Origin of the sequence: Kitasatospora gansuensis (assembly GCF_014203705.1) — a bacterium.
Classification (GTDB): domain Bacteria; phylum Actinomycetota; class Actinomycetes; order Streptomycetales; family Streptomycetaceae; genus Kitasatospora; species Kitasatospora gansuensis.
Genome location: NZ_JACHJR010000001.1, coordinates 1,763,730 through 1,994,415 on the forward strand (window position 1 = coordinate 1,763,730; position 230,686 = coordinate 1,994,415).

160 protein-coding genes, 3 rRNA genes and 5 pseudogenes (2 of these 168 only partly in view) are annotated in these 230,686 nt (G+C 72.1%); 73 read left to right on the forward strand and 95 right to left on the reverse strand.

Translation table 11 applies throughout. The features are described from left to right. Both F4556_RS07980 and F4556_RS07985 read left to right on the forward strand, forming a co-directional pair. Positions 1 to 1,200 carry the 3' portion of an ATP-binding protein gene (locus tag F4556_RS07980; RefSeq protein WP_246510982.1) on the forward strand. Its footprint begins 1,029 nt before the window's first position, so the window shows 1,200 of its 2,229 coding nt (coding positions 1,030–2,229); the start codon falls outside the window, past its left edge; the stop codon is at positions 1,198 to 1,200. Beyond that, the gene (locus tag F4556_RS07985) at positions 1,197 to 2,969 is read left to right on the forward strand and encodes an AMP-binding protein (protein ID WP_184912878.1); all 1,773 of its coding nucleotides are present in this window, start codon (positions 1,197 to 1,199) and stop codon (positions 2,967 to 2,969) included. Before F4556_RS07980 ends, F4556_RS07985 begins: the two co-directional genes overlap by 4 nt. A 115-nt stretch (positions 2,970 to 3,084) precedes the next feature. Here F4556_RS07985 and F4556_RS07990 read toward each other — a convergent pair whose 3' ends face one another. Together F4556_RS07990 and F4556_RS07995 are read right to left on the reverse strand one after the other, a co-directional pair. Continuing rightward, positions 3,085 to 4,041 (reverse strand): polyprenyl synthetase family protein, encoded by a 957-nt coding sequence (locus tag F4556_RS07990; RefSeq protein ID WP_246510983.1) that lies wholly within the window; start codon positions 4,039 to 4,041, stop codon positions 3,085 to 3,087. Positions 4,042 to 4,234: 193 nt separating this feature from the next. Beyond that, the gene (locus tag F4556_RS07995) at positions 4,235 to 6,988 is read right to left on the reverse strand and encodes a helix-turn-helix transcriptional regulator (RefSeq protein ID WP_184912880.1); all 2,754 of its coding nucleotides are present in this window, start codon (positions 6,986 to 6,988) and stop codon (positions 4,235 to 4,237) included. 249 nt (positions 6,989 to 7,237) lie between these two features. On the opposite strand from F4556_RS07995, the gene F4556_RS08000 reads away from it, so the two are divergent. The 8 genes from F4556_RS08000 to F4556_RS08035 are packed head-to-tail and all read left to right on the forward strand — an operon-like array spanning position 7,238 to position 18,118. Further along, complete coding sequence (locus F4556_RS08000; RefSeq protein WP_184912882.1) at positions 7,238 to 9,058, forward strand: fatty acyl-AMP ligase; 1,821 nt, start codon at positions 7,238 to 7,240, stop codon at positions 9,056 to 9,058. Continuing rightward, the gene (locus tag F4556_RS08005) at positions 9,055 to 10,791 is read left to right on the forward strand and encodes an acyl-CoA dehydrogenase family protein (protein ID WP_313068204.1); all 1,737 of its coding nucleotides are present in this window, start codon (positions 9,055 to 9,057) and stop codon (positions 10,789 to 10,791) included. The genes F4556_RS08000 and F4556_RS08005 overlap by 4 nt, the downstream gene beginning before the upstream one ends. Positions 10,792 to 10,820: 29 nt before the next feature. After that, positions 10,821 to 11,144, forward strand: coding sequence for an acyl carrier protein (locus F4556_RS08010; protein WP_184912885.1), 324 nt, complete (start codon positions 10,821 to 10,823; stop codon positions 11,142 to 11,144). Then, positions 11,144 to 14,104, forward strand: coding sequence for a type I polyketide synthase (locus F4556_RS08015; RefSeq protein WP_184912887.1), 2,961 nt, complete (start codon positions 11,144 to 11,146; stop codon positions 14,102 to 14,104). Before F4556_RS08010 ends, F4556_RS08015 begins: the two co-directional genes overlap by 1 nt. Then, positions 14,101 to 15,123: a 3-oxoacyl-ACP synthase III family protein gene (locus F4556_RS08020; RefSeq protein WP_184912889.1), complete on the forward strand. Its 1,023-nt coding sequence runs from the start codon at positions 14,101 to 14,103 to the stop codon at positions 15,121 to 15,123. The genes F4556_RS08015 and F4556_RS08020 overlap by 4 nt, the downstream gene beginning before the upstream one ends. Positions 15,124 to 15,136: 13 nt before the next feature. Continuing rightward, the gene (locus F4556_RS08025) at positions 15,137 to 17,053 is read left to right on the forward strand and encodes an HAD-IIIC family phosphatase (protein ID WP_184912891.1); all 1,917 of its coding nucleotides are present in this window, start codon (positions 15,137 to 15,139) and stop codon (positions 17,051 to 17,053) included. Continuing rightward, positions 17,037 to 17,276, forward strand: coding sequence for an acyl carrier protein (locus F4556_RS08030; protein WP_184912893.1), 240 nt, complete (start codon positions 17,037 to 17,039; stop codon positions 17,274 to 17,276). The genes F4556_RS08025 and F4556_RS08030 overlap by 17 nt, the downstream gene beginning before the upstream one ends. Further along, a complete protein-coding gene (locus F4556_RS08035; protein WP_184912895.1) occupies positions 17,273 to 18,118 on the forward strand; it encodes a 4'-phosphopantetheinyl transferase family protein in 846 nt (281 codons plus the stop codon). The genes F4556_RS08030 and F4556_RS08035 overlap by 4 nt, the downstream gene beginning before the upstream one ends. 37 nt (positions 18,119 to 18,155) lie before the next feature. Here F4556_RS08035 and F4556_RS08040 read toward each other — a convergent pair whose 3' ends face one another. Further along, complete coding sequence (locus F4556_RS08040; RefSeq protein ID WP_313068205.1) at positions 18,156 to 19,031, reverse strand: helix-turn-helix transcriptional regulator; 876 nt, start codon at positions 19,029 to 19,031, stop codon at positions 18,156 to 18,158. A 329-nt stretch (positions 19,032 to 19,360) separates the two neighbouring features. Between F4556_RS08040 and F4556_RS08045 the strand changes: the two genes are divergently transcribed. The 13 genes from F4556_RS08045 (at position 19,361) to mftF (ending at position 31,566) form a co-directional block, all read left to right on the forward strand. Next, the gene (locus tag F4556_RS08045; protein ID WP_184912899.1) at positions 19,361 to 19,561 is read left to right on the forward strand and encodes a hypothetical protein; all 201 of its coding nucleotides are present in this window, start codon (positions 19,361 to 19,363) and stop codon (positions 19,559 to 19,561) included. A gap of 251 nt (positions 19,562 to 19,812) precedes the next feature. After that, entirely contained in the window at positions 19,813 to 20,319 is a 507-nt protein-coding gene (locus F4556_RS08050; RefSeq protein WP_184912901.1) for a flavin reductase family protein, read from the forward strand. 124 nt (positions 20,320 to 20,443) lie between these two features. Next, the gene (mftA, locus tag F4556_RS08055; RefSeq protein WP_184912903.1) at positions 20,444 to 20,554 is read left to right on the forward strand and encodes a mycofactocin precursor MftA; all 111 of its coding nucleotides are present in this window, start codon (positions 20,444 to 20,446) and stop codon (positions 20,552 to 20,554) included. 11 nt (positions 20,555 to 20,565) lie between these two features. Further along, positions 20,566 to 20,838, forward strand: coding sequence for a mycofactocin biosynthesis chaperone MftB (mftB, locus tag F4556_RS08060; RefSeq protein ID WP_313068206.1), 273 nt, complete (start codon positions 20,566 to 20,568; stop codon positions 20,836 to 20,838). Between the two features lie 27 nt (positions 20,839 to 20,865). After that, on the forward strand, positions 20,866 to 22,062 hold the full coding sequence (gene mftC / locus F4556_RS08065) for a mycofactocin radical SAM maturase (RefSeq protein ID WP_184912905.1): 1,197 nt from the start codon (positions 20,866 to 20,868) through the stop codon (positions 22,060 to 22,062). A gap of 2 nt (positions 22,063 to 22,064) precedes the next feature. Then, entirely contained in the window at positions 22,065 to 24,014 is a 1,950-nt protein-coding gene (locus F4556_RS08070; RefSeq protein ID WP_184912907.1) for a mycofactocin system FadH/OYE family oxidoreductase 1, read from the forward strand. Then, on the forward strand, positions 24,011 to 25,969 hold the full coding sequence (locus tag F4556_RS08075) for a mycofactocin system FadH/OYE family oxidoreductase 2 (RefSeq protein ID WP_184912909.1): 1,959 nt from the start codon (positions 24,011 to 24,013) through the stop codon (positions 25,967 to 25,969). The genes F4556_RS08070 and F4556_RS08075 overlap by 4 nt, the downstream gene beginning before the upstream one ends. Further along, on the forward strand, positions 25,966 to 26,904 hold the full coding sequence (locus F4556_RS08080; protein ID WP_184912911.1) for a mycofactocin-associated electron transfer flavoprotein alpha subunit: 939 nt from the start codon (positions 25,966 to 25,968) through the stop codon (positions 26,902 to 26,904). The genes F4556_RS08075 and F4556_RS08080 overlap by 4 nt, the downstream gene beginning before the upstream one ends. Beyond that, positions 26,897 to 28,261 carry an FAD-dependent oxidoreductase gene (locus tag F4556_RS08085; protein WP_184912912.1) on the forward strand — a complete coding sequence of 455 codons (1,365 nt, stop codon included), beginning with the start codon at positions 26,897 to 26,899 and terminating at the stop codon, positions 28,259 to 28,261. The genes F4556_RS08080 and F4556_RS08085 overlap by 8 nt, the downstream gene beginning before the upstream one ends. Beyond that, positions 28,258 to 28,566 (forward strand): ferredoxin family protein, encoded by a 309-nt coding sequence (locus tag F4556_RS08090; RefSeq protein WP_184912914.1) that lies wholly within the window; start codon positions 28,258 to 28,260, stop codon positions 28,564 to 28,566. The genes F4556_RS08085 and F4556_RS08090 overlap by 4 nt, the downstream gene beginning before the upstream one ends. A gap of 5 nt (positions 28,567 to 28,571) precedes the next feature. After that, positions 28,572 to 29,381, forward strand: a complete 810-nt coding sequence (locus F4556_RS08095; protein ID WP_184912916.1) for a mycofactocin-associated electron transfer flavoprotein beta subunit — start codon at positions 28,572 to 28,574, stop codon at positions 29,379 to 29,381. Continuing rightward, entirely contained in the window at positions 29,375 to 30,172 is a 798-nt protein-coding gene (locus F4556_RS08100; protein WP_313068207.1) for a mycofactocin-coupled SDR family oxidoreductase, read from the forward strand. The genes F4556_RS08095 and F4556_RS08100 overlap by 7 nt, the downstream gene beginning before the upstream one ends. Continuing rightward, positions 30,169 to 31,566, forward strand: coding sequence for a mycofactocin biosynthesis glycosyltransferase MftF (mftF, locus tag F4556_RS08105; protein WP_221503556.1), 1,398 nt, complete (start codon positions 30,169 to 30,171; stop codon positions 31,564 to 31,566). The genes F4556_RS08100 and mftF overlap by 4 nt, the downstream gene beginning before the upstream one ends. Positions 31,567 to 31,617: 51 nt before the next feature. Here mftF and F4556_RS08110 read toward each other — a convergent pair whose 3' ends face one another. After that, positions 31,618 to 32,064 (reverse strand): DUF3291 domain-containing protein, encoded by a 447-nt coding sequence (locus F4556_RS08110; RefSeq protein WP_184912917.1) that lies wholly within the window; start codon positions 32,062 to 32,064, stop codon positions 31,618 to 31,620. Between the two features lie 160 nt (positions 32,065 to 32,224). Between F4556_RS08110 and F4556_RS08115 the strand changes: the two genes are divergently transcribed. Next, positions 32,225 to 33,136, forward strand: coding sequence for a LysR family transcriptional regulator (locus F4556_RS08115; protein ID WP_184912919.1), 912 nt, complete (start codon positions 32,225 to 32,227; stop codon positions 33,134 to 33,136). Between the two features lie 45 nt (positions 33,137 to 33,181). Here the strand turns inward: F4556_RS08115 and mftE are convergent, their stop codons facing one another. The 3 genes and pseudogenes from mftE to F4556_RS08130 form a co-directional block, all read right to left on the reverse strand. After that, positions 33,182 to 33,898, reverse strand: coding sequence for a mycofactocin biosynthesis peptidyl-dipeptidase MftE (gene mftE / locus F4556_RS08120; protein WP_221503557.1), 717 nt, complete (start codon positions 33,896 to 33,898; stop codon positions 33,182 to 33,184). 3 nt (positions 33,899 to 33,901) lie between these two features. After that, positions 33,902 to 39,094 (reverse strand): annotated as a pseudogene (locus F4556_RS08125) (type I polyketide synthase); the annotation flags it as partial. Positions 39,095 to 39,129: 35 nt separating this feature from the next. After that, the gene (locus F4556_RS08130) at positions 39,130 to 55,230 is read right to left on the reverse strand and encodes a type I polyketide synthase (protein ID WP_184912921.1); all 16,101 of its coding nucleotides are present in this window, start codon (positions 55,228 to 55,230) and stop codon (positions 39,130 to 39,132) included. A 309-nt stretch (positions 55,231 to 55,539) separates the two neighbouring features. On the opposite strand from F4556_RS08130, the gene F4556_RS08135 reads away from it, so the two are divergent. Further along, a complete protein-coding gene (locus F4556_RS08135; protein WP_376775669.1) occupies positions 55,540 to 57,024 on the forward strand; it encodes an AMP-binding protein in 1,485 nt (494 codons plus the stop codon). 66 nt (positions 57,025 to 57,090) lie between these two features. Here F4556_RS08135 and F4556_RS08140 read toward each other — a convergent pair whose 3' ends face one another. Then, positions 57,091 to 58,668, reverse strand: a complete 1,578-nt coding sequence (locus tag F4556_RS08140) for an AMP-binding protein (protein ID WP_184912925.1) — start codon at positions 58,666 to 58,668, stop codon at positions 57,091 to 57,093. Between the two features lie 120 nt (positions 58,669 to 58,788). Between F4556_RS08140 and F4556_RS08145 the strand changes: the two genes are divergently transcribed. Continuing rightward, positions 58,789 to 59,037, forward strand: coding sequence for an acyl carrier protein (locus tag F4556_RS08145; protein WP_184912927.1), 249 nt, complete (start codon positions 58,789 to 58,791; stop codon positions 59,035 to 59,037). A 62-nt stretch (positions 59,038 to 59,099) separates the two neighbouring features. Here F4556_RS08145 and F4556_RS08150 read toward each other — a convergent pair whose 3' ends face one another. From F4556_RS08150 to F4556_RS08200, 11 genes and pseudogenes are all read right to left on the reverse strand, one after another. Next, positions 59,100 to 60,041 (reverse strand): ACP S-malonyltransferase, encoded by a 942-nt coding sequence (locus F4556_RS08150; protein WP_184912930.1) that lies wholly within the window; start codon positions 60,039 to 60,041, stop codon positions 59,100 to 59,102. Between the two features lie 46 nt (positions 60,042 to 60,087). After that, the gene (locus tag F4556_RS08155; protein WP_184912932.1) at positions 60,088 to 61,344 is read right to left on the reverse strand and encodes a pyridoxal phosphate-dependent aminotransferase; all 1,257 of its coding nucleotides are present in this window, start codon (positions 61,342 to 61,344) and stop codon (positions 60,088 to 60,090) included. Positions 61,345 to 61,432: 88 nt separating this feature from the next. Beyond that, positions 61,433 to 62,752 (reverse strand): KamA family radical SAM protein, encoded by a 1,320-nt coding sequence (locus F4556_RS08160; RefSeq protein ID WP_184912934.1) that lies wholly within the window; start codon positions 62,750 to 62,752, stop codon positions 61,433 to 61,435. A 206-nt stretch (positions 62,753 to 62,958) separates the two neighbouring features. Next, positions 62,959 to 63,858, reverse strand: a complete 900-nt coding sequence (locus tag F4556_RS08165; protein ID WP_184912937.1) for a proline iminopeptidase-family hydrolase — start codon at positions 63,856 to 63,858, stop codon at positions 62,959 to 62,961. Positions 63,859 to 63,904: 46 nt separating this feature from the next. Then, positions 63,905 to 79,534 carry an SDR family NAD(P)-dependent oxidoreductase gene (locus F4556_RS08170; protein ID WP_376775670.1) on the reverse strand — a complete coding sequence of 5,210 codons (15,630 nt, stop codon included), beginning with the start codon at positions 79,532 to 79,534 and terminating at the stop codon, positions 63,905 to 63,907. Continuing rightward, positions 79,509 to 84,317 (reverse strand): type I polyketide synthase, encoded by a 4,809-nt coding sequence (locus tag F4556_RS08175; protein WP_184912941.1) that lies wholly within the window; start codon positions 84,315 to 84,317, stop codon positions 79,509 to 79,511. The genes F4556_RS08170 and F4556_RS08175 overlap by 26 nt, the downstream gene beginning before the upstream one ends. A gap of 64 nt (positions 84,318 to 84,381) precedes the next feature. Further along, positions 84,382 to 87,585: pseudogene (locus tag F4556_RS08180) on the reverse strand (type I polyketide synthase); the annotation flags it as partial. 107 nt (positions 87,586 to 87,692) lie between these two features. Beyond that, positions 87,693 to 89,102 (reverse strand): FAD-dependent oxidoreductase, encoded by a 1,410-nt coding sequence (locus F4556_RS08185; RefSeq protein WP_184912944.1) that lies wholly within the window; start codon positions 89,100 to 89,102, stop codon positions 87,693 to 87,695. Beyond that, positions 89,099 to 89,551: an SRPBCC family protein gene (locus F4556_RS08190; RefSeq protein WP_184912946.1), complete on the reverse strand. Its 453-nt coding sequence runs from the start codon at positions 89,549 to 89,551 to the stop codon at positions 89,099 to 89,101. Before F4556_RS08190 ends, F4556_RS08185 begins: the two co-directional genes overlap by 4 nt. A 118-nt stretch (positions 89,552 to 89,669) precedes the next feature. Next, a complete protein-coding gene (locus tag F4556_RS08195; RefSeq protein ID WP_184912948.1) occupies positions 89,670 to 90,935 on the reverse strand; it encodes an LLM class flavin-dependent oxidoreductase in 1,266 nt (421 codons plus the stop codon). Positions 90,936 to 91,199: 264 nt separating this feature from the next. Next, positions 91,200 to 97,178: pseudogene (locus F4556_RS08200) on the reverse strand (SDR family NAD(P)-dependent oxidoreductase); the annotation flags it as partial. A 448-nt stretch (positions 97,179 to 97,626) separates the two neighbouring features. Here F4556_RS08200 and F4556_RS08205 point away from each other — a divergent pair. Next, a complete protein-coding gene (locus tag F4556_RS08205) occupies positions 97,627 to 98,475 on the forward strand; it encodes a mycofactocin-coupled SDR family oxidoreductase (RefSeq protein WP_184912952.1) in 849 nt (282 codons plus the stop codon). Between the two features lie 188 nt (positions 98,476 to 98,663). Further along, the gene (locus F4556_RS08210; RefSeq protein WP_184912953.1) at positions 98,664 to 100,289 is read left to right on the forward strand and encodes an MFS transporter; all 1,626 of its coding nucleotides are present in this window, start codon (positions 98,664 to 98,666) and stop codon (positions 100,287 to 100,289) included. A gap of 79 nt (positions 100,290 to 100,368) precedes the next feature. On the opposite strand, the gene F4556_RS08215 is transcribed toward F4556_RS08210, so the two are convergent. The 3 genes from F4556_RS08215 to F4556_RS08225 are packed head-to-tail and all read right to left on the reverse strand — an operon-like array spanning position 100,369 to position 102,943. After that, positions 100,369 to 101,136: a thioesterase II family protein gene (locus F4556_RS08215; RefSeq protein ID WP_184912955.1), complete on the reverse strand. Its 768-nt coding sequence runs from the start codon at positions 101,134 to 101,136 to the stop codon at positions 100,369 to 100,371. Between the two features lie 47 nt (positions 101,137 to 101,183). Then, on the reverse strand, positions 101,184 to 101,399 hold the full coding sequence (locus F4556_RS08220; protein WP_184912957.1) for an acyl-CoA carboxylase epsilon subunit: 216 nt from the start codon (positions 101,397 to 101,399) through the stop codon (positions 101,184 to 101,186). Between the two features lie 2 nt (positions 101,400 to 101,401). Beyond that, a complete protein-coding gene (locus F4556_RS08225) occupies positions 101,402 to 102,943 on the reverse strand; it encodes an acyl-CoA carboxylase subunit beta (protein ID WP_184924407.1) in 1,542 nt (513 codons plus the stop codon). A gap of 297 nt (positions 102,944 to 103,240) precedes the next feature. Between F4556_RS08225 and F4556_RS08230 the strand changes: the two genes are divergently transcribed. Together F4556_RS08230 and F4556_RS08235 are read left to right on the forward strand one after the other, a co-directional pair. Then, the gene (locus F4556_RS08230) at positions 103,241 to 104,518 is read left to right on the forward strand and encodes a cytochrome P450 (RefSeq protein WP_184912960.1); all 1,278 of its coding nucleotides are present in this window, start codon (positions 103,241 to 103,243) and stop codon (positions 104,516 to 104,518) included. Positions 104,519 to 104,714: 196 nt separating this feature from the next. Further along, positions 104,715 to 105,749: a gluconolaconase gene (locus F4556_RS08235; protein WP_184912962.1), complete on the forward strand. Its 1,035-nt coding sequence runs from the start codon at positions 104,715 to 104,717 to the stop codon at positions 105,747 to 105,749. A 97-nt stretch (positions 105,750 to 105,846) separates the two neighbouring features. On the opposite strand, the gene F4556_RS08240 is transcribed toward F4556_RS08235, so the two are convergent. Continuing rightward, the gene (locus F4556_RS08240; RefSeq protein WP_184912964.1) at positions 105,847 to 106,467 is read right to left on the reverse strand and encodes a TetR/AcrR family transcriptional regulator; all 621 of its coding nucleotides are present in this window, start codon (positions 106,465 to 106,467) and stop codon (positions 105,847 to 105,849) included. 258 nt (positions 106,468 to 106,725) lie between these two features. Here F4556_RS08240 and F4556_RS08245 point away from each other — a divergent pair, with 258 nt between their 5' ends. The 6 genes and pseudogenes from F4556_RS08245 (at position 106,726) to F4556_RS08265 (ending at position 114,447) form a co-directional block, all read left to right on the forward strand. Continuing rightward, positions 106,726 to 108,624 carry an FG-GAP-like repeat-containing protein gene (locus F4556_RS08245; protein ID WP_184912965.1) on the forward strand — a complete coding sequence of 633 codons (1,899 nt, stop codon included), beginning with the start codon at positions 106,726 to 106,728 and terminating at the stop codon, positions 108,622 to 108,624. A gap of 50 nt (positions 108,625 to 108,674) precedes the next feature. Beyond that, a complete protein-coding gene (gene ligA, locus F4556_RS08250) occupies positions 108,675 to 110,714 on the forward strand; it encodes an NAD-dependent DNA ligase LigA (RefSeq protein ID WP_184912967.1) in 2,040 nt (679 codons plus the stop codon). Between the two features lie 174 nt (positions 110,715 to 110,888). Then, positions 110,889 to 111,377 (forward strand): annotated as a pseudogene (locus F4556_RS38020) (carbohydrate binding domain-containing protein); the annotation flags it as partial. A 207-nt stretch (positions 111,378 to 111,584) separates the two neighbouring features. Beyond that, positions 111,585 to 112,550 (forward strand): annotated as a pseudogene (locus F4556_RS38025) (chitinase); the annotation flags it as partial. Positions 112,551 to 112,663: 113 nt separating this feature from the next. Next, a complete protein-coding gene (locus F4556_RS08260) occupies positions 112,664 to 113,311 on the forward strand; it encodes a helix-turn-helix transcriptional regulator (RefSeq protein ID WP_184912970.1) in 648 nt (215 codons plus the stop codon). Beyond that, positions 113,308 to 114,447, forward strand: a complete 1,140-nt coding sequence (locus F4556_RS08265; RefSeq protein WP_184912972.1) for an aminotransferase class I/II-fold pyridoxal phosphate-dependent enzyme — start codon at positions 113,308 to 113,310, stop codon at positions 114,445 to 114,447. Before F4556_RS08260 ends, F4556_RS08265 begins: the two co-directional genes overlap by 4 nt. 42 nt (positions 114,448 to 114,489) lie before the next feature. On the opposite strand, the gene F4556_RS08270 is transcribed toward F4556_RS08265, so the two are convergent. After that, on the reverse strand, positions 114,490 to 115,554 hold the full coding sequence (locus F4556_RS08270; RefSeq protein ID WP_184912974.1) for a cobalamin-independent methionine synthase II family protein: 1,065 nt from the start codon (positions 115,552 to 115,554) through the stop codon (positions 114,490 to 114,492). Between the two features lie 202 nt (positions 115,555 to 115,756). Further along, entirely contained in the window at positions 115,757 to 116,152 is a 396-nt protein-coding gene (locus F4556_RS08275) for a cupin domain-containing protein (protein WP_184912975.1), read from the reverse strand. Between the two features lie 53 nt (positions 116,153 to 116,205). On the opposite strand from F4556_RS08275, the gene F4556_RS08280 reads away from it, so the two are divergent. Continuing rightward, a complete protein-coding gene (locus F4556_RS08280; protein WP_184912977.1) occupies positions 116,206 to 117,186 on the forward strand; it encodes a GlxA family transcriptional regulator in 981 nt (326 codons plus the stop codon). A 15-nt stretch (positions 117,187 to 117,201) separates the two neighbouring features. On the opposite strand, the gene F4556_RS08285 is transcribed toward F4556_RS08280, so the two are convergent. Next, complete coding sequence (locus F4556_RS08285) at positions 117,202 to 118,404, reverse strand: FUSC family protein (protein ID WP_184912979.1); 1,203 nt, start codon at positions 118,402 to 118,404, stop codon at positions 117,202 to 117,204. A gap of 408 nt (positions 118,405 to 118,812) precedes the next feature. Between F4556_RS08285 and F4556_RS08290 the strand changes: the two genes are divergently transcribed. The 5 genes from F4556_RS08290 (at position 118,813) to F4556_RS08310 (ending at position 123,112) form a co-directional block, all read left to right on the forward strand. Beyond that, on the forward strand, positions 118,813 to 119,691 hold the full coding sequence (locus F4556_RS08290; protein ID WP_221503559.1) for an ABC transporter substrate-binding protein: 879 nt from the start codon (positions 118,813 to 118,815) through the stop codon (positions 119,689 to 119,691). 42 nt (positions 119,692 to 119,733) lie between these two features. Continuing rightward, positions 119,734 to 120,510 carry an amino acid ABC transporter permease gene (locus tag F4556_RS08295; RefSeq protein WP_184912981.1) on the forward strand — a complete coding sequence of 259 codons (777 nt, stop codon included), beginning with the start codon at positions 119,734 to 119,736 and terminating at the stop codon, positions 120,508 to 120,510. Then, positions 120,503 to 121,270, forward strand: a complete 768-nt coding sequence (locus F4556_RS08300; protein WP_376775671.1) for an amino acid ABC transporter ATP-binding protein — start codon at positions 120,503 to 120,505, stop codon at positions 121,268 to 121,270. Before F4556_RS08295 ends, F4556_RS08300 begins: the two co-directional genes overlap by 8 nt. A gap of 86 nt (positions 121,271 to 121,356) precedes the next feature. Next, positions 121,357 to 122,538, forward strand: a complete 1,182-nt coding sequence (locus F4556_RS08305; RefSeq protein WP_184912983.1) for an aminotransferase class V-fold PLP-dependent enzyme — start codon at positions 121,357 to 121,359, stop codon at positions 122,536 to 122,538. Positions 122,539 to 122,629: 91 nt separating this feature from the next. Then, complete coding sequence (locus tag F4556_RS08310; RefSeq protein ID WP_184912985.1) at positions 122,630 to 123,112, forward strand: VOC family protein; 483 nt, start codon at positions 122,630 to 122,632, stop codon at positions 123,110 to 123,112. Here F4556_RS08310 and F4556_RS08315 read toward each other — a convergent pair. Further along, the gene (locus tag F4556_RS08315) at positions 123,097 to 123,534 is read right to left on the reverse strand and encodes an OsmC family protein (RefSeq protein WP_184912987.1); all 438 of its coding nucleotides are present in this window, start codon (positions 123,532 to 123,534) and stop codon (positions 123,097 to 123,099) included. The two genes, F4556_RS08310 and F4556_RS08315, sit on opposite strands and share 16 nt — an antisense overlap. Before the next feature lie 58 nt (positions 123,535 to 123,592). Beyond that, positions 123,593 to 124,246 carry a TetR/AcrR family transcriptional regulator gene (locus tag F4556_RS08320; protein WP_184912989.1) on the reverse strand — a complete coding sequence of 218 codons (654 nt, stop codon included), beginning with the start codon at positions 124,244 to 124,246 and terminating at the stop codon, positions 123,593 to 123,595. Positions 124,247 to 124,369: 123 nt separating this feature from the next. On the opposite strand from F4556_RS08320, the gene qcrB reads away from it, so the two are divergent. Genes qcrB through F4556_RS08335 form a run of 3 tightly spaced genes read left to right on the forward strand, consistent with a single transcriptional unit; the run spans position 124,370 to position 127,115 of the window. Continuing rightward, complete coding sequence (gene qcrB / locus F4556_RS08325; protein ID WP_184912991.1) at positions 124,370 to 125,944, forward strand: cytochrome bc1 complex cytochrome b subunit; 1,575 nt, start codon at positions 124,370 to 124,372, stop codon at positions 125,942 to 125,944. An 11-nt stretch (positions 125,945 to 125,955) separates the two neighbouring features. Next, the gene (locus F4556_RS08330) at positions 125,956 to 126,399 is read left to right on the forward strand and encodes a PPOX class F420-dependent oxidoreductase (protein WP_184912992.1); all 444 of its coding nucleotides are present in this window, start codon (positions 125,956 to 125,958) and stop codon (positions 126,397 to 126,399) included. A gap of 56 nt (positions 126,400 to 126,455) precedes the next feature. Next, positions 126,456 to 127,115: a hypothetical protein gene (locus tag F4556_RS08335; RefSeq protein ID WP_184912994.1), complete on the forward strand. Its 660-nt coding sequence runs from the start codon at positions 126,456 to 126,458 to the stop codon at positions 127,113 to 127,115. Here F4556_RS08335 and F4556_RS08340 read toward each other — a convergent pair. The 4 genes from F4556_RS08340 to F4556_RS08355 all read right to left on the reverse strand — a co-directional run bounded on the left by F4556_RS08340 (position 127,060) and on the right by F4556_RS08355 (position 132,068). Continuing rightward, positions 127,060 to 127,800 (reverse strand): hypothetical protein, encoded by a 741-nt coding sequence (locus F4556_RS08340; RefSeq protein ID WP_184912996.1) that lies wholly within the window; start codon positions 127,798 to 127,800, stop codon positions 127,060 to 127,062. The two genes, F4556_RS08335 and F4556_RS08340, sit on opposite strands and share 56 nt — an antisense overlap. Positions 127,801 to 127,919: 119 nt before the next feature. Then, positions 127,920 to 128,858, reverse strand: coding sequence for an esterase/lipase family protein (locus tag F4556_RS08345; RefSeq protein ID WP_184912997.1), 939 nt, complete (start codon positions 128,856 to 128,858; stop codon positions 127,920 to 127,922). A 92-nt stretch (positions 128,859 to 128,950) separates the two neighbouring features. Next, positions 128,951 to 130,585, reverse strand: coding sequence for an amidohydrolase (locus F4556_RS08350; protein WP_184912999.1), 1,635 nt, complete (start codon positions 130,583 to 130,585; stop codon positions 128,951 to 128,953). Positions 130,586 to 130,613: 28 nt separating this feature from the next. After that, entirely contained in the window at positions 130,614 to 132,068 is a 1,455-nt protein-coding gene (locus tag F4556_RS08355) for an APC family permease (protein WP_184913001.1), read from the reverse strand. A 166-nt stretch (positions 132,069 to 132,234) separates the two neighbouring features. Between F4556_RS08355 and F4556_RS08360 the strand changes: the two genes are divergently transcribed. After that, complete coding sequence (locus F4556_RS08360; protein ID WP_184913003.1) at positions 132,235 to 132,933, forward strand: TetR/AcrR family transcriptional regulator; 699 nt, start codon at positions 132,235 to 132,237, stop codon at positions 132,931 to 132,933. A gap of 1,577 nt (positions 132,934 to 134,510) precedes the next feature. After that, a complete protein-coding gene (locus F4556_RS08365; protein ID WP_184913005.1) occupies positions 134,511 to 135,305 on the forward strand; it encodes a VOC family protein in 795 nt (264 codons plus the stop codon). A gap of 53 nt (positions 135,306 to 135,358) precedes the next feature. Here the strand turns inward: F4556_RS08365 and F4556_RS08370 are convergent, their stop codons facing one another. The 7 genes from F4556_RS08370 to F4556_RS08400 all read right to left on the reverse strand — a co-directional run bounded on the left by F4556_RS08370 (position 135,359) and on the right by F4556_RS08400 (position 141,663). Continuing rightward, positions 135,359 to 136,921: an APC family permease gene (locus F4556_RS08370; protein ID WP_184913006.1), complete on the reverse strand. Its 1,563-nt coding sequence runs from the start codon at positions 136,919 to 136,921 to the stop codon at positions 135,359 to 135,361. 216 nt (positions 136,922 to 137,137) lie between these two features. Beyond that, the gene (locus F4556_RS08375; RefSeq protein ID WP_184913008.1) at positions 137,138 to 137,620 is read right to left on the reverse strand and encodes a hypothetical protein; all 483 of its coding nucleotides are present in this window, start codon (positions 137,618 to 137,620) and stop codon (positions 137,138 to 137,140) included. A gap of 23 nt (positions 137,621 to 137,643) precedes the next feature. After that, complete coding sequence (locus F4556_RS08380; protein ID WP_184913010.1) at positions 137,644 to 139,260, reverse strand: alpha/beta hydrolase; 1,617 nt, start codon at positions 139,258 to 139,260, stop codon at positions 137,644 to 137,646. Positions 139,261 to 139,264: 4 nt separating this feature from the next. Next, positions 139,265 to 139,567 (reverse strand): WXG100 family type VII secretion target, encoded by a 303-nt coding sequence (locus F4556_RS08385; protein ID WP_184913012.1) that lies wholly within the window; start codon positions 139,565 to 139,567, stop codon positions 139,265 to 139,267. A gap of 107 nt (positions 139,568 to 139,674) precedes the next feature. Next, positions 139,675 to 140,337, reverse strand: a complete 663-nt coding sequence (locus tag F4556_RS08390; RefSeq protein WP_184913014.1) for an alpha-ketoglutarate-dependent dioxygenase AlkB family protein — start codon at positions 140,335 to 140,337, stop codon at positions 139,675 to 139,677. A 70-nt stretch (positions 140,338 to 140,407) separates the two neighbouring features. Next, a complete protein-coding gene (locus F4556_RS08395) occupies positions 140,408 to 140,755 on the reverse strand; it encodes a transglycosylase family protein (protein WP_184913016.1) in 348 nt (115 codons plus the stop codon). 140 nt (positions 140,756 to 140,895) lie between these two features. Further along, on the reverse strand, positions 140,896 to 141,663 hold the full coding sequence (locus F4556_RS08400; RefSeq protein WP_184913017.1) for a LysM peptidoglycan-binding domain-containing protein: 768 nt from the start codon (positions 141,661 to 141,663) through the stop codon (positions 140,896 to 140,898). A gap of 589 nt (positions 141,664 to 142,252) precedes the next feature. On the opposite strand from F4556_RS08400, the gene F4556_RS08405 reads away from it, so the two are divergent. Next, complete coding sequence (locus F4556_RS08405) at positions 142,253 to 143,083, forward strand: DUF8842 C-terminal domain-containing protein (protein ID WP_184913019.1); 831 nt, start codon at positions 142,253 to 142,255, stop codon at positions 143,081 to 143,083. 195 nt (positions 143,084 to 143,278) lie between these two features. Then, positions 143,279 to 143,698 (forward strand): hypothetical protein, encoded by a 420-nt coding sequence (locus F4556_RS08410; protein WP_184925807.1) that lies wholly within the window; start codon positions 143,279 to 143,281, stop codon positions 143,696 to 143,698. Positions 143,699 to 143,747: 49 nt separating this feature from the next. Here the strand turns inward: F4556_RS08410 and der are convergent, their stop codons facing one another. After that, complete coding sequence (gene der, locus F4556_RS08415; protein ID WP_184913021.1) at positions 143,748 to 145,181, reverse strand: ribosome biogenesis GTPase Der; 1,434 nt, start codon at positions 145,179 to 145,181, stop codon at positions 143,748 to 143,750. Between the two features lie 124 nt (positions 145,182 to 145,305). After that, a complete protein-coding gene (gene cmk, locus F4556_RS08420; RefSeq protein WP_184913022.1) occupies positions 145,306 to 146,019 on the reverse strand; it encodes a (d)CMP kinase in 714 nt (237 codons plus the stop codon). A gap of 108 nt (positions 146,020 to 146,127) precedes the next feature. Between cmk and F4556_RS08425 the strand changes: the two genes are divergently transcribed. Both F4556_RS08425 and F4556_RS08430 read left to right on the forward strand, forming a co-directional pair. Next, positions 146,128 to 146,358 (forward strand): hypothetical protein, encoded by a 231-nt coding sequence (locus F4556_RS08425; protein ID WP_184913024.1) that lies wholly within the window; start codon positions 146,128 to 146,130, stop codon positions 146,356 to 146,358. A gap of 209 nt (positions 146,359 to 146,567) precedes the next feature. Further along, positions 146,568 to 147,371, forward strand: a complete 804-nt coding sequence (locus F4556_RS08430) for an alpha/beta fold hydrolase (protein WP_184913025.1) — start codon at positions 146,568 to 146,570, stop codon at positions 147,369 to 147,371. A gap of 30 nt (positions 147,372 to 147,401) precedes the next feature. Here the strand turns inward: F4556_RS08430 and F4556_RS08435 are convergent, their stop codons facing one another. Beyond that, on the reverse strand, positions 147,402 to 148,487 hold the full coding sequence (locus F4556_RS08435) for a prephenate dehydrogenase (protein WP_184913027.1): 1,086 nt from the start codon (positions 148,485 to 148,487) through the stop codon (positions 147,402 to 147,404). A 222-nt stretch (positions 148,488 to 148,709) separates the two neighbouring features. Between F4556_RS08435 and F4556_RS08440 the strand changes: the two genes are divergently transcribed. The 3 genes from F4556_RS08440 to F4556_RS08450 are packed head-to-tail and all read left to right on the forward strand — an operon-like array spanning position 148,710 to position 152,669. Next, on the forward strand, positions 148,710 to 150,704 hold the full coding sequence (locus F4556_RS08440) for a DUF4139 domain-containing protein (RefSeq protein WP_313068211.1): 1,995 nt from the start codon (positions 148,710 to 148,712) through the stop codon (positions 150,702 to 150,704). Next, the gene (locus F4556_RS08445; protein ID WP_184913030.1) at positions 150,704 to 152,248 is read left to right on the forward strand and encodes a DUF4139 domain-containing protein; all 1,545 of its coding nucleotides are present in this window, start codon (positions 150,704 to 150,706) and stop codon (positions 152,246 to 152,248) included. The genes F4556_RS08440 and F4556_RS08445 overlap by 1 nt, the downstream gene beginning before the upstream one ends. A 58-nt stretch (positions 152,249 to 152,306) precedes the next feature. Further along, positions 152,307 to 152,669: a DUF952 domain-containing protein gene (locus tag F4556_RS08450; RefSeq protein WP_184913031.1), complete on the forward strand. Its 363-nt coding sequence runs from the start codon at positions 152,307 to 152,309 to the stop codon at positions 152,667 to 152,669. A 142-nt stretch (positions 152,670 to 152,811) separates the two neighbouring features. Here F4556_RS08450 and F4556_RS08455 read toward each other — a convergent pair whose 3' ends face one another. From F4556_RS08455 to pyrG, 10 genes are all read right to left on the reverse strand, one after another. Further along, complete coding sequence (locus tag F4556_RS08455) at positions 152,812 to 153,792, reverse strand: helix-turn-helix domain-containing protein (RefSeq protein ID WP_184913033.1); 981 nt, start codon at positions 153,790 to 153,792, stop codon at positions 152,812 to 152,814. Positions 153,793 to 153,996: 204 nt separating this feature from the next. Continuing rightward, positions 153,997 to 155,373: a pseudouridine synthase gene (locus F4556_RS08460; RefSeq protein ID WP_184913035.1), complete on the reverse strand. Its 1,377-nt coding sequence runs from the start codon at positions 155,371 to 155,373 to the stop codon at positions 153,997 to 153,999. 55 nt (positions 155,374 to 155,428) lie between these two features. After that, a complete protein-coding gene (gene scpB, locus F4556_RS08465) occupies positions 155,429 to 156,187 on the reverse strand; it encodes an SMC-Scp complex subunit ScpB (protein ID WP_184913037.1) in 759 nt (252 codons plus the stop codon). Further along, on the reverse strand, positions 156,184 to 156,999 hold the full coding sequence (locus F4556_RS08470) for a segregation and condensation protein A (protein WP_184913039.1): 816 nt from the start codon (positions 156,997 to 156,999) through the stop codon (positions 156,184 to 156,186). The genes scpB and F4556_RS08470 overlap by 4 nt, the downstream gene beginning before the upstream one ends. Before the next feature lie 176 nt (positions 157,000 to 157,175). After that, entirely contained in the window at positions 157,176 to 157,661 is a 486-nt protein-coding gene (locus F4556_RS08475; RefSeq protein WP_184924415.1) for a hypothetical protein, read from the reverse strand. Beyond that, positions 157,658 to 158,710: a ParA family protein gene (locus F4556_RS08480; RefSeq protein WP_221504013.1), complete on the reverse strand. Its 1,053-nt coding sequence runs from the start codon at positions 158,708 to 158,710 to the stop codon at positions 157,658 to 157,660. Before F4556_RS08480 ends, F4556_RS08475 begins: the two co-directional genes overlap by 4 nt. A gap of 391 nt (positions 158,711 to 159,101) precedes the next feature. Beyond that, positions 159,102 to 160,217, reverse strand: a complete 1,116-nt coding sequence (ald, locus tag F4556_RS08485) for an alanine dehydrogenase (protein WP_184913043.1) — start codon at positions 160,215 to 160,217, stop codon at positions 159,102 to 159,104. 240 nt (positions 160,218 to 160,457) lie between these two features. Continuing rightward, positions 160,458 to 162,389 carry a tetratricopeptide repeat protein gene (locus F4556_RS08490; RefSeq protein ID WP_184913045.1) on the reverse strand — a complete coding sequence of 644 codons (1,932 nt, stop codon included), beginning with the start codon at positions 162,387 to 162,389 and terminating at the stop codon, positions 160,458 to 160,460. A 283-nt stretch (positions 162,390 to 162,672) separates the two neighbouring features. Continuing rightward, positions 162,673 to 163,314 carry an NUDIX domain-containing protein gene (locus F4556_RS08495; protein ID WP_184913047.1) on the reverse strand — a complete coding sequence of 214 codons (642 nt, stop codon included), beginning with the start codon at positions 163,312 to 163,314 and terminating at the stop codon, positions 162,673 to 162,675. Between the two features lie 96 nt (positions 163,315 to 163,410). Beyond that, positions 163,411 to 165,087 (reverse strand): CTP synthase, encoded by a 1,677-nt coding sequence (pyrG, locus tag F4556_RS08500; RefSeq protein ID WP_221503560.1) that lies wholly within the window; start codon positions 165,085 to 165,087, stop codon positions 163,411 to 163,413. Positions 165,088 to 165,726: 639 nt separating this feature from the next. Between pyrG and F4556_RS08505 the strand changes: the two genes are divergently transcribed. Next, on the forward strand, positions 165,727 to 167,694 hold the full coding sequence (locus F4556_RS08505; RefSeq protein ID WP_184913049.1) for a glycoside hydrolase family 15 protein: 1,968 nt from the start codon (positions 165,727 to 165,729) through the stop codon (positions 167,692 to 167,694). A 156-nt stretch (positions 167,695 to 167,850) separates the two neighbouring features. Here F4556_RS08505 and F4556_RS08510 read toward each other — a convergent pair whose 3' ends face one another. From F4556_RS08510 to yczE, 3 genes are all read right to left on the reverse strand, one after another. Next, positions 167,851 to 169,041, reverse strand: coding sequence for a glycosyltransferase family 4 protein (locus F4556_RS08510; RefSeq protein ID WP_184913051.1), 1,191 nt, complete (start codon positions 169,039 to 169,041; stop codon positions 167,851 to 167,853). A gap of 67 nt (positions 169,042 to 169,108) precedes the next feature. Next, a complete protein-coding gene (gene recN / locus F4556_RS08515) occupies positions 169,109 to 170,884 on the reverse strand; it encodes a DNA repair protein RecN (protein WP_184924419.1) in 1,776 nt (591 codons plus the stop codon). Between the two features lie 129 nt (positions 170,885 to 171,013). Next, positions 171,014 to 171,646, reverse strand: coding sequence for a membrane protein YczE (gene yczE / locus F4556_RS08520; protein WP_184913052.1), 633 nt, complete (start codon positions 171,644 to 171,646; stop codon positions 171,014 to 171,016). A 242-nt stretch (positions 171,647 to 171,888) separates the two neighbouring features. On the opposite strand from yczE, the gene yczR reads away from it, so the two are divergent. After that, positions 171,889 to 173,370: a MocR-like transcription factor YczR gene (gene yczR / locus F4556_RS08525; RefSeq protein ID WP_184913054.1), complete on the forward strand. Its 1,482-nt coding sequence runs from the start codon at positions 171,889 to 171,891 to the stop codon at positions 173,368 to 173,370. An 18-nt stretch (positions 173,371 to 173,388) separates the two neighbouring features. Here yczR and F4556_RS08530 read toward each other — a convergent pair whose 3' ends face one another. From F4556_RS08530 to F4556_RS08545, 4 genes are all read right to left on the reverse strand, one after another. After that, on the reverse strand, positions 173,389 to 174,288 hold the full coding sequence (locus tag F4556_RS08530; RefSeq protein ID WP_184913055.1) for an NAD kinase: 900 nt from the start codon (positions 174,286 to 174,288) through the stop codon (positions 173,389 to 173,391). An 86-nt stretch (positions 174,289 to 174,374) separates the two neighbouring features. Further along, positions 174,375 to 175,181: a TlyA family RNA methyltransferase gene (locus tag F4556_RS08535; protein ID WP_184924420.1), complete on the reverse strand. Its 807-nt coding sequence runs from the start codon at positions 175,179 to 175,181 to the stop codon at positions 174,375 to 174,377. 42 nt (positions 175,182 to 175,223) lie between these two features. After that, positions 175,224 to 175,391 carry a hypothetical protein gene (locus tag F4556_RS08540; RefSeq protein WP_184913058.1) on the reverse strand — a complete coding sequence of 56 codons (168 nt, stop codon included), beginning with the start codon at positions 175,389 to 175,391 and terminating at the stop codon, positions 175,224 to 175,226. Beyond that, on the reverse strand, positions 175,384 to 176,034 hold the full coding sequence (locus F4556_RS08545; RefSeq protein ID WP_184913059.1) for a hypothetical protein: 651 nt from the start codon (positions 176,032 to 176,034) through the stop codon (positions 175,384 to 175,386). The genes F4556_RS08540 and F4556_RS08545 overlap by 8 nt, the downstream gene beginning before the upstream one ends. 135 nt (positions 176,035 to 176,169) lie before the next feature. Here F4556_RS08545 and F4556_RS08550 point away from each other — a divergent pair, with 135 nt between their 5' ends. Further along, positions 176,170 to 176,517, forward strand: coding sequence for an SCP2 sterol-binding domain-containing protein (locus F4556_RS08550; RefSeq protein ID WP_184913061.1), 348 nt, complete (start codon positions 176,170 to 176,172; stop codon positions 176,515 to 176,517). Between the two features lie 155 nt (positions 176,518 to 176,672). Here the strand turns inward: F4556_RS08550 and F4556_RS08555 are convergent, their stop codons facing one another. Next, entirely contained in the window at positions 176,673 to 177,704 is a 1,032-nt protein-coding gene (locus tag F4556_RS08555) for an HAD-IIA family hydrolase (protein WP_184924422.1), read from the reverse strand. 44 nt (positions 177,705 to 177,748) lie between these two features. After that, on the reverse strand, positions 177,749 to 178,210 hold the full coding sequence (locus F4556_RS08560; RefSeq protein WP_184913063.1) for a tetratricopeptide repeat protein: 462 nt from the start codon (positions 178,208 to 178,210) through the stop codon (positions 177,749 to 177,751). Positions 178,211 to 178,319: 109 nt separating this feature from the next. On the opposite strand from F4556_RS08560, the gene F4556_RS08565 reads away from it, so the two are divergent. Continuing rightward, positions 178,320 to 179,672: a DUF1015 family protein gene (locus F4556_RS08565; RefSeq protein WP_184913065.1), complete on the forward strand. Its 1,353-nt coding sequence runs from the start codon at positions 178,320 to 178,322 to the stop codon at positions 179,670 to 179,672. A gap of 73 nt (positions 179,673 to 179,745) precedes the next feature. Here F4556_RS08565 and F4556_RS08570 read toward each other — a convergent pair whose 3' ends face one another. From F4556_RS08570 to tyrS, 5 genes are all read right to left on the reverse strand, one after another. Next, the gene (locus F4556_RS08570; RefSeq protein WP_376775785.1) at positions 179,746 to 180,708 is read right to left on the reverse strand and encodes a tetratricopeptide repeat protein; all 963 of its coding nucleotides are present in this window, start codon (positions 180,706 to 180,708) and stop codon (positions 179,746 to 179,748) included. A gap of 1,738 nt (positions 180,709 to 182,446) precedes the next feature. After that, positions 182,447 to 182,563, reverse strand: a 5S ribosomal RNA gene (gene rrf, locus F4556_RS08575). Between the two features lie 108 nt (positions 182,564 to 182,671). After that, positions 182,672 to 185,793, reverse strand: a 23S ribosomal RNA gene (locus tag F4556_RS08580). A 284-nt stretch (positions 185,794 to 186,077) separates the two neighbouring features. Then, positions 186,078 to 187,601 (reverse strand): 16S ribosomal RNA (locus F4556_RS08585). The 16S, 23S and 5S rRNA genes sit together here, the layout of an rRNA operon. A 572-nt stretch (positions 187,602 to 188,173) precedes the next feature. Beyond that, the gene (tyrS, locus tag F4556_RS08590; RefSeq protein WP_184924426.1) at positions 188,174 to 189,439 is read right to left on the reverse strand and encodes a tyrosine--tRNA ligase; all 1,266 of its coding nucleotides are present in this window, start codon (positions 189,437 to 189,439) and stop codon (positions 188,174 to 188,176) included. A 248-nt stretch (positions 189,440 to 189,687) separates the two neighbouring features. On the opposite strand from tyrS, the gene F4556_RS08595 reads away from it, so the two are divergent. Next, the gene (locus F4556_RS08595) at positions 189,688 to 190,203 is read left to right on the forward strand and encodes an HNH endonuclease (protein WP_184913067.1); all 516 of its coding nucleotides are present in this window, start codon (positions 189,688 to 189,690) and stop codon (positions 190,201 to 190,203) included. 76 nt (positions 190,204 to 190,279) lie between these two features. On the opposite strand, the gene F4556_RS08600 is transcribed toward F4556_RS08595, so the two are convergent. The 6 genes from F4556_RS08600 to F4556_RS08625 all read right to left on the reverse strand — a co-directional run bounded on the left by F4556_RS08600 (position 190,280) and on the right by F4556_RS08625 (position 195,926). Then, on the reverse strand, positions 190,280 to 192,022 hold the full coding sequence (locus F4556_RS08600; protein WP_184913069.1) for an outer membrane protein assembly factor BamB family protein: 1,743 nt from the start codon (positions 192,020 to 192,022) through the stop codon (positions 190,280 to 190,282). 109 nt (positions 192,023 to 192,131) lie between these two features. Beyond that, positions 192,132 to 192,428, reverse strand: a complete 297-nt coding sequence (locus F4556_RS08605; RefSeq protein ID WP_184913070.1) for a 4a-hydroxytetrahydrobiopterin dehydratase — start codon at positions 192,426 to 192,428, stop codon at positions 192,132 to 192,134. 34 nt (positions 192,429 to 192,462) lie between these two features. Beyond that, positions 192,463 to 193,221: a sulfite exporter TauE/SafE family protein gene (locus F4556_RS08610; protein ID WP_184913072.1), complete on the reverse strand. Its 759-nt coding sequence runs from the start codon at positions 193,219 to 193,221 to the stop codon at positions 192,463 to 192,465. Between the two features lie 339 nt (positions 193,222 to 193,560). Further along, entirely contained in the window at positions 193,561 to 194,577 is a 1,017-nt protein-coding gene (locus F4556_RS08615) for an SPFH domain-containing protein (protein ID WP_184913074.1), read from the reverse strand. 10 nt (positions 194,578 to 194,587) lie between these two features. Next, on the reverse strand, positions 194,588 to 195,019 hold the full coding sequence (locus F4556_RS08620) for an NfeD family protein (protein WP_184913076.1): 432 nt from the start codon (positions 195,017 to 195,019) through the stop codon (positions 194,588 to 194,590). A gap of 115 nt (positions 195,020 to 195,134) precedes the next feature. After that, positions 195,135 to 195,926: an ABC transporter ATP-binding protein gene (locus F4556_RS08625; protein ID WP_184913078.1), complete on the reverse strand. Its 792-nt coding sequence runs from the start codon at positions 195,924 to 195,926 to the stop codon at positions 195,135 to 195,137. A 208-nt stretch (positions 195,927 to 196,134) separates the two neighbouring features. Here F4556_RS08625 and F4556_RS08630 point away from each other — a divergent pair, with 208 nt between their 5' ends. Continuing rightward, a complete protein-coding gene (locus tag F4556_RS08630) occupies positions 196,135 to 196,932 on the forward strand; it encodes an Rv1486c family protein (RefSeq protein WP_184913080.1) in 798 nt (265 codons plus the stop codon). Between the two features lie 150 nt (positions 196,933 to 197,082). On the opposite strand, the gene F4556_RS08635 is transcribed toward F4556_RS08630, so the two are convergent. The 3 genes from F4556_RS08635 to F4556_RS08645 form a co-directional block, all read right to left on the reverse strand. Further along, a complete protein-coding gene (locus F4556_RS08635; protein ID WP_184913081.1) occupies positions 197,083 to 197,730 on the reverse strand; it encodes a response regulator in 648 nt (215 codons plus the stop codon). Beyond that, positions 197,723 to 198,868 carry a GAF domain-containing sensor histidine kinase gene (locus F4556_RS08640; RefSeq protein ID WP_184913083.1) on the reverse strand — a complete coding sequence of 382 codons (1,146 nt, stop codon included), beginning with the start codon at positions 198,866 to 198,868 and terminating at the stop codon, positions 197,723 to 197,725. The genes F4556_RS08635 and F4556_RS08640 overlap by 8 nt, the downstream gene beginning before the upstream one ends. Positions 198,869 to 198,929: 61 nt before the next feature. Beyond that, entirely contained in the window at positions 198,930 to 201,353 is a 2,424-nt protein-coding gene (locus F4556_RS08645) for an FHA domain-containing protein (protein WP_184913085.1), read from the reverse strand. Positions 201,354 to 201,515: 162 nt separating this feature from the next. On the opposite strand from F4556_RS08645, the gene serB reads away from it, so the two are divergent. Further along, complete coding sequence (serB, locus tag F4556_RS08650; RefSeq protein ID WP_184913087.1) at positions 201,516 to 202,763, forward strand: phosphoserine phosphatase SerB; 1,248 nt, start codon at positions 201,516 to 201,518, stop codon at positions 202,761 to 202,763. A gap of 45 nt (positions 202,764 to 202,808) precedes the next feature. On the opposite strand, the gene F4556_RS08655 is transcribed toward serB, so the two are convergent. The 3 genes from F4556_RS08655 to F4556_RS08660 all read right to left on the reverse strand — a co-directional run bounded on the left by F4556_RS08655 (position 202,809) and on the right by F4556_RS08660 (position 204,866). Further along, complete coding sequence (locus F4556_RS08655; protein ID WP_184913088.1) at positions 202,809 to 203,339, reverse strand: SixA phosphatase family protein; 531 nt, start codon at positions 203,337 to 203,339, stop codon at positions 202,809 to 202,811. Positions 203,340 to 203,418: 79 nt separating this feature from the next. Then, positions 203,419 to 203,541, reverse strand: a complete 123-nt coding sequence (locus tag F4556_RS39015) for an SGM_5486 family transporter-associated protein (protein WP_281403641.1) — start codon at positions 203,539 to 203,541, stop codon at positions 203,419 to 203,421. A gap of 65 nt (positions 203,542 to 203,606) precedes the next feature. Then, positions 203,607 to 204,866, reverse strand: coding sequence for a CynX/NimT family MFS transporter (locus F4556_RS08660; RefSeq protein WP_184913090.1), 1,260 nt, complete (start codon positions 204,864 to 204,866; stop codon positions 203,607 to 203,609). Positions 204,867 to 204,937: 71 nt separating this feature from the next. Here F4556_RS08660 and F4556_RS08665 point away from each other — a divergent pair, with 71 nt between their 5' ends. Next, on the forward strand, positions 204,938 to 205,603 hold the full coding sequence (locus F4556_RS08665; RefSeq protein ID WP_184913092.1) for a FadR/GntR family transcriptional regulator: 666 nt from the start codon (positions 204,938 to 204,940) through the stop codon (positions 205,601 to 205,603). A 56-nt stretch (positions 205,604 to 205,659) separates the two neighbouring features. Here F4556_RS08665 and fabI read toward each other — a convergent pair whose 3' ends face one another. Together fabI and fabG are read right to left on the reverse strand one after the other, a co-directional pair. Next, entirely contained in the window at positions 205,660 to 206,430 is a 771-nt protein-coding gene (fabI, locus tag F4556_RS08670; protein ID WP_184913094.1) for an enoyl-ACP reductase FabI, read from the reverse strand. Between the two features lie 2 nt (positions 206,431 to 206,432). Beyond that, positions 206,433 to 207,152: a 3-oxoacyl-[acyl-carrier-protein] reductase gene (gene fabG / locus F4556_RS08675; protein ID WP_057240386.1), complete on the reverse strand. Its 720-nt coding sequence runs from the start codon at positions 207,150 to 207,152 to the stop codon at positions 206,433 to 206,435. Positions 207,153 to 207,450: 298 nt separating this feature from the next. Here fabG and F4556_RS08680 point away from each other — a divergent pair, with 298 nt between their 5' ends. From F4556_RS08680 to F4556_RS08695, 4 genes are all read left to right on the forward strand, one after another. Continuing rightward, entirely contained in the window at positions 207,451 to 208,584 is a 1,134-nt protein-coding gene (locus F4556_RS08680; protein WP_184913096.1) for an MBL fold metallo-hydrolase, read from the forward strand. A gap of 157 nt (positions 208,585 to 208,741) precedes the next feature. After that, positions 208,742 to 210,295 carry a TldD/PmbA family protein gene (locus F4556_RS08685; RefSeq protein ID WP_184913098.1) on the forward strand — a complete coding sequence of 518 codons (1,554 nt, stop codon included), beginning with the start codon at positions 208,742 to 208,744 and terminating at the stop codon, positions 210,293 to 210,295. Then, positions 210,295 to 211,692, forward strand: a complete 1,398-nt coding sequence (locus F4556_RS08690; protein ID WP_184913099.1) for a metallopeptidase TldD-related protein — start codon at positions 210,295 to 210,297, stop codon at positions 211,690 to 211,692. Before F4556_RS08685 ends, F4556_RS08690 begins: the two co-directional genes overlap by 1 nt. A gap of 2 nt (positions 211,693 to 211,694) precedes the next feature. Next, on the forward strand, positions 211,695 to 212,243 hold the full coding sequence (locus F4556_RS08695) for an RNA 2'-phosphotransferase (protein ID WP_184924428.1): 549 nt from the start codon (positions 211,695 to 211,697) through the stop codon (positions 212,241 to 212,243). On the opposite strand, the gene F4556_RS08700 is transcribed toward F4556_RS08695, so the two are convergent. Then, on the reverse strand, positions 212,226 to 212,492 hold the full coding sequence (locus F4556_RS08700) for a GlsB/YeaQ/YmgE family stress response membrane protein (protein WP_184913101.1): 267 nt from the start codon (positions 212,490 to 212,492) through the stop codon (positions 212,226 to 212,228). The two genes, F4556_RS08695 and F4556_RS08700, sit on opposite strands and share 18 nt — an antisense overlap. A 184-nt stretch (positions 212,493 to 212,676) precedes the next feature. On the opposite strand from F4556_RS08700, the gene F4556_RS08705 reads away from it, so the two are divergent. Beyond that, positions 212,677 to 213,006: a DUF3099 domain-containing protein gene (locus F4556_RS08705; RefSeq protein WP_184913102.1), complete on the forward strand. Its 330-nt coding sequence runs from the start codon at positions 212,677 to 212,679 to the stop codon at positions 213,004 to 213,006. 271 nt (positions 213,007 to 213,277) lie between these two features. Further along, positions 213,278 to 213,523, forward strand: coding sequence for a hypothetical protein (locus F4556_RS08710; RefSeq protein ID WP_184913104.1), 246 nt, complete (start codon positions 213,278 to 213,280; stop codon positions 213,521 to 213,523). 7 nt (positions 213,524 to 213,530) lie between these two features. On the opposite strand, the gene moaA is transcribed toward F4556_RS08710, so the two are convergent. The 4 genes from moaA to F4556_RS08730 all read right to left on the reverse strand — a co-directional run bounded on the left by moaA (position 213,531) and on the right by F4556_RS08730 (position 217,838). Then, entirely contained in the window at positions 213,531 to 214,520 is a 990-nt protein-coding gene (gene moaA / locus F4556_RS08715; protein ID WP_313068212.1) for a GTP 3',8-cyclase MoaA, read from the reverse strand. Positions 214,521 to 214,634: 114 nt separating this feature from the next. Next, positions 214,635 to 216,263: a monocarboxylic acid transporter gene (locus tag F4556_RS08720; protein WP_184913109.1), complete on the reverse strand. Its 1,629-nt coding sequence runs from the start codon at positions 216,261 to 216,263 to the stop codon at positions 214,635 to 214,637. After that, entirely contained in the window at positions 216,260 to 216,613 is a 354-nt protein-coding gene (locus F4556_RS08725) for a DUF485 domain-containing protein (protein WP_184913111.1), read from the reverse strand. The genes F4556_RS08720 and F4556_RS08725 overlap by 4 nt, the downstream gene beginning before the upstream one ends. A 181-nt stretch (positions 216,614 to 216,794) precedes the next feature. Then, positions 216,795 to 217,838, reverse strand: coding sequence for a zinc-dependent alcohol dehydrogenase family protein (locus F4556_RS08730; RefSeq protein ID WP_184913113.1), 1,044 nt, complete (start codon positions 217,836 to 217,838; stop codon positions 216,795 to 216,797). 168 nt (positions 217,839 to 218,006) lie between these two features. Between F4556_RS08730 and F4556_RS08735 the strand changes: the two genes are divergently transcribed. Genes F4556_RS08735 through F4556_RS08745 form a run of 3 tightly spaced genes read left to right on the forward strand, consistent with a single transcriptional unit; the run spans position 218,007 to position 220,617 of the window. Next, positions 218,007 to 218,996, forward strand: coding sequence for a DEDDh family exonuclease (locus F4556_RS08735; protein ID WP_184913115.1), 990 nt, complete (start codon positions 218,007 to 218,009; stop codon positions 218,994 to 218,996). A 30-nt stretch (positions 218,997 to 219,026) separates the two neighbouring features. Beyond that, positions 219,027 to 219,812 carry an SURF1 family cytochrome oxidase biogenesis protein gene (locus F4556_RS08740; protein ID WP_184913117.1) on the forward strand — a complete coding sequence of 262 codons (786 nt, stop codon included), beginning with the start codon at positions 219,027 to 219,029 and terminating at the stop codon, positions 219,810 to 219,812. Positions 219,813 to 219,855: 43 nt separating this feature from the next. Continuing rightward, the gene (locus tag F4556_RS08745) at positions 219,856 to 220,617 is read left to right on the forward strand and encodes an SDR family oxidoreductase (RefSeq protein ID WP_184913119.1); all 762 of its coding nucleotides are present in this window, start codon (positions 219,856 to 219,858) and stop codon (positions 220,615 to 220,617) included. 148 nt (positions 220,618 to 220,765) lie between these two features. Here the strand turns inward: F4556_RS08745 and F4556_RS08750 are convergent, their stop codons facing one another. From F4556_RS08750 to F4556_RS08790, 9 genes are all read right to left on the reverse strand, one after another. Beyond that, entirely contained in the window at positions 220,766 to 221,386 is a 621-nt protein-coding gene (locus F4556_RS08750; RefSeq protein WP_184913120.1) for an Asp23/Gls24 family envelope stress response protein, read from the reverse strand. Continuing rightward, positions 221,383 to 221,916: a DUF6286 domain-containing protein gene (locus F4556_RS08755; protein WP_184913122.1), complete on the reverse strand. Its 534-nt coding sequence runs from the start codon at positions 221,914 to 221,916 to the stop codon at positions 221,383 to 221,385. The genes F4556_RS08750 and F4556_RS08755 overlap by 4 nt, the downstream gene beginning before the upstream one ends. Then, complete coding sequence (locus F4556_RS08760; RefSeq protein WP_184913124.1) at positions 221,913 to 222,233, reverse strand: hypothetical protein; 321 nt, start codon at positions 222,231 to 222,233, stop codon at positions 221,913 to 221,915. Before F4556_RS08760 ends, F4556_RS08755 begins: the two co-directional genes overlap by 4 nt. Continuing rightward, complete coding sequence (locus F4556_RS08765; RefSeq protein ID WP_184913127.1) at positions 222,233 to 222,424, reverse strand: hypothetical protein; 192 nt, start codon at positions 222,422 to 222,424, stop codon at positions 222,233 to 222,235. Before F4556_RS08765 ends, F4556_RS08760 begins: the two co-directional genes overlap by 1 nt. Before the next feature lie 45 nt (positions 222,425 to 222,469). Continuing rightward, the gene (locus F4556_RS08770) at positions 222,470 to 222,928 is read right to left on the reverse strand and encodes an Asp23/Gls24 family envelope stress response protein (protein WP_246511401.1); all 459 of its coding nucleotides are present in this window, start codon (positions 222,926 to 222,928) and stop codon (positions 222,470 to 222,472) included. Between the two features lie 174 nt (positions 222,929 to 223,102). Further along, positions 223,103 to 223,909, reverse strand: a complete 807-nt coding sequence (locus F4556_RS08775; protein ID WP_184913130.1) for an enoyl-CoA hydratase/isomerase family protein — start codon at positions 223,907 to 223,909, stop codon at positions 223,103 to 223,105. Positions 223,910 to 224,144: 235 nt separating this feature from the next. Then, on the reverse strand, positions 224,145 to 224,378 hold the full coding sequence (locus F4556_RS08780) for a helix-turn-helix domain-containing protein (RefSeq protein ID WP_313068213.1): 234 nt from the start codon (positions 224,376 to 224,378) through the stop codon (positions 224,145 to 224,147). A 342-nt stretch (positions 224,379 to 224,720) separates the two neighbouring features. Then, positions 224,721 to 226,319 carry an ABC-F family ATP-binding cassette domain-containing protein gene (locus F4556_RS08785; protein WP_184913134.1) on the reverse strand — a complete coding sequence of 533 codons (1,599 nt, stop codon included), beginning with the start codon at positions 226,317 to 226,319 and terminating at the stop codon, positions 224,721 to 224,723. A 262-nt stretch (positions 226,320 to 226,581) separates the two neighbouring features. Then, positions 226,582 to 227,502: a PQQ-binding-like beta-propeller repeat protein gene (locus F4556_RS08790; protein WP_184913136.1), complete on the reverse strand. Its 921-nt coding sequence runs from the start codon at positions 227,500 to 227,502 to the stop codon at positions 226,582 to 226,584. 186 nt (positions 227,503 to 227,688) lie between these two features. Between F4556_RS08790 and ypfJ the strand changes: the two genes are divergently transcribed. Then, the gene (gene ypfJ / locus F4556_RS08795) at positions 227,689 to 228,570 is read left to right on the forward strand and encodes a KPN_02809 family neutral zinc metallopeptidase (protein WP_184913138.1); all 882 of its coding nucleotides are present in this window, start codon (positions 227,689 to 227,691) and stop codon (positions 228,568 to 228,570) included. Positions 228,571 to 228,718: 148 nt separating this feature from the next. Continuing rightward, positions 228,719 to 229,792, forward strand: coding sequence for a glycoside hydrolase family 26 protein (locus tag F4556_RS08800; protein ID WP_184913140.1), 1,074 nt, complete (start codon positions 228,719 to 228,721; stop codon positions 229,790 to 229,792). Here F4556_RS08800 and F4556_RS08805 read toward each other — a convergent pair. Continuing rightward, positions 229,769 to 230,686, reverse strand: the 3' portion of a protein-coding gene (locus F4556_RS08805) for a GNAT family N-acetyltransferase (protein ID WP_184913142.1). It continues 240 nt past the right edge of the window; only the last 918 of its 1,158 coding nucleotides appear in the window; its start codon lies beyond the right edge, outside the window — the gene reads right to left on this strand; its stop codon occupies positions 229,769 to 229,771. The two genes, F4556_RS08800 and F4556_RS08805, sit on opposite strands and share 24 nt — an antisense overlap.

Consider the following 230,686-nt stretch of genomic DNA (forward strand, 5'->3'; position numbering starts at 1 on the left):
GCCGAACCCCGGCTGTCCGGCACCGAGCAGAGCCGCTGGCTGGACGCCGTCCAAGCCGAACACGCCAATGTGCTGGCCACGTTGGACCGGCTGCGGGAGCGGGGCGAGCCCGAGGCCACCGCCGCCATCCTGCTCGCCTGCCGGCTGCCCTGGCTGACCCGGGGTCACCTGCGCGAGGGGCTGGCCAGGGCCGACCGGGCGGCCGGGGAGGCGGTGCCGGAGCCGGTCCGGGCTCGACTCCTTGACCTGGCCGGCGCGTTCGCTGCGGCGCTCGGCGACCCGGCCGGGGCGGTCGGTCGGCAGCGGGCCGCGCTGGCGCTGGCCCGGCCGCTGGGCGACCGCAGGCTGAACGCCCTGCTGGCGGCCCGGCTCGGCGGCGCGCTGCGCCGGCTGGACGACCCGGCCGGGGCCGAGCAGGCGCTCGGCCCGGCGCTGGAGACACTGGAGTCGCTCGGCGCCGCCGGGGCGGCCGTCGAGGCCGGGACCGAACTCGCCCGGGTGCTGCTCGACCGAGGCGACCGGGGTGACCGGCTCCGGGCTGCCGAGCTGCTCGACCGGGTGGTGGCGGCGGCCCGGCGGATCGGCGACGGCCGGGCGCTGGCCGGGGCACTGGGCGTGCTGGCCTGTACGGCCGAGGACCCGGCGACCGCCGGGCAGGCGCTGCGGGAGGGCCTGCGACTCTACGGGACGGTCGGCGAGCGGACCGAACTGCCCGCCGCCCTGGAGGACTTCGCACTCCACCTGCTACGCGCCGCGCCCGTCCAGCAGCCGCGTGCCGCTGCCCTGCTGGCCGCCGCCGAGGCGCTGCGCGGCGAGCTGGGCACCGAGCCGGACGGGCGGCGCCGGGCCGCGCTCGCCGACGCGCTGGACGGTCTGCGCGACCGGCTGCGCCCGCACGGCTTCGCGGTCGCCTGGGCCGAGGGCCGACGGCTGTCACCGGCCGCGGCGGTCGCCGAGGCACTGGCGGCTCCGGACCTGTCCCGGCGCGCCGCCGCGCCCGGGCCTGCGGGCGGACAGTCGCTGACGGCACGCCAGTTGCAGGTCGCGATGCTGGTCGCGGAGGGGCTGACCAACCGTCAGATCGCGGCCCGGATGGCGCTCTCCGAGTGGACCGTGGTCAACCACGTCCGCCAGGTGATGCGTCGGCTCGGCTGCGCCTCCCGGGTCCAGGTCGCCTGGTCGATCGGCCGCTGGTCATGAACCACCGCACCGAGGCTCGACTCAGCGGCCCCGCCGCCCTGTTCGCCGCCGCTACGCCGCCCGCCGAGTCGGCGGCCCGGCACCGGGCGGCCGGGTGGTGGCGGGACGAGACCTTCCTGCACGACCTGTACCGGGTGGCGGCCCGCGCGCCCGACCGCCCCGCGATCGTCTCGCACCGCGCCCACCGTCCGGCCGGCCGTCGGATCGTCACCGTCGACTACGGGCAACTGGCCTGCTACGTGGACCGGTTCGCCGGGGCGCTGCGCTCGCTCGGCCTGGGCCCGGGCGACCCGGTCGCCTTCCAGTTGCCCAGCTGGTGGGAGACCTCCGCGCTCACCCTGGCCTGTCTGCGGATCGGCGCGGTCGCGGTGCCCGTCCTGCCCACCCTGCGGGCGCACGGCCTGGAGCGGGTGCTCGGCGACCTGCGGGCCCGGGTCTGCGTGGTGCCGGACGAGTGGGAGGGCTTCGGCCACGCCCAGGCCCTGGCCGAACTGGCCCACCGGCTGCCCTGGTTGCGCCACCGGGTGGTGATCGGCGACGCCGCCGCGACCGGCGCGGTGGACTTCGCCGAGTACTTCCTGCGCACCCCGCACGAACAACTCCCGTCGACTGCCGGCCCGTTCCGCGCGGACCCGGACCGGACCGCGCTGGCGGTCACCGTGATGGGCCTGGGCGACAGCTACACCTCGGCCCTGCACTCACCCAACACCCTGTACGCGGGCCTGCGTTCGCAGCAGCGGGCACCCGGCCTCGGCCCCGGGCCCGGCGAGGTGGTCTACTCGGCGCTGCCGCTGACTTCGCTGGCCTCACTGCTGTTCACCGTGTACTGGCCGCCCGCGGTCGGCGGCACGGCGGTGTTCCAGGACGTCTGGGACCCGGACAGCTGCCTCGACCTGCTGGAGCAGGCCGGGGTCACCCGGGCGTACGCGGCCCCGGTGTACTGGGCCGAGGTGCTGGCCGCGCAGCGGCGTACGCCACGGCACCCGGCGGCCCTCCGGCTGATCCTGTCCGGCGGGCGGACCCGCACCCCGGCCGGGCTGCTGGCCGAACTGCCCGCCGCGCTCGGCGCTCCGGCGGTCGGGGTCTGGGGCTCACCCGAGGTGGGCCTCGGCACGGTGGCCCGGGGCGAGACCCCGGCCGAACGCAGCGCCGAGAGCGACGGCCGCCCGCTGCCCGGCCTGGAGCTCTCCCCGCTGTCGGAGCTGCCCCGGCCCCCAGGCGCCCCGGCCGTCGAACCGCTCCGGGTGCGCGGCCCTGCGGTCTGCCTGGCCTGCTGGCCGCACGGCGCCGAGGCGCTCCAGCTCTCCTGGGAGCAGGACGAAGGCTGGCTGGACACCGGGGACCTGGCCAGGGCCGACGGGCTCGGCGGCGTCCAGGTGGTGCAGTGGGCCGGCCACCGGACCGGTGCGATCTTCCTCGTTCCGGTGGCCGAGCTGGAGGACGGGCTGCTCGCACACCCGTCGGTACGGGAGGCCGCCGTGGTCGGCTACCCGGACCCGGACCACGGCGAACTCACCTGCGCGGTGGTGGTCCCCACCGTCGGGGCGGCCCCGCCGGGGCTGCCGGAGCTGCGCCGCCACCTGACGGCCCGTGGGATCGCCGAAGCCTTCCTGCCCACCCGCCTGGAACTGGCCGGCTCGCTCCCCCGCGACACCCACGGAGCGGTACGGGCCGAGGCCCTCCGCACCTGGCTGGACCGCCCCCGCCCGGGGCACACGCGAAGGTGGCACACGCCAGGGGCTCGGGGAACTGCGACGCCAGCCTCGTAAGACGTGATCCGTACGTAAATGGTCAGGCACTTTCGCAGTGACCCCGGCGCCAGATCTCCTCGCAGTTCCCCGAGCCCCTGGATAGTGCAACCGAGCGCCCGTGCCAAAAGCCTTCCTACCAGGCCCCAGCCAGCACCAACCTCCCCGCCAGACTGACCAGTTCGCGGTGCCAGCCGCTCCGCAGCGGCGCCTCCGCGAGAGCCCGGTCGGCTTCGTTGACCAGCCGCATGATGAGGTCTTCGGTGCGGTCCTTCTCCTCCCGCCCGAGCAGGATCTCGCAGAGCATCCGGGCGTGCCAGTCACTGGCCGCCCCGCTGTCCAGGAAGCCCCGCAGCCGCCACGCCGCGTGCAGCCGCCCGGCGTAGTCGCGGTACTCGTCCGTCAGGTCCGGCCGCCCGGCCAGTGCGGCGCCGAGCAGCAGCGGCTCCCGCACCGCGTACCAGCCGGCCGCGCACCCCGGGGTGCAGCCCTCCAGGCAGCCCAGCGGCCAGGGGTCGTCCAGGTACTCGGTCCTGGTGGCCGCCTCGGCGTGGGCGCCGAGCACCCGGGCGATCCGCAGCTGGTCCCAGACCGCCCGGGCCTCGCCGCCCAGCCCGGCCACCAGGCGGTCGGCGTACGCCACCGCGAGGTCACCGGCCAGCGTGGCGGTGGCCTCGCCGAACCGGCGGGACTCGCCGCGCCAGCCGTTCCGCTCGTGCTCGGCGGCGTGGCCGACGTGCGGGGTCGGGATGCCCCGCCGGAGCGGGACGTTCTCGCGAACGTCGCCCCGGATCAGGTGACAGGTGTCGAGCAGCTCCAGCGCGGCCGCCAGGTCGATCACCTGGGCGTCGGCCGGGCTGCCGCCGGCCGCCAGGTAGCCGGTCAGCAGCAGGGTGGCCCTGGTCCGTTCACCCCCGGCGGTGACCTGGTCGGCCAGCGCCCGGATCGGGGTGACGGCCCGGGGGTCCGCTCCCCGGGTGGCGGAGTGCTCGGCGGCCAGCAGGCCGCGCAGCCGTTCCTCCACCCGGTCCAGCATCCTGGCCCGGAGCAGTTCGGGCACAGCCGGGTCGGACAGCTGGAACGGCGTTGCCATGGTGTGCCTCCCTGGATCGGCTCGGGTCTGTCACCAAGCCTCTCGAACGGGCGGCCCGCCCACAATGCGATCCGGCCCCGGAGGACACACTTCCCCACCTCGCGGCGGGGAATCGTCCCATCCCGGCCATGTCTGACATGGACGCGGGACGTTCTTGCCATCCTCTTGCCACTGTCCGGCTCCTGACGGTCCGTCACGCGTGCTCGGCGGCTCCGAGCAGGTGCAGGTCCACCGGCAACTGCTGCCGACGGGTGATGTTCAGCTTCCGGTAGACCCGGGTGAGGTGCTGCTCGACCGTGCTGATCGTGATGTAGAGCTTCATCGCGATCTCCCGGTTGGTGTGCCCGTGCACCGCGAGCATCGCCACCCGCTTCTCCGACTCGCTGAGCCGGGCGTCGAGTTCGGCGTAACCGACGTCGGTACGGCCGCCCTCGGGTGCGCCGGGCGTCACGGTGTGGCCGGGCAGGATCCGCTCGCGCAGGGCGTGCGCCCCGCACTCGTCGGCCAGGTGCCAGGCCCGCCGGTTCACCATGTTGGCCCGGTTGCTGTCGCCGGTCTCCTTCAGCACCTGCCCGAAGTCGGCCATCGCCAGCACCAGTTCGTACGTGTCGCCGACCGTGCGCAGCTCGTCCACCGCGCGGGCGAGCAGCACCTGCCGCTCCTTGGGCTCGCTCAGGGCCGCCTTCAGCCGGAGCGAGATGCCGTGCACCCACGGGTGCGCGGCGTCCTTGGAACCGAGCTGGTCCGCGACGAAGCGGGCCGCCTGGTGCGCCTCGCCGAGCTGGATCAGCGCCTCCGCCGCCCCGATCCGCCACGGCAGCAGCAGCGGCCGGTCCAGCCCCCACCGCCGCATGGTGCGGCCGATCTGCAGGAAGTCGCCGAGCGCGGCGTGGAACCGGTTGGTGGCCAGGTGGTACTGACCACGCGCGCGCAGGTGGGCCAGCCCCTGGAAGCTGCCCGCCAGTCCTTCCGGCAGCGGCCTGGCCAGTTCGCGGGCCGCCGCGTCGTGCCGGCCCATCGCGGTGCAGGCCCGAATCAGGGTGGCCGAGACACCGGCCGCGAAGACGCTGCCGCCGCGCTCGGGCAGCAGGTCCATCGCGGCCGCGGCCCGGCTCTCCGCCCCGGTCAGATCGCCCTGCCGGAGCAGCACTTCGGCTCCCAGTGCGGTGAACGCCGCCTGCCAGCCGGGGGCGCCGGCCCGGATCGCCGCCTCGGTGTACAGGTGGCACCAGGGCATCGCCCGGGCCGGGCCCTCGGTGAGCAGCAGCGCCCGGACCGCCTGGCCGATCGGCGCCACGGTGGCCTCGGAGAGCGTCGCGCCGCGCAGGAAGAGCTCGGCGGCCGCCCCTGACGATCCGTCGACGGCGTACTCGGGGATGGTCCACAACGTGGTCGGCGAACCGGCCCGGACCTGCCTCGGCGCCGCGCCGGGCTCCATCGGCGGCGCGGCGGTCCAGCGCGGGAAGGCGGACAGGCCGTCCAGCGGGTCGGCCCAACGGCCCCCCTGTCCCGGCCGGTTGACGCTGTCCCGGCCGGCACCGTCCCGGACAGCACCGTCCGGAGCAGCCGGGTCCTGGGCGGTGATCCGCTCCAGCACCTCGGCCGCCTCGTCGATCCGGCCCTGGGTGGCCAGCAGTCTGGCCAGCGCGGCCAGCCTGGCCGGGGCGAGCGAGCCCGCCCTGAGCAGCTCCAGCGGGCCCGTCAGGTGGCGTTCGGCGGCGCCCGGGTCGGAGCGCGCGGCGATCGCGGCCAGCATGGTGCGGAACTGGGCGCGCTGTTCGTCGTCGGCACCGCTCCGGTCGGCCAACTCCAGGCAGGCGGAGGCCCGTTCGGCCGCGCCGTCGGCCAGCAGCTGTTCGGCCGCCTCGTGCAGCACCGGCACCGCCCAGGGCAGGTCGGTACGGTCGGCGGCGAGCAGCTGGGCGGCCACCGAGGAGGCCGCCGCCCCGCTCCGGTGGGCGAGTTCGGCGGCCCGCCGGTGCAGCTCGGCGCGCGCGCTGTCGTCGGTCCACTCGAGCACGGCGGCCCGGGCGGCGGGGTAGCGGAACCGGGCACCGTCCAGGATGCCGGCCGCGCTGAGCGCCTGGACGCCACGGTTCACGGTGGCCAGCGGCAGGTCGAGCAGCCGGGCGGCGCGCTCGGCGGTGGCCAGGTCGTCCAGCACGGCCAGCACCTCGGCGAGTTCACGGACCGCCGGGCCGCACCGGTAGAGGCAGGTGAGCACGGCCTGCGCGTACGCGCCGCCGACCTCGGGCTCCTGCGCCCCGGTGACCCGGTGCTCCTCGACCATCGCGCGCAGCAGCAGCGGATTGCCGCCGGTGGCCTCGGCGAACCGGCCGGCCAGCCGCTCGGCCGCGTCCGGGCCGAGCTGTTCGGCCACCAGCCGGGCCACCGCGGCCGCGTTCAGCCGCTCCAGCCGGATCCGCAGGAAGTTCGGGCGGCGGAGCAGCTCGGTGCCGAACACCGGGTCGTCGCCGCGCTCGTGCACCGACTCGGTGAGCACCAGCAGGATCCGCGCCCAGCGGGTGCTGCGGGCCAGGTGCAGCAGGTACGCGCAGGACTGGTCGTCGGCGTGGTGCACGTCGTCCACCACGATCACCACCGGGGCCAGCGCGGCGAGTTCACCGGCCGCCGCCGAGAACGCCTGCATCGCACCGACGTTCGCGTTGCCCGGCTCCCCCGTGAGCTCGGGCAGTACGCCGGGCGGTGTGCAGGCGGTCAGCTGCCGCAGGATGCCCAGCGGGAGGTCACGTTCCGCGGCCGATCCGAGGGCGCGCAGCACGGTGGCCCCGGCGGCCTCGGCCCGGTCCGCCACGGCGTCGGCGAGCTCGCTCTTCCCGCAGCCCACCGCCCCTTCGACCAGGACGATCCTGGCCTGGCCGGCGGCGGTGCCGGCCAGTGCTGAATCCATTGCGGCGAGTTCTGCTTCACGGTCGATCAGCGTCATTGGATCCCCCGTTTTCCCGCATGACAAACAGCGCCGAGAATTCGGCCGAACGGCGGGAATGTAGTCAACTTCGAACCGGATTCCAGTCTAAGCACGGCTCCGACCCCGGCCCGGTGACCGGAAGTTGCACGGCAACAACTCCCACCCGCGCAAGCGGGCCTTTAGCTGTCGAGCGGATGATCTGACGGTATGTCGGGCCCGTCGTCCGGGCCCCGCCGAAGCGTCCACAGTTGATGCGAGGGGATTCCCATGTCTGGCTTCGACACCTTCACCGATCTTGTCCGCGCGCGCACCGCCGCCCTGGCCGACCAGGACGTCCACGTCTTCCTGCACGACACCGCGGAAGGTGCCAAGGCCGACCGGCTGACCTACGGCGAGCTGGACCGGGAGGCCCGGCGAATCGCCTCGCTGCTCCAACTGCAGCGCGCGGAGGGCGAACCGGTGCTGCTGCTCTACTCCTCCACCACCGAGTTCCTGAAGGCGTTCGTGGCCTGCCTGTACGCCGGGGCGGTGGCCGTGCCGGTGCCGCTGCCCGGTGGTGAGGGCCGGGGCACCCGGATCGACCGCACCTCGGCGGTGATCCAGGACACCGGGGCCCGGCTGGTGCTGACCGAGACCGCCAGCGCGCCGGACATCGCGCTCTGGCTGTCCCGGACCGGCCGGCGCAACGTGGCCTGCCTGGCCAGTGACGTCACCGGACTCGGCGACGCCGACGCCTGGCGGGAGCGCCGCGGCGGGCCCGAGGACCTGGCCTTCCTGCAGTACACCTCGGGGTCGGTCTCCGACCCGCGCGGCGTGATGGTCTCGCACCGCAACCTGCTGGCCAATCAGACCGCCCTGCAGAACGTCTTCCGGACCACCTCCGAGGACCGGTTCGGCGGCTGGCTGCCGCACTTCCACGACATGGGCTTCATCGCCCACCTGCTGCACCCGCTCTTCCTGGGCAGCCTGTCGGTCCAGATGTCGCCCACCTCGTTCGTCCGCCGCCCGGCGCGCTGGCTGCAGGCGATCGACGAGTACCGGGTGACCGCCGGTGGCGGCCCCAACTTCTGCTACGACCTCTGCCTGCGCCGGGTCACCGACCAGCAGATCGCCGAACTCGACCTCTCGCACTGGCGGTTGGCGCTGAACGGGGCCGAGCCGGTCCGGGCCGACACGCTCCGGGCGTTCGCCGAGCGGTTCGCCCCGACCGGACTGCGGGCCGAGGCGCTGTACCCCTGCTACGGGCTGGCCGAGGCCACCCTGGTGGTCTCCGGCGGCGTCCCGCTCACCCCGTTCGCCGAACTGCCCGTCGACGCGGCGGCGTTGGAGCTGGACCAGGTGGCCGAGCCGGTCACGGGTCAGCCGACCCGGACCCTGGTGAGCAGTGGTCAGGTGCTGGACTACGACCTGCGGATCGTCGAGCCGGTGGTCGGCCTGGAGCTGCCGGAGGGCGCGGTCGGCGAGATCTGGCTGCGCGGCGACAGCGTGGCGCAGGGCTACTGGCAGCGCCCGGCCGAGACCGAGGCGGTGTTCCGGGCCGGTCTGGAGAACGGCGAGCGCGGCTTCCTGCGCACCGGCGACCTCGGCTTCCTGCACCAGGGCGAGCTCTACATCACCGGACGCAGCAAGGAAGTGATCATCCTCAACGGCCGCAACATCTACCCGCAGGACATCGAGTGGGCGACCCGCGGCCTCAGCCCGGCGCTCGGCGGCGGGGTCGGCGCGGCCTTCTCGGTGGACATCGAGCGCGAGCAGCTGGTGGTGGTGCACGAGATCCGGGCGGCCCGCGGCGGTCTGCCCGCCGGTCTCGACCTGCGGGCGCTGGTGCGGGAGATCCAGACCGAGCTGAGCCGGGAGTTCAGCATCCCGGTCGGCAACGTGCTGCTGGTCCGCCCCGGCGCGATCCGCCGCACCACCAGCGGGAAGGTGCAGCGCAACCTGATGCGCAAGCTCTTCCTGGACAGTGAACTGCGCGGCGAGGTCGAGGTGTTGGACCCGGCCGTGCGGGCCAGGGTGCGGGCCACCGACGCGCTGCTGGGCGAGGACCTGCTGGAGGCCGAGCCGGCCGGACAGGGCCGGCCGTGGTGATCACTCTCGCAGAGTCGGCCGAGAGCACCGCCGAGGCCAGGATCGCCGCGCTGGAGGAGCTGCTCGGCGACCCGACCGACCCGGCCAACCCGACCGGCTACGGCGCCCTGCTGACCGCCGACCGGACGGCGGTGCCGTTCGCGGCCGGCGAGGAGCTGCTCGACCGGGCGGGCCTGAACGCCGAGTACGTACCGGTCCGCCTCGGCGGCCGGCTGGACTCGCTGGAGACCCTGGTCCGGGTGATGCGCCCGGTGTTCCGCCGGGACGTCGGGCTCGGCATGGGTTACGGGATGCACACCTTCATGGCCGCCTCCGACGTCTGGCTGGCCGGCACCGGGGCGCAGCAGCGCTGGCTCGCGGACCGGCTGCTCGGCGGGGCGAAGGCGGCCATCGCCCAGCACCAGACGGCGCACAGCAACGACTACGTCCGCAGCGGGGTGACCGCACAGGCCCAGGACGAAACCTTTCTGCTCAACGGCACCAAGCCGATGATCAACAACCTGGACCGGGCGGCCGCCCTGGTGCTGTTCTGCGAGACCGACCGGACCGGCGGCAGCCGCAGCCAGTCCGTCCTGCTGCTGGACCCGACCCGGCTGCCCGCCGGGCAGGCCACCATCGGGCCCCGGCACCTGGCGGTCGGGCTGCGCGGCTGCCGGTGGACCGGGATCGACTTCCGGGACTGCCCGGTGCCGGAGAGCGCCCTGCTCGGTCCGGTCGGCGGCGGCGTCACGCTGGCGCTGCGGTCCTTCCAGATCAGCCGGACGGTGATCTCCGCGTCCGCGCTCGCGGCGGTGGACACCAGTCTGCGCACGGCGGTCCAGTTCGACCACGACCGGGGCGCCGAGCACGCCGAGTCGTCCTGGCTCGACCCGGTCAGGACCGACCGGGCGATGACCGGAGCCTTCGTCAATCTCCTGCTCTACGACAGCCTTTCGGTCGCCGCGACCCGCGCGCTGCACCTGCTGCCGGAGCAGACCAGCGTGTACTCGGCGGCCCTGAAGTACCTGATGCCCCGGGTGCTCAACGACACCATGCACGACCTGTCGATCGTGCTCGGCGCCCGGGTCTACACCAAGGACGGCAACCTGGGGATCTTCCAGAAGCACGTCCGGGACGTGCCGGTGCTCAGCCTCGGCCACGCGGGCACGGTGGCCTGCCAGGCCACCGTCATCCCGCAGCTGCCCCGGCTGGCCGCCCGGTCCTGGCTGGTCGAACCGGAGGCGCCCGCCGCGCTGTTCCAGCTCGGCGGCGAGCTGCCGCCGCTGCGCAACGAGGCGCTCAGCCTGGCCAGCGGGCGGGACAGCCTGAGCGGCTCGCTGGTCGCCATCGCCTCGCAGATCGGCGGCCGGACCCCGGTCGAGCGGGCGCTGCGCACCCTGGCCGGACAGCTCACCGAGGAGCTGGCCGACCTGCGGCAGCGGGTGCTGGCACTGGAGCCGGCCGAACGCACCTCGCCCAGCGGAGCGGCCTGCTTCGCCCTGGTCGACCGGTACGCGCTGCTGCTCGCGGCGGCCGCCGTGCTCGGGGTCTGGTGGCACAACCGGGACGGCGCGGACCCGTTCCTGGCCGATCCGAGCTGGGCGGCGGCGGCCCTGCACCGGCTGGCCCGCCGGCTCGGCACCCAGGTCGCCGACCTGCCGCCGGAGTGCGACACCCGGCTGCTGCACGAGGTGCAACTGCGGTTCAGCGACCGGCGCAGCTACGACCTGTACAACACGCCCCTCCCCGGCTGACCGGCCGCAGACCCCGAAGGAGACCTGCCATGACCACTCCCGCCACCTGGCAGACGGCCGACCCCGCCACCGCGGCCCGCGACTGGCTGCTGGAGCGCGTCTCGCTCTACCAGAACCGCGACCCGCTCACCATCGACCCCACCGTCCCGCTGGCCGAGTACGGCCTGGACTCGGTCGGCGCGCTGAGCCTCTGCGGTGACCTGGAGGACGAGTTCGGGCTGCTGGTCGAGCCGACCCTGCTCTGGGACCACCCGACCCTGGACAGTCTGGTCGACTACCTCACGGTGGCCATCCCGGCGGCCGCCGCGCGCGGCCGGGCCGGGCTGCCCCAGTCGCCGGAGGACCGGTTCTGATGAGCGGCATCGCGATCGTCGGCCTGGATTGCGCCTTCCCCGGCGCGCCCGACGCCGAGGCGTACTGGGAGCTGCTGATGCGCGGCGGCGAGAGCGTCGGCGAGGTCCCGCCGCAGCGCTGGGAGGCCGACGAACTCCCGGACAGCGTCCCGGAGTCGGCGCGGGCCGGGATCAACCGGGGTGGCTTCGTCGCGGGCGCGGACGGCTTCGACAACGACTTCTTCGCGCTCTCCCCGCGCGAGGCGGCCGCGATGGACCCGCAGCAGCGGCTGCTGCTGCAGTGCGCCTGGCGGGCGCTGGAGGACTCCGGGCAGGCGCCGGGCGCGCTGGCCGGTACCGACACGGGCGTGTTCATCGGCGTGATGGGCGGCGAGTGGGGCCGGCTCCGGATGGGCGACCCGTCCCGGGTCACCCCGCAGCTCGGTGCCGGCAGTGCCGCCGGGATGACCGCGAACCGGATCTCGTACCACCTCAACCTGACCGGGCCGAGTCTGGCGGTGGACACCGCCTGCTCCTCCTCGCTGGTCGCGGTGCACCTGGCCGCCAACGCGCTGCTGGCGGGCGAGTGCGACACCGCGCTGGCCGGCGGGGTGAACCTGGTGCTCACCCCCGCGCTCGGTCTGATGTACAGCCAGCTCGGGCTCGGTTCCCCGGACGGGCGGTGCAAGCCGTTCAGCGCGGACGCCGACGGGATCGGGCGCAGCGACGGGCTCGGCCTGGTGGTGCTGCGCCGGCTCGAGGACGCGGTCGCCGACGGCCAGCGGATCTACGCGGTGATCCGCGGCTCGGCGGTCAACCAGGACGGCCGCAGCAACGGCGTCACCGCGCCCAACCGCTGGTCCCAGCAGAAGGTGCTGGAGGCCGCCTACCGCCGGGCCGGGGTGACCGCCGACAAGATCACCTTCGTCGAGGCGCACGGCACCGGCACGGCGCTCGGCGACGCGATCGAGTGCGCGGCGCTCGGCGGGGTGCACGCGGTGCCCCGGGAGAAGACCTGCGCGGTGGGCTCGGTGAAGGGCAACATCGGGCACACCGAGGGCGCGGCCGGCATCGCCGGGCTGATCAAGGTGGCGCTGGCGCTGCACCACCGGATCGTCCCCGCCAGCCGGCACGCCGACCGGGAGAACGCCCAACTGCGGCTGGCGGAGCGTGGGTTGCGGCTGCTGAAGTCGCCGATGCGGCTGCCGGCCGGGGAGATCCTGGCCGGGGTGAGCAGCATCGGCATGGGCGGCACCAACGCGCACATGGTGCTGGCCGGGCCGCCCCGCACCCCACGCCGGGCCGCCCGGCCGGCCGGGGAGACCGAGCCGGTCGGCGTCTTCACCGTCACCGGGGACACCCCGGACGCGCTCCGCCGCAACCTGGCCGACCAGGCCGAGGCGTTCGCCCGGCGGCCGCGCGGCGGCGCCGCCTCGCTCGGCTTCAGCAGCAACCGGGTGAAGACCGGGCTGCCCTACCGCTTCGCGGTGGCCGCCCGCGACACCACCGAACTCGCCGAGCGGCTGCGGCAGGCCGCCGCGCACGGGATCGACGCGAGCACCCCCGCACACCGCTCCTGGACCAGGCCGGTGGTGGCCTTCGTCTACACCGGCCAGGGCACCCAGTACCCGGCGATGACCGCCGGTCTGTACCGCGACTCGGCCGCCTACCGGCACTTCCTGGGCGAGGCGGACGCCGCGCTCACCCGCCACACCGGCCGCTCCGCCCGGGAGTCGATCCTGCGCGGCGACGAGGCCGGGTACGACGCGGGCGACGCGCAGACCGCGCTGTTCGCGGTCGGCTACGCGCTGACCCGCACCCTCGGCGAGCTCGGTGTCCGGCCCGCCGCCGTGCTCGGCCACAGCCTGGGCGAGTACGCGGCCGCGGTCGCGGCCGGGGTGCTCGACCTGCCGCAGGCGGCCGAACTGGTCGCCGCCCGCGCCAGGTTGATGCGCAACCTGCCGGCCGGCGGCGGCATGCTCGCGGTCGGCGCCGGGCCCGAGGCGCTGGCCGAACTGCTGGCGGCCGAGCCCACGCTCGCCCTGGCGGCGGTCAACTCCCCCGCCGACACGGTGATTTCCGGCCCGCTGGACGCGCTGGACCGGGCCGCCGCACAGCTGGCCGGACGCGGGCTGCGGACCCGGCGACTGGACGTCGCCCGGGCCTTCCACTCCCCGCTGATGACCCCGGTCGCCACCGGCCTGCGCGAACTGGCCGACGGGCTGCGGCCCGCCGCGCCCCGGCTGCCGATGGCCTCCACCCGCTACGGCCGGCTGCTGCACGACGAGCCGCTGGACGCGGCGTACTGGGCCGGGCAGGCCACCGAGCCGGTGCTGTTCGGCGCCGCGCTGACCGCGCTGGCCACCGAGGTCGCGCCGACCCACCTGGTGGAGATCGGCCCCCGGCCCACCCTGCTCCCGCTGGCCCGCCGGGCCGGGCTCGCCCCCGGCACCGAGCACCTGCACCCGGTGCCGGGACCCGAGGCGGACGGCCGGCAGCTGGCCGAGCTGGTCGCCACGCTCTACCGGGCCGGTCTCGACCCGGAGTGGGCCGCGCTCTACCCCGCCGAGTACCGCACCGTCGAGCGGCTGCGCCCGTACGTGTTCTCCAGCGAGAACCGGTACTGGAGCCGCCGGGACGACCGGGCCGTCACCCCGGCCGCACCGGTGGAGCGGCCCGTCGCACCGGTTCCCGCACCGGTCGCCGCACCGGCACCAGCGGCCGACGACCCGGTGCTGGCCGCCGTGATCGAGGCCGTGGTCACCGTCGGCCTGTACCAGCCCGACCGGATCGTGCCCGCGACCCGCTTCTACGAGGACCTGGGGTTCGACTCCGTGATGATCATGCAGCTGAAGGACGTCGTGCAGGAGGCCCTGCCGCACCTCGGCGAGGTCTCCATCCGCCAACTGCTGCCCGCGCTGCGGACGGTGGGCTCGCTGGCCGACTTCCTGCGCGAACTGGCCCTGGCGAGGGTGTCATGACCGGAGCCGCCCCCGCCTACCTCGCCTCGGTCGGCACCGCGCTGCCCGGGGACCCGGTGGACAACACCGTGCTCGGCAAGCTGCTCGGCGTCAGCGAGGAGTGGATCGACATCTTCGTCGGCACCAGGTCGCGCCACTTCGGCCGCGACCTCGGCACCGGCGAGGTCCGCTGGTCGCTGGCCGACCTCTGCGCGCAGGCCGCCGCCGAGGCGCTGGAGTCGGCCGCCCTGGAGGCGCCCGACATCGAGTTCCTGATCCTCTCCACCACCACCCCGGACACCCTGCTGCCGACCACCGCCAGCCAGGTGGCCGACCGGCTCGGCCTCGACTACCTGCCGGTCTATCAGCTCCAGGCGGGCTGCTCCGGCGCCGTCCAGGCGCTCGACCTCGGCCGGACCCTGATCGCCTCCGGCCGCCGGGCCGGGCTGGTGATCGGGGGCGATGTGACCCACCGTCACCTGGACTTCGACCGGGAGCTGGCCCGGATCCCGACCGACGAGCTGGTCAACTACCTGCTGTTCGGCGACGGCGCGGGCGCCGCCGTGCTGACCGCCGAACCGCTCGGCGAGCGGGTGGCCGTCCGGGGCGTGCTGAACAGCCTGACCGGCCTGGGCCGCCCGGCCGGCCAGACCGTCGACTGGTACGGGCTGACCGACCGCGACCAGGACCGGCCGCTGCTCCGCGAGGACTACAAGGCGATCGAGGAGCAGGTCCCGGTGATGGCCGTGGAGATCTTCTGGGAGCTGCTGGAACAGGTCGGCTGGCAGGTCGAGCAGCTCGACCACCTGCTGCCCCCGCAGCTCTCCGAGCGGATGACCACCCGGATCGTGGAGCGGCTGGGCGTCCCCGGCGTGCACGAGGTCAGCTGCGTGGGCGAGACCGGGAACACCGGCAACGCCCTGCCGTTCCTGCAACTTGCCAGGCTGCTGCCGGATTTGAGGACGGGTCAGCGGGCACTCGGGGTGACGGTGGAGTCCAGCAAGTGGATCAAGGCGGGCTTCGCCCTGGAGAAGGTCTGAGAGGCGGCCGGAGATGACCACCACCACACCGATGGAGCGACTGCGCGGCCTGCGGGCCGTCGGAGAGCTGGCCGCGGCCTACCACCGCGTGCCCGCCCTGTTGGCCGAGCTGCTGGACGAGGCCGCACCGGCCGACCGGGACGCCCTGCTGGGCCGGGCCGGCCGGCTGCTGGCCGGGCTCGACCTGGACGAGGTGCTGCACCACCACCCGGCCACCCAGATGGTCACCGTCGCGATCACCGGCCAGTCCACCGTGGCCGGTCTGGTCGACCCGCTCACCGCCGAACTGGCCCGGCACGGCCTGCTGTTGCGTCCGCTGATCGGTGACCACGGCGGCTGGCTGCACGACCTCACCGACCCGCGCGGCCAGCTGCTGCCGGAGCGGCCCGACCTGTCGCTCTGCCTGCTGGACGCCGAGACGGTGTTCGCCGAACTCCCGTCCCCCTGGCGGGTGGAGGAGCTGGCCGAGGCCGCCGAACGGGTACTGGAGCGGCTGGCCCGGCTGGCCGCCGAGCACGAGCGGCTCGCCCCCGGCCTGCTGGTGCTGAACACCCTGCCACTGCTGCGCCGGCACGCCGGTCAGCTGGTCGACCACGCCTCCCGGGCCCGACTCGGCGCCGTCTGGCGGGAGTTCAACGCCCGGCTGCTGCGGCTGACCGAGCGGCACCGCTCGCTGGTGGTGCTCGACCTGGACCCGCTGACCGCCGCCACCGGACCGGTCGAGGACGCCCGGCTGGCCTGCTACGCCCAGGTCCGCTACACCGCGCCGGTGCTGGCCGGGTACGCCCGCGAGGTGGGCCACCTGACCCGGTCGCTGACCGGGCTGACCCGCAAGTGCCTGGTGCTGGACCTGGACAACACGCTCTGGGACGGCGTGCTCGGCGAGGACGGCCCGGACGGCATCGCCGCCGCGGACACCCTGCGCGGCGAGGCCTTCGGCGCCTTCCAGCGCACCGTCCGGCAGCTCGCCTCGCAGGGTGTACTGCTCGCGGTGAGCAGCAAGAACGACCGCGGTCCGGTGCTCGAGACGCTCCGCTCGCACCCCGATCTGCTGCTGCGGGAGCCGGACTTCGCCGAGGTGCGGGCCGACTGGCTGCCGAAGGACGGTCATCTGGCGGACATCGCCCGGCAGTTGGGGATCGGCACCGACTCGCTGGTGTTCGCCGACGACTCGCCGGGCGAGCGCGCCCAGGTCCGGTTCGGCCTGCCCGAGGTCGCCGTGCTGCCGCTGGACGGCGAACCCGCGCTGCACGGCGAACGGCTGCTGGCGGACGGGTGGTTCGACGTGCTCCGGCTGACCGAGGAGGACCGGGCCAGACCGGAGCAGTACCGGCTGGAGGGCGAGCGGCACCGGCTGCGCGAGGACAGCGGCTCGCACGCCGACTTCCTGCACCAGCTCGGGGTCAGCGTCCGGATCGGCCCGCCCGAGCCGCACGAGTACCCCCGGCTGGTCCAACTGACCCAGCGCACCAACCAGTTCAACCTGACCGGGCTGCGGCTGCAGCCGGGCGACCCGGCCGCCGTGGCCGAGGACGCCGGGCGGCTGCTGCTGGCGATCAGGGCCGCCGACCGGTTCGGCAGCAACGGCCTGGTCGGCGCCCTGCTCGGCCGGCACACCCCGGACGGGCTGCTGCTGGAGAACGCCTGGCTGAGCTGCCGGGTGCTCACCCGGGGCATCGAACAGGCCGTGCTGGCCGCCCTGTTGGCGGAGAGCCGGGCGGCCGGGCGGCCGGCCGTGCACGCCCGTTTCACCCCGACGGCCAAGAACCACCGCGCGGAACTCTTCTACCCGGAGCTCGGCTTCACCGAGACCGCGCGGACCGAGGACGGGGTGCTGTTCCGGCACGACCTCGAGTGCCCACCGGAACCCCCTCCACATGTCCACGTCACACTTGATCTAGGATGGCCGACAGATGCCTGGGCCCGATAGCCTCGCCGGATTTCTCCGCCTGGTCCGTACGGAACTCGACCTGGAGCTGACCGACCGGGACGCGGAGACCGAGCTGGCAGCGCTGCCGGGCTGGGACTCGATGAACCTGCTCCGCCTGGTCACCCTGCTGGAATCCGGCAGCGGGCGCCGGCTCCCCGTCCCCACCGTCCTGGCGGCCCGAAACCTCCGGGAGATCTACGCAGTCCTGGAGGAAGCAGCATGACCCGCCCCGGAGCCACCCCTACCGGGCCACCGCTCGGCGACCCCGTCCAGGTCGCCGGTGACACCACCTGGGACCAGGTCCGGGCCGACCTGGCCCGGCACGGCACCGCCCTGGTCTACGCCGAACTCGGCGACCTGCAGCCCGACCTGCCCGCCGCGCACGAACTGCGCGCGGTGCTCGGCCGCGACTGGTCCCGCTACCTCGACCTCGCCCACCCCTCGGTCCGCGACCGGTACGCCGCCTCCCGGGTGCTGCTCAAGCGGGCGGGCGCCGCGGTGCTGCGGGCCGACCCGGACACCCTGGAGCTCGGCTACGGGCCGACCGGGCGGCCGTACCTGCGCGGCTGCGACCAGGTCGACATCAGCCTGAGCCACACCGACGACCTGCTGCTGGTCGGGCTCACCACCCGGGGCCTGATCGGGGTGGACGCCGAACGGGCCGACCGGCCGATGTACGGCCGCGGCCTGGGCCGGCACGTCTGCACGCCGTACGAGCTGGTGTCGCTGGCCGCGCTGCCCGAGCAGGACCGGAACCCGAGCCTGGTCCGGCTCTGGACCCTCAAGGAGGCGTACAGCAAGGCGATCGGGCAGGGCATGCAGTTCAGCTTCACCGAGTTCGGCTTCGGCCCGGACGGCAAGCCGGTCCGGGTGCACCGGCCCGACGGCAGTCCGGGCACCGGGGCGGAGTGGGCCTTCCGGACCTTCCTGCTGGACAACGGCTACCGGATCAGTGCCGCCGTCTACGACGCGGGCTTCGGCGAGCTGGACGACGCCAAGCTGGACAGCATGCTGGACCAGGACACGGTCGAGGCGATCACCGACGCGCTGGGCGCCAGTGGCTGACATCCGAACAGCTGACGCCAAGTCAGGCGACCAGGCGTCAGAACTCGTCCCTGAACTGGTCCAGGATGCCGGACATCGCGACGTTGAAGCCGGCCTGGAACCGGCTGGTCGCCTCCAGCTCCTCGGTGATCTCGGAGATGTGCCGTCGGCAGGTGCGCACCGACATGCCCAGCCGGCGCGCGACCATCTCGTCCTTGTAGCCCTTGGCCATCAGCCGCAGCACCGACTGCTTGAGGTCGTCGGTGATGGCCTCGGCCTTCGCGGTCTCGGGGTTGAACGGCTGCGCCCCGTCCCAGATGTACTCGAAGACCTTGCAGACGAAGCCCACCAGGGTGGACTCCCGGACGATCGCCGCGGTGGGCGTCCCCTCCGAGCCGGTGTGGCGGGCCAGCACCACCGTCTCCCGGTCGTAGATCAGCACCCGGTCGACCAGCTCGTCGGCGGTCCTGAACTCCGCGCCCAGCGCGGTCACGTCCCGGACGTACGACTTGGTCGCCAGGTCGCCGCGGGCGGTGTGCTGGTAGATCGTCCTGATCCGCACCCCGCGCTCCAGCATCCGGCTGTTGGAGTCGCGGGCGGAGGCGAGGACGAACGCCGGGCGCGGGCCGCCCGGGTGCATGGCGAGCAGTTCGTGCCGACAGCTCTTGCCGAGGCTGTCGATCATCGACCGGATCACGCTGGGGTCATTGATCACATCGAAGGCCTCCAGCCGGTTCCGCAGCCGGCGGCCCTCGAAGTAGAGAGGGGTCAGCGACAACAGCTTGGACCGGACGTCGGTCACCGCCTGCTGAAGATCGCGGATCTGGTTCTCGGCCCCGCCGACCAGGTCCGCCGCCGCCACGTCCGGGCCCACCGGGACCAGCACCGACGGGTGCCCGGGCATCGGCTGGAGCAGCTTCAGCAGCCGCAGCACCTGCTCGACCCGGTCCAGTTCGGACTCACCGACCGAAAGCCGGACAGCGATATCGCTCTTGTCGAAACGCCCTAACTCAACGGCGTGGCCGTAGGCAGCAGCACTCAGATCGTCTAACTCCGCGAAATCCAAGTATCCGTTCACCCCCTCGCCCATCCGAGCTCCCCCAACCCTGCGAAGTTGTTGCCAGGGAACTTTACGCCATCGCGTTCCGCTTGGCACAGGCATGCGGTCCTCGGCAGCCTATGCGGTGTCGCCACCGAGAGCACCGACCCGGGAGGCGGCGAACCTGAGGCAACTAGTCAGCCGGTCTCTGTATGGGGGATGAAATGCTGCTTTCCAAGAGGACAAAGATGGCCATCCAGGGCATCCTGCTCGCCGCGGTCGTGGCGGCGCTGCCCACCTTCTCTTCCTCGGCGAATGGACACCACGGAATGATCACACTCTCCGACGGCGGTGCCACTCCCGCTCCGACCGCGTCGCCCAGCGCCACCCCCCGCCCCGGCCAGGACGACGACGGCTGGCCGTAACCCGCCGCCCATCCGACACCGCGGTTCCGCGCGGAAGCGGTGAGTGGACGGCCCCGGGGGCGGTGGCCGACCGCGCACATCCGCACCACCTGCCCGGGTCTGGCGCGCGAGCGCCGGCCCGGGCACTGCGCTGTCCGGGGCCGGTCGCACAGCAGGGGTCCGCAGGGGGGCCGCTAGGGGGCGCGTTCGATTACCGGTGTCCCTAACGTCGAGCTCGGCCGCTGTCCGGCCGCAGACGAGGGAGGTCTCGGATGACCACCGTGGCGACCGCCACCGCACCGACCGAAGCAGCACCGACCACGTTCCGGGAGGCGCTGGCCGCCTTCCCCAGCGGGGTCACCGTCGTGACCACCACGGACCGGCAGGGGCGGTGGTGGGGCTTCACGGCGAGCTCGTTCTGCTCGCTGTCGGCCGACCCGGCGCTGGTGCTGGTCTGCCTCGCCGACAACGCCCAGTGCCACCCCGCGTTCCTGGCGGCGGAGTCCTGGGTGATCCACGTGCTGGCACCGGAGCACGCCGAACTCGCGATGCGGTTCGCGACCCGCGGCGTGGACAAGTTCTCGAACAGCGATTTCCGGCCGAACGAGAAGGGGCAGCCGGTACTTGATTCGGCCGCGGTGACGCTGGAGTGCGACGCGTACGCCCGCCACCCCGGCGGCGATCACACCATCCTGGTCGGCCGGGTGCGCGAGGTGCGCATGCGCAAAACAATCCCAGCGGTCTATTTCCGCAGGGGCTTCCACACCCTGCCGGAGTGACCACCGGGAGCACCCGGAGCGCACCCCTAAGCCCCCGGACAGGGGTGCCGGCCGGACCGCACCCGCGATTAGCGTGAACATCAGGGCCGGGATGTCCGGGCCCGCTCATGCGAAGGAGAAGACCATGGCGGAATTCCTGCCGGAAGACTCCGGAGACGAAGACTTCGACATCACCCCGGAGGAGGATTTCCTGGTCGAGGAGATCTCCATCGACGGTATGTGCGGCGTCTACTGATTCGAGGCACAGTGTCGTCATTCGATCCGGACCTTCCGTACCGCTGCGCACCGAGTGTCTCGCTGCGACCCGAGCCTTTCGGGGCTCTCGCCTACGACTTCTCGACCCGTCGGCTGTCCTTTCTCAAGTCTCTTGAGTTGGTCAAGACAGTTCGTGCGCTGATCTCCAATCCGGACGTCCACGGCGCACTGGAAGAGGCGGGTGTGCCGGCCGAGGAGCGGCGGGCCTATCTCACGGCTCTCGCCGGGCTGGCCGAAGCCGGAACGATCCAGCCGCGCCGATAGATCACCCACTCACCAGGGAGTACCCGGATGAAGCTCGTCGACCGGTTCCAGCACGGGCTGGACGCCCCCATCTGCCTCACCTGGGAGCTCACCTACGCCTGCAACCTCGCCTGCGTGCACTGCCTCTCCTCCTCCGGCCGACGCGACCCCCGGGAGCTGAGCACCGCCGAGTGCCGGTCCGTACTGGACGAATTGCAGCGCATGCAGGTGTTCTACGTGAACATCGGCGGTGGCGAGCCGACCGTTCGGCCGGACTTCTGGGAGCTGGTGGACTATGCCACCGATCGTCAAGTCGGGGTCAAGTTCTCCACCAATGGCATCAAGATCACTCCGGATCGGGCCAGGTGGCTCGCCAACAGTGACTATGTGGACGTACAGATCTCGATCGACGGTGCCACGGCGGACATCAACGACGCGGTGCGCGGCCCCGGCTCGTACCGGACCGCGGTCACCGCGATGGAGAACCTCGCCGAAGCGGGCTTCCGGGACTTCAAACTGAGCGTGGTGATGACCCGTCAGAATTGTGACCAACTGGACGACTTCGCCGAAATCGCGGAGCGCTACGGCGCGCAGCTGCGGCTCACCCGGCTCCGCCCGGCCGGTCGCGGCGCCGAGGTCTGGAACGAGCTGCACCCCACCGCCGAGCAGCAGCGCACCCTCTACCACTGGCTGGTGGCCAACGGCGAGCGGGTGCTCACCGGGGACTCGTTCTTCCACCTCAACGCCCTGGGCTCGACCCCGCTGCCGGGCCTCAACCTGTGCGGGGCGGGCCGGGTGGTCTGCCTGATCGACCCGGTCGGCGACGTCTACGCCTGCCCGTTCGCGATCCACGACCAGTTCCTGGCCGGGAACGTACGTTCCCCCGGCGGCTTCGCCGAGGTCTGGCGCAACGCGCCGCTCTTCGCCGAGCTGCGCGGCCCGCAGAGCGCCGGGGCCTGCGGCTCCTGCTCCGCCTTCGACTCCTGCCGGGGCGGCTGCATGGCCGCGAAATTCTTCACCGGCCTGCCGATGGACGCGCCGGACCCGGAGTGCGTCAAGGGCCACGGCGAGACCGCGCTGGCGGCGCTCGGCCCCGGCAGCGTGCCCAAGCCGAGCGGCGACCACTCGCGCCGGGGCCGCGGTCCGGTGCCGGTGCAGATCGGCTGGGCTCCCCCGGCCGCCGGTCTGCCCGACCGGGCCTGCGACACCAGCCCACTGGCCGGCCTCGCCGCCACCGGTCGGTAGCCATGCTGCTCACCGACCCGATCACGCTGGCCGGCCGGACCGCGCCCAGCCGGGTGCTGTTCGGCCCGCACGAGACCAACCTCGGCCACCGCCGGGCGCTCTCCGACCGCCATGTCGCCTACTACCGGCGCCGGGCGGCCGGTGGCGCCGGACTGATCGTCACCGAGACCGCGAGCGTGGCCGCCGACGACTGGCCGTACGAGCGCGCCCCGCTGGCCGCCGACTGCCCGGACGGCTGGCGGGCGGTGGCCGCGGCCTGCCGCCCGTACGGGACGCTGGTGCTGGCCGGGCTCGGGCACGCGGGCGGGCAGGGCTCCTCGGCGTACTCGCAGGGCGTGCTGCGGGCCCCCTCCCGGGTGGCCGACGTGGTCAGCCGGGAGCTGCCCGCCGAGCTAGAGGACACCGAACTCGGGCCGCTGGTCGAGGACTTCGCGGCCGCGGCCCGGCTGGCGGCGGGCGCCGGTCTGGACGGGGTGGAGATCGACGCCGGGCAGCACAGCCTGCTGCGGCAGTTCCTCTCCGGTCTGACCAACCTGCGCTCCGACGCCCACGGCACCGACCGGGCCCGGCTGCTGCGCGAGGTGCTGACCGCGACCAGGGCCGCGATCGGGCCCGGCCTGGTGCTGGGCCTGCGGCTGTGCTGCGACGAACTCGCCCCCTGGGCCGGGATCACCCCCGAGCGGGGGGCCGAACTGGCGGCCGAATTCGCGCCCTTGACGGACTACCTGGTGGTGGTCCGGGGCTCGGCGATGAACCTCTCCGCCACCCGGCCGGACGGCCACACCCCGCCCGGCTTCAACCTCGATCTCTGCCGCACCGTCAGAACGGCCGTGGCGGGCGCCGCACCGGTCGCCCTGCAGGGCTCGGTGGTCGAGGTCGGCCAGGCCCAGTGGGCGCTGGACGACGGGGTCGCCGACCTGGTCGAGATGACCAGGGCGCAGATCGCCGAACCCGAACTGGTCGCGCTGCTGCGGGCCGGGCACCCGGAGCGGATCCGGCCCTGCGTGCTGTGCAACCAGCGCTGCCGGGTCCGGGACAACCGGAACCCGATCGTCAGCTGCGTCGGCGAACCGGCCAGTGGCCACGAGACCGAGGACCAGCCGGTGCCGGGCCGGGACGCCCAACCCCTCGACGTGCTGGTGGTCGGCGGCGGCCCGGCCGGTCTGGAGGCCGCCCGGGTGCTCGCGCTGCGCGGCCACACGGTGGAACTCGCCGAAGGGTCGGCGCAGTCGGGCGGCTCGCTGCGGACGGCCGCCGCGCTGCCCGGCCGGGAGCGGCTCGCCCTGCTGGCCGACTGGCTGGCGGCCGAGACCGACCGGCTCGGCGTGACCGTACGGACCGGCACCCGGCTCACCGCGGCGCAGCTCGACGCGGCCGCGGCGGACGGCCGGAGCGTCCTGCTGGCCACCGGCTCGGTACCGGGACCGCACGGCTTCGACCGGCTGGGCGGCACCGTGGTCCGCCCGGCCGAGCTGGCCGCCGACCCGACCGCGCGGTCCCTGCCGCCGGGTCCGGTGCTGGTCTTCGACCCGATCGGCGACGCCGTCGGGGTCGCGGTCGCCGAGCTGCTCGCGGCGGCCGGACGACCCACCGCGATCGTGACGCAGGATCAGGTGGTCGGCACCCAGCTGGCCCTGACCGGCGACCTGGCGGCCGCCAACACCCGGCTCCAGCAGGCCGGGGTGACCCTGTACAAGCGCCGGACCGTGCTCGAACTGCACGACGGGTACGCCCTGTTGGAGGACGTGGTGACCGGGCACAAGCAGCGGGCCGAGTGCGCGGTGCTGATCGACTGCGGCCACCGGCTGCCGGAGCGGTCGCTGCGCGAGGCACACCCCGAACTGCCCGTGGCCGGGGACTGCGTGGCCCCGCGCACGGTCTACCAGGCCGTCCTCGAGGGCCGCCGGGCCGCACTCCGGCTGGCCGCCGGCACCGAGGGGGCCCACCGATGACCGCCTACCGCCATCTCTTCACCCCACTGCGGGTCGGCCCGCTGACCCTGGCCAACCGGGTGGTGTTCTCGGCCCACCTGACCAACTACGCCGAGGACGGCCTGCCGAGCGAGCAGCACGCGGCGTACTACGCGGCCCGGGCGGCCGGCGGCGCCGGGATGATCATCACCGAGGAGCACTCCACCCACCCCACCGACTGGCCGTACGAGAAGCTGATCCACGGCTTCCACGCGGAGGCGATCGAGGGCTACCGCCGGATCACCGAGGCGGTGCACGCGCACGGCGTGCCGATCCTGGCCCAGCTCAACCACAACGGCGGCCAGGCCTCCTCGATGTACTCCCGGCTGCCGGTATGGGCGCCGAGCGCCGTGCCCGACCCGCTGTTCCGCGAGGTGCCGAAGGCGATCGACGCCGCCGAGATCGCCGAAGTGGTCGCCGGGTACGCCACGGTGGCCGCGAACTGCGTGGCGGGCGGCTTCGACGGGGTCGAGCTGCAGTGCTCGCACTCCTCGATCGTGCGCGGCTTCCTCTCCCCCGCGACCAACCTGCGCACCGACGGGTACGGCGGCCCGCTGACCCACCGGGCCCGGCTGCTCCTTGAGTTGGTGGCGGCCGTCCGGGCGGCGATCGGTCCGGACCGGGCGCTCGGGGTCCGGCTCTGCGGCGACGAGCTGATCAAGGGCGGCATCACCCTGGACGAGGCGGTCGAGGTGGCCCGGATGGTGGAGGCAACCGGACAGGTCGACTACATCAACACCTCGATCGGGGTGGCCACTTCGACGCTGTACCTGATCGAGGCCTCGATGGCGGTGCCGGCCGGGTACGCGCTGTTCATCTCCAACGCGATCCGCCGCGCGGTCAGCCTGCCGGTGATCGGGGTGGGTCGGATCAAGGACCCGGCGCAGGCCGAACGGGCGCTGGCCGAGGGCCACTGTGACCTGGTCGGCGTGGTCCGGGGCCAGATCGCCGACCCCGACTTCCTCGCCAAGGCCCGGGCCGGTCACGCCTCCGACATCCGCAGCTGCCTGTCCTGCAACCAGGAGTGCGTCGGGCGGATGGGGCTGAACCGCTGGCTCGGCTGCATCGAGAACCCCCGGGCCGGCCGAGAGGCGGTGCCGCTGCCGATGCCCGGCCGCCGCGGCCGCCGGGTCCTGGTGGTCGGCGGCGGACCGGCCGGTCTGCAGGCGGCCGCCAGCGCGGCCCGGCGCGGCCACCGGGTCACCCTGTACGAGCGCGGTCCGGCCACCGGCGGGCAGGTGGCGGAGGCCGCGACCGTCCCGGTCCGGGCCGAATTCCTGGATGTGGTACGCAACTTGGCGGCCGAGTGCCGTCGGCTGGACGTGGAGATCAGGACCGGCCAGGAGGCCACCGTGGCCTCGCTGGCCGCCGAGCAGCCGAACGTGGTGGTGCTGGCCACCGGCGCCCGGCCCCAACCGCCGCACTGGGCGGCCGGGTTGGCCCGGGTGGTGGACGTCCGCGACGTGCTGACCGGCCGGGCCGCCCCTGCGGGCGAGGTGCTGGTGGTCGACGAGCTCGGCTTCCATCAGGCCACCTCGGTCGCCGAGTTGCTCGCCGACCGGGGCTGCCGGGTGCGGATCTCGACCCCCGGCATGGTGGTCGGCCAGGACCTCGGCGTCACCCTCGACCTGGAGACCTTCACCGTCCGGGCCGAGGCCAAGGGCATCCGGCAGACCACCGACGAGGTGGTGCTGTCGGCCGGGACCGCGCCGGACGGCGAGCGGGTCGAGCTGCAGATCCTCACCCACACCACCGGGGCGATGGCCACCGCGCAGGTGGACTGGGTGGTCTGCGTGGTGCACCAGGCCCCGCAGGACGAGCTCTGGCAGGCCCTGCGGGACGCGCCGTTCGAGGTCCACCGGATCGGCGACTGCCTGGCCCCGCGCCGCGCGCACGCCGCCGTGATCGAGGGACACCGAGTGGGGAGCGCGCTGTGAACGGCACCGAACCGATCGCCGTCCTGGTGGTCCGCGACGGCGTCCTGCCGCCCGGGGCGGACGAGACGGTCGCCGAAGCGGGCGGCCTGGCCCTGCTGGCCGGGGACGACACCAAGGCGGCCGCCGGCCTGCTGACCACGGCCACCCGGGTCTGGACGGCGGAGACCGGCACCCGGCCGCCCGGCCCGCTGGCCGCCGCACTGGCCCCGCTGCTGACCGACCGTCACCTGGTCCTGCTGCCCGCCTCGCCGGACGGCCGCGACCTGGCCCCCCGGCTGGCCGCCGCGCTGGACCGGCCGCTGCTGGCGGGCGCCCTCGCGGTGCACCGCACCGGCGCCGAGCTGATCGACGCGGACGGCCTGACCCTGGTCGACGCCACCGTGAGCGGACCGTTCGTCGCCACCCTGGAGCCCGGTCTGCGCGGCACCCTGGCGCTGCCGGACGCCCCCGAGATCACCGAACTCCCGCCACCCAACGTCCCCGTGCGACCGGACGCCGAGCAGTCGGCGCTGCTCACCGCGCCACCGGGTCAGGAGCAGCTGGACCAGGCCGCCCGGATCGTGGCGGCGGGCGCGGGCCTGGGCACCGGCGAGCTGACCGGCCCCGCCGCGATCACCCTGCTGGAGACGGTCGGCGCCGCGCTCGGGGCCGCCGTCGGCGCCACCCGGGTGGTCACCGACGCGGGCTGGACCGGCGAGGAGCGCCAGATCGGCACCACCGGCGTGGTGGTCGCCCCCGAGCTCTACCTGGCCTTCGGCATCTCCGGCGCCGCCCAGCACGTCGGCGGCCTCGGCCGCCCCGCCCACCTGGTCAGCGTGAACACCGACCCGTACTGCCCGATGACCGCGCTGGCCGACCTCGCGGTCGTCGCCGACGCCCCGTCCGTGCTGGCCGAACTGGCCCGTCGGCTGACCCCGGAGGCCCCCCGTGACTGACACCTATGCGGGCCCCTCCTCGGCCTCGGTGCTGCTGCAACAGCCCCCGGGGAAGCCCGACTTCGACGTGCTGGTGGTCGGCGCGGGACCGGCCGGATCGGCCGCCGCGCTGGCCGCCGCCCGGGCCGGCTGCTCGGTGGCGCTGCTGGAGCGCGGCCCGTTCCCCGGCTCGAAGAACGTCTACGGCGGGGTGGTCTACGGCCGGGTGCTGGACGAGCTGGTGCCGCAGTGGTGGGAGGAGATGCCGGTCGAGCGCTGGGTGACCCGCCGCTCGACCATGGTCATGACGGCCGATCAGGCCCTCACCGTGGACTTCCGCAGCCAGCGCTGGGGCACCGCCCCGTACAACGGCGCCACCGCGCACCGCGCCGACCTGGACGGCTGGCTGGCCGGCCACGCCGTCGCGGCCGGGGCGGTGCTGGTGCCCGCCACGGTGGCCACCGGCCTGCTGCGGACCACGGCGGGCACCGTGGTCGGCGTCCGCACCGACCGGCCGGACGGCGACCTGACCGCCCGGGTGGTGATCGCCTGCGACGGCGTCAACTCCTTCCTGGCCAAGGAGGCCGGGCTGCACCCCAAGCAGGACACCGCCCGCCACCTCACCCTCGGGGTGAAGGAGACGCTGGCCCTGCCGCGCGAGGTGATCGAGCAGCGCTTCGGGCTGACCGGCCGGGACGGCCAGGACATCGAGATCCTCGGCTGCACCCGGGGCATCCCGGGCGGCGGCTTCCTCTACACCAACCTGGAGTCGGTCAGCCTCGGCGTGGTGGTCGGGCTGCCCGGCCTGGCCACCGCCAAGGTCCGCCCCGAGGAGCTGCTCGCCGATCTCAAGGCCCACCCGGCGATCGCCCCGCTGGTGCGCGGCGGCCGCCAGGTCGAGTACGCGGCGCACCTGATCCCCGAGGGCGGCTACGACCACCTGCCCGAACTGGCCGGTGACGGACTGCTGGTGGCCGGGGACGCCGCCGGGATGTGCCTGGCCGCCGGGATCTGGCTGGAGGGCGTGAACTTCGCGATCGGCGCCGGGATGTACGCCGGCCGCGCGGCGGTCGCCGCGATCGGCGCCGGGGACACCTCGCAGGCCGGGCTCGCGGGCTACCGGCGGGCGCTGGAGAAGTCGTTCGTGCTGGCCGACCACCGCAAGCTGCGCAAGGTGCCCGGGCTGGTGCTCTCCGAGCGGATGCAGCGGCAGTACCCCGGACTGATCTGCGACCTCGCCGAGGGGCTGTTCGAGGTGGACAACCCCCGCCCGAAGCCGGGTCTCCGGCGCCTGCTGCGCACGGCGGTCCGCCGGCACGGCGTCAGCCCGCGTCGGCTACTGGCCGACGCGATCACCGGAATGAGGGCGTTCGGATGACCGGTCAGCCTGGCGAGGACTACCGCGAGATCTCCTTCGACGACCGGATGGACGGCACCGAGTTCCGGGTGTCCGAGCGGGCCCACATCACCGTCGACACCGAGGTGTGCGACTCCTGCACCGTCCGGTCCTGCCTGCACGTCTGCCCGGCCAAGCTGTTCGTGCCCAGGGCCGACGGCGGGATCCTCTTCAACTTCGAGCAGTGCTTCGAGTGCGGCGCCTGCTACCAGGTCTGCGACGCCGAGGGCGCGATCACCTGGACCTACCCGGACGGCGGCCTCGGCGTCGTGTTCCGAAAGGGCTGACCGACATGGCCGAACAGCCGCTGGTGGTGGCCGCGTTGAGCCCCACCGACCCGCTCGGCGGGGCCGACGCCGCTGCCCTGGAGCTGGTGCTCCGACTCACCGAGGCGCTGGGCGGACGCAGCCTGGCGGTCACCGTCGGGCCGGCCGGCGGCGAGGAGGTGCTCCGCCAGGCGCTGGCCTGCGGGGTGCAGCAGGTGCTCCGGATCGACTGCCCGGGTGCGGTCGGCAGTGACGCCAAGGCCCGCGCGCTGGCCACCGGGCTCACCGCCGTACCCGCTCTGCTGCTCTGCGGCGACCGCTCCACCGGCCGGGGCACCGGCGCGACCCCGGCCTTCCTGGCCGCCCGACTGGGCACCGCCCAGGCGCTCGGCCTCACCCAACTCACGCTCACTGATCGTCAGTTGACAGCTGTCCGGCGGATCGACGGCCGACGTCGCGAGCAGCTGACGGTGCCCCAGCCGGCCGTCTGCTCGGTCGAGCCCGGCAGTGCCCGGCTGCGGCGGGCCGCCCTGCCCGCCCTGCTCACCGCCCGGACGGCCGAGATCCCGGTCGCCACCATCTCCCTCCCCGAGCCCCGGCAGCGGGTCAGGCTGAGCCCGGCCCGGCCGTACCGGCCCCGGCCGCTCGTGCTGCCCGCCCCCGTCGGCGCCGACCCGCTGGCCCGGATCCGGGCCCTGACCGAGACCGACCGCCCGCGCACCGCCGCCCGGGTGATCACCCCGGCCGGGCCCGAGGCGGCCGTCGACGAACTGCTCGGCTACCTCCGCGAGCACGGCTACCTCACCCACCTCACCCGGGAGGACGACCAGTGCTGACCTCCGAGACCACCAGGGTCGCCCTGGTCACCGGCGCGGCGCGCGGCATCGGCGCCGCCGTGGTGACCCAACTAGCCGACCAGGGCTGGCGGGTGGTCGCCGTGGACGTGTGCGAGGACCTGCCCGGCGTCGACTACCCGCTGGGCACCAAGCAGCAGCTGCTCGAACTCGCCGACCGCTGGCCCGATTCGGTCGTCCCGGTGGTCGCCGACGTCCGCGACGCCACCGCGCTGCGCGCGGCCGTCGCGGAGGCCGAGCACCGGTTCGGCGGGCTGGACGCGGCCGTGGCGGCAGCGGCCGTGATCGCGGGCGGCCGGCCGCTCTGGGAGACCACCGACACCGAGTGGGACGTCCTGCTCGACATCGGAGTACGCGGCGTGGCCAACCTGGCCGCCGCCGCCGTACCCGCCCTGCTCCGCCGCCCGCAGCCGCGCACCGGCCGGTTCGTCGCGCTGGCCTCGGCCGCCGGACACCGCGGCCTCTGGCACCTGGCCGCCTACAACGCCGCCAAGCACGCCGTGGTCGGCCTGGTCCGCGGCCTGGCCACCGACCTGCGCGGCACCGGCGTCACCGCCACCGCGGTCTCCCCCGGCTCGACCCGGACCGCGATGCTGGACGCCAGCGCGGCACTCTACGACCTCACCGACGTCGAGGAGTTCGCCCGACACCAGCTGACCGAGCGGCTGCTCGACCCGGCCGAGGTGGCCGCCGCCGTCTGCTGGCTCTGCCACCCCGACTCCTCCGCCATCACCGGCACCGTGGTCCACGCAGACGGTGGGTTCACGGCATGACGGACCGCCAGGACATGACGCAGCTGCACCTGACGGCCGATCAGAGCGTGCAGTTCTGGGAGGACGGCCGGACCCTGCTCGGCGGTTCGCCGTACCGGGTACTGCGGCTCTCCACCCAGGCCGCCGCCCTGGTCGGCGGCTGGCTGGCCGGTGCGCCGGTCGCCCCCGTGACCGCGCACCGGCTGCTCGCCGCCCGGCTGGTCCGGGCCGGGATCGCCCACCCGGTGCACCGGTCCGCCCGGCTCACCGCCCAGGACGTCACCTTGGTGGTCCCGGTCCGCGACCAGCCGGACGGCCTGGCCGGGCTGGCGGCCGCCGTCGCGGACACCGCGAAGCTGCTGCTGGTGGACGACGGCTCGAAGCTGCCGATCCCGGGCGCGGCCGTCCGCCACGAGCACTCCCGGGGCCCCGCCGCCGCCCGCAACTCCGGCTGGCGGAAGGCCGGTACCGAGCTGGTGGCCTTCCTGGACGCGGACGTCACCCCCGAGCCCGGCTGGCTGGAGCCGCTGCTCCGGCACTTCGAGGACCCGGACGTGGTCGCGGTCGCCCCCCGGGTGCGCAGCACCCCGGGCCGCTCGCTGCTGGCCCGGTACGAGCAGACCCGCTCCCCGCTCGACCTCGGTCCGGTCGGCGGCGTGGTGCGCCCCGGCAGTCGGGTCAGCTACCTGCCGTCCGCCGCCCTGGTGCTGCGCACCTCCGCGCTGCGCGAGCTCGGCGGCTTCGACGAACGGATGCGGTTCGGCGAGGACGTCGACCTGATCTGGCGGCTGGCGGCCGGCACCGGCCTGGTGCGGTACGAACCGGCCGCCGTGGTGCGGCACGAGCCCCGCCCGGACTGGCGGGCCTGGGCCAAGCAGCGCTTCGGGTACGGCACTTCGGCCGCCCCACTGGCCCTGCGGCACGGCCGGGCGGTCGCCCCGGTGAAGGTCTCGTTCTGGAGCGCGGCCGCCTGGGCCGCCCTGGCCCTCGGCCGCCCGGCGACCGGGGTGGCCATCGCCGCCGGCACCGCCGCCCTGCTGCCGCGCAAGCTCGCCCCGTTCGGCGTCCCGGCCCGCGAGTCCCTCCAACTGGCCGCCCGCGGCCACCTCGGCGCCGGGCGCCTGCTCGGCGACGCCGTGACCCGCTCCTGGTGGCCGGTGGCCGTCCCCCTGCTGGCGGCAACCCGGGCGGGCCGCCCCCTGCTCGCCGCCGCCTTCGCCCGCCACGCGGTGGACTGGTACCGCGACCGCCCCCTGGTGGACCTCCCCCGCTGGACGGCGGCTCGGATCGCCGACGACCTCGCCTACGGGGCCGGGGTCTGGTGGGGCGCACTGCGCCACCGCACGGTCGCCCCGCTGCTGCCCGACCTGTCCGACTGGCCGGGCCGGGACGGGGTTCAGCGGCCCGCCGACTGACGTACCGTCGCCTGACGGTGCCTCTCGCACTCACCCATGAGCGGGCCGCGATCACCGGTGGTCGAACCGGAGCTCTCGTCCCGGGGATGCGTTCCGCTCTTCCTGCCGTGTGACCTCCTCGTCGAGACGGCGCTCGGCTTCGGTCCAGCTGATCGGGAGGCTGTCGACCGAGGTCATCCAGAACACGAAAGTCGACTGCTTCATCGTCGGACGCATCGCCGTGACGATTCGGCGGTGCGGGTCGGTGTCGCGGTAGGCCGTGAGCGAAGCGCGGTTGTCCCACGCCGACACGGTCAGGAAGGTGCGCTGCAGTGGGCGCGCGATCAGTGATGCGCCGAACGCTCCAGGTGCGCGCCGGACTTGGCGCCACGCTGCCAACGAGTTGAGGAAGAACCGCGGCACGTCCTTCAGGCTGCGCACCTCGAACCGTGACGCCATGATCAGTGCATCGGTGTGTTTCGTCGGCGGGTTGGGGACGGTCCAGGGCAGGGTGGGCATGGCATCGACTTCCTTGTGTGACGAGCTGTTGACGCAGGCAGGCCGGCATGGGTCGTCCTGATGTCCGGTGGTCGTCAGCCTCGGGCATGCGCCGGTCGGGATCAACGTAGACTTCGCGGAAGCGCCGATAACCGTGCGGTTATCGATCGGGGGGCGGGGCGTGGAACTGCGGGACATCGAGATCTTCCTGACGCTGGCGGAGGAGCTGCACTTCGGCCGCACCGCGGCACGGCTGCACGTCTCCCAGGCGCGGGTGAGTCAGGCGATCAGAAAGCAGGAACGGCGGGTCGGTGCCGCCCTGTTCGAGCGCACCAGCCGGACAGTCGCCCTGACGCCGGTCGGACGCCGGCTGCGTGCGGACCTGCAACAGGCGTACGACCAGATCCACGACGGGCTCGCCCGGGCCAGTGCCGCAGCCGGAGAGGTCTGCGGGACACTTCGGCTGGGCGTCATGGGTGCTCTGGGCCACGAGATGCGGGCCGTGATCGACGCATTCGTGGAGCGGTACGCCAACTGCGAAGTCTCCATGGTCGAGTACCACTTCAGCGACCCGTTCGCTCTGCTGCGGTCGGGGCAGGTCGACGTCCAACTGATGTGGCTGCCGGTACGGGAGCCCGATCTGACGGTCGGCCCCGGCGTTCTGACGGAGGGCCGGGTGCTCGCCGTGCCTGCCGCATCCGAGTGGGCCAACCGGGAGTCGGTGTCGATGGAGGACCTCGGCGACTGCACGGTCTTCGAACCCGGCCCCGAGCCACCCGACTACTGGGGCGAGGCGATGCTGCCCCGGCACACCCCGCAGGGGCGCCCCGTACCGCGTGGGCCATCGGCCCGGACCTTCCACGAAGTGCTCGCCCTCATCGCCGCCGGGAAGATCGTCAGCCCGTTGAACGAGCACGTCACCTGGTACTACACGCATCCGGGTATCACGTACGTGCCGATCCGTGACGCGCCGCTCACCGAGTGGGCACTCGTCTGGCCCACCGCCCGCGACAACCCTCGCCTGCGCGCGTTCACCGAAACGGCACACCACTGCGGCCCTCGGAGCATCACCTGCGGCGATCGCGGATACTGAACTCGCCCGCCCGGGATGTGATCCCTCACGAGGACGACCCGCTCGTCAGCGTACGGTGGTCCAGCCGTCGTACGCCGTCAGCAGGGTGGCCGTCCAGCCGTCCAGCAGGTGGTGCCCCTCATCAGCGGTGGCTCCGGTGGGGTCGCCCAGGACGCCGTTCGGGGTGACCGCTGCCAGGCCGCCGGTGCGGAGGACGGGCAGTAATTCCACCAGCCCGGCGGTGTTGCCGGGTTCGGCCAGCTCGGGGCGGACGGCGGCGGGGCGCAGCGCCAGCATCGCGGAGGTCTCGGTGCGTCCGGCGTGGCTGTCCTCCGGCGGTCCGGACGGTGACCAGGCCAGCACCCGGCGGCCCTCCGCCCGCAGTCGGGTGACCGCGCGGTGCAGCGGGGCGGCGTTGCCGCCGTGGCCGCAGACCAGCACCACACCGGCGAAGTCGTCGGCGGAGCGCACCAGTTCGACCAGCAGCAGCTCCAGCGCCCGCTGCCCGATCGACAGCGTGCCGGGGAAGCCGGCGTGCTCACCGCTCGACCCGTACGCCAGGGCGGGCGCCACCACCACCGACTCCCGGGCCGCCGCCAGGCGTTCGCACAGGGCCGCGGCCACCTCGGTGTCCACCGTGAACGGCAGGTGCGGGCCGTGCTGTTCGGTCGCGCCGAGCGGCACGGCCAGCACCGAGTACGGTGCCAGCCGTGCCGCCTGAGGCCACGTCAGCCCGGACAGCCGCCGCGGGCCGGGGTCGGACGAGGCCGGTTCGAGGGACAACGGTCAGCCGGAGATGCCGAGTTCGGCGTCGAGGATGTCGAACAGCTCGTCCGTGCTGGCCGCGACCAGGTCCTCGTCGATGCCCTGCTCCTCGGTCTCGAAGAGCAGCTCCCGCAGGTAGGCCGCGAGCGCACTGGCCGACGGGTAGTCGAAGACCAGCATCGGCGTCAGGTTCCGGCCCGCCGCGGTGACCATCCGGTTGCGCAGTTCGAGCGCGCTGAGCGAGTCGAACCCGATGTCCAGGAAGCCCCGCTCGGGGTCGATCGCGTCCGGGCCCGGGTGGCCGAGGATCTCGGCGGCGTGGGTCCTGACCACCTGGAGGACGGCCCGGTCGAGGTCCGCACCGGTGACGCCCGCCAGCTGCTCCGGCAGGGTCTGGCCCGCACCCTGGTGGGCGCCGGCCCGGGACGGCCGCCGGGTCGGTGCCTTGACCAACCCGCGGAGCAGGGCCGGGAGTTCGTCGGCCCGGGCGCGCAGGGCGACCGGGTCCACGTGCACCGGGACCACCACGGCCGCGTCGGTGACCCGCAGCGCCGAGTCGAGCATCGCCAGGCCCTCGGCCGCCGAGAAGGCGGGCAGGCCCTGCCGGCGCATCCGCAGCAGGTCGGCCTCGGCGAGGTACTGGCTCATGCCGGTGTCCACCGCCCAGGCGCCCCAGGCCAGCGAGGTCGCCCGCAGGCCCGCCAGCCGCCGGTGCTCGGCCAGGCCGTCGAGGAACACGTTGGCGGCGGCGTACCCGGCCTGCCCCTGGGCGAGCACCAGCCCGCCGGCCGAGGAGAACAGGACGAACAGCCCGAGGTCCAGCTCGGCGGTCAGCTCGTGCAGGTACCAGGCGGCGTCGGCCTTGGGGGCGAGGCTGGAGTCCACCAGCTCCGCCGTCCAGGAGCCGATGACCCCGTTGTGCACCACACCCGCCACGTGCACCACGCCGGTCAGCGGGTGAGCGTCCGGGATGCTCGCCAACAGGCCCTCCAGGGCGGCCCGTTCGGCCACGTCGGCGGCCGTGACGGTCACCTCCGCGCCCAACTCGGTGAGCTCGGCGACCAGTTCGGCGGCGCCGGGCGCGGCCGGGCCGCGCCGGCTGGTGAGCAGCAGGTGCCGGACGCCGTACTCGGTTACCAGGTGACGGGCCACCAGCGCGCCCAGCCCGCCGGTGCCGCCGGTGATCAGGACGGTGCCCGCCGGGTCCAGTTCGGGGCCGGCGGCGTCGGCCGGGACCGGCAGCGCGGTCAGCCGGGGCACCAGCACCTCGCCCGCCCGGATGGCCAGCTCGGGCTCACCCGTGGCCAGCGCACCGGCCAGGGCGATCCGGGACTCGGCCCGGTCGTCGATGTCCACCAGGACGAACCGGCCCGGGTGTTCGGCCTGCGCGGCGCGCACCAGGCCCCAGACCGGGGTCTGGGTGAGGTCGCCGGGCTCGCCGACCACGGTGACCCCACCGTGGGTGGCGACGGCCAGCCGCGAGTCGGCGTACCGCTCGTCGGCCAGCCACTCCTGGACCACCGCGAGCACCTGGTTGGCCGCCACCCTGGCCCCGGCGGGCAGGTCCACGGTGGCCGCGCTGATCTCCAGCAGGACGGTCTCCGGCACCACAGGGCCGTCCAGGTCCAGACTCCCCCAGTCCACCGGGTCGGGGGCCCCGAGTGCGGTCAACGGGAGCGGGTTCCAGACGAGTTGGAAGAGCGAGCCGGCCTGCGCCGGGCCACCCGAACCGAGCTGCTCCGGGGTGACCGGACGGAACGTCAGCGACTCGACCGTCGCCACCGGGGCACCCTCGGTGTCCGCCAGCTCGATGCTGATCGTGGTGTCGGTCGGCCGCACCAGCCTGACCCGCACCGCGGTGGCACCCACCGCGTGCAGGGTGACCCCGGCCCAGGAGAACGGCAGCAGGGTCTGGTCCTCGCCGCCCTCGCCGAGGCTGAGCGCGTGCATGGACGCGTCCAACAGCGCGGGGTGGATGCCGAAGCGGGCGGCCTCGGCGTGCGACTGAGCGGGCAGGGCGACCGAGGCGAAGACCTCGTCGCCGCGCTTCCAGGCCGCCTGGACGCCCTGGAACACCGGCCCGTAAGCGTAACCCTGGCCCAGCAGCACCGAGTAGAGGTCCTGGACGTCCACAGCGGTGGCCCCGGCGGGCGGCCACTCGGTGAAGTCGAAGGCCGGGGCCGGGGCACCGGCGGCGAGCACGCCCTCGGCGTGCAGGGTCCACGGGCCCTGGGCGTCGGCCTCGGAGCGGGAGTAGATCCGCAGCGAGCGACGGTCCGTCACATCCGCCGCACCGACCGAGACCTGGACGGCGAGGCCGCCGCGCTCCGGCAGGATCAGCGGGGCCTGGATGGTCAGTTCCTCCACCAGGTCGGCCCCGGCCTGCTCGGCGGCGCGGGCCGCCAGCTCGACGAAGCCGGTGCCCGGCAGCAGGATGCTGCCCAGTACGTCGTGGTCGGCGACCCAGCCCTGCCCGTCGACCGACAGCCGGCCGGTGAGCACCAGCCCCTCGGTGTCGGGCAGCGCGAGCGCCGCCCCGAGCAGCGGGTGCTCGACCCGCTGCTGGCCGACCGACGCGACGTCACCGTCGGCACTGCCCCCGGCCAGCGCGTCCACCCAGTAGCGGCTGCGCTGGAAGGCGTACGTCGGCAGCTCCACCCGGCGGGCGCCCGAGTCGGCGAAGAACGCCGACCAGCTGACCGCCACACCGGCGGAGTGCAGGCGGCCGAGCGCGGTGACCAGCGCGGTGGTCTCCGCCCGGTCCTTGCGCGCGGCCGCGACGAAGACCGCGTCCTCGGACTCGACGCTCTGCTGGGCCAGCCCGGTCAGGATGCCGTCGGGGCCGATCTCCAGGAAGCGGGAGACCCCCCGGGCGGCCAACTCCCGGACATTGTCGGCGAATCGGACCGCGTCGCGGACGTGGCTCACCCAGTACTCGGGGTCCGTGAACGAGCCCGACGCCACCACCGCGATCGACGGCTCGGCAAACGTCAGCCCGGAAACCACCGCGCGGAACTCGTCCAGCATCGGGTCCATCAGCGGCGAGTGGAACGCGTGCGACACGCTCAGCTGCTTCGTCCGGGCGAAGCCCGAAGCGATCTCCAGCACGGTGGCCTCGTCACCCGAGACCACCACCGAGCGGGGGCCGTTGACCGCCGCGATGCTGACCTCGGCGGTGAGCAGCGGCAGGACCTCGGCCTCGGTCGCCTCGATCGCCACCATCGCACCACCCGAAGGCAGTTCCTGCATCAGCCGACCACGCGCGGAGACCAGCTTGGCGGCGTCGGAGAGCGACAGCACCCCGGCCACGTGCGCAGCCGCGATCTCACCCACCGAGTGCCCGGCCAGGAAATCAGGCCGCACACCCCACGACTCCACCAACCTGAACAGCGCCACCTCGAAGGCGAACAGCGCACTCTGCGTGTTCACGGTGCGGTTCAGCTCCGACGCATCGTCACCCCACACCACATCCCGCAGCGAACCACCCAGCGCACCCAACACCTCGTCGAACGCCGCCGCGAACACCGGGAACGCAGCGTGCAGTTCACGCCCCATCCCGAGCCGCTGCGACCCCTGCCCCGTGAACAGGAACGCCACCTGCGCGCCCGGCCGGGCCTGCCCCGGCACCTCGGCGCCCTCGGCGACGGCCCGCAGTCCGGCGATCAGCTCGGCCCGGTCGGCGCCGACGACCACCGCCCGCCGCTCCAGTGCGGAGCGGGTGACGGCCAGCGACCAGCCCACGTCGGCGATCCCGAGCGCGGGGTCGGCCTCGATGTGGTCGGCCAGCTTGGCCGCCTGGCCGCGCAGCGCCTCCACCGTCCGGCCGGAGAACACCCAGGGCACGTCGGGGAGTTGGACACCGTCGGCGGCCGGGGCCACCTCGGCGGGGGCCTGCTCGATGATGACGTGCGCGTTGGTGCCGCTCAGCCCGAAGGACGAGACACCGGCCCGCCGTACCCGGCCGGTCTCCGGCCAGGCCCGGGCCTCGGTCAGCAGCTCGACGCCGCCCGCCTCCCAGTCGACCTTGGAGGTGCGGTCCGCCGAGTGCAGCGACTTGGGCAGTACGCCGTGCCGGATCGCCTCGACCATCTTGATGATGCCGCCGACCCCGGCCGCCGCCTGGGTGTGACCCAGGTTCGACTTCAACGAGCCCAGCCAGAGCGGCTGGTCGGCGGCCCGGCCCTTGCCGTACGTGGCGAGCAGTGCCTGCGCCTCGATCGGGTCGCCCAGCGTGGTGCCCGTACCGTGCGCCTCGACGGTGTCCACGTCGGCGGGCGTCAGCTGGGCGTTGGCCAGCGCCGCCCGGATGACGCGCTGCTGGGACGGGCCGTTGGGGGTGGTCAGGCCGCTGGAGGCGCCGTCCTGGTTGGTGGCCGAGCCGCGCACCACGGCCAGGATCCGGTGGCCGTTGCGCTGGGCGTCGGAGAGCCGCTCGAGCAGCAGCATGCCCGTACCCTCCGAGCAGCCGGTGCCGTCCGCGTGCTCGGAGAAGGACTTGCAGCGCCCGTCCTTGGCCAGTCCGCGCTGGGTGCTGAAGTAGACGAACATGTCGGGGTTGGTCATCACGGTGACGCCGCCGGCCAGCGCGAGCGAGACCTCACCGGTCCGCAGTGCCTGGACCGCCATGTGCAGCGCGACCAGCGAGGACGAGCAGGCGGTGTCCACCGTGACGGCCGGGCCCTCCAGGCCGAGGGTGTACGCGACCCGGCCGGTGACCAGGCTGCCGTCGCTGCTGCCGAAGCCGTAGTCGTGGTACATCACCCCGGCGTAGACCCCGGTCCGGCTGCCCTTCAGGGCGAGCGGGTCGACGCCCGCGTTCTCGATCGCCTCCCAGGAGGTCTCCAGCAGCAGGCGCTGCTGGGGGTCGATGGTGAGGGCCTCGTTCGGCGCGATGCCGAAGAAGCCGGGGTCGAAGTCGGCGGCGTCGTGCAGGAATCCGCCCTCGTGGGCGATGCTCTTGCCGGCCTTGCCGGGCTCGGGGTCGTACACCCCGTCGAGGTCCCAGCCACGGTCGGCCGGGAAGTCCGACACGGCGTCGACCCCGTCGGCGACCAGCCGCCAGAGGTCCTGCGGGGTTTCCACCCCGCCGGGGTAGCGGCAGGCCATCCCGACGATGGCGATCGGTTCGACGGCCGCCGCGGTGAGGCTGCCGTTCAGCTGACGCAGGCGCTCGTTGTCCAGCATGGACTTGCGGAGTGCCTCGACTATCTGGTCCACGGACGCGTCCACGGTGTGGGGATACCTTTCGCTCAGTTCGAGTTGGCTGCGAGCGCGGCCCGCACCAGGTCGTCGATGGCCATGGTGGTGATGTCGGCCGCCGGGGCCGGGGCGGTGGCCTGAGGGGCCGTGGCCTGAGGGGCGGTCAGCTTCAGCAGCGCGTCCAGCAGGCCCGCCTCCCGGAGTGCGGCCAGCGGGAGTGCCCCGAGGGCCCGGCGGAACTCGCCTTCGTCCAGCTCCGACTGCGCCGATGCCTCGGGCTCGCTGTCCTCCAGGCCGGGCAGCAGCTCGGTGAGCAGGAACTCGGCCAGCGCACCCGGGTTCGGGTAGTCGAACATCAGCGTGGCCGGGAGCCGCAGGCCGGTCGCGGTCTGCAGGCGGTTGCGGAGCTCGATCGCGGCCAGCGAGTCGAGGCCCAGCTCGGTGAAGCCCCGGGTGACGTCGATCGCCGCCGGGTCGTCGTGGCGGACCGCCGCGACGTGGTTGCGCACCAGGTCGAGCAGGAACCGGTCCCGCTCCGCCCGGCCCAGACCGGCGAGCCGCTGCTCCAGCGAGAGCTGACCGGCCGGCTCGGCCTCCACCGCCACCGCCTTGGCCTTGGTGGTGCGGGCCGGGCGCCGGTTCTGACTGCGCACCAGCTCGCGGAAGAGCGGCGAGATCTCGTCCGCCACCGCCGCCAGCGCGGGCACGTCCAGCCGGATCGGCACCAGCACCGCCTCCTCGGTGAGCCCGAGCGCCTCGTCGAAGAGCGCGAGGCCCTCCTCGCCGGTCATCGCGGGCATCCCGAGCCGGTTCATCCGGTGCAGGTCGGCCTCGGTGACGCCGCCGCCCAGGCCCGTCTTCTGGGTCCAGAGACCGAAGGCCAGCGAGGTGCCGGGCAGGCCCAGCTCCCGGCGGTGGACGGCGAGGGCGTCGACGAAGCGGTTGGCCGCGCCGTAGTTCGCCTGCCCGGTGCCGACCAGCAGCCCGGCGCAGGAGGAGAACAGCACGAACGCCGTCAGGTCGAGGTCCTTGGTCAGCTCGTGCAGGTACCAGCCCGCCTCGAGCTTCGGCCGCAGCACGTTGTCCAGCTGCTCCGGAGTGAGCGAACCGACCAGGGCGTTGTCCATCACGCCCGCCGCGTGCACCACGCCGCGCAGCGGGTGGGCGTCCGGAATACCCGTCAGCAGGCCCGCCAGCGCCGCCCGGTCGGCGGCGTCGGCCGCCGCGACGGTGACCTCCGCGCCGGCCTCGGTCAGCTCGGCCGCCAGGGCCGCCGCCTCGGGCGAGGCGAGTCCGCGGCGGCTGGTCAGCAGCAGGTGCCTGACGCCGTGTTCGGCGACCAGGTGACGGGCCACCAGGGCGCCCAGTCCGCTGGTGCCACCGGTGATCAGCACCGTGCCCTCGGAGTCCCACGGGGAGACCGGCGGGACGCCGCTCTCCGCCACCCCGGCGAGCCGGGGCACCCGGACGTCGACGCCGCGCACCGCCAACTCGGGCTCGCCCAGCGCGGCGAGCTGGACCGGCACGTTGCCGCTGTCCAGGTCCACCAGCAGGATCCGGCCCGGGTTCTCCTGTTGGGCGGCTCGCACCAGGCCCCAGACACCGGCCTGGGCGAGGTCGATCCGCTCGTCCTCCTCGACCGCGACCGCGCCCCGGGTGAGCACCATCAGGCGGGTGTCGGCGAACCGGTCCTCGGCCAGCCACTGCTGAAGGGTGCTCAGCACACCCTCCAGCGCGGCCCGCGCGTCGGCGGGCACCTCGCCGGCACCGGAGCGGACCGGCAGCAGGATGAGTTCGGGCTGCACGGTCCCGGCCGCGTCGGCGAGGGCCGTCAGGCTCTCGAACACCGGCAGGTCGAGGTCCAGCCCGGCCGCGTCACCGACGATCACCCGGCCGGCTGCGGTGGCGCTGCCCGCCGCACCGAGCGGCAGGTGGCTCCAGCCGATCCGGAACAGCGACTCGTGCTGCTTGAGCCCGGTGGAGGCGGCCGCACCGGCGGCGATCCGGTCCGGCGTGATCGCCCGGACCACCAGCTGCTCGACGGTGGCCACCGGCAGGCCGGTGGAGTCGGCGAGTTCGAGCCGGACCGCGTCGGGGCCGGTCGAGTTGAGCTTCACCCGCATCCGGGCGGCGCCGCCGGCGTGCAGCGAGACGCCGGTCCAGGCGAACGGCAGGTGCGAGGAGCCGATGTCCTGCGGGCGGTAGCCGCCGAGGAAGTCGGTCGCACTCAACGCCGCGTCCAGCAGCGCCGGGTGGACCCGGAAGCCGGCTGCCTCCTCCCGGACGTCGTCCGGCAGGGCGACCTCGGCGAAGACGTCCTCGCCCCGGCGCCAGACCGCCTTGAGGCCCCGGAAGCGCGGGCCGTAGTAGTAGCCCTGGCTGGTCAGGTAGTCGTAGACGTCGCTGATGTCGACCTCCTCGGCGCCGGCCGGCGGCCAGGAGCCGTAGGTGACGTCGAAGGCGGCGGGCACCGTCGCGGTCGCCTCGGACGGGGCCAGGAAGCCCGACACGTGCCGGGTCCAGTCCACGTAGTCCGGCGCGTTCTCGAACCGGGAGTAGACCTCCAGCGTGCGCCGGTTCGAGGCGTCGGCCGCGCCGACCACCACCTGGACGGCGGTGCCGCCGGTCGCGGTGAGCGGCATGATCGCCTCGATGGTCAGCTCCTCGACCAGGTCGCAGCCGACCTCCTCGCCCGCCCGCAGTGCCAGTTCGACGTAGCCGGTGCCGGGCAGCAGCAGCGTGCCGAGCACGTTGTGGTCGGCCAGCCAGGGGTGGGTGTCCATCGCGAGCCGGCCGGTGAGCACCACGCCGCCGTCCACCGGGGAGACCACCACGGCGCTGAGCATCGGGTGCTCGGCGGGCGTCTGGCCGATCCCGGCGACGTCGCCGCCGGGCAGGGCCGGGACGTCCAGCCAGTAGTGCCGCTTCTCGAAGGCGTAGCTCGGCAGATCGACCCGCCGGGCACCGTGCCCGGCGAAGAACGCCGCCCAGTCCGGGCCGTTGCCCGCCACCTGGAGCTCGGCCAGCGCCGCGAGCAGCGCCTCGGGACCGGTCCGGTCCTTGCGGGCGGTGGCGGCCAGGACGAGGCCGTCGCCCGCGAGCGTCCCGCCGGCCAGCGCCGTCAGCACACCGTCCGGGCCGAGCTCGACGTACCGGGTGACGCCCTCGCGCTCCAGGAAGCCGATCCCGTCGGCGAACCTGACCGCCTCGCGGACGTGCCGCACCCAGTACTCGGCCGAGCCGAGCTGCTCCGAACTCGCCTCCGTACCCGTCAGGTTGGAGACCACCCGGAGCTCCGGGACGCCGTACGCGACACTCTCGGCGACCTGCCGGAACTCGTCGAGCATCGGCTCCATCAGCGGTGAGTGGAAGGCGTGCGAGACCCGCAGCCGGTTGGTCTTGCGGCCCTCGAAGCTGCCGATCACCGCCTCGACCTCGGCCTCGTCACCGGAGACCACCACCGACCGCGGCGCGTTCACCGCCGCGATGCTGACCCGCTCGGTGAGCAGCGGGAGGATCTCCTCCTCGGTGGCCTGGATCGCCACCATCGCACCGCCCGAAGGCAGTTCCTGCATCAGCCGGCCGCGGGCCGCGACCAGCCGGGCCGCGTCCGGCAGCGAGAACACCCCGGCGACGTGCGCGGCCGCCAGCTCGCCGACCGAGTGGCCGACCAGCACATCCGGCAGCAGGCCCCAGGACTCGACCAGGCGGAACAGCGCGACCTCGTAGGCGAACAGCGAACTCTGGGTGTACACCGTCCGGTTGAGCAGTTCGGCGTCCTCGCCCCAGACCACCTCGCCCAGCGGGCGGTCCAGGTGGCCGTCCAGCTCGGCCAGCGCCGCGTCGAAGGCGGCGGCGAACACCGGGAAGGCGGCGTGCAGTTCACGTCCCATGCCGAGGCGCTGGGCGCCCTGGCCGGAGAACAGGAAGGCGGTCAGGCCGCCCGGTGCGGCGATGCCGGTGACGGCGGTGGGGTGTCCGCTCTGCTCGGCCAGCGCGGTGAGCGCCACGATCGCCGAGTCGCGGTCCCCGGCCAGCACCACGGCCCGGTGGTCCAGCTGGGCCCGGCCGGTGGCCAGCGAGAAGCCGACGTCGAGCAGGCTCAGCTCCTGGTCTCCGAGGATCCGGTCCAGCAGCTTCGCCGCCTGGGCGGGCAGGCTCTTCGCGCTCTTCGCGGAGAACAGCAGCGGCACCAGCGGGAGCTCAGAATCATCTTGAGCGACCGTCAGCTCGGCGGGCACGGGAGCCTGCTCGATAATCAGGTGCGCGTTGGTCCCGCTCAGGCCGAAGGACGAGACACCGGCCCGGCGCGGCCCGGTGATCTGCGGCCACTCCCTGGCCTCGGTCAGCAGGCGGACCTCGCCGGCCGTCCAGTCCACCTGCGGCGAGGGCTCGTCCACGTGCAGGGTGCGCGGCATCAGGCCGTTGCGGACCGCCATCGCCATCTTGATCACACCGCTGACACCGGCCGCCGCCTGGGCGTGGCCGATGTTGGACTTGATCGAACCGAGCCACAACGGCCGGTCCTCCGGCCGGTCCTGACCATACGTCGCGAGCAGCGCCTGCGCCTCGATCGGGTCGCCCAGCCGGGTGCCGGTGCCGTGACCCTCGACCAGGTCGATGTCGGCGGCGGAGAGGCCGGAGGCGTCCAGCGCCTTCTGGATCACCCGCTGCTGCGAGGGACCGTTGGGCGCGGTCAGCCCGTTCGAGGCACCGTCCTGGTTGATCGCGCTGCCCCGGATCACGGCGAGCACCGGGTGACCGTTGCGCTCCGCGTCGGAGAGCCGCTCGACCAGCAGCAGCCCGATGCCCTCGGACCAGCCGGTGCCGTCGGCGGCGCCGGAGAACGCCTTGCAGCGGCCGTCGGCGGAGAGCCCGCGCTGCTGGCTGAAGTCGACGAACAGCTCCGGCGTCGGCATCACGGTGACACCGCCCGCGATCGCCATGGTGATCTCACCGGCCCGCAGTGCCTGGACCGCCATGTGCAGAGCAACCAACGAGGACGAGCAGGCGGTGTCCACCGTGACGGCGGGCCCCTCCAGGCCGAGCGTGTAGGCGACCCGGCCGGAGGCGATGCTCGCCGCACTGCCGTTGCCGATGTAGCCGGTCAACTCCTCCGGCACGTACGGCAGTCGGGTGCCGTAGTCGTGGTACATCACCCCGGCGTACACACCGGTCTGGCTGCCGCGCATCGACTGCGGGTCGATGCCCGCCAGCTCGAAGGCCTCCCAGGCGCCCTGGAGCAGCAAGCGCTGCTGCGGGTCCATCGCGAGGGCCTCGCGCGGCATGATGCCGAAGAACTCCGGGTCGAACTCGTTGGAGTCGTGCAGGAAGCCGCCGGTCCGGGCGTAGGTCTTGCCCGCCAGACCCGGCTCGGGGTCGTAGATGGACTCGATGTCCCAGCCACGGTCGGTCGGGAACTCCGAGACCGCGTCCACCCCGTCGACCACCAGGCGCCACAGGTCCTCGGCGGAGCGGACCCCGCCGGGGAAGCGGCAGCTGATCGAGACGATCGCGATCGGCTCGTCCGCGACGGCCTCGGCGGCCGGGCGGGCCACCGGGGCCTTGGGCGCGGTGCTGCCGGCCAGCTTGGTCTTCAGGAAGTCGGCCACCGCGCGGGAGGTCGGGAAGTCGAAGACCAGCGTGGCGGGCAGCCGGAGCCCGGTGGCCCCGCCGAGCGAGTTGCGCAGCTCGACGGCGGCCAGCGAGTCGAAGCCCAGGTCCTTGAAGGCCCGGTCGGCGCCGACCGCGTCGATCTCGGCGTGGCCGAGCACGGCGGCGACCTGGGTACGGACCAACTCCAGCAGGTGCCGGTCGCGTTGGGCCTCGGTCAGCCCGGCCAGCTTCCCGGCCAGCGCGTTGCCGTCGGCCTGCGCTCCGCCGGCCTGCGCCCGCTGCCGGGCCGGGCCGCCGGTGAGGCCGCGCAGCAGGGCCGGGATGCCCTCGCCGCGGGCCAGCACGCCGGTCCGGTCGATCCGGAGCGCCGCGAGCTGCGGGTGCTCGGTGCCGGTCGCCGCGTCGAAGGCCGCCAGGCCCTCGGTGGCGGTGAGGGCGGGCAGGCCGAGCCGGTTCATCCGGTCCAGGTCGGCGGCGGTGACGTCACCGAGGCCGGTGTTGACCGCCCACATGCCGAAGGCGAGCGCGGTGGCGGGCAGGCCCGCCTCCCTGCGGTGGGTGGCCAGCGCGTCCAGGAAGACGTTGGCGGCCGCGTAGTTGGCCTGCCCGGCGGCCAGTACCTGGCCACCGGCGGAGGAGAACAGGACGAAGGCGGTCAGATCCTGACTCTGCGTCAACTCGTGCAGGTGCCAGGCGGCGTCGGCCTTCGGGCGGAGCACGTAGTCGAACTGATCCGGCGTCAGTGCCTCGATCAGCGCGTTGTCCATCACGCCCGCCGCGTGCACCACACCGGTCAGCGGGTGCTCGGCGGGGATGCCGGCCAGCACGGCGGCCAGCGCCGCCCGGTCGGAGACGTCGGCGGCGGCGATCGCCACCTCGGCGCCCAGCTCGGCCAGTTCAGTGCTGAGCTCGGCCGCACCGGGTGCGTCCGCGCCGCGCCGGCTGGTCAGCAGCAGGTGCCTGACGCCGTGTTCGGCGACCAGGTGACGGGCCACCAGCGCGCCCAGACCCGTGGTCCCGCCGGTGATCAGCACCGTGCCGGTGGAGTCCCAGACCGGCACGGCCGGCGCGGCGATCGCCACCCGGGCCAGTCGGGGCACCAGGAGCTGTCCGGCCCGCAGTGCGGCCTCCGGCTCCCCCGCGGCGGCGGCCGCAGGGAGGGCCCGGTCGGACTCGGCGGAGCCGTCCAGGTCGAGCAGGGCGAACCGGCCCGGGTTCTCCTCGATGGCCGACCTGACCAGACCCCAGACCGGGGCCTGCGCCAGCTCGATCGCCTCGGACTCCCCTGCCACCACGGCCTGTTGGGTCACCAGGACCAGCCGCGAGCCGTCGAACCGCTCGTCGGCCAGCCAGCTCTGCACGGCCCCGAGCGCGTCGGCGACGGCCGCCCGGACTCCGGCCGGGACGTCGGCGGCGGCCGGCGCGGTGATCCGGTGCAGCACCACCGCCGGGACCTCGGCGTCGCTGCCCAGCAGCTCGGCCAAGGTCGGCACGGTGACGGAAGCGGCGACGAGCTCGCCGCGCTGCCAGTCGACCCGGTGCAGGATCTCGTTCAACTTGCCCTGACTCGCCGCCAGTTGCTCGGAGGAGACCGGACGGGAGACCAGCGACTCGACGGTGGCGACCAGTTGGCCGCTGGTGTCGGCGACACCGATGGCCGAGACCTCGGCGCCCCGGACCCGGCGGATGTGCACCCGGAGCGCGTTGGCGCCGGCCGCGTGCAGGGACACCCCGTTCCAGGAGAACGGGAGCAGCGTCTCGCCCTCGTCCCCGGCCGTACCGTCCAGCAGCAGGTCCACGTGCATCGCGGTGTCGAGGAGCGCCGGGTGAAGCCCGAAGCGGGCGGCCTCGGCGTGCGACTGAGCGGGGAGAGCGACCTCGGCGAAGACGTCGTCACCACGGCGCCAGGCGGCCTTGAGGCCCTGGAAGACCGGGCCGTAGCCGTAGCCGCGGTCGGTCAGCCGCTCGTACGCGTTCTCCACGTCGATGACGGTGGCGCCCTGCGGCGGCCAGATCGTCAGCTCGAACTCGGGTGCCGTCGGCTCGGGCGCCAGCACACCGTTGGCGTGCCGGGTCCAGTCCTGGTCGGCGCCGCCCTCGGGGCGGGAGTAGACCGAGACGGACCGGGTGCCCGCCGCGTCGGCGGCACCGACCACCACCTGGAGAGCAACCGCCCCGCCGGGGGCCAGGATCAGCGGCGCCTCCAGGGTCAGTTCCTCCACCCGGCCGCAGTCCACCTGGTCCCCGGCCCGGACGGCCAGTTCGACGAAACCGGTACCCGGCAGCAGGACGTTGCCCAGCACACCGTGGTCACCGATCCACGCCTGGGTGTCGATCGACAGCCTGCCGGTCAGCACCACACCACCGTTGTCCGGCGAGACCACCGCGGCGCTGAGCATCGGGTGGTCGACGGCCTCCAGGCCCGCCGAACCGAGGTCGCCGAAGCCGACCCCGACCAGGTCGATCCAGTACCGCTGACGCTGGAAGGCGTAGGTCGGCAGGTCGGTCCGGGCCTGTGCTCCCGGCAGCAGCGCCGTCCAGTCGACGGTGACACCCCGGGCGTGGGCGCGGGCCAGGCCGGTCAGCAGCTCACGCTCCTCGCCGCGCTCGCGGCGCAGGGTGGAGACGAAGAGGGCCTCGGAGTCCTCGCCGAGGTTGTCCGCGCCGGCGGCGGTGAGGACGGCGTCGGGGCCGATCTCCAGGTACGTGGTGACGCCGCGCGACTCCAACCGGCCGATGTTGTCGGCGAATCGGACCGCGTCGCGGACGTGACTCACCCAGTACTCGGGGTCGGTGAAGCTACCGGACGCCACCACCGCGATCTTCGGCTCGGCGAAGGTCAACCCGCTGACCACGGTCCGGAATTCGTCCAGCATCGGGTCCATCAGCGGCGAGTGGAACGCGTGCGAGACGCTCAGGCGCTTGGTGCGCTCGAAACCGGAGGCGATCTCCAGCACGGTGGCCTCGTCACCCGAGATCACCACCGAGCGCGGGCCGTTGACGGCCGCGATGCTCACCCGGTCGGTGAGCAGCGGCAGGATCTCCGCCTCGGTCGCCTGGATCGCCACCATCGCGCCACCGGCCGGCAGTTCCTGCATCAGCCGACCACGAGCGGAGACCAGCTTGGCGGCGTCGGAGAGCGAGATCACCCCGGCCACGTGTGCGGCCGCAATCTCACCGACGGAGTGCCCTGACACGAAGTCAGGCCGCACACCCCACGACTGCACCAGGCGGAACAGCGCCACCTCGACCGCGAACAACGCGGCCTGCGTGTTCACCGTGCGATTCAGCTCGTCAGCGTCGTCACCCCAGATGACCTCCCGCAGCGACCCGTCCAGCTCCGCCAGCACCTCGTCGAAGGCCGCCGCGAACACCGGGAACGCAGCGTGCAGTTCACGCCCCATCCCGAGCCGCTGCGACCCCTGCCCCGTGAACAGGAAGGCGAGCTTGCCCTCCCGTACGAAGTCGGCGGCACCCGCCCCCTCCGCCAGCGCGTCCAGCGCCTCCGCGAGCTGGGCACGGTCCGCGCCGAGCGCCACCGCGCGGTGTTCGAGACCGGCCCGGCCGGTCACCAACCCGAGGGCGGACGAGGCGAGTTCACCGTCCGCCAGGGTGTCGAGGTACGTCCGCAGCCCGGCCGCCTGCGCACGCAGCGCCGGGGCGGTCCGCCCGGAGATGACCCACGGCACGAGCGTGGCGTCACCGACCGGAGCGGTCGGCTCCACCACGGCCGCCGGAACCTCCGGAGCCTGCTCGACGATCACGTGCGCGTTGGTGCCGCTGATGCCGAAGGACGAGACACCGGCCCGCCGCACCCGACCGGTCTCCGGCCAGGCCCGAGCCTCCGTCAGGAGCTCGACCGCACCGGCCTCCCAGTCGATCTTGTCGGACGGCTGCTCGGCGTGCAGCGTGCGCGGCAGCACGCCGTGCCGGATCGCCTCGATCATCTTGATGACGCCGCCGACCCCGGCCGCCGCCTGGGTGTGGCCCATGTTGGACTTGAGCGAGCCCAGCCAGAGCGGCTGCCCCTCCGGCCGGTCCTGGCCATACGTGGCGAGCAGCGCCTGCGCCTCGATCGGGTCGCCCAGCGTCGTACCCGTGCCGTGGCCCTCGACCGCGTCGACGTCCGAGGTGGTCAGGCCGGCCGTGGCCAGCGCCTGCTGGATCACCCGCTGCTGCGAGGGACCGTTGGGCGCGGTCAGGCCGTTCGAGGCACCGTCGGAGTTGACCGCCGAGCCCCGGATCAGACCGAGCACCTGGTGGCCGTTGCGCTGGGCGTCGGAGAGCCGCTCCAGGAGCAGCATGCCGACGCCCTCGCCCCAGCCGGTGCCGTCGGCCCCGGCGCCGAAGGACTTGCACCGGCCGTCGGCGGCCAGGCCGCGCTGGCGGCTCATGTCGATGAAGGTGTCGGGGGTGGACATCACGGTCACACCACCGGCCAGCGCGAGCGAGCACTCGCCCTGGCGGAGCGCCTGGATCGCCCAGTGCATCGCGACCAGCGAGGAGGAGCACGCGGTGTCGACGGAGACCGCCGGGCCCTCCAGGCCGAGGGTGTAGGCCACCCGTCCGGAGACCACGCTCGCCAGGCTGCCGTTGCCGTGGTAGGCCGCGATCTCCTCGGGGAGCGGGCCCATCCGCAGGCCCCAGTCGTGGTACATCACGCCGGCGAAGACGCCGGTGTCGCTGCCGCGCAGCGCGTGCGGGTCGATGCCCGCCCGCTCCAGGGTCTCCCAGGAGACCTCGAGCAGCAGTCGCTGCTGCGGGTCCATCGCTTGGGCCTCGCGCGGGCTGATGCCGAAGAAGTCCGCGTCGAACTGTCCGGCGTCGTACAGGAAGGCGCCCTCGCGGCTGGAGCTCTTGCCGGGCTTCCCGGGCTCCGGGTCGTACAGGTCGGCGGGCCAGCCGCGGTCGGCGGGGAACCGGTCGATGACGTCCCGGCCCTCGTCCACCAGCTGCCACAGGCCCTCGGGCGAGGTGACCCCGCCCGGGTAGCGGCAGGCCATCGCGACGATCGCGATCGGGTCGTCGGCGCCGACGACACCGGCCACCCGCTCGCGGCGGGGGGCGGTGGCCGGGGTGCTGGTGACCTTGCTCGCGATGTGCTCGGCGAGGGCGCGCGGGTTCGGGTAGTCGAAGGTGAGGGTGGCGCTCAGCCGCAGGCCGGTGGCGGCGTTGAGGCGGTTGCGCAGTTCGACGGCGGCCAGCGAGTCGAAGCCGAGCTCGTTGAACGCCCTGGTGGCGCTGACCGATTCGGCGCTGTCGTGGCCGAGCACCGAGGCGGCGTGGGTGCGGACCAGGTCGAGCAGGGTCTCCACCCGCTCGCCCTCGGCCAGCCCGGCCAACTGCTGCACCAGCGGGGTCTCGTCGGCCGACCGGCCGGCTCCCGCCGCCGCGCGGCGCGGGACGCTGCGGACCAGGCCGCGCAGCAGCTGCGGGACTCCGTCCGCCCGGGCCTGGAGCGCCCGCAGGTCGATCCGGACCGGGATGACGGACGGTTCGGAGGTGCTCAGGGCGCGGTCGAACAGCGCCAGGTTCTCGTGCGGGAGCAGGCCCGCCATGCCGAGCCGACGGGCCCGCTGGAGCGCGGCCTCGTCCAGGTCGGCGCCCATGCCCGCGCCGCCCAGCCAGAGGCCCCAGGCCAGCGAGGTGACGGGCAGTCCGGCCGCCTTGCGCTGCGCCGCCAGCGCGTCCAGGAACAGGTTGGCGGCAGCGTAGTTGCCCTGCCCCGCGCCGTCCAGGGCGGTGGCGGTCGAGGAGTAGAGCACGAAGGCCCGGAGGTCCTGACCCTCGGTCAGCTGGTGCAGGTTCCAGGTGGCGTCCACCTTGGGGCGCATCACGTGGTCGACCCGGGCCGGGGTGAGCGAGCCGACCAGGCCGTCGTCGACCACACCGGCGGTGTGCACCACGGCGGTCAGCGGGTGTTCGGCGGGCACCTCGGCCAGGACGGCGGCCAGCGCCGCGCGGTCGGCGGCGTCCACGGCGGCGATCGTCACCGTGGCGCCCTGCTCGGCCAGTTCGGCGCTCAGCTCGGCCGCACCGGGTGCGTCGGCGCCGCGCCGGCTGGTCAGCAGCAGGTGCCGGACGCCGTGCTCGGCGACCAGGTGGCGGGCCAGGTGGCCGCCCAGGCCGCCGGTACCGCCGGTGATCAGCACGGTGTCGGTGGCGTTCCACGGGGAGTCACCGGTCTCGGCCTCGGCCGGCAGCGCGGTCACCCGGGGCACCAGGAACTCGCCGTCCCGCAGCGCGAGTTCGGTCTCACCGGAGGCCAGCGCGGCGGTCAGCGCGCGCTCGGACTCGGCGCTGCCGTCCAGGTCGGCCAGGACGAAGCGGCCGGGGTTCTCGGCCTCGGCCGAGCGGACCAGGCCCCAGACCACCGCCTGGGCCGGGTCGATCGGGTCGCCGTCCCGGGCCACCACCGCGTTCCGGGTGATCACCACGAGCCGCGCGCCCTCGGTGCTCTCGTCGGCCAGCCAGTCCTGCACGGCGGTCAGCGCGTCGGCCGTCACCAGCCGGACCACGTCCGGCAGTTCACCCTCGGGGGTGGCGATCATCGGGCGGCGGACGAAGCCCTCGGCGGCCGCACCGGCCGGCAGCGCGAGCGGCTGCCAGCCGATCCGGTAGAGCGGCTCGCGGCGGCCCGCCCGCCCGGCCTCCAGCTGCTCGGCCGAGACCTGACGCAGCACCAGCGACTCGACCCGGGCGACCGGCAGACCGGCCGGGTCGGCGATGGTCAGCGCCAGGGTGTCCGTCCCGTTCGGGGTGATCCGGACCCGGACGGCGGAGGCGCCGACCGAGTGCAGCGCGACCCCGGACCAGGCGAACGGCACCCGGGTGCCCTCCGGCACCGGACCGGCCAGGTCGGCGGCGTGCAGCGCGGCGTCCAGCAGCGCGGGGTGCAGACCGAAGGCGTCGGCCTTGACCTCCTGGTCGAGGGCGACCTCGGCGAACACCTCGCCGCCGAGCTGCCAGGCGGCCCGGACGGCGCGGAACACCGGTCCGTAGCCGTACCCCTGACCGGCCATCTGCTCGTACAGGCCGCTGACGTCGAGCGGCTGCGCGCCCTGCGGCGGCCAGACCGCCAGCTCGGCGGCGTCCGCGACCGGGACGCCGGAGCCGAGCACGGCCTCGGCGTGCCGCTCCCACGGTCCGTCCTCGGTACGGGAGTAGAACTCGACGGTGCGCCGGCCGGAGCCGTCGGCGACGCCGACCACCACCTGCAGCGCGACGTCGCCCTCGGCCGGGATCACCAGCGGGGCGGCCAGCGTGAGTTCCTCGACCAGGTCGCAGTCGACCTGATCGCCTGCGGCCAGCGCCAGTTCGACGAAGGCGGTGCCGGGCAGCAGGACCACGCCCGCGATGACGTGGTCGCCCAGCCAGGGCTGGGCCCGCAGCGAGAGGCGGCCGGTGAGCACCACGGTGTCCGAACCGGCCAGGCTGACCGCCGCACCCAGCAGCGGGTGCTGGACGACGTCCTGGCCGAGACCGGCGGCGTCGGCGGCGACGGTCGGCGCGGTCAGCCAGTACCGCTTGCGCTGGAACGCGTAGGTGGGCAGCGGGATCCGGCGCGGCGCGAGACCCGCGTACGGGGTGTCGCCGTCGAGCGCGCCGCCCCGGGCGTGCATCCGGGCGACGGCCGAGACCAGCTCGCCGACCTCGTCCCGCCCGGCGCGCAGCGCCGCGACGAAGACCGCGTCGGTGGCCTGCTCGGGCAGGCAGTCCGGGCCCATCGCGGCCAGCACCGCGTCGGGACCGAGCTCCAGGAAGCTCCGGACGCCGTTCGCCGCCAGGGTCTGGACGGCGTCGTGGAAGCGCACCGACTCCCGGACGTGCCGCACCCAGTAGTCCGGCGAGGTCAGCTCCTCGGCGGTGGCCGGGCGGCCGGTGACGGTGGAGACGATCGGGATGCGCGGGGCGGAGTAGTCGAGGATCCCGGCGATCAGGCCGAACTCCTCGAGCATCGGCTCCATCAGCGGGGAGTGGAAGGCGTGCGAGACGTTCAGCCGCTTGGTCCGCTCGAACCGGGCGGCGATCGCCAGGACGGCGTCCTCCTCGCCCGCGACCACCACCGCGCGCGGGCCGTTCACCGCCGCGATGCTGACGCCGTCGGTCAGCAGCGGCAGGATCTCGTCCTCGCTCGCCTGGATCGCCACCAGCGCGCCGCCGGTGGGCAGTTCCTGCATCAGCCGGCCGCGGGCGGCCACCAGGGTGGCGGCGTCCTCCAGCGAGAGCACCCCGGCCACGTGGGCCGCGGCGATCTCGCCGACCGAGTGGCCGGCCAGGAAGTCCGGGCGCAGGCCCCAGGACTCGACCAGGCGGTAGAGCGCGACCTCGACCGCGAACAGCGCGACCTGGGCGTAGCAGGTCTGGTGCAGCAGCTCGGCCTCGGGCGAGTCCTCGGCGGCGAACAGCACGTCCCAGAGCGGGAGTTCGAGCTGCAGGTCGAGGTAGCCGATGGCCTGGTCGAGGGCCCGGGCGAAGACCGGGTAGGTCTCGTAGAGCTGACGGCCCATCGCCAGCCGCTGGCAGCCCTGGCCGGTGAACAGGAAGGCCAGCCGGCCGGCCGGAGCGGTGCCCCGGAACAGCGTGGGGATCTCCGCGTCCGCCGCCAACGCCCGGAGTCCGGCGAGCAGTTCGTCGCGGTCCTGGGCCACCAGGACGGCCCGCTCGGCGAGCGTGGCGCGGGTGGTGGCGAGCGAGTGGCCGAGGTCGGCCGGGGTGAGCTCCGGGTCGGCCTCGGCCAGCGCGAGCAGCCGCTCGGCCTGGCCGTGCAGGGCCTGCCCGGTCTTGGCGCTGACGGTGACCGGCACCGGGGTCGCGGCGCCGGGCTCCGGGCTCGACGAGGCGGGCTCGACGGCCGGCGGCTCCTCGATGATCACGTGCGCGTTGGTGCCGCTGACGCCGAACGAGGAGACACCGACCCGGCGGGGGCGCTCGGCGTCCCGCGGCCAGTCCTGGTCCTCGGTCAGCAGCCGGACGTCACCGGCGGACCAGTCGATGCTGCTGGACGGCGCGTCCACGTGCAGGGTGCGCGGCAGCACACCGTGCCGCAGCGCCATGATGACCTTGACGATGCTCGCCACGCCCGCGGCGGCCTGGGTGTGGCCGATGTTGGACTTCACCGAGCCGAGCCAGAGCGGCCGGTCCTCGGGGCGGCCCTTGCCGTAGGTGGCCAGCAGGGCCTGGGCCTCGATCGGGTCGCCGAGCGTGGTGCCGGTGCCGTGCGCCTCGACCGCGTCCACCTGATCCGCCGTCAGCCCGGCGGTGGCCAGGGTGTCACGGATCAGGCGCCGCTGGGCGGCGCCGCTCGGGGCGGTGAGGCCGTTGCTGGCCCCGTCCTGGTTGATGCCGGTGCCGCGCACCACGGCCAGCACCGGGTGGCCGAGCCGCTGGGCGTCGGAGAGCCGCTCGACCACCAGCACACCGACGCCCTCGCCGAAGGCGGTGCCGTCGGCGGCCTCGGCGAAGGCCTTGATCACGCCGTCCTCGGCCAGCCCGCGCTGGCGGCTGAACTCGGTGAAGATCGCCGGGCTGCCCATCAGCGTGACGCCACCGGCCAGCGCGAGCGAGGACTCGCCCCGGCGCAGCGACTGGACGGCGAGGTGCAGCGCGACCAGCGAGCTGGAGCAGGCGGTGTCGATGGTGAGGGCCGGGCCCTCGAGCCCGAGGGTGTAGGCCACCCGGCCGCTGGCGATGGAGAGCGCGGTGCCGGTCAGCAGGTAGCCGTCCAGGCCCTCGGGGCTCTCGTGCGAGCGGACGCCGTACTCGTGCGCGCCGGCCCCCAGGAAGACGCCGGCCCGGGTGCCGCGGAGCCCGGTCGGGTCGATGCCCGCGTGCTCCAGCGCCTCCCAGGCGGCCTCCAGGGTGACCCGCTGCTGCGGGTCCATGGTGAGCGCCTCGCGCGGGCTGATACCGAAGAAGTCGGCGTCGAACTCGGCGGCGTCGTAAAGGAATCCACCCTTGCGGGTGTAGCTGCGGCCCGGTGCGTCCGGGTCCTGGTCGAAGAGGTTGTCGAGGTCCCAGCCGCGGTCGTCCGGGAAGTCACCGGAGACGGTGCGGCCCTCGCTGACGATCCGCCAGAGCGCCTCGGGGGTGGTCACCTCGCCGGGGAAGCGGATGCCGACGCCGACGATCGCGATCGGCTCGTCGTCCGCGTACGCCGCCAGGGTGGACACCGCGGCGTCCTCCGGCAGGCCCAGTGCCTCGGCCCGAAGGTACTCGGCGAGCAGCGCGGGGGTCGGGTGGTCGAAGCCCGCCGTGACCGGCAGGGCCAGTCCGGTGGCCGCGTTCAGCCGGGCGTGCACCTCGACCAGACCGAGCGAGTCGAGGCCCTGCTCCTTGAACGGGCGGTCGGCCTCGACCACCGGATCGACGCCGGGGCGCACTCTGCGGAGCACCGCCCGGGTCTGCTCACTCACCAGGTCGAGCAGCACGCGGCGCTGCTCGGAAACCGGCAGCGCCTCCAGTCGACGGACCAGTTCGGACCGGTCCACCGGCGTCTGCCCGTCACCGGAAACGAAACTCCCAGACTCGCTCATCGAGATACGCTCCACTTTATCCGTCTTCGCCGGCAGGCCACGCACGGGCAGCCCACGGGCAGCCACAGAAACGCACACTACGGAAACTCGAACACGCGCCCAAGCCCCTAAGGCCCCCTAGGGCCCCCAGAGTGGGATTACGGGTGTACAAGGGGCGGCACATCCGTGGTACCAAAACCCTGGATAGCTCTAGCCGACAGGGGACTGATTCACGTGAACTTGAGTGCCGAGAATTACGCGCAGCGGCCTGCCGAGCGAATTCATGAATTCATGCTCGCCCCGGTCGCATTCGCTCCCGAACGACCCGCCGTGGTCGAATCCGACGGAGTCGGCGGGCTGGTCACCACCACCTATCGGGAGCTCGCCGACCGGGTCGAGCGGTACGCCGCCGCACTGCTGGACCTCGGCCTCGACATCGGGGACCGGGTGATCCTGGAGTCCGACACCTCGGGGCACGCCATCGCCCTGCTGCTGGCCTGCTCCAAGGCCGGGGTCGCGTTCATCCCGGTCAGCCCGGAGACCCCGGACAAGCGGCTGCACTCGATCATCTCGACCACCGCGCCCGCGCTGCACCTGCAGAGCCCGACCGGCGCCCGGCAGGGCATCCCGGCCGAGGTCGGCACCGCCAGGTTCGGGCCGAACGGGCTGGCCGTGGAGCGCCCGCCGGTGGCCCGGGTGCGCCACCGCCGCGAGGCGTCCGCCACCGACCCGGCGTACATGATCTTCACCTCCGGCACCACCGGGCGCCCCAAGGGCGTGGTGATGAGCCACCGCGGCGTGGTGGCCTTCTACCGGGGCATGCTGGCGGCCGGCATCGTCGGCACCGAGGACCGGGTGGCCACCACCTCACCGCTGCAGTTCGACTTCTCGCTGCTGGACATCGGCCTGGCGCTGGGCAGCGGCGCCACCGTCGTCCCGGTGCCGCGCGCGGCGCTGCCCTGGCCCCGGCGCTTCCTGGCCTTCCTGAACGAGGCCGAGGTGACCCAGGTGAACGGCGTGCCGTCGATCTGGCGCGGAGTGCTGCGGCACGAACTCGCCGGGCTGGCCGAGCTGGAGAAGCTGCGCGGCGTGCTGTTCTGCGGCGAGGACTTCCCGCTGCCCGAGCTGCGGCTGCTCCAGCGGGCCCGGCCGAACGCCCGGCTGGTCAACTGCTACGGCGCCACCGAGTCGATGGCCGCCTCCTTCACCGACGTGCCCAACCCGCTGCCGGACGAGCTGGAGAAGCTCTCGATCGGCTTCGCCTACCCGGGTGCCGAGATGACCATCGTCGACGAGGACCTGGTGCCGATCACCGAGCCCGGCGTCGTCGGCCACATCCACCTGCGCGCCCCGTCGCTGTTCACCGGCTACTGGGACGACCCCGAGGCGACCCGGGCGGCCCAGGTGCCGGACCCGCTGAACCCCAAGTCCGGCCAGCTGGTGCTGCGCACCGGCGACCTGGCCTACCAGGGCGCCGACGGCGAGCTGTACTTCTGCGGCCGGGCCGACAACCAGGTGCAGATCCGGGGCAACCGGGTCGAGCTCGGCGAGGTGGAGCGCCGGATCCTGGAGTTCCCCGGGATCACCGCGGCCGCCGCGCTGGTGCTGCCGCGCGCCGACAAGGAGCCGGTGCTCGGCGCCTTCGTGGTGACCGCCAAGGATGCCCAGCAGATCAGCGAGAACGAGATCCGGGCCTTCTGCAAGGAGACCCTGCCGGCCTACATGACCCCGCACGAGCTGCGGGTGGTGGACAGCCTCCCGGTCACCCCGAACGGCAAGATCGACCGCAAGGTGCTGGCGGCGAGCGTCGCCTGACGTCACCTCACCTGAATGGCCGTCGGCCCCGACCTCCGCTGGAGGTCGGGGCCGACGGCCGTGTCGTCAGGCAGCTACGGCCTCCAGCTCGGCGGCCGCCTGCCGGGCCAGCAGGCCGCGGTCCACCTTGCGGTTGGCGTTCAGCGGGAACTCCGCGACGTGCCGGTAGTGCCGGGGCACCATGCTGTGCGGCAGCACCTCCCGCAGCTGGCGGGCCAGTTCGGCCGGCGGCGACTTCTCGCCGACGTAGAAGACCACCAGCTCGGTGCCGTTCGCGCCCTCCCGGGCCACCGCCACCGCGTCCTGCACCCCGGCGCAGACCCGCAGCGCGTGGTCGATCTCGGCCAGTTCGACCCGCCAGCCCTGCACCTGCACCTGGGCGTCCAGCCGGCCGAGGTAGACCAGCACCCCGTTGCCGTGCTGCCGCACCCGGTCGCCGGTGCGGTACCAGCGGCGGCCCTCATGCTCCAGGAACCGGCCCTGGTCGTCCGTCGGGTCGAGGTAGCCGGTGGTCATCTGCGGTCCGGTGATGCAGAGTTCGCCCTCGGTCAGCGAGGGCACGCCGTTCGGGGCGAGCAGCACGAAGTCGTGGCCCTCGTGCACCGTGCCGATCGGGGTGAGCCCGTTGACGCAGAGCACCGGCGAGGTGTCCCGGTCCCAGCGGTAGCCGGTGACGGTGACGGTCAGTTCGGTCGGCCCGTAGATGTTCTCCAGGGTGGAGTTGGGCGCGGCGTCCTGCCAGTCGGTGGCGTCCGCGGCCCGCAGTGCCTCGCCCGCGAACAGGCTCCAGCGCAGGCCGGGCATCGAGTCCGACTTCAGCCCCCGGGTGCGGCGCACCAGCGAGATCGCGCTCGGCGTGGAGAACCAGACCGTCACCCCCTGCTGGGTGAGGTAGCCGGGCAGGTCGTGGTACGCCTCGTTGGGCAGCGCCAGCAGGGTGGCGCCGGCGCCCCAGGCACAGAACATGTCGAAGACCGCGCAGTCGAAGTTGACGTCGAAGGTCTGCGAGAAGATGTCGTCGGCGTTGAAGTCGTAGCGCCGGTCCAGCAGTTCGAAGTAGTGGTGGGTGGAGCCGTGGCTGATCGGCACGCCCTTCGGGGTGCCGGTCGAGCCCGAGGTGAACAGCACATACGCCCGGTCGGTGGCGCTCACCGGGCGCGGCTCGGTCAGCGCGTCCCGCTCGTCCAGGGCGATCCCGCGCAGCGGCAGGCCGCGCAGCAGCCCGGCCTCGTCCAGCCCGTGGCCGGGGGCGAGCACCGGCAGGTCGAGGCCCTCGGCCGCCAGCTCGACCAGGTTGGCCAGGCCGAACCGGTCGGCGATCACGGCCTGCACCCCGGCCACCTCGAGCATCCGGCGGGTCCGGGCGACCGGGAAGTCCGAGCGCAGCGGCACCACGGTGCGGCCGGTGTAGAGCCCGGCCAGGATCGCGACGTACGCCTCGACCCCCTTGCCGGCCAACACCCCGATCACCTCGGGCGGCTCACCGGGGCCGGCCAGCAGGGCGCCCGCCCAGCTCAGCGCGCGGCGGTGCACCTCGGTGTAGGTCAGCGACTCGGCGCCCAGCCGGACCGCCAGGCGGTCGGGCGAGACGGCCAGGCCGCGGAGGAATCGGGCATGCAGCGCAGGCCCGTCGGTCAGGTTCATTCTGCCTCCAGGAGAGGGGTGGTAAGGGGTTGCGGCCCGCACTCCCGGCGCGGGTATCGTCAAACTCGCAAGGCATCCTGGAAATCCCGCCCAGGTCGGGAATCGACATTCGGAGTCAGCATGTGGGACAAGAAGTTCGAGAACACGATCCGTCGGCACCTGCCGTATCTGGAGGCCGGTGACGAACTGCGGCCCGACGTCAGTCTCCGCGAACTGGGCCTCGACTCGATGGGCACCGTCGACCTGCTCGCCTCCCTGGAGGAGACGTACGGTGTCGAGTTCATCCACGACTTCCTGAACTCCGAGACCTTCTCCACCGCGGAAACCCTGTGGGACGCGATCTCGAAGCTCGGTGCGCCGGCTGTCTGACCGTCAGAGACGTCGGCCTGAAATTCCCTCCGGAATCCTGGTGATTCCGGAGGGAATTCCTTTTAGGCGGCCCGCCGACGGGGCTGCATGGCGCTGCGCGGGTTGACCGGGACCACCTCGAAGTTGCGGGTGGTCGCGCCGACCCGGCCGAACAGACCGTCAGGTCCGCAGACCCGGACGGTGCCGATGCCCAGCCGCTGGAAGGTCTCCACCACGGCCGGCCAGCGCACCGGCTTCACGTAGCCGTCCAGGATCATCGTCCGGACGCCCGCGCCGGTGGTGAGCACCGAGCCGTCCTGGTCCGCCACGATCGGCAGCACCGGGTCGGCGAAGGTCAGCCGGTCGACCACCTCCGCCTCGACCCGGTCGCGCAGCGCGCCGAAGGCCGCGGAGTGCATCGGCGGGTTCATCGTGTACAGCGGCAGGCCACCCATCGCCCGCAGCCGGGCCTGCAGCCAGTCCACCCGGCCCTCGCGCAGCGAGAGCATGTAGAAGTCCTCGTCGATGTAGCAGGAGATGTCGTACCACTCCCCCTGCTCGTCCAACTCGGCCAGTACTTCGGCCAGTCGGGCCTGCGGGGTGCGGGTGAACGAGTGGGTGACGATGTCCCGGTGCTCGACCGCGAAGTACTCGTCCTCGCAGCGGGCCAGCTGGGCGGTCGCCCAGACCGCCTCGGCGAAGTCCAGCGACCCCGAGTGCACGGCGGCCGCCTTGCTGCCGAAGCTCGGCCCGGCGATCAGCTCGGGGCGGGTGTCCAACTCGGCCTCGGCCCACTGGGCGAGGGCGACGCAGTTCACCAGGAAGGCGACCTGGGCGTACTCCGAGTAGTCGCTCTCACTGGCCCGGTAGCGCGCCAGCAGGTCGTATCCGAGGGTCTTCCCGGCGGTCGCCACCAGCTTCCGGGCGAACGGGTTGAGCAGCATGAACTTCGCCACGTCCGCGAACTGCGACGGCCCCATGCCGGGGAAGATGATCGCGGTACCGGGCCGGTCTTCGGCCTTCATCTCGGGTTGTTCCCTTCAGAGTTGGTGGATCGGTCAGCCACAGCCGTCAGCCGACGAGCTTGCTGAAGGCTTCCTCGATCCGGGTCAGCACGTCCCGGATGTGCGGGAGCGACAGCGGGTCCTCGGAGTCCAGGGCGAGCTGCTGCTCCTCCCGGGTGTGGCCGTAGAGCAGGCTGGTGGCGGCCTTGAAGCGCAGCGCCCCGGCGTCGTCGCCGAGGTTGTCGCCCGCCAGCACCACGATGCCGAACTCGTCGAACAGGTACCGGAACAGGGACTGCGCGTCGGTGATCCCCTTGGCCTCCAGCACCGCCCGCTTCGGCTCGAAGTCCGGGTAGACGTAGAACCCGCCGGTCGGCGGACGGCAGGTGGCGCCGGCGCCGATCATGATCCGGTACACCGCGCGGGCCACCGCCCCGTGCAGCCGGGCGCTGCGGGCGAACCGGTCGCGCACCTCCGGCGGCTCGGAGAAGGCGTACGCGGCGACCTCCTGCATCGGGATGGCCAGCGTCGACCAGACCTCGCTGGCCAGCGAGATGACGCCGTCCCGGACGCTGTTGCCCCAGGTGCTGTCGGGGAACCGGGCCACACCGATCCGCCAGCCGCCGAGCGCCAGGGTCTTGCTCAGGCCGTTGGTGACGATGGTCCGCTCCGGCAGCACCTCGGCGGGGCTGAGCACGGGGGTGGCCGGGTCGTGCACCACGTCCCGGTAGATCTCGTCCGAGATCAGGTAGAGGTCCTCCTCCTCCGCCACCGCGCAGATCTCCCGTACGAGTTCGGGTGAGACCACGGTGCCGGTCGGGTTGTCCGGGAGGGTGAGCACCACCAGCCGCGGGTTGCCGCCGGCCGCGCGAGCGGCCCGGACGGTCTCCCGCAGCTTGACCGGATCCGGCACACCGCCGCACTCGGCCGGGATGTCCACCTCGTACACCTGCTTGCCGGCCAGCAGGCCCTGCGGCTTGTAGGTGTTCCAGGCGGGCTTGGGGATCACCAGGTCGCCGGGGACGACGAACTGAACCGCCATCAGCAGCGGCTTGCTGCCCGGGGCGACCACGACCTGCTCGGGCTCGGTCGGCAGGTTGCGGCGGCTGAAGTAGCCCGCCGCCTCCCGCCGGACCGCCCGGCCGCCGGGCACCGCCCCGTAGGCGTTCTCCCCGGAGCTGGCCGCCAACTGCCCCTTCAGTGCCGGGTGGACCGGCAACCGCGCCTCGCCGAAGGCCAGGTGGACGATCGACTCGCCCCTGGTCCGGCGCTCCGCCACGTCGTTGTTGAGGTCCAGGTTCGGTGACACTTTCCGGTTGGCCATCGCCAGCTCCTTCCACTGAAATTCCGCCGGTGCGCCAGAAGTTGCGCCCGGATCGGGAGGAGGGTCCCGCCGCCTCCCCCCGGATTGCTCAGATCCCCTGCACCGCTGCCCTGATGTCGGCCGGCGTGGTCTCCGCGAGCTCCAGCTCGTCCACCCAGGAGGCGGTCTCCGAGAAGTGCGCGCGGAACGGACGGCCGACCAGCTCGGGGTCACGGGCCTGGAGCAGCCGCAGCTGGAAGAACTTGCCCTGCGGGGTGTCCTCGATCCCGTCCACCGCGACCTTGCCCGGCTTGGCGGACATCACCGGACCGCGCACCGTCCGGGCCAGGCCCGGAAGTTGGCGGTACGCGGCCTGGAAGATGCCGACCGCCTGGGCCAGCGGCACCTTGAAGTAGTCGTGCGGGCCGGTGTCCCGCTCCACGAACATGTAGTAGGGCACCACGCCGGCCCCGAGCTCCCGGCGCCACAGCTCGGCCCAGGCGTCGGCGTCGTCGTTGACCCGGCCGATCAGCGGGGCCTGGCCGTAGACCAGCGCACCGGTGGAGCGGATCCGCTGCAGCGCCCGGCGGGCGATGTCGGTCTCCAGCTCCCGCGGGTGGCTGAAGTGGCCCATCACCGCGAGGTTGCGGCCCGAGTCGACGATCTTCTCGAACAGCCAGAGCACCTCGTCGGCGTCCTGGTCGGTGACGAAGCGCTGCGGCCAGTACGCGACCGACTTGGTGCCGATCCGGATGGTCCGGACGCTGTCGATCGCCAGCAGCGGCTCCAGGTGGCTGCGCAGCCGCTCGGTCGACATCACCATCGGGTCGCCACCGGTGACCAGCACGTCGGTCACCTGCGGGTGCGCCTTCAGGTACTCGACCAGCTGACTCGGGTCCGGCGCCGCGAACTTGAGGTCCGCGTCACCGACGAACTGCGCCCAGCGGAAGCAGTACGTGCAGTACGCGTGGCAGGTCTGCCCCTGGCCGGGGAAGTAGAGCACCGTCTCGCGGTACTTGTGCTGCATGCCGGCCAGCTCGACCCCGTCCAGCCGGGGGACGTTGAGCTCCTTCTGCCCGGACGGGTGCGGGTTCAGCCGCGAGCGGATGTCCTGCACGGTCTCCCGCAGCTGGAGCTTGTTGGCCGGGTCGCCGGACAGCACGCTCAGCCGCTTCTCGTCCTCGATCGACAGCATCCCCGGCTGCGGGAAGACCAGTTGGAAGATCGGGTCGTCGGGGATGTTGGTCCAGTCGATCAGCGAGGAGAGCACGTACTCGTTGACCCGGAACGGCAGGACCTGCGAGATCATCCGGACGGTCTCCTGGAGGTGCGCAGGAAGTCCGTAGCGGCTGGCGATCTCGTCTATGTGTCTTGGACCGAATGCTTTGAATCGCTCCGTGGTCGGAAACTCGAGGGTCAGCAGGGACATTCGGACATTCCTCCGGTCTCATGGGCCCGCCTTGGGGATTGGGCCCCGGCATAGGTGTGCAACGCGGCCTGAATACCTTGAACCCGGCGAATCCAGTGACAGCTCGGGGACTTGACTCGCTCTGACTCTGGAGACTAGTCCGGGGCCGAAATCGGCGACCCCCCTGTTCCGTCCCCTAGCCCGCCCGCCAACCCCTGGACCGCCGGTCAGTGAATCCGGCGCAGGTATCCGCTCAGCACCTCGAGGAACCGCTCCGGCTCCTCCAGGTGCGGCATGTGGCTGGAGTTCTCGAAGACCTCCCAGCTGACGTCCGGGATGAGGTCCGCGTACGGCTGGACGGTGGCCGGGGTGGCCTCGTCGAAGGCGCCGGAGATCAGCAGGGTGGGCACCGCGATGTGCTCGATGCAGTCGGTCACACCCCAGTCCTTCAGGGTGCCGATGACGTGGAACTCGCTCGGCCCGTTCATGGTCCGGTAGACCGTCGGGTCGTTGTAGACCTCCATGAACGAGGCCATGAAGTCCCGTGGCCAGGGGTCCATCCGGCAGACGTGCCGCAGGTAGAACGGCATCATCGCGTTGAAGTACTCCTGGCTGTCGGTGGTCCCGGCCGCCTCGTGTCTGATCAGGGTCTCGTTCACCTCGGCCGGCAGCTGGTCGCGGAGCACCTTCGCCTCCTGCAGCCAGAGCGGGTACGAGGCCGGGGCGTTCGCCACCACCAGGCCGCGCAGCCCGGCCGGGCGGCCGGCGGCGTGCTTCGCCGCCAGCAGCCCGCCCCAGGACTGGCCGAACAACACGTAGTTGTCGGATATCCCCAGCGCGCCGAGCAGATTGTCCAGTTCGTCGAGGAAGAGCTCGACCGTCCAGAAATCCGCACCGCGGTCCGGAAGATGGGTGGAGCCGCCGTTTCCGATCTGGTCGTAGTGCACCACCGGCCAGCCCTGCGCCGAGAGTTCGGCGAGATTCAGCAGATAGTCGTGCGTGCTGCCGGGACCGCCGTGCACCGCGACCACGACCGGCTTGCCCGAGTTCAGGTCTCCGGTGACCCGGTACCAGGTCTTGTGTTCACGAAACGGCACGCTTCCCTTGGCACTGGGCGCCAGAGCCATCGCTATCCCGATTCCTTTCCGTGTTCGTTCATTGCCCGATAGGTGATCAGTCGTCGATGGTGAGGCCCTCGAAGGCCATGCTGATCAGGCTGTCGGCGTCGAGCCCGTCGAGCGAGCCCTCCTGGTCCGCCGCGCCGTCCTGGTCCGCCCCGCCGTCGCCGGCGGCCGACTCGCCGTCCAGGTCCAGCAGTTCGTCCAGCAGGCCCGCGGCCCGCAGCCGGTCGAGCGGGATCTCCCGCAGGATGCGGCGGATCCGGTCCTCCTCGGTGCCGACGGCACCGACCTGGTCGGCCCCGGTCTCCGGGACCAGCACCTCACCGAGGTGCAGGGCCAGCGCCCGGGCGTTCGGGTAGTCGAAGACCAGCGTGGCCGGCAGCCGGAGGCCGGTGGCCGCGTTGACCTGGTTGCGGAACTCGACCGCCGACAGCGAGTCGAAGCCCAACTCCTTGAAGGCGCGGTCGGGTTCGACCGCGTGGCCACCGGCGTGGCCGAGGATCGCGGCCGCCTGGGTCTGCACCAGGTCGAGCAGAACGTCCGCGCGGTCGGCCGCCGGGAGGCCGTTCAGCCGGGCCAGCAGGCCGTCGACGGAGACCGCTCCGGCGGCGGCCGCGGCGGCCCGGCGCGGGCGGCCCCGGACCAGGCCCCGGAAGACCGGCGGCAGATCCTCGCCCGCCTCGGCCAGGGTCCGCAGGTCGAGCCGGATCGGCAGCACCGCCGGGACGGCCAAGGTGCCTGCCACGTCGAAGAGTTCGAGACCACGCTCGGTCGGGATCGCCCCGATGCCGACCCGGCCCATCCGCCGGACGTCGGCCTCGGCCAGCTCGCCGGCCATGCCGCCGTCGGCCCACAGGCCCCAGGCCAGCGACTGGGCGGGCAGACCGTTGGCCCGCCGGTGCGCGGCGAGCGCGTCCAGGAAGGCGTTGGCCGCCGCGTAGTTGCCCTGCCCCGCGTTGCCGAGCGTGCCGGCCGCCGAGGAGAAGAGCACGAAGGCGGTCAGGTCCATCCCGCTGGTGAGCTCGTGCAGGTTGAGCGCCGCGTCCACCTTCGGGCGCAGCACCCGGTCCATCCGCTCGGGCGTCAGCGAGCCGATCGCACCGTCGTCCAGCACACCCGCGAGGTGTACCACGCCGGAGAGCTGACGGCCGGTCAGCAGCGTGGCCACCGACTCCCGGTCGGAGACGTCACAGGCGGCGATCTCCACCTCGGCGCCCAGCCCGGCCAGTTCGGCCCGCAGCTCGGACATCCCGTCGGCCGCCGCACCGCGCCGGCTGACCAGCAGCAGGCTGCGGACCCCGTGCTCGGTCACCAGGCGACGGGCCACCAACCGGCCCAGCAGACCGGTCGCGCCGGTCACCAGCACCGGGTCCGTGGCACTCCGGTCGAAGCGGGTGGCAGGCGCGCCCGACACACCGTCAGCGACCGACGCACCGTCAGCGACCGGCACCCGGGCCAGCCGGCCCGCGAGGACCGTACCGCCCCGGACCACCACCTGCGGTTCACCGGTGGCCAGTACGGCGGCGAGCGCCGTGGCCTCCCCGGCCGGTCCGCTGTCGAGGTCGGCGAGCACGATGCCCTCGGGGTCGCTCAGCTGCGCGGCCCGGACCAGGCCCCAGACCGCCGCACCCGCCAGGTCGGTGACGTCCTCCCCCGGCAGCGCGACGACGCCCCGGGTGAGCACCGCCAGCGTGGCGGCGGCGAAGCGCTCCTCCTGCGACCAGGTCTGGAGCACCGCGAGCACCCGGTGGGTGGCGGTACGGACCGCCTCCGCGTCGTTGCCGCCCTCGACCCGCAGCACCACCACCTCGGGCACCGCCGCACCGGTCGCCGCGACGGTCTCCCAGTCCACGGCGGACACCGGGGCGGCGTGGGCGGCCGGGGTCACCGGAGTCCAGTCCAGGGTGAACAGGCTGTCGTGGAAGGCCGTCCGGCCCGCCGCCAGCTGCTCGTCGGTGACCGGTCGGGAGACCAGCGAGCGCACGGACGCCAGCGGGTTGCCGACGGCGTCGGCGATCACCAGCGCCACGGTGTTCTCACCCGTCGGCGAGATCCGGACCCGGACGGCGGCCGCACCGGCCGCGTGGAGCTCGACACCGGACCAGGAGAACGGCAGCACCCTGCCTTCGCCGTCCGCACCGTCGTTGGCCAGGATCGCCGCGTGCAGGCAGGCGTCCAGCAGCGCCGGGTGGAGGCCGAAGCGAGCGGCCTCCGTGTGCGCCTCGGCCGGCAGCGAGACCTCCGCGAGGATCGCGTCACCGTCCTGCCAGACCGCGCGCAGGCCCTGGAACACCGGGCCGTAGCCGAAGCCGATGTCCAGCAGTCGCCGGTACCCGTCCTCGATGTCCACCGCCGTCGCGCCGCTCGGCGGCCAGGCGGTCAGGTCGAAGGAAGGCGCCCGGGTCTCGTCCGTGAGCAGACCCTCGGCGTGCAGGGTCCAGCCCGTCGCCTCGTCACCCTCCAGGTGGGAGTGGATGGTGACCGGACGGGCACCCGTCCCGTCCGCCGCGCCGACCGCGACCTGGAGCTGGACGCCCCCGCGCTCCGGCAGCACCAGCGGCACCTGGAGCGTCAGTTCCTCCAGCACTCCGCAGCCGAGCTGGTCACCGGCCCGGATCGCCAGTTCGACGAAGCCGGTGCCGGGGAAGAGCGTCGTCTCCCCCACCACGTGATCGGCCAGCCAGGACTGCGCCCCGGTGGACAGCCGCCCGGTGAGCACCAGGCCCGCACCGTCCGGGAGTTCGACGGACGCGCCGAGCAGCGGGTGCTCGACGGCGTCCTGGCCGACGGAAGCGACGTCGTTCACCCCGGCCAGCGCGTCCACCCAGTAGCGGGTCCGCTGGAAGGCGTACGTCGGCAGATCCACCCGCCGGGCACCGGAGCCCGCGAAGAAGGCCGGCCAGTCGACCGCCACACCGGCGGCGTGCAGGCGGGCGAGCGCGATGACCGGAGTTGTGCTCTCCGGGCGGTCCCTGCGGGCCGCCGCGACGAACAGCGCGCGGTCGGACTCGACGCTCTGCTGGGCCAGCCCGGTGAGGATGCCGTCGGGGCCGATCTCCACGAAGCGGGAGACCCCGCGCGACTCCAACTCCCGGACGTTGTCGGCGAACCGGACCGCGTCGCGAACGTGGCTGACCCAGTACTCCGGGTCCGTGACGTTGCCAGTGGTCACCACCGGGGTCTTCGGCTCGGTGAAGGTCAACCCGCCGACCACGGTGCGGAATTCGTCGAGCATCGGGTCCATCAGCGGCGAGTGGAAGGCGTGCGAGACGCTCAGGCGCTTGGTCCGCTCGAAGCCCTCGGCGATCCGCAGAACGGTCGCCTCGTCACCCGAGACCACCACCGAGCGCGGGCCGTTGACCGCCGCGATGCTGACGTCAGTGGTCAGCAGCGGCAGGATCTCCTCCTCGGTGGCCTCGATCGCCACCATCGCACCGCCCGTGGGCAGTTCCTGCATCAGCCGGCCGCGGGCCGTGACCAGCTTGGCGGCGTCCTTGAGCGAGAACACCCCGGCGACGTGCGCGGCGGCGATCTCACCGACCGAGTGCCCGGCCAGGAAGTCGGGCCGCACACCCCAGGACTGCACCAGGCGGTACAGCGCGACCTCGAAGGCGAACAGCGCGCTCTGGGTGTTGACGGTGCGGTTCAGCTCATCGGCGTCCTCGCCCCAGATCACCTCGCGCAGCGAACCGTCCAGCTCCGCCAGCACCTCGTCGAAGGCGGCGGCGAACACCGGGAAGGCGGCGTGCAGTTCGCGTCCCATCCCGAGCCGCTGCGACCCCTGACCCGTGAACAGGAACGCCACCTGCGCGCCCGGCCGGGCCGGAGTGACGTTGCCACCGCCCGCCGCGAGCTCGCGCAGTGCGGCGATCAGCTCGTCCCGGTCGGCGCCGACGGCCACCGCCCGGTGGTCCAGCGCGGAGCGCGAGGTCGCGAGCGAGAACCCCAGGTCGGCCGGGGCCAGTTCGGGCCGGGCCTCGACGTAGTCGGCGAGCCGGGCCGCCTGGGCCGGGATCGCGTCCACGTTCTTCGCCGACACCGTCCAGGGCACCACGGGCAGTTCGGCCGCCACGGTAACCGGCTGCGCCGCCTCGGCCGGGGCTTGCTCGATGATCACGTGCGCGTTGGTGCCGCTCAGCCCGAAGGACGAGATGCCGGCCCGGCGCGGACGGCCGGTCTCCGGCCAGTCCCGACGCTCCGTCAGCAGCTGGACGTTGCCCTCGGTCCAGTCCACCTTCGAGGTCGGCGCGTCCACGTGCAGGGTCTTCGGCAGCACACCGTTGCGGATCGCCTCGACCATCTTGATGATGCCGCTGACGCCGGCGGCGGCCTGGGCGTGCGCCAGGTTGGACTTGATCGAACCCAGCCAGAGCGGCTGGTCCGCCGGCCGGTCCTGACCGTACGTGGCCAGCAGCGCCTGCGCCTCGATCGGGTCACCGAGCGTGGTGCCCGTGCCGTGCGCCTCGACCGCGTCGACCTCGGCGGTCGACAGGCCCGCGTTCGCCAGCGCCTGCCGGATCACTCGCTGCTGCGAGGGACCGTTCGGCGCGGTCAGACCGTTCGAGGCGCCGTCCTGGTTGATCGCGCTGCCCCGCACCACGGCGAGCACCGGGTGCCCGTTGCGCCGCGCGTCCGACAGCCGCTCGACCAGCAGGACACCGACGCCCTCGGACCAGCCCGTGCCGTCGGTCGCCTCGGCGAACGACTTGCAGCGCCCGTCCTTGGCCATCCCGCGCTGGCGGCTGAAGTCGATGAACATGCCCGGCGTGGACATCACCGCCACACCACCGGCCAGCGCGAGCGACACCTCACCCGAGCGGAGCGCCTGGACGGCCATGTGCAGAGCAACCAACGAGGAGGAGCAGGCGGTGTCCACCGTGACGGCCGGGCCCTCCAGGCCCAGGGTGTAGGCGACCCGGCCGGTCACCAGGCTGCCGCCACTGGTCGTGGCGGCCTCCGGACCGAGGCCGTAGTCGTGGTACATCACGCCGCCGAACACACCGGTCCGGCTGCCCTTCAGCGTGAGCGGGTCGATGCCCGCGTTCTCGATCGCCTCCCAGGACGCCTCCAGCAGCAGGCGCTGCTGCGGGTCGATGGTGACCGCCTCGTTCGGGGAGATCCCGAAGAAGTCGGCGTCGAAGTCGGCTGCGTCGTACAGGAATCCGCCGGTACGGGTGTACGTGCGGCCCGCCTTGCCCGGCTCCGGGTCGTAGAGCGCGTCGAGGTCCCAGCCGCGGTCGGTCGGGAAGTCCGACACCGCGTCGACCCCGTCGAGCACCAACTGCCAGAGGTCCTGCGGTGATTCGACGCCGCCCGGGTAGCGGCAGGCCATGCCGACGATCACGATCGGGTCGTCGGTCAGCGGCGTCACCACCGCGACCGGGGCGGCGGATTCGGCCTCGGTGCCGGCCAGGGTCTCGCCGATGTGGTCGGCGACCGCCTGGGCGCTCGGGTAGTCGAAGACCAGGGTCGCCGAGAGCCGGATGCCGATCACCGTGTTGAGGCGGTTGCGCAGTTCGACCGCGCTGAGCGAGTCGAAGCCCAGCTCCTTGAACGCCCGGTCCGGCTCCACCGCGTCGATGGAGGCGTGGCCCAGGACCGAGGCCACCTCGGTCCGCACCAGCTCCAGCAGGGCCCGTCCGCGCTCGGCGGCGTCGAGGCGGGCGAGCTGCTGCCCGACCGCCGATCCGCCGCCGGCACCCGCCCGCGCCGCCTGCCGGGCCGGGGCCCGGACCAGCCCGCGCAGCAGGCTGTGCAGCGAATCACCTTGCGTACGAAGGGCCTTGGGGTCGATCCGGAGCGGGACCAGGACGGCCTCGCCGGTCGCGATCGAGGCGTCGAACAGAGCAAGGCCCTCGGCCTGCGGCAGGGCCGGGAGGCCCAGCTTCGCCATCCGCTGCTCGGCCTCGTCGATCGAGTGCGCACCGCTCATGCCGGTGGTGACGCCCCAGAGACCGAAGGCCATCGAGGTGGCCGGCAGACCGGCTGCCCGGCGCTGGACGGCGAGGGCGTCCAGGAAGGTGTTGGCCGCCGCGTAGTTCGCCTGACCCGCCGCCAGCACCATGCCACCGGCCGAGGAGAACATCACGAAGAACGCCAACTCGGTGCCAGCGGTGAGCTCGTGCAGATGCCAGGCGGCGTCCACCTTCGGCGCCAGCACCGCATCCAGACGCTCCGGCGTCACCGAGGTGACGACCCCGTTGTCCATCACACCGGCGACATGCACCACACCCGCCAACGGACGCTCCAGCGAAGACAGCAGCTCCCGCACCGCCGCACGATCCGCCACATCACACGCCGCGACCTCGACCGCCGCGCCGAGCTCAGCCAGCTCGGCCACCAACTCCCGTGCCCCCGGCGCCTCCAGGCCCCGACGGCTCGTCAGCAGCAGGCTGGTAGCGCCGTGCTCGACCACCAGGTGGCGGGCCACCAGCGCACCGAGACCACCGGTACCGCCGGTCACCAGGACCGTGCCGTCGACCACCGAGGGCACGACGCCCTCGACCGCGACGACCTTCGCGAACCTCGGCACCCGCACCACACCGGCCCGGACCGCCGCCTCCGACTCACCCGAGGCCACCACCGCACTCAGCGCGGCCCCGGACTCCGGCGCACCGTCCCAGTCCACCAGCACGAACCGGCCCGGGTTCTCGGCGATGGCGGCGCGCACCAGACCCCACACCGGAGCCTGCACCACATCCACCACATCGCCGTCCCCGGCGACCACCGCGCCGCGCGTCAACACCACCAGACGCGAGTCGGCGAAGCGCTCGTCACCGAGCCACTCCCCCACCACACCCAGCACCCGACCGGCCAACTCCCGCACCGCACCCGGCACACCACCCGAAGGCGTCACACACTCCAACACCACCGCCGCCGCATCACCGGCCGACGAACCCCAAGCCGGCAACGCACCCGAACCGGAACCGACCGAAACCACCGGCCACTCCACCCGGAACAACGACTCCACACCACGACCCGCCGACAACTGCTCCGACGACACCGGCCGCCCCACCACCGACCGCACCGAGAGCACGGGCGTACCCACACCATCGGCGACCGCGAGAGCGATGTTGTGCTCGGGCCCGACCTGCGAAATCCGTACCCGGACCTCGTTGGCCCCGGCGGCGTGCAGGGTGACGCCGTTCCACGAGAACGGCAGGACGGGCTCGCCGTCGGGACGGTCACCGGCATCGAGCAGGATCGCGTGCATCGCGGCGTCCAGCAGCGCGGGGTGCAGGCCGAAGCGAGCGGCCTCCGCGTGGGCCTCGGCCGGCAGGGCCACCTCGGCGAACAGGTCGTCACCACGCTGCCAGGCGGCCTTCAGCCCCTGGAACACCGGGCCGTAGGCGTAGCCCTGGGCGAGCAGCACCTCGTACGCGTCGCCGGTGGCGACGGCCTTGGCTCCGGCCGGCGGCCACTCCGAGAAGTCGAACGACGGCGCTGCGGCACCGGAGATCAGCACACCCTCGGCGTGCAGCGTCCAGTCCCCGCCCTCGTCGCCCTCGATGCGCGAGTGCACGGTCACCGTCCGGGCGCCCGAACCGTCGGCCTCGCCGACCGCGACCTGGACCTGCACCGAGGCACCCGGCGGCAGGATCAGCGGCGCCTGGAGCGTCAGCTCCTCCAGCACGTCGCACCCGACCTGGTCACCCGCCCGGATGGCGAGTTCCACGAAGCCGGTGCCCGGCAGCAGAACGTTGCCCAGCACGTCGTGGTCGGCGATCCAGGCGTGGGTGTCGATCGACAGCCGCCCTGTCAGCACCGCACCGCCGGCATCCGGCAGCGTGACCACCGCGCCGAGCAGCGGGTGCTCGGCCGAACGGAGCCCGGCGGACGAGATGTTGGTGGTGTCCCCGCCGAACCAGGAGTCGGCCAGGTACTCGTTGGTGTCGACCCAGAAGCGCTGACGCTGGAAGGCGTAGGTCGGCAGATCCACCCGCCGGGCACCGCTGCCCGCGAAGTAGGCGGCCCAGTCCAGCTCGACGCCGCCGGCGAAGAGCCGCCCGAGCGCCGTCACGAAGGTGGCCGCCTCCGAACGGTCCCGGCGCTGTGTCGGGACGAGGACGGCCTCCTCGGACTCCACGCTCTGCTGGGCCAGCCCGGTCAGGATGCCGTCGGGGCCGATCTCCAGGAAGCGGGAGACCCCCTGCGACTCCAACTCCCGGACGCTGTCCGCGAACCGGACCGCGTCGCGGACATGGGCCACCCAGTACTCGGGATCGGTGAAGCTGCCGCTTGCCACCACCGCGATCGACGGCTCGGCGAACGTCAACCCGGAAACCACCGCACGGAACTCATCGAGCATCGGGTCCATGAGCGGCGAGTGGAACGCGTGCGACACGCTCAGCCGCTTGGTCCGCTCGAAGCGAGCGGCGATCTCCAGCACGGTGACCTCGTCACCCGAAACCACCACCGAACGGGGGCCGTTGACCGCCGCGATGCTCACCAGGTCGGTCAGCAGCGGCAGCACATCCTCCTCGGTGGCCTCGATCGCCACCATCGCACCACCGGCGGGCAGTTCCTGCATCAGCCGACCACGCGCGGAGACCAGCTTGGCGGCGTCGGAGAGCGACAGCACCCCCGCCATATGCGCAGCCGCGATCTCACCCACGGAGTGCCCTGACACGAAGTCAGGCCGCACACCCCACGACTCCACCAACCTGAACAGCGCCACCTCGAAGGCAAACAGCGCACTCTGCGTGTGGACGGTCCGGTTCAGCTCCGACGCATCGTCACCCCACACCACATCACTCAGCGACCCGCCCAGCTCACCCAACACCTCGTCAAACGCCGCCGCGAACACCGGGAACGCACCGTGCAGCTCACGCCCCATCCCCAACCGCTGCGACCCCTGACCCGTGAACAGGAACGCCGTCCGCCCACGCGACCGCCCCGAACCGCTCACCACACCCGGGCTGGTCCGCCCGTCCGCCAGGGCCCAGAGCCCGGCCAGCAGCTCGTCCCGGTCCGCGCCGACCACCACACCCCGGTGCTCCAGCACCGCCCGCGTCGACACCAGCGAGTACCCGACGTCGACCGGGTCCAACTCCTCGCCCGCGTCGAGGTGTTCGGCCAGCCGGGCGGCCTGCGCCCGCAGCGCCTCCGGGTTCTTCGCGGAGACCACCAGCGGCAGCACCGGCAGACCGGCGGCAGCAACCGAGGGCTGCTCCACCTCCGCCGGGGCCTGCTCGATGATGACGTGCGCGTTGGTGCCGCTCAGCCCGAAGGAGGAGATGCCGGCCCGGCGCGGGTGCCCGGTCTCCGGCCAGTCCCGATTCTCCGTCAGCAGCTGGACGTTGCCCTCGGTCCAGTCCACCTTGGTCGTCGGCGCGTCCACGTGCAGGGTCTTCGGCAGCACGCCGTTGCGGATCGCCTCGACCATCTTGATGATGCCGCCGGCGCCCGCCGCCGCCTGGGTGTGACCCAGGTTCGACTTGATCGAACCGAGCCACAGCGGCTGGTCCGCCGGCCGGTCCTGGCCGTACGTCGCCAGCAGCGCCTGCGCCTCGATCGGGTCACCCAGCGTCGTACCCGTGCCGTGCGCCTCGACCGCGTCCACGTCGGCGGTGGTCAGACCCGCGTTGGCCAGCGCCTGCCGGATCACCCGCTGCTGCGAGGGACCGTTCGGCGCCGTGAGGCCGTTCGACGCACCGTCCTGGTTGATCGCCGTACTGCGGACCACCGCGAGCACCGGGTGCCCGTTGCGCCGCGCGTCCGACAGCCGCTCGACCAGCAGCATGCCGACGCCCTCGGACCAGCCCGTGCCGTCCGTCGCGTCCGCGAAGGACTTGCAGCGCCCGTCCTTGGCCAGGCCCTTCTGCCGGCTGAACTCGACGAACACCTCGGGGGTGGACATCACCGCGACACCACCGGCCAGCGCCAGCGAGCACTCGCCCGAACGGAGCGCCTGGGCCGCCAGGTGCAGCGCGACCAGCGAGGAGGAGCAGGCGGTGTCGATCGTGACGGCCGGGCCCTCCAGGCCGAAGACGTAGGACACCCGTCCCGAGGCGATCGCGCCCGTGCTGTTGTTGGCCGCGTAGTCGTGGTACATCATCCCGGCGAAGACGCCGGTCGAGCTGCCCTTCAGCGTGGCCGGGTCGATCCCGGCCCGCTCGAACGCCTCCCAGGAGGTCTCCAGCAGCAGCCGCTGCTGCGGGTCCATGTAGAGCGCTTCGTTCGGCGCGATCCCGAAGAACGCGGGGTCGAACTCGTCCGCGTCGTGCAGGAATCCGCCCTCGCGGGTGTACGTGGTGTTGGCCCGCTCGCCGGTCGGGTCGTAGACCTGTGCGGTGTCCCAGCCACGGTTGACCGGGAAGTCGGAGACCGCGTCGACCCCGTCGGCCACCAGCCGCCAGAGGTCCTCCGGCGACTCCACGCCGCCCGGGAACCGGCAGGCCATGCCGACGATGACGATCGGCTCGTCGTCCGTCGCCGAGGCCGTGGAGACGACCGCGGCGATCTCGGTCTTCGCCCCGCGCACGGCCTCCAGCAGGTACGCCGCCAGGGCGACCGGCGTCGGGTAGTCGAAGACCAGGGTGGCCGGCAGCCGGCGGCCGACGGCCTCGGTCAGGCTGTTGCGGAACTCCACGGCGGTGAGCGAGTCGAAGCCGAGGTCCTGGAAGTGCCGGTCCGGGTCGACCGCCTTGGGGTCGGGGTGGCCGAGCACGCCGGCCGCCGTTCCGATCACCAGGTCGAGCAGCGCCGACGGCCACTTGTCCTCCGGCAGCGAGGCCAGCTTGCGCTGCAGCGCGCCGCTCTCGGTCTTCGCGCCCGCCTTGCGGCGGCGCGCGGCCGGGGCCAGGCCGCGGAAGACCTCGGCAAGGCCCTCGCCCTGCGCGCGCAGCGAGGCCAGGTCGAAGCGGGTCGGCACGGTGATCGCTTCGCTGGTGAGCAGCGCGGCGTCGAAGGCCTGCACGCCCTCTTCCGCCGACAGGGCGAACATCCCGCCCTGGGAGATCCGGGAGCGGTCCGCACCGGCCAGCTTCCCGGCCATGCCGCCGGCCTGGTCCCACAGGCCCCAGGCGAGCGAGTGCGCGGTCAGGCCGTTGGCTCGGCGGTGGGCGGCCAGCGCGTCCAGGAAGGAGTTGGCGGCCGCGTAGTTGCCCTGGCCGGGCGCGCCGAGCAGACCGGCGGCCGAGGAGAAGAGCACGAACGCGGCCAACTCCCGGTCCGCCGTGAGCTCGTGGAGGTTGAGCGCGGCGTCCACCTTCGGGCGGAGCACCGCGTCGATCCGCTCGGGGGTGAGCGAGCCGACCACACCGTCGTCCAGCACACCGGCGATGTGCACCACACCGATCAGCGGCTCGTCCCGCAGCAGCTCGGCGGTGGCCTGACGGTCCGCCAGGTCCACGGCGGCGTACGCGACCTCCGCTCCCAACTCGTTGAGTTCGGCGGCCAGTTCGGCCGCGCCAGGAGCATCCGCGCCGCGCCGGCTGACCAGCAGCAGCTTACGCACGCCGTACTCGGCGGCCAGGTGCCGGACGAACAGTCCGCCCAGCGCGCCGGTGGCACCGCTGACCAGGACGGTACCCTCGCCGTCCAGCGTGACGCCCTGCTCGGCGGCCGCCGTGACCCGGGCCAGCCGGGCCGCGCGCAGCACGCCCTGGCGCACCACCACCTGCGGCTCACCACTGCCGACGACCGCGGCGACCGTCGCCGCGTCCAACTCCCCGTCCACGTCCGCGAGCTGGATGCGCCCGGGGCTCTCGGACTGGGCCGACCGCACCAGGCCCGCGGCTGCGGCGGCGGCCAGATCGGTGACGTCCTCGCCCGCGAGCGCCACGGCGCCACGGGTGGCCACCAGCAGGCGCGCGTCCGCGAAACGGTCCTCGTCGGCGAGCCAGTTCTGCAGCACCTCGAGGGTCCGGTACGTGGCGGTACGGACCGCCTCGGCGTCCGAACCGCCCGCGATCTCCAGGGTCACCACGGCCGGGACCGCGCCACCGTCGGCGACCCGGGCCCAGTCGGCGTACGCCACCGGCTCGGCCGGTCCGTCCAGGGTGACCGGCGCCCAGTCCAGGCGGAACAGCGAGTCCTGCGCCCCGGACCGGGCGGCGGCCAGCTGCTCGCCGGAGATCGGCCGCAGCACCAGCGAGTCGACGGACGCCACCGGGCGGCCCTCGCCGTCGGCGACGGCCAGCGCGAGGCCGCCACCGGTGCCGGTCGGGGTCAGCCGGACCCGCGCCACGGCCGCGCCGGCCGCGTGCAGCGAGACGCCGGACCACGCGAACGGCAGCGCGCCCTGCTCACCGATCGCGCCGGTGAACACGGCCGCGTGCAGGCAGGCGTCCAGCAGGGCCGGGTGCAGGGCGAGCCGCTCGGCGTCGGAGCGCGCCTGCTCGGGCAGGGCGACCTCGGCGAACACCTGGTCGCCGAGCTGCCAGACCGCCTGGAGGCCCTGGAACACCGGCCCGTAGGCCATCCCGGCCGCCGTGAACCCCTCGTACAGACCGCCCAGTTCGACCGGAACGGCACCGGCCGGCGGCCACTGCGTCAGCTCCTCGCCGGTCCGCCGGGCACCGGGGACCAGCACACCGGTCGCGTGCCGGGTCCACGGCAGGTCGGCCGCCGCGCCCTGGCGGCGCGAGTGGAAGGTCACACTGCGGGCCCCGGTGTCGTCGGCGGCGCCGACCACCACCTGCACCTGCACGGCGCCGCTCTCGGGCAGCACCAGCGGCGCCTCCAGCGTCAGTTCGTCCAGCAGGTCGCAGTTGACCTGGTCACCGGCCCGGATCGCCAGCTCGACGAAGCCGGTGCCGGGGAACAGCACCGAGCCGCCGACCACGTGGTCGGCCAGCCACTTCTGCGACCCCACCGACAGCAGGCCGGTCAGCACCACGCCGTCGGTGTCGGCCAGCGTCACGGCGGCCCCGAGCAGCGGGTGATCGGCCGAGTCCAGGCCCGCCGAGGTCACGTCCGCCAGGGTGGGCTGGGCGTCGATCCAGTAGCGGGCGTGCTGGAAGGCGTAGGTCGGCAGGTCGATCCGCTCGGCGCCGGAACCGGCGAAGAACGCCGACCAGTCGATGCCGACACCGGCGGTGTGCAGCCGGGCCAGCCCGGTGAGCAGCGCGTCCGCCTCGGAGCGGTCCCGGCGCGACAGCGCGACGAACACCGCGCTCTCGGACTGGGTGGACTGCGGGGCCACCCCGGTCAGGATGCCGTCGGGGCCGATCTCGACGAACCGCGAGACCCCGACCGACTCCAGGTACCGGACGTTCTCGGAGAACCGGACCGCGTCACGGACGTGGCTCACCCAGTACTCGGGGTCGGTGACACTGCCACTGGCCACGACCGGGATCTTCGGCTCGGCGAACGTCAGCCCGGAGACCACGGCGCGGAACTGATCCAGCATCGGGTCCATCAGCGGCGAGTGGAACGCGTGCGAGACGCTCAGCCGCTTCGTCCGCTCGAAGCGAGCGGCGATCTCCAGCACGGTGGCCTCGTCACCCGAGACCACCACCGAGCGCGGACCGTTCACCGCCGCGATGCTCACCAGGTCGGTCAGCAGCGGCAGGATCTCCGCCTCGGTGGCCTCGATCGCCACCATCGCACCACCGGCGGGCAGTTCCTGCATCAGCCGACCACGCGCCGACACCAGCTTGGCGGCGTCGGAGAGCGACAGCACCCCGGCCACGTGCGCGGCCGCGATCTCGCCCACCGAGTGCCCGGCCAGGAGGTCGGGCCGCACACCCCACGACTCCACCAACCTGAACAACGCCACCTCGAAGGCGAACAGCGCACTCTGCGTGTTCACCGTCCGGTTCAGCTCGTCGGCGTCCTCACCCCACACCACATCACGCAGCGAACCACCCAGCTCCGCCAACACCTCGTCAAAAGCCGAAGCGAACACCGGGAAAGCAGCGTGCAGTTCACGCCCCATCCCGAGCCGCTGCGACCCCTGACCCGTGAACAGGAACGCCGTCCGGCCCTCCCCCACCACGCCCTTGACGACTCCGGCGCCCTGCCCGCCCTCCGCGAGGGCGGCCAGTCCGCGCAGCGCCGCCGCGCCGTCGCCCGCGAGGACGACCGCCCGGTGCTCCAGCGCCGCCCGCGAGGTGGCCAGCGAGAACGCGACGTCGCGCGGGTCGAACTCGTCGGCGTCGCCGAGGTGTTCGGTCAGCCGGGCGGCCTGGGAACGGAGCGCGTCCGCACTCCGGGCGGACAGCAGCCAGGGCACCGGGACTCCCGCCACCGGCTCGGGCCGCACCACCGGCTCGGCGGCGGGCTCCGCCTCGGGGGCCTGCTCGATGATGACGTGCGCGTTGGTGCCGCTCACACCGAAGGCCGAGACGCCGGCCCGGCGCGGGTAGCCGTGATCCGGCCACTCCTGAGCCTCCGTCAGCAGCCGGACGTTGCCCGCCGACCAGTCGACGTGCGAGGACGGCTCGGTGACGTGCAGGGTCTCGGGCATCAGGCCGTGACGGATCGCCATGACCATCTTCATCACACCGCCGACACCGGCCGCCGCCTGGGCGTGACCGATGTTGGACTTGATCGAACCGAGCCAGAGCGGCCGCTCCTCGGGGCGGGCCTGGCCATAGGTGGCGAGCAGCGCCTGCGCCTCGATCGGGTCACCCAGCGTGGTGCCGGTGCCGTGCCCCTCGACCAGGTCGACCTGACCCGCGGGCACCCCGGCGTTGGCCAGCGCCTGCCGGATCACCCGTTGCTGGGCAAGGCCGTTGGGCGCGGTCAGGCCGTTGGACGCACCGTCCGAGTTGACCGCCGAGCCCCGGATCACCGCGAGCACCGGGTGCCCGTTGCGGCGCGCGTCCGACAGCCGCTCCAGCAGCAGCACGCCGGCGCCCTCGGACCAGCCGGTCCCGTCAGCCGACTCCGAGAACGCCTTGCAGCGGCCGTCGGGGGCCAGGCCGCGCTGGCGGCTGAAAGCGATGAACGGCGACGGCGTGGACATCACCATCACGCCACCGGCCAGCGCGAGCGTGCACTCCTTGCGGCGCAGCGCCTCGGCGGCCAGGTGCAGCGCGATCAGCGAGGAGGAGCAGGCGGTGTCGACCGAGAGGGACGGGCCCTCCAGGCCGAGCACGTAGGAGACCCGGCCCGAGATCACCGACGACGCGCTGGCCGTGGTCATGTAGGCCTCGGCCACCTCGGGCGCGGCGTCCAGCAGGTCCTCGTAGTCCTGGATGCCCGAGCCGGTGAAGACGCCCACCCCGGCGCCGCGCACGCTGTCCGGGCTGATGCCCGCACGCTCGAGCGCCTCCCAGCTGATCTCCAGCATCAGGCGCTGCTGCGGGTCCATGGTCAGGGCCTCGCGCGGGCTGATGCCGAAGAAGCCCGGGTCGAAGTCGGCGACGTCGTGGACGAACCCGCCCTCGCGGACGTAGCTGGTCCCGGACTTGTCGGCGTCGGTGTCGTGGTCGATGACCCAGCCGCGGTCGGCCGGGAACTGCGTCACCGCGTCCCGGCCCTCCGCGACCAGCTGCCAGAGCTCCTCGGGCGAGGTCACCCCACCGGGGTACCGGCAGCTCATCGCGACGATCGCGATCGGCTCCAGGTCCTCGCTCTCGATCTGCTGGAGCCGCTGCCGGGTCTGGTGCAGATCGGCAGTGACACGCTTGAGGTAATCGAGGAGCTTGTCGTCGTTCGCCATCTCAGTCCCACCGAGTCCTTTGGTCCTAAAGCCCGTTGCCCGCTCAGGCGAGGCCGAGTTCCTTGTCAATGAAGTCGAATACGTCGTCGGCGGAGGCGCTCTCCAACTGCCCGCCGACGTCCGGGCCCTGGCCTGCCCCGAGGCTCTCGTTCAGCCGGGTGAGCAGGGCCTGCAGCCGGGAGGTCAGGCGGCTCGCCTCGATCTCCTCGCCGGAGAGACCGTTCACGACCTCCTCGAAGCGGTCGAGTTCGGCCAGCAGAGGCACCGCGGGCACCCCGCCGACCGGGCAGAGCTCCTTGCGCAGGTACTCGGCGAGGGCCAGCGGCGTCGAGTGGTCGAACACCATCGAGGTGGGCAGCTTCCGGCCGGTGGCCGCGCTGAGCGACTCCCGCAGGTCGACCGCCGCGACCGAGTCGAAGCCGAGGTCCTCGAAGGAGCGGCCGGCCTCCAGCGCCGCCGGGTCGTCGTACCCGAGCAGGCCGCCGACGTGCTTGCGGACCAGGTCGAGCAGGGTGCGGCTCTGCTCCGGCTCGGACAGCGCGGCGAGCTGCTCCACCAGACCCGAGGTGCCGCCCGCCTGGTCCGCCTCCGATGGACCGGCCAGCGCGGCACGGACCTCCGGGATGGCGTCCAGCAGCGGCCGGGGCCGCGCGACCGTGAAGGTCGGGGCGAACCGCGACCAGTCGAAGTCGGCCACCACGACGTTGCTCTCGTTCTGGCCGACCGCGCGGCGCAGCGCGGTGATCGCCAGCTCCGGCGCCATCGCGGGTGCGCCGATCCGCCGCATCAGGGCGCCGAGTTCGGCGTCGACCATGCCGCCGTCCCAGGAGCCCCAGGCGATCGCGGTGGCCGGCCGACCCTGCGCCGTGCGCCGCTGGGCCAGGCCGTCCAGGAAGGCGTTGGCACTGCCGTACGCGGCCTGGTTGCCGCTGCCCCAGACGGCGGAGCCGGAGGAGAAGAGCACGAAGGCGTCGAGCTTGCTGTCGCCCAGCAGCTCGTCCAGGTGGACGGCACCGAGCACCTTGGCCCGGCCGACCTCGGCGAACTCCGCCACGGTCAACTCGCCGAGCGGGGCGATCCGTTGAGCCACCCCGGCGGCGTGCACCACGGCGGTCAGCGGCCGGTCGGTGGGCACCTCGGCCAGGACGGCGGCCAGCGCGGCGCGGTCGGCCACGTCGCAGGCCGCCACCGTCACCTCGGCGCCGAGCGCGGTCAGTTCGGCGATCAGCCGGTCCACGCCGGCGGCGTCCCGGCCGCGACGACTGGTGAGCACCAGGTGCTCGGCGCCTTCGGCCGCCAACTCCCGTGCCACGTGCGCGCCGAGACCGCCGGTGCCGCCGGTGATCAGAACCGTGCCGTGCGGCTGCCAGGTGTCCTGAGCTGTCAGCTGATCGCCGAGCGGCGAGCGGACCATCCGGCGGCCGAGCACCCGGCCCTGACGGATCGCCAGCTGGTCCTCGCCGCCGGTCGCCGTGACGGCGTCCAGCAGCCGGGAGAGCGAGAGCTGATCGGCGGTCGGCGAGAGGTCCACCAGGCCGCCCCAGGTGTCCGGGTGGTCGAGCGAGAGGCTGGCGCCGAGACCCCAGACCGCCGTCTGCGACGGCACCGCGGTCTCCTGCGCACCGTCCACCGCGACGGCACCGGCGGTGACCGCCCAGAGCGGCACGCCGAGTGCGGCGTCCCCGAGCGCCTGAGCGAACGTGATGCTCGCGGCCAGCCCTCGGGAGAGTTCGGGGTGTACGGGGTGCGGGGCGTCGTCCAGCGCGAGCAGGGACAGCACGCCCAGCACCGGCTCGCCGCCGGCCAGCCGGCCGGCCAGCGCCGCCCGGTCCTCGTCGGCGACCTCGAACGGCACGGCGTGGGCGCCGCGTTCGCCGATCGCCGCCAGCACACCGACCACCAGGTCGTCCGTCAGCCGACCCGCCGGGACGGCCACCAGCCAGGCACCGAACAGCGGCCCGCCCGACAGTTCGCCGACCGGCTGCCACTCCACCCGGTAGCGCCAGGAGTCGACCTGCGCCTGCTCCCGGTGGCTCCGACGCCAGGCGGCCATCGCGGGCAGCACCTTGCCGAGATCCGCCGAGTCGACACCCAACTGGTCGGCGAAGAGCGGGAGTTCCTTGCCTTCGACGGCATCCCAGAACGCCGACTCCAGCGGATCCGCAGCCCTGGCGGGGGTGGCGGCGGACTCGGTGGGCTGACTGTCCGCCCAGTAGTGACGGCGCTGGAACGCGTACGTCGGCAGGTCGATCCGGGTGGCACCCCGGCCGCCGAAGTACGCGACCCAGTCCACCGTGACACCCTGCGCGTGGGCGCGGGCCAGGCCGGTCAGCAGCTCGCGCTCCTCACCGCGCTCGCGGCGCAGCGTGGAGACGAAGACCGCCTCGGAGTCGGCGCTGACGCAGTCCGCTCCGGCTGCGGTGAGGACGGCGTCGGGGCCGATCTCCACGAAGGTGGTGACACCGCGCGACTCCAACTCCCGCACGTTGTCGGCGAAGCGCACCGCGTCGCGGACGTGGCTCACCCAGTACTCGGGGTCCGTAAAGCTTCCGCTCGCAACGACCGCGATCTTCGGCTCGGCGAACGTCAACCCGCCGACCACAGCGCGGAATTCGTCCAGCATCGGGTCCATCAGCGGCGAGTGGAACGCGTGCGACACGCTCAGCCGCTTGGTCCGCTCGAAGCCCTCGGCGATCTCCAGCACGGTCGCCTCGTCACCCGAGACCACCACCGAACGCGGGCCGTTCACCGCCGCGATGCTCACCTCGTCGGTCAGCAGCGGCAGGATTTCCGCCTCCGTCGCCTGAATCGCCACCATCGCACCACCGGCGGGCAGTTCCTGCATCAGCCGACCACGCGCCGACACCAACTTGGCGGCATCCGCGAGCGACAGCACCCCGGCCACATGCGCCGCCGCGATCTCACCCACCGAGTGACCCGACACGAAGTCAGGCCGCACACCCCACGACTCCACCAACCTGAACAGCGCCACCTCGACCGCGAACAACGCGGCCTGCGTGTTCACCGTGCGGTTCAGCTCTGAGGCATCGTCACCCCACACCACGTCACGCAGCGACCCGCCCAGCGCCGCCAACACCTCGTCAAAGGCCGAAGCGAACACGGGGAACGCGGCAGCCAGCTCACGCCCCATCCCCAACCGCTGCGACCCCTGCCCCGTGAACAGGAACGCCGTCCGCCCGTCGGTCTGCGCAACACCCTGCACGACCCCGGCCGGCTTCTCGCCCTCCGCCAGCGCCCGCAGCCCGGCCAGCAGCTCGTTCCGGTCCGCCGCGACGACCACGCCCCGGTGCTCCAGGGCCGCGCGCGAGGTGGCCAGGGAGTAGCCGAGGTCCAGCAGGCCCAAAGCGGGCCGGGCTTCGAGGTGTTCCACCAGTCGGGCGGCCTGGCCACGCAGTGCCTGCGCGCTGCGGCCGGAGACCCGGACCGGCACCAGAGAAGTCGGCAGCACCGCCTCGGGGGCCACCGGCTCGGTGTCCACCGCCGGGGGCTCCTCGACGATGACGTGCGCGTTGGTGCCACTCAGCCCGAAGGAGGAGATCCCGGCCCGGCGCGCGTGGCCGTTGTCCGGCCAGGCGCGGGCCTCGGTGAGCAGCTCGATGTTGCCCACCGACCAGTCGACGTTCGGCGACGGCTCGTCGACGTGCAGCGTCTTCGGCAGCACGCCGTGCTTCATCGCCTCGACCAACTTGATGATCCCGCCGACCCCGGCCGCCGCCTGGGTGTGGCCGATGTTCGACTTGAACGAGCCCAGCCAGAGCGGCCGTTCGGCCGGACGCCCCTGGCCGTACGTGGCGAGCAGCGCCTGCGCCTCGATCGGGTCGCCCAGCGTCGTGCCGGTGCCGTGCGCCTCGACGGTGTCGACCTCGTCGGCCGACAGCTGCGCGTCCGCCAGGGCGGCACGGATGACCCGCTGCTGGGACGGGCCGTTGGGCGCGGTCAGGCCGTTCGAGGCACCGTCCGAGTTGACCGCCGAGCCCCGGATCACCGCGAGCACCGGGTGCCCGTTGCGCCGGGCGTCCGACAGCCGCTCGACCAGCAGCATGCCGACGCCCTCCGACCAGGTGGTGCCGTCGGCGGCACCGGCGAAGGACTTGCAGCGGCCGTCCGGGGCCAGGCCGCGGTCCTGGCTGAAGCCGACGAAGGAGACCGGCGTCGCCATCACGGTGACCCCGCCCGCGAGCGCCATCGTGCAGTCGCCGTTGCGCAGCGACTGGATGGCGAAGTGCAGGGCGATCAGCGAGGAGGAGCAGGCCGTGTCGACGGTGATCGCCGGGCCCTCCAGGCCGAGCACGTACGCGACCCGGCCGGACGCGACGCTGGCGAGACCGCCGGTGCCGCTGTCCGCCGAGTAGTCGTGGTAGACCACGCCGGCGAAGACGCCGGTCCGGCTGCCCTTCAGGGACTGCGGGTCGATGCCCGCGCGCTCGAAGGCCTCCCAGGCGGTCTCCAGCATCAGGCGCTGCTGCGGGTCCGTCTCGCGGGCCTCGCGCGGGCTGATCCGGAAGAAGTCGGCGTCGAACTCCCCCGCGTCGTGGAGGAATCCGCCCTCCTTGCAGTACGTCTTGCCCGGCGTGGCCGGGTCCGGGTGGTAGAGCTCGTCGGTGTTCCAGCCACGGTTGGTCGGGAACAGCGAGATCCCGTCGGTGCCCGAGGCCACCAGGTCCCACAGCTGCTCGGGCGAGCTGATCCCGCCCGGGTAGCGGCAGCTCATCGCCACGATGGCGATCGGCTCGTGCTGCTTGGCCTCCAGCTCGCGGAGGTGCCGCTTGGTCTGCTGCAGGTCCGCGGTGGCGCGCTTCAGATACTCGCGGAGCTTCTCGTCGGTACCCATCTGCCCTCAATCGGTCTCAAGCTGTTCGTGAACCGGCCGGCTGTCGTGCGTACGTGTGTGCTGGTCAGGAGATCCCGAGTTCGCTGTCCAGGACCGCGAACAACTCGTCATCGGTGGCCTCGTCGAGCAGGTCGTCGGCCTCGTCGGCGACCGAACCGCCCTGCGTGTCGTTCCACTTGCGGAGCATGGCTTCCAGACGCGCGGTGATCCTGGCGCGCTCGCCGACCGCCGGGGCGACCACCGAGAGCGCCTCGGAGAGCCGGTCCAGCTCGCCCAGCAGCGGGGCCACCGCGGCGCCACCGGCCGGGTCGATCTCGGCGTTGACGAACTCCGCCACCGCCCGGGAGTTCGGGTAGTCGAAGACCAGGGTGGCGGGCAGCGGTACGCCGGTGACCCGGCTCAGCCGCTTTCGCAGCTCCACGGCCGCCAGCGAGTCGAACCCGAGCTCCTGGAAGGCCAGGTCGGGCCCGATCTCGTCGTGCGAGGCGTGCCCGAGCACCGCCGCGACATGGATCCGGACCTCCTCCAGCAGCACCCGCTCCCGGTCGACGTCCGGCAGCCCGTCGATCCGCTGACGCAGCGCCAGGACCTCGAACGGGTCCTCCTCCGGCTCCACCTCGCGGCCGGAGAAGTCGCTGCCCCCGTTCAGGGCCTCCAGCCAGTAGCGCTTGTGCTGGAAGGCGTACGTCGGCAGGTCCACCCGCCGCGCGCCCGAGTCGGCGAAGAACGCCGGCCACTTCACCGCCCCGCCGGCGACGTGCAGGTGGCCCAGTGCGGCCACCAGCGCGGCGGCCTCCGGGCGGTCCCGACGCTGCGTCGCGACCAGGACGGCGTCCTCGGACCCGACACTCTGCTGGGCCAGCCCGGTCAGGATGCCGTCCGGGCCGATCTCCACGAACCGCGAGACACCCGAGGACTCCAACTCCCGTACCGCATCCGCGAAACGGACCGCCTCGCGGACGTGCCGAACCCAGTACTCGGGGTCCGTGAACGAGCCTGACGCCACCACCGGTATCGACGGCTCGGCGAACGTCAGCCCGGAGACCACCACACGGAACTCGTCCAGCATCGGGTCCATCAGCGGCGAGTGGAACGCGTGCGAGACGCTCAGCCGCTTCGTCCGCTCGAAGCGAGCGGCGATCTCCAGCACGGTGGCCTCGTCACCCGAGACCACCACCGAACGCGGCCCGTTCACCGCCGCGATGCTCACCAGGTCGGTCAGCAGCGGCAGGATCTCCGCCTCGGTGGCCTCGATCGCCACCATCGCACCACCGGCGGGCAGTTCCTGCATCAGCCGACCACGCGCCGACACCAGCTTCACCGCATCCGCCAGCGAGAACACTCCGGCCACGTGCGCCGCCGCGATCTCACCCACCGAGTGCCCTGACACGAAGTCGGGCCGCACACCCCACGACTCCAGCAGCCGGAACAACGCCACCTCGAAGGCGAACAGCGCACTCTGCGTGTTCACCGTCCGGTTCAGCTCGTCGGCGTCCTCGCCCCAGAGCACGTCCCGCAGCGAACCACCGAGCTCCGCCAACACCTCGTCAAATGCCGAAGCGAACACCGGGAACGCAGCGTGCAGCTCACGCCCCATCCCGAGCCGCTGCGACCCCTGACCCGTGAACAGGAACGCCGTCCGGCCGCCGTTCGCCTGACCGGACACACCCCCGCCCTCGGCCAGCGCCCGCAGCCCGTCCAGCAGCTCGTCCCGGTCCGCCGCGACCACCAGCCCCCGGTGCTCCAGCACCGAACGCGTCGTCAGGAGCGACAGCGCCAGGTCCGGCACCGCGATCTCGGGCCGGGCCTCCAGGTGCCGCAGCAGCCGGTCCGCCTGAGCACGCAGCGCGGCGGCGGTCTTCGCCGTCACCACCACCGGCACGGCCGGCAGCGGCCTGGGCTCGGTCTCCGGCTCCTCGGCGTCGGGCTCGGGGACCTGCTCGATGATGACGTGCGCGTTGGTCCCGCTCAGCCCGAACGAGGAGATGCCCGCGCGTCGCACCCGTCCGGCCTCCGGCCAGGTCTGACTCTCCGTCAGCAGCCGGACCTCGCCCGAGGTCCAGTCGACCTTGCTGGTGGGCTTGTCGACGTGCAGGGTGCGCGGCAGCACGCCGTGCTTCATCGCCATGACCATCTTGATGATGCCGCCGACCCCGGCCGCCGCCTGGGTGTGGCCCATGTTGGACTTCAGCGAGCCCAGCCACAGCGGCTGGTCGGCCGCCCGGCCCTGACCGTACGTCTCCAGCAGCGCCTGCGCCTCGATCGGGTCGCCCAGCGTCGTACCAGTGCCGTGGCCCTCGACCACGTCCACATCGGCGGACGTGAGGCCGGAGCCGGAGAGTGCCTGCCGGATCACCCGCTGCTGCGAGGGACCGTTCGGGGCGCTGAAACCGCTGGAGGCACCGTCCTGGTTGACGGCCGACCCGCGCACGATGGCGAGCACCGGGTGGCCGTTGCGCCGCGCGTCCGACAGCCGCTCCAGGAAGAGCACGCCGGCGCCCTCGGAGCAGGTCATGCCGTTGGTGGCCTCGGCGAAGGACCGGCAACGCCCGTCCTTCGACAGACCGCCCTGGGTGCTGAAGAAGACGAACATCTCCGGGTTGGACATCACCGTCACGCCACCGGCCAGCGCCAGCGTGCAGTCGCCCCGCCGGAGTGCCTGCACCGCGAGGTGCAGCGCCACCAGCGAGGAGGAACAGGCGGTGTCGACCGAGAGGGACGGGCCCTCCAGGCCGAGGGTGTAGGACACCCGGCCGGTCACCAGGCTGCCCGCGGCCGAGGTGCCGGGCTCCCGGCCCTGGGCGTAGTCGTGGTACATCACGCCGCCGAAGACGCCCGTCCGGGTGCCCTTCAGCGACAGCGGGTCGACGCCCGCGCTCTCGATCGCCTCCCACGAGGCTTCCAGCAGCAGGCGCTGCTGGGAGTCCATCGCGAGGGCCTCGTTCGGGGAGATCCCGAAGAAGCCGGGGTCGAACTCGCCCGCGTCGTGGAGGAATCCACCCTCCCGCGAGTAGGTCTTCCCCGGCTTTCCGGGCTCCGGGTCGTACACGTCGAGGTCCCAGCCGCGGTCGGCCGGGAACTCCGACACCGCGTCCACCCCGTTCGCCACCAGCTGCCACAGCTCCTCGGGCGACGTCACGCCTCCCGGGTAGCGGCACCCCATGCCGACGATCGCGATCGACTCGTCGTCGGGCTTGCGCGCCGCCTCGTCGAGGCACCGGCGGGCATCGCGCAGCTCGGCAAGGGTTCGCTTGAGGTACTCGACAAGCCTCTGCTCGTTGCTCGTGCTCACCGAAGGCCATCCCCTTTAGTGCGGTCCGTGGTCGGAAGATCAGTGCAACCGGGTGGTGCGAAGTGGAGCCGTCGAGGCGTCCGTCAGTGCTCGACCTTGGAGAGGTCGGCCGGCGCGGAGCTGAGCAGCTTCCCGAGCTGCGGGAACTGCGCGAGTGCCTCGGCCGGGGTGAGCGGGGCCTGCTGCGGTCCGCGCAGCAGGGCGCCCATCAGCGGCAGGGTCATCACCTTGTTCTGCGGCGTCTGCAGGGTGGCGACCTGGTAGGTCGCCTTCAGCAGGCCGGGGTGCTCGGCGGCGGTCCTGGACCAGCGGACGGCGAGCTTCTGCTCGACCGTGCCCTTGCCGAGCTTGATGTTGGTGCGGACACCCGGGAACCAACGGTCGGTGCTGGTGGCCGACTTCCAGGGCCCGGCCACCTTGGCGGCGATGTCCAGCTGGACCTTCTTGCCCAGGCCCGGCTCCAGGCCGTGCGACTTGAGCTGGTTGCGCAGTGCGAGGGCGCCGAAGGCCGCCATCGACATGCCGCTGGCGTAGTTCGGGCTGAGCACGGTGACCGCGTCACCGAGGGCCAGGAAGCCGTCCGGCAGCGGCAGTCGCTCGAAGTAGCGGCGGCGGTTGGCCAGTCCGCGCGAGCCCTTGATCTCACCGATCGGGGTGGCCCGGGCCATCAGCTCGGCGACGATCGGGTGGCCCACGTTGCGGGCGAACTCCATGAAGCCGTCCTCGCCGGTCGGCGGCTGGCCGCCGGCGGTGCCGATCAGGGAGACGATCCAACGGCCGTCCTCCTGCGGCATGAAGGCCGCACCGGCACCGGGCTTGCCGGTGTTGGGGACGGTCTGGATCAGCACGCCGGGGAAGTCGGCGGCGGCCTCGGCGGGCGCCTCGTACAGGCGGCCCGCGTAGGCCAGACCGGCGTCCAGGAACTCCTCGTGCAGCTCGGGGACACCGAGCTCGGCGAGCCAGCCCGGGGTCTTGGAGCGGCTGCCGGTGGCGTCCACCACGAAGTCGGCGGTCAGGGTCCGCTCGGGCTCGGTGCCCTGCTCGTACCGGATGCCGGTGACCCGGCTCGCGGTGCCGACCAGGCCGGTGGCCTTGGTCTCCTGAAGGACCGTGATGACCGGGTTGGTGAGCGCCTGCTGACGGACGATGTGGTCGAGCAGGTTGCGGCTGCAGGCGATGAAGAACGCGTCGTCGTCGACCCGGCGGAACCAGCCCTCGGAGGACAGCGTGAGGATGTTGCGGCCCATCGCCAGCTTGTGGGCGCCGGCCGCGAACAGCAGGTCGGTGGTGCCGGGCAGCAGCTGGTCGAGGGCGTGGGCGCCACCCGCGGTCAGCATGTGGTTCTGCCGGCCCTGCGGCATCCCGCGCCGGGGGGCGGGCTGCTCGGGGTACTTGTCGCTCTCGATGACGGTGACCTCGTCCACGTGGTGGGAGAGGGCCGTGGCGGCGAGCACGCCCGAGAGGCCGCCGCCGATCACAATCGCACTGGTCATCGGCTCGTCTCCACTCGGGTGGCGCGCAGCTTGATCTCGCGGCCCAGCTCCTCGAAGGTGGCCCGGGTGTCGGCCTGGAACGCCTTCGCCCAGAAGAAGCCGTAGACCGGCGCGAAGCCGCCGTGCACCTCGACCCGGCGGCTGAGCTTCACCAGGCCGGGACCGGCCTGCTCGTACTTGTTGATGATCAGCATCTTGCCGAGCGGCATCGGGGACTCGGTGGTGTAGCCGCGGCCGGGGTCGACCTCGACCAGCTTGAAGTAGCTACGACGGCCCTTCACGATGCGCGAGATGGTCCAGCCACCGCCGCCGACCTCGAACGGCGTGTCGGTGCCGCTCTCCAGGACGTGCGGATCCCAGGTGGACCATCCTGCGACGTCGGACACCGTCCGCCAGATCGCGTCGAGATCGCCGGCTATGGTGGCCGACTCGTCGAAGGCGTGCAACATCTGAATACCTCTCAGCTGTGAGTGGCGCAGGGACGGCCCCCGCCCCCGGGGCCGTTGGTACGTGCGTCCCCGACGGCCGCCGCGCGCCGTTGAGCGGCGGCCGTCAGGGACCGGGGAATCAGCTGCCGTTCTCCGCCGCTGTGGGGGTGGCGTCGGGAGCGGGCTGCTGAGGAGGACCGAAGAGCTCCATGTCGGTGCGGATCAGGTAGTCGGAGACGTCCACCGTGCTGGTCTCGATCCGGCCCAGGGCCTCCTTGACCGGGACGGCGAGGCGCTCGGCCTTGGCCAGGTCCTGCGCCTCGCGGCGCTCGACGAACTCCGGCATGACCTCGCGGGCGAACAGCTCCAGGGACTCCAGGATGTGCTCGTGCTTGTTGGCGCCCAGCTGGACCTGGAAGATGATCTGGTCGACGCCGGCCGCCTCCTGGGCCCGGATCATCTCCCGGAGCTTCTCGGGGGTGCCGATGCCGCGGCGGACCACCAGGTCCATCCGGTCCTGGTTCTCCTTGGGCAGCGGGGCCTTCTTGCCGAACTCCTCCGACAGCACGGTGGTGCCGGGGCGGTGCTCGCCCTGCAGGTAGAAGTGCATGAACGAGTTGACGTAGAAGTTCACGCCGCCCATGGCCCGCTCGTAGGCGGTCTCCTCGTCCTCGTGACAGAGGAAGGGCAGCGCGACCGCGAAGTTGGCGTTGACGGCCTTGCCGACCGGGAGGCACTCGTCGGAGGCGATCAGGTCGTAGTAGGCGGCGACCCGCTCCTTGGCCTCGTCCTCGGTCATGAAGGCGAAGGAGAGCGCGCCGACCCCGTTGCGGGCGGCGGTCTCGACGGTCTCCGGCGAGCTGCAGGCGACCCAGAGCGGCGGGTGCGGCTTCTGGTTCGGCTTCGGCAGCACGTTGCGCGGCGGCACGTCGATCCACTGGCCCTTGTGGCCGGTGAACGGGACCTCGGTGAGCATCCGGGTGATCACGCCGATGGCCTCGCGCCACTGCTCGCGCTTGGTCGTGCGGTCGATGTTGAAGGCACCCAGCTCGTGCTGCGTGCTGCCCTGGCCGGAGCCGAAGTCGACCCGGCCCTTGGAGATCAGGTCCAGGGTCGCCAGCCGCTCGGCCACGCGCGCGGGGTGGTTAACGGCCGGCGGCAGCGAGACGATGCCGTGGGCGAGCCGGATGCGCTTCGTACGGGCGGCCGCAGCGGCCAGGAACACCTCGGGGGCGGAGGAGTGGGAGTACTCGTCGAGGAAGTGGTGCTCGGAGGCCCAGACGTAGTCGAAGCCCAGCCGGTCGGCCAGTTCGATCTGCTCCAGTGCCTCGTGCAGGACGTTCTCCTCGCTGTCCTCGGCCCACGGCCGAGGCACTTGCTGCAGGTAGAGCAGTCCGAAGCGCATGCTCGCTCCTTTTCATCGGCAGGTGGCTCGCCGCTGCCGGAGACTGAGAAGTTCAGGGATTGTGGTGACTGACCGTCAATTCGCTTCCGTATCAGCCAAAATCAACCCTAGGAGGAACGGGTGTTCGCAGGATCCCCTACGAGCCCCTAACCACGCCCTTACCGGCCCCCATCAGGCTTCCCCCGCGACGGAGTGCGGCCGACGCCGTGCACGGGGTCCGTACACGGCGTCGGCCGCGGCTGGTGACGGTGGGTCAGCGGTGGATCAGCCGCGCGCGGCGAGCCAGTCCTCGATCGCCCCCGCGGTCGCGGCCGCCTCGGACTCCAGCATGCTGAAGTGGTTGGCCCGGACCTGCCGGACGTCCTGCGAGGAGTCCCACGGGTGGGCCATCCAGTCGTCCGACTCCGTCACCTGGGCCGGCTCGGCGCCCGGGGCCGAGAAGGTCTCCAGGCACTGCACGAACAGCACCGGGGCCTCGATCCTGCCCGGCACGATCTTGGGCACCAGTTCGACGTAGCGGCCCATGGTCGCCAGCCGGGCGCTGTCGAAGCGGCCGAACATGTGCTCCTTCTCCAGCATGCTGATCACCATGCCCCGGTCCAGGTCGTCCCGGCTCTGGCTGTCCGACCGGTAGGTGTCCAGCAGCACCAGGCCCTCGGCGCCGATCCCGAGCACCGACTCCAGGTAGCCCGCCGTCACATGGGCCAGCAGTCCACCGGCCGAGTAGCCGACCAGCACGAACGGCTCACCCTCGGCGGCCTCCAGCACGCTCGCCGCCAGCACCTCGATCGCGGCCTCCGCCGAGTCCGCCAGCTTCTCGCCGGGCACGAACCCGGACAGCGGCACCGCCGAGACCGGCCGTACGTCGCCGAAGTACGAGGCCAGCCGGGCGAGTTGGTACGCGCCACCGGTTGCCATCGGGGTGCTCACGCAGACCAGCCGGGGGCGGCCCGGGCCGTCCGCCAGCCGCACCGGCTGCGGGACCGCGCCGAGGTCGGCCAGCGAGGAGTAGCTCGGCCGGGTCCGGGCGACCGCGCTCAGCAGGCCGAACGCCTGCGCCATCGGTCCTGACAGCACCGCCTCGCGGAACAGCTGGCTGAGGCTGTCCCGGCCGATCTCGTCACCCGGGACCGACAGTTGGCCTCCGGTGGTGGGTGCCGCTTGACCGCCGGGACCGGCCACAGCCGGCTCCAGGGTCAGTTCCGTCTGCATCAACCGGGCCAATGCGGCCGGGGTCTTGCTGTCGAAGACCACCAGCGGGGGCAGCCGGAGACCGGTGGCCTTGTTGAGCAGATTGCGCAGCTCCATCGCGCTCAGCGAGTCGAACCCGGCTTCCAGGAAGTCCCGTTCGGACTCCACCGCCTCCGGCCCGCTGTGGCCGAGCAGGTTGGCCGCGTAGCCGAGCACCACGGCGAGCAGCGCCCGCTCCCGCTCGGCGGCGTCCAGCCCGGCCAGCCGCTGCCGCAGCGAGTCCGCCTCGGCCTTGCCGACCGCCGCCCGGCGTCGGACGGTGACCTGTCCGCGCAGCAGGGCGGGCAGTGAATCGCCTTGCGTGCGAAGGGCCTTGGGGTCGATCCGGAGCGGGACCAGGACGGCCTCGCCGGTCGCGATCGAGGCATCGAAGAGGGCCAGCGCCTCGGCCTGCGGCAGAGCGGGGAGGCCGAGGCGGGCCATCCGCTGCTCGGCCTCCTCCAGCGAGTGGGTCTGCTGGGTCATGCCGGTGGTGACGCCCCAGAGACCGAAGGCCATCGAGGTGGCCGGCAGACCGGCGGCGCGGCGCTGGATGGCGAGGGCGTCCAGGAAGGTGTTGGCCGCCGCGTAGTTCGCCTGACCCGCCGCCAGCACCATGCCACCGGCCGAGGAGAACATCACGAAGAACGCCAACTCGGTGCCAGCGGTGAGCTCGTGCAGATGCCAGGCGGCGTCCACCTTCGGCGCCAGCACCGCATCCAGACGCTCCGGCGTCACCGAGGTGACCACGCCGTTGTCCATCACACCGGCGACATGCACCACACCCGCCAACGGACGCTCCAGCGACGACAGCAGCTCCCGCACCGCCGCACGATCCGCCACATCACACGCCGCCACCCGGGCACTCGCACCCAAGGCCTCGAGCTCGGCCACCAACTCCGCAGCCCCTGGGGCACCGAGACCCCGACGGCTCGTCAGCAACAGGCTCGTGACACCGTGCTCCACCACCAGGTGACGGGCCACCACCGCGCCCAGGCCACCGGTGCCACCCGTCACCAGCACGGTGCCGTCGACGGACGGAACCGTACCGTCGACCGCGCCGACCTTCGCCAGCCTCGGCACCCGCACCACACCGGCGCGGACGGCCGCCTCCGACTCGCCCGAGGCCACCACCGCGCTCAGAGCCGCGCCCGACTCCGGCGCACCGTCCCAGTCCACCAGCACGAACCGGCCCGGGTTCTCCGCGATAGCGGCGCGCACCAGACCCCACACCGGAGCCTGCACCACGTCCACCACATCACCGTCAGCCGCGACCACCGCGCCGCGCGTCAACACCACCAGACGCGAGTCGGCGAACCGCTCGTCACCGAGCCACTCCCCCACCACACCCAGCACCCGACCGGCCAACTCCCGCACCGCACCCGGCACCTCACCCGAAGGCGTCACACACTCCAACACCACCGCCGCCGCATCACCGGCCGACGAACCCCAAGTCGGCAACGCACCCGAACCGGAACCGACCGAAACCACCGGCCACTCCACCCGGAACAACGACTCCACACCACGCCCCGCCGACAACTGCTCCGACGACACCGGCCGCCCCACCACCGACCGCACCGACAACACCGGCACACCCACACCATCGGCGACCACGACGTTCACGCTGTCCGGCCCGTCGGGCGAGATGCGGACCCGCAGGGACGAGGCGCCGGCCGCGTGCAGCGTGACACCGCTCCAGACGAACGGCAGGACGGGCTCGCCGTCCTTGCCCTCGCCGTCGTCCACCAGGGCCACGTGCATCGCGGCGTCCAGCAGCGCGGGGTGCAGGCCGAAGCGGGCCGCCTCCGCGTGCGCCACCTCGGGCAGCGCCACCTCGGCGAACAGGTCGTCACCACGCTTCCACGCGGCCCGGAGCCCCTGGAACACCGGCCCGTAGTTGTAGCCCTGAGCGAGCAGTCGGTCGTAGACGCCGTCCAGCGTCAGTGCGGTGGCGCCGGTCGGCGGCCACTGGGCGAGATCGAACGACGGCGCCGCACCGCCCGCGGTCAGCACACCGTCGGCATGCAGGGTCCAGGCCCCGCCCTCGTCCCCCTCGGGACGCGAGTGCACCGTGACAGGCCGGTCACCCTCGCTGTCGGCCTCACCCACCGCCACCTGCACCTGCACCGAGCCGCCCGGCGGCAGGATCAGCGGCGCCTGGAGCGTCAGCTCCTCCAGCACGTCGCACCCGACCTGGTCACCCGCCCGCACCGCCAGCTCCACGAACGCGGTACCCGGCAGCAGGACGTTGCCCAGCACGCCGTGGTCGGCGATCCACCGCTGCGTCCCGAGGGCCAACCGCCCGGTCAACACCACCCCTTCGCCGTCCGGGGAGACCACGACGGCACCGAGCAGCGGGTGGTCGGCGGGCAGCAGACCGATGCTCGACGCATCGCCACCGGTGACCGACGCGGCATCGAGCCAGTAGTGCTTCCGCTGGAAGGCGTACGTCGGCAGGTCCACCCGCCGCGCGCCCGAGCCAGCGAAGAACGCCGGCCACTTCACCGCCCCGCCGGAGACGTGCAGTTGGCCCAGCGCGGCCACCAGCGCGGCAGCCTCCGGACGGTCCCGGCGCACCGTGGCGACGAGGACCGCGTCCTCGGAGTCGACGCTCTGCTGGGCCAGCCCGGTCAGGATGCCGTCGGGGCCGATCTCCAGGAAGCGGGAGACCCCCTGCGACTCCAACTCCCGGACGCTGTCCGCGAACCGGACCGCGTCGCGGACGTGGGCCACCCAGTACTCGGGGTCGCTGAAGCTGCCGCTTGCCACCACCGCGATCGACGGCTCGGCGAACGTCAACCCGGCGACCACCGCACGGAACTCGTCCAGCATCGGGTCCATCAGCGGCGAGTGGAACGCGTGCGACACGCTCAGCCGCTTCGTCCGCTCGAAGCCCGAGGCGATCTCCAGCACAGCGGCCTCGTCACCCGAAACCACCACCGAACGAGGACCGTTCACCGCCGCAATGCTCACCAGGTCGGTCAGCAGCGGCAGGACCTCCGCCTCCGTGGCCTCGATCGCCACCATCGCACCACCGGCGGGCAGTCCCTGCATCAACCGACCACGAGCAGCGACCAACTTGGCGGCGTCCGCGAGCGACAGCACCCCGGCCACATGCGCCGCCGCGATCTCACCCACCGAGTGCCCTGACACGAAGTCAGGCCGCACACCCCACGACTCCACCAACCTGAACAGCGCCACCTCGAATGCGAACAGCGCCCGCTGGGTATTCACCGTACGGTTCAGCTCATCGGCGTCCGCCCCCCACACCACCTCCCGCAGCGACCCACCCAGCTCGCCCAACGCCTCGTCGAACGCCGCCGCGAACACCGGGAACGCACCGTGCAGCTCACGCCCCATCCCCAACCGCTGCGACCCCTGCCCCGTGAACAGGAACGCCGTCCGGCCGCCCTTCGCCTGACCGGACACACCCCCGCCCTCGGCCAGCGCCCGCAGCCCTGCCACCAGCTCCGCACGATCGGCTCCGACCACCACGCCCCGGTGCTCCAGCACCGCCCGCGTCGTGGCCAGCGAGTACCCGACATCGACCGGCTCCAACTCCCGCTCACCGTCCAGCCGTTCGACCAGACCGGCCGCCTGCGCCCGCAGCGCCTCCGCGCTCTTCGCCGACACCACCAGCGGCAGCACCGGCAGACCGGCGGCGGCGACCTCGGGCTGCTCCTCCACCGGGGCCTGCTCGATGATCACGTGTGCGTTGGTGCCGCTGATGCCGAAGGACGAGACGGCCGCCCGCCGCACCCGGCCGGTCTCCGGCCAGTCCCGAGCCTCCGTCAGGAGCTCGACCGCGCCGGCCGCCCAGTCGATCTGCGTGGACGGCTGCTCGACGTGCAGGGTGCGCGGCAGCACACCGTGCCGCATCGCCATCACCATCTTGATGATCCCGCCGACACCCGCCGCCGCCTGCGTGTGACCCAGGTTCGACTTCAACGACCCCAGCCACAGCGGCCCGGCCACCTCAGCCCGGCCCTGGCCGTAGGTGTTGAGCAGCGCCTGCGCCTCGATCGGGTCGCCGAGCGTGGTGCCCGTGCCGTGTGCCTCGACCGCGTCCACGTCGGCGGGAGTCAGCTGGGCGTTGGCCAACGCGGCGCGGATGACCCGCTGTTGGGCCGGTCCGTTCGGCGCCGTCAGGCCGTTCGACGCACCGTCCTGGTTGATCGCGGTGCCGCGGACGATGGCCAGCACCGGGTGGCCGTTGCGCCGCGCGTCCGACAGCCGCTCCACCAGCAGGACGCCGGCTCCCTCCGACCAGCCGGTGCCGTCCGCCGTGGCGCCGAACGCCTTGCAGCGGCCGTCCTTGGCCAGGCCCTTCTGCCGGCTGAACTCCACCAGGGTCTCGGGGGTGGCCATCACGGCCACGCCGCCCGCCAGCGCCAGCGAGCACTCGCCCGAACGGAGCGCCTGGACGGCCAGGTTGAGCGCGACCAGCGAGGAGGAGCACGCGGTGTCCACCGTGACGGCCGGCCCCTCCAGGCCGAGGGTGTAGGACACCCGGCCGGAGACGATCGAGCCGGCCGCGCTGCTGAACGGGTAGTCGTGGTACATCAGTCCGGCGAAGACTCCGGTCGAGCTGCCCTTCAGCGTGCCCGGGTCGATCCCGGCCCGCTCGAACGCCTCCCAGCTGACCTCCAGCAGCAGCCGCTGCTGCGGGTCGACGTACGGCGTGTCATTGGGTGCGATGCCGAAGAACGCGGGGTCGAACTCCCCTGCGTCGTGCAGGAATCCGCCTTCCCGGGTGTACGTGGTGTTGGGCCGCTCACCGGTCGGGTCGTACACGCTTTCGAGGTCCCAGCCGCGATTGTCCGGAAACTCGGAGACCGCGTCGACCCCGTCGGCGACCAGCCGCCACAGGTCCTCCGGCGAGGTCACGCCGCCGGGGTAGCGGCAGGCCATCCCCACGATCGCGATGGGCTCCCGCATGGCCGCCGAGAGCTTCCGGTTCTGCCCGCGCAGCCGCTCGGTCTCCTTCAGCGACGCCCGAAGTGCTTCGACAAGCCGTTCGTCGGAGTTGAGGTTGGCCATTTCAGTTATCCCGCTTCCCGTGTGAGCGCCGACGAGTTCGGACGAGGAATCGGGAGGCGAGGAATGCGAAATGGCGTCGCCACCGAACCCCCGTCCCGTATTCGTATATGCGCGCGACGTTATTGCCGGACACCCGGCCCAGGCTCCTCCACCGTAATGAGCAGGCGCTCGCGCGGAACCCCTAGAAAACCCCTTAGCGATCCGGCCCGCCACCACCTACCCTGACGGACTGTCAGGGGGCCGCGCTAGTCTGAAGGTGAACGGCGAAGGTCCCAACTGCCCTGTCAAGTCAGGCCCCTTACCCACCCCTAGCCCCACCCCTGTCTTGATTCGGCAGGGGCGATTAGGGGGTACCAGACCCATCGGAGGGGAGGTTTCCTTGGGTATAAATAATTCAACGACACATGATCGGGAGGGCCTTATGGGCCGCGTTGAGGGCAAGGTCGTCGTCATCACCGGAGCGGGGCGCGGTCAGGGCCGCAGCCACGCGATACGACTTGCCGAGGAGGGCGCCGACATCATCGCGATCGACATCTGCGAGGACATCGACGTCGTCGAGTACCCCCTGGCCACCGCCGAGGAACTCCAGGAGACCGCCCGGCTGGTCGAGAAGACCGGCCGACGCATCGTCACCAAGGTGGCCGACGTCCGCGACCGCGCCGCACTCAAGGCCGCGATCGACGAGGGCGTGGCCGAGCTCGGCCGGCTGGACGTCGTGGTCGCCAACGCGGCCATCGGCCCGGTCGGTGCGGACCGTCCGCTGAACGCGTTCACCGACGCGGTGGACGTCAACCTGAGCGGCGCGCTCAACACCGTGCACGCCGCGCTGCCGCACCTGGGCGAGGGCGCGTCGATCATCCTGATCGGCTCGGCCGCGGCCTACATAGCCGAGGCGGGCGCCCCGGGTCCGATGGGCCCCGGCGGCATCGGCTACTCCTTCGCCAAGACCGTCCTGAACGACTACGTCAACTGGTTCGCGCCCTACCTGGCGCCGACCGGCCGCCGCCTCAACGTGGTCCACCCGACCAACGCCAACACGGTCATGCTGCACAACACCGCGATGTACAAGGTCTTCCGCCCGGACGTCGAGACGCCCACCCGCGAGGACGCCGAGCTGGCGTTCCCGGTGGTCCAGGGCATGCCGATCCCGTACGTGGAGCCGCTCGACGTCTCGCACGCGGTCACCTACCTGGCCTCCGACGAGTCCCGTTACGTGACCGGCCTTCAGCTCAAGGTCGACGGCGGCGCCGTCGTCAAGGCCGGCAAGTAAGCACCCCTGTTCCACGCACAGCACGCGCAGCACGCACGGCCCGGGGACGGGTACAGCAAGCCCGTCCCGGGGCCGATCCGACTGTCCAAGACGTGACATGGCCAGGACAAATACTGTCCGAACCACCTGACCCCTAGTCCGACCCACTGGTCCGACCGAATCACCACAAGGCTGGAGAGAGCCTAGAAATGACGAACCAACAGAGCACCACCTCCGGCGCCCACGCGGCGCCCAAGGCCGGCGCGAAGGAGTGGCTCGGCCTCGGCGTGCTTGTGCTGCCCCTGGTCATCGTCTCGATGGACACCTCGGTGTTGTACTTCGCGGTGCCCTTCCTCAGTGCCGACCTGCTCCCGACCACCGACCAGCAGCTGTGGATCTTCGACATCTACGGCTTCATCCTGGCGGGTCTGCTGGTGACCATGGGCTCGCTGGCCGACCGGATCGGCCGCCGCAAGCTGCTGATCATCGGCATCCTCGGCTTCGGTCTCGCCTCGGTCGGCGCGGCCTACGCCGAGAGCGCCAACCAACTCATCCTCGCCCGGGCCCTGTTGGGCATCGGCGGCGCGACCCTGATGCCCTCGACCCGGGCCCTGATCCTGAACATCTTCCGGGACGAGAAGGAGCGCACCGCCGCGGTGGGCATCTGGACCGCCGGCACCGGCCTCGGCGTCGCCATCGGCCCGGTGGTCAGCGGTCTGCTGCTGGACCACTTCTGGTGGGGTTCGGTCTTCCTGCTCAACATCCCGGCGATGGTCCTGATGCTGGTGCTGGCACCGATCCTGCTGCCGGAGTCCAAGGACCCCAACCCGGGCCGCTTCGACCTGCCCAGCGCGGTCCTCTCGCTCGGCGCCATCCTCCCGGTCATCTACGCCATGCAGACGCTGGCCGCGGACAAGTTCAACCTCGGCTCGGGCATCGCGCTCGGCGCCGGCATCCTGGTCGGCGTGCTGTTCATCTGCCGTCAGCGCGCCCTCGAGACCCCGATGATCGACACCAAGCTGCTGCTCAGCCGCGGCTTCGGTGGCTCGGCCGCGATCAACACCACCGCGATGTTCGCGATCGTCGGCTTCGGCATCTTCTCCACCCAGTACCTGCAGTCGGTGCTCGGGCTCAGCGCGCTGAGCGCCGGCCTCTGGTGCCTGATCCCGTCCTTCGCCGTCGCGGTGGCCGGCCCGGTCGCGGCCGTGCTGTCCCAGAAGATGCACCGCGCCTACGTCATCAGCGCCGGTTTCACCATCTCGATCTTCGGCTACGCCTTCGTCCTGCTCACCAAGTTCGACTCCCCGCTGTGGGTGCTGCTCACCGGTGTCGGTGTGGCGAACGTCGGTCTGATGATGGCCATGGTCCTGGTCGGTGACCTGGCGCTGTCCACCGTGCCGAAGGCCAAGGCCGGCTCGGCGTCCGCCCTGCTGGAGACCACCCAGCAGTTCGGTGGTGCGGCCGGTATGGCCGTCCTGGGAAGCGTCGGCTTCGCCGTGTACCGCAACGGCCTGGCCGACAAGCTCCCGACCGACCTGCCGGCCAACGTCGCCCAGCACGCCCGGGAGGCCCTGGCCGACGCCGTCGCGGTGGCCAACCAGCTCCCGGACGGCGTCCGGGACACGGTCGTCCGGATCGCCCGGGTGGCCTTCACCGACGGCATGCACGCGGCGGCGATCACCGCCGGTGGCGTCATGATCTTCGGCGCGATCCTGTCCGCGGTCGTCCTCGGCAAGCTGCCGAAGGAGATCGAGGCGCCGGACGACGAGGACACCGACGGCGCCGCGAGCATCCCGCAGCAGAACGGGGACCGCTCGCCGGTCGGCCACCACTGACCTGACCGGAGCGCACAACTGAAAGGGCGGCGGGCCGGGGTGGAGAACCCCGGCCCGCCGCCCTTCGGTGTTCCCGCGGTCAGCCGCCCAGCTGGGTGGTGCTGCCCAGCTGGGTGGTGATGGCCCGCAGCACCGCCGGGGCGTGGTGGTTGAGGTAGAAGTGCCCGCCCTGGAAGACCTGCATCTCGAAGCCCGCGGTGGTGTGCTCGGACCACGCGCGGGCCTCCTCCAGGTTCACCTCCGGGTCCTCGTCGCCGGTCAGCGCGATGATCGGGCAACTCAACTTCGGCCCCGGGCGGTACTGGTAGGTCTCGGCGGCCTTGTAGTCGCTGCGGATCGCGGGCATGATCATCTGCAGCATCTCGTCGTCGCCCAGCACCTGGGCGTCGGTCCCGCTCATCTTCTTCAGGTTGGCGATCAACTCGGCGTCCCCGTACAGGTGGACCCGCCCCGGGCGGTGCCGGGACGGCGCCCGGCGGCCGGAGGCGAACAGCGCCGTCGGCACCACTCCGCGCCGCTCCAGCCGCTTCGCCACCTCGAACGCCAGCGTGGCGCCCAGGCTGTGGCCGAACAGCGCCAGCGGGCGGTCCAGCCACTCCCCCAGCTCCTCGACGACCAGGTCGGCGAGCCGGTCCACCGAGTCCACGCAGGGCTCGGTGCGCCGGTCCTGCCGGCCGGGGTACTGGATCGAGACCACGTCCAGGCCGGGCGACAGCGCCCGGGAGACGGGGAAGTAGTAGGTGGCCGACCCGCCGGCGTGCGGGAAGCAGACCAGCCTGGTCGGCGCCTCGGGCGCCGGATGGAACCTCCGGGTCCAGGCACCGCTCTCAACGGGCGTCACTGACATGGTGGTTGGGCTTCCTTCCTGAACAACTGCCGTGTCGGCAGCGCTACTCATGACCTGGACTTCGAGCCGGTGTTCCAGGCCCCGGGCGCACCGAAGCCCTCCGGCTCCCAGCCGGTGCCCCGGGGCGGCCGACCGGGCGGCCCGGCGGCGGCGGACCGCCGCCGGGCCAGTGCGAGCAACGCCACCACGGCGGCGGCGAGTTCCTCCGGATCCGGGGCACCCCGGACCACGGTGATCCGCGGACCCTCCTGCGTCTGCGCCATCACTACACCGGCGGGTTTCCGTGCTTGCGGGCCGGCAGCCGGGTGTGCTTGGCGCGCAGCATCGCCAGCGCGTCGATCAGCGTGGACCGGGTCAGCGCCGGGTCGATCACATCGTCCACCAGGCCGCGCTCGGCCGCGTAGTACGGGTGCATCAACTCCTCCTGGTACTCCTTGATCCGCTGCTGCCGGGCCGCCTCGGGATCGTCGGCGGCCGCGATCTCGCGGCGGAACACCACGTTGGCCGCACCCTCGGCGCCCATCACGGCGATCTCGTTGGTGGGCCAGGCGTAGGAGATGTCGGTACCGATCGAGCGCGAGTCCATCACGATGTACGCGCCGCCGTATGCCTTTCGCAGGATCAGCTGGATCCGCGGCACGGTCGCGTTGCAGTACGCGTACAGCAGCTTGGCGCCGTGCCGGATGATGCCCTCGTGCTCCTGGTCCCGGCCCGGCAGGAATCCCGGCACGTCGACCAGGGTCACCAGCGGGATGCTGAACGCGTCGCAGAGCTGCACGAAGCGCGCCGCCTTCTCCGAGGCGTTGATGTCCAGCACCCCGGCGAACGAGGCGGGTTGGTTGGCCACGATGCCCACCACGTGCCCGTCCAGCCGGGCCAGCCCGCAGAGGATGTTGGTGGCCCAGGAGGCGTGCACCTCGAAGAAGTCGGCGTCGTCGACGATCTCCTCGATCACCTTGCGCATGTCGTAGGCGCGGTTGGGGTCGGCCGGCACCAGGTCGAGCAGCGCCTCGTTGCGCCGGTCCGGCGGGTCCTCGGAGAGCTCCACGGGGGGCAGCTCACGGTTGTTGGACGGCAGCAGCGAGAGCAGGTGCCGGACGTCCTCGATGCAGTCGGCCTCGTTGTCGTGCAGGAAGCCGGCCGCGCCGGAGACCGCCGCGTGCACCTCGGCGCCGCCGAGCCCGTCGTGGGTGATGGTCTCGCCGGTCACCGACTTCACCACGTCGGGTCCGGTGATGTACATCTGCGAGATGTCCCGGACCATGAAGACGAAGTCGGTCAGCGCGGGCGAGTAGGTCGCGCCGCCCGCGCACGGGCCGAGCATCACCGATATCTGCGGGATCACCCCGGACGCCTGGACGTTGCGGCGGAAGATCCCGCCGTACCCGGCCAGCGCGGTGACACCCTCCTGGATCCGGGCCCCGGCGCCGTCGCTGAGACTGACCAGCGGCGCACCGGCCGCCTCGGCCAGGTCCATCACCTTGTGGATCTTCTCCGCGTGCGCCTCGCCGAGCGAGCCGCCGAAGATCCGGAAGTCGTGGGCGTAGACGAAGACCGTCCGGCCCCAGACCTTGCCCCACCCGGTGATCACACCGTCGGTGTGCGGGCGCTTGTCCTCCAGTCCGAAACCGGTCGCCCGGTGCCGGCGGAGCTGTTCGATCTCCCGGAAGGTCCCCTCGTCGAAGAGCAGGTCGATCCGTTCACGGACCGTCAGCTTCCCCTTGGCCCGCTGGTTCCGGGTCGCCTGCGGCGCACCCTGCGCCACCTCGTCCTTGGTCGCCAGCAACTCGTCGACCCTGGCCCGCATGTCGGGACGTCGTCCGACGTCCCCCAACACCGCCAGGGCCTCCTCAACAGTAGTCACGCTCCACCTCTCCAGCCGGTCGGGCGATACAGAATGCGGTCGAACGATTCATTCAAATCGGGCCCGGGCGGCGTAACCAGCCGACTCACCCCCCTGACCGCCGCTGTGGAACCCCTAACGGCCATCCGGCTGTCATACGTACGACCGTCTCTGGATACGCTGATGCCCGCCGCCGCGCACGGCTGTTCGACGACCCCTTGGCCAGTCGGCCTCCTGCCCGGATTGGAGCACCCAGTGCTGATGACCAAACTCCGTTCACGTGCGACCAGTTGGATCGGGCGCCGTTACCTCGCCCGGACCGCCCGGAACGGCTTCGACCTCTCCGACGTCTCATTCCTGCCCGAATCGGTCCTGATGCCGCTGAAGCGGGATGGACTGGACCCGGTCCCGGCGATGGCCACCACCCGGGCGGCCGCGCCGATCAGCCGGGTGCCGCTGCCGTTCGGCTTCAACGCCTGGCTGGTCACCGGCTACGAGGAGGTCAAGCAGGTGCTCGGCCGGCCGACCGGCTTCAGCAGCGACTTCGCCAACCTGATCGGCAACGTCGGCGTGACCGAGGGTCAGAACCCGGGTGGCCTGGGCTTCAGCGACCCCCCGGTGCACACCCGGCTCCGGAAGCGACTGACCCCCGAGTTCACCATGCGCAGGCTCAGCCGCCTCGGCCCCCGGATCGACGCGCTGGTCACCGAGCAGCTCAACCAGATGGCCGCCGCCGGCCCGGGCCCGGTCGACCTGGTGGAGCACTACGCGCTGCCGATCCCCTCGCTGACCATCTGTGAGCTGCTCGGCATACCGTACGAGGACCGCGAGGACTTCCAGCGGCTCGGCACCGCCCGGTTCGACCTGTTCGCCGGCGCGGGCACCCCGTTCGGCGCGATCACCGAGTCGCTGGCCTACCTGCAGGAGGTCGTGCAGCGCCAGCGGGTCGAGCCCGGCGACGGCCTGCTCGGCATGCTGATCAAGGAGTACGGCGACGACATCGACGACCAGGAGCTGGCCGGTCTCGCCGACGGGGTGCTGACAGGTGGCTTCGAGACCACCGCGAGCATGCTGGCGCTCGGTTCGCTGGTGCTGCTGCAGGACCCGGTGGCGTTCGCCCGGATCCGCGACGACGACGCCGCGACCGCGCCGTTCGTCGACGAGCTGCTGCGGTACCTGACGGTGGTCCAGATGGCCTTCCCGCGGTTCGCCCGCGAGGACATGGAGATCGCCGGCACCCGGATCTCGGCGGGCGACGTGGTGCTCTGCTCGCTCAGCGGCGCCAACCGGGACACCGTCTTCGGCGCCGACCCGGAGCGCTTCGACGGCGACCGCCAGGGCCCCTCGCACCTGGCCTTCGGGTACGGCATGCACCGCTGCATCGGCGCCGAGCTGGCCAAGATGGAGCTGCGCTCCGCCTTCCCCGCCCTGGTCCGGCGGTTCCCCGAACTGCGGCTGGCGGTACCCCCGGAGGAGCTGGCCTTCCGCAAGCTGTCGATCGTGTACGGCGTCGAGTCGCTCCCCGTCCTGGTGCGGTAGTCCCTGGTCGGACAGGGGGCGGATAGGGGTGGGAGCGGGACCGTCGCGGCACTAGTTTCGTGCCAAGTTCGATGCTGGGGGCACCCGTTCCCGGACGAACCCAGTGCGGCGGCGTCGTCGATCCTGCCCAGTTTCCCGTTTCGCCGTCGGGCGCTCGTGGTCCGTGCACGCCTGTCCCACCAGGAGACGAAGAAACATGACCGACACTGAGATCAGCCGCCGCGGCGTGCTCGGGGCCGCAGTGGTCGCCGCCGCTGCCACGGCCGGTCTGGCATCCTCGGCCGAGGCGGCCACCGAATCCGCCGACGCCTGCCCCTACCCCGGAGTCATCACCGGCCACGCCGACTCCCTGCACCCGGAGGGCATGGTCTGGGATCCCCGGCGCAAGGCCGTCCTGCTGAGCTCGACCCGGCACGGCACCGCCTCGATCCTGAAGTCCGACGGCTCGGTGACCCCGCTGGTCAGCAACCCCGACCCGAAGATCGTCTCGACCGTCGGCATAGCCGTCGACGTCCACCGCAACCGGCTGCTGCTCGGCTACCACGACCTCGGCCTCGGCACCCGGTCCACCCCGGAGACCTACCTCAAGGAGTCCGGGCTCGGCGTGTTCGAGCTGAGCACCGGCCGCCAGCTGTTCCTGGTGGACCTCAGCCTCGGCGACGAGCCGATGCACGCCGCCGACCGGGTCGCCATCGACAAGGACGGCACCGCGTACGTCAGCGACCCCGCCGCCAACAAGATCTACAAGGTCACCGTCGACGGCCAGGCCTCGGTGTTCGCCGACACCTCGGTGATCTCCCCCGGCTGGCAGCTGGGCACCGGCGCCGGCGTGATCGGTCTGCTGCTGCACCCGGCCGGCTTCCTGCTGACCCTGCAGTACAGCACCGGCCAGCTGGTCAAGATCCCGCTGAACGCCCCGCAGCAGGCCCACCCGGTCACGCTGGACCGTGCGATCATCGGCGGCGACTCGATCGCCCTGCGCCCGGACGGCACCCTGCTGGTGGTCAGCAACAACCTGGCGAACCCGGACGGCATCGACGCGGTGATCGTGCTCCGCCCGACCGACCGCACCTGGTCCACCGCGCACGAGATCCAGCGGGTCGAGCCGTGGCCCGAGCGGCTGCCCACCGACGTGCTGGTCACCCCGCACGGCGACTACACGCTGAGTGGCCGTCCCGACCTGCTTTTCAAGGGCGAGACCACCGACGATTTCGTCCTGCACCGTATCTGACGGACCGCCTGAGAACAGCGCCGTAGAAATTGGACCGGCGGTCGAGGAATTCCTCGACCGCCGGTTATTCGGCATTCTCTGAAGTTTTTCGTGGGGCTCAGATCTGAACGGGCTGAGGCTCCGGCAGAAGCGCGGTGTGCCAATTCACCATCGTGCGCAGGGCCAGGGTCAGATCACGCGCGGACGGGGCCCGGTCCGGATCCACCAGCAGCTGAGCCATCACACCCGTGGCCAGCGCCTGGTAGAACGAACCGATCGCGTTCTGCCGCTCCTCGTCGAGCGGCTCGGCACTGTCGCCGGCGATGCTCTGGAACAGCTCGGCCATCGACTCGCGCCCTTGCTGGATGCCGTCGGCCAGTGCCGCCCGCAACTCGGGAACCCTGTCCACCTGCGCGAACACCTCGAAGCTGGCCAGCAGCAGCTGCCGGCGCGTGGTGTACTTCTCGACGATCTGAGCCCAGGCCGCCTCGAACCGCTCCAGCGGGTCGGCGCCGGGCCTCGGGTCCTCGACCGAGGTCGGCTGGTACTCCCCACCGGTGTCGTCCAGTGCCTCCAGGAGAGCGGCGTTGAGCAGCGCCTCCTTCGACCCGTAGTGGTAACCGATGGAGGCCAGGTTGGCCCCGGAAGCCGCGACGATGTCTCTGGTGGTCGTACGGCCGTAACCCTTTTCGATAAGGCACCGCTTGGCGCCCTCCAGCAGATCCTCACGATGTCCCATACGGAAACTGTACCGGACGAAAAAGGGATCATTAATACACTTGACCGACCTTTGACCAATAGCTGGTATTCAACCCCCGTCGAGGATCCGAAAGAGGGGGGTTGCACTCTCCTTTCCACTACGGAGAGTCACCTGACCCGGCAGGCCGAGGGCGCCGGGCGGAGTGTCGTTCGTGATCCGACCACCGTTCTGACGGACCATCAGAGATGGTGACGGCCGGTGCGACCCGGCCGGGCCGGTGGCCGGGAGGAGAGCCGGATGAACGGGATCGGGGTACCGCTGCGCGCGGTACTGGTGGCAGCCCTGGCGGCGGCGGGCCTGGCGGCGGGCCCGCCGACCGCGGTGGCGGCGGCGGAACCGGACGGTGGCCTGTTCGCCCCAGCGGTGAACTACCGGGCCGGGCAGTATCCGTTCGAGATCGCGCTCGGCGACTTCCACGGCAACGGGCGCCTCGACCTGGTCGCGGCCAACAACTACGACAGCACCGTCTCGGTCTTCACGGCCAACGGGGACGGCACCTTCGGCCCGCCGGACACCTCACCGGTCGGCCTCGACCCCAGCCGGATCGTGACCGGAGACTTCAGTGGGGACGGCCGGACCGACCTGGCGATCGCCACCGGCGGACACCCCGTCAGCAACGTCGGTGCGGTCGAGCTCCGGCTCAGCAACGGCGACGGCACCTTCCAGCCCTCGCGCGAGTTCGCCGCCGGCGCGCACCCCGTCGGGCTGGCCACCGGCGACCTGAACGGGGACGGCCGACCCGACCTGGTGACCGCGAACGGCAACGACGGCACGGTGTCGGTGCTGCTGGGCAACGGCGACGGCACCCTCCAGCCGCAGCGGACCCACCGCGTGGGCTCCCGGCCGACCGACCTGGTCCTGGTGGACCTGGACCGGGACGGACATCTCGACCTCGCGGTGCCGGACGACAGCGATTTCGCCGCCGGGGCGGTGTTCGTGCTGCTCGGCAACGGTGACGGCACCTTCCGGGCCGCCCGTAGCCACCCCACCGGATCCACCCCGCTCGGCCTGACCACCGCCGACTTCAACGGCGACGGCCGGCCCGACCTGGCGGTCACCTCCGCGACGGCCGACGCGGTGAGCATCCTGCTCGGCGACGGCACCGGCGGCCTCGGCGCGCCGACCGCCGTCCCGATGGGCGACTTCCCCGGCTCGATCACCACCGGGGACCTGGACCTGGACGGCCGGGCCGACCTGGTCGCCACCGGCACCGACCTCAAGGCAACCGTGCTGCTCGGCAACGGCGACGGCACCTTCCAGCCCCAACAGGGCTACGGGAAACCGGCGTTCGGCGGCCGGCCGGTGATCGCCGACCTGAACGGCGACGGCCGGCCGGACCTCGCCGTCGGCAACGACTACGCCGCCTCGATCCTGCTGAACATCGGCCGACGGCCCGTCACCACCACTCTCACCTCCTCCGCCGACCCGGCCCCGTTCGGCCAGCCGGTGACCTTCACCGCCACCGTCTGCCCGGCCTCACCGGCCATCGCCCCGGCAGGACCGCCGACCGGCACCGTGACCCTGACCGAGGGCGACACCCCGATCGGCACCGGTACCCTCTCCCCCGGCGGCGGCCCGAACTGCGCGCTCACCCGGATCAGCCGGGACGGCCTGCTGCCCGGCCCGCACACCGTCACCGCCCGCTACCCGGGCGACACCGCCTACCGGCCCGGTGCGCCCGTGAGCCTCACCCAACGGGTCGGCTGCGCCCGGACGCTCACCGGCCGGGTCGGTTCGGTGGTGGCGACCGGCCCCAGCACCTGCCTGCTGGACGCGACCGCCGACTCCGTCCTGGTCGAGCCCGGGGCCACGCTGTTCGTCGGCCACTCGACCCTCGGCAGCATCACCGCGCGCGGCGCCGCCTTCCTCGGCGTCTGCGACAGCACGCTGACCGGCTCGCTGGCGGCGGCCGACTCCACCGGCGCCGTCCTCCTCGGGGACCCGGCCGGGCGCGGCTGCCTCGGCAACCGGATCACCGGATCGGTCCAACTCTCGTCCAATCACGGCGGGTTGACGGTCGGGGCGAACACCGTCGGCGGATCCCTGCACTGCACCGGCAACACCCCGCCGCCCGTCCACAACGGAGCGCCCAACACCATCGGCGGCGCCCGGACGGGTCAGTGCGCGGCGCTGTGACGACCCCGCCGACCACCGGCGATGTCAGTGCCGAACGAGATGATGTGGGTATGACGGATGCAGCGAATCTCGCCTCCCTTGCCGCCTACTCTGACGCCGTGGAAACGGCCGTCCGAGCGGCCGCCGCCTACTACGACGACGGCTCGACCCCGCTGGGCGACGACGAGTACGACGCCCTGGTGCGGGCCATCGAGGCGTACGAACTCGCCCACCCGGCCGAGGTGTTGGCGCACTCGCCGACCGGCAAGGTGGCGGGCGGCGCGGCCGACGGCGACGTCCCGCACTCGGTGCCGATGCTCTCGCTGGACAACGTCTTCTCCGCCGAGGAGTTCGCCGCCTGGGCGGCCGGCCTGGAGCGCCGGCTCGGGCGGCCGGTGGACGGCTGGTGCGTGGAGCCGAAGCTGGACGGCCTGGCGGTGGCCGCCCGCTACCGCGCCGGGCGGCTGGTCCAGCTGCTCACCCGGGGCGACGGCCTGGCGGGCGAGGACATCACCCACTCCGCCGACGCCGTGCTCGGCCTGCCCGCCACCCTGGCCGAGCCGCTCGACCTGGAGCTGCGCGGTGAAGTCCTGCTCACCCACGAGCAGTTCGAGCTGGCGAACGAGACCCGCACCGCGCACGGCGCGACCCCGTTCGCCCACCCGCGCAGCGGCGCGGCCGGCACCCTGCGGGCCAAGGACCGCCCGTACCGGGTCGAGCTGACCCTGTTCGCGTACGACGCCGTCGGGCTGGACGGCCTGGGCCACCGCGAGCTGCTGGCCCGGATCGCCGAGCTGGGCGTGCACACCGCCGCGGGCACGGCGGCCGAGCCCCGGCGCTGCGCCACGGTCGAGGAGGTGCAGCAGCGGATCGACGAGATCGCCGCGCTCCGGCCGGTGCTGCCGTTCGGCATCGACGGCGTGGTGGTCAAGGCGGACTCCGCCGCCGACCAGCAGCAGGCCGGCGCGGGCTCCCGGGCGCCGCGCTGGGCGGTCGCCCGCAAGCTGCCCGCCCAGCACAAGGTCACCCGCCTGCTGGAGGTGGAGTGGAACGTCGGCCGCACCGGCATCATCGCGCCCCGCGCCGTGCTGGAGCCGGTCCTGATCGACGGCGTCACGGTCACCTACGCGACCCTGCACAACCCCGCCGACATCACCCGGCGTGGGCTGATGACGGGCGATCAGGTCTTCGTCTACCGGGCCGGTGACGTGATCCCCCGGGTGGAGGCGCCGCTGGTCGAGCAGCGCACCGGCGCCGAGCAGCCGATCGTCTTCCCCGAGGTCTGCCCCCGCTGCGGCGGCGACATCGACACCTCCGAGCAGCGCTGGCGCTGCGTCCAGGGCCGGGGCTGCCAGGCGGTCGCCTCGATCCGGTACGCGGCCGCCCGCGACCAGCTCGACATCGCGGGGCTCGGCGGCACCCGGGCGGTCCAGCTGGTCGAGTCCGGTCTGGTGGCCGACCTCGCCGACCTGTTCACCCTGACCCGGGATCAGCTGCTCACCCTGGAGCGGATGGGCGAGACCAGCGCGGACAACCTGCTCGCCGCGCTGGAGACCGCCCGCCACCAGCCGCTGCACCGGGTGTTCTGCGCGCTCGGCGTCCGGGGCACCGGCCGGACCATGTCGCGCCGGATCGCCGCGCACTTCGGCAGCATGGCCGCGATCCGGGCGGCCGACCAGGACACCCTGGCCGGGGTGCCCGGCATCGGCACCGAGAAGGCCCGGGTGATCGTCGCCGAGCTGACCGAACTGGCGCCGCTGCTCGACAAGTTGATCGCCCAGCAGGTCGGCGTCGCGGAGACCGAGCCGACGGCGGTCGCCACCGCCGCCGCCTCCGCCGCCGAGGGCGCCCCGACCGGTCCGCTGGCCGGCCAGGCCGTGGTGGTCACCGGCTCCATGACCGGCGCCCTGGGCGAGCTCTCCAGGAACGAGATGAACGAGCTGATCGAGCGGGCCGGCGGCAAGGCGTCCTCCTCGGTCTCCAAGCGCACCACCCTGCTGGTCGCGGGCGAGAAGGCCGGCGCCAAGCGCGCCAAGGCCGAGGAGCTGGGCGTCCGGATCATCACCCCGGAGGAGTTTGCTGCCCTGGTCGCCGATCAACTCGGCGCCTGAGCACCGGAACGAGCCGCACAACTCGCTAATGGTCCAGACCTATTGACGGGCCGTGCCACCCCTCCTACGATCCGGTTCGGCACATCCCCACATGTCCCCACCTCACCCAGAGCCGGGCGTCGCGCCCCCACGCGTCGGTCATGTCCATGACGCTCGGCGGGAAGAAGGCACAGCATGGTCCGTCGGAGGTCGCGCACCACACGTCTGCCGGGTGGTTTCCACCCGTCCCCCTGGAGGAGCTCCCTCGCCGGGGTGAGCGCGGCCGCCGTCATCGGAGCCGGCCTCGCCGCGGCCGGCTCCGTCACGGCCGGGGCCGCCACCCCCAACCTGGTGGCCAACCCCGGCTTCGAGAGCGGTCTCTCGGGCTGGACCTGCACCGCCAACTCCGGTGCGGCCGTCGGCAGTCCGGTCCGCTCCGGCGCCTCCGCGCTCAAGGCCACGCCCACCGGCCAGGACAACGCGCAGTGCACCCAGACCATCAGCGTGCAGCCCAACTCCCAGTACACGCTGAGCGCTTACGTCCAGGGCAGCTACGTCTACCTGGGCGCCACCGGCACCGGCCTCACCGGCACCACGTCCGCCTGGACGCCGAACAACGCCGCGTACGGCCAGCTCAGCGTCAGCTTCGCCACCGGGGCCAGCACCACCTCGGTGACCGTCTACCTGCACGGCTGGTACGGGCAGCCCACGTACTACGCGGACGACGTGTCGCTCACCGGCCCCGGCGGCAGCAGCCCCTCGCCGTCCACCAGCCCGTCGAGCAGCCCCTCCCCGAGCAGCAGCCCGTCGACCAGCCCGTCACCGTCCACGAGCCCGTCCACGAGCCCGTCGACCAGCCCCTCGCCGTCCACCAGCCCGTCCAGCACCCCGACCGGCGGCGACACCTGCGCCACGAAGCCCAAGCCGTCGGGCAAGGTCCTGCAGGGCTACTGGGAGAACTGGGACGGCGCCTCGAACGGCGTCCACCCCGGCATGGGCTGGGTCCCCATCACGGACAGCCGGATCGCCGCGCACGGCTACAACGTCGTCAACGCCGCCTTCCCGGTGATCCTCTCGGACGGCACCGTGCTGTGGCAGGACGGCATGGACGCCGGCGTCAAGGTCTCGACCCCCGCCGAGATGTGCCAGGCCAAGGCCGCCGGGGCGACCATCCTGATGTCGATCGGCGGGGCCGCCGCGGGCATCGACCTGAGCTCCAGCACCGTCGCCGACAAGTTCGTGGCGACCGTCGTCCCGATCCTCAAGAAGTACAACTTCGACGGCATCGACATCGACATCGAGACCGGCCTGTCCGGCAGCGGCAACATCAACACGCTGTCCGCCTCCCAGGCCAACCTGATCCGCATCATCGACGGCGTGCTGGCCCAGATGCCCGCGGGCTTCGGCCTCACGATGGCCCCCGAGACCGCGTACGTCACCGGCGGCAGCGTCACCTACGGCTCGATCTGGGGCTCCTACCTCCCGATCATCAAGAAGTACGCCGACAACGGCCGCCTGTGGTGGCTCAACATGCAGTACTACAACGGCAGCATGTACGGCTGCTCCGGCGACTCCTACTCGGCCGGCACCGTCCAGGGCTTCACCGCGCAGACCACCTGCCTGAACAACGGCCTGGTCATCCAGGGCACCACCGTCAAGGTGCCCTACGACAAGCAGGTGCCCGGCCTGCCGGCCCAGTCCGGTGCCGGTGGTGGCTACATGGCGCCGAGCCTGGTCAGCCAGGCCTACAACTCCTTCGGCGGCCAGCTGAAGGGCCTGATGACCTGGTCGATCAACTGGGACGGCTCGAAGGGCTGGAGCTTCGGCGACAACGTCAAGGCCCTCCAGGGCCGTTGATGACGCCCCGCTGATCCCCGGGGGTCGCCATCAGCCCGCTCCGGTGGGCGATGGCGACCCCCGGACCCGCGCGTCGCTGGACGATCCGTCCAGTCCGGACGTACAGTCCAGCCATGAGGAAGACCACGGAGGACCCCCGGGTACGGATGTGGGGCCCGGTGTGCGAGGCCGTCGCGCTGCTGCTCGGCCCGTACGCCGAGGTGGTGCTGCACGATCCCGACACCGACCGGGTGCTGCAGGTCTGGCACCCGCTCACCCCCCGCCGGGCCGGTGACCCGTCCCTGCTCGGCGAGTTGGACGCGCTGGACCCGGCGGGCCGGGACGTCTACGGCCCGTACGAGAAACTGCTCGCCGACGGCCGAAGGCTGTCCTCGGTCAGCGCCGTGCTGCGCGACGGGGACGGTCGCGCGGCGGCGGTGCTCTGCGTCAACCTCGACCGCACGCCGCTGGAGCGGGCCGCCGCCGTCCTGTCCGCCTTCGGGGCGCCGACCGTGCGGCGGCCGGAGCCGCTGTTCGAGCAGGACTGGTCCGAGCGCATCCAGCACGCGGTCGGCGGCTACGTCCGCGAGCACGGCCGCCCGGTCGAGCGGCTCACCCGGCAGGACCGGCTGGCCGTGCTGGCCGAGCTGGAGCAGGCCGGGGTGTTCGCGGTCCGCCGGGCCGCCCCCGCCGTCGCCGAGGCCCTCCGGGTGTCCCGGTCCACCGTCTACGCCCTGCTGACCGAGCTCAGGGCGGCCCCCTCCGAAGGACTGGCGCCATGACCCGACTGCCCGACTTCCGGCTCGAAACCTACTTCTCCCGCTGGGAGTTCACCGCCCGGCACCACCTGACCGCCTCCGACGTCGAGACCATGACGCTGAGCGAACTGCTCGCGCTGGCCGACGACCGGGACCGCGACGCCTTCGAGCACCTCTCGCTCGGCTACACCGAGACCTTCGGCGACCCCGGCCTGCGCGAGGCGATCGCCGCCACGTACGACCTGGCGGGCCCGGACGACGTGATCTGCTTCGCCGGCGCCGAGGAGGCGCTCTACCTGGCGATGAACGTGCTGCTCGGGCCCGGCGACCACGCCGTGGTGGTGACCCCGAACTACCAGGCCGCCGAGACCGTCCCGCTGGCCCTCTGCGAGGTCACCGGCGTGGCCCTGGACCCGGACCTGGACTGGGCGTTGGACCTCGACCGGGTCCGGGACGCGCTGCGCCCGAACACCCGGGTGCTGTCGGTCAACTTCCCCAACAACCCCACCGGCAAGGTGATCGACGCCGCCGACTTCGCGGCCCTGGTGCGGCTCTGCGACGAGCGCGGCATCCACCTGTTCAGCGACGAGGTCTACCGCGGCCTGGAGCGCGACCCCGCCCGCACCCTCCCGCAGGCCGCCGACCTCTCACCGCACGCCCTCTCCCTGAACGTCACCTCCAAGGCGCTCGGCCTGCCGGGCCTGCGGATCGGCTGGATCGCCTGCCGCGACCGCGAGTTGAGGTCCCGGCTGGAGCGGGCCAAGCACTACACCACGATCTGCAACTCGGCCCCCAGCGAGGTGTTGGCCCGGATCGCCCTCAAGGCCCGCGACACCATCCTCGACCGCAACCGGGCGCTGCTGGCGGCCAACCTCCCCGCCTTCGAGGCGTTCTTCGCCGACGCCGACTTCGCCGAGCTCTTCGACTGGCAGGCGCCCGACGGCGGTTGCGTCGCCTATCCGCGCTACTTGGGCGCCGAGGGAGTGGAGACCTTCTGCACCCGGCTGGTCGAGGAGGCCGGGGTGCTGCTGCTGCCCGCGAGCATCTACCGCTCCGAGCTGACTCCCTCCCCCACCGACCGGTTCCGGATCGGCCTCGGCCGCCGGGCCCCGGAGGACGGGCTCGCGGCGCTGGCGGACTGGCTCCGCACCAAGCGCTGAGACGACGACGGTGGCCCACCCGTACGGGTGGGCCACCCTGCGTCAGAGGCCGAGCGCCGCCGCCGCCAGCGCGGTCCCCTGCACCCGGGCCGCGATCTTGGCGAAGGCCAGGTCGCGCGAGGTCGAGGTGTCGTCGGCGAACGGCGCGAAGCCGCAGTCGTCGGTGGTGCCCAACTGCTCCACCGGGATGTACCGGGCCGCCTGCAGCACCCGGTCGCGGACCTGCTCCGCGGTCTCCACCACGGGATCGATCGGGTCGGTCACCCCGACGAACACCCGGATGCCCGGCCGGAGTTGATCGGCGATGATGCCGAGCACCCGCTCCGGGTCGGCCTCGCTGGCCAGCTGGACGTAGAAGTTGCCGACGTGCAGCTGGAACAGCTTGGGCAGCAGCTCGGCGTAGTCGATGTCCAGGCTGTGGGTGGAGTCGTGGTCACCGCCCGGGCAGGTGTGCACGCCCAGCCGCGCCTTCTGCTCGGCGTCGAACCGGTCGAGCACGCTGTTGTTGAGCGCGATGAAGTCGTCCAGCACGGACCCGGACGGGTCGAGCTTGAGCGACAACCGACCCTCGGTGAAGTCCAGTTGGACGCTGTGCGCACCCGCATCCAGGCAGCCCCGGATGTCGGCCTCGGCCTCGTCCGCCAGATCGCTCAGGAACGCCTCGCGCGAGTAACCGGCGATCGGATCGGCCGGGTAGAGCAGGCTGAGCGCGGACGGCGCGATCACCGCCTGCTTGACCGGCAGACCGGTGTGCCGCTTGGCGTCCCGCAGGTAGCTGGACGCGCCGACCTGGTAGCGGAACGGCCCGCCGGTCAGCTTCGGCAGCTGCCGGGTGTGGCCGTCGGCGAACGGAATGACGGCACCGTCCGCGGCGAGGGTGGCCAGCCCCGCCAAGGGATAGGTGACGAAGCTGGGCTTGGCCTGCTCCCCGTCCACCAGGACGGGGCTGCCCAGGCTCTCCAGTTTGGCCAGCGTCTCGGCCGTGGCCTGTTCCTGAAGCTTCGTCAGATCTGCTGCGTCCAGCCGCCCTTCGGCATGCTGAGCCAGGGCCTCCAGCAAGGCACGCGGTCGCGGGATACTACCGATCGGCTCCGTGGGGATACTCATGGCGACGACCGTAGGAAGCGCCGCCGCCCCGCGCAACAAGGCATGGATCGCACCCGTCCGGTCCGAACACCCACCGGAGCCCGCCCGCACCCCGGCAACACCGCAGGTCGGACGGGCCGTCAGGGGTCGCATCGGGGAGCCGGCCGGGCGGACACCGTCGACAAAAGTTCACCAATCAGGGGCGTTCCGGAGCGAAGTCGGTTCACAACACGATCGGGTGTCCTATAGTCGCGTCCACATGACCGGGGATCTCCTCGTGCCGGTCGCCGACCGTGAGGGTGCCGGTCGGCTCGAACATCAGGATCGAGGCACCCGAGGGAGCGACCGGCCGGTGCTCGGTGCCTCGGGGGACGGTGAAGACGGCGCCCTTCGGCAGCACCACGGTGCGCTCACCGGCGGGCTCGCGCAGCGAGATGTGCAACTCGCCTTCGAGCACCAGGAAGAACTCGTCGGTGTGGTCGTGGGCGTGCCAGACGTGCTCGCCGTGCATCTTGGCGATCCGGACGTCGTAGTCGTTGACGCGGGTGACGATCCGGGGGCTCCAGAGGGTGTCGAAGGAGGCCAGCGCCGTGCCGAGGTCGATCGGTGTGGTGGTCATGCGGCCCATCCTGGCCCTTGGCGGACCGGCCGCGTGAGTGCTAGGAATCGCACATGCCGCAAGAATCCTCGCAGCCGCGTCCGCACCGGGTGGTCGTCATCGTGGACCAGAACTCCAACCCGTTCGAACTCGGCTGCGCCACCGAGGTGTTCGGCCTCCGCCGACCCGAAATCGGGCGCGACCTCTACGAGTTCAGGCTCTGCTCACCCGCGCCGCGCACCCTGATGCGGGACGGCTTCTTCACCCTCACCGGCGTGGCCGGGCTGGCGGCCGCCGAGACGGCGGACACCCTGATCGTGCCCAACCGGCCTGACACCGACGTACCGCGCCGCCCGGCCGTGCTCGCCGCCGTCCGGCGGGCGCACGCCCGCGGGGCGCGGCTGGTCGGCTTCTGCAGCGGCGCCTTCACGCTGGCCGAGGCCGGGGTCCTGGACGGCCGCCGGGCCACCGCGCACTGGCAGTGGGCGGACTCCTTCCGGGCCAGGTTCCCGGCCGTCCGGCTGGAGTCCGACGTGCTGTTCGTCGACGACGGCGACATCCTCACCTCGGCCGGCAGCGCCGCCGCCCTCGACCTCGGCCTGCACCTGGTCCGGCGCGACCACGGCGCCGAGGTCGCCAACTCGGTCAGCCGCCGGCTGGTCTTCGCCGCCCACCGGGACGGCGGGCAACGGCAGTTCGTCGAACGGCCGGTCCCCGATCTGCCGGACGAATCGCTCGCCCCCGTGCTGGCCTGGGCCCAGGAACGGCTGGACGAACCGCTGACGGTGGCCGACCTCGCGGCCCGCGCCGCGGTCAGCCCGGCCACCCTGCACCGGCGCTTCCGCACCGAGCTCGGCACCACTCCACTGGTCTGGCTCACCGGCGAACGCCTCACCCTGGCCCGCCGCCTGATCGAACGGGGCGAGTCCGGCTTCGACGCGGTGGCCCGGCACAGCGGCCTCGGCACCGCCGCCAACCTGCGCGCCCTGCTCCGCCGCGAGACCGGCCTCAACCCGCAGGACTACCGCCGCCGCTTCGGTCCGACCCCCGCCTGATCCCTCGTCAGCCGATCACCCCCGCACGAGCCGGCGCAGCCGGTACAGCACCGTGAACCGCTCGCTCCTCGCCACGGCGGCCCGGTCCAGCTCCTCCATCAGGCGCCGGGACCGGTGCTCGAGGTCCAGCTCGTCCAGGATCCGGTCCAGCTCGGCGAGCAGCGAACCGTGCAGCTGCCAGGCGTCGGGACGCTGCTGCACCTGCTCCAGCAGCAGCCGGGCGACGTTCTCCCGGCTGGCCAGCGCGGCGGTGAGCTCGTCGGCCAGCCGCTGTTCGGCCGCCTCCGCGTTGCGGCTGACCTGGGTGGTGACCAGCACCGAGAAGCTGACCAGGGCACCCCCGATGTGGGTGAGCAGCTCCTCCAGCGCGAGCGCGACGTCCGGTGGGAACAGCCCCTGGTCGCCGGGGCGACGCTTGGCCAGGTCGGTGAACGAGCGGGCCAGCACCCGGATCACCACGACGCAGATCTCCAGGGTGTCCAGCCCCGTGCGCAGCACCAGTCGGGGGAGCTGGCCCTCGGAGATCCGGGGGTTCAGCCGCAGGCTGTCCTCGGCCTGCCGGAGCGCGGCGTCCACCTCGGCGATCGCCTGGTCCAGCTCGCGGGCCTCGTGCAGCCGGGCGGCGGCGAGGTGCACCTCGGTCGGGCCGTGCAGCTGTTCGGCGAGCCGCAGCAGCAGGTGGCGGGCCCGGCGGGCCAGGTCCTCGATCGACTCGCCGGCGGTGTCGAGCCAGACCGGGGGTGCGAACAGCAGGTTGAACAGCAGGCCGACCACGGCGCCGATCAGGGTCTCCAGCACCCGGTCCCAGGCCTGGTTGGCGAGCCTGGTCACCCCCAGCACCAGCATCGCGCTGATCGCCACCTCGTTGACGAACTCGTCCACCCGGACGAACTGACCGACCGTCAGCGAGGCCAGGATGATCAGCCCCAGGCTCCACCAGCTGAGCCCCATCACGGCGCTGAAGCCGATCGCGATCAGCACGCCCACCACCACCGAGTTGACCCGGCGGATGCTGGTGGTCAGCGTCGAGTAGACGGTCACCTGGACCACCAGCAGTGCCGTCAGCGGCGCGGTGAGCGGCGCGGGCTCGGTGCTCAGCTGCACGGCCACGGCGTAGGAGAGGGTCGCCGCGAGGGTGGCCCGGACGGTCAGGTGGACCACCGGGTCGCGGAGACCGCGGCGTACGTTCGCGGACAGGGTCGCTCGCATCTCGTACATTCTCCCCACCTTCCCCCCGATTCCCGGCTCCAGACGCGCAGTGCTCAACTCACAACTCCTGCGCCCGACAGCCTTGGATCGCGCACGATTTGACTGCACCGACGATCACCACGCATAGTGCCCGCATGGCTGGATACCTCGTTTCGCGCAGGCACATCGACCTGCGCCGTGTGACGGCGACGAGCTGTCGCCCCAGCTGCTGACGCGCGCCCTTCCTCGGCTCTGACGCCGACCGCCCGCTGCGTTCCCCGTTCGACCCGCACACCTCCGCCCGTATCCGTACGGGTCCGGGCCGGGTCGTTCCTCCGTTGCCTCCGCCCTGCGCCGGTCTCCGTGTCCGGGGCGGGCCGGCCACGCGATTCGTCCTCTCCTCACCATCTCTGTGGCCTCACCATCTCTGGCCCCACCATGTCTGGAGCTTCCATGCACCCGCGCCGGGTTCTCCTCGCCGCCCTCGCCGCCGTCGTCTCCGTCGCCTCGCTCGGCGCGTGCAGCAGCACGTCGACGACGACGAAGTCCGCCGACAACCCGTACAAGCTGTCCGAGCCGGGGACGATACGCGTCGGCACGCTCTCGGACGCACCCCCGAACGTCTATCTCAAGGACGGCAAGTTCACCGGCTTCGACAACGACCTGTTCACCGCCGTCGCCGCCAAGGCCGGCCTCAAGGTGCAGTTCGCCTCGACGGACTTCTCGTCCCTGCTGTCGCAGGTCGCCAACCGCAAGTTCGACGTGGGCAGTTCGTCCATCACCATCACCGAGGCCCGCAAGAAGACGGTGGCCTTCAGCAACGGCTACGACTTCGGCTACTTCGGGCTCGACGTTCCCGCCGGTTCGCCGATCACCAACTTCGACCAGCTCGCGGGCAAGCGGGTCGTGGTCGTCCAGGGGACCGTCCAGGACGACTACGCCACCAAGAACAAGCTCGACCCGGTGCGGGTGCCCGACTACAACAGCGCGCTCAACCAGCTGAAGACCGGCACCGCGCAGGCCTGGATCTCGCCTGCGGAGATCGGCGAGAAGAGCGCCAACGACAGCGGTGGCAAGGTGGTGCTGGCGCAGAAGCAGCTCAGCTCCTCGCCGACCGCCTTCGCCGTCGCACTGGACCGCCCGGAGCTGCTGGGCGCGCTGAACAAGGCCCTCGACGAGGTGATCGCGGACGGGACCTGGACGCGTCTGCAGCAGCAGTACTACCCGGGCCGGGCCATCCCGGAGGGCTTCAAGCCCGGCAGCGGTTCGGTCAACTACCCGCCGCTGGCGGCAGCGAGCGCGTCGGCGACTCCCTGACACCCGTGACCGTGACCGTGACAGACCGGACAGGAGGCTGACGTGGACCAGTGGGGCACGCTGGCGGAGACGTTCTTCAACTGGGAGTCGATGCGCGCCGCGATTCCCGACCTGCTCACCACCGGCGTGCCCAACACGCTGATCCTCGCGGTGACTTCGGCGATCATCGGCACAGTGGTGGGCCTGCTCCTGGCGGTGGCCGGGATCTCCGGGACCCGCTGGCTGCGCTGGCCGGCCCGCCTCTACACCGACGTGTTCCGCGGCCTCCCGGCCGCGGTCACCATCCTGCTGATCGGCGTGGGGCTGGCGCCGCAGGGGCTGCTGATCTGGGGGCCCGATCCGTACCCGCTCGGGATCCTCGCCCTCTCGTTGATCGCCGCCGCCTACTTCGGCGAGATCTTCCGCTCCGGGATCCAGAGCGTGGAGGCGGGCCAGCTCGAGGCGGCGCGGGCCCTGGGCTTCTCGTACGCCTCGGCGATGCGGCTGATCATCGTCCCGCTGGGCGTCCGACGGGTCCTGCCGGCCTGGGTCAACCAGCTGATCGCGCTGATCAAGGACTCCAGCCTGATCTACTTCCTCGGGCTGATGGCCGATCAGCGGGACCTGTTCCGGATCGGCCAGGACTCCGCCGCCAACACCGGCAACGAGTCCGCGCTGGTCCTGGCCGGCCTCTTCTACCTCCTGCTCACCGTGCCGCTGACACACCTGGTCAACGTGATCGACCGCCGGCTCCGGCTCGGGCGCAGGGTCGTCGAACCGACCACCGAGCCGCCCGCCGCCGAGCCGGTCCCCGTACCCGAAGGAGCGGCACGTGCCTGACCAGCGACCCACCGACACCCCGCCGACCGCTTTCTCGCCGGTCAGCCTGACGACCCGTGACCTCCACCTGTCCCTGGGCGGCAACCCGATCCTGCGCGGCGTCGACCTCGACGTCCCGAAGGGGCACACGATCTCCGTCATCGGACCGTCCGGCTCCGGCAAGTCCACGCTGCTGCGGACGATCAACCGCCTGCTGGAGCCCGACCGCGGCGACATCCTGCTGGACGGTGCGAGCGTCCTGCGGCGCGACCCCGACCTGCTGCGCCATCAGATCGGCATGGTCTTCCAGCAGTTCAACCTCTTCCCGCACCTGAGCGTCCTGCGCAACCTCACCCTTCCGCTGCGCAAACTGCGGAAGCTCTCCCGCGACGAGGCGACCGAGACCGCCTACCGCCAGCTCGATCTGGTCGGGCTGCGGCACAAGGCGGATGTCCGCCCCGGACAGCTGTCCGGCGGGCAGCAGCAGCGGGTGGCCATCGCCCGGGCCCTGGTGATGGAGCCTCAGGTCATGCTCTTCGACGAGGCGACCTCCGCGCTGGACCCGGAACTGGTCAAGGGCGTACTGGCCCTGATGGCCGACCTCGGCCGCGAGGGCATGACCATGGTCGTGGTCACGCACGAGATGGGCTTCGCCCGGTCGGTCTCCGACAGCGTCGCCTTCATGGACGGCGGCGTGGTGGTCGAGTCCGGCACGCCCGAGGCGGTCTTCGGCGCACCGGAGAGCCCACGGCTCCGGCAGTTCCTCGCGGACGTGCTCTGACCGCACCTGACACTCCGTCGCTCTTTCCACTGCGCCCGGCCGACCACGTGCCTAAGGTGAGCGGAACGGACCACAGGGAGGTGACCGTGCCGATCGACGTCGAACGGGCCCGGCGGGACACGGCGGGCTGCACGACCGTGACCCATCTCAACAACGCCGGCGCGTCCCTGCCGCCCCGTCAGGTGGTGGACGCGGTGGTGCGGCACCTGCGGCTGGAGGAGGAGAGCGGCGGCTACGAGGCCGCGATCGCCGAGACCGACCGGATCGAGCACGTCTACGACGCGCTGGCCGGGCTGGTCGGCGCCGGGCGGCACGAGATCGCCCTGCAGGAGAACGCCACCCGGGCCTGGGACATGGCGTTTCACAGCCTGCGCTGGCAGCCGGGCGACCGGATCCTGACCTGCCGCTCGGAGTACGCCAGCAACGCGATGGCCTATCTGCAGACGGCCCGCCGGTACGGCGTCCGGATCGAGGTGGTGCCGGACGACGAGCACGGCCAGCTCTCCGTCCCCGCCCTGCGCGAACTGCTCGACGAGCGGGTCAAACTGATCGGCATCACCCACGTCCCGTCCCAGGGCGGGCTGGTCAACCCGGCGGCCGAGATCGGCCGGGTGGCCCGGGCGGCCGGGGTGGTGTACCTGCTGGACGCCTGCCAGTCGGCGGGCCAACTACCGCTCGACGTACGGGAGATCGGCTGCGACCTGCTCACCGCGACCGGCCGCAAGTACCTGCGCGGCCCGCGCGGCACCGGCTTCCTGTACTGCTCGGAACGGCTGCTGGAGAGCCTGGAGCCGCCGTTCCTGGACCTGCAGTCGGCGGTCTGGACCGGCCCGGACTCCTACCGGATCCGGGACGACGCCCGCCGGTTCGAGAGCTGGGAGAACGGGACGGCCGCCCGGATCGGCCTCGGCGTGGCGGTGGACTACGCGCTCGACCTCGGCCTGCCCGCGATCGAGCAGCGGGTCACCGCACTTGCGGACGGCCTGCGCGACCGGCTCCGCGCGCTCCCCGGCGTACGGGTGCAGGACCGGGGCGTGCGGCAGTGCGGGATCGTCAGCTTCACCGTGGACGGCCACGACAGCCCCGCACTGGTCCAGCAGCTGCGGGCCGGGCGGATCAACCTGACCGCCTCCGCAGTCGGTCAGGCCCGCTGGGACCTCGCCGAGCGCGGCCTGGACTCACTGGTTCGCGCCTCGGTCCACTACTACAACACCGAGGAGGAGCTGGACCGCCTCTGCGCCGCCCTGCCGGCAGCACGCCCGGCCTGACCCCGCGCGCCGTCCCCCTGAATGGTGCCGATCCGGTCCTATGCTCACTTTTCGGGCGCCGCACTCGGCGCAGCACGGAAAGGGCACCGGCATGAGCACCGACGACCGCCTCACCACCTGTCTGTGGTTCGACGGCCAGGCCGAGGAGGCCGCCCAGCACTACCTGTCGATCTTCAAGAACTCCCGGCTCGGCCGGATCGGCCACTACACCGAGGCCGGCCCTGGCCCGGCCGGTTCGGTGCTGGCCGTGGAGTTCGAGCTGAACGGGCAGAAGTTCGTCGGCCTGAACGGCGGGCCGCTGTTCACCTTCAACGAGTCCGTCTCGTTCCAGGTCCCGTGCGCCGACCAGGCGGAGATCGACTACTACTGGAGCCGGCTCACCGAGGGCGGCCAGGAAGTCCAGTGCGGCTGGCTGAAGGACAGGTTCGGGGTCTCCTGGCAGGTGGTGCCCACGGCGTTGATCGACATGGTCGGCGACCCGGACCCGGAGAAGGCCCGACGCACCACCGAGGCGATGCTCCGGATGGTCAAGTTCGACCTCGCCGAGCTGGAACGGGCCTACGCGGGCGAGTGAGGACCCCGCGGCTCGGCGGCGATGATCGGGGTCCCGCTGCCGACCGCCCGGGTCACCGGGGTGCGCTCGGCGATGTCCAGCAGCCGGGCCCGCTGGGCCTGGTCCAGCTCGCCGATCAGATCGATCCGCCGGGTGATCCGGACGGCCTTGTCGGCCCCCTTCTCGTAGCCCAGGTGCACCCGGACGGTCTCCAGCGGCCACTGCTTGCGCTGCGCGTACATCCGCAGCGTGATCGCCGTGCAGGAGCCGAGCGCCGACAGCAGCAGCCCGACCGGCGTGCTCGCGGTGTCCGCGCCGCCCGCCGACTCCGGCTCGTCGGCGGCGAGTTGGTGCCGTCCGGCGCGGATCTCCACCCGGTAGTCGTCGCCGGTACTGGTCGCCACGGCCGCCGCCGACCGGACGTACTCGATGCTCTCGGTCATCTCTCCCCCTGGGGTTCGCCTGCCGCCGACCCTACCCGGGTGCTCCGCCGACGGACGATCACCCCTCCGCCTCCCAGAGCCCGGCGAAGAGCTGGTCCAACTGCTCCTCGCCGACCGGCGGTTCGGCCATCGGCTCGGTGGCCCGGGTGTGGAACCCGGCCAGCAGCAGGGCCAGGTAGCGCCGCCACAGGCCGGGGCGCAGGTCATCGGCGGCCGGCACGGCCCGGCAGAGCGGGCCGAGCAGGAAGAGCAGGTCCATCGGGACCACGTCCAGCCGCATGGTGCCCTGCTTCTGCGCCCGGACCATCAGGGCGGTGACGGTGGCGGCGTTCCGGTGGCTCATCTCGGCCAGCGCGGGGACGCTCGGGATCGCCATCGTCACCAGGTCGTTGAACCCCCGGTTGGCCGCGACCAGTTCGAAGATCCGGCCGAAGTACCGCTCGATCTCGGCCCAGGCGTCCTCACCCGCGAGCGCCTGCTCACCGGCCTCGGCCAGCACTGAGCCCGCCGTGGCGAACACCTCACCGATCAGGTCCTCCCGGGTCGGGAAGTGCCGGTAGAGGGTGGCGTTGCCGACCCCCGCCCGGCGGGCGATCACGTCCAGCGGCGTGTTCAGCCCCTGCTGGGCGAAGAGCTCGGCCGCCGCCTCGACCAGCGCCTCGCGGTTGCGCCGGGCGTCCCGCCGGAGGGGCGTGGCCTGCTGATCCGTCATGGGCCCACCCTAACCAATCCCCGAAACGGGGACCGTTCCCCGCTACTGCTAGGGTACCGTCCAGAAGTGGGGGTCAGTCCCCGTTTCCACTGGAGCACCCGGATCGCGCACAAGGGGAGTGCCATGACCACCCGTCAGAACTCGGGGCGTCGCACGGCGGACTGGCTGGACGGCAGGCTGGGCATCCACACGCTCGCCCGGACCAATCTGCGCAAGATCTTTCCGGACCACTGGTCCTTCATGCTCGGCGAGATCTGCCTCTACAGCTTCATCGTCATCATCCTGACCGGCGTCTACCTGACGATGTTCTTCAAGCCGAGCATGGCCGAGGTGGTCTACCACGGCCCGTACGTGCCGCTCAGCGGCATCCGGATGTCGGAGGCGTACGCCAGTACCATGCACATCAGCTTCGAGGTGCGCGGCGGGCTGCTGATCCGTCAGATCCACCACTGGGCCGCGCTGGTCTTCGTCGCGGCGATGTTCGTGCACATGATGCGGGTCTTCTTCACCGGGGCGTTCCGCAAGCCGCGCGAGATCAACTGGCTGTTCGGCTTCCTGCTGCTGTTCCTCGGGCTGCTGGACGGCTTCTTCGGCTACTCGCTGCCCGACGACCTGCTCTCGGGCACCGGCATCCGCTTCGTCGAGGGCGTCACGCTGGCGGTGCCGCTGATCGGGACCTACGCGCAGATGTTCCTGTTCGGCGGGGAGTTCCCCGGCACCGACATCGTGCCGCGGTTCTTCACCATTCACGTGCTGCTGATCCCGGGCGTCATGCTGGGCCTGCTGGTGGCGCACCTGATCCTGGTCTTCTACCACAAGCACACCCAGTGGGCCGGGCCCGGACGTACCGAGAAGAACGTGGTCGGCATGCCGCTGATGCCGGTCTACCTGGCCAAGGCCGGTGGCTTCTTCTTCCTGGTCTTCGGCATCATCGCGGCCATCTCCGCCATCGCCACCGTCAACCCGATCTGGGCATACGGCCCGTACCGCCCCGACCAGGTCTCCACCGACGCCCAGCCCGACTGGTACATGGGCTTCGCGGAGGGCCTGATCCGGGTGATGCCGGGCTGGGAGATCGGCCTCTGGGGCCACACCCTCAACCTCGGCATCCTGATCCCCTTCCTGGCCTTCCCGCTGGTGCTGGCCGCCATCGCGGCCTACCCCTTCGTCGAGAGCTGGATCACCCAGGACAAGCGCGAGCACCACCTGCTCGACCGCCCGCGCAACGCCCCCGTGCGCACCGCGTTCGGCGCGGCCTGGATCAGCCTCTACCTGGTGCTGCTGGCCGGCGGCGGCAACGACCTGTTCGCCACCCACCTGCACCTCTCGCTGAACAGCATCACCCACGCGGTCCGGATCGGTGCGTTCGTGGTGCCGGTCGCGGTCTTCCTGATCACCAAGCGCTGGTGCCTCGGCCTCCAACGGCGGGACCGGGACAAGGTGTTGCACGGCCGGGAGACGGGCATCATCAAGCGGCTGCCGCACGGCGAGTTCGTCGAGCTCCACGAGCCGCTGCCGCAGGCCGAGTTGCACCGGCTGACCGCACACGAGCAGTACACCCCCGCCGAACTCCCGCCCCGGGCCGGGCTGCTGACCAAGCTCCGGGTCCGCGCCTCGCACGCGTACTTCGGCCCGGCCGGCCAGATCAGCCGCCCGACCGCCGAGCAGTACCGCGAATCCCTCACCGACCAGCACTGACGGAGCGTGAGATGCGCCTGCCCAGCGACCAACTCGCCGACAAGCAGTACCTGTTGCTCACCACCTTCGAGCCCGACGGCACCGCCGCCACCGCCACCACCTGGGTGGTGCCGGACGGCCCGGCGCTCGGCGTCTGGGCCCGCACCGACTCGGCGGTGGTGCGGCACGTCCGGAGCCACCCGGGCGTCCTGGTCGAGCCCTGCGACCAGCACGGCCGCCCGCTCGGCGGGCGGCAGCAGGCCCGCGCCGCCCTCTGCGACCCGGACACCACTGCCTGCTACCGGACTTCACTGCTCAACAAGTACGGCCTGACGGGGATGCTCGCCCTGATCCGCAGCCGGCTCCGGCTCGGACTGGCCGGGACGGTCGGCATCCGGATCACCCTCACCGACCCGGACGCCGCCCTGCCGTTCGGCGCCGCCTGGACCCCGTCCCCCTGGTACAGCCTCAACTGACCGCAGGGGGCGGGCCGGGGCGAGCGCTGTCGGAGCCGTACGGTTGGATGATCATCATGACCGCCAACGATGTAGCCCCGCTGCTGCCCGCCCCGGACGTCCTGCGGGACCACTGCCGGGCGCTGGCCGTGCTGGACGCGATCCTCTGCCCCGAGTGGCCGGACCGCTACTTCTCCTTCGACGCCGACTGGGCCCCCAACGAGCAGCTGGCCTCGATGAAGAACGGCTCCGGCGACGAGTACACGGTCACCTTCACCCCCGCCGGCACCTACCTGCGCGGCTTCGACCACGAGTCCCCGATGAGCCCGTTCGCGGAGGACCGGGTCTGGCCCGGCGTCCTGGACGAGGTGCCCGAGCCGCTGCGCGCCTGCGCCGAGGAGCCCGCCTTCACCGACGACGGCCTCCCGGCCGTCACCGCCGCCCTCTGGCGGCTCAGCACCGACGAGCAGTGGCACACCGGCACCGTCGACCTCCCGCCCGGCCACCCCGACCCGGACGGCGCCGACTGGCTCTTCCAGTCCCTCACCGACCGCTCGGCCGAGGCGTACGCCGACTTCGCCACCGACTACTACGAGGTCCCGGTCGACCTGCCCGCCGTCCGCCACATCCTGGCCCTCCGCCCGCTCACCACCGAGGTGGTCCGCGCCCTCAACCCCGACCTCACCCTGACGGACCTGGCCGACGACCTGGAAGAAACCGGCTACCCCGCGAGCTGACCCGCGGTGGCGGCACCAACTCCAACTGCGCGATCCGCTCGGCGATCCCGTCCGTCTCGCGCGGCAGTCCGTCCGCCGTCAGGTGCTCACGCAGCCGCAGGCTCGGCCAGCCGACCGCCGCGCCGGCCCGCAGCACGTGCCGCACCCCGCAGGCACAGGAGCGCCGCACCGCCGCACACCCCGGGCAGAGTTCGATGAACCCGTGCCCGGTGGACCGCGACACCACCGGCCGCTCGTCCCCGCATTCCCGGCACCCGGGCAGCTCCGCCCCCTCGGCCAGCAGCACCTGACGATGGACGTACTCCGGCAGGCAGAGGCCGGGGTGGCACAGGACGTCCACCACGTAGCACCCCTGCGCCGGTTCGGCCTGCCACCAGGGCCCCGGCCGCCGCGGCGCCCGCAGCCCCAACTCCCGCTTCTCCACCCGCCGCCGCTCCGCGTACCGGGCCCCCGCCGCCTGCCAGAGCACCCGGGCCCGGTCGAGCTCGGTCACCGCCCGGACCAGCGAGTCGGGGTCGCTCGCCAGATCCCGCGGCATCCGGGCACTGACCGTCAGATGGTGGTAGGTGCCGTGGAACCCGTACGGCGCGAAGACCTCGAGACAGACCCAGAGCTCCCGATGCCGCCGCAGCACCGACAGAGAAGGATCGAGCACCCGCTCCCGATGGGTGACGAAGCTGGTCATCGCGTACCCGCCGCGTCGGGTTCCGGCAGGGGGTGGATGGCTGTCATCCAGCGAGTATCACCGGGCGGGCTCCGCTCCGCCGCCGAGTTTTCGGGCCGGCCACCAGGCCGACCGGCCCGTCAGACCAGCGGGCCGACCGCCGGCAGCACCACCGCGCAGGGCACCTGCCGGGGATGCGCCGGGTCGAGCGCGTTGAGCACGTGGATCAGCGCGACCGGGTCGTAGGCGATCTCCAGGTGGTCGGCGGCGTCCAGCGGGCAGCCGTCCTGGAGGGTGATGTTGTCGACCTCCGGGCCGGTCAGGAAGGCCGAGTCGTACGGCGTCACCACCTCGTCGAACCGGGAGGCGATCACCGTGTACCGGACACCCGGCACGGTGTCGCCGCCCGCGTTCAGCGCCGTGACGAAGGGCGAGCCCTGCTCCTGCTGCACGCAGGCCGGGCAGGCGGGGCCGAGCAGGAACCGGTTGGCGGGCTCCAGTACTCCGAGTGCCGAGGCCAGCCCGGAGAGGCCGAGCAGGGTGGTGCCGTGGTTGCTCGGGGCCAGGCCGATCAGCTTGTCGACCTTGGCCGCGCCACCGAGGTTCTTCAGGTAGTAACGGGGCATCATGCCGCCCTGCGAGTGGCCGACCAGGTCCACCTCGGCCGCCCCGGTGGCGGCCGTGACCCGGTCGACGAAGTCGCCAAGCTGGGCCGCGCTCAGCTCGATCGGACCGGTGCCCTGGATCGGATTCCCTTCCTGGGCGCCGTAGTTGAAGGCGAAGACGCAGTAGCCGTTGTTGGCCAGCAGCGGCGCCGCACCACCCCAGTTGTCGTTCATGTTCTCGAAGCTGCCGTGCACCAGCACCACCGGATTCGGGTGGGCCGGCCCCGGCTTGCAGGACCAGTCGTTCGCCCCGTCCGGCGCGACCCCGGGCTGCGGGAATCCCGCCAGGAACCCCAGCACGGAGTTGGTTTCGACCGGCCGCTCGGTGGCCGCCGCCGAGGCACTCGGCCCGGCGGCGGCCACCAACGCGAACGCGGCAGCGGTCACCAGCAGTCGCGGCGTCAGAACTCTCATCTCCAGAACCATCCCTGTCTCCCACGGAGTGTCAGAGGTGACAACTCCACAGAGGGACGGACGGTGACGCCCGAAAACGACGCCGCCCAGCCTCAGGCCAGGTGCACCAACTGCCCGCCCACGTACGTACGTTCGACCCGCGCCTCGGCGATCTCGTCCGCCGGACGGGCGAACACGTCCCGGTCCAGCACCACCAGGTCGGCCAGCAGGCCCGGCCGCAGACTGCCCGCCTGGTCGGTACCGTTCACGTGGGCCGAGCCCGCCGTGTAGGCGGCGAGGGCGGTGCCGAGGTCGAGGCGCTGCTCCGGCAGGAAGACCCGGCCGTCGGTGGCGCCGGGCTCGGCCCGGTTGACCGCGACGTGCAGGCCCGCCAGCGGGTCGGGGCTGCTGACCGGCCAGTCGCTGCCCGCCGCCAGGGTGGCGCCGGTGCGCAGCAGGTCGCCGAACGGGTACTGCCAGGCGGCGCGTTCGGGGCCGAGGAACGGGATGGTGAGTTCGTCCATCTGCGGCTCGTGGGCGGCCCAGAGCGGCTGGATGTTGGCGATCGCGCCGAGCCGGGCGAACCGGCCGATGTCCTCGGGGTGCACCACCTGGAGGTGCGCCAGGTGGTGCCGGTTGCCGCGCTGCCCATTGGCGGCGAGGGCGGCCTCAACCGCGTCCAGGGCCTCCCGGACGGCCCGGTCGCCGAGGGCGTGGAAATGCACCTGGAAGTCGAGCGCGTCGAGCGCGGTGACGTGCTCGCGCAGCGTGAGCGGATCGACGAAGCTCAGACCGGAGTTGGCGGTGGCGCAGCCGCAGCCGTCCAGGTAGGGGGTGGTCATCGCGGCGGTGAAGTTCTCCGCGATGCCGTCCTGCATGATCTTCACCGAGCCGGCCCGGAACCGCCCGTACGTCAACTCCTTACGCCTGGCGACCAGTTCGGGAATCTGCTCGGCGCCCCGCTCCCGGTCCCACCAGAGCGCACCGGTCACCCGGGCGGTGAGGGTGCCCGCCCGGGCGGCCGCCAGGTAGGCGTCGGAGGGGTCCGGCTGGCCGTTGAAGACGCCGAGCAGCGCGTCCTGCCAGCCGGTGATGCCGAGCGAGTGCAGCAGCTGCTGGGCCCGGAGCAGCCCGGCCAACCGGTCGGCCGCCGTGGTCGGCGGCACCAGCCGGGCGACCAGCGCGGTGGCACCCTCCTGGAGGACGCCGCTGGGCGTGCCGTCCGGCTCCCGCTCGATCCGGCCGTCGGCCGGGTCCGGGGTGTCCCGGGTCAGCCCGGCCAGCTCCAGCGCCCGGGTGTTCGCCCAGGCGCCGTGGTGGTCGCGGTTGACCAGGTAGACCGGACGGTCGGCGACCACCGAATCGAGCAACTGCCGGGTGGGGAGCCCGCCTTCGAAGCTCTCCAGGGACCAGCCGCTGCCGGTGATCCACTCCCGGTCCGGGTGCGCGTCGGCGAAGGCCCGGATCCGGTCCAGGTAGACGTCCGCACCGACCGTCTCGGTCAGGTCGCACTCGGCCAGCTCGGTGCCGCCGTACACCGCGTGGATGTGCGAGTCCTGGAAGCCCGGAACCAGCAACCTGCCCTTCAGATCCACCACTTCGGTACCGGGGCCGATCAGCTCCCGGATCTCCTGGTGGCCGACGGCGGTGATCCGGTCGCCGGTGACGGCCAGCGCGGTGGCCCGGGTCCGGGCGGCGTCGGCGGTGAACACCGGACCGCCGGTGAAGACCAGGTCTGCGTGGTTCATGGGTGTGTCTCCAGGGGGTTTCGGGTCGTCAGACCGAGGGTGCGAGTTCGACCGAGTCGGCGTCGGTGCCGCGACCGGTGACGAAGTACGGGGACTTGCGGACCCAGCGGGCCCAGCCGGCGGCCACCAGTCCGGTACCGATCATCAGGGCGGGGACCAGCAGTTGGAACCAGCCGTTCTCGGCGCTGACCTCGAAGTGGTCGGCCGAGTTCCAGAAGCTCCAGGCCAGGTAGCCGCCGACGCCGAGCAGCGCGGCCGCGCTCACCAGCGGGGCGATCACCACCCGCAGTCCGGCCAGTGGCTCGTCCCGCAGCAGGTGCCGGAACCGGACGGCGGCGGCCACCGCGGTCAGCGCGTAGTACAGCACCACCACGATGCCGATCGCGTTCACGGCCGCGCTGATCAGATCGGTGACGGTGGGGATGACCAGCGAGAGCACCGCGATCGAGGCGGCGATCAGCACCAGCAGCACCGTCCCGACAGCGGGGGTGCCGTGCTTCGGGTGGATCTTCGTCCAGACCGGGCCGAGGGTGCCGTCCCGGCCCATCGCGAAGGTGCCGCGCGCGGTCGGGATCACCGAGGCTTGCAGCGAGGCCACGGCGGAGAACGTCAGGGCGATCAACGGCAGGGCGGCGAGCGGCTGTTCGGCCAGCTTCTCGCCGAAGTAGGTCAGCCCCTGCGCCCCGTTGTCGGCCAACTCGTCGAGCGGCAGCACCCGTTGGAAGGCGGTCCCGGCCAGCACGAACAGCAGCAGCATCAGCACCAGCGCGAAGATGCCGCCGCGCGAGGCGTCCTTCGGGTCGTGCACCTCCTCGGCGACGGTGAACACCGACTCGAAGCCCCAGTAGCAGAACACCGCCAGCACCATGCCCTGGGCCAGCGCGTCCATGCTCGGGATCGCGAACGGGTTGAACCACTCCAGCGAGAACGGCTGGTCCCCGGCCAGCAGACCCCAGCCGCAGAAGCCGAGCAGCACCGCGTACTCGAAGACCAGCAGGTACTTCTGCAGCCGGGCGGCCAGCGCCAGGCCGCGGATCGCGACCAGCGTGGCGGCGGCCAGCACCACCAGGCCGAGCAGCGTGGTCTGCAGGGTGGAGTCCGGGTCGAGGGCGAGGCCCGCGATGCTGTGCAGCCCGGCCTGGCCCGCGAGTTGGAGCACGGCCGAGCCGGTGACGGCGGTGGTGTACGCCATGAAGACGATGGTGCCGACGGTGTTCACCCAGCCGGTCAGGAAGCCGAGCCAGGGGTTGAGCGTCTTGCCGACCCAGGTGTAGCTGTTGCCCGCGTTCGGCTCGACCCGGTTCAGCCGGCCGTACGCGACCGCGATGCCGAGCACCGGCAGGAAGGCCAGCAGCATGATGGCCGGCAGGTGCAGGCCGACCACACCGGCGGTCAGGCCGAGCCCGATGCCGATGCTCGAGGTCGCCGCCGTACTCGAGGCGGCGATCACCACACCGTCCACCATGCCGATCGACTTCCGCATGGTGCCGCCCTGGGTAACGCTCGGGGCCGAGGTTCTCGCCCCGTCCTTCGCCGTCGTAGTCAACAGACCACCGCCTTGACCAGGGGGCCTTCGGTCGGCCCCGGGTCCGGCAAATGAAACTCCGGGGGCCTTCACACGTCAATGCCGTTGTCATAAGGTGACGGGCATGGCCGAACGGGTAGTGGGTGAGCCGGAGCGGAGACGACGCCGGCCGACCAAGCAGGGCACCGTGCTCTCCGCACAGGGCATCGTGGAGACCGCGCTGCGGCTGCTCGGCCAGCACGGCGCCGAAGCCCTCACCGTCCGGCGCCTGGGCGCGGCCCTCGGCGCCGACCCGAGCGCGATCTACCGGTACTTCCACAGCACCGACGACCTGCTGCTGGCCATCACCGACGAGCTGATCGGCCGCGCCCAGCAGGGTTGGCAGCCCACCGGCGACTGGCGGGCCGACCTGCGCGCGATCGGCCTGCGCATCCACAGCGCCTACCAGGCCCACCCGCAGGCCGCCCTGCTCGCCGCCTACCGGACCACCGGCCGGGCGTACGAGATACAGGCGGTGGAGACGATCCTCGGCCTGCTGCGCGACGCCGGCTTCCCCGACCCGGAGGCCGTCCAGCTCTACCACGCCTTCGTCGACCAGGGCCTGGCCTTCGCCGCCCTGGACGCCGCCGTGGACGCCCTCCCCGCCCCGGCCCGAGCCGCCGACTCGGCCGTCTGGCACACCAGTTACGCCCACCTCACCCCCGACACCCACCCCCACATCGCGGCCACCACCCCGCTGCTGATCGCCGAGATGAACCGCAGCGCCTACCCGCTCGCACTCGACCTGCTGCTCTCCTCCTTCGCCGCCCGGCTCGGCCGCTGAGGCCGGGCCGCCGGCGACACGCACTGCTCACCGGGCGAAACGCTCCTGCTCGCCGACGACCGCAAAGACAGCCATGTGGTGATTGAAGACTTCGCCGATCAGACGATCCCGCGGCCTGCTCACTCCAGAGGCACCGAATCAGGTACTCACGGCACGGGCAGCCCGGTCGATCTCCGCCAACTGCTGCCTGGGCTCACCGCAGCCGCTAAACAAGGACTGTTCCCTGCTCATTACTTGACAGCACTGGAAGCCCTGCAAACAGTGCCCGCGGCCCCCGCGACGGTCAATTGGGGTTGCGCCCATTGCGGCGGCTCCGCTCCCCCCGGAAGTTCTGAGCTGAAAGCCCGTGGCCGCGTCTGGAGAGTCTGCTCAGCGTGTGACCTGCACCCCGGGCACCCCCAGGCCTGGTTCCTGGACATACTCACCACCAAGGGAGCACCCGAAACCGCTGCACGGCTCGCAGCCGAGATGGCGGTACGTCAAGGACGGCGGCTGCCGTTCCATTACGAGGCACTGCGGGCTCTTCCCAACCATCTCCCACAGCCCCGGTGGGAGCATATTCCCGCAGACGTTGCCGAAAGGCTGCTCCACTTGGCGCGGCAACAGCAGGAAACGCTGCCAAACCAGCGACCATCGCTGCTACCTCCAGAAGGGCAGGCGGGCGGACTCCTGATGTCCCCGAAGGCGCGTGCCATCCTGGCGCGGCCTCACCCCACCCCGCTGACCGGACTGGAAGTCGAGCAGGCGCTTCAACTCGCACTGCCCACATTGTCCGACAAGGGGCTTTTCATCAGGTCAGTGGGAGAACTCAGGGCTGTCTTCAGCAACCCCCCTGACTGGCTCCTCCAGCTCCACCAAAAGCTCGCCCAGGTGCGCGCAGCCAACTACGCCCGGCAGGTCGGCGAGCATCAGCTGCCTTCTGCGACAGTTCCTCGGCCACAGCGCTCACCTGCCTACATGCCCGAGGTTTCCACCAGCGGAGCGGGATCTCAGCCTCACTCGAATCGTCCCGGCCGGCTTCCAGGGCTTGCTCCCCACGCAGGCATGCTGGTGTCCCCCAAAGCTGCCGCGCTTCTCTCCTGGCCCGCCGCCACACCGCTGAAACCTGGGGTCGTGGCCCGTTCTCTGCAGATCTCTCCTGTAACCGCCGCAAGGCAACGCCTCGACGTGCGGAATGTCGGGGACCTGATCGAGATCTTCCATCGGCCGCCAGCCTGGCTGCTGAGCTTTCACCGGAAACTGACTGCGGAGAGAGCAGCTCTTCAAGCACAGCACCGTGCTGAGCACGTCGGCTCCACGCTGGCGCCGAGCACCTAACTCTGACCGCCCCGATGCCTCCCGGCCGGGTCCGGCACTGCACCGGGCCCGGCCGCCTCGCACGCGGGTGCCGACGGCCCCTAGCTGGACGATCGAGCTTGAAGGGAGCGCCGGCGCGTGATGTGACCTCGCCGCCCGGGCGGAGTTCGAAGCACCCGGGACGCTCACCGCTCACTGACGGCCCGCTGAGCGCGCGGGTGCCGGGCGGCCCTGCTTAGGGTGACGGAGGAGCGCATCCGAGGCAGAGAGAGGTCATGATCATGGCTGCGTACGCTGAAGGAACGCCGTGCTGGACCGACGCGATGTTCGCCGACGTCGAGGGCGCCAAGACCTTCTACAGCGCGGTGCTGGGCTGGACGTTCGGCGAGGCGTCGTCCGAGTTCGGCAACTACACCCAGGCCTACTCCGACGGCAAGGCGGTGGCCGCCGTGGTCCCGCCGATGCCGGGGTCGGAGGGCCACTCCGCCTGGTGCCTGTACCTCGCCTCGCCGGACGTGAAGGCCACCGCGGCGAAGATCAAGGCGGCCGGCGGCACCGTGCTGATGGAGCCGATGCAGGTCGGTGACTTCGGCTCGATGCTGATCGCGGCCGACCCGGGCGGCGCGGTCTTCGGCGTCTGGCAGGGCGGCCAGCACGAGGGCTTCGAGAAGCTCAACGAGCCCGGCGCGTTCAGCTGGGCCGAGGTCTTCACCCGCAAGCCCGCCGAGGTGGACGCCTTCTACCCCGCGGTCTTCCCCTACAAGGTGCAGGCGATGGCGGACCCCCAGATGGACTTCCGCACCTACAACCTGGCGGCCGGCCCCGTCCTGGGCCGGATGGAGATGGGCGAGGACTTCCCGGCCGGCGTGCCGTCCTGGCTGAACGTCTACTTCGCGGTGCCGGACTGCGACGCGGCGGTCGCCAAGGCCACCGAGCTCGGCGGCAAGCTCCAGTTCGGCCCGATGGACAGCCCGTTCGGCCGGTTCGCCGCGCTGACGGACCCGCAGGGCGCCAACTTCTCCGTCATCGACCTGGCCCGCACCGAGGGCCCGATGCCGACGCTCACGGACGTCTGACGGTACGACGAAGGCGGCCACCCCGTACGGGATGGCCGCCTTCCGCATGTCCGCTACTCCGGCAGCACCAGCGCCGGGGTCTCCCGGGTGAGCACCTCACCGCGGAAGAAGGCCGGGCTGCGCCGCATCATCACGGCCATCACCACCAGGCCGAGGGCCAGCACGCCGACACCGATCACGAATACCGAGCCGACGCCGAAGACCGAGCTGCCCTGGCCGTAGTCGGGCTTGATCATGTCGCGCAGGCTCTGCGCGAAGATGCCGGCCAGGGTCAGCCCGCCGACCAGCGGGAAGACCACCTTGAGCAGCGCGTCCCGGACCGACCTGCCGAAGTCCCGGCGGAAGTACCAGGCGCAGGCGAAGGCGGTCAGTGAGTAGTAGAAGCAGATCATCAGGGTCAGCGCGGCGATGGTGTCCGAGAGGACGTTCTCGCTGACCAGGGTCATCACGGTGTAGAAGACGCCGGTCCCGACGCCCGCCGTGACGATCGCCCGGCCCGGGGTCCGGTACTTCTCGTTGACCTCGGTGAAGGACGGCGGCAGCGCCTCGTAGACGCTCATCGCCAGCACCGTCCGGCTGACCGGGATGAAGGTGGTCTGCAGGCTGGCGGCCGCCGAGGCGAGCACCGCGACGAACAGCAGGATGCCCAGCGTCGGCCCCATCACCGGACCGGCCAGCGCGGCGAAGACGTTCGAGGAGGTCTCCTTGTTGCCCAGCCCGGTGCCGGTGCTGCCGACGCCCGCGTACATCTGGACGGCGACGGCGGTGAACAGGTACGAGCCGACCAGCACGACCATCGCCAGCACGGCGGCCCGGCCCGGGGTCTTCTCGCTGCCGCCGGTCTCCTCGTTGGCGCTCAGGCAGGCGTCCCAGCCCCAGTACATGAAGAGCGAGAGCGACAGGCCGGCCACGAAGGCGGAGAACGAGTCGGCCTGGAACGGGTCGAGCCAGCTCCAGGAGAAGTCCAGCGAGCCCGGCGCGTCACCGGCGACCGCCTTGCCGATCGCCATCACCGCGAAGACGCCGAGCACCGCGAGCTGCAGCCCCACCAGGGCGTACTGCACGCCCTTGGTGGCCGTCATGCCCCGGTAGCTGATCGCCGTCGCCAGCGCGATCAGCGTCAGGCAGGTCAGGACGTGCACCAGCTTGTCGTCGTTCAGCCCGGTGATCCACTCGCTGCCGGTGGCCTCGCCGAGCAGCAGGTAGAAGTACTCCGTGGCCACCCCCGCGAGATTCGACAGCACGATGATGGTGGCCACCACCAGCCCCCAGCCGCACATCCAGCCGACGTGCGGCCCGAAGGCCTTGACCGTCCAGGTGAAGGAGGTGCCACTGTCCGGGACGGCCTTGTTGAGTTCCCGGTACGCGAACGCCACCAGCATCATCGGCAGGAAGCCGGCCAGGAAGAGCGCGGGCATCTGCAGCCCGACCGCCGCCACCGTGGTGCCGAGCGTGGTGGTCAGGCAGTAGACCGGGGCCACCGTCGAGACGCCGATGACGGAGTTCCCGAGCAGGCCGACCGAGTTGCTGTTGAGGCCCTTGGAGCGGACACCGTCGTTGGCGTCCGCTCCGGCCGCCGGAGCGGCGGCCTTCGGGCGGGAGTCGAGCTGAACCATGCTCGAACCGTACGTTGAACTGTTTCCGCAGCTCAGAGGCTTATGGGTGACGAACCGTGACATGGATCAAGCGGGCAAATTCCGCCATTCACCAAAGATTGCTCAGCGTTAACGCAATATTGCCTTGTAATCCGAGGCGCATGTCATGATCGCCGGTGCAACGAAACCCGCACCGTTACCGAAAACGCCCCGGTCGCGACACCTGTGTGATCTGCCTCACGAAGCCGGCGGCTGGAAGCAGGAGGCACTGACCCGGAAGATGATCCGATTCATCGGACGGAACGACTGCGCCCACACCGCGACGGTCTTCTCCGGATTCTTGCCCCAGACCTCGTGGTCCACCTTGCTCGCGTCCCACTGGTCGCCGAGACCACCCCAGCCCTCGTCCTTGAGCCACTTCTGCAGGCGCTCGACCGCCGGATTCAGCTCAGCCGCGTCCAGGTCGTCCACCTGCCAGAAGTGGATGGCGTCCCGGGCGCCCTTGGGGCCACCGTGGTCCTCGCAGCCGGAGAAGTTGACGGTCTCGCTCTGGCCGAGCCGGCCCTTCACCCCCAGCGCCTGGTACGCCCGGTCGGAGGCCTGCTTGAGCTCTGCCCTGATCTGGTCCTCGGTGGCGATGCGCAACGACTTGTCCTTCGTGGAGTCCGCGGTGAGCCCGCAGGAGGTCAGCAGGGTCAGTGCCAGGACGGCGGTGGCCACCGTCCCGAATCTCGTCAGGATGCTCAATTCTCCAGGCCGACCTTGTCGTAGTTGCCGGTGATGATCGCGGCCTGGTTGCCCAACGCACTGTGCGGCTTGCCGTTGTTGTTCCAGTACTCGCTGTGGCCGTGGTTCCCGTCGGTGGTGATCCGATTGGCCCCGAAGTCGTCCGAGGTCGGCGTGTTGGGGAAGTCGAACCAGCCACCCCGGCCGTGCTTGAGCACCCCGAGATTCGGGACCGGGTCGCCGTCCGCCTCGGCCGCCCAGACGTGCTTGGGGTCGATGTTCAGGTCCTTGGCGTGCTGGACGTGCATGCCCGGACTGCCCGCGACGATGATCTCGTCCGCCGCCAGACCGTTCCCGTTCTTCGCCGCTTCTCCGACCACGACCGAACCATAGCTGTGGCCGATCACCGAGGTGTGGCGCGGACCGCCGTCGTGCGTGACACCGAGGCTGTCCACGTACCGGTCCAGCTTGGGAGCGCCGTCCTCCGCGTAGTTGTCGAAGGGGGCGTCCTTCACCACCGAGTCGGGCGCGTCGTAGCCCAGCCACATGATCGTGGCGGTGTCCCCGGGCTTGCCGTACTGGTCCGACGCCGCCTGCAGGTCCTTCATCCGGTTCAGGTCGCCGCCGATCCCGTCCAACTCGGCCGTGGTGCCCGGGATGTAGACGGCGGTGTTCTTCGCGGTGTCCGGGTTGCCGAAGGCCACGATCGCCTGGCCGTCGTCCTTCGGGTCCAGCCCGAGCAGCAGCACCTCGGGGCCCTTCGGGTCACGATCCTCGGACTCCAGCCGGTCGCGGAGCTTCTGCAGTGCCCCGAGCCGCTTCCGGCCGTCCTCGGAGGTGTCGTTCCTGGCCAGGTCCAACTGCTGCTCCAGCTGGGCCCGGTTGGCCACGTCCCGGACGTGGCTCGGGATGCCGTTCCGGTTGCCGACCTCGGCCGGGTAGAGCGCCAGGTACTCGCGCTGCTGCGCCTGGGTCAGCGAGTTCCACCACTTGGCGTTGTCCGCCGGGTTGTCGTGGTTCGGCACCACCGAGGCCAGCCCGAGCGAGGACCGCATCCCGGCCACGTCGTTGGCGACCTCCGCCTGGGCCTTGGCGCTGTCGGCGTTGACCACGTCACCGTTCAACTGGCCCAGCGAGGCGGCTCCGTCGGCGCTGGCCTGCTCGGCCTTGCGCACCGCCTCCTCGATCCGCTGCCTGAACTCGCCCAGCCGGGCGTTCTGCTGACGGTTGATCTCCTGCGCGTCCGGGTCGTGCCGCTCCACCGGGTCCAGCTGCGGCCCGGTGACCCAACCGTCGTCGTCCACCCGGTAGTTGTTGCCCTCCGCCTCCGAGACGGCGGCCCGCAGCTCCTGCTGGGCGGCGGACATCCGCTGGTGCACGGTGTCGATGGTGACCGCGATCGCCATCGCCTCGGCGTTCACGATGCCGAGCTGCTCCTCGGCCCGCTCCAGCTTCCCGTACGCCGCGTTGGCGTCGTCGCCGGCCCAGCCCGACCGGCGCAGCGCGCCGGACACCTGACCGCGGTGACGTGACTGGGCGTCACCGCTGCCCTCGCCGAGCTTGCGCCAGGAGGCCGCGGCGGCCTCCAGGTCACCGAAGTTCTGCTTCATCAGGAGCGCGTAGCTGCTGGCCATCCGACTAGCCCACCCGAGTCATCGAGGCGGCCACCAGCTGATCGGTGCCGCGGTGCTGTCCGGCCGTGCTGCGCAGCGCTTCCGCGTTGTCGTCCATCGACCGGTGCAGATCGGTCAGCGCCTTGCGCCAGCTGTCCGCGACCTGGCCCAGCTGGGCGGAGACCGACCAGCCCGCGGTGGAGGAGGAGGCCTCGTCGGCGTCCTTGACCGCCCGGTCGGAGACCGGCCTGAGTTCGCCGTTGAGGTCGGTGACCACCTTGGCCGCGCTGTCCAGCTCCGCTGGATCCACGTTCAGTTGCGATGACAAGGTTCCGCCCCCACGAATCGGCCGCTCTCGGTCAACTGTCGGCGACACCCTAGTGAATGAGACCCTCCGCAAGCGATCCCTGTCGATGAACCGTCACCGACCCGGCACTAAACCAAGCCGGACTGACGGATCGTGATATTCAGCCGCCCGACCAGACCGAGCGCCGGATCGGCCGTCCTCGGGTGGGTGCGCGGCACCCCGTGGTACGCGAAACGCATCGGGCCGCCGAAGACCAGCAGGTCGCCGCTGCGCAGTTCGAGGTCGGTCCACGGCCTGGTCCTGGTCTCGGTGTTGCCGAGCCGGAAGACGCAGCCGTCACCGATCGAGAGCGAGACCACCGGCGCGTCGACCCGCTCGTCCTTGTCCTGGTGCAGCCCCATGTGCGCACCGTGCGCGTAGTGGTTCACCACCCCGATGTCCGGCCGGTAGTCGGCCGTGCCCGCGATCCCGGTCGGCTCGGGCCCGTACGCGTCGGCCAGCGCCCGCCGGGCCAGCTCGCCCAGCACCGGCGGGAACGGCTTGACCGGCGAACCGTCGCCGTCCTCCACCGTCCGGACGTAGCGGTACGGGTACCAGTGCCAGCCCAGCGAGAGCGAGCGGACCGACATCTCGCCCCCGTTCGGCATCCGTACGGTCCGCATCCCGGCCGGCGGGCGGGCCCACTCCCGGCAGGCCGCGACCAGCTCGCGCTGCTCGGCGGGGCTCAGCCAGTCCGGCAGGTGCACCACCCCCGGCGCGGGGTCGGCCCGCTCGCGCGGGAAGAGTTCCATGCCTCCATCCTGGCAGCCGACGCCGACGGGCCGGCCGGTGCCGACACAGTCCCGCCCCGACCCCGCCAGGTCAGCGGAGCAGGCCGAGCTCCCGGGCGCAGTGCCCCCACGCCCCCCAGCCCTGCTGCCGGCGGATCTCCTCCGCCACGGTGATCTGGTGCCGGCGCGGTGCCCGGTCCGGCCGGTCGGCGAACCGGAGGCCGCCCGCCTCCTGCCAGCTCGGCGGCCAGATCTGCAGCCCGCCGTAGAAGCCGTTGCCGGTGTCGGCGTGCCAGTCGCCGTCGCTCTCGCAGCGGGCCAGCCGCTCCCAGGTGGCGTCCGGCACAGAGCCGGCGGCAGCGGCGGGCACGGTGACCGGCACCAGGACGGCGGCGGTCAGCAGAGCGGTGGCGAGGGTCGGCAGCAGTATCGGTCGCATGGCCTCATGAAGGCACGGCCCCGGCCGCCCGGCACCACGGCCGGTCCGTCCGGACGACAACGCGCGACGGCCGCCCCCTCCACGAAGGAGGGGACGGCCGTAGGTGACGCGCGGTCGGCTCGGTGAGCCTCAGGCGGCGATCAGAGCGAGATGACCTGGCCCGGGAAGATCAGGTCCGGGTTGCCACCGAGGACGGAGGCGTTGTTGCTGTAGACCGTCTTCCAGTCCAGGCCCTTGTCGGCGGCGATCTTGCTCAGGGTGTCGCCGCTCTTGATGGTGTAGTTGCCACCGTTGGACTTGGCCGCGGGGGCCTTGGTCTCGGCCTTGGGGGTGGCGGCCTTCGGGGCAGCGGCCTTGGTCTCGACCTTCGGCGCGGCAGCCTTCGGGGCGGCGGCGGCCTTGGTCTCGGCCTTCGGGGCGGCCGTGGCGGTGCTCTTCGGCGCCTGGGCGCGGGTCTCGGAGCGCGAGGCCTTGTTGGAGGAGCTGGTGCCCGCCGAGGTGTCGACGTCGGCGGCGGCGCCGCCCTTGGTCAGACCGGCCTTGACGGAGCAGACCGGCCAGGCGCCGGGGCCCTGCGAGGCGAGCACCTTCTCGGCGACGGCGATCTGCTGAGCCTTGCTGGCCTGGTTGGCCTGCGGGGCGTAGGAGGTGCCACCGAAGGCGGCCCAGGTGCTGGAGGTGAACTGCAGGCCACCGTAGAAGCCGTTGCCGTTGGCAATGCTCCAGTCGCCGGTGGACTCGCACTGCGCGACCTTGTCCCAGGTGGAGACGGAGGCAGCGGAGGCCGAGTTGGCCGTGACGAGGCCGGCCACGGGCAGGACGGCAACGGCGCCGCCCATGACAGCCAGTCGAACGCGGTTGCGCTTGACGGCGGTGGTGGCAGCGGCGGTCTCGTTACGGAAGGTCATGAGTATCCTCTCGACAATCCCGGGCAGGCATGCGGAACCAAGCCCCGGAAGAGCGTGATTTCGTCTGCCGCGTCCGCAAGACGGCCGTGCACGTCTCTGAAACGACGTGCGCGCCGCCCCGGCAACCTCCCGCACACCTGCGCCGCCCTTACGGACGAGTCACGCTGGTGGGCACCTGCCGCACCGGTGGGAACCGGCGGGCCGTGCACCGGGAGGTGAACCCGGGTAGTGCTCGTTGCACTGGTTACGAAGCTACGAGCCGGATAAGCCTGCGCCAAACGTTTTCGGGTTTCCCCAGCTCAGCCGACCGTTACCGGCAGTAAAGATCAAGCTAATGTGGGCCTAATGTCCGCTTTGGGCATCATTTCCATGATCAAACCTCGCTCCCCGGTGGCCTGGGTCACCTTCGAGGCTCTGTGACCTCGCGCACAATGTCGACAGATTGCGACCAGTGCTCTACCCGGCGCAGTCGAAATGGCGGCAAATCCCGTCACGATCACACGGACCCGTGACCCCAGCCACAACGGCCCGTTGGTAATGGCGATCGGGTGTGCCCGCGCCACCCCCACGACCAACCGAGGAGTCCTCCGTGCCGCGCATGCTCGAAGTCAGCGACGAGGTCCGCGCCGAGATCGGCGACGACGAAGCAGACAGCCTGCTCGCCGGCGCCCACGCGCCCGACAGCTACGACTGCACCTCCTGCCGGACCCCCGGCGACTCCAGCCGGGAGGCCACCAGCACGGTGCTCTTCGTCGCCGACGAGACGGCGGTGCTCGCCTTCGCCCACTCCCGCTGCATCCCCTCCCAGGTGGTCCCGGTCTCCGAGGAGCAGCTGGCCGGCGCCGTCCGCAGCATCAGCCAGTCCCAGCCCCCGGCCGCCGCCCTCCCCACCCCCGCACCGGCCCCGGCCGCGCCGGCCTCCGGGCAGCCCTCGGTCTCCAGCACCGGGCAGCCCGCCGTCCTCGGCATCACCTGCGGACTGGTGCTCTGCGGCGACACCGGCCACGCCGCCCTGGTGATCGAGCCGACCGGCCCGGTCGGCCGCCCCGGTAACACCAGCGGCCAGGACGAGTTCCTCGACCTGCTCACCGAGCAGGGCTTCCAGTTCGTCGAGGACGTCAACAAGGCCCCCGCCCCGCTCCCCGGCTGGTCGGTCCTGATGGCGATGGGCCAGCTGCACGCGATCCTGCACCCCACCCCCGCCGGCACCAACGCCGCCTGGTGGCAGGCCCACCAGCCCCTCCAGGTCACCGAAGCCTGGCGCTCTGCCGCCCGCCAGCTCTCCGCCGTCACCATGTATGCCGCCCCGGCCGGCACCATCGGCCGCCAGCCCCGCGAAGACCTCCTCCGCCAGGCCCTCGACCGCGCCACCACCCGCGGCGTCCTGGTCGCCGCCTCCCTCCCCCTCGCCGGCACCTGAGAGGCACACGCTTAGGAAGGCAGGGGCTCGGGGAACGGCGACGCCGACCTCAAAAAAGGTCACCCGTACGTAAGTGGTCAGGCACTTTCGCAGTGATACCCGCCCGCCACGAACCGTCGCCGTTCCCCGAGCCCCCGCCTTCCGAAGCATCTGCCCGAGCCGCATCCCCTGCCACTCTCACTCGTTGGGTCCTACGTGTACAGCTACGAGGTCGCCGCCGCCCACCGCCAGCCCACGAGCCGTCCCATCCCGGGCATGCGCCCGTCGTACGACGCGGAGAACCCCACCTCGCCGACGCCGATCTACGACGCGCTGTACTCGGAGTACCGCCGCCTCTTCCGGGCCCTGCCCGGCGACCGCGCCGGCGAGGAGGACCTCCGCTTCACCGGCTTCGCCACCCGTGACCCGTACGCCGCCGGGCGGACCGAGCAGTACCCGCCGCAGCAGCAGACCTTCCACACCTACCCGGGTCACGCCCAGGGCACCCCGCAGTTCATGCCGGCCCAGTCCGCCAGCCCCACCACCGGCCAGGGCTGGGTGGCCACCGGCTACCTCTCCCCGGCGGTGGGCGGCCGCCACCGCAGCATGCTCTCGCTGCCCCCGGCCCAGTACTGAGACATGCGGAAGGGGCCAGGCAATCCGCCTGGCCCCTTCCGCATGTCCACTACTTCGTGCGCTTGCGCTTCTCCCGCACCCGCACGGAGATCGAGATCGGCGTCCCGACGAACCCGAACTCCTCCCGCAGGCGGCGCTCGACGAAGCGGCGGTACCCCGCCTCCAGGAAGCCGGAGGCGAACAGCACGAACCGCGGCGGCTTGACGCCCGCCTGGGTGCCGAACAGGATGCGCGGCTGCTTGCCACCCCGGATCGGGTGCGGGTGGCCGGCCACCAGCTCGCCGAGGAAGGCGTTCAGCCGGGCGGTGGAGATCCGGGTCTCCCAGCCCGCCAGCGCGGTCTCGATCGCCGGGACGAGCTTCTCCATGTGGCGGCCGGTCTTCGCCGAGACGTTGACCCGGGGCGCCCACTGGACCTGGACGAGGTCCTTCTCGATCTCGCGCTCGAGGTAATAGCGGCGCTCTTCGTCGATCTGGTCCCACTTGTTGTACGCGATCACGACGGCCCGGCCGGCCTCGACGGCCATCGAGATGATCCGGGTGTCCTGCTCGGCGAGGGTCTCGCTGGCGTCCACCAGGACCACCGCGACCTCGGCCTTCTCCAGCGCGGCGGAGGTGCGCAGCGAGGCGTAGAAGTCCGCGCCCGCGGTCAGGTGCACCCGGCGGCGGATACCGGCGGTGTCGACGAACTTCCAGGTCTTGCCGCCGAGTTCGATCATCTCGTCGACCGGGTCACGGGTGGTGCCGGCCAGCTCGTTGACGACCACCCGCTCCTCGCCGGCGACCTTGTTCAGCAGGCTGGACTTGCCGACGTTCGGCCGGCCGATCAGCGCCACCCGGCGGGGGCCGCCGGTCGGGACGCCGAAGGTCTGCGGCGGGGCGTCCGGCAGGGCGGCCATCACGGCGTCCAGCAGGTCGCCGGAGCCGCGGCCGTGCAGGGCCGAGACGGGGTACGGCTCGCCCAGGCCGAGCGACCAGAGGTAGGTGGCCTCGACCTCGGTGGACTGGCCGTCCACCTTGTTGGCGCACAGCACGGTGGGCTTGCCGGCCCGCCGGATGATCTTGATCAGGGCCTCGTCGGTGTCGGTGGCCCCGACGTTGGCGTCCACCACGAAGAGCACCGCGTCGGCGGTCTCGATGCCGAGCTCGGCCTGCGCGGCGACCATCGCGTCCAGACCCAGGACGTCGATCTCCCAGCCACCGGTGTCCAGCACCTTGAACCGGCGGCCGTTCCAGGTCGCCTCGTAGCTGACCCGGTCCCGGGTGACGCCGGGCTTGTCCTCGACGACCGCCTCGCGGCGGCCGATGATGCGGTTCACCAGGGTCGACTTGCCGACGTTGGGCCGGCCGACCACGGCCAGCACCGGCATCGGGCCCTCGTTCAGGCCCTCGAGGTCCTCGCCCTCGAAGCCCTCCTCGGCGGCCAGCGCCAGGAACTCCGCGTAGTCGGCGTCGTCCAGCGCGCCGTTGGTGTCGTTCGTCATGCTTCCGTACTTCCGTTTCCCGGCCCGTCCCTTCCCAGGGATGCGCCGTGCGTACCTGCCCCGAGGGGGCAGCGCGGTGCGAGCCGCCGGTTCGTTCCGGCGGACGCGAGAGTGTGGGCGGTCGTCAGACCGCGGAGAGCCCGGCCCGCTGCTCGACCAGGCCGGAGATGGTGTCGATCACCTGCTCCAGCGTCAGCTCGCTGGTGTCCACCAGGACGGCGTCGGCGGCCTGGGTGAGCGGGGCGGTCTCCCGGGAGGAGTCGGCCGCGTCCCGGCGGGCCAGGTCGGCGGCCATCGCGGTGATGGTCGCCTCGTCCAGGCCCTTGGCCCGCAGCTCGGCGGCCCGGCGCTCGGCGCGCGCGGTCTCCGAGGCGGTCAGGAAGACCTTGACGGTGGCGTCCGGGAACACCACCGAGCCCATGTCCCGGCCCTCGGCGACGATGCCGCGTTCGGCCACCTCGGCGCAGCCGCGCTGGAGCTCGACCAGCCGGGCCCGCACCTGCGGGACGGCGGCGACCGCGCTGACCTGCGAGGTGACCTGCTGACCGCGGATCGGTCCGGAGACGTCCTGGCCGTCCACCGTGATGGTCGGCCCGGCGGCGTCCGTACCGGAGACGATCACCGGCTTGCCGCAGGCGACGGCCACCGCGTCGGCGTCGTCGACGTCGACCTCGTTGGCCAGCATCCACCAGGTCATCGCGCGGTACATCGCGCCGGTGTCCAGGAAGCTCAGCCCGAGCCGGGCGGCGACCGCCCGGGAGACGGTCGACTTGCCGGAGCCGGAAGGTCCGTCGATGGCGACGACGACCGGGGCGTTCGCTCGGTCGGCAGTGTCCACGGGGCGAACCTCTCTACTGAATCTGGGCAGGGACTACACCAAGGTTAGTCGACCCGCGCCGTAGTCCCGGCCGGGTGACCGCCGGGGCCCGCTCTCGTTGGACCGGCCATGAACCGAATGATCACCGGCGCCGTCCTCGCCCTCGCCGCCCTGACCGCCGCCACCGGCCCCGGCCACGCCGCGAGCAACAACACCATCGGCGACGTCGCCCAGGCCCCGGGCGGCTGGAGCCTCACCACCAGCGCCGTCTGCTCCCCCGAGGTGGCGGCCGTCCCCCTGGTCGGCGACGTGGTGGCCGACCACTCCACCACCTGCGCCGAAGCCCGGCCCACCAGCTGACCCCACCCTCCGACCCCCAGCTGACCCCCGAAAATCAAGCTGCCCCCCACCACCCGCCCTCCGGCCATCCCCCCTCGCTACCCTCCGGCCACCCCCCGAAAATCAATACGTTTGTATTAGACGGAGGTCTTGGACAAGAGTCTTGGACAAACGTATGTATCTCCCCTAGAGTTGAAGTCGTCCGAGACCGATCGAGGAGGAGCCACCCCATGCCCATGACCGTGATCGAGACCACCACCCCCGCCCGCACCGAGCTGGACCTCGCGGGCCGCCGCCTGTCCTACCTCGACTTCGGCGGACCCGGCCGGCCGCTGCTCGCCCTGCACGGGCACGTGTCGGAGGGCCACAGCTTCGCCGCGGTGGCGCGGGAGCTGGGGCCGGAGTGGCGGGTGATCGCGCCGGACCAGCGCGGGCACGGCGACTCGGACCGGACGGACGAGTACAGCCGGGAGGGCTACCTGGCCGACGCGGTGGCACTGCTGCGGCACCTCGACCTCGGTCCGGTCCCGGTGCTCGGGCACTCCGGCGGCGGCATCACGGCGTACCAGCTGGCGGCCAGGCACCCCGAGCTGGTCAGTGCCGTGGTCAACGAGGAGGGGCCGGCCGAGCTGCCGGCCGGGCCGAGCCCGCTGGCCTTCGTCCTGAAGATGCCGTGGACGGCGCCGACCCGGGAGGAGCTGGTCGCCGCACTCGGCCCGTTGGCCCCGATGGTCGGCCACCGGCTCCGTGAGCTCCCGTACGGCGGCTGGCGGCTGCCGTTCCACCCGGCGGACACCGTGCGCTCCGAGGAGCAGGTGCGCGGCGACCACTGGGCCGACTGGCTCGGCAGCGACTGCCCGGCCCTGCTGGTGCGCGGCAACCGGTTCCCGTGCCTGTCCGAGGAGCAGGCCACCGCGATGGCCGAGCGCCGCCCCGGCACCCGGCTGGTCACGCTGGAGACCGACCACTTCGTGCACGAGGGCGACCCGGCCGGCTTCACGGCGGCGGTCCGGGAGTTCCTCCGCGCGCTGTGAGCCGTGCCGGGCCGGGCCCCTGACGGTGGGTCAGTCCCGGACGCTCCAGCCCTGCGCCCGCAGCGCGACGGTGAGCCGCTTGACCGCCGACGGCGCGACCGCGAGCTGGACGAAGCCGACCTGCTGTCCCGAGGAGTGCTCGATGACCACGTCCTCGATGTTCACCCCGAGCTGGCCGACCTCGCCGAACAGGCGTCCCAGCTCGCCCGGCTGGTCGCCCAGCACCACGGCGACCGTCTCGTACCGGGTGGGCGGGGCGCCGTGCTTGCCCGGGATCCGGGCCTGGCCGGTGTTGCCCCGGCGCATCACGGCCTCGATCCCGGCCGCTCCGGCCCGCCGTTCGCCCTCGTCGTTGGCCTGCAGGGCGCGCAGCGCGGTGACCGTGTCGGTCAGGTCGCCCGCCAGCTCCTCCAGGATCTCGGCCACCACACCGGCGTTGGCGGACAGGATGTCCACCCACATCGCGGGGTTGGAGGCGGCGATCCGGGTGACGTCCCGGACGCCCTGGCCGGAGAGCCTTATGGCGGTCTCGTCCGCGTGCTCCAGCCGGGCGGCGACCAGCGAGGAGAACAGCTGCGGCGCGTGCGAGACCAGCGCGACCGCGCGGTCGTGCGCGGCGGCGTCCATCACGATCGGCATCGCCCCGCAGAGCGCGACCAGCTCCAGCGCCGCGTTCAGCGTCTCGGTGTCGGTGTCCGCGGTCGGGGTGAGCACCCACGGGCGGCCCTCGAACAGGTCGGCCCTGGCCGCCAGCGGCCCCGAGCGCTCCCGGCCGGCCATCGGGTGGCTGCCGATGTAGTTCACGGTGTCGCAGCCGAGCGCGGTCACCTCGTTGCTCGGCCCGGCCTTCACGCTGGCCACGTCGGTGTACCAGCGGGCCAGGCCCCGGCGCTGACAGTCCGCCAGCACCTTCCCCACCAGCGCGGGCGGCACCGCGATGATCGCCAGGTCCACCGGCCCGTCCGGCACCTCGGTGGTCCCCGCGCCGAGCGACTCCGCCGTCCGGGCGGCGTCCGGGTCGGCGTCCTCCAGATACACGTGCAGCCCACGCCCCGTCAGGGCGAGCGCGGCGGAGGTGCCGATCAGTCCGGTGCCGACTACGGCGACTGTGCGCATGACGGATGCGTCTCCTGAAGGCGGTAGGGCCAGGGTCGGGCCAATCCTCTCGCACCGGAGGCCCCGGCGGCCGCCACCGTCCGGATCTTGTCAGGTCGGGTCCGCCGCCCCACCGCACCCGGCGTGTCGGGCGGCGCGACGCGCGGGCCGCAAAACCGCTGACAGCGTCGGTCCGGCCCGGCAGACTGAGCGACGCTGACCAGGCAGGCGGAAGGGGTCCGAGTGGAGTCGGTACTGGACGAGGTGGTGGTGTACGCCACCGGGGCGCTCTGCCGACGGCGGGCGCACGGGGCGGTACCGGCCGACGGGCAGGTCCGGCTGACCGGGCTGCCCCTGACGCTGGACCCGTCCTCGGTCCGGGCCACCGTGCACGGCGCGGGCTGGCGGGTGACCGAGGCCCGGGTCGAGTACGCGGCCGAACTCCGCACCGACCGGGCGCCGCTGCAGCGCGCCTGGGAGCTGGCCCAGCGGGAGTACGACGCCGCCCGCGACCGCCAGCGCCGCGGCGAGGAGCGGATCGCCGAGCTGACCGCCCTGCGCGCCGTCCCGCCGCCCCGCCGCCGGGACGAGCCGCACCGCCGCACCCCGGCCGACGCCTGGCTGGAGCTGGCCGACTTCGTGGCCGCCCGGCTGACCGTGCTGCAGACCGAGGTGGCCCGGCTGACCGAGCGGACCCGGCTCGCCGAACACACCGTCCAGGTCGCCCGGGACCGGTGGGACTCGGCCGCCGACACCGAGCGCGCCGCCGCCACCACGACCACCGCGACCGTCCTGCTCACCCTCACCCCCGACCTCACCCTCACCCCCGACGGCCCGGCCGCCGAGGCCGTGGACCTGGAGCTGGAGTACGGCGTCCCGGGCGCCCGCTGGGTGCCCACCTACCGCCTGAGCCACCGTCAGGGCGACCCCGGCGGGCAGCTGGTGCTGCGGGCCTCGGTGGCGCAGCGGACGGGCGAGGACTGGACGGGCGTCCGCCTCGGTCTCTCCACCGCCGACCTGCAACGCCGTACCGACCTGCCCAAGCTGCAGTCGGTCCGGATCGGCCGCCGCCAGACCGCCCCGGCCCCGTCCGGCTGGCGGGAGGCCCCGCCCGGTCTCGACGAGCTGTTCACGGGGTACGACGCGGCGGGGCCGCGCCCGCTGCCCCGGTACGCGGGCGGGCCGGGGGGTCCGATCGCGGTCGGGTCCGCCGCCGCCGCGAGCGATGACGACGAGGAGGTGCAGCACCGCAAGAGCGTCTCGCCCCTGCGGGCCCGCGCCTCGATGGCCCGGGACGTCATGCCGCCGGCCCCGGGCGCCGCCCCGCAGGGCTACGGCGGCGCCCCCGCGCCCGCAGCCGCCCCGCCGATGGCCGGCCTGGCCGCCCCGGCCCCGTTCGCACCGGCCGGACCGCCACCACCGCTGCCGGAGCCCGCCCCGCCGCACCCCGGCGCCGGCTGGCTGGACTACGCCGCGCTGACCCTGCGGGGCCCGACCGGCCCGGGCCGGGGACAGCTGTCCCCCGCGCCCCGGCAGCACCGCGCGGCGCCCGCCCCGACCGCCGCGCTCCCCCCGCACACCGTTCCGCCTCGCCGCTCGGCCGGCTCCTTCGACCAGCGCTTCGACACCGCCGCCCGGGTCGACCTGCCCTCGGACGGCGGCTGGCACACCGTCACCATCGGCGAGATCCCGCTCTCGGTGGAGCCGGAGTACGTCTGCGTGCCCTCGGTCGAGGAGACCGTCTACGGCACGCTGCTGCTCACCAACTCCACCGACCGGGCGCTGCTGGCCGGGCCGGTCGAGGTTTCGGTGGACGGCGACTTCCTGCGCACCGCCGCACTGCCCACGCTGGCCCCCGGCGCCACCGGGCGGCTCGGGCTCGGGGTGGCCGAGGGCGTCCGGGTGGCCCGCCGCACCGAGCTGCACGAGTCCACGGCGGGGCTGCGCAACAACACCCTGGTGCTCGACCACCGGGTCCACCTGGAGCTGGCCAACCGGCTGGCCAGGCCGGTCACCGTCGAGGTCCGCGAGCGGGTGCCGGTGACCGCCGAGCCGGACGTCAGGATCCAGGAACGGCCCGGCTGGTCCGCCCCTGACGAAGCGTCCGAGGACTACCCGCCCGGCACCCGGCTCCGGCGGGTCGACCTGCCCGCCCACGGCCGGGCCGAACTGGACGGCGGCTACGAGATCCGCATCCCCGCCGCCCAGACCCTGCACGGCGGAGACCGGAGGAACTGATGACCACCACGACCCCGCTCCCCGTCACCGCCGTCACCTGCCTGGAGGACCGGGCCCTGGTCGAACGCTCCGTCGAGCTCGACCTCGCGCCCGGCGTCCAGCGGCTGCGCCTCGGCCCGGTCACCGCGCTGGCCGCCGACCTCACGCTGCGCGCCGAACTCTCCACCGGCAGCGTGCTGGACACCCGGATCACCCGGATCTGGACCCCGCCCGCACCCGAGCCGCCCGGCGACCAGGACTCCGAGCTCCGGCACCGGGTGCACGCGCTGGAACAGGAGCAGGCCGAGCTGGGCGCCGAACGGCTCCGGCTGACCGCCCGGCTGGCCCTGCTCGGCCAGCTCGCCACCGATCTGCTCCGGGAGATCGCCGAGGGCGCCGGGCAGGGCGAGACCGAACCGGCCCGCTGGACCCGCGAGCTGGACCGGGTGGACGCCGAGCGCGAGGAGTACGGCGAGCGGCTGCGCGCCACCGACGCCCGGCTGATCATCGCCGAGGAGGACCACGCCCGGGCAGAGGCGGCGGTGGAGCTGAGCGAGCGGGAGCAGCCCGAGCTGCTCGGCTTCCTGGAGCTGACCGTCGACTCCCCCGGCGGCCCGAACCGACTGACCGTCAGCCACCTCACCCCGTGCGCCCTCTGGCGCCCCGCCTACCGGGCCACCCTGGCCGAGGACGGGGCACTCACCCTGGAGACCGAGGCGGTGGTCTGGCAGGCCACCGGCGAGGACTGGTCCGGAGTCGAGCTCACCCTCTCCACCGCCCGCTCCGCCCTCGCGGGCGAGCCGCCCCGGCTCACCGAGGACGTCCTGACGCTCCGTCCGCGCACCACTGAGGAGCGCCGCACCGTCGAGGTCGAACTGCGCGAGCAGGCGATCGGCTCCACCGGACCGGCCACCGACGGCCTGCCCGGAGTGGACGACGGCGGCGAGGTCCGGGTGCTGCGCGCCCCCGCCCCCGCCCGGATCCCGCGCGACGGCCGCTCGCACCGGGTGCCGCTGACCGTCTTCAGCACCCCCGCCACCAGCGAGTACAGCTGCGCCCCCGAGCTCTCCCCGCTGGTCACCCGGGTCGCCCGGTTCACCAACGCCGCCGGCCACGCCCTGCTGGCCGGCCCGGTCGACCTGGTGCTGGGCAGCGGCTTCACCGGCCGCGCCGAGCTGGAGTTCACCGCCCCGGGCGCCCCCGCCGAGCTCTCCTTCGGCAGCTCCGACGCCTACCGGGTGCTCCGGGAGACCGAGGAGACCCGAAGCAGCGCCGGCGCCCTGTCCTCCCGCACCGTGCAGACCCGGACGGTCCGACTCCACCTGTCCCGCTTCGCCGGTCCGGACGAACACACCGACCAGCCGGTCACCCTCCGGGAGCGGATCCCGGTCTCCGAGGTCGCCGCGGTGGAGGTCCGACTGCGCAAGGAACTCTGCTCCCCCGCCCCCGACGACCTGGACGCCGACGGCATCGCCCGCTGGCAGCTCACCCTCCCGCCGGGCGGCCGACGCACCGTCACCCTGGTCTACGAGGTCTCGGCGACGGCCAAGGTGGCCGGCCTCTGAACCCGGATCACCCGGTCAACTCCGGTGAAATGCCGTCAACTCCGGTAAAAATGGAGCCATGATCTACCATCTCGCACCCCTGGACGACTGGCTGCGCGACCCCGGACGGCCGTACACCGCCGCCTCCCTGCTGACCGACGGCTTCATCCACTGCTCGGCCGACGAGACCACCCTGCTCGCGGTCGCCAACGCCTTCTTCCGGGACACGCGGGATCCCCTGATGGCCCTGCTGATCGAGGAGAAGCTGGTCGAGCCGATGATCAAATGGGAGCCCCCCAACGGCGCACCCCCGGCCGGCGCCACCCCCGGCATCCGCTTCCCCCACATCTACGGCCGCCTCAACCGCACCGCGGTGATCGGCCTGGAGAAGCTCCAACGCGACCCCACCGGCCGCTGGGCCACCCTCCTCCCCTGGAGCTGAGCTTCCGCAGAGCGCCCAGGTGGCACCCGCCAGGGGCTCGGGGAACTGCGACGCCAACCTCAAAAAAGGTGATCCGTACGTAGGCGGTCAGGCACTTTCGCAGTTCCCCGAGCCCCTGGACCGTAGCCGCGGAGCGCCCTGCCTACAGCCACCCCTTCTCGCGCGCCGCCATCCCCGCCTGGAACCGCGTGGTCGCCCCCAGCTGCCGCATCAGCGTCTGCAACCGCCGCTGCGTCGTCCGCGCACTCCACCCCAGCGACCGCGCGATCGACTCGTCGGTGAGCCCCGCCGCCAGCAGCCCGAGCAGCTTGCGCTGGTCGTCCTCAGGCCCGAGCCCGTCGTCGCCGTCCCCGATCGCCGCCTGCAGCGGCACCGCCCGCTCCCACTCCGCCTCGAACAGCCCGTCCAGGGCCTGCAGCAGCGCCGACGGATGGATCACGTACGCGGCGTCCAGCACCGAGTCCCCGACGCTGATCGGGATGATCGCCATCCGGTCGTCGGCCATCATCAGCTTCATCGGGAGCACCGGCCTGACCCGGGCCTCCTCGCCGTCCGCGACGCCGACCAGGATCTCCTTCTCCAGCCGCCCCGGCCAGGCCACCGCCTCCTTGTCGAAAACGGTCCGGAACCGCACCCCGGCCTTGAGCCGCTGCCGCTGCCGCGGCAGGTTGGCCATCGGGTCCTGGATGTACGGCGGGCAGTCGAAGCCGCGGACCTGGTACTGGGCCGTCTCGACCAGGTGCTCCAGCCGCTGGGCGATCGCCTCACCACCCGTCAGGACCTCGACCGAGTGCGCGGGGTCGGTGAACCGGGAGGCCTCCCGGAAGGCGTCCATCAGGCGGTGCATCTCGGCCCGGGCGCTGCGCAGCTGGGCCTCGCGGTGGCCGATCAGGGTGCCGATGGCCACGTCGGGGGCGACCGCGAGGTAGCGCTCCCGGTCCACCGGGGCGCGGGTGATCATGCCCTGCTCGGCCAGCCGGTCGAGCGCGGCATGGCCCTGTTGCAGTGTCAGGCCGCACTGCGTGGCGATCTCGTCCGCCGTCGACTGCGGCGCTATCACCAGAGCCGCGTACACCTGACCGTCTGGCCTTCCCAGGCCGAGCACGCCGAATGAGTCCAGCACCTTGTTCCCTTCCCCCAGCGGCTGCCCTGCGCCACCGCCCCTGGTGGCGCAGATCCGCCATTCGGCGCACCGCTGTCCGCTGGCCATCCTCCGCCACGGATCCCTGACCTGACAAGCCGGATGTGCGCACCCTCACGCAACTCCGCCGGACGCCGGAGGGCCTCCCCGCCATGTGACGGGGAGGCCCTCCGGGGCGGCCGGGTGCTAGAGACCGACCTCGTTCATCAGCTGACCGACCTCGGGGTTGGTCAGGCGGCGCAGCCAGCCCGACTTCTGGTCGCCCAGCGCGATCGGACCGAAGTGGGTCCGGACCAGCTTCTCGACCGGGTAGCCCGCCTCGGCGAGCATCCGCCGCACGATGTGCTTGCGGCCCTCGTGCAGGGTGACCTCGACCAGGTAGTTCTTGCCGACGTTGGAGACCACCTTGAAGCTGTCGGCGCGGGCGTAGCCGTCCTCCAGCTCGATGCCCTTGGCCAGCGTCTTGCCCAGGTCCCGCGGGATCGGGCCCTGGATGGCGGCCAGGTACGTCTTGGTGACGCCGTACCGGGGGTGGGTCAGGCGGTGGGCCAGCTCACCGTGGTTGGTGAGCAGGATGATGCCCTCGGTCTCGGTGTCCAGGCGGCCCACGTGGAACAGCCGGGTCTCCCGGTTGGTCACGTAGTCGCCCAGGCACTGACGGCCGTCCGGGTCCTCCATGGTGGAGACCACGCCGGCCGGCTTGTTCAGCGCGAAGAACAGGAACGACTGGGTGGCGACGGTCAGGCCGTCCACCTTGATCTCGTCGGTCTCCGGCTGGACCCGCTTGCCCTGCTCGGTGACCAGCTGGCCGTTGACCATCACCCGGCCCTGCTCGATCAGCTCCTCGCAGGCCCGCCGGCTGCCCATGCCCGCCCGCGCCAGCACCTTCTGCAGGCGCTCGCCCTCGGCGTTGCCGCCCTGTACGCCCTGGCCCTGCTCGTGCCGGGCCAGCACCGCGTCCTCGATCTTGCCCTGGAGCTCGCGGGTCCGCTGCGGCTGACGCCGCGGGTCGCCCGGGGCACCCTGGCCCTCACGCCGCGGCCGGGGAGCCGGGCTGGGCTTGCGGGCGGCGCTGCCACGGTTCGGGTACGCGTGCGGGCCGCCACCGAACTCGGGGCGGTCGTACTTGCGCTCCTCCGGGCGGAGCGGACGGTCCGGGTACTGCCGATCGTCGCGACGGTCGTCCCGACGGCCGCCACTGTTCGAGGCGCCACCGTACGAGCTGCCGCCACTGCGGCCGCCGCCGTACGACGAACCGCCGCGGGAGTCACCACCGCGCGAGTCGCCACCGCGGCCACCGCCGAAGGAGCCGCCACCGCCGCCACGCCCGTCCCGGCTCCCGCCGTAGGACGAACCGCCGCGGGAGTCGCCACCACGGCCACCGCCCCCGCCGCCGCCGAAGGAGCCGCCGCCGCTGCGACCGCCACCGGAGGCGCCGCCGCTCCGGCCGCCGCCGTACGACGAACCGCCGCGGGAGTCGCCGCCCCGGCCCCCGCCCTGTCCGCCACGGCCCTGGCTCCCGCCACCGCCGCTGCTGTTCCTGCCGTTGCCACTGCTACGCATCAAAATATCCGTACGTCGTGTTCCGTCTGGAAGTGCTCGTCGTGCCCGGCCGACCTCACTGCACTTCCCTGCCGTCCGCACGTGCGGCGGCGACCGCCTCCGCGATCATCGTGCCTTCGAGGGACTCCGCTTCCACGTCGTCGACCTCGGGCAGGAAGGGCGCCAGCTCCGGGAGTTCCTCCAGGCCGCGCAACCCCATCCGTTCCAGGAAGTAGTTCGTCGTCCGATACAGGATTGCACCTGTTTCCGGCTCGGAGCCGGTCTCTTCCACCAGTCCTCGCTGTACCAGGGTACGCATCACGCCGTCACAGTTCACACCACGGACCGCCGAGACCCGGCTGCGCGACACCGGTTGCCGGTACGCGACGACCGCCAGCGTCTCCAGCGCGGCCTGGGTGAGCCGGGCCTGCTGGCCGTCCAGGACGTACCGTTCGACGGCCGCCGCACAGTCGGCCCGGGTGTAGAACCGCCAGCCCCCGGCAACGAACCGCAGGTCGAAGCCCCTGCCCTGGGCGGTGTACTCGGCGGCCAGCTCGCGCAGCGTCCCGGCCACCTCGGCGACCGGGCGGTCCAGCACCGAGGCCAAGTGCCGCTCGGTGGCCGGTTCGTCGACCAGCAGCAGAATTGCCTCCAACTCGGCCCGCAGCGGCACCGCCGGAGGCCCGACGACCGCCTCGGTCACCTCGGCGTCCGGCTCCACCCACTCCTGGCCGTCCTGCACCGCCCCGTAGACGGACTCCTGCCACTCCCCGGCCCGGGACTGCCCCGGGACGCCCAGCGAGCGCCTGGCGGGCCGTGACGGCTCCTCGGTCATGACGGCTCCTTCTCGATCGGCTCCGGCGGGCGGTCGAACTCGTCGGTGACCTCGACCAGCCGGTCGGCCTCGGCCACCCAGCGGACGGTCAGCGCACCCAGCGCCTCGGGCTGGTCGAAGTCCAGCACCCGCTCCCGGTACAGCTCCAACAGCGCCAGGAACCGGGCCACCACCACCAGGGTGTCGTCCCCGGCATCGGCCACCAGCCGACGGAAGTCGGCCTCGCCCAGGGCCCGGAGCAGCTCCACCACCAGGGCCGCCTGCTCCCGGACGCTGACCGGCGGGGCGTGGATGTGGTCGACGTAGACCACCGGCCTGGGCTTGGGCGTCATCGCCTTCGCCGCCAGCCTGGCGAAGCCCTCCAGCCCGATGCTGATCACCACCTCGGGCAGCAGCTCGGCGTGCTGCGGCTCCAGGCCGACGGTCCGCGGCCGCTGCCGCGACTCGGCCGCCCAGCGGTCCGCCAGCACGGCGGCCACCTGCTTGTACGCCCGGTACTGCAACAGCCGGGCGAACAGCAGGTCACGGGCCTCCAGCAGGGCGAGGTCCTCCTCGTCCTCCACCTCGGCGGCGGGCAGCAGCCGGGCCGCCTTCAGGTCGAGCAGGGTGGCGGCCACCACCAGGAAGTCGGTCGCCACGTCCAGGTCCCAGTCCAGGCCCATCGCCCGGATGTGCGCCATGAACTCGTCGGTGATCGTCGACAGCGACAGCTCGGTGATCTCCAGCTTGTGCTTGGCGATCAGCCCCAGCAGCAGGTCGAACGGCCCCTCGAAGTTCTCCAGCCGCACCTGGAAGGCGGTGTGCTCAGCCATCTACGGGTCCAGGTGTCTGCAGGGCATTCGGTTGCACTATCCAGGGGCTCGGGGAACTGCGAGGAGATCTGGCGTTCGGGTCACTGCGAAAGTACCTGACCATCCACGCCGGATCACGTTCCTGGGGCTGGCGTCGCAGTTCCCCGAGCCCCTGGTGGTCCCGCCGGGCGGAAGGCTCAGCGCCCGCGGAGCCTGCGGACCAGGATGCTCGCCTCGCCGCGCTGCTCGAGGTCGGCGAGGACGACGGCGATCGCCTCCCGGACCACCCGGCCGCGGTCGACCGCGAGGCCGTGCTCGCCGCGGAGCACCAGCCGGGCGTGCTCGAGGTCCATCAGTTCCTCGGCGGAGACGTACACGGTGATCTTCTCGTCGTGCCGCTCCCGCCCGCTCGGGCGGCGCGGTGCCCGGCCCCGGGGGCGGGGCCGCCGGGCGGCCTCCCCCGCGGGCTCCTCAGGGGCGTGCTGACGCGGCGTCACCGTGCCCTCGGCGCCGGGAGCGCCCGGCTGGGACTCCGGCCGGGCCTGCGGGACCTCCGCCGCCGGCCCGCCCTTGTCGGTGCTCCGGGCGGTCTCCGTGCGGGGTGCCTCGGGCCGGCTGAGGGACGGCGACAGCGCCATCCCGCCGGTGGTCCGGAACAGCTCGTCGGCACCCGGGAGACTCACTCGGCGGGGCGGCACCGGTCGAGCACCTCCCTGGCGAGCTGGCGGTAGGCGGCGGCGCCGACCGAGTTGGTTGCGTACGTGGTGATCGGCTCGCCCGCCACGGTGGTCTCGGGGAACCTGACGGTCCGTCCGATCACGGTGTGGAAGACGTGCTCGCCGAACGCCTCGACCACCCGGGCCAGCACCTCGCGGCTGTGCACGGTGCGCGAGTCGTACATGGTGGCCAGGATGCCGTCGAGCCGCAGGTCGGGGTTGAGCCGCTCGCAGACCTTCTCGATGGTCTCGGTGAGCAGCGCGACCCCGCGCAGTGCGAAGAACTCGCACTCCAGCGGGACGATGACGCTGTGAGCCGCCGTCAGGGCGTTGACGGTGAGCAGGCCGAGCGAGGGCTGGCAGTCGATGATGACGAAGTCGTAGTCCGGCAGCAGCGGCTTCAACGCCCGTGCCAGCGCCGACTCGCGGGCCACCTCGCTGACCAGCTGGACCTCGGCGGCCGACAGGTCGATGTTCGAGGGCAGCAGGTCCATGCCGGGCACGGCGGTCTTCAGCAGCACCTCATCGGCCGTCAGACCCCGCTCCATCAGCAGGTTGTAGACCGTGACGTCGAGTTCCATCGGGTTGACCCCGAGACCGACCGAGAGCGCGCCCTGCGGGTCGAAGTCGACCAGCAGGACCCGGCGGCCGTACTCGGCCAGCGCGGCGCCCAGGTTGATGGTCGACGTGGTCTTGCCCACGCCGCCCTTCTGGTTGCACATCGCGATGATCTGCGCGGGGCCGTGCTCGGCCAGCGGCGCGGGGATCGGGAAATAGGGCAGCGGGCGACCAGTCGGTCCAACGCGCTCGCGGCGCTGGCGGGCTGCGTCGGGGGCCAGGGTCGCGGCGTACTCCGGGTCTGGTTCGTACTCGGCGTCCGGGTCGTCGTAGGAGCCGTACGCGAAATCGCCGTAGGCCAGGCCGTGTGACGGCAGGTCAGCCTCGTCGGCGGTGGTGGCAGGCGCGGTGTTCTGACGTGCCTCGAAGGTACGGACCGCGACCGAGTGCTCCGCCAGTCCCGGCTGACCACCCCCGGGAGCAAATGTCGACTCATTCACAAGTCGTCTTACCTCCTTGGGCATCCAGGACTGTTGTCGATTCGTCAGCGTGGCAGCATGCCGACGGTTTGCGACTCTAGGCTGTCCGCGGCGTTCGCAGCAACACAATCCACGGTAGTGGGCCGGATGTGTCGGCGGTTGGACCGGTCACTGTCAAGGCTTGTGAGGCCGTACGCACCTAACGTTTCTGCGCCGGGTGACAGCGAGCACATAAATTGACACGGTCACCCGACCATCCCGAATTGTCGACATACGCCAGTTCGAGGGGGTGTCGGGACAGACCGAAGCCCCCGGCCCGAGGGGAGCGGGCCGGGGGCGTTCAGCGGTTGCTGACGAGGGGTCAGCAGGCTCAGGCGAGCACGCTCTCCAGCGACACCGACGGCAGGCCGAAGGCCTCGGCCACGGCGGCGTAGGTGATCTGGCCCTCGTGCACGTTCAGGCCCTTGGCCAGCGCGGCGTCGCGGCGCAGCGCGTCCTTCCAGCCCCGGTTGGCCAGCTCGACGACGTACGGCAGCGTCGCGTTGGTCAGCGCGTAGGTGGAGGTGTTCGGGACGGCGCCCGGCATGTTGGCCACGCAGTAGAAGACCGAGTTGTGGACCGGGAAGGTCGGCTCGGCGTGCGTGGTGGCGCGGGAGTCCTCGAAGCAGCCGCCCTGGTCGATCGCGATGTCGACGAGCACGGAGCCCGGCTTCATCCGGGAGACCAGCTCGTTGGTGACCAGCTTCGGGGCCTTGGCGCCCGGGATCAGCACGGCGCCGATCACCAGGTCGGCCTCGAGCACGGCGCTCTCGAGCTCGTAGGCGTTGGACATGATGGCCTTGATCTTCGTGCCGAAGATCTTGTCGGCCTCACGCAGCTTGTTGATGTCGCGGTCCAGCAGGGTCACCTCGTAGCCCATGCCGATCGCGATGGTGGCGGCGTGCCAGCCGGAGACGCCACCGCCGATGACCACGCACTTGGCCGCGTGGGTGCCGGGCACGCCGCCCGGCAGGGTGCCACGGCCGCCGGCCGGACGCATCAGGTGGTACGAGCCGACCTGCGGGGCCAGCCGGCCCGCGACCTCGGACATCGGGGCGAGCAGCGGCAGGGCGCCGTTGGCGAGCTGCACGGTCTCGTACGCGATCGCGGTGGTGCCGGAGGCGACCAGCGCGTCGGTGCCGGCCTTGTCGGCGGCCAGGTGCAGGTAGGTGAAGAGGGTCTGGCCCTTGCGCAGGCGGTGGTACTCCTGCGCGATCGGCTCCTTGACCTTCAGCAGCAGGTCGGCGGCGGCCCACACCTCGTCGGCCGTGGGGAGGATGGTGGCACCGGCGGCCACGTACTCCTCGTTGGGGATCGAGGAGCCGAGACCGGCGTTGTCCTCGATGACGACCTCGTGTCCGTTACGGACCAGCTCATGCACGCCGGCGGGCGTGATGGCCACGCGGTACTCGTGGTTCTTGACCTCGCGGGGGATGCCGACCTTCACGACTGAACACGTCCCTTTTGCCTCTGGGGCCCGGCCGGAGAACACCGGCGGGCAACGCGCACGTGGAGACCTCCGGAGACGCCGGGGCACGCTTCGCTACGCGACTAAGGTCGAGTGTAATGAAGCCCAGGTGTTCCGTCAGCCTTCCAAAGTGAATAAATCAGCTGGCCACATTGGCAGATTCGTAGGCTTGCCTCCCACAACAGCTGGCAAACCGACCCTAAAGCCACCTTCCGGACATCACTCCGAAGTCGCCCGGCCCCGCTCGGCTTCGACCAGTCCCCGCAGGTGTTCCAGCGCCGCCGCGACCGCCCGCTGCCCGCGCTCGTCGCCCAGTCGCCGCACCACCGCCAGCGCCGCGCGGTACTCGCGCTCGGCCTCCTCGAACCGGCGCTGCGCCAGATGCGCCTCGGCCGTCCGGGCCAACAGCCTGGCCTCGGCCCGGTGATCACCCAGGCCCTGCCGCAGCTCCAGCGCCCGGCCGTACCAGTCGGCGGCGCGCACCGGGTCGCCGAGCGCCCGTCGGCTCTCCGCCACGCCCTCCAGGGCCCGGGCGCAGGCCGCCTCGTCGTCCACCTCCCGGCCGTGCTCCAGGGCGGCCCGGTACCGCTCGGCGGCCACCTCCCAGCGGCCCGCCGCCGCCTGCAGATCACCCAGGTTGAGCAGCGCGGCGGCGGCCCGGCGGCGGTTCCCGCTCCGCTCCGCCACCTTGAGCACCAGACCGTGCAGCTCGTACAGATCCGCCGGGGCGGCCTGCCCGGTCAGCGGCAGCGCCCGCAGCAACGCGGTCACCAGCCGGCCGGCCGAACCGTCCAGATCCGCCTGCCCGATCGCGTCCCCGACCGCGCCCAGCAGCTCACCGCGCCGCTCGGTCAGCCAGAGCCGCGCCTGGGCCGGCGTCCGCAGCCGCAGCGGCCCCGGCAGCGGGTCGGGGCCCGGCCCGGCGGCCGGGTCGAGCAGCGCCCTGGCCGACTCCACCAGCCGCACCAAGCGCTCCAATAGCCGGGCCCGGGCCAGCTCCAGCTCGGACGGCCGGTCCAGCTCTTCACGCAGCGCCACCAGCCGCCCGTACAGCCTTCCGGGCACCCGGTAGCGGGGCGTTCCGTCCGCCGACTCGCCTTCCCGGTCCAGGAGTTCACGCTCCGTCAGCTTCTCGAGCAGCGTCGCGGCCTCCGGCGCCGGACAGCCCACCAGGGCCGAGGCGGTGCGCAGATCGGCCGACTGCGCGGGCGCCAGCGTGAGCATCCGCAGCATCCGGGCCTCGGCCGCCGGCAGCGACCGGTGCAGCAGCGTGAACGCCGCCCCGAGCGGGTCGCCGTCGGGCACCGGCACCGGCTCGTCCTCGGCCGGCTGGTCGTCGGCCGACTGGGCCCGGCCCTTGCGCTTCTTCCGGGCCGGCTCCGGGGGCGTCCGCATCTCGACGGCCAGCGACAGTTCGCGGGCCGCATCCGTCACCGCCGCCTTGGGGGCGGCCCGCAGCCAGCCCGCCATCAGCCGCAGCGCGGTGGGCCGGCAGGCGCAGCTCTCCGCCAGGCCGGCCGCGCCGACCGGGTCACAGCTGATCCTGGTCCCGCCGACCAGCCCGCTCAGCAGCTCCACCGACCCCGACTGCGACAGCCCACCCAGGATTACCGGATCGATCCCCTCGATCCCGGTCAACGGCCCCGCCGTGGTGGCCACCACCAACGCCTCCGGCGCCGTCGCCAGCAACGGCCAGAGCTGCCCCGAATCCCGGGCGTCATCCAGCACCAGCAGCACCCGGCGGCCACTCACCGCCGCCCGCACCGCCGCACAGGCGGGATCGTCCTCGCCCTGCTCCTCCCCCGTCGGCAGCGCCCCCGCGGCGGGCTCCCCCAACTGCTCCAACAGCCGCCGCGCCACCGTCCCGGGCGCCACCCTGGTCCCGTCCGGCGCGGACAGCCGGGCGAACAGCACCCCGTCCGGGTACTCCTCCGCCACCGAGACGGCGAACCTGACGGCCAGTGAGGTCCGCCCCGACCCCGGCCGCCCCGCCACCACGAGCAGCGGGCACCGGCCCGCCACCACCCTGGTCCGAGCCGCCGCCAACGCCGCGAGCTCGGCCCCCCGCCCCACGAACAACCCCGGCCCGTCGGGCAGTTGACCAAGAATCGGGGCGGGCCGTACGTCCATCGTCGCCGTCTTCCTCGCCACCTGCGCCACTCCCGACCCGGTCAGCCGACGGGCCCGCACGGGGCCCCGTCCGGGAAGCGTAGTTCGACCCGCCTCACCAGCAAGAGATGACACCAGTACTACCAACCACCAAATCACCCGCACAGACGCAGGTGCTCAAGCATCTGAGACCAGGGGCCCGGGGAACGGCGGCGCCGACCTCAGGAGCGTTGCAGGCACGTACCTGGTCAGGCATTTTCGCAGTGATACCCGCCAGCCACGAACCGTCGCCGTTCCCCGAGCCCCTGGATAGTGCAAGTTCGGGTCAGCTGAAAGGTCGCGCCGGCCACGGCGACTCCGCCGCCCGCAACCCCTCCAGCCCCACCGGCGAGGTCAGCGCCGCGTGCAGCGCCAGCGTCCCCGTGATCAGCGTCGGATTGTGCAGCTCCCCCGCCAGCACCAGCCGGAGCAGCTCACCCAGCGGCACCCGCGCCGTCTCGATCTCCAGCTCCTCCCCGTGCGCCTCGTACCGCTCCCCGTCCGCCGCCGACAGATCGGTCGCCAGGAACAGCCGCAGCGCCTCGTCCGTCCCCCCGGGCGAGGTGTAGAAGTCGACCAGCACCCGCCACTCCCCGGCCTTGCAGTGCGCCTCCTCGAAGAGCTCGCGCTGCGCCGCGTGCAACGGGTTCTCCCCGGGCACGTCGAGCAGCCCGGCCGGGAGCTCCCAGAGCCGCTGCCGGACCGGGTGCCGGTACTGGCGGAGGATCAGCACCCGCTGCTGCTCGTCCAGCGCGAGCACCGAGACCGACCCGGGGTGCGTCTGGTAGTCCCGCCGGGCGTAGCTGCCGTCGGGCATCAGCACCTCGTCCGTACGGACCCCGGTGACCCGGCCCCGGAAGGGCTGCTCACTGGACCGTACGGGCCACTCCTCGGCCACGTCCCGGATCTGCCGCTGACCGTCCGTCATCTCGCACTCCCCTTTTCGTCACTACGACACTAACCCAAGCAGAACGGCGGCCGCGCGAAGAATCGCACGACCGCCGTCCACCGAACGCCGGGAGAGTTACTCGGCGTCGGTCTTGATCTTGATGGCCGCCGCCACCAGACCCGCGAACAGCGGGTGCGGGCGGGTCGGCCGGGACTTCAGCTCCGGGTGCGCCTGGGTGGCGACCAGGTAGGGGTGGACCTCGCGCGGGTACTCGACGTACTCGACCAGGTCACCCTTCGGGGAGAGGCCGGAGAACTGCAGGCCGGTCTTCTCCAGGTCCGCGCGGTACGCGTTGTTGACCTCGTAGCGGTGACGGTGGCGCTCGTCCACGTACTGCTCGCCGCCGTACACCTCACGGACGATCGAGCCCTCGGCCAGCTTGGCCGGGTAGAGGCCGAGACGCATGGTGCCGCCCAGGTCGCCCTTGCCGTCCACGATCGCCAGCTGCTCGGCCATGGTCGAGATGACCGGGTACTTGGCCGCCGCGTCGAACTCGGTGGAGTTGGCGTCCGGCAGACCGGCCAGGTTGCGCGCGGCCTCGATGACCACGCACTGCAGCCCCAGGCAGAGGCCCAGCAGCGGGATCTTGTTCTCCCGGCCGTACGTGATCGCCGCGACCTTGCCGTCCACCCCGCGGTCGCCGAAGCCACCGGGGATGCAGATCGCGTCCACGTCGCCGAGCTGCTCCTGCGCGCCCTCGGGGGTCAGGCAGTCGTCGCTCGTCACCCACTTGATCTCGACCCGGGCGTTGTTGGCGAACCCGCCCGCCCGCAGCGCCTCGGTCACCGAGAGGTAGGCGTCCGGGAGGTCGATGTACTTGCCGACCAGCGCCACCTTCACGATGTGCTGGGGCTCGTGCACCCGGCGCAGCAGGTCGTCCCAGACGGTCCAGTCGACGTCCCGGAAGGCCAGGTCGAGCCGGCGGACCACGTACGCGTCCAGGCCCTCGGAGTGCAGCACCTTCGGGATGTCGTAGATCGACTTGGCGTCGATGGCCGCGACCACGGCCTCCTCGTCCACGTCGCACATCAGCGAGATCTTGCGCTTGATGGCCTGCGGCACCTCGCGGTCGGCGCGCAGCACGATGGCGTCCGGCTGGATGCCGATGTTGCGCAGGGCCGCGACCGAGTGCTGGGTCGGCTTGGTCTTCAGCTCGCCCGAGGGGCCGATGTACGGCAGCAGCGAGACGTGCACGAAGAAGACGTTGTCCCGGCCGACCTCGTGGCGGACCTGGCGGACCGCCTCCAGGAACGGCAGCGACTCGATGTCGCCGACGGTGCCACCGACCTCGGTGATCACCACGTCGACGTCCTCGGTCGCCATCCGGCGGATCCGGGACTTGATCTCGTTGGTGATGTGCGGGATGACCTGGACGGTGTCGCCCAGGTACTCGCCGCGGCGCTCCTTGGCGATCACCGTCGAGTACACCTGGCCGGTCGTCACGTTCGCCGAGCCGTGCAGGTTGGTGTCGAGGAAGCGCTCGTAGTGACCGATGTCGAGGTCGGTCTCGGCCCCGTCGTCGGTGACGAAGACCTCACCGTGCTGGAACGGGTTCATGGTGCCCGGGTCCACGTTGAGGTAGGGGTCGAGCTTCTGCATCGTCACACGCAGGCCGCGCGCCTTGAGCAGGGCACCGAGGCTTGAGGCGGTGAGGCCCTTGCCGAGCGAGGAGGCGACACCCCCGGTGACGAAGAGGTGCTTGGTCGTCACGGCGCGGCCGTTCGCTGCCTTGCCGGATTGGGGCTGTGCCAAGAGGGGGCTCCCGTGGGTCGCTGTCGAAGGTGACGCCGGTGGAGGGACCGCCGGACGCCTCTCCGACGAGGAGTTCGCACTCGGCCGGGAGCCTTTCGGCTGCTCCGGCGGGGTCGTCGGGGTCGGCGGCACCGGGGCGAATGCCCACCAGTCCACGGGATACCAGGGTATCAGCGCGAGGCCGTGGACGCGGTCGCGGGCACCTCGGCGCGTCCGCCCGGAGTTCATCCGGCGTTCCCCGGACACCGTCCGGCCTGGCCCGGAAGGATCAGTTCCGCCTGGTTCGTACGGGTCAGTCCGGCTGTTCCAGCCGGGCCACTTTGACGGCAATCGGTGTGACAGCTGACGGACAGGGGTTCTTCGGGGTGCCCCGCCGTGTGCCGCCGACGTATTCTGCACGGACGCATCGCCGACAGACAGAGCACGCGGAGGGCGAGGGGTCAGGACGACGCCTCTCGGTCCCCGATGCGCGACCGGACACACGCCTCCCGTACCAGTTCACCCGTCCAGGCCAGGGGCCCATCACAGCCCCGTCCCGGTGGCCACCAGCCGCCACCGCCCGGACATCTCCGGCCTCGCAGCATCCGCGCGCCCCGCCGTCGGTGGCCGCCGAGCACATCTTGCGAACTGGAGACACACGTGGCCGGCCGTATCGAGGACTACGCACTCATCGGGGACATGCAGACCGCCGCCCTGGTCAGCAGGGACGGGGCGGTCGACTGGCTGTGCCTGCCCAGATTCGACTCTCCCGCCGTGTTCGCCGGTCTGCTGGGGACCGACGAACACGGGTTCTGGCGGATCGGCCCCGCCGAGCCGGTGTCCGCACCGGCCGGGGCCACCGTCCCGGCCCCGCCGGCGGCCCGCTCGGCGTTCACCGACAGCGGCGCGATCCCGATCCCGCCGACCGCCGCCGCCCCCGCCGTGCCGGCCGACCGCCGCCGCTACCGGGGCGACTCGCTGATCCTGGAGCAGGAGTGGGACGCCCAGGGCGGCACCGTCCGGGTGATCGACTTCATGCCGCCCCGCCCGCTGGCCGGGCTGGACGCCGTCCCGCAGATGATCCGGATCGTCGAGGGCGTCTCCGGCAAGGTCCGGATGCGCTCCGCCCTGCGGATGCGGTTCAGCTACGGCCGGGTGGTCCCCTGGGTGCACCGGGTCGAGCAGCCCGACGGCGGCCACCGCACCGTCGCGGTGGCCGGCCCCGACTCGGTCTGGCTCGACGGCGTGGCCGAGACCTACGGGCGCGACCTGACCACATACGCCGACTTCACCGTCGAGGCGGGCGAGCGGATCGCCTTCGCGCTCACCTGGCAGGCCAGTCACCTGCCCGCGCCCGCCGCCCCGGACGCCGAGGCGATGCTCGCCGACACCGTCGAGTTCTGGCGCGACTGGGTCGGCCAGTGCACCTACCAGGGCCCCTACCGCGAGCCGGTGGTCCGCTCGCTGATCACCCTCAAGGCGCTCACCTACGCCCCCACCGGCGGCATCGTCGCCGCCCCCACCACCTCGCTGCCCGAGGACATCGGCGGCGAACGCAACTGGGACTACCGCTACACCTGGCTGCGGGACGCCGCGATCACCCTCTCCTCGCTGCTGCGCACCGGCTACCGCGAGGAGGCCAGGGCCTGGCGCGAGTGGCTGCTCCGCGCGGTGGCCGGCGACCCGGAGAACCTGCAGATCATGTACGGCATCGCCGGGGAGCGCGAGCTCACCGAGTCCGAGCTGGACTGGCTGCCCGGCTACGAGGGCTCCCAGCCGGTCCGGGTCGGCAACGGCGCGGCCGGACAGCTCCAGCTGGACGTCTACGGCGAGGTGGTCGAGGCCCTGCACCTGGCCCACATGACCGGCCTGACCCGCAACGACCACGCCCACCTGCTCCAGCTCAAGCTGATCACCTACCTCGAGCAGCACTGGCGCGAGCCGGACGAGGGCATTTGGGAGGTGCGCGGCCCCCGCCGCCACTTCGTGCACTCCAAGGTGATGGCCTGGGTCGCGGTGGACCGCACCATCAAGCTGATCGAACAGACCCCCGCCGAGGGCCCGCTGGAGCGCTGGAAGGCCCTCCGCGACGAGATCCACCGGGACGTCTGCGAGAAGGGCTACGACGCCGACCGCAACACCTTCACCCAGTACTACGGCGGCCAGGAGCTGGACGCCTCCCTGCTGCTGATCCCCCAGGTCGGCTTCCTGCCGCCGGACGACAAGCGGGTGATCGGCACCATCGAGGCGATCCAGCGCGAACTGTCCACCGAGGACGGCTTCGTGCTCCGCTACCCCACCCACGACGACGACGGCAACAACGTCGACGGCCTCTCCGGGCACGAGGGCGCCTTCCTGGCCTGCTCGTTCTGGCTGGCCGACGACCTGGCGATGATCGGCCGGGTGGCGGAGGCCCGGGAGCTCTTCGAGAAGCTGCTCTCCCTGCGCAACGACGTCGGCCTGCTCGCCGAGGAGTGGGACTCCCGCGCCCAACGCCAGGTCGGCAACTTCCCCCAGGCCTTCAGCCACGTCCCCCTGATCGACACCGCCCTCCGCCTCACCGCCTGCGCGGGCGCCTACCTCTCCGCCCAGCCCGACGGCCGCGAACGGGAGCAGGCGACGCTCTGATCCTTTTGCAGGGCGCTCGGTTGCACTATCCAGGGGCTCGGGGAACTGCGAGGAGATCTGGCGCTTGGGTCACTGCGAAAGTGCCTGACCTTGTACGCACGTTGAACGCTCCTGAGGTCGGCGCCGCCGTTCCCCGGGCCCCTGGTCTCACCTGGCTCAGGTCCGCTGGACGAGCTCGTCGTACGTGCTGAGGACCTGCGCCACGGTGGCGGCTTCGTCGGGCCAGGTCTCGGCCTGGAGCCGTCCCGCAGCCGTGAGAGCGTCACGGCGGGCCGGGTCGGCGAGCAGCTCGCGGACGGCCCCGGCGAGGGCTGCGGGATCGCCGTACGGCACCAGCACCGCCGCCTCGCCGACCAGTTCGGGCACGCCGCCGACCGCGGTGGAGACCACCGGGACCCCGGCCCGCATCGCCTCCTGGACGACCAGCGAGCGGGCCTCCCAGCGGCTGCTGACCACCACCAGGTCGGCCGCCGCGAGCAGGTCGGGCACGTCCGTGCGGTAGCCGAGCAGCTCGACCGGGAGCTTCTCGGCGGCGATCCGCTCGCGCAGCGCGTCCTCCTCGGGGCCCTCGCCCGCGATCACCACCAGCGGGTCGCCGTCGCCGAGGCCGTACCGGACGGCGTCCAGCAGCAGGCCGAAGGACTTCTGCTGGACCAGCCGCCCGACCGCGAGCACCACGGGGCGCCCGTCCTCGGCGGAGCCACGGAGCAGCGCGGCCCGCGCCGCCGACCGGTCCAGGCCGCCGGCCGGCATCGGCGGGGCGGCGACCGGGCCGAGCCGGGCGTCGGTGGCGCCGAGTTCGCGGGCCCGGGCGACCAGGTCGGAGGAGGCGCCGAGCACCAGGTCGGCGGCGCGGGCCACCCGACGCTCCATCAGGCGCTGCAGGCGGCGGTCGAGGCCGGTGGCGAGCATCGCGTGATGGGACGTCACCACCAGCGGGGTCTCCGGGCGCAGGCCGGGGAAGCGGCCCGCGGTGCGCAGCGCCAGGTCGGCCAGCAGCCCGGCCCGCAGGCCGTGCGCGTGCACGATGTCGGCGCCGGTGAAGGCCCGCCGGAGTTCACCGATCGCGGTGGCGTCGCTGCGGGCACCCGAGGTGGGGGTGATGTCCACCAGGTGGAACCGGGCGCCGGTCCGGGAGAAACCGAACAGCGCGTCGGTGCCACCGGGGGCGCAGACGGTCACGGCCACGCCGTGCGCGACCAGGCCCTGGGCCAGCGACCGCACATGGGCGCCGACGCCCCCGCTGGCCGCGGAGAGCACCAGCACCACGTGCAGTTGCCCCGGTTCGGTGCCTTTGCCGGCCCTGGTGGCGAAAGGGTCCACGTCGTCTCGCTCCGACTCGATCATGAACTGGTCAGTCAGTGTCCAGCGGCCACCTTGCCAGGTCCGGCGCCCTCTTGGACAGTCGGCACCCCTACGTGTCGGGCGTCCGTCCGGGCAGCGCGCCCGCCGACCGGTCAACCGAGCCGGGGGCGCGGGCGGTGGCCAACAGCTCCTCCGCGTGGGCCCGGCCGAGCTCGGAGTCCTCCAAGCCCGCCAGCATCCGGGAGAGTTCGCGTACCCGCTGCTCGTCGGAGAGCACCTTGACGCCGCTGCGGGTCACCGTGCCGTCGTGGGTCTTCTCGACTACCAGGTGCCGGTCGGCGAAGGCCGCCACCTGCGGAAGGTGGGTGACCACCACGACCTGGGCGGTCTCGGCGAGCTTGGCCAGCCGGCGGCCGATCTCGACCGCGGCCTTGCCGCCGACGCCCGCGTCCACCTCGTCGAAGAGGTACGTCGGCACCGGGTCGGCACCGGCGAACACCACCTCGACGGCGAGCATCACCCGGGACAGCTCACCGCCCGAGGCGCCCTTGGCGATCGGACGCGGCGAGGCGCCGGGGTGCGGGGCGAGCAGCACCTCGACTTCGTCAACTCCGTGCGAGCCGAAGGCGACCGTGCGGCCGTCCAGCTCGAGACCGGCCGGGTCGTCGGTCCTGGTCAGGTCGAAGGTGACCCGGGCGTGCGGCATCGCCAGCTCGGCCAGCTCGGCGGAGACCGCCTCGGCGAACCGGCCGGCCGCGCCCTGCCTGGCCGCCGAGACCTCGGCCGCCAGCTCGGTCAGTTCCTGACGCAGCGTCGTCTGCCGCTCCGTCAGCCGGTCGATCCGGTCGTCGTCGCCGTCCAGCTCAGCCAGCCGGGCCGAGCCGGTCTCGGCCCAGTCCAGCACCTCGGCCAGGGTGTTCTCCGGGCCGCCGTACTTGCGCAGCAGCTGGGCCAGCACCGAGCGGCGCTCCTCGACCGCCGCCAGCCGGACCGGGTCGGCGTCCAGGTCGTCGGCGTACCCGGCCAGATCCTGGGCCACGTCGGCCAGCAGGTAGCCGACCTCGTTCAGCCGGTCGGCCAGACCGGCCAGGCGCTCGTCGTGCTGACGGACGCCGTCCACCGCCCGGCGGGCCTGGGCCACCAGGGTGCCCGCGTCCACCGCCTCGGGGTCGCTCGGGTGTCCGGCCAGGGCGGCGTGCGCCAGGACGGCGGCGGAGGAGAGCGCGTCAGCGTGGCCGAGCCGCTCGGCCTCGGCGGCCAGCTCGATGTCCTCGCCGGCCACCGGTTCGGCGGCGGCGACCTCGTCCAGGCCGAACCGGAGCAAGTCCGCCTCCTGGGCCCGCTCCCGGGCCCGGACGGTCAGCTCGTCCAGGGTGGCGGCCACCTCGCGCAGCGCCCGGTAGGTCTCCCGGTAGCGGGCCAGCGGCCCGGCCACGGCGGCACCGGCGTACCGGTCCAGCGCGCCGCGCTGACGGGACGGCCGGAGCAGCCGCTGCTGGTCGGTCTGCCCGTGCACGGCCACCAGGTCCTCGCCCAGCTCGGCCAGCAGGCCGTTGGGGACGGACCGGCCGCCGACGTGGGCGCGCGAGCGGCCCTCGGCCGAGACGGTACGGCTGATCAGCAGCGCGCCGTCGTCCAGTTCGGCCCCGGCCTCCAGGGCCCGCTCCAGCGCCGGCGAGCCTGGCGGCAGCGAGAGCCGCCCCTCGACCACGGCGCGGTCGGCGCCGCGCCGCACCAGGGCAGGGTCGGCCCGGCCGCCCAGCAGCAGCCCGAGGCTGGTCACCACCATGGTCTTGCCCGCCCCGGTCTCACCGGTGACGGCGGTGAAGCCGGGCGCCAGTTCGACCACCGCGTCGTCGATGACGCCAAGATCCCGTATCCGCATCTCGTCCAACACGGTGACGACCTTACGAGGTTCCGGCCCCGCCGCGCGACGAGCACCGGCCCCGGGCGGGCAAGTTCATCCCTTTCGGGCGCTGCGCGAGGTATGTCGCCGGGTGCTGTGACGGTCCTGCTAACGGGTTTCCGGCACGGCGCACCAGCGCAGGAAGAACTGGGCCAGCGGCCCGATCGCCAGCGCGTACGCGACGGTGCCGACGCCCACCGTGCCACCGAGCAGGACGCCGATGGCCAGCACGGTCAGTTCGATGCAGGTGCGGATCAGGCGGACCGAGCGGCCGGTCCTGCGCTGCAGGCCGGTCATCAGCCCGTCCCGGGGGCCCGGGCCGAACCGGGCGCCGATGTAGAGGCCGGTGGCCAGGCCGTTGAGCAGGATGCCGCCGGCCAGCAGGGCGATCCGGGCGGGCCAGTTCCCGGGCGTGTCCAGCAGGCCCACGGTGACGTCCATCGCCACCCCGAGGATCAGCACGTTGCCGACGGTGCCGATGCCGGGTACCTGCCGGAGCGGGATCCAGAGCAGCAGCACCAGCGCGCCGATGATGGAGACCCAGGTGCCGATGCTCAGGCCGAAGTGGTGCACCATGCCCTGGTTCAGCACGTCCCAGGGGTTGACGCCGAGACCGGCCCGCACCATCACGCCCAGGCTGGTGCCGTAGAGCCAGAGGCCGATCAGGAGTTGGGGCAGCCGGCGGGCGAGCCGGTCGGTGCTCCAGGTGGTCCGGGGGACGGCTGGGGAGAGGGTGGCCATCAGTGGCTCCTTCGGGAAACGGTGGGGCCAGGGGTGTCCGGTGGGCCGGACCGGGGTCGCGCCACGTCATGAGTCACCGCGACTTCTCCCTGGTCCGCGCCTTCCGTGCGCGGGGTCCTGGAGGGCTACGGCCCCGGTCCGGTCCGCCGGACACCCCTGGCGGCTCGATGGCCGCCCTGTCATCATGGGGAGTCCACCTGGCCACCGGCCAGGGCCAATTCCTCTCAACTGGACTGATTCAGATGGCCGAGTGGCAGAGCACCGTGACCCCGCCCGCACTGGCCCGCCTGCTCCGCGGCACCCCGCTGCCCGAGAGCGGCGGCCACCGCCCCGTCTACCGGACGCTGGCCGGTCAGGTCCGGCTGCTGGTCTCCGAGGGCCGCCTGCCGGTCGGCGCCCGGCTGCCCGCCGAACGCGAACTCGCCCAGGTGCTCGAACTCAGCCGCACCACCGTGGCCACCGCGTACGAGGCGCTGCGCACCGAGGGGTACCTGCGCAGCCGCCGCGGCTCCGGCAGCTGGACCACCCTGCCCGAGGGCAGTCGGCCGCCCACCGACGCCCTGCACCCGGTGCCGCCGGACGAGCGCGACCGCACCCTGGACCTCGGCGTGGCCGCGCTGCCCGCCCCGCAGCCCCAGCTCGGCCTGGCCGCCGCCCGCGCGGTCGAGCAACTGGCCGCGTACGCCGCCGGGCACGGCAACTTCCCCACCGGCGTCCCGGTGCTCCGGGAGGCGATCGCCCGCCGCTACGCCGAGCGCGGACTGCCCACCACCCCCGACCAGATCCTGGTCACCACCGGCGCGATGGCCGCGCTCCAACTGGTCCGGCGCGCCCTGCTCAGCCGCGGCGACCGGGTCGCCGTCGAGGCACCCAGCTACGCCCACACCCTCCAGGCCCTGCGCCGCGCCGAGACCCGGCTGGTCCCCGTCCCGTACGCCGGGCCCCGATGGGACCTGCCCGAGTGGCAGCGGGTGCTGCGCGGCGCGGCGCCCCGGATCGCGTACGTGATCCCGGACTTCCACAACCCCACCGGCGCGTTGGTGGACGAGGAGCAGCGGCGGGGCCTGCTGGCCGCCGCCCGGTCGGCCGGGACGACCGTACTGGTGGACGAGACCCCGGCCGAACTCGACTGGGGCCTCGGTGACTTGACCATGCCGCGGCCGATGGCCGCGCTCGACCGGAGTGCCCAGGTGGTCACCGTCGGCTCGGCCAGCAAGATCCTCTGGGGCGGCCTGCGGATCGGCTGGGTGCGCGCCAACCCGGCCCTGGTACGGCAGTTGGCCACCGACCGGGTCTACACCGACATCGGCAGCCCGGTGCTCGACCAGCTGATCGCCGCCGAGATGCTCGGCGAACAGCTGCCCGCGATCAGGGCCGACCGCCACGAACGGCTGCGGGCCAGCGCCGAGGGCCTGATCGCCGCCCTGCGCGAGCAGCTCCCGCACTGGCAAGTGACCCTGCCCCCAGGCGGGTTGGCGCTCTGGGTGGGCACCGGCGGGCTCTCCGGCAGCGCCCTCGCCCAGGCCGGCGAACAGACCGGGGTCCGGATCGCCGCCGGCTCCAGGTTCGGCGTCGACGGCGCCTTCGAACACCACATCCGGATCCCGCTCACCGTCCCGGGCTCGGCCGCCGCCGAAGCCGTCGCCCGGCTGGCCACCACCGCCGCGGTGGCCGCCACCGGCCGCTGGAACGGCCTCGACAGCACCCTGCCGCTGGCCGTCTGACCCGCCGTCAGCTCTTGCTCAGCAGCCGCCGCGCCCGCGCCAACCCGTCACCGGCAGCGCGAACTTGGCCACCAGCCGGTCGGTGAACGGCGCCCGGTGCAGCCTGGCCAGCCGCACCGGCGTACGGCCCCGGCGGACCTCCACCCGGGCCCCGGCCGGGAGTTCGACCGAACGGCGGCCGTCGCACCAGAGCACCCCGTGCGGGGTCTTCGGCTGCACCTCCACCGCCAGCACCGAGTTCGGCGAGGTCACCAACGGCCGGGCGAACAGCGCGTGCGCGCTGATCGGCACCATCAGCAGCGCCTCCACCTCCGGCCAGACCACCGGACCGCCGCCGGAGAAGGCGTACGCCGTCGAACCGGTCGGCGTGGAGAGCACCACCCCGTCACAGCCGAAGTTGGAGACCGGACGGCCGTCCACCTCGGTCACCACCTCGAGCATCCGCTCCCGGGCGGCCTTCTCGATCGACGCCTCGTTCAGCGCCCAGCCCTCGTACACCACGTCGCCGTTGGTCCGCACCAGCACGTCGAGGGTCATCCGGTCCTCGATCTCGTAGTCGGCGTCCACCACCCGGTCGACCACCACCGCCAGATCGTCCCGCTCGGCCTCCGCCAGGAAGCCCACCCGGCCCAGGTTGATGCCCAGCATCGGCAGCCCGGACTCCCGGGCCAGCTCCGCCCCGCGCAGCAGCGTGCCGTCGCCGCCCGCGACCAGGATCAGCTCACAGCCGTCCGCCGCGCCATGGCCACCCGTGACCCGCTCCACCCCGTCCGGCAGGTCGAGACCGACCGCCTCGGCCGCCAGCAGCCGGATTCTGATCCCGGCCTTCAACAGGCCCTGCACCAACGCCTCGACGCTGCGCAGCGCGGCCTCCCGCCCGGTGTGCGCAATCAGGAAGACCGTGCGTCCCTCGCTCATGCTGCTGCCCTCTCCCTACGTCTGCCGGGTCGCCGTTGCCCCGTGCGGCCGCCGCGCTCGCGATGACCGGACGTCTGCGTCGCACCCTATCGGGGCCCCTCCGCGACCGCCCGGTCCGCCTCGGCCGGGTCGAGCTGCGCGGCGTCCCGGCGCAGCCACAGGAAGTACTCCACATTGCCCGAAGGACCGGGCAGCGGACTGGCCGTGACCGCCCGCACCCCCAGCCCCAACGCCCAGGCCTGGGCGGCCACCTGACGGACCATCTCGGCCCGCAGCTCGGGGCTGCGCACCACACCGCCGCTGCCGAGGCGCTCCTTGCCGATCTCGAACTGCGGCTTGACCATCATCACCAGGTCCGCGTCCTCGGCACAGCACCCCGCCAGCGCGGGCAGCACCAGACCGAGCGAGATGAACGACAGGTCGCCCACCACCAGGCCGACCGGCTCCCCGCCGATCTTCTCCAGCGTCAGCTCCCGGACGTTGGTCCGGTCCATCACGGTCACCCGGTCGTCGCTCTGCAGCGACCACGCCAGCTGCCCGTACCCGACGTCCACCGCGAGCACGTGCGCGACGCCCGACCGCAGCAGCACATCCGTGAAGCCGCCGGTCGAGGCACCCGCGTCCAGCGCCCGGCGCCCCTCCACCACCAGCCCCTGCGGCAGGAACGCCGCCAGCGCGCCGGCCAGCTTGTGGCCGCCCCGCGAGACGTAGTCCGGGTCGTTCTCGTCCGCTGCCACCACCACGGCCGCCGCCGTCTCCACCTGGGTGGCCGGCTTGGTCGCGGTGGTGCCACCGACGGTCACCCGGCCCGCCGCGATCAGCTCGCTCGCGTGTTCACGCGAACGGGCCAGCTTGCGGCGGACCAGCTCCGCGTCGAGTCGGCGTCGTGCCACTGCCACTGAAGTTCCGTCTCCTGTTACTGGTACTGCCGGGTGCTACTGGTCAAGCGCGGCGAGCGTGTCCGCGAGCCGCTGGTGTACATCTTCGTACACCGCCACGTGCGCTCCGGTCTCCGCCCCGTCCAGCTCGCCCAGCCGGGCCAGCACCGCATCCACCTCGGGACGGCCGGTGGGGACGAAACCGTCCTCACCGAGGTCAGTCATCGGCGGGCTTCCGCGGGGTGGCCTTCTTGGGCGCGGCCTTCTTGGCGGTCGTCTTCTTGGTGGCCGTCTTCTTGGCGGTCGCGGTCTTCTTGACCGCCGTGGTCTTCTTCACCGCCGTGGTCTTCTTCACCGGCGGCGTCTTCTTCACCGGCGGCGTCTTCTTCACCGGGGGCGCGACCGGCTCGGGGACCTCGTCCGCCCAGGCCCAGGCCGGCACCTCCTCGGGCTCCAGCTCGGGCTCCTGCTCGGCATCGGCCGGACGGACCTCGTCCTCCCAGCCGGCCTCGAACAGACCGCCCGCACGGGCCTCCTGAGCCGGCGTCGGAGCGGGCTCCTCCACCTCACGGAGCCTGCTCTCCAGGAAGCTCAGCACCACGCCGACCTTCGTCACCTGGTCGCCGACCTTCTCGAAGAGCTTGTCCACCTCGCCACGGGTCACCCCGACCGCCAGGTCGATCCCGGCCCGGCCGGCCGTCACGGCCTCCTCGGCCAAGGTCTGCAAGGTCTTCACCGACGGCGGGAACTGCTCCAGCCCCGCCACGTGCACCCCCGACCGCTCCAACAGCCCGGCCACCCGCTTGCCGGCCTCCTCGGCGACCTCGGCGGCCACCACGACCACCCCACGCACCGCATCCCGCAGCATCTCGGCCTACCTCCTCCGTGCCGTCTCCGTACCCCTCGCACCCGACGCTACCGCCTCCCGCCCTGCCAGGACGGTCCGGGCGCTGCGATAGCGTGGGCCGTCAGCCGCAGTACCGACAGGGAGAGACCAGCAGCGATGGCCAGCACCGAGGAGTGCCGCAGCGCACTCGAGCAGCTCAGCCGCAACCTCGCCGGCACCAACGGCTCGGTCCGTCAGGCCGCCGCCCTCGACCGCTCCCTGACCTGCCGGATCACCGACCTCGACCTGACCTTCTCCGGCCGCCTCCAGGACGGCCGGATCACCGACGTGGTCGAAACCCCGGGCCCGCCCCCCGCCAAGGCCGAGATCCGCCTCACCATGACCAGCGACGACCTGGTCGCCATGGTCGGCGGCACCCTCAACTTCGCCTCCGCCTGGGCCTCCGGCCGCATCAAGCTCGAAGCCGGCTTCCGCGACCTCCTCCGCCTGCGCACCCTGCTCTGAAGGCACGCGGTGCACCGCCAGGGGCTCGGGGAACTGCGACGCCGACCTCGTAAAAGGTGATCCGTGCGTAAATGGCCAGGCACTTTCGCCTGTGACCCCGGCGCCAGATCTCCTCGCAGTTCCCCGAGCCCCTGGATAGTGCAACTTCCCCAGTGTTAGAAGCCAAGCTCGGCGAGCGCCTTCCGCCCGTCCAGCCCCGGCCCCGCCGTCCAGGCGGCACCGCAGAGCGCCCGCAACCCGTCGTACCGGTCCTCCCCCGCGCCGGAGACCCGCAGCACCCCGTCCTCCGCCCAGGCCCGCCACCCCCCGCACTCGAAGCCGCCGTCCACCGCGACCGCCGCCCGATGCGCCGTCAGCAGCCCCCGCAGGTCCGCCGCCAGGTACGTCGGCCGGTGCTCCACCGGAGCGTCCAGCAGCAGCGCGGGCGTGGTGACGCCGGTGAACACCAGCAGGCTGTCCACCCCGCCATTCCAGGCGCCCTCGATGTCGGTGTCGAGCCGGTCGCCGACCACCAGCGGACGCTTCGCCCCGGTCCGGATCACCGTCTCCCGGTGCATCGGCGGCAGCGGCTTGCCCGCCACCTCGGGCTCCACCCCGGTGGCCGTCCGGACCGCCGCCACCAGCGTGCCGTTCCCGGGCGCGATCCCGCGCGCGGTCGGCACCGTGAGGTCGGTGTTCGAGGCCACCCACGGCAGCCCGGAGGCGACCGCGTACGAGGCTTCGGCGAGCTGCTGCCAGCCCACCGAGGGGTCGTAGCCCTGCACCACCGCGAGCGGCTGCTCGGCCAGCGAGCTGACGGCCACCAGCCCGTGCTCGGCCAGCGCCTCGACCAGCCCGGCCCCGCCCACGACCAGCACCTTCGACCCGGCCGGGACCTTCTCGGCCACCAGCCGGGCCGCCGCCTGGGCGGAGTTGATCACGTCGGCCGGCTCGGCCGGGATGCCCAGCTCGGTGAGGTGCTCGGCCACCACCCGGGGCGGCCGGGAGGCGTTGTTGGTGACGTACGCCAGCCGCATCCCGCCGTCCCTGGCCACCGCCAGCGACTCGGCCGCGTACTCGATCGCGTTCGGACCGGCGTACACCACGCCGTCCAGGTCGAGCAGCGCGGTGTCGTACGCCTCGGTCAGCGGGAGCTCGGAGCCCCCGGGAGCGGTCCGTACCTGGCCGGTTGCGCCGGTCTCCGTCATGCCTGCTGCCACCTCGTCCTCACTCGTCGTCACCTGTCACACCGTCAGGCGGTGTCCTGCCCGGCCTCGCCCTGATATCCCGGGGCGCCGGGCCGGAGCGGGCCGTACGCGCCGGCCCGGGCAGCCAGGGTCGCCCTGGTCTGCCGCAACGCCGCCCGGTAGTGCTCGGCCCCGGGACGCATCGCGACCGCCAGCGCGAGGTGCTCGGCCGAGGTCTCGAAGTCACCCAGCCGGGCCGCCGCCATGCCCCATCCGAACTGAGCGTAGTCGTCCGACGGATCGGCCAGCGCCACCGCCCTGAAGTTCTCCATCGCCTCCCGGAACCGCCCCGCGTCGAACAGCGCCCTGGCCAGCATCTCCCGGATGCTCCGCGACTCCGGCTCCGCCTCGGCCGCCCGGGCCAGCAACTGCACCGCCGCCGCCGGATGCCCCTCCCGCAGCAACTGCGCCCCGCGCCGGAACCAGTCGTAGACCCCGCCCTCGGGTACCCCGTCACTTCCGCTCATCCCTGCCCCAGCTCCCTCCGGCCGCCCGGCACCCGATCTGACACACCCTCCGAGCCGTCTCGGGCACTTGTGATCACTGAACAGCACATACCCGGTTACCATGCCCAGGATGACGACACCCAGTGCAGACAGTGGAGCCCAAGCTCCGGCAGGCGGCCCCGGAGACCCCGGGCACGTCGCCACCGCGGGGCTGTCCCTCACCCCGTTCCGTGGCCTGCGGTACCGCCCCGACCGGGTGGGAAACCTGGCAGCGGTCACCTCCCCGCCGTACGACGTGGTGGACCCGAACCGGCGGCTCGACCTGGAGACCGCCGACCCGCACAACATCGTCCGGCTGATCCTGCCCCGCCCCGAGCCGGACGACAGCGGCGACCGCCCCGACCGCGACACCCGCTACCGGCACGCGGCCCGGCTGCTCGCCGACTGGCAGCGCGAGGGCGTCCTCGCCCCCGACCCGGAGGCCGCGCTCTACGTGTACGAGCAGCGCGCCGACGGCCTGCTGCAACGCGGACTGATCGGCTCGCTGGCCGTCAGCGGCCGGGAGGCCGGCGTGGTGCTGCCGCACGAGGACGTGATGCCCCGTCCGGTCGCCGACCGGGTCGGCCTGATGCGCACCACCAAGGCCAACCTCGAACCGCTGCTGCTCACCTACCGGGGCCACGGCGGCGCCGCCCAGGTGATCGAACGCACCGTCCTGGGCGAGCCGCTGCTCACCACGACCACCAGCGACGGCACCCACCACCGACTCTGGGCCGTCACCGACCCGGCCGAACTGGCCGAGGTGTCCCGGGACCTGGCGACCTGCCGGGCGCTGATCGCCGACGGGCACCACCGCTGGGAGATGTACCTGCGGCTCCAGCGCGAGCACCGCCACCTGCCCCGCAGCCCCTGGGACCGCGGCATGGTCCTGCTGGTGGACACCGCCCGCTACCCGCTCCGGGTCCGCGCCATCCACCGGGTGCTGTACCGGCTGCCGATCGCCGAGGCCCTGGCCGCGCTCGGCGAGCACTGGCAGGTCAAGGAGGTGCCCGGACCGCTGGAGCACGCCCTCCAGGCCCTCGCGGACGCCAAGCGCCAGGGCGGCAACGCCTTCCTGCTGACCGCCGGGGACTCGGTCTTCCGCCTGATCAGCGAGCCGGACGAGACCCTGCTCGCCACCACCGTCCCGGCCGACAAGCCGGACGAGTGGCGCCACCTGGACGCCACCGTGCTGCACGCCACCCTGCTCGACCACACCTGGCGGGTGCCGGACGGCCCCGACGACATCGGCTACCTGCACGCCGCGGCCGCCGCCGAACGCGAGGCCGCCCGGAGCGGCGGCACGGCCGTCCTGCTGCACCCGGTGGAGGAGAGCGTGGTGCGGCGGCTGGCCGAGCAGGGCGTGACGATGCCCCGGAAGTCCACCTCCTTCGGGCCGAAGCCGGCCACCGGACTGGTGCTCCGCAGCCTCGAACTGGGCTGAGAAACGGGAAAGGCCCCGACCGCATGTACGGTCGGGGCCTTTCCCTTGTGCTGTCCTGCTACCTGCTGTGGCGTCAGCGACGGTCGCCGGAGTCCCGGACGTCGTCGACCTCGTCGATCTCGAGGTCGTCCTCGTCGTAGTACTCCTCGACGTCCTCCTCGTCCTCGTAGATCACCTTGTCGTCGCCGGTGTCGTCCACGGCGATCCGACGACGCGGCCGCTCCTCGACGATCTCGGCGTCGTCCGCCTCGGCGTCGACGTCGTCCGAAGCCTCCTCCGCGAGCTCGTCCAGCTCGTCGTCCTCGCCCCGCTCGTCGTCCTCGACGTCCGCGATCTCGCGGCCGTTCTCGTCCGCCATCTCGGGGTCGAGCGCGTCGGTGAACTCCAGGCCGTCGATCTCGGCGAGCCGCTCGGAGGCGTTGGTCTGCCCGTCGGTGTCCGCCTCGGCCGCCTTGGCGAACCACTCACGGGCCTCGTCGCCACGGCCGGCCGCGATCAGCGCCTCGGCGTAGGCGTACCGCAGTCGCGCGGTCCACGGCTGGACGGCGTTGGAGGCCAGCTCGGGGCTCTGCAGCGTCACCACGGCGGCGTCGTACTGCTCCATGTCACCACGGGCACCCGCCGCGACCAGCCGCATCTCGACCTGGCCGGCCTTGTCCAGCTGCTTCACCTCGGGCTCACCGGCCATCGCCAGCGCCCGCTCCGGACGGCTCAGACCACGCTCACAGTCCGCCATCACCGGCCACAGGTCCACCCGGCCGGTCATCCGCTTCGCGGCCCGGAACTCGGTCAGCGCCTCCGCGTACCGCTGCGTCACGTACGAGGCGAAGCCCGCCGCCTCACGGACCGAGGCGACCCGGGAGGCCAGCCGCAGCGCGACGCGAGAGTACTGGTACGCCTCCTCGGGGTCGCTGTCGAGCGTCCGGGCCACCATCACCAGGTTGCGCGCGACATCGTCCGCGAGGGTCTTCGGCAGGCTCTTCAGGTCCTGACGGACATCCGCGTCGAGCTCGAAGCCGGTGACATCCTCCGGGATCGGCAGCCGCTTGACCGGCTCGAAGTTACCCCGACGGTCGTCGTAGTCCGACCGCTCGTCACGACGCGGCCGGTCGTCCCGGTTGCCGTACGAGGGACGGCCACCACGGTCGTCACGGTTGCCGTACGACGGACGGTCACCCGAGGGGCGACGGTCACCGTAGGACGGGCGGCCGCCACGGTCATCGCGGTTGCCGTACGAGGGACGGTCACCCGAGGGGCGACGGTCACCGTAGGACGGACGGTCACCGGACGGACGACGGTCACCGTAGGAGGGACGGTCGCCCGAGGGACGACGGTCACCGTAGGACGGGCGGTCACCCGAGGGACGGTCACCGTACGACGGACGACCACCACGGTCATCGCGGTTGCCGTACGACGGACGGTCGCCGGAGGGACGGCCGCCACGGTCGTCACGGTTGCCGTACGAGGGACGGTCACCTGAGGGACGACGGTCACCGTACGACGGCCGGTCACCGGACGGGCGACGGTCACCGTAGGACGGACGGTCGCCGGAGGGGCGGTCGTCACGACGGAAGCCACCACCGGAGGGACGGTCACCGTACGACGGACGGCCACCACGGTCGTCACGGTTGCCGTACGACGGACGGTCACCCGACGGACGGTCGTCACGACGCGGCCGGTCATCACGGTTGCCGTACGAGGGACGGTCACCGGACGGGCGACGGTCACCGTAGGACGGACGGTCGCCGGAGGGGCGGTCGTCACGACGGAAGCCACCACCGGAGGGACGGTCACCGTACGACGGACGGCCACCGCGGTCGTCACGGTTGCCATACGACGGACGGTCACCCGAGGGGCGGCCGCCACGGTCGTCACGGTTGCCGTACGACGGGCGGTCACCCGACGGGCGACGGTCACCGTAGGACGGGCGGTCACCCGACGGGCGGCCACCGCGGTCGTCACGGTTGCCGTACGACGGACGGTCACCCGACGGGCGGTCGTCACGACGGAAGCCACCACCGGAGGGACGGTCACCGTACGACGGACGACCACCGCGGTCGTCACGGTTGCCATACGACGGACGGTCACCGGACGGGCGACGGTCACCGTAGGACGGGCGGTCACCGGAGGGGCGGCCGCCACGGTCGTCACGGTTGCCGTACGACGGACGGTCACCCGACGGGCGGCCACCACGGTCGTCACGGTTGCCGTACGACGGACGGTCACCCGAGGGGCGACGGTCACCGTAGGAGGGACGGTCACCCGACGGACGGCCACCGCGGTCATCGCGGTTGCCGTACGACGGGCGGTCACCGGAGGGGCGGCCACCACGGTCGTCACGGTTGCCGTACGACGGACGGTCACCCGAGGGGCGACGGTCACCGTACGACGGGCGGTCGCCGGAGGGACGGCCGCCACGGTCATCGCGGCTGCCGTACGACGGACGGTCACCCGACGGCCGGCCACCACGGTCGTTGGAGAAACCCCCACGCGACCGGGGCTCGTAGCCGCGGCCGTCGTCCGATCGTCGGTCGGGACGGTCCTGGGGAGGGTTCGACATCGTGGTGACTCCTTCTGATCTGCTGCTCGACCGCGCGGCCAGGGCGATGTCATCGCCCGGTGCGGTGTGGTGGGGCCCGCGTGGCCACACACCAGCTCCATTGTCCGGCATCGGGCCACCATCCGCTGTCGGACGGTGGCCGGTGTGCTTCGGGGAAAAACAAAAAAGGCCGTTGGCCCCAGCGAATCGCTGGGGCCAACGGCCTTGAATACTTGTTCGGCGGCGTCCTACTCTCCCACAGGGTCCCCCCTGCAGTACCATCGGCGCTACGAGGCTTAGCTTCCGGGTTCGGAATGTGACCGGGCGTTTCCCTCGTGCTATGACCGCCGAAACCCTATCGGGTATTCAGCGAAACACACACTTTTTAGTTTATTTAAGTGGTTTTTCACCGGCGATAGCTGTTCGCTACCCGGGAACCACACAGTGAACGCGAGCGTCTGAGGACAAGCCCTCGGCCTATTAGTACCGGTCAGCTCCACCCCTTACAGGGCTTCCACATCCGGCCTATCAACCCAGTCGTCTACTGGGAGCCTTACCCTCTCAAGGAGGTGGGAATATTCATCTCGAAGCAGGCTTCCCGCTTAGATGCTTTCAGCGGTTATCCCTCCCGAACGTAGCCAACCAGCCATGCCCTTGGCAGAACAACTGGCACACCAGAGGTTCGTCCGTCCCGGTCCTCTCGTACTAGGGACAGCCCTTCTCAATATTCCTACGCGCACAGCGGATAGGGACCGAACTGTCTCACGACGTTCTAAACCCAGCTCGCGTACCGCTTTAATGGGCGAACAGCCCAACCCTTGGGACCTACTCCAGCCCCAGGATGCGACGAGCCGACATCGAGGTGCCAAACCATCCCGTCGATATGGACTCTTGGGGAAGATCAGCCTGTTATCCCCGGGGTACCTTTTATCCGTTGAGCGACGGCGCTTCCACAAGCCACCGCCGGATCACTAGTCCCGACTTTCGTCCCTGCTCGACCCGTCGGTCTCACAGTCAAGCTCCCTTGTGCACTTACACTCAACACCTGATTGCCAACCAGGCTGAGGGAACCTTTGGGCGCCTCCGTTACTCTTTAGGAGGCAACCGCCCCAGTTAAACTACCCACCAGACACTGTCCCTGATCCGGATCACGGACCCAGGTTAGACATCCAGCACGACCAGAGTGGTATTTCAACGACGACTCCACAACAACTGGCGTTGCTGCTTCAAAGTCTCCCACCTATCCTACACAAGCCGAACCGAACACCAATATCAAGCTATAGTAAAGGTCCCGGGGTCTTTCCGTCCTGCTGCGCGAAACGAGCATCTTTACTCGTAATGCAATTTCACCGGGCCTATGGTTGAGACAGTCGAGAAGTCGTTACGCCATTCGTGCAGGTCGGAACTTACCCGACAAGGAATTTCGCTACCTTAGGATGGTTATAGTTACCACCGCCGTTTACTGGCGCTTAAGTTCTCAGCTTCGCCAACCCGAAGATTGACTAACCGGTCCCCTTAACGTTCCAGCACCGGGCAGGCGTCAGTCCGTATACATCGCCTTACGGCTTCGCACGGACCTGTGTTTTTAGTAAACAGTCGCTTCTCGCTGGTCTCTGCGGCCGGCCCCAGCTCAGAGTGCAAGACTCATCACCAGTTCCGGCCCCCCTTCTCCCGAAGTTACGGGGGCATTTTGCCGAGTTCCTTAACCATAGTTCACCCGAACGCCTCGGTATTCTCTACCTGACCACCTGAGTCGGTTTGGGGTACGGGCCGCCATGAAACTCGCTAGAGGCTTTTCTCGACAGCATAGGATCATCCACTTCACCACAATCGGCTCGGCATCAGGTCTCAGCCTTAATGAGTGACGGATTTGCCTATCACTCGGCCTACACCCTTACCCCGGGACAACCACCGCCCGGGCTGGACTACCTTCCTGCGTCACCCCATCGCTCACCTACTACAGACTTGGTTCAGCGGCTCCACCACGTCCCATTGTCCGAAGACTCCGGGCCGGCTTCGCGGCTTTAGCATCACCTGGTTCGACGTTGGCGCTTCAAAGCGGGTACGGGAATATCAACCCGTTGTCCATCGACTACGCCTGTCGGCCTCGCCTTAGGTCCCGACTTACCCTGGGCAGATCAGCTTGACCCAGGAACCCTTGGTCAATCGGCGCAAGAGTTTCCCACTCTTGTATCGCTACTCATGCCTGCATTCTCACTCGTGAACCGTCCACAACTGGATTCCTCCGCTGCTTCACCCGGCACACGACGCTCCCCTACCCATCACAGCGGGCGTTGGCCCTATAGCTGCAATGACACGACTTCGGTGGTGTACTTGAGCCCCGCTACATTGTCGGCGCGGAATCACTTGACCAGTGAGCTATTACGCACTCTTTCAAGGGTGGCTGCTTCTAAGCCAACCTCCTGGTTGTCTCTGCGACTCCACATCCTTTCCCACTTAGCACACGCTTAGGGACCTTAGTCGGTGTTCTGGGCTGTTTCCCTCTCGACCATGGAGCTTATCCCCCACAGTCTCACTGCCACGCTCTCACTTACCGGCATTCGGAGTTTGGCTAAGGTCAGTAACCCGGTGAGGCCCATCGCCTATCCAGTGCTCTACCTCCGGCAAGAAACACGTGACGCTGCACCTAAATGCATTTCGGGGAGAACCAGCTATCACGGAGTTTGATTGGCCTTTCACCCCTAACCACAGGTCATCCCCCAGGTTTTCAACCCTGGTGGGTTCGGTCCTCCACGAAGTCTTACCTCCGCTTCAACCTGCCCATGGCTAGATCACTCCGCTTCGGGTCTTGGGCATGCAACTGAATCGCCCTATTCGGACTCGCTTTCGCTACGGCTACCCCACACGGGTTAACCTCGCTACACACCGCAAACTCGCAGGCTCATTCTTCAAAAGGCACGCAGTCACGAGATGTAAGGCAAGCCTCACATCCGACGCTCCCACGGCTTGTAGGCACACGGTTTCAGGTACTATTTCACTCCGCTCCCGCGGTACTTTTCACCATTCCCTCACGGTACTATCCGCTATCGGTCACTAGGGAATATTTAGGCTTAGCGGGTGGTCCCGCCAGATTCACACGGAATTTCTCGGGCTCCGTGCTACTTGGGAGAAGCTCAAGTGAGCCGCACAGATTTCGTCTACGGGGGTCTTACCCTCTACGCCGGACCTTTCGCATGTCCTTCGACTATCCATACGGTTTCTGACTCACCGACCGGCCGGCAGACCAATCAAGAACTTTCCCACGACCCCGCTCTGGCAACCCCTGCCGGGTCTCACACCAAAACGGTTTAGCCTCATCCGGTTTCGCTCGCCACTACTCCCGGAATCACGGTTGTTTTCTCTTCCTGAGGGTACTGAGATGTTTCACTTCCCCTCGTTCCCTCCACACACCCTATGTGTTCAGGTGCGGGTGACAGCCCATGACGACTGCCGGGTTTCCCCATTCGGAAACCCCCGGATCAAAGCCTGGTTGACGGCTCCCCGGGGACTATCGTGGCCTCCCACGTCCTTCATCGGTTCCTAGTGCCAAGGCATCCACCGTGCGCCCTTAAAAACTTGGCCACAGATGCTCGCGTCCACTGTGCAGTTCTCAAACAACGACCAGACACCCACCCTCGCAGCGCTTTGACGCACCACTCAAGTAGGACCGGCACTGAAGCAACAGCCTTCCGGCCGTTCCCTCAGGACCCAACAACGTGCCCGACACACCCGACCTTGCTTGGTCTCACTTTCCACGCCGAAGCAGTACTTGTGAGGCCAACAGACCGTGTGTGCCGAATAGTCAACGTTCCACCCATGAGCAACCGTGTGAGACATTCGCTCACATCCGGCTATGTGCTCCTTAGAAAGGAGGTGATCCAGCCGCACCTTCCGGTACGGCTACCTTGTTACGACTTCGTCCCAATCGCTGGTCCCACCTTCGACGGCTCCTCCCCTTACGGGTTAGGCCACCGGCTTCGGGTGTTACCGACTTTCGTGACGTGACGGGCGGTGTGTACAAGGCCCGGGAACGTATTCACCGCAGCATGCTGATCTGCGATTACTAGCAACTCCAACTTCATGGGGTCGAGTTGCAGACCCCAATCCGAACTGAGGCCGGCTTTTTGGGATTCGCTCCGCCTCGCGGCATCGCAGCCCTTTGTACCGACCATTGTAGCACGTGTGCAGCCCAAGACATAAGGGGCATGATGATTTGACGTCGTCCCCACCTTCCTCCGAGTTGACCCCGGCAGTCTCCTGTGAGTCCCCATCACCCCGAAAGGCATGCTGGCAACACAGAACAAGGGTTGCGCTCGTTGCGGGACTTAACCCAACATCTCACGACACGAGCTGACGACAACCATGCACCACCTGTATACCGACCACAAGGGGGCGACTATCTCTAGCCGTTTCCGGTATATGTCAAGCCTTGGTAAGGTTCTTCGCGTTGCGTCGAATTAAGCCACATGCTCCGCTGCTTGTGCGGGCCCCCGTCAATTCCTTTGAGTTTTAGCCTTGCGGCCGTACTCCCCAGGCGGGGAACTTAATGCGTTAGCTGCGGCACCGACGACGTGGAATGTCGCCAACACCTAGTTCCCAACGTTTACGGCGTGGACTACCAGGGTATCTAATCCTGTTCGCTCCCCACGCTTTCGCTCCTCAGCGTCAGTAATGGCCCAGAGATCCGCCTTCGCCACCGGTGTTCCTCCTGATATCTGCGCATTTCACCGCTACACCAGGAATTCCGATCTCCCCTACCACACTCAAGCCTGCCCGTATCGAATGCAGACCCGGGGTTAAGCCCCGGGCTTTCACAACCGACGCGACAAGCCGCCTACGAGCTCTTTACGCCCAATAATTCCGGACAACGCTCGCACCCTACGTATTACCGCGGCTGCTGGCACGTAGTTAGCCGGTGCTTCTTCTGCAGGTACCGTCACTTGCGCTTCTTCCCTGCTGAAAGAGGTTTACAACCCGAAGGCCGTCATCCCTCACGCGGCGTCGCTGCATCAGGCTTTCGCCCATTGTGCAATATTCCCCACTGCTGCCTCCCGTAGGAGTCTGGGCCGTGTCTCAGTCCCAGTGTGGCCGGTCGCCCTCTCAGGCCGGCTACCCGTCGTCGCCTTGGTAGGCCATTACCCCACCAACAAGCTGATAGGCCGCGGGATCATCCTGCACCGCCGGAGCTTTCCACCAACCCCCATGCAGAGGAAGGTCATATCCGGTATTAGACCTCGTTTCCAAGGCTTGTCCCAGAGTGCAGGGCAGATTTCCCACGTGTTACTCACCCGTTCGCCACTAATCCACTCCGAAGAGCTTCATCGTTCGACTTGCATGTGTTAAGCACGCCGCCAGCGTTCGTCCTGAGCCAGGATCAAACTCTCCGTGAATGTCTGCAGGTAATCCTGCAACCACTTCGGAAGAGCGGCACGGCAACCACCGGAATAGGCGGCCCCGCGCACTGCGTCCTCGCTAGTGTTTTACTTCATAAAGGAATCTCCAACCCCACCAAACGGTGAGGCCGGGGATGTCAACATATCTGGCGTTGACTTTTGGCACGCTGTTGAGTTCTCAAGGAACGGACACTTCCTTCGAGCCGCTTATCAGGCGGACCCTCCGGGCGCTTCGTTCTTTCGTGTTTCAAGCTTATCAGATGTTTTCCGCTCCGTTTTCCGGAGTTTCATTTCATCTTTCGGCTTTTTGCCTTTCGGCGCTCCCGAACTCTACCAGAGCTATTCGGCCCGCTTTTCCCGCTCGAATGTGCATCCGAATGGGCGCGTGACGAAGTGACTCGTCAGGGTTTGGGGGTTCCGCTGTCCGGTGTGACCCGGTTTCAGCGACTCGGACTACGTTAAGGCACCGGACAGCCCGCGTCAAACACAGAGGGGCCGGATCTGTCCAGATCCGGCCCCTCTTCGACTGCTCCGCAGCTCAACTGGCGTGCGGTTTCAGCCAACTGACACTAGTTCGAGGCGAGCTCGATCGCGGCCAGGTTGCGCTTTCCGCGGCGCAGCACGAGCCAACGGCCGTGCAGCAGGTCCGAGTTGGCCGGTACGGCTTCCTCGTCGGCGACCTTCGCGTTGTTCAGGTAGGCGCCGCCCTCCTTGATGGTGCGGCGGGCGCCGGAGCGGCTGGGGGCGAGGCCGGCCTCGACCAGGAGGTCGACCACGGGGAGCAGCTCGGTGACCGTGGCCTTGGGGACCTCGGCCAGGGCGGCGGCCAGGGTGGCGGGCTCCAGGTCGGCGAGGTCGCCCTGGCCGAAGAGGGCCTTCGAGGCGGCGACCGCGCGCTCGTACTGGTCGGCGCCGTGCAGCAGGGTGGTGAGTTCCTCGGCCAGGGCCCGCTGGGCGAGGCGGGCCTGCGGGCGCTCGGCGGTCTCGCGCTCCAGCTCCTCGATCTCCTCCCGGGTGCGGAAGGAGAAGATGCGCAGGAAGTTCGAGACGTCCCGGTCGTCCGCGTTCAGCCAGAACTGGTAGAAGGCGTACGGGGTGGTCAGCTCCGGGTCCAGCCAGATCGTGCCGGACTCGGTCTTGCCGAACTTGGTGCCGTCGGCCTTGACGATGAGCGGGGTGGCGAGCAGGTGGACGGGCTTGCCCTCGGCCTTGCGGATCAGGTCGCTGCCGGCCGTGAGGTTGCCCCACTGGTCGCTGCCGCCGGTCTGCAGGGTGCAGTTGTAGCGGCGGAACAGCTCCAGGTAGTCCATGCCCTGGAGGATCTGGTAGCTGAACTCGGTGTACGAGATGCCGGCCTCGGAGTTCAGCCGCCGGGCGACCGCCTCCTTGGCGATCATGCCGTTGACCCGGAAGTACTTGCCGACGTCGCGCAGCAGGCTGATCGCCGACATGCCGGACGTCCAGTCCAGGTTGTTGACCATGCGGGCCGCGTACTCGCCCTCGAAGTCGAGGAACTTGGAGATCTGGCCGCGCAGGCGGTCCACCCAGGCGGCGACCGTCTCGGGGTCGTTGAGCACTCGCTCGGCGGTGGGCTTGGGGTCGCCGATCAGGCCGGTGGCGCCGCCGACCAGGCCGAGCGGGAAGTTTCCGGCCTGCTGGATCCGGCGCATGGTGAGGATCTGCACCAGGTTGCCGAGGTGCAGGCTGGGCGCCGTCGGGTCGAAGCCGCAATAGAACGTGACCGGGCCGTCCGCGAACGCCTTGCGCAGTGCGTCCTCGTCGGTGGACAGGGCGATCAGCCCTCGCCACCGCAGCTCGTCGACGATGTCCGTCACGGTCACGCTTCTCCTTCGGTCCGGCGCCAGGTCCGCGCTCGGGCCCGTTCCGTCGGGCCCCGCACCTGGACGACTCCAGCGTCCTAGAGCCTACGCGGTCCCGGCCAGCGACTTTTCGCGGTGCCCGCCCGGCGCACGGAAATTCCGTTGTTCCCAGCCCCCGCGCGGGTCAGAGTGGAGTCCCGCCGAGCGGCGGACAGGTACTGGACGGGCGTGCCGTCGGGCAGGTCCGCAAGGAGGTGGCCGAGGTGCGCAACACGCTGGTTCTGAACGCGAGCTATGAACCCCTGACGACGGTGTCACTGAAGCGCGCCGTGGTGCTGGTGCTCCAGGACAAGGCCGTGGTCGAGCAGGCCCATCCGCTCGGTGTGGTGCGGGCGACCGGTATCTCGGTACCGGTCCCCCGGGTGATCAGACTCCAACGCTACGTCCGGGTGCCGTTCCGACAACGGGCCCCGTGGTCGCGGCGTGGAGTGCTGGTCCGGGACCAGCACCTGTGTGCGTACTGCGGACGACGGGCCACCACCGTGGACCACCTCCACCCGAAGTCGCGCGGAGGCGCCGACTCCTGGCTGAACACCGTCGCGGCCTGCGCGGAGGACAACCAGCGCAAGGCCGACCGGACGCCGGAGCAGGCCGGGATGCGGCTGCTGCGGAAGCCGTTCGAGCCGACGCCGGAGGCGACGCTGATGCTGGCGCTCGGGCTGCACCGCAGTGAGATGAACGAGCTGGCGGCCTGGCTGCCGGCCGCGGCGGTGGCGTAATACCCCCGGAGGGCCCAAGCCCTGGTGGGCCGACCCGGTCGGGGGACAGGTCGGCCCACCAGCTTTTGACGTGCGGTCAGCCCTTGGCCTGGAAGGCGCCCGCCACGCCGAAGTTGGCGGAGTGCTCGGGCAGCACGACGACCTTGCCGCCACCGGTGAGCACCCGGCCCGCGGTCAGCAGCGAGCCGGTGCCCTGCGGGTAGCCGCCGCCCGCGGTCGCCCGGCCGTCGGTGACGGCGTAGCGGGTGAGGTGGGCGGGCTGGTCGAGGCGCTCGTCGCCGGCCAGCAGCAGGGCGCCGGTCTCCACGCCGACCGGGACGGTCTTGCCCTTCTCGGCGACCTGGGTCTTCCAGCGCGGCTTACCGGTCGTCAGGTCGTAGGCGACGGCGGACGAGTGGCCGCCGTCGGCCGTGGTCAGGGTGGTCAGCAGGGTCTGGTCCTGGAAGAAGACCGTCGGGGTGGCGTCGAAGCTGCCCCGGGTGACGCCGAGCCTGCCGCCTTCGGCGGTGACCGGGATCTCGGCGGCCGGGTCGCCGGTGGCGCCCCAGGCGAAGATCCGGTCGTCGGTGGGCTGCTCCCCCGTGGTGAGCACCACGGCGGGCTCGGCGGAGAGCACCGTGACGGTCTTCGGCTGGTTGTTCAGCCCGCGCCACCAGTGCACCTTGCCGTCCTCGGCGTTCAGCGCGACCGCCTGGTCGGCGGGCACGCTGTCGGCGCAGGTGCTGTGCAGCACGACGGTCTTGCCGCTCGCGCCGCCGCTCAGCGTGCAGAACTTGCCCTGCCCGGCGTACGTCCAGAGGTCCTTGCCGTCGGCGGCGGCCCAGGCGACGGCCTTGTCGTCGCCGACCGCGACCACCTTGTCGTCCAGCACCGCGACGTGGGCGCCGTAGGTGTCCTTGGCGTCGGAGAGCGGCTTGGTCCAGGCGGCCTTGCCGGTCTTGGTGTCGACGGCGGAGACCAGGGTGCAGGCGCTCTTCGGGTCGGCGGAGACCCGGAACAGCGCGGCGCCCAGGCCCGCCGGACTGACGGTGGGTGAGAGTCCGCACGGGACGGCGCCCTCGGCGGGTGGGGCGAGCGTCCAGGTGGGCTTGCCGTCGGCGAGCGCGTAGGCGTGCACGCCGGTGCTGTCGGCGCGGACCACCGCGTCGCCCAGCAGCCAGCTGCCGGTCAGGGTGTCGTCGGCCCCGGCGGCCGGTGCGGCGGCGGGCTGGGCCGCCCAGGCCCTGGCGTGCGCGACGGTGAAGGTCTTCGGGATCTCGGCCGGGCCGCCGGCCGTACCGCCGTCGGACCGGTCACTGGTGACCATCACGCCGGCCGTGATCAGTACGCCCAGCGCGGCGACCCCGGCTCCGGCGCGGATCAGCAGGGCGCGCCCGCTCGGCGCGTGCTCCCCGGAGATCACCGAGGCGGCGAGGTCCTTCACCCGGTCGGCGGGCGACGTCTTGCGGACCCGAGGGGCGGCGACGGCCACGACGGGCACGGCCTCGACCTCGGGCACCGGCTCGGGCGTCGGCTGCGCGGGCTCCCCGAGCGGCTCGTACGACGGCTGCTCGAAGGATGACGGCTGGTAGGACGGGGGCGGCTCGTACGCCTGCGGCTGCTCGTAGGAGGGCGGCGCGTACAGCTGCTGCTCGTACCCGGCCTCGGGCTGCTGGTAGTACTGCTCCGGCTCGCGCTGCTGCGGCATCTCGGACTGCCACTGCTGCTGCGGCTGTTCCTGGTACCCGTAGGGCTGCTGCTCCTGGGTCGGGTACCAGCCCTGCTGGTAGTCGTAGCCGACCGGCTCCTGCCCGGCCGTGCCGGAGTGGTCCTGAGCCATGCGATCCGTCCGTCCGACTGCGTGCGCTGCGGCAGCCAGCATCTCACGACCGTCGGACCATCCCGTCCGGAACCGGAGCAATCGGGCATCTCACGGAGCCGTCAGACCGTCAGGCGTCGCGCAGCGCCTGGTCGATCCGGGCCGCCATGGTGAGGTCGAGGCCGGTCAGGCCGCCCGCGCTGTGGGTGGAGAGGACGAACCGCAGGGTGCGCCAGCGGATGTCGATGTCGGGGTGGTGGTCGAGTTCCTCGGCTGCCTCCGCCACCACGCCGACCACCGCGATCGCGGTCGGGAAGCCGGCGGTCTCGGCGGTCCGGACGATGGCCTCGCCCTCCCGGGTCCAGTCCGGGAGGGCGGCCAGGCCGGCCGTGATCTGATCGTCGGTCAGTCGCGTGCTCTTGCTCATGGGCCCAGCGTACGAGCGGGTGCCGCGACCGGGCTCAGCCGAGCAGCATTCGGGTCACCGCGACCAGGCCGACCGCGACGATCACCCCGCGCAGTGCGGGCGGCGGCAGGCGGCGGCCGACCTTGGCGCCGAGCTGGCCGCCGAGGGTGGAGCCGACGGCGATCAGCAGCACGGCGGTCCAGTCGATCTCCGAGGTGAAGAGGAAGAACACCGCGGCCACCGCGTTGACGATCAGGGCGAGCACGTTCTTGGCGCCGTTGATCCGCTGCATGGAGTCCTGCAGCAGCATGCCCATCAGGGCCACCAGCAGGACGCCCTGGGCGGCGCCGAAGTAGCCGCCGTAGATGCCGGTCAGGAAGACCCCGCCGAGCAGCAGCGGCCCGATCTCGGCGGCCGAACCGTCCCGCTTCCGGGCGGCCATCGCCCGGGCCACCCGGGGCTGGATCACCACCAGCACCAGGGCGAGCAGGATCAGCACCGGCACGATGGTGTCGAAGGCCGCGCTGGGCAGCTTGACCAGCAGGTACGCGCCGAGCAGACCGCCGAGCAGCGAGGCGGTGCCCATCCGGAGCAACCGGTCGCGCTGGCCGGCGAGTTCGCGGCGGTAGCCGATCGCGCCGCTGAGCGTGCCCGGCACCAGGCCGATGGTGTTGGAGACGTTGGCGGTCACCGGTGGCACGCCGAAGGCGAGCAGCACCGGAAAGGTGATCAGGGTGCCGGAGCCGACCACCGTGTTGATGGTGCCGGCGCCGATCCCGGCGAGCAGGACGGCGAGCCCCTCCCAGAGGGTCATGGGTACCTCGGTTTCTGGCCCGGTCGGGTACACGGCACGGGGGCTCGCGTCGGGACGGGGCCGAGCAGTTGTGCCGCTGATCATGCATCAGCCGGGCCGCCGTGGCCAGGGGGTGTCCAGTACACGAACGGGCCCGCCCCCTGGGGAGGGAGCGGGCCCGTCGGCGGCATAGGGCCTGTCTGACCATTCGCGTCGGATCAGGCCGGGTCGTTCGGTGCGTGCGCTCGGCGTGCGGCCGGAGCGACCTCGTAGCGGAGCTACTTGGTTGTTTCGGCCGTGCGGCGAGCGTGCGTGCCGGGCGGGCCGGCCCCGACGGGAATGGTCAGACAGGCCCTCTGACTACTCGGGGTCGAGCTTGGGGTACTCGCGGTTGGGCTCCACCCGGGGGCGGGCGGTGCCCTTGTCGGTGTCGACCGGGCGCGGCCCGGCCGGGCGGTCGACCTGGATCGGGGCGCCGGTGGGGGCCGCCGGGGCGGCGCCGCCGCCGGTGACGTTGCCGAACGCGCCGCCGATGCCCTTGAGCGCGTCGCCGATCTCGCTCGGGATGATCCAGAGTTTGTTGGAGTCGCCCTTGGCCAGCTCGGGCAGGGTCTGCAGGTACTGGTAGGCGAGCAGCTTCTGGTCGGCGTCGCCCTCGTGGATCGCCTCGAAGACGGTCCGGATCGCGGCGGCCTCACCGTCGGCGCGGAGCACCGCGGCCTGCGCCTCACCCTCGGCGGTCAGGACCGCCGCCTGCTTGTCACCCTCGGCCCGCAGGATGGCGGCCTGCCGGGCGCCCTCGGCGGTGAGGATGGCGGCGCGCTTGTCACGGTCGGCGCGCATCTGCTTCTCCATCGAGTCCTGGATGGAGGTCGGCGGCTCGATCGCCTTGAGCTCGACCCGGTTGACCCGGATGCCCCACTTGCCGGTGGCCTCGTCGAGGACGCCGCGCAGCCCCGCGTTGATCACCTCACGGGACGTCAGGGTGGACTCCAGGTCCATCGAGCCGATGATGTTGCGCAGGGTGGTGACGGTGAGCTGCTCGATCGCCTGGATGTAGCTGGCCACCTCGTAGGTGGCGGCCCGGGCGTCGGTGACCTGGTAGTAGATCACCGTGTCGATGTTGACCACCAGGTTGTCCTGGGTGATCACCGGCTGCGGCGGGAACGGGACGACCTGCTCACGCAGGTCGATCCGGTTGCGGACCCGGTCGATGAACGGGACCACGATGTTCAGGCCGGCGTTCAGCGTCCGGGTGTAGCGGCCGAAACGTTCCACGATGGCCGCACTGGCCTGCGGGATCACCTGGATCGTCTTGATCAGTGCGATGAAGGCCACCACGACCAGGACGACCAGCACGATAAGGACGGGTTCCACGCGTTCTCCCCTAGACGACCAGGGCGGTGGCGCCCTGGATTTCGACGACGTCGACCTGCTGACCCGGCTCGTAGACACTGCCGGGGTTGAGCGCGCGGGCCGACCAGATCTCGCCGTTCAGCTTGATCCGCCCTCCCTGCCCGTCGACCTGCTCCTGCACGATGGCGGTGGCGCCGGTGAGCGCGTCGATCCCGGTCCTGATCCCCGGCCCCTGCTTTAGCTGCCGGTACGCGATCGGGCGGACGACGACCAGCAGGGCGACCGAGACTCCCACGAAGATCAGGAACTGCCCCACCACCCCGACGCCCAGCCCGGCGGCAGCGGCGGCCGCGCCGGCCCCGACCGCGAACATGGCGAACTCCGGCATCGCGGTGAGCACCAGCGGTATGCCAAGACCAACGGCGGCCAGGAGCCACCAAATCCAGCTGTCCACAAAGTCCATCCTAGGGAGGCGAGGTCTCTCGCGGCGGAAAGTTCCCGCAGGTGGACGGGTGGAAACCGGCCGTACGTACGACCGGTCCCAGTTCAGTCCTGTTCCGCGCCGTTCAGTGACCGGTTCAGCCGAGCGGAAGGCCCTGTGCGGACCAGCGGTCGCCGTGCCGCTCCAGGGTCAGCGGGAGACCGAAGCAGAGCGACAGGTTGCGCGCCGTCAGCTCGGTGTCGATCGGGCCCGCGGTGAGCACCTTGCCCTGACGGATCATCAGCACGTGGGTGAAACCGGGAGCGATCTCCTCGACGTGGTGGGTGACCATCGCCATCGCCGGTGCGTACGCGTCCTGGGCCAGCGCGCCGAGGCGGCGGACCAGGTCCTCGCGGCCACCGAGGTCGAGACCGGCGGCCGGCTCGTCCAGCAGCAGCAGCTCGGGGTCGGTCATCAGGGCGCGGGCGATCATGGTGCGCTTGCGCTCGCCCTCGGACAGCGTGCCGAACTTGCGGGTGACGTAGTCCGCCATGCCCAGCCGGTCCAGCAGCGCCAGCGCGCGGACCTCGTCGGTGGTCTCGTACTGCTCGCGCCAGGTGGCGGTCATCCCGTACGCGGCGGTCAGCACCGTCTGCAGCACGGTCTGCTCGGTCGGCAGCTTGTCCAGCAGCGAGGCGCTGGCCAGACCGATCCGCTGGCGGAGCTCGAAGACGTCGACCGCGCCGAGCTTCTCGCCCAGCACGGCGGCCGCGCCGGCGCTCGGGAAGAGATAGGTGGAGGCGACCTGGAGCAGGGTCGTCTTACCGGCGCCGTTCGGGCCCAGGATCACCCAGCGCTCACCCTCGGAGATCGACCAGGAGACCTGGTCGACCAGCGCGCGCCCCTCCCGGACCACGGAAACGTCCACCAGCTCCAGCACGTCGCTCATGCCTACGCCTTCCCCAATGCAGAAAATTCGGCCGCCCGAGGGCCTTTGCGCGCGCGGGTCCTCGGGGTGCGGTCCACTCGTGTCGACAGTCGGCTGCGGGCGGGCAGCCTACCCCGGGGGCCGGGTAAGGCTCGGAGGGGGTGCGCCGCTCACAGCACAGGCCAAACCTACGCCACGCGGATGGCCGTACTTTCCGTAGGCTGGCCGGATGCCTGCTTCAACCACTGACAATCCGTACGAAGAGCCGCGCTCCGGGCGGCTGACCGCGTGGGGCAACGCGCTGCTCGGCGGTTTCACCTCTCCCGACCAGGCCGCCGAGGCCCTGGTCGGTGACGACGAGAGCCACCGGTTCACCGGCCTGCCGGGCGACGCCGACGGCGAACTGCACAGCCCCGCCTGGGCCCTCGGCCGGCTCCGGGTACTCGGCGCCACCGGCCTGCGACTGGCCCGGCCCGCCCCCGGCCACCCGCTCGGCCTGACCGGCCCCGCCGCCTTCAACGCCGCCGCACTCGCCGCCGGCGAGGCCGTGCTCGCGGTCGGCCTGCCGATCGGCTTCGTCCCCGAGGTCGAGGTGTACGGGCCCGAGGGCGACCAGGGCGTCCGGGTGCTCTGGCGCTGCTCGACCGTCAACGAAGGCCCGCCCGCTGACGTCCCGTCACTGCACGAGGCCGAGCGCGAACTCGCGGAGGGCCTGCGGGAGACCACCCTGCTGCTCACCAAACTGGACGTCGCCGGGGCCGGCCCCGAAGCCGTCCGCGCCCTCACCGAATGGCGCCGCCGCGGCCACACCGAACTCCTCGCCCCCGGCTACCCCCCGCGCGCCGTCCGGGTCCTGGAGTCCGCCCGGCAGATCACCGCCCTGCTCTCGATCGCCCTCGGCGGGCACGGCGCAGCGGTCAGCGCCTCCGAGATGGCGGCCCGCCGCGAGATCCTCGCTCCGCTCGGCCGCACCGCCCGCAGGGCCACTGCCGCGGCGTACAACGCCTTGGTCGACGAACCTCGCTGAACTACGGGCATCAGCCACCAGGGGCTCGGGGAACTGCGACGCCGACCTCGAAAAAGGCGATCCGTACGTAGCTGGTCAGGCACTTTTGCAGTGATACCCACCAGCCACGAACCGTCGCCGTTCCCCGAGCCCCTGCGGGGCTCGTGCCACCTAGGCTTGGTTGTTGCGTACCGCCCAGAGCGCCGCCTGTGTGCGGTCCGCGAGGTCGAGCTTCATCAGGATGTTGGACACGTGGGTCTTGACCGTCTTCTCGGAGAGGTGCAGCGCCCGGGCGATCTCCCGGTTGGAGCGTCCGTCCGCGATATGGCCGAGCACCTCGCGCTCACGGTCCGTCAGGGTGCCGCCCCGGCCCTGCGGGGGGCGGGGGGAGTCGTCCGAGAGCAGGGCGGAAGCCAGCTCCGGCTGGAGCAGGACGTGGCCCGCGTGCACCGAGCGGATCGCCCCGGCCAGCGCCTCCGGGTCCACGTCCTTGTAGACGTACCCGGCGGCGCCGGCCCGGAGCGCGGGCACCATCGTCCGGTGCTCGGTGAAGCTGGTGACGATCAGGACCCGGGCCGCGCTGCCGCGCTCCTTGAGCAGTTTGAGCGCTTCGATCCCGTCCACGCCGGGCATCTTGAGGTCCATCAGCACCACGTCCGGCCCGAGTGCCTCCGCCTTCTCGACGCCCTCGGCGCCGTCCGCGGCCTCGCCGACCACCTCGATGTCGTCCTGCACCTCCAGGAAGGTGCGCAGCCCGCGCCGGACCACCTGGTGGTCGTCCACCAGCAGTACGCGGATCGGTGACGTGGCGTCAGGCACCGGGGACCTCCAGCTCGATGGCGGTCCCCTGGCCGGGGGCCGATTCCAGGGACAGCGTCCCGCCGACGGCGGCGGCCCGGTCCCGCATGGAGACCAGCCCGAGGTGCCGGCCCTCCCGGCGGACGGTCTCCGGGTCGAAGCCGCGTCCGTCGTCGTGCACCCGCAGCCGGGCGCCCCGGTCGGCCGTACCGGTCAGGGTGACCTCGACGAGCTTGGCGCCGGAGTGCCGCAGGGCGTTGTGCAGGGCTTCCTGAGCGACCCTCAGCACGGCGGCCTCCTGCCCGGGCGGCAGCGTCCGGACGCCGTCCGAGCTGAACCGGACCTCGGCGGTGTGGGCCCGGTCGAGCACCTGGGCCTGCGAGGCGAGGGTGGCCACCAGGCCGTCCTCGTCCAGTGCGGCGGGCCGCAGTTCGATCACCACGGCGCGGAGTTCGTCGGCGGCCTCGGCGGCCAGCCGGGCCACCTCGGCGAGTTCGGCGCGGGCCCGGGCCGGGTCGCGGTCGACCAGGGTGGCGGCGGCCTTGGCGGTGAGGCGGAGCGAGAAGAGCTTCTGCGAGACGGCGTCGTGCAGGTCGTGGGCGATCCTGGCCCGTTCGCCGGCCAGGGTGAGTTCGCGGCTGCGTTCGTACAGCCGGGCGTTGCCGAGCGCTATCGCGGCGTGCGCGGCGAGGATCCGCAGCAGTTCCTCGTCGTGGGCGGTGAAGCCGCCCGCCTTGTTGGCCAGGAAGACCGCCCCGAGGATCTCGGTCCCGTCCACGATCGGCATGCCGAGGAAGTCGCTCATGTCGGGGTGCGCGTCCGGCCAGCCCTCGAAGTCGGGGGCGCGGCGGACGTCGTCCAGCCGGGTCGGGGTGAGCCGGTGCAGCATCGCGGCCAGGACGCCGTGCTGGCGCGGCAGCGGGCCGATCGCCTTCCACTGCTCGTCGGTGACGCCGTCCACCACGAACTGGGCGAAGCCGCCGTGGTCGTCGGGCACGCCGAGGGCGGCGTACTCGGCGCCGAGCAGGGTCCGGGCCTCGGCGGTGATCCGGCGCAGCACCTCCCGGACCTCCAGGTGGCGGCTCATCGCCAGGACGGCGCCGCTGACGGCCTCGATCCCGCTCAGGGAGGGGTCACAGGAGGTTGGTTCGGCTGGCATGCCCCCACGCTACCGTCGAGGTCAGACCACGGCATGGGGCACCCGATGTAGGTCCTGAGGACTAGCCGCGCTGCATCACCTCGGGTTCGTGGCGGCGCTGCAGGCGGTTGACCAACAGGCCGAGCAGGCCCGCGAAGGCCAGCAGGACAAGCCAGTTGAGGATCAGTATCCCGGCCGAGTGGGTCCACAGCTGGTCGGTGCCGGCCGCGACCGGGGAGATCCCGGCCAGGTCGAGGGTGTTGCCGGCGGCGGCGACGCCCCAGCGGGCGGGCATCAGCCAGGCGAACTGCTCGAGGCCCGGCTCGTCGTAGACCTGGAAGACCGCGCCGGTGAAGACCAGCTGGACGATGGTGAACATCACCAGCAGCGGCATGGTCTTCTCCGCCGTCCGGACCAGGGCGGAGATCACCAGGCCGACCATCATCGAGACGAAGCCGAGCAGGGTGAGGCCGACGGCCATCTCGACCGCCGGGGCGCCGGTGATCAGCAGGCCGCGGTCGGGCAGCTCCCGGAAGCCGAAGCCGACGGCGGAGATCAGCCCGCCCTGCACCACGCTGACCGCGCCGAGCACGGTCACCTTGGACATCAGGTAGGCCGAGCGGGACAGCCCGGTGGCCCGTTCGCGTTCGTAGATCGGCCGTTCCTTGATCAGCTCGCGGACCGAGTTGGCCGCCCCGGCCAGGCAGGCGCCGACCGCGAGCACCAGCAGGATCATCCGGGCCCCGGGGTTCTGGGCCGGACCGGCGCAGTCGACCAGTCCGCAGTTGTCGGGGATCAGCGCGCTCACCCCGCCGAGCACCAGCGGCAGCAGCAGCGAGAGGGCCAGGAAGCCCCGGTCGGCGCCGATCACCGTGAGGTAGCGGCGGACCAGGGTCCACAGCTGGGAGCGCCAGCGCTGCGGCTTGGGCGGCTCGGTCCGCGGCCGGTCCACCGGCAGCACCGGCAGCGGGGTGGCGGCCGAGTCGGCGGAGTACTCCTGGTGGTGCGGGGAGCCGCGGTAGCGGCCGGCCCAGTCGTGGTCGGGGTGGTTCTCGAAGGCCTGGAAGACGTCGGCCCAGCTCTGGTAGCCGAAGAAGTACAGCGCCTCGTCCGGCGGCCCGAAGTAGGCCACCGAACCGCCCGGGGCGAGCACCAGCAGCCGGTCGCAGAGGGCCAGTTCGGCCACCGAGTGGGTGACCACCAGGATGGTGCGGCCGTCGTCGGCGAGCTTGCGCAGGGTCTGCATCACCTCGCGGTCCATGCCCGGGTCGAGGCCGGAGGTGGGCTCGTCCAGGAAGATCAGCGAGGGCTTGGTGAGCAGTTCGAGGGCGACCGAGACCCGCTTCTGCTGACCGCCGGAGAGGGTGCTGATCCGGCTGTCGGCGCGCTGGTCGAGCCGCAGCTCGTACAGCACCTCGTCGATCCGGCGCTCCCGTTCGGCCGCCTCGGTGTCGGAGGGGAAGCGCAGCTCGGCGGCGTAGCGCAGCGCCGTACGGACCGTCAGCTCCCGGTGCATGATCTCCGACTGCGGGACCAGCCCGATCCGGGACCGCAGCTCGGCGAACTGGCGGTAGAGGTCGCGCCCGTCGTACAGCACCTGGCCCTGGTCGGCCGGGCGGTAGCCGGTCAGCGCGCGCAGCAGGGTGGACTTGCCGGAGCCGGACGGGCCGACCACGGCGACCAGTGACTTCTCCGGGACGGTGAAGCCGACGTCCCGGAGCAGGGTCCGCGGGCCGCCCCGGTGCGGGACCTGGACGCTCAGGTGCCGGGCCGAGAAGGTGACCGCGCCGTCGTCCACGTACTCCTGGAGCTGGCCGCCGATCAGCGCGAAGCTGGAGCGGCCGACGGTCAGCCGGTCCTGCTCGCCGACCAGCGCGCGGTACACCGGCTGGCCGTTCAGGAAGATCCCGTTGTGGCTGCCCAGGTCGACGATCTCCCAACGGCCGTCCGGGAGTTGGCGCAGCTCGGCGTGGTGCCGGGAGATCTGCAGGTCGGGCAGCACCACGTCGTTGTCCAGCGCCCGGCCGATCCGGATGGTCCGGACCGTGGGCGACAGGCTGCGGATCACGGTCGGCGCGGAGCGGTCCCGCTGCTGCGGGAAGGCGGCGGCGGGGAAAGCCGCGGCCGGGAACGGGCTGGGCGTGCTGCCCCCGGTGACGGCGGCGTGCCACGGCACCGGCGGCAGCACCGGCGTGGTCGGCACCGGGGCGGCGACCGGGGCCCGGAAGACCAGCCGGGGGCCGCTGGCGGCGCTGCCGAGCCGGATCTCGGTGCCCGGCACCAGCGGCACCTCCCGGGTCCGGACGCCCTGGGCGAAGGTGCCGTTGGTGCTGCCCTGGTCGGTGAGCAGCCAGCCGCCCTCGCGCCGGGCCAGGGTGGCGTGCCGCCAGGACACCCGGGCGTCCTCGAAGCGGAGGTCCGCCGCCGGGTCACGGCCGATCAGATAGCTGCGGCCAGGGTCGAGGGCCTGCTGCTGCCCGTCGATCTCCACCACGAGTTCCGGCACTGTCCCCGCCCACCCCTGTGTACTGACAACTGACGGCCCGCCATCCTTCCAGGTACGGACGCGAAGCACTATCCGCGCGGGTGGAGCAGGGTGTGATCGGTAGTCCAGAGGGCGGACGCCGTTGCCGGACGGGCCGGACGGCCCGGTAGCGTGGGTGCCACCATGAACGCTGCGCCCCTCCCCCCGCTGCCCCGGTCGTACGACGACGAGCGCACCTTGCTGGTCAAGGTCTTCGGCAAGGACCGCCCCGGTATCACCGCAGGGCTGTTCAGCACGCTCGGTGACTTCGGTGTGGACGTGATCGACATTGAGCAGATGGTCACCCGTGGCCGGATAACGCTGTGCGCCCTGGTGGCCACCCCGGCCGGCGGGCCCGGCGCGGAGGGCGCGCTGCGTTCCACCGTGCACCGCTGGGCGGAGGAGCTGAAGCTCCAGGCCGAGATCATCTCCGGCACCGGTGACAACCGGCCGCGCCGCGAGGGCCGCTCGCACGTCACGGTGCTCGGGCACCCGCTGACCGCCACCGCCGTCGCCGCCCTGACCAACCGGATCACCGAGGCGGGCGGCAACATCGACCGCGTCTTCCGGCTGGCCAAGTACCCGGTGACCGCGGTCGAACTGGCCGTCTCCGGCGTGGCGACCGAGGAGCTGCGGGCGGTGCTGGCCCTGGAGGCCGCCGCCCAGCAGGTGGACATCGCGGTGGTCCGGGCCGGGCTTGAGCGCCGGGCCAAGCGGCTGGTGGTGATGGACGTCGACTCGACCCTGATCCAGGACGAGGTGATCGAGCTGTTCGCCGCCCACGCGGGCTGCGAGCAGGAGGTCGCCGAGGTGACCGCCGCCGCGATGCGCGGCGAGCTGGACTTCGCCGAGTCGCTGCGCGCCCGGGTGGCCCTGCTGGCCGGTCTGGACGCCTCGGTGACCGAGAAGGTCCGAGCCGAGGTCCGGTTCACCCCGGGGGCCCGCACCCTGGTCCGTACGCTGCGCCGGCTGGGCTTCCAGGTGGCCATCGTCTCCGGCGGCTTCACCCAGGTCACCGACCACCTGGTCGAGCAGCTCGGGCTGGACTTCGCCGCCGCCAACACCCTCGAGGTGGTGGACGGCAAGTTCACCGGCCGGGTCACCGGCGAGATCGTCGACCGGGCCGGCAAGGCCCGCTGGCTGGAGCGCTTCGCCGAGCAGGCCAAGGTCCCGCTGGAGCAGACGGTCGCGATCGGCGACGGCGCCAACGACCTCGACATGCTGAACGCGGCCGGCCTCGGCGTCGCCTTCAACGCCAAGCCGGTGGTCCGCGAGGCCGCCGACACCGCGGTCAACGTCCCCTTCCTGGACACCGTCCTCTACCTGCTCGGCATCACCCGCGAAGAGGTCGAGGCCGCCGACGAGCTGGACGGCACCCCGACCGACGAGTAGCCGTTCGGCGGCCCGCCGAGAGAGGGTGGGCCGCCGGCCGGCTGCTCAGTCCTCGTGCGGGGTGTGGAAGGTGTCCAGGCTGGCGACGCCGGGCTCGACGGACTTCCAGCCGCCGGGGAAGCTCAGCACCGCGATGGCGGCGGTCGGGAAGCCGCCGTTCCGCAGCCGGGTGAGGGCGTCCGGGTCGCCCTGGTCGCCGGCCAGGATCTGGGTCAGGCCGAGCACGCCGGGGTTGTGCCCGATCAGGATGAGGTCCCGGTACTCCTCCGGGGTCTCCTGCAGCACCGCGATGATCTCGCCCGGGCTGGCCTCGTAGACCCGGTCCTCGTACACGGTCTTCCGCGGACGCTTGGGCAGCTCGTGCACGGCGAGCTTCCAGGTCTCCCTGGTCCGCAGCGAGGTGGAGCAGAGCACGTAGTCGGGATTGATGCCGGAGTCGGTCAGCCAGCGACCGGCGTCCGGGGCCTGGAGACGGCCGCGGTCGGCCAGCGGCCGCTCGTGGTCGTCCACTCCGTTCGGCCAGTCGGCCTTGGCGTGGCGGAGAACGGTGATCCTTCGTGGGGTGTCGGCGCTCATACCCCGAGCTTTCCAGAAAACCCGCCGCCGGGCGCGGCGCCCGGTCGGGCGCCACTCCCAGGGGTGGTCTGACGATCGGTCAGCCGAGGCTGCCGGCGACGCTGGCGACGACGCCGACCAGCACCACGATGCCGAGGATGACGCCGAGCAGCTGGAGCAGCTTCTTCTGGCCGTCCGGGGGGTTCGGTTCGAGTACGGGCATGGTCAGCAGTCTCGCATCCGTTTACGCCCCGGCCCGCCGCCGGGTCAGGCCCTCCGGCCTCCGGGTCAGGCTTCGTCCTCGATGTGCCTGGCCTGGCCGGCCCGCAGGCCGACGGCCATCTGCGGGATCAGCAGCAGGGCCAGGAAGCCGAGCGGCAGGTACCACTGCCCGGTGGCCTGGTAGATGGTGCCGACCAGGATCGGGCCCGGGATGGAGATCAGGTAGCCGAGGCTCTGCGCGAAGGCGGAGAGCTGGGCGACCCCGCCCGGGGTCCGGGCGCGCAGGCCGATCATGGTGAGGGCGAGCGGGAAGGCGCACATCGACAGGCCGACCAGGCAGGCCCAGAGCCAGGAGACGGTGCCGGCGGCGAAGGCCAGGCCGGTGTAACCGGCGATGCCGCACAGGGCCAGCACGACCACGAAGAGGCCCTGGTCACCGCGCCGGACGGCGAGGTTGGGCAGGATGAACGAGGCGGGCACGCTGATCACCATCACCAGCGCGAGCAGCCCCCCCGAGCTGCCGGCCGAGACCCCGGCGTCCTGGTAGATGGTGGGCAGCCAGCCCATGGTGGCGTACGCGCTGGTGGCCTGCAGGCCGAGGAAGACGGCCAGTGCCCAGGCCGTCCGGCTGCGCAGGATCGGCAGCTTGGCGGCCGCGGCGGGCGCCTCGGCCTTGCCGGAGCGGTCCCGCCGGAGGAACAGGGTGACCAGCCAGACCAGCAGCCCGGCCACCGCGAGCAGGCCCCAACTGCCGAGACCCTCGCGCCAGTTGCCGCCGAGCGCCTTGGTCAGCGGGACGGTGGCGGCGGCCGCGGCGGCGGTGCCGACCGAGAGCGCCATCGAGTACAGGCCGATCATCGGGCCGACCCGGTCCGGGAAGTACCGCTTGATCACCACCGGGATCAGCACGTTGGAGACCGCGACCCCGGCCAGCGCGACGGCGGTCAGCAGCAGGAAGACCGCCGTGCCCCCGCTGAACGAGCGGGCCAGCACGCCGAGCGCGATCGCCGCCATCCCGGCGGTGACCACCACCGTCGGCCCGAACCGGCGGGACAGCGCCGGGGCGGCCAGACCGAACAGCGCGAAGCAGAGCGAGGGCACCGCGGTGAGCAGCCCGGCCACCGTGCCGCTCATGTGCAGGTCCACCCTGACCTGGTCGAGCAGCGGGCCGAGGCTGGTGACCACCGGGCGCAGGTTGAGCGCGGCCACCGCGACGGCCACCGCGAGCAGCCAGCCGAGGTGTCTGCGGACCGGGTGGGCCGGACCGGCGGCGGGTGCGATGGTCGGGGTGGTGGTGGTCTCTGCTGCGGTGGACATGCGCCCCATCATAGAATGATGGGATGAATTTGGGCACCCCGCTATCCTGAGCGTGCCCTTCCCCGCTGACAGGGAGTCCGATGGCACTGTCGACCACCCGCCGCACCCCGCTCTCCGACCAGGTGATCGCCCAGCTCCGGGCCCAGATCACCTCCGGCGAGTGGCCGGTCGGCTCACGGATCCCCACCGAGGCGGCCCTGGTCGAACAGCTCGGGGTGGCCCGCAACACCGTCCGGGAGGCCGTCCGGGCGCTGGCCCACAACGGGCTGCTGGACATCCGGCAGGGTTCCGGCACGTATGTGCTGGCCACCAGCGAGCTGGCCGGGGTGATGCACCGCCGGTTCGCCGACGCCGACCAGGACCAGGTCGCCGAGCTGCGCTCGATGCTGGAGACCTCGGCGGCCGGGCTGGCCGCCGTCCGCCGCACCACGCGCGACCTGGAGCTGCTGGAGACCGCGCTGGCCCGCCGCGAGGCGGCCTGGCACTCCGGGGTGGCCGAGGACTTCGTCCAGGCCGACGCCGCCTTCCACCAGGCCGTGGTGGCGGCCGCCCACAACGACGTGATCGCGGCGGTGTACGCGGACCTCGGCGAGGTGCTGCGGGCCCACCTGCGGCACGACGTCGGCCCCGAGCTGATCGCGGACCGGTACGTCGGCCACGGCGGCATCCTGGACGCCGTCCGGGACCGGGACGCCGCCCGGGCCTCGGTCGAGGCGGGCCGGGCGATCGGCGTGTGCGGCGACTGAGAAACGAGCGAGGGGGTACGGGGCGCAGGCCCCGTACCCCCTCCCCCGACGAAGCGTCAGGCGCCGATCGCGTGCAGCCCGCCGTCGACGTGGATGATCTCGCCGGTGGTCTTCGGGAACCAGTCCGACAGCAGCGCGACCACGCCACGACCGGTCGGCTCCGGGTCCGTGAGGTCCCACTTGAGCGGGGAACGGTTGTCCCAGGTGGCGGCCAGGTCGGGGAAGCCCGGGATGGACTTCGCGGCCATCGAGCCGATCGGGCCGGCCGAGATCAGGTTGCAGCGGATGTTGCGCTCGCCGAGGTAGCGGGCCAGGTAGCGGTTGGTGGACTCCAGCGCGGCCTTGGCCGGGCCCATCCAGTCGTACTGCGGCCAGGCGTACTGCGCGTCGAAGGTCAGACCGACCACCGAGCCGCCGTCCTGCATCAGCGGGAGCAGCGCCGTGGTGAGCGACTTCAGCGAGAAGGCCGAGACCTGCATCGCGGTCGCCACCGACTCCCACGGGGTGTTCAGGAAGTTGCCGCCGAGCGCGTCCTGCGGGGCGAAGCCGATCGAGTGGACGATGCCGTCCAGGGTCGGCAGGCCGGCCGCGCGGACCTGGTCGGCGATGCCGGCCAGCTGCTCCTCGCTGGAGACGTCCAGCTCCAGGGTCTCCACCGGCTTCGGCAGCTTCTTGGCGATCCGTGCGGTGAGGCTGGGGCGCGGGAAGGCGGTGAGGATGATCTCCGCGCCCTGCTCCTGGGCCAGCTTCGCGGTGTGGAAGGCGATGGAGGACTCCATCAGCACACCCGTGATCAGGATGCGCTTGCCCTCGAGAATTCCACTCATGTTCAGTGACCCATGCCCAATCCGCCGTCGACGGGAATGACGGCTCCGGTGATGTATGCGGCCTCGTCGGAGGAGAGGAAGCGCACCGCGGACGCGACCTCGGCGGGCGCGGCGTAACGGCCGAGCGGCACGCCCGAGACGATCTCCTTGCGGCGCTCCTCGCTGAGCACCGCGGTCATGTCGGTGTCCACGAAGCCGGGAGAGACCACGTTGACGGTGATGTTGCGGGGGCCGAGCTCCCGGGCCAGCGAGCGGGCGAAGCCGATCAGGCCGGACTTGGAGGCGGCGTAGTTCGCCTGGCCGGGCGAGCCGAGCAGGCCGACCACCGAGGAGATCAGCACGACGCGGCCCTTCCGGGCCCGCATCATCTTGGCCGAGGCCCGCTTGACCACCCGGAAGGTCCCGGTGAGGTTGGTGTCCAGGACGGAGGTGAAGTCCTCCTCCGTCATCCGGAGCAGCAGGGTGTCCTTGGTGATCCCCGCGTTGGCGACCAGGACCTCGACCGGGCCGTTGGCGGCCTCGATCTCGGTGAAGGCGGCGTCCACCTGCGCGGCGTCGTTGATGTCGCAGCGGACGGCGATGGCCTGGTGCTTGGCCAGCTCCTCGGGCAGCTCGCCGGAGCGGCTGGTGATGGCGACCTTGTCGCCCGCCTCGGCGAAGGCCAGGGCGATCGCGAGGCCGATGCCCCGGTTACCTCCGGTGACGAGAACCGAGCGGCTCACGGACACACCTCTCTCCGTAGTAGACCTGCGGCCGCAGACCTGGCACGTGGGGTGCCGGTCGGGCCGCGTGGGTACGCGGTGCGCGCGTACGCACTGTGACGCTATCGGTCGTTTCCGGCCAGCGACGAATCCAGCTCCCACAGGTCCGTCCGGCCCGAACTGTCGCATCCCGACAATGCGTGCACCCACCGAGATCCGGACGAACCGCCCGCTGGGTCGGGAACACCCGACGTGCCGAAGCCGTTGGCCTCGTGGGCCGGGTACCGGCTTCCACGGACCGAGAGCGAAGAAGAGACGGATGAGCGAGCGACGACCCGGCAGCCGCAAGACCCTGCTGGCACTGGCCGCCCTGACCGCCGCGGCAGGCGCCGCCGCGTGGGCGTTCCGTGAGGTACCCGCTTCTTTCGGCCGTCGGCCGGACGCGGCCGACCCCCGGGTGCGCAACTCCCCGCAGTTCCGGGACGGAGTCTTCCACAACGCCCCCTCCGAGCTGGCCAGGCCCGCCCCGGAGACGCCGGTGAACCGGGACACCCTGCGCCGGATGCTGTTCGAGCGCCAGGGCAAGCCGAGCGGCCCGGTGCCGCTGGCCCGGTTCGACGGCGGTGCCCGCCGGCCGGCCGCCGAGGGGGTGGAGATCACCTGGTTCGGCCACGCCTCGGCGCTGGTCGAGGTGGAGGGCAGCCGGGTGCTGCTCGACCCGGTCTGGAGCGACCGCTGCTCGCCCTCCGCGCACATCGGCCCGAAGCGGCTGCACCCGGTGCCGGTCGAGCTGGAGGAGCTGCCGCAGGTCGACGCGGTGCTGATCTCACACGACCACTACGACCACCTGGACATGGCCACCGTCCAGCGGCTGACGGCCGCTCAGTCCGCCCCGTTCGCGGTGCCGCTGGGCATCGGCGGCCACCTGCGCCGCTGGGGCGTGCCGGAGCACCGGATCATCGAGCTGGACTGGGACGAGACCTGCACGCTCGGCGACCTGACGCTGACGCTCACCTCCGCGCACCACTTCTCCGGCCGGGGCACCACCCGCAACACCACGCTCTGGGGTTCCTGGGTGATCGCCGGGCCGAGCCGCAAGGTCTACTACACCGGCGACTCGGGCTACTTCGAGGGCTACGCGCGGATCGGCGAGCAGCACGGCCCGTTCGACGCCGCGCTGGTCCAGATCGGCGCGTACGACCAGGCCTGGGCGGACATCCACATGACGCCGGAGGACGCCGTCCGGGCCCATCTGGAGCTGCGGGCCGAGCTGCTGGTGCCCGTGCACTGGTGCACCTTCGACCTGGGCCTGCACCCGTGGGCCGAGCCGATCGAGCGGCTGCTCGCGGAGGCCAAGCAGCAGGCGGTGCCGATCGCGGTGCCCCGGCCGGGCCAGCGGGTGGACGTGGACAACCCGCCGGAGCTGGACGGCTGGTGGGAGTCGGTGGCCTGAACGACCCTGCACCGCAGGGGCGTTGTCGGAGCAGGTCGGCTCGCCGCGGCAAGCTGATTAATCTGCTGGCCCTGGGTCGCCGGACAGGCGATGATGCGATGCGGGTGCCCCTGCCCGGGGCGCCCGCCGCCGTTCGTCCCCCGACCCAGGGAGCCCGATGCCCCCGACGCCCAGCACAGGCCGTACCCAAGGCCGTGCCGTCGATCCGCTGTTCCTCGCGTACCCGCTGCGCACCCTCGCCGACGCCGCCCTGGGCCGGGCGACGCAGTTGGGCGCCGCCCACGCCGACTTCCGGCTGGAGCGGGTCCGCAGCGCCGCCTGGCGGCTGCGGGACGCCCGGCCGTCCGGCTCCTCCGACAGCGTCCAGCTGGGCTTCGCGGTCCGGGTGCTGCTGGACGGCGCCTGGGGCTTCGCGGCCGGCGTGGACCTCACCCCGGAGGCGGCCGTCAAGGTCGCCGAGCAGGCCGTCGCGGTGGCCCGGCTGTCCGGCGGGATCAGCCGGGCGGCCGGCGGCACCGACCTGGTCGAGCTGGCCGAGGAGCCGGTGCACGCGGACGCCACCTGGGTCTCCTCGTACGAGATCAACCCGTTCGACGTGCCGGACGCGGAGAAGACCGCGCTGCTGGCCGAGTGGAGCAACCGCCTGCTGGCCGCCGACGGGGTGTCACACGTCAGCGCGAGCCTGCTGACGGTGCAGGAGAACAAGTTCTACGCGGACACCGCGGGCACCACCACCACCCAGCAGCGGATCCGGCTGCACCCGACCCTGGACGCCACCTCGGTGGACGAGCGGACGGGTGCCTTCGACTCGATGCGCACCATCGCCCCGCCGGTCGGCCGCGGCTGGGAGTACCTGCTCGGCACCGGCTGGGACTGGAACGCCGAACTCGCCGAGCTGCCCGGCCTGTTGGCCGAGAAGATGAAGGCGCCGAGCGTCCAGGCGGGCCGCTACGACCTGGTGATCGACCCGTCCAACCTCTGGCTGACCATCCACGAGTCGATCGGCCACGCCACCGAGCTGGACCGCGCGCTCGGCTACGAGGCCGCGTACGCGGGCACCTCGTTCGCCACCTTCGACAAGCTCGGCTCGCTCAAGTACGGCTCCGAGCTGATGCACGTCACCGGCGACCGCACCGCCGAGCACGGCCTGTCCACCATCGGCTACGACGACGAGGGCGTGGCCACCCAGAGCTGGGACCTGGTCAAGGACGGTGTCCTGACGGGCTACCAGCTCGACCGGGCGATGGCCAGGCTGAAGGGCCTGGGCCGCTCCAACGGCTGCGCGTACGCGGACTCCCCCGGGCACGTCCCGGTGCAGCGGATGGCCAACGTCTCGCTCCAGCCGGCCGCCGACGGGCCGAGCACCGAGGGCCTGTTCGCCCAGGTGGAGAACGGCCTGTACATCGTCGGCGACCGCTCCTGGTCGATCGACATGCAGCGGTACAACTTCCAGTTCACCGGCCAGCGCGCCTACGCCATCAAGAACGGGCAACTGGCGGGCCAGGTCAAGGACTTCGCCTACCAGGCCACCACCACCGACTTCTGGGGCTCGATGAGCGCCGTCGGCGGCCCCGAGACCTATGTGCTCGGCGGTGCCTTCAACTGCGGAAAGGCCCAGCCGGGCCAGGTCGCGGCGGTCAGCCACGGTTGCCCGTCCGCGCTGTTCCGCGACGTCAACGTGCTCAACACGCAGCAGGAGGCGGGTCACTGATGCCCTACATCCACCCGCACGAGCTGGTCGAGCGCGCCCTCGAACTCTCCCGGGCCGACGGCTGCGTGGTGATCGCCGACGAGGAGTCCACCGCCAACCTGCGCTGGGCCGGCAACGCGCTGACCACCAACGGCGTCACCCGGGGCCGCCGGCTCACCGTGATCGCCACCGTCGCCGGCGCCGAGGGCACCGCCTCCGGCGTGGTCGCCCGCGAGGCCGTCACCCTGGACGAGGTCGAGAGCCTGGTCCGGGCCGCCGAGGCCGCTGCCCGCGACGCGGGGCCGGCCGAGGACGCCCAGCCGCTGGTCGAGACCCGGCCCTCCTCACCGGACTTCACCGCGCCGCCGGCCGAGACCTCGATCGAGGTCTTCGCGGAGTTCGCCCCGGCGCTCGGCGAGGCCTTCGCCCGGGCCCGCCGGGACGGCCAGCTGCTGTACGGCTTCGCCCGGCACGAGCTGACCAGCAGTTACCTGGGCACCTCCACCGGCCTGCGGCTGCGGCACGACCAGCCGACCGGCACGGTCGAGCTGAACGCCAAGACCGGCGACCTGTCCGGCTCCGCCTGGGCCGGCGCCGCCACCCAGGACTTCACCGACGTGGACGTGGCCGCGCTGCACGCCGAGGTCACCAAGCGGCTGGCCTGGGGCGCCAAGAAGATCGACCTGCCGGCCGGCCGGTACGAGACGCTGCTGCCCCCCACCGCGGTCGCCGACCTGATGGTCTACCTGAGCTGGTCCTCGGGCGGCCGGGACGCCACCGAAGGCCGTACGGTCTTCTCCAAGCCCAACGGCGAGACCAGGATCGGCGAGCGGCTCAGCCCGCTGCCGCTCACCCTGCGCTCCGACCCGGCCCAGCCGGGCCTGGAGGCCGCGCCGTTCGTGCTGACCCGCGCCTCCGGCGAGGACAGCTCGGCCTTCGACAACGGCCTGCCGCTGACCGCCACCGACTGGATCAAGGACGGTGAGCTGGCCAACCTGCTGACCACCCGTCACTCCAGCGGCCTGACCGGCCTGCCGCTCACCCCGCCGATCGACAACCTGGTGCTGACCGTCGACGACCAGGCGGGCGCGCCCACCCTGGACGAGATGATCGCCCGCACCGAGCGCGGCCTGCTGCTCACCTGCCTCTGGTACATCCGCGAGGTGGACCCGGCGACCCTGCTGCTCACCGGCCTGACCCGGGACGGCGTCTACCTGGTCGAGAACGGCGAGGTGGTCGGCCAGGTGAACAACTTCCGCTTCAACGAGTCCCCGGTGGACCTGCTGAACCGGATCACCGAGGTCGGGAAGACCGAGCCCTGCCTGCCCCGCGAGTGGGGCGACTGGTTCACCCGCACCCAGATGCCGCCGGTCCGGGTGGCCGACTTCAACATGAGCTCGGTCAGCCAGGCGTCATGACCCTGGACGCGAAGCGGACCGTACGGGTCTCCAAGACGCTCTCCCGGGTGCTCCGGCACGACCCGGCCTCGGTCGGCGTCACGCTGGACGAGGCCGGCTGGGTCGCGGTCGACACCCTGCTCGCCGCGCTGGCGCGGCACGGCACCCGGATCAGCCGGGCCGAGCTCGACCACGTGGTGGAGACCAACAACAAGCGCCGCTTCGCGTACTCGGAGGACGGCTCGGCGATCCGGGCCAGCCAGGGCCACTCGGTGGCGGTCGACCTCGGTCTGGCCGCCACCGTGCCGCCCCCGGCGCTCTACCACGGCACCACCGGACGGAACCTGGACGCCATTTACCGCGAGGGCCTGCGACCGATGGCCCGTCAGGACGTCCACCTGTCCGCGGACACCGAGACGGCCGTGCGGGTGGGTTCCCGACACGGCCGTCCGGTACTGCTGCTGGTCGACGCCGCGGCGATGGCGGCGGCGGGCCACGAGTTCCGGGTCAGTGCCAACGGCGTGTGGCTGACCGACCGGGTCCCCGCGGAGTTCCTAAGCCTGCTTGCGTGATCCCCAGACCGGGGTGACCACCACGATCAGCAGCACGGCGGCACCGAGCTGGAAGGCATGCCGCCACCAGTCGAACCCCCGGGTGTCGGCCACTCCGAAGAGGTGGGCGACCAGGTTGCCCAGCAGTGCCCCGGCCATGCCGAGCACCATGGTCAGCCAGATCGGGATGTCCTGCTTGCCGGGGATCACCAGCCGGGCGATGCCGCCCAGAATCAGACCCTCGATCAGCGCCGAGATGATCGACCACATGTCAGCTCCCGGGAGCGCGGCCCGCCGACGGTCGGCGGTGCTGCCCTTCTGGACCACAGTTTTTGCCCCACCCGGCCCATCCGCACCTCGGGTGGGCCGTTTCGTGCCCCCACCCTCCTCCACCCGTGTGAACCAGGCGTACGGTGAGGAAGCCGTACCGGGTGCTGACAAGGGTGGTAGAGGCATGGGCAAGCGGGGCGAGGTCTTCCGGATCACCGGAGCGCGGAGCAGTCTCTCCGAGGATGTCCGGGGGCGCCAGCGGCGCTACGTGATCTCGATGCTGGTACGCACCCTGTGCGTGCTGCTCGCGGTGGTGCTGTGGGACGTCCAGCGGTACCTCGCGTTCGCCGCGCTCGCGGGCGGGGTGCTGCTCCCCTACTTCGCGGTGCTGATCGCCAACGCCGGCCGGGAGCGGGCGCCGGGCCTGCCGAGCACCTTCGCCGTCCCCGCCGACACCCCGCTGATGCTCGGCCCGGGCGGCACGGGCGGTGGCGGCGACCGGGGCGCGGCCTGAGGTTGCCGCCCGATTTGCCGCCCTATCAAGCGATTTGACCGACAGAAAGCTCAGAACAAGCTCAGATTAATCTTGGCAGGGCTAGGCACACGGGCTGTTCGGCGTGACATACTGCGTACGCGCTCCGCATCCCCCGTCGGAGCGACAGACCGACGCCGGGCGGCTCCCCCCGTGGCTGCCCGGCGTCGTCATGCCCCGTTCCGGATCATGATCCCGGCGGGTGCGAGACTGGCGGTGCACACTCCCGCCCACGGCTCCAGGACGGCACACCATGGACACCCCCGCGCTCAGCCTCTTCGGCGGCCCGACCGGACCCGAAGGCCCCCCGGTCTGCTCCGGCAAGGGCTGCCGCAAGCCCGCCGAGTGGGTGCTGGTGTGGAACAACCCGAAGCTGCACACCCCGGACCGCCGGAAGACCTGGCTGGCCTGCGAGGAGCACCGCGAGCACCTGTCGCAGTTCCTGGGCGTGCGTGGCTTCCTCAAGGAGACGGTGACACTCACCGACTTCACCGGCTGACCGGTCGTCAGCCGCCGATCGCCGACATCGGGCGCTCGGGCTGCAGGAACTCCGGGTTGTCGATGCCCGCGCCCGCCTTCTTGCCCCACATCGCGGCCCGCCAGAGCGCACCGATCTCGGCGTCGCTGCCGCCCTCGCGCAGGGCGGTCCGCAGATCGGTCTCCCCGGTCGCGAACAGGCAGTTGCGGACCTGGCCGTCGGCGGTCAGCCTGGTCCGGTCGCAGGCCCGGCAGAACGGCCTGGTGACCGAGGCGATCACGCCCACGCTCGCCGGGCCACCGTCCACCAGCCAGCGCTCGGCCGGCGCCGCGCCGCGGGCCGCGGACGGCTCGGGGGTGAGCGCGAAGCGGGCGTGCAACCGGTCCAGGATCTCCTCGGCGGTGATCATCTGCGAGCGGTCCCAGCCGTGCTGGGCGTCCAGCGGCATCTGCTCGATGAACCGCAGCTGGTAGCCGTGCTCCAGGCACCACTCCAGCAGGTCGGCCGCCTCGTGGTCGTTGACCCCGCGCATCAGCACCGCGTTCAGCTTCACCGGGGTCAGCCCGGCGGCCTCGGCGGCGGCCAGCCCGGCCAGCACGTCCTGGTGGCGGTGACGGCGGGTCAGGGTGAAGAAGACGTCCGGGTCCAGGGTGTCCAGCGAGACGTTCACCCGGTCCAGGCCGGCCGCCTTCAGCGCGGCCGCGGTCCGGGCCAGGCCGATGCCGTTGCTGGTCAGCGAGAGCTCGGGGCGCGGCGTCAGCTCGGCGCAGGCGGCCACGATCGACACCAGGCCGGGCCGCAGCAGCGGCTCACCGCCGGTGAACCGGACCTCGGTGACGCCCAGGTCGGTGACCGCGATCGAGACCAGCCGGACGATCTCCTCGTCGGTGAGCAGCTCGCTCTTGCCGAGCCACTGGAGACCCTCCTCGGGCATGCAGTACGTGCAGCGCAGGTTGCACTTGTCGGTCAGGGAGACCCGGAGATCGACGGCCTGTCGGCCGAAGGTGTCGAGAAGCACGGTGTCGGCCCCCTTCCCATGGAACGCAGCTGGCCCGGCCACCGATGGCGGTGGGCCGGGCCAGCTTAACTCCGTAGCCCGCCGGGGCAGGAGTGGCATCCGTCTGGCGGGACGTCAGTGCGCTCCGAGACCGGTCAGCGAGCGGACCTCCAGCTCGGCGGCCTTGGCCGGATCGGCCTTCTCCTTGGCCAGCAGGGTGCCCAGCCAGCCGGCCAGGAAGCCGACCGGGATGGAGACCAGACCGGGGTTCTCCAGCGGGAACCAGTGGAAGTCGCTGTGCGGGAACAGCGACTTCTCGGTGCCGGAGACAACGGTGGAGAAGAACACCAGGGTGACCGAGCTGATCAGGCCGGCGTAGACCGAGCTGACCGCGCCGGCGGTGTTGAAGCGCTTCCAGAACAGCGAGTAGAGCAGCGTCGGCAGGTTGGCCGAAGCGGCCACCGCGAAGGCCAGGGCCACCAGCGCGGCGGTGTTCAGCTTCTCGGCGAACAGGCTGAGCACGATCGCGACCGCGCCGATCCCGATCGCGGCCAGCTTGGCCGAGCGGACCTCCTCCTTCTCGCCGGCCTTGCCGCGCCGGATCACGTTGGCGTACAGGTCATGGGCGAACGAGGCCGAGGAGGCCAGGGTCAGCCCGGCGACCACGGCCAGGATGGTGGCGAAGGCGACGGCCGAGATGACCGCCAGCAGGACCGCGCCGCCGGTGGTGCCGGCGCCGCCGCCGAGGTGCTCGGCCAGCAGCGGGGCGGCGGTGTTGCCCGCCGCGTTGGAGGCCTTGATGGTCTTCGGGCCGACCAGCGCGGCCGCGCCGAAGCCGAGCGCCAGGGTCATCAGGTAGAAGCCGCCGATGATGCCGATCGCCCACAGCACCGACTTCCGGGCCGCCTTGGCGGTGGGCACGGTGTAGAAGCGGACCAGGATGTGCGGCAGCCCCGCGGTGCCGAGCACCAGGGCCAGGCCGAGGCTGATGAAGTCCAGCTTGCTGGTCCCGGTCGCGCCGTACTTGAGGCCGGGCTCCAGGAAGGCCGAGCCCTTGGCGGAGGCGTCGGCGGCGGCGCCGAGCAGGGCGGAGACGTTGAAGTTGTACTTGGCCAGCACCAGCACGGTCATCAGCGCGGTGCCCGCGATCAGTAGCACCGCCTTGACGATCTGCACCCAGGTGGTGCCCTTCATACCGCCGATCGCCACGTAGATCACCATCAGCGCGCCGACCGCGACGATGGTCCAGCGCTTGGCGCCGTCACCGCTCACCCCGAGCAGCAGCGCGACCAGCGAGCCCGCGCCGACCATCTGGGCCAGCAGGTAGAAGATCGAGACCACGATGGTGGAGATGCCCGCCGCGGTGCGCACCGGGCGCTGGCGCATCCGGAAGGCCAGCACGTCGGCCATCGTGTAGCGGCCGGAGTTGCGCAGCGGTTCGGCCACCAGCAGCAGCGCGACCAGCCAGGCGACCAGGAAGCCGATCGAGTAGAGGAAGCCGTCGTAGCCGAACAGCGCGATCGCCCCGGCGATGCCGAGGAACGAGGCGGCCGACATGTAGTCGCCGGAGATCGCCAGGCCGTTCTGGAAGCCGGTGAAGCCGCGCCCGCCGGCGTAGAAGTCGGAGGCGTCCTTGGTCTGCCGCCCGGCCCAGATGGTGATGCCCAGGGTGGCGAGCACGAAGAGGCCGAACAGCGTCATGGTGAGACCGCGGTGTTCGGTCGCGGCGGTGGCCAGGCTCGTGGTGGCCAGGTTGCCGGTCATTCGCCCGCCTCCCGGGGGTTGATCACGGTGGCCCGCTCGCGGATCGCGGTGGCGGGCGGGTCGAGGCGGCGGTCGGCGAAGCGCGCGTACCAGGCGGCGATCGCGAAGGTGCTGGCGAACTGCAGCAGTCCGAGCAGCAGCGCCATGTTGATGTGCCCGAACAGCTTGATCCCCATGAAGGCGGGGGCGTAGCTGGAGAGCAGCACGTACAGCAGGTACCAGAGCAGGAAGCCCGCGGTCACCGGGAAGACGAACCCCCGGAAGGTCTTCCGCAGGGCGATGAACTCGGCGCTCTCCTCGATCAGTTGGACGTGCGTCGAGGCACTCTCGGCGGTGGGTGGGCTATCCATTCGGCGTCTCCTGTGTTCGGGCTGCACTGGGGGAAACGAATGGGACGTGAGGGGCGTCACAGTCGCGGGATCGGCTGCATGTTAGGGCCTACGAACGACCCGCGACAGGCCCCGTACCGACTTTGACCAGAAAACGCCAAATGGCGGCACCGCCGTGCGGTGCCGCCATTCTGAGCAAGCGTCAGAAGGCGATCCGGACCTTCAGCGCCGAGCGGTCGTCCATCGCCCGGTAACCGTCCGGCACGCCGTCCAGGTCGACCGTGCGGTCGAAGACCAGGCCCGGGTTGATCGTGCCGGCCAGCACGTCGGCGAGCAGCTCGGGGATGTACGCCCGGGCGGGCGCGACGCCGCCGCCGACCGAGACGTTGCGGTTGAACATCTGGCCGATGTCCACGCCCGCGCTGCCGCCGTGCGGGACGCCGACGTAGCCGACCCCGCCGCCGTCCCGGGTGATCGAGATCGCGGTGCGCATCGACTCCTCGGTGCCGACCGCCTCCAGTACGGCGTGCGCGCCCTGACCGCCCGTCAGCTCGCGGACCGCCTCGATCGCCGCCTCGCCGCGCTCGGCCACCACGTCGGTGGCGCCGAACGCCCGGGCGATGTCCGTCCTGGCCTGGTGCCGGCCGAGCGCGATGATCCGCCCGGCGCCGAGCCGGTGGGCGGCCAGCACGCCGCACAGGCCGACCGCGCCGTCGCCGACCACGGCCACCGTCGCACCGGGGCGCACCCCGGCCGAGACGGCCGCGTGGTGGCCGGTGCTCATCACGTCGGACAGCGCCAGCAGCGAGGCCAGCAGCTTCTCGTCGCCGACCGCCTCCTGCGGGAGCTTCACCAGCGTCCCGTCGGCGAACGGCACCCGGACCGCCTCGCCCTGGCCGCCGTCCGAGCCGACCTCGCCCCAGAAGCCGCCGTGCGGGCAGGAGGTCTGCAGGCCCTCGCGGCAGAAGTCGCAGACGCCGTCCGACCAGACGAAGGGCGCGACCACCAGGTCACCGGCCTTCACCCCGGCGACCTCCCGGCCGACCTCCTCGACCACGCCGAGGAACTCGTGCCCGATCCGCTGCCCCGGCTGACGGGCCGCCACGCCCCGGTACGCCCACAGGTCGCTGCCGCAGATACAGGCGTTCAGCACCCGCACCACCGCGTCGGTCGGCCGCTGGATCACCGGGTCGGGGACCTCCTCGATCCGGATGTCGTTCGGTCCGTGGATCACGGTGGCGCGCATGAGGGATCTTCCTTCTGCCTGGTGCGTGGTGCGGGGTCGCCCTGGTAGGACCACCTCGGCTCCCACGATATTCCGGGGTGTCGCGTACGCCACTTTCGGCGGTCGTGGGGCGCCCGGAATCCGCCGAATGACCTTGGGTGTGGGCGCGCGCCCTTAAGCTGGTCCACCATGTACGCGATCCAGTCCCCGAGCGGCGAACCCACCTGGGCCGCGCCGTTCCCGGCGCAGCGCAGCACCGAGCACGGTCAGGGCTTCGCCGTGGTCGACGTCGAGACCACCGGGCTCGGCCGCACCGACCGGGTCATCTCGGCCGGTGTCTACCAGCTGGACGCGCACGGCGAGGTCACCGACCACTGGTACACCCTGGTCAACCCCGAGCGGGACCCGGGCCCGACCTGGATCCACGGCCTGACCAGCGCGGCCCTGGCCGGGGCGCCGACCTTCCCGGAGATCGCCGCCGAGCTGGGCGAGCGGCTGGCCGGGCGGGTGATGGTGGCCCACAACGCGCTCTTCGACTGGAACATGATCTCCCGCGAGTACTCGCGCGCCGGGCTGCGCGCCCCCGTCGAGCAGCGGCTCTGCACCATGGTGCTGTCCCGCGACCTCGGCCTGCCGCTGCCCAACGGCAAGCTGGCCAGCCTGGCCGAGTACTTCGGTGTCCAGCAGCGCCAGGCGCACAACGCGCTGGACGACGCCCGGGTGCTGGCCGAGGCGTTCCGCCCCAGCCTGCACCTGGCCCGCCAGGCCGGTGTGCCGCTCCCGCTGACCACCTGTGTGGCCGTCACCGACCTGGGTGAGGATGCCTCCGCACCCGCCAGGTCCGGCTTCTCCTCCTCCTACCGCCCGAGCCGCAAGCGCCCCGCCTGCCCGTACCCGAACCCGGGCCGCTGGGTGGACGGCAGCCCGCTGATGCAGGGCATGCGGGTGGCCATCACCGGCGACACCGCCACCGACCGCGAGCTGCTGGAGGACCGCGCGATCGAGGCCGGCCTGCACATCGCCTCCTCGGTCAGCCGGCTGACCAGCCTGCTGGTCACCAACGAGGCGGGCAGCTGGAGCGGCAAAGCACGAAAGGCGCGCGAGTTCGGCACCCCGGTGGTCGGCGAGGACGCCTTCCTGCACCTGCTCCGCGAGGTGGCTCCCCACCCCGGTGTGTGAGCGCGGTGTAGGTGCGCGTAGTTTGCCGATGTGTACCGATTTCTGCTCTCCTGGCGCTGGGCGGCCTTCGCCCTGCTCGTCGCGCTGCTCGTCCCGGCCATGGTCGAGCTGGGCTTCTGGCAGTTCCACCGGCACCAGGACCGGGTCGCCCGCAACGAGCTGATCGCGCAGAGCCTGACCGCCGCGCCGGTCCCCTTCGACTCGGTCTCCCAGCCCGGCTACGCGGTGCCCAAGGACCTCACCTGGCGCACCATGAGCGCCACCGGGCAGTACGACCCCGGGCACGAGTTCGTGATCCGTAACCGGACCGAGCCCGGCGGCAGCAGCATCGGCTACTTCGTCATCACCCCGCTCACGCTGGCCGACGGCAACGGCTCGGTGCTGGTCAACCGCGGCTGGGTGGACTCCGGCGGGGACGCCACCAGCTACCCCGCGATCCCCGCCCCGCCCGCCGGCCAGGTCACCGTCACCGGTCGGCTGCGCGCCGACGAGACCACCCAGAGCAGCGGCATCAAGGTCCGCGGCAAGCTGCCGGACCGTCAGTTCCAGCTGATCAACAGCGGCCAGCAGGCCGAACTGACCGGCGCCCGGGTGCTCGGCGGCTACCTCGAACTCGCCGCCTCCACCCCCGCCCAGGGCGACTCCCCCGTCCTGCTCTCCGAGCCCGACCACTCCTCGATCGGCCCGCACATGGCGTACGCCGTCCAGTGGTGGCTGTTCGCCGCCCTGGTCCCGGTCGGCCTGGTGGTGCTGGCCCGCCGCGAGGCCCACTCACCCGCCGCCGACCAGCCCGACCCCGAGCTGCTCTCCGCCTGACGGTCCGTGCCTGACGGTCCGTCGATCGGGCAGGATGGCCGTCATGGATCTCGGACTTCAGGACAAGGTGTACGTGGTGACCGGCGCGACCCGGGGCCTCGGCCTCGCCTCCGCGCGCGAACTGCTCGGCGACGGCGCCAAGGTGGTGCTCAGCGGCCGCACCAAGCAGGCGGTGGACGCGGCGGTCGCCACCCTCGACGCCCCCGGCCGGGTGCACGGCGTGGTCGCCGACAACGCCGACCCCGCCGCCGCCCAGCTGCTGATCTCCGCCGCCCAGCAGACCTACGGGCGCCTCGACGGCGTCCTGGTCAGCGTCGGCGGCCCGGCGGCCGGCACCGTGCTCGACTCCACCGAGGCGGACTGGCAGCACGCCTTCGAGACCGTCGTGCTCGGCGCCCTGCGGATCGCCCGCGCGGCGGCCGCGGCGCTCGGTGAGGGCGGCGTGATCGCCTTCGTCCTCTCCACCTCGGTCCGCCAGCCCGTCCCGGGGCTGGGGATCTCCAACGGCCTGCGGCCCGGCCTCGCGATGGCCGCCAAGTCCCTCGCCGACGAGCTCGGCCCGCGCGGCATCCGCGTCCTCGGGCTGCTGCCCGGACGGATCGACACCGACCGCCTCCGCGAGCTCGACGCCCTCGGCGGCGACGCGGGGGCGGCTCGCGCCCGCGCCGGTGCCACCATCCCGCTCGGCCGCTACGGCACCCCGGAGGAGTTCGGCAGGGTCGCGGCCTTCGCGCTGTCCCCGGCGGCCTCCTATCTCACGGGCATCATGATCCCGGTCGACGGCGGAGCTCTGCGTTCGCTCTAGGCATCAGCCACCAGGGGCCCGGGGAACGGCGGCGCCAACCTCAGGAGCGTTCAACGTGCGTGTGTGGTCAGGCACTTTCGCAGTGACCCCGGCGCCAGATCTCCTCGCAGTTCCCCGAGCCCCTGGATAGTGCAACTTTCGGTCCGTCTCAAATGACCCGGCGGGGGGCCGGTTCGCGGCGGGGGGACGGGGGTCGGGCCACCTGGAGGCGGAGGTCGGTCGGGAGGTCCTGGCCGAGGGCGGTGCGGGCGTGGGCGAGCGGGCCGGTGAGGAAGCGGTCCACCGCTGCGGCGGGGTCGCCGTCGGGGGTGAGGCGGACCGCCGCCCGGAGCAGCAGCCGTTTCGGACGCCCCGTCAGCCGGGCCTGCACCCGGGCCACTTCGGGCAACGCCACCGTCTCGGTCTCGACCGCGTCGACGAGTGCGCGGGAACGCAGCCGGAGCGTCACCCCCGGCGCGGCCACCGGCAGCGTCACCGAGCTCGGTCCGCTCCGCCGCAGCTGGGCGAACAGCCACCACAGGCTCAGCGCGACCGTCAGCCCGAGCACCGCGAACACCACCGGCCACCACCACGGCTCGTCCGACCACCGGGTGCGCGAGGCATCGCTCAGCACCGGCTGGTCCGGCGAGGTGAGCGGCCACCAGCCGGGCATCCGTACGCCGAGCCGGCCGTAGAGGTCGAACCCCCCGGCCAGTACCAGGGCTCCGCCGGCCAGCAGCAGGAGGCCGGCCAGGGCCAGCAGGATCCGGTTCACCGTGTTCCGGCTCATCGCCGCGCCCTCCCGGTCCGGACGTCCAGCCGGTGTTCGCCGGCCAGCGGCACCCGGGCCAGCTCCGTCCGCAGCTCCCGCTGCACCTCGGCCGGGTCGGCGGGCCCGGCCACCGTCACCCTGGTCCGGGCGCGCCGTACCTTGATCTTCACCCAGCTCACGCCGTCCAGCTGCCGGGCCCGCCGGGTGAGCAGGGCGGCCACCCCGGCCCGGTCGATGACCGCGCCGGGCTGCCGCAGCGGCAGCCAGCGCCGCATCCCGGGTGCCACCGCGAGACCGAGCAGCAGGGCTCCGATCAGTACGGCCGCCCCGGCGGAGATCTGCACCACCGGGTCGTCCAGGTGCACGGTGGCCAGCCGGTCCGCGGTCTCGGCCCGCCAGGGGCGGGCCCGGTGGCCGGTGCGGACCGCCACCGCGTCGTACAGCAGGCCGCCGCCGACCACCAGGGCGGCCACCACCACGAGGCCCGTCCAGCCGGTCCTGGCGGTCCGCAGTCGGCGGGCCCTGACCGGGGCCTGATCCACCGTCATACCGTCGGCACCAGCCGTTCGACCACCACCACGACCTCACCGACCGTGCGTCCGGTCAGCGCGGCCAGCTCGGCCACGACGGCCGTCCGGACCGCCGTGGCCAGCGTGGCCAGGTCGGCCGGGAAGGGCAGTTCGACGCCGAGGGTCAGCCGGACCGGGTGGCCCGGGCCGGTCACCGCGACCCGCCGGACCGCGCCGGGCCGGCCGAGGGCCTGTCCGGCCGCTCGCTCGGCCAGCCGGACCAGCACCCGGTCGGCGATCCGCAGCCGTCCGCGCTCGGCGGGCGGCACCGCCGGGGAGACCACCGCCGCCGACATCACCGGCGCCGGTCGCGACCGCGCAGCAGGTCGCCGAGGTCATGGAGATCGAGGTCGCCCTCGAGCAGGCGGCCGACCACGAAGCCGACCCCGCCGAGGACCGCGACGAGCAGGAAAGCGGCGAACCCGCCGAAGTACCCGGCAAAGCCCAGGGCCATCCCCACCACCAGCCCGATCAGGCCGAGATTCATCCGCCTCTGCTCCTGTCCTGTTGTGTCGCGTCCTGTTGTGTCGCGCTACTGGACCCTGGGCCGCTGGCCGCTGCCGGCCGCCGACTCCTCTTCCTCGTCGCTGTCCGGCTCGTCCGGCAGGTGGACGTCGTTGACGGCGATGTTCACCTCGACCACCTCGAGGCCGGTCATCCGTTCCACCGCCGCGATGATGTTGGCCCGTACCTCGGCCGCCAGCGTCGGGATCACCACGCCGTACTCGACGATCAGCGCGATGTCGATCGCCGTCTGCTTCTCGCCCACCTCGGCCTTGATGCCCCGGCCGACGCTGGACTTGCCGCCGGGCACCCGGTCGCGCATGGCGCCGAAGGTCCGGGACAGACCGGAGCCGAGCGCGTGGATGCCGGACACCTCCCGGGCGGCCATGCCGGCGATCTTCTCCACCACGCCGACCGCCAGCGCGGTACGGCCGCGCTCCTCGGCGGGCTGCGGGGCGGCGGCCTTGTGGGTGTCGGTCTTCGGCATCGCGGCGGGCGTCGGGGTGTCGGGCATGACGGGCTCCCTGTCTGTACGGTCCAGCTATATCGCAAATCAGCCCAACTCTGACATTCCGCCACGACCCCCGCCCGCCGGAGACCACCGGACAGCGCAAAGGGCCCACCCCGGTCGGGGTGGGCCCTTGAGTTGGTTGACCGGTCGTCAGTCGCCGAGGCCGGCCAGGTCGCGCAGGCGGCGGGCCTGGGCGGCCCGCTCGGCGGCGCGCTGCTCCTCGAAGGAGCGGCCGGACGCCCCCTGGAGCAGCGCCTTGGTCTCGATCACCGCACTGCGCGGCGCGGCCAGCAGGGCAGCGGTCAGGTCCCGGACGGTGGCGTCCAGCTCGGCCGCAGGGACGGCCAGGTTGGCCAGCCCGGTGGCCACCGCCTCCTCCGCACCGACCCAGCGGCCGGTCGCGCAGATCTCCAGCGCCCTTGCGTAGCCGACCAGTTCGGTCAGCGGCTTGGTGCCGGCCAGATCGGGGACCAGGCCGAGCGAGGTCTCCTTCATGGCGAACTGGACGTCCTCGGCGACCACCCGCAGGTCGCAGCCGAGCGCGAGCTGGAAGCCCGCGCCGACCGCGTGGCCCTGGACGGCGGCGATGCTGATCACGTCCGCCCGGCGCCACCAGGTGAACGCCTCCTGGTACGAGGCGATGGTCTCGTCCAGGTCCTTGTCGTCCGCCGCGGCGAGCTGCAGGAAGTTCCGCTCCCCCGGGATGCCCTCCGGGGAGAACATCGCCCGGTCGAGACCCGCCGAGAAGGAGACGCCCTCGGCCCGCAGCACCACGACCCGTACGGTGCCCGGCAGGCTGCGGCCGATCCCGGCCAGCGCCCGCCACATCGCCGGGGACTGGGCGTTGCGCCGCTCCGGCCGACAGAGCGTCACCACGGCGGTCTCACCGTCGAGTTCGAGCCGGACTCCGGCCTGCTCCCAGAGCTGCGGGTCGGTGTCCAGGATGGGGGTGGTCATGGCGGTACCTCCGGCGACGGTGCGGTTGGCTACCGGAGAGTAACACTGGAATACCCACCTCTGGCCGGCGCCGCCGGACAGGCCCACTCGGACCCACTCCCACGACACCGGGAACGACGATCGGCGGTCCGGGTTTCCGGCCGCCGATTCGTCTCACGCTGCTTGCTGCTCACTGAACTGCCGGCGCTCTGCAAATCCGGCACTGCCCGGCCGGGTCGGATATCCTGACAATGCGTCAGGACCCGGCTGCCGCAGTCACCTTGCCCTTGCCACGCGTGGCACCACCGCGGCCTCGGAGGATCACTCCGGACTCGCTCAACATGCGGTGCACGAAGCCGTAAGAGCGGCCGGTCTCCTCCGCAAGCGCGCGAATGCTCGCCCCGGAGTCGTATTTCTTCTTAAGATCGGCCGCGAGCTTCTCACGCGCGGCACCAGTTACCCGGCTGCCCTTTTTCAGAGTCTCGGCCACCCGTGCCTCCTCGTAGCTTTGCTCGGTCAGATTCCCATGATCACCCATAGCCAGGCTCCTGGCCACCCATTCGACAAGGTCGATACCGGGAAGGCGCAGTCTGCCGGTCGTGATCGCTGCGCACAAGGGCGCTCACAGAGGGTGCTCACGCCCCCTGGTGCGACGGCCGAACGGGGGCGGTGGGGGACGAAATTGCTGATCAGCACGGGCGGGCCGGGGGATCGACACGGCGCCGCGAACAAGGGAACTCTCCAAACGGAATCCGGGACTCTCCCATTCCCGGATTCCGTCCGTGACCGGCTTTTCTACGCCAATGAACCTACTCGGCGTCTACTGCGACCCTCAGGCCAGCGCGACCAGGTCCAGGTATCCGGGGCTCCACAGGTCCTCGACACCGTCCGGCAGCAGGATGATCCGCTCCGGCTGGAGCGCCTCGACGGCACCCTCGTCGTGGGTCACCAGGACCACCGCACCGGAGAAGGTGCGCAGCGCGCCGAGGATCTCCTCGCGGCTGGCCGGGTCGAGGTTGTTGGTGGGCTCGTCGAGTAGCAGCACGTTGGCGCTGGAGACCACCAGCGAGGCCAGCGCGAGTCGGGTCTTCTCACCACCGGAGAGCACCCCGGCCGGCTTGTCGACGTCGTCGCCGGAGAACAGGAACGAGCCGAGGATCTTCCGGATCTGCACCAGGTCGGTGTCCGGCGCGGCGGAGCGCATGTTCTCCAGCACCGTCCGCTCCGGGTCGAGCGTCTCGTGCTCCTGCGCGTAGTAGCCGATCTTCAGACCGTGACCCGGGGTCACCTCGCCGGTGTCCGGCTGCTCGACGCCCGCGAGCATCCGCAGCAGGGTGGTCTTGCCGGCGCCGTTGAAGCCCAGGATGACCACCCGGGAGCCCCGGTCGATCGCCAGGCCGACGTCGGTGAAGATCTCCAACGAGCCGTAGGACTTGGAGAGTCCACTCGCCGTCAGCGGCGTCTTGCCGCACGGGGCCGGGTCCGGGAAGCGCAGCTTGGCGACCTTGTCGGAGGCGCGGACCTGCTCGAGACCGGAGAGCAGCTTCTCGGCCCGGCGGGCCATGTTCTGCGCGGCGACGGTCTTGGTGGCCTTGGCGCGCATCTTGTCGGCCTGCGAGTTGAGCGTCGCGGCCTTCTTCTCGGCGTTGGCGCGCTCGCGCTTGCGGCGCTTCTCGTCGTCCTCGCGCTGCTGCTGGTACTGCTTCCAGCCCATGTTGTAGATGTCGATCTGCGACCGGTTGGCGTCCAGGTAGAACACCTTGTTGACCACGGTCTCGACCAGTTCGACATCGTGCGAGATCACGATGAAGCCGCCCTTGTACGTCTTCAGGAAGTCCCGCAGCCAGACGATCGAGTCGGCGTCCAGGTGGTTGGTGGGCTCGTCGAGCAGCAGGATGTCCGAGTCCGAAAACAGGATCCGGGCCAGCTCGACCCGGCGGCGCTGACCACCGGAGAGGGTGTGCAGCTGCTGGCCGAGGATGCGGTCCGGCAGGCCCAGCGCGGCGGCGATGGTGGCGGCCTCGGCCTCGGCGGCGTACCCGCCCTTGGTGAGGAACTCGGTCTCCAGGCTGGCGTACTTCTTCATCGCCTTGTCCCGGGTGGCGCCCTGGCCGTTGGCCATCCGGTCCTCGTTCTCGCGCATCTTCCGCAGCACGGTGTCGAGGCCACGGGCGGAGAGGATGCGGTCGCGGGCGAGGACGTCGAGGTCGCCGGTGCGCGGGTCCTGCGGGAGGTAGCCGACCTGGCCGGTGCTGGTGACGCTGCCGCCGGCCGGGATGCCCTCGCCGGCCAGCACCTTGGTGAGGGTGGTCTTGCCGGCGCCGTTGCGGCCGACCAGACCGATCCGGTCACCCGGGGCGATCCGGAAGTTGGCGGACTCGATCAGGACGCGGGCGCCGGCGCGCAGCTCCAGGGCGTTGGCGGAAATCATGGCTGTGGAAACTCCTGAGACAGGCGGGGCGGCGGGATGGGGGCGGGGCTGGGGTGAGGCGCCTCGGGCGCCGCTCGCCCGCTAATGCCCGGAGAGAACAGCCATGTGGCCCAGTCTACCGGCACGCGTCCAGACACTTTTCGGCAAGTGCTCAGCTGGGGGCACAGGCGAAAGTGCCTGACCGCCTACGCACGGATCACCTTGAACGAGGTCGGCGTCGCAGTTCCCCGAGCCCCTGGTCAGCTCTGGCTGAGCGCAGCGGCTACTTGGCCGGGCAGCCTGGGGTGGGGTGGAGGGCGGCGAAGGGGACGGTGCAGGTGGATTCGGGGGCGGCGAGCTTGGTGTCGTAGGTGCGGGTGCCCAGGATGGGGCCGTCCTCGATGGTGACGCGCTGGTCGTCGAGGCGGCGGAGCTGGACGTTGGGCCCGGCGTCGAGCTGGAAGCCGCGGAGCGAGAGGCGGAAGCCGGTGATGCCGCCGGGCAGCGGGTTGCCCGCGCCGTTGGTGCCGGTGCAGGAGCGGGGCACCAGCACCGCGTACCCGGTGTGCACCGCCCGCAGTGGGTCGTACGAACACCCGGCCAGCGGGCGGGAGTTGAACCGGAGGTCGCCGTCGCTGTCGCGGAAGCCCATGGTCAGGGCGGGGGTGACCACCGCCACCCAGGGGGTGTCGTCGCCGTCGACCGGCTGGAGCGCCGCGGCGGCCCGCCGGACCGCGCCGGCCTGCTTCTCCGTCTCGGTGCGCTCGACGCCCTCCTTGAGGTCCGCGCCGTCCAGCCACTCGGCCAGGCCGGGGACGGCCCGGTGCCAGCGGACCTCGTGGTCGCTGGGGCGGACCGAGGTGACCATGCCGTCGTCCCAGATCACCACGGCGTTCTCGCCGACCATCGCCTGGTGCAGGGCGGTGGCACCCTCCCGGCGGTAGGACCAGAGGTGTTCGCCGCTCGCCCGGTCGAAGGCTTCCAGACCGGGGCCGACCCGGAGCTCCAGGCTGCCGGCCGCGCGGGTCTGGGCGCCGACCGGGCTGGCCGCCGCGCCGTCCGCATCACCCGGCTTGACCAGGCGGTCGCCGAACGGCACCGGGCGGTTGGCGTGCGCTGCGGCACCCGCCCCGAGCACCACCAGGACGGCGAGCGCGGGCAGCACGGATCGGCGGGTGAGGGCACGCAGCGGCTTCCTGGACACGGGCGGAGCGTATCCAACCGGCGCGCCCGCCGTCAGCTCGGCGCGACGGGCCGCACCCGGTCCGGACGGGGTACGGGAGGTGTCTCCGCACCTCGGAAGCCCATGTCAGCCAACGGGCGACCGTCCCGGAGCGCGGCTAGGGTGCGACTGCGGTCACTGGACGGACTGTTACAGAGGTGGTACGCGATGCAGTTTGACGACCAGGCGGATCTCGACACCTCGCAGGTGCAGGACCGGCGCGGGATGTCCGGCGGGAAGGTCGCGCTGGGCGGCGGTGCGGTGGGGATCGTCGGGTTGATCATCGCGCTGCTGCTCGGGGTGGACCCGGCCACCCTCGGGGTCTCGGACGGCGGCGGGGGCACGGCCGGGCAGACCACGGCGGGCCAGGTGCAGGACACCTGCAAGAAGGGGTCCGACGCCAACCAGCGGCAGGACTGCCGGATGGTCGCGGTGGTGAACAGCGTGCAGAACTTCTGGCAGAACGAGTTCACCCGCCGCGCCGGGGCGTACCGGCCGGCCGAGACGGTGCTGTTCACCGGTCAGGTGTCGACGGCCTGCGGGGCCGCGAGCTCGGCGGTCGGCCCGTTCTACTGTCCGGGTGACCGGAAGGCGTACTTCGACCTCGGCTTCTTCAACGAGCTGAGCAGCCGGTTCGGCGCCAAGGGCGGCCCGTTCGCGGAGGCGTACGTGGTGGCGCACGAGTACGGGCACCACATCCAGAACCTGACCGGGCAGATGAAGAAGGTCGGCCAGGACCGGCAGGGGGCGAACAGCGGCTCGGTGAAGCTGGAGCTGCAGGCCGACTGCTACGCGGGGGTCTGGGCGTACGCCGCGACCCGGACGCCGCAGGCCGGCACCGGGCGGCCGCTGATCACCTCGCTCACCGACGCGGACATCGCCGCCGGGCTGGACGCGGCGGCGGCGGTCGGCGACGACCGGATCCAGCAGCAGGCGCAGGGGCGGGTGAACCCGGAGAGCTGGACGCACGGGTCCTCGGCGCAGCGGCAGCAGTGGTTCGCCACCGGGTACCGAACGGGTGACATGGCGCGGTGCGACACCTTCGGGTGAGGAGCGGTCGTTTTCCCGGCCCGCTGGGCCAACGTCGTGCGCGACCTACCACTATCGAGTGACATGAGGCTTTTCTGACGGTCTGTGGGATTACCGTCGTGCCTACTGGCCTGGACAGGCCCCGCACGCCGTCCCGAGGAGAAGACCCATGCGATTGGCCCGCCTGACGCTGGCCGCCGCCGCGCTGCTGTTGGTGACCACGGCGAGCGTTCCCTCCGGTACTCCGCTGAGCCAGACCGAGCGGCACACCTCGCTCTCCTCGGACGCCATCGAACCGCGCGGTGCGGCCCCCCGTCCGGCCGTCCAACGGGCCAGGCACGAGCCGCCGTTCGGCGCCTTCGTCGGATCGTGGGACAACTACATCCCGAACATCGCCAAGATGGCGACCTGGCTGAACGGCGCCGACATGCAGGTCGGCCACACCTACCTGGCGGGCAACGGCTGGGGGGACGTCGAGGGCGAGTCGGTGGTGCTCGGCCTCTGGTCGCAGTGGAAGCTGGCCGACCCGCAGCGCAAGCTGGTGCTCGGCGTGCCGATGCTGGTGCCGAACGAGAACAACATGCCGGACGCCGAGGTGGCCAGGCTGCTGGCCCGGGCGAACAAGGGCGAGTTCGACCTGCACTTCCTCAAGCTGGCCAGGAAGCTGGTCGCGCTCGGCGGGCAGGACACCGTCATGACGCTGGGCTGGGAGATGAACGGCACCACCTACACCAGCCGCTGCAAGCCCGACCCGACGGCCTGGAAGGCGTACTGGCGGCGGATCGTGACGGTGATGCGCTCGGTGCCCGGGCAGCACTTCAAGTTCGACTTCAACCCGACCCGGGGGCTGGACGCCATCCCGTGGACGCGCTGCTACCCGGGCGACGACGTGGTCGACATCATCGGCATGGACAGCTACGACCAGCCGGCCGGCGGCACCTTCGACGAGTACATCTCCGAGCCGTACGGGCTGCAGGACCAGGTGGAGTTCGCCGCCAAGCGCGGCAAGCCGGTCTCGTACCCGGAGTGGGGGCTGTTCCGCAACGGCGACAACCCGGAGTTCGTCCGGCGGATGGTGGAGTGGATGCGCACCCACGACACCGCCTACCAGACCGTCACCGACTACTGCCCGCACGGCTTCTGGCAGTGCGACCGGAACCCGAGGTCGACCTCAGCGTTCAAGCAGCTGATGTCCGGCTCCAAGGGAGCCGCCTTCCCGTCAGCTCCGCATCCGGGCCAGTAGCACCTTCTTCACGCCGGGCAGCCTGGTGCGCAGCTGGTGCACCAGGGCCTGCCTGATCACGACCCGGACCGCCCGTCCGGCCGCCCACGGGGCGAGCCGGCCGGGGCCCAGCACCAGCCGCTGGTTGGGGAGTTGGTCCGGGCGCCAGCGCTGCTTGTACGGCTCCTGGCCGCGCAGCAGGCTGAGCACCGGGATCTCGGCGGCCCGCACCTCGTCCAGCGCGGCGCCGAACAGCAGGCCGGCGATGTCCAGCCGCTCGCGCAGCGTGGGCTTGGCGCCGTACATGTACAGGCCGCCGAACGGCGGGCTGAGCAGCAGCAGGTTCACCGCGACCAACTCGTCGTCCAGGTAGAACCGGTGGACCGCGGCCCGGCCGGTGGCGACCAGCCCGGTGGTGGACTCGGCCAGGTGGGCGGCGAACCGCGCGGTGCGGTGCTCGGGGGTGACGCCGCGGTCCTGCCACTGCTCGATGTGCAGCCGGAGCAGGCCCTCGATCGCCTCCGGCACCTCGGCCGGGGCGGCGCTGCGGACCTCGATGCCGGACTCGGCGATCTTGCGCTGCTTGACCCGGCTGCGCTGGGCGGTCTTGCCGGGCAGGCGCTTGAGCAGCTCCTCCATCGGGACCGCGGGCAGGTACTGGCAGAGCGAGTCGGCGAACCGGTGCCGGCGGCCGCCCCAGTGCCGGAACACCTGCTGGGCGGCGGCCTCGGGACGGACCTCGCGCAGCTCCAGCGAGTGCCAGGGGCGGGTCAGCGGCAGGGCGGCGGCCAGCTCGGCGGCGGCCCGGTCGGCACAGGAGTCGTCCAGCAGGACGTCGGTGAAGTCCACCAGGCCAGCGCCGAGATTGGTCAACCCGCCGAACGGGCCCCGGCGTTGCAGCGCGGCGGCGGCCGC

Coding starts and splice junctions, on each gene's coding strand:
- F4556_RS07985 (WP_184912878.1), top strand. CDS start 1,197: ATGAACCACCGCACCGAGGCTCGACTCAGCGGCCCCGCCGCCCTGTTC.
- F4556_RS07990 (WP_246510983.1), bottom strand. CDS start 4,041: ATGGCAACGCCGTTCCAGCTGTCCGACCCGGCTGTGCCCGAACTGCTC.
- F4556_RS07995 (WP_184912880.1), bottom strand. CDS start 6,988: ATGACGCTGATCGACCGTGAAGCAGAACTCGCCGCAATGGATTCAGCA.
- F4556_RS08000 (WP_184912882.1), top strand. CDS start 7,238: ATGTCTGGCTTCGACACCTTCACCGATCTTGTCCGCGCGCGCACCGCC.
- F4556_RS08010 (WP_184912885.1), top strand. CDS start 10,821: ATGACCACTCCCGCCACCTGGCAGACGGCCGACCCCGCCACCGCGGCC.
- F4556_RS08015 (WP_184912887.1), top strand. CDS start 11,144: ATGAGCGGCATCGCGATCGTCGGCCTGGATTGCGCCTTCCCCGGCGCG.
- F4556_RS08020 (WP_184912889.1), top strand. CDS start 14,101: ATGACCGGAGCCGCCCCCGCCTACCTCGCCTCGGTCGGCACCGCGCTG.
- F4556_RS08025 (WP_184912891.1), top strand. CDS start 15,137: ATGACCACCACCACACCGATGGAGCGACTGCGCGGCCTGCGGGCCGTC.
- F4556_RS08030 (WP_184912893.1), top strand. CDS start 17,037: ATGCCTGGGCCCGATAGCCTCGCCGGATTTCTCCGCCTGGTCCGTACG.
- F4556_RS08035 (WP_184912895.1), top strand. CDS start 17,273: ATGACCCGCCCCGGAGCCACCCCTACCGGGCCACCGCTCGGCGACCCC.
- F4556_RS08045 (WP_184912899.1), top strand. CDS start 19,361: ATGCTGCTTTCCAAGAGGACAAAGATGGCCATCCAGGGCATCCTGCTC.
- F4556_RS08050 (WP_184912901.1), top strand. CDS start 19,813: ATGACCACCGTGGCGACCGCCACCGCACCGACCGAAGCAGCACCGACC.
- mftA (WP_184912903.1), top strand. CDS start 20,444: ATGGCGGAATTCCTGCCGGAAGACTCCGGAGACGAAGACTTCGACATC.
- mftC (WP_184912905.1), top strand. CDS start 20,866: ATGAAGCTCGTCGACCGGTTCCAGCACGGGCTGGACGCCCCCATCTGC.
- F4556_RS08070 (WP_184912907.1), top strand. CDS start 22,065: ATGCTGCTCACCGACCCGATCACGCTGGCCGGCCGGACCGCGCCCAGC.
- F4556_RS08075 (WP_184912909.1), top strand. CDS start 24,011: ATGACCGCCTACCGCCATCTCTTCACCCCACTGCGGGTCGGCCCGCTG.
- F4556_RS08090 (WP_184912914.1), top strand. CDS start 28,258: ATGACCGGTCAGCCTGGCGAGGACTACCGCGAGATCTCCTTCGACGAC.
- F4556_RS08095 (WP_184912916.1), top strand. CDS start 28,572: ATGGCCGAACAGCCGCTGGTGGTGGCCGCGTTGAGCCCCACCGACCCG.
- mftF (WP_221503556.1), top strand. CDS start 30,169: ATGACGGACCGCCAGGACATGACGCAGCTGCACCTGACGGCCGATCAG.
- F4556_RS08110 (WP_184912917.1), bottom strand. CDS start 32,064: ATGCCCACCCTGCCCTGGACCGTCCCCAACCCGCCGACGAAACACACC.
- F4556_RS08130 (WP_184912921.1), bottom strand. CDS start 55,230: ATGAGCGAGTCTGGGAGTTTCGTTTCCGGTGACGGGCAGACGCCGGTG.
- F4556_RS08140 (WP_184912925.1), bottom strand. CDS start 58,668: ATGAACCTGACCGACGGGCCTGCGCTGCATGCCCGATTCCTCCGCGGC.
- F4556_RS08145 (WP_184912927.1), top strand. CDS start 58,789: ATGTGGGACAAGAAGTTCGAGAACACGATCCGTCGGCACCTGCCGTAT.
- F4556_RS08150 (WP_184912930.1), bottom strand. CDS start 60,041: ATGAAGGCCGAAGACCGGCCCGGTACCGCGATCATCTTCCCCGGCATG.
- F4556_RS08155 (WP_184912932.1), bottom strand. CDS start 61,344: ATGGCCAACCGGAAAGTGTCACCGAACCTGGACCTCAACAACGACGTG.
- F4556_RS08160 (WP_184912934.1), bottom strand. CDS start 62,752: ATGTCCCTGCTGACCCTCGAGTTTCCGACCACGGAGCGATTCAAAGCA.
- F4556_RS08165 (WP_184912937.1), bottom strand. CDS start 63,858: ATGGCTCTGGCGCCCAGTGCCAAGGGAAGCGTGCCGTTTCGTGAACAC.
- F4556_RS08175 (WP_184912941.1), bottom strand. CDS start 84,317: ATGGGTACCGACGAGAAGCTCCGCGAGTATCTGAAGCGCGCCACCGCG.
- F4556_RS08185 (WP_184912944.1), bottom strand. CDS start 89,102: ATGACCAGTGCGATTGTGATCGGCGGCGGCCTCTCGGGCGTGCTCGCC.
- F4556_RS08190 (WP_184912946.1), bottom strand. CDS start 89,551: ATGTTGCACGCCTTCGACGAGTCGGCCACCATAGCCGGCGATCTCGAC.
- F4556_RS08195 (WP_184912948.1), bottom strand. CDS start 90,935: ATGCGCTTCGGACTGCTCTACCTGCAGCAAGTGCCTCGGCCGTGGGCC.
- F4556_RS08205 (WP_184912952.1), top strand. CDS start 97,627: ATGGGCCGCGTTGAGGGCAAGGTCGTCGTCATCACCGGAGCGGGGCGC.
- F4556_RS08210 (WP_184912953.1), top strand. CDS start 98,664: ATGACGAACCAACAGAGCACCACCTCCGGCGCCCACGCGGCGCCCAAG.
- F4556_RS08215 (WP_184912955.1), bottom strand. CDS start 101,136: ATGTCAGTGACGCCCGTTGAGAGCGGTGCCTGGACCCGGAGGTTCCAT.
- F4556_RS08220 (WP_184912957.1), bottom strand. CDS start 101,399: ATGGCGCAGACGCAGGAGGGTCCGCGGATCACCGTGGTCCGGGGTGCC.
- F4556_RS08225 (WP_184924407.1), bottom strand. CDS start 102,943: ATGCGGGCCAGGGTCGACGAGTTGCTGGCGACCAAGGACGAGGTGGCG.
- F4556_RS08230 (WP_184912960.1), top strand. CDS start 103,241: ATGACCAAACTCCGTTCACGTGCGACCAGTTGGATCGGGCGCCGTTAC.
- F4556_RS08235 (WP_184912962.1), top strand. CDS start 104,715: ATGACCGACACTGAGATCAGCCGCCGCGGCGTGCTCGGGGCCGCAGTG.
- F4556_RS08240 (WP_184912964.1), bottom strand. CDS start 106,467: ATGGGACATCGTGAGGATCTGCTGGAGGGCGCCAAGCGGTGCCTTATC.
- F4556_RS08245 (WP_184912965.1), top strand. CDS start 106,726: ATGAACGGGATCGGGGTACCGCTGCGCGCGGTACTGGTGGCAGCCCTG.
- ligA (WP_184912967.1), top strand. CDS start 108,675: ATGACGGATGCAGCGAATCTCGCCTCCCTTGCCGCCTACTCTGACGCC.
- F4556_RS08260 (WP_184912970.1), top strand. CDS start 112,664: ATGAGGAAGACCACGGAGGACCCCCGGGTACGGATGTGGGGCCCGGTG.
- F4556_RS08265 (WP_184912972.1), top strand. CDS start 113,308: ATGACCCGACTGCCCGACTTCCGGCTCGAAACCTACTTCTCCCGCTGG.
- F4556_RS08270 (WP_184912974.1), bottom strand. CDS start 115,554: ATGAGTATCCCCACGGAGCCGATCGGTAGTATCCCGCGACCGCGTGCC.
- F4556_RS08275 (WP_184912975.1), bottom strand. CDS start 116,152: ATGACCACCACACCGATCGACCTCGGCACGGCGCTGGCCTCCTTCGAC.
- F4556_RS08280 (WP_184912977.1), top strand. CDS start 116,206: ATGCCGCAAGAATCCTCGCAGCCGCGTCCGCACCGGGTGGTCGTCATC.
- F4556_RS08285 (WP_184912979.1), bottom strand. CDS start 118,404: ATGTACGAGATGCGAGCGACCCTGTCCGCGAACGTACGCCGCGGTCTC.
- F4556_RS08290 (WP_221503559.1), top strand. CDS start 118,813: ATGTCTGGAGCTTCCATGCACCCGCGCCGGGTTCTCCTCGCCGCCCTC.
- F4556_RS08310 (WP_184912985.1), top strand. CDS start 122,630: ATGAGCACCGACGACCGCCTCACCACCTGTCTGTGGTTCGACGGCCAG.
- F4556_RS08315 (WP_184912987.1), bottom strand. CDS start 123,534: ATGACCGAGAGCATCGAGTACGTCCGGTCGGCGGCGGCCGTGGCGACC.
- F4556_RS08320 (WP_184912989.1), bottom strand. CDS start 124,246: ATGACGGATCAGCAGGCCACGCCCCTCCGGCGGGACGCCCGGCGCAAC.
- qcrB (WP_184912991.1), top strand. CDS start 124,370: ATGACCACCCGTCAGAACTCGGGGCGTCGCACGGCGGACTGGCTGGAC.
- F4556_RS08330 (WP_184912992.1), top strand. CDS start 125,956: ATGCGCCTGCCCAGCGACCAACTCGCCGACAAGCAGTACCTGTTGCTC.
- F4556_RS08335 (WP_184912994.1), top strand. CDS start 126,456: ATGACCGCCAACGATGTAGCCCCGCTGCTGCCCGCCCCGGACGTCCTG.
- F4556_RS08340 (WP_184912996.1), bottom strand. CDS start 127,800: ATGACCAGCTTCGTCACCCATCGGGAGCGGGTGCTCGATCCTTCTCTG.
- F4556_RS08345 (WP_184912997.1), bottom strand. CDS start 128,858: ATGAGAGTTCTGACGCCGCGACTGCTGGTGACCGCTGCCGCGTTCGCG.
- F4556_RS08350 (WP_184912999.1), bottom strand. CDS start 130,585: ATGAACCACGCAGACCTGGTCTTCACCGGCGGTCCGGTGTTCACCGCC.
- F4556_RS08355 (WP_184913001.1), bottom strand. CDS start 132,068: ATGCGGAAGTCGATCGGCATGGTGGACGGTGTGGTGATCGCCGCCTCG.
- F4556_RS08360 (WP_184913003.1), top strand. CDS start 132,235: ATGGCCGAACGGGTAGTGGGTGAGCCGGAGCGGAGACGACGCCGGCCG.
- F4556_RS08365 (WP_184913005.1), top strand. CDS start 134,511: ATGGCTGCGTACGCTGAAGGAACGCCGTGCTGGACCGACGCGATGTTC.
- F4556_RS08370 (WP_184913006.1), bottom strand. CDS start 136,921: ATGGTTCAGCTCGACTCCCGCCCGAAGGCCGCCGCTCCGGCGGCCGGA.
- F4556_RS08380 (WP_184913010.1), bottom strand. CDS start 139,260: ATGGCCAGCAGCTACGCGCTCCTGATGAAGCAGAACTTCGGTGACCTG.
- F4556_RS08390 (WP_184913014.1), bottom strand. CDS start 140,337: ATGGAACTCTTCCCGCGCGAGCGGGCCGACCCCGCGCCGGGGGTGGTG.
- F4556_RS08395 (WP_184913016.1), bottom strand. CDS start 140,755: ATGCGACCGATACTGCTGCCGACCCTCGCCACCGCTCTGCTGACCGCC.
- F4556_RS08400 (WP_184913017.1), bottom strand. CDS start 141,663: ATGACCTTCCGTAACGAGACCGCCGCTGCCACCACCGCCGTCAAGCGC.
- der (WP_184913021.1), bottom strand. CDS start 145,181: ATGACGAACGACACCAACGGCGCGCTGGACGACGCCGACTACGCGGAG.
- F4556_RS08425 (WP_184913024.1), top strand. CDS start 146,128: ATGAACCGAATGATCACCGGCGCCGTCCTCGCCCTCGCCGCCCTGACC.
- F4556_RS08430 (WP_184913025.1), top strand. CDS start 146,568: ATGCCCATGACCGTGATCGAGACCACCACCCCCGCCCGCACCGAGCTG.
- F4556_RS08435 (WP_184913027.1), bottom strand. CDS start 148,487: ATGCGCACAGTCGCCGTAGTCGGCACCGGACTGATCGGCACCTCCGCC.
- F4556_RS08445 (WP_184913030.1), top strand. CDS start 150,704: ATGACCACCACGACCCCGCTCCCCGTCACCGCCGTCACCTGCCTGGAG.
- F4556_RS08450 (WP_184913031.1), top strand. CDS start 152,307: ATGATCTACCATCTCGCACCCCTGGACGACTGGCTGCGCGACCCCGGA.
- F4556_RS08460 (WP_184913035.1), bottom strand. CDS start 155,373: ATGCGTAGCAGTGGCAACGGCAGGAACAGCAGCGGCGGTGGCGGGAGC.
- scpB (WP_184913037.1), bottom strand. CDS start 156,187: ATGACCGAGGAGCCGTCACGGCCCGCCAGGCGCTCGCTGGGCGTCCCG.
- F4556_RS08470 (WP_184913039.1), bottom strand. CDS start 156,999: ATGGCTGAGCACACCGCCTTCCAGGTGCGGCTGGAGAACTTCGAGGGG.
- F4556_RS08495 (WP_184913047.1), bottom strand. CDS start 163,314: ATGACGGACGGTCAGCGGCAGATCCGGGACGTGGCCGAGGAGTGGCCC.
- F4556_RS08510 (WP_184913051.1), bottom strand. CDS start 169,041: ATGATCGAGTCGGAGCGAGACGACGTGGACCCTTTCGCCACCAGGGCC.
- recN (WP_184924419.1), bottom strand. CDS start 170,884: ATGCGGATACGGGATCTTGGCGTCATCGACGACGCGGTGGTCGAACTG.
- yczE (WP_184913052.1), bottom strand. CDS start 171,646: ATGGCCACCCTCTCCCCAGCCGTCCCCCGGACCACCTGGAGCACCGAC.
- yczR (WP_184913054.1), top strand. CDS start 171,889: ATGGCCGAGTGGCAGAGCACCGTGACCCCGCCCGCACTGGCCCGCCTG.
- F4556_RS08530 (WP_184913055.1), bottom strand. CDS start 174,288: ATGAGCGAGGGACGCACGGTCTTCCTGATTGCGCACACCGGGCGGGAG.
- F4556_RS08540 (WP_184913058.1), bottom strand. CDS start 175,391: ATGACTGACCTCGGTGAGGACGGTTTCGTCCCCACCGGCCGTCCCGAG.
- F4556_RS08545 (WP_184913059.1), bottom strand. CDS start 176,034: ATGCTGCGGGATGCGGTGCGTGGGGTGGTCGTGGTGGCCGCCGAGGTC.
- F4556_RS08550 (WP_184913061.1), top strand. CDS start 176,170: ATGGCCAGCACCGAGGAGTGCCGCAGCGCACTCGAGCAGCTCAGCCGC.
- F4556_RS08555 (WP_184924422.1), bottom strand. CDS start 177,704: ATGACGGAGACCGGCGCAACCGGCCAGGTACGGACCGCTCCCGGGGGC.
- F4556_RS08560 (WP_184913063.1), bottom strand. CDS start 178,210: ATGAGCGGAAGTGACGGGGTACCCGAGGGCGGGGTCTACGACTGGTTC.
- F4556_RS08565 (WP_184913065.1), top strand. CDS start 178,320: ATGACGACACCCAGTGCAGACAGTGGAGCCCAAGCTCCGGCAGGCGGC.
- F4556_RS08600 (WP_184913069.1), bottom strand. CDS start 192,022: ATGGCTCAGGACCACTCCGGCACGGCCGGGCAGGAGCCGGTCGGCTAC.
- F4556_RS08605 (WP_184913070.1), bottom strand. CDS start 192,428: ATGAGCAAGAGCACGCGACTGACCGACGATCAGATCACGGCCGGCCTG.
- F4556_RS08610 (WP_184913072.1), bottom strand. CDS start 193,221: ATGACCCTCTGGGAGGGGCTCGCCGTCCTGCTCGCCGGGATCGGCGCC.
- F4556_RS08620 (WP_184913076.1), bottom strand. CDS start 195,019: ATGGACTTTGTGGACAGCTGGATTTGGTGGCTCCTGGCCGCCGTTGGT.
- F4556_RS08625 (WP_184913078.1), bottom strand. CDS start 195,926: ATGAGCGACGTGCTGGAGCTGGTGGACGTTTCCGTGGTCCGGGAGGGG.
- F4556_RS08630 (WP_184913080.1), top strand. CDS start 196,135: ATGCCTGCTTCAACCACTGACAATCCGTACGAAGAGCCGCGCTCCGGG.
- F4556_RS08640 (WP_184913083.1), bottom strand. CDS start 198,868: ATGCCAGCCGAACCAACCTCCTGTGACCCCTCCCTGAGCGGGATCGAG.
- serB (WP_184913087.1), top strand. CDS start 201,516: ATGAACGCTGCGCCCCTCCCCCCGCTGCCCCGGTCGTACGACGACGAG.
- F4556_RS08655 (WP_184913088.1), bottom strand. CDS start 203,339: ATGAGCGCCGACACCCCACGAAGGATCACCGTTCTCCGCCACGCCAAG.
- F4556_RS39015 (WP_281403641.1), bottom strand. CDS start 203,541: ATGCCCGTACTCGAACCGAACCCCCCGGACGGCCAGAAGAAGCTGCTC.
- F4556_RS08660 (WP_184913090.1), bottom strand. CDS start 204,866: ATGGGGCGCATGTCCACCGCAGCAGAGACCACCACCACCCCGACCATC.
- F4556_RS08665 (WP_184913092.1), top strand. CDS start 204,938: ATGGCACTGTCGACCACCCGCCGCACCCCGCTCTCCGACCAGGTGATC.
- fabI (WP_184913094.1), bottom strand. CDS start 206,430: ATGAGTGGAATTCTCGAGGGCAAGCGCATCCTGATCACGGGTGTGCTG.
- F4556_RS08680 (WP_184913096.1), top strand. CDS start 207,451: ATGAGCGAGCGACGACCCGGCAGCCGCAAGACCCTGCTGGCACTGGCC.
- F4556_RS08685 (WP_184913098.1), top strand. CDS start 208,742: ATGCCCCCGACGCCCAGCACAGGCCGTACCCAAGGCCGTGCCGTCGAT.
- F4556_RS08690 (WP_184913099.1), top strand. CDS start 210,295: ATGCCCTACATCCACCCGCACGAGCTGGTCGAGCGCGCCCTCGAACTC.
- F4556_RS08700 (WP_184913101.1), bottom strand. CDS start 212,492: ATGTGGTCGATCATCTCGGCGCTGATCGAGGGTCTGATTCTGGGCGGC.
- F4556_RS08705 (WP_184913102.1), top strand. CDS start 212,677: ATGGGCAAGCGGGGCGAGGTCTTCCGGATCACCGGAGCGCGGAGCAGT.
- F4556_RS08710 (WP_184913104.1), top strand. CDS start 213,278: ATGGACACCCCCGCGCTCAGCCTCTTCGGCGGCCCGACCGGACCCGAA.
- F4556_RS08720 (WP_184913109.1), bottom strand. CDS start 216,263: ATGACCGGCAACCTGGCCACCACGAGCCTGGCCACCGCCGCGACCGAA.
- F4556_RS08725 (WP_184913111.1), bottom strand. CDS start 216,613: ATGGATAGCCCACCCACCGCCGAGAGTGCCTCGACGCACGTCCAACTG.
- F4556_RS08730 (WP_184913113.1), bottom strand. CDS start 217,838: ATGCGCGCCACCGTGATCCACGGACCGAACGACATCCGGATCGAGGAG.
- F4556_RS08735 (WP_184913115.1), top strand. CDS start 218,007: ATGTACGCGATCCAGTCCCCGAGCGGCGAACCCACCTGGGCCGCGCCG.
- F4556_RS08745 (WP_184913119.1), top strand. CDS start 219,856: ATGGATCTCGGACTTCAGGACAAGGTGTACGTGGTGACCGGCGCGACC.
- F4556_RS08750 (WP_184913120.1), bottom strand. CDS start 221,386: ATGAGCCGGAACACGGTGAACCGGATCCTGCTGGCCCTGGCCGGCCTC.
- F4556_RS08755 (WP_184913122.1), bottom strand. CDS start 221,916: ATGACGGTGGATCAGGCCCCGGTCAGGGCCCGCCGACTGCGGACCGCC.
- F4556_RS08760 (WP_184913124.1), bottom strand. CDS start 222,233: ATGTCGGCGGCGGTGGTCTCCCCGGCGGTGCCGCCCGCCGAGCGCGGA.
- F4556_RS08765 (WP_184913127.1), bottom strand. CDS start 222,424: ATGAATCTCGGCCTGATCGGGCTGGTGGTGGGGATGGCCCTGGGCTTT.
- F4556_RS08770 (WP_246511401.1), bottom strand. CDS start 222,928: ATGCCGAAGACCGACACCCACAAGGCCGCCGCCCCGCAGCCCGCCGAG.
- F4556_RS08775 (WP_184913130.1), bottom strand. CDS start 223,909: ATGACCACCCCCATCCTGGACACCGACCCGCAGCTCTGGGAGCAGGCC.
- F4556_RS08785 (WP_184913134.1), bottom strand. CDS start 226,319: ATGATTTCCGCCAACGCCCTGGAGCTGCGCGCCGGCGCCCGCGTCCTG.
- ypfJ (WP_184913138.1), top strand. CDS start 227,689: ATGCAGTTTGACGACCAGGCGGATCTCGACACCTCGCAGGTGCAGGAC.
- F4556_RS08800 (WP_184913140.1), top strand. CDS start 228,719: ATGCGATTGGCCCGCCTGACGCTGGCCGCCGCCGCGCTGCTGTTGGTG.